This is a genomic window from Serratia sp. 22278, from assembly GCF_052045405.1.
Classification (GTDB): Bacteria; Pseudomonadota; Gammaproteobacteria; order Enterobacterales; family Enterobacteriaceae; genus Serratia; species Serratia marcescens.
Genome location: NZ_JBQEOW010000007.1, coordinates 55,489 through 254,197 on the forward strand (window position 1 = coordinate 55,489; position 198,709 = coordinate 254,197).

Here is a 198,709-nt window from a genome sequence, read left to right on the forward strand (position 1 = left end):
CGTCGGCGGCGAATACCTGTCGCAGTGGATGACGGTGTACGCCGGTTCCCGGCCGCGGACCATTACGCGTTGGTCCAATCATGCGCGGCCGAATATCTACAACGTCAACATCAGCTATCCGCAGATTGCGCAGCACGGCGTCGCCCTGTTCGGGCGGTTGGGTGAAGACTGCGCGCACAGCGACTTTGGCGGTGAGTTGGCCCACTGGCCGAAGATGCGCCTCGATTGGCAGCAGACGCTGACCTTCCGCGCCGATCCGCAGAGCGACGAGCAGATGCTGTGCGTCGGCTTCGTTCGTCCGCAGTAACGGCGGCGCGCTGCGCCGCCGCGATTCAGGCTCAGTAAGCGATGACCAGCTTGCCTTGCATATGGCCGCCGAGCAGCTGTTGATGCGCGGTGGTCAGCGTGTCTACCGACAGCCCGTGCAGGGTTTCGCTCAGCGTGGTGCTCAGCTTGCCCTCGTCCAGCAGCTGCGCCACCTGCTGCAGGATCTTGCCCTGCTGCGCGATATCCGGGGTGGTGAACATGCTGCGGGTGAACATGAACTCCCAGTGCAGCGCGGCGCTTTTCAGCTTCAGCGCGTTTTGATCCAACGGCTGCGCGTTCTCAACGATGGTGCAGATATGGCCGAGCGGCGCGATCAGTTCGGCCATCGCCGGCCAGTGGCCGTCGGTATCGTTCAGACACAGGATGTAATCCACCTGCTCGATGCCGTGCTGCGCCAGGTTGCCCTTCAGATCGCGGTAGTCCACCACCAGATCGGCGCCGCGCTCACGGCACCAGGCGGCGGATTCAGGTCTTGATGCGGTGGCGATCACTTTCACCTTGCTGCGCAATGCGGCCAGCGGAATGGCCAGCGAGCCGACCCCGCCGGCGCCGCCGATGATCAGCAGCGTCTTGTGCTCCGGCGCGTCCTGAATGTTCAGGTGTTCGAACAGCGCCTCCCAGGCGGTGAGGGCGGTGAGCGGCATGGCGGCGGACTCGGCCCAGTTCAGGCTGCGCGGTTTGTGCGCGGCGATGCGTGAGTCGATCAGTTGGTGACTGCTGTTGCTGCCGGGGCGGGTGATGTCGCCGGCGTACCACACTTCATCGCCGGGCTTGAAGCCGCTGACGCTGCTGCCCACGCCCACCACGATGCCGCTGGCGTCCCAGCCGAGGACGCGCGGCTGCTGCAGGCCGCTTTTCTGCAGGCCGGCGTGCACTTTGGTGTCCACCGGGTTGACCGACGCCGCTTTCACTTCCACCAGCAGATCGTACTGGCCGGGAACCGGCATCTCCGGTGAGATTTCGATGAAACTGGCGGGGTTCTGCGGGTCTACGGCAATGGCTTTTATCGACATGATTGTACTCCTTTCAAATGATGCCCCCAGTGTAGACCCGCGGCAGTGGGGTGATAAGATGGACAATATCTAACGGAGTGTTCGTTTAAGGTGAACAATGGAATTCAAACAGCTGCAGGATATGGCGCTGTTCGCGCTGGTGGCGGAGTGCGGCAGCTTTACCGCCGCCGCGCAGCGCGTGGGGTTGCCGAAATCCAGCGTCAGCCAGCGCATCAGCCAGCTTGAGCAGACGCTGGGGCTGCGCTTGCTCAATCGCACCACGCGCCAGCTGAACCTGACCTTCGCCGGCGAGCGTTATCTGGAGCATTGTCAGGCGATGATGTCCGCTGCCGAACGCGCCGATCTGGCGTTGCAGCGGCTGCGCGATAACCCGAGCGGGCGCCTGCGCATCTCGACGCCGGCCGGGCTGGGGGCGACCCTGGTGGCGCGGCTGGCGGCGGATTTTCAGCGCCAGTATCCGGACGTTTCGCTGGAGGTGTCGGTGTCCGACGCCATGGTGGATCTGGTGCAGGAAGGTTACGACGCCGCGCTGCGCACCGGCAAGCCGCAGGATTCTTCGCTGATCGGCCGACGCCTCGGGTACGCGCCGCGCTATCTGCTGGCGGCGCCGTCCTACCTGGCGCAGCACCCGCCGATCGAACATCCGCAGCAACTGCAGCAGCATCGTTGCATCGCCCACCGCGCCTGGACGGCCTGGAACCTGCGCTGCGGCGATGACTACTATCGTTGGCAGCTGCCGCTGGCGCACACCACCGACAACCTGCTGTATGCGCGCGAATGCGCCATTGCCGGTGCCGGCATCACGTTGCTGCCGGCGTTTCTCAGCCGCGAGGTGGTGGCGCAGAAGCTGTTGGTGGAGGTATTGCCGGCGTGGCGTGCGGAAGGGAACGAGCTGTATCTGGTCTACCCGAGCCGCAAGCTGAACTCCCCGGCGCTGGCTTGTTTCATCGATGTGGTGCTGCAGCACCCGGCGTTCGACGATTACGCGCGCGAGTTGGCGCGGGGGTAAAAAAAGGCGCCGCATGCGGCGCCTTGGGCATTACTTGGCGATCTTTTTGTACTTGATGCGGTGCGGCTCGAGCGCATCGGCGCCCAGCGTGCGCTTCTTGTACTCTTCGTACTCGGTGAAGTTGCCTTCGAAGAATTCCACCTTGCCCTCGTCCTGGTAGTCCAGGATGTGGGTGGCGATACGGTCGAGGAACCAACGGTCGTGCGAGATCACCATGGCGCAGCCAGGGAATTCCAGCAGGGCGTTTTCCAGCGCGCGCAGGGTTTCGATATCCAGGTCGTTGGTCGGTTCATCGAGCAGCAGCACGTTGCCGCCAACCTGCAGCAGCTTGGCCAGGTGCAGACGGCCACGCTCACCGCCGGACAGCTCGCCCACGCGTTTGCCCTGATCGACGCCCTTGAAGTTGAAGCGCCCGACATAGGCGCGGCTCGGCATCTCGGTGTTGCCGATGCGCATGATGTCCTGCCCGCCGGAGACTTCTTCCCAGACGGTTTTCGAACCGTCCATGCTGTCGCGGAACTGATCGACGGAAGCGAGTTTGACGGTGTCGCCCAGCACGATGCTGCCGGAATCAGGCTGCTCCTGACCGGACATCATGCGGAACAGCGTGGATTTACCCGCGCCGTTCGGGCCGATGATGCCGACAATCGCGCCTTTCGGCACCGAGAACGACAGGTCGTCGATCAGCAGGCGGTCGCCATAAGACTTGCGCAGGTTGCTGACTTCGACCACTTTATCGCCCAGGCGCGCGCCAGGTGGAATGAACAGTTCGTTGGTTTCGTTACGTTTCTGGTATTCGGTGTTGTTCAGCTCTTCAAAGCGGGCCAGGCGGGCCTTGCCTTTGGACTGACGGCCTTTGGCGCCCTGACGCACCCACTCCAGCTCTTTCTCGATCGACTTGCGGCGAGCGGCTTCGGCGGACGCTTCCTGCGCCAGACGCGCGTCTTTCTGCTCCAGCCAGGACGAGTAGTTGCCTTCCCACGGAATGCCTTCGCCGCGGTCGAGTTCGAGGATCCAGCCGGCCACGTTATCCAGGAAGTAACGGTCGTGGGTGATCGCCACCACGGTGCCTTCAAAGTCGTGCAGGAAGCGTTCCAGCCAGGCCACGGACTCGGCGTCCAGGTGGTTGGTCGGTTCGTCCAGCAGCAGCATGTCCGGCTTTTCCAGCAGCAGGCGGCACAGCGCGACGCGGCGGCGTTCACCCCCGGACAGGTGGGCGATTTTGGCGTCCCAGTCCGGCAGGCGCAGCGCATCGGCGGCGCGTTCCAGCTGGGCGTTGAGGTTGTGACCGTCGTGCGCCTGAATGATCTCTTCCAGGCGGCCCTGTTCGGCGGCCAGCTTGTCGAAGTCTGCGCCTTCTTCCGCGTACAGCGCGTACACTTCGTCCAGGCGCTTCAGCGCGCCGACCACTTCCGCCAGCGCTTCTTCCACCGATTCACGCACGGTGTGTTCGAGGTTAAGCTGCGGCTCCTGCGGCAGGTAACCGATCTTGATGCCCGGCTGCGGGCGCGCTTCCCCTTCGATATCGGTATCGATGCCGGCCATGATGCGCAGCAGGGTGGACTTACCGGCGCCGTTCAGGCCCAGCACGCCGATTTTTGCCCCAGGGAAGAAGCTCAGGGAGATGTTTTTCAAAATATGACGCTTCGGCGGTACCACCTTGCCGACGCGGTGCATGGTATAGACGTATTGAGCCACGTTGCTCTAAGCCTCTCTATATCAGTATTTATAGGATGTCTGGCGGCATGAGTGTAGCCCGTTTCGATCTCGGATCCCAGACATCGCTCAGCGATCGCCAAGTATAACCGTTTATGCGCCGATAAAGGCGCATATTGGTGGCTTATGGCGTGACGACGATCGCGACGCGGCGGTTTTCCGCGCGGCCGCTGGAGGTGCGGTTATCGGCAACGGGATCGCGCTTGCCCATGCCGCGGGTTTCGATATTGGCGCGCGGAATGCCGACGCTGGCCAGCAGATCGGCCACCGCATCGGCGCGGCGCAGGGAAAGCTGATCGTTATAGCTGTCTTCACCGTAGTTGTCGGTATGGCCGTCCAGGCGGAACTTGGTGATGCCGACGCTCAGCAGCGCACGGCCCATCTTCTGCACCGTCTCGGTGCTTTCCGGGTTCAGCTTGCCGATGTTGTTGCCGAACAGCACCTTATCCGACAGGCCGAACTCCCAGCCGTTATCGGTCAGTTTGAAGCCCTGCGATTGCAGCAGCGCAACCTGCTCGGGCGTCAGGCCCTGCGGTTTGCTCTGGCAGCCGGCGAGCGCCAGCAGGGCGACGAACGCCATCGCCAGCAGTGAAAAACGACCTTTAAACAGTTGCTGTATCATAGTCAAAATCCCTAGTTCAAGTGTTATAGCCGGGGCTCTTATTTATGTATAGCCAGCCGCCAGCCTCCGTTATAACGATGCTTTGCCTGATACATCGCATCGTCAGCTTCGTGCAAAAGACCCTGAGGCGTCGACGCGTGATCAGGGTACAGCGCAATACCGATACTCAGAGAGGTGATGACCGCCTCGTCGTTCGGCAAAATGACCGGTTGCGTCATGCAGTCGATGATGTTGTCAGCGATCTGCAAGACATCTTCCGTGCCGTGTACCGGCGCCAACAGCACGGCGAATTCATCCCCTCCCAGGCGGGCGACCAGATCGGTCTCGCGCAACTGCGCGCGAATGCGCCCGGCAATGGTGGTCAGCACCGCATCGCCTGCGGCGTGGCCGTAACTGTCGTTCACCTCCTTGAAGCGATCGCCGTCGATAAACAGCACCGCCAATTTCGCCGGCGGTTCGATATCGCCCAGCGCCCGGCTCAGCCGCCCTTCGAAGAAGGCGCGGTTCGGCAAGCCGGTCAGGCTGTCGTGCGTCGCCCGGTGAGCCAGCGAGTCGTTTTCCTGTTTCAGATGGGCCTGCCAGGCCTCCAGCTCGTCGAGCAAGCCGTTGAAATCGTTGCTGAGCTCATGCAGCTCGGCGATAGGCGCCGACGGCACCCGCAGGCCGAAAGTGCGATCGCGGCGCACTGCATGCGCCACGTTGGCGATGTCGTCCAGCGAACTGACGATGCCGACCAGCATGCGGCGCGACAACACCAGGGCGCACAGGGTGCTGAGCACCAGGCAGGCGATCATGCCGACCATGCCGCGCAACAGGAAACGCAGCAGGCTGCCGCCGTTGCCGCTCAGCCAGACCTGGCCGACCTGTTTGCCCTCGTGGGTGATAGGCAGAATGACCGGTTCGGGCAGCGCCCAGTGCGCGACGATCTGCTCCAGGCCGTGCAGCGGCCCATCGGTAGGATGGCGCCAGTTGGCCAGCATCTTGCCGTTGTTGTCGAGGATCCGCGCGTCCGACACCTCTTCATTGGAGGATATCAGCATCAGCGCTTCGCGCGCGGCGGTGCGGTCTTCAAACACCACGGCGGCCTCGACGGTATAGCTGATGGAGCGCGCGATCAGGTGCAGGTTGTGATTGGCATAGGCGCGCAGCGCAAACAGCGCCACCAGCGTCAAAAAGATGCCGGCGGTGCCGACGGCGATCAGCGCCAGCCCAAGATGCACACGCTGCAGCACTCGGCCCAGCGTCGGGCGCGCATTGCCGGAGCGGTTTCTACGCAACAGCCTCATAGCGGCGGCGCCTGTTTGCGTGCCAGCTGCAGCACGTTGGGGTGAACGCGCACGCCGCTGCGCGCCAGAGCATCCAGGTTGACCTTGAAGCTGGCCTGGTCCCCATCAATCTGCAGGCAAAATGCGCTGCCGGCGGAGCATTCGCTATCGTTCTCGCTGATGCTGAGAATGGAGTTGCCGGAAATGCGCTGCATGAAATTTTGTCTCTGCGCGGCGGTGATGTTCCCTAAGTAGATGACATCACAGCCGGTACTCAGCGTTGGGCTGTCGAACGGCACGCGCTCGGCTTTAATCGGACGCGGCGCGCTCAGCAGGATCGGATCGAACAGCCCTTCGGCATACTGGGTGGGTGCGGTCACGCACAAGCGGATCGGATTGGGTTCACGCGACCAGCGTGCGTAGCTGATGATGCCTACCACCACGGTCGTCACGGCGTGCGTGCGCTTTTGATAGGGATCAGCGGCGGCGTGCGCAGGCTCGGACAACGTCAGCAGCACCAACAAAACGATCAGCAGCAGGCGGCCGATATTCAGGCGTGCGTCAAGGAAGCCCGGTTCGGGGCTTTTTGCGCAACGCATCGCTATCGCGGTCTTATTCACCATCTTCACCCGCCATTCCGGCCTGATCCACCGCCCGCAGGCCGTGGCCTGACAAGGAAAAATCCGGCCCGCTTGAAGGGACAATCGTTTTGCTGAAAGCTGTCAGTCGCACTGCCTAATGAACACTATCTAACCCATAATTGGCGCGGATTGTATTATAAGATGTCTTCGTTGGGCGCTTTATGTGCTGTTTTCTCGGAATTATCTTACTTATTTTTGATAGTATAAAAATGCCCACCCGGGTTTGCCACCGCTTTTCTGCAAAGTTGGCGCGTTTAGCCTGCTGTCAGGCGATTTGCGCAACGGCGGCGTCATGTCGAAAATGCAATAATGTGATGGCTAATAATTAAAAAGTATTTTACTTCTCCAATAAGTGCCGGGGCAGCTAATAAAAATCCGGTGGCTGGAAATATCCCGCCGGCCTGATTTGTCAGCCAAAGTAAACGTTTTTTACCTGGCCCCCGTCATGGCGATACACTTCTTCTTCTACAGTATTGAATGGATAAGCGATTGCGCTGTCTATGGTAGATATCCGCGTCCGGGCCGTGCGCCCGGCTTTATTTTGTCCCGCGGCGCCGTGGTGCGGCGGTCACCGGGGAGCTGGGCGGCTCCTGCGGTACAACCAGTGAGGAAAGAGCGAGGATGGTCAAGGTGGACAAGCGACGGCTGTTGGCAATGGGCCTGTGTCTGACGGCGTTTTCAGGCGCGGCGCTGGCGGATTCTCTGGATGCGCAACGTCAGCGTTACCAGCAGATCAAACAGGCGTGGGACGGCAATCAAATGGACGTGGTGGCGCAGCTGATGCCGACGCTGCGCGATTACCCGCTTTATCCTTACCTGGAATACCGCGAGCTGACACAGGATCTGAGCCAGGCGGGGTTCTCCGAGGTGAACGACTTTATCAAACGCCACCCGACGCTGCCGCCGGCGAAATCACTGGTGCCGCGCTTCGTCAATGAACTGGCGCGGCGCGAAGACTGGCGCACCCTGTTGGCCTTCAGCGCGCAGCCGCCCAAACCGGTGGCTGCGCGCTGCAACTATTACTACGCCAAATGGGCTACCGGTGACCAGCAGGCGGCCTGGAGCGGCGCCGATGAACTGTGGCTGAACGGCAAAACGTTGCCGAGCGCCTGCGATCGTCTGTTCAGCGTCTGGCGCGGCGCAGGCAAGCAAACGCCGCTGGATATTCTGGCGCGCATGAAGCTGGCGTTGAAAGAGGGTAACAGTTCGCTGGTCAGCAACCTTTACGGCCAGTTGCCGGCCGACTATCAAACCATGGGCAACGCCCTGGTGCGCTTGCAAAACGATCCGACCACCGTGGAAGCCTTCGCCCGCAGCGTGGGGCCGACTGACTTTACCCGTGCCGCCACCGGCATCGCCTTTGAACGCCTGGCGCGGCAGGATGTGGAAAACGCGCGGGCGATGATCCCGACGCTCGCGCGGTTGCAGAAAATGAGCGACGACGAACGGCTGGGGTTGGAAGAGGCGGTGGCCTGGCGCCTGATGGGCAGCGACGCTACCTACGAGCAGGCGCAGTGGCGCGATCAGGTGATTCTGCGCAGCCGTTCGCCTTCGCTGTTGGAGCGCCGAGTACGCATGGCGTTGGGCAACGGCGATCGGCAGGGCGTCGCGACCTGGCTGGCCCGCCTGCCGGAAGAGTCGCGCAACAAGGATGAGTGGCGCTACTGGCGCGCCAGTCAACTGATGGACGAAGGCAAACGCGCCGAAGGCGAGGAGATGTTGCGTAACCTGATGACCGAACGCGGCTTCTATCCGATGGTCGCGGCGCAGAAGCTGAACGCCACTTATCCGGTGATGGTGGCGGTGGCGGCCAAGCCGCGCACGTCGCTGGTCGACGGGCCGGAGGTCGCCCGGGTGCGTGAGCTGATGTACTGGAATATGGACAACCTGGCCCGCAGCGAGTGGGGCTCGTATGTCGCCAGCCGCAGCCGGCCGGAACAAGAAGCGCTGGCGCGCTACGCCTTTGAGCAAAAATGGGCCGATCTGAGCGTGCAGGCGACCATCGTCGGCAAGCTGTGGGATCATCTGGAGGAGCGTTTCCCGGTCGCCTGGCCGCAGGAGTTCCGCCGCGCGACCGATGACAAGGGGATCACCACCAGCTACGCGATGGCGATCGCGCGTCAGGAGAGCGCCTGGAATCCGAAAGCGCAGTCGCCGGTTGGCGCTACCGGCCTGATGCAGGTGATGCCGCGCACCGCGCAGCATACGGTGCAGATGTACAATATTCCCGGCTATGTCGGCCCGAGCCAACTGTTCGATCCGCAGACCAATATTACCATCGGCACCAGCTATCTGGAGTCGGTCTATCAGCAGTTTGGCCGCAACCGCATTCTGTCGAGCGCCGCCTATAATGCCGGCCCGTCGCGGGTGAATACCTGGCTGGGCAACAGCGCGGGGCGGATCGATCCGGTGGCATTTATCGAAAGCATTCCGTTCTCTGAAACCCGCGGCTACGTCAAGAACGTGCTGGCTTATGATGCGTTTTACCGTTATCTGACGCACCGGCCGGCCAAGGTGCTGACCGACGCCGAGTGGCAGAGACGTTATTGATTTTGACGGCCCTATGGTATGCTGCTGTACTAGTTAAATAGTATGGTGGCTGCCATGACGCAATTATCGTTAAACGACCCCGCTCTTTCAGAACAAGGCAATGAGGATTGGCTGCGCTTCGTCGCGCTGCTGCAGAATTCCTTTGCGCAAGAACTGCATCAACCGCTGCTGCAGCTGATGTTGACGCCGGACGAGCGCACCGCGCTGGGCACCCGGGTGCGGATCATTCAGGAACTGATGCGCGGCGAGATGAGCCAGCGCGAGTTAAAAAATGAACTGGGCGCGGGGATCGCCACCATCACCCGCGGATCGAACAGCCTGAAAGCGGCTTCACCCGCGCTGAAACAGTGGCTTGAGCAGCAGCTGTTGCACGACGCGCCCTAGCAGACTCAGCGTTATTGCTGATAGATGGCGTTGTGGAACGGCACCAGCGCCAGCAGCAGCGCCTGGTGGTAAACGCTGGTGCGGCTCAGCCGGCCGTCGGTGAAGACGCCGATGGCGCCGCCCTGACGTTTCACCTCGGCGTTGCCGGTGATCGCCGCCATTTCGCTGCCCAATTCGCGACCGGCGCGAATACCTTGTAAGATGACCTCCGGCAGCATCAGGCTCGCCGAGCGGGATTCGCCACGGATGTGCGGGTTCTCGATGGTCATCCAGGCGAAGGTCATATTCTCTTCAATCCCGGCTTCCACGCCGACCCAAAAATCGGCCTCGGGCCTGACCTGGCGCGCTTCCATGACGCGTTGACGCGAACCGGTGCGGGTTTCGTGGTTGCCTATCGGCTGCAGCGAGACGCCGCTGGCGACGTCAACGGATTCAATGCGGTATTGGCCCGCGCCAAAGACGTCATCGAAGGCGAGTTGAATAGCCTTGATCTTTGCCGGGTTGGTAGTTGCAGCGACAACATGGTACATAACGGGTTTGATATCCTTCTGGCCGATACGCCGGGCAGCGGCAAAAGCGCCACCGGGCCGGGGATAAATGCAAATTTCACGCAGTATAACGGAAAACAAAAATGTTACAGGTATACCTCGTTCGCCATGGCGAAACGGAATGGAACGCGGCTCGCCGTATCCAGGGTCAGTCCGACAGCCCGTTAACCGCCATGGGGGAACACCAGGCCCGTCTGGTCGCCAGGCGCGTCAGCAAAGAAGGCATTACGCACATCATTACCAGCGATCTGGGGCGCACGCGGCGCACCGCGCAGATCATCGCCGACGCCTGTGGCTGCGAAGTGATTAGCGATCCGCGTTTGCGTGAGCTGCACATGGGGGTTCTGGAAGAACGCCTGATCGACAGTTTGACGCCGCAGGAAGAGCAGTGGCGCAAACAGATGGTCGATGGTACTCCTGACGGCCGTATCCCTCAAGGCGAATCCATGGAGGAGCTGGGCGAGCGCATGCGCGCCGCGCTGGAGAGTTGCCTGATGCTGCCTGAAGGCAGCAAGCCGCTGCTCGTCAGTCATGGCATCGCGTTGGGGTGTTTGATCAGTACGGTGCTGGGGCTGCCGGCCTATGCGGAACGCCGTCTGCGCTTGCGCAACTGCTCACTGTCGCGCGTCGATCACCAGCAGAGCCCTTGGCTGGCTTCCGGCTGGATCGTGGAAACGGCGGGCGATGTCACGCATTTGGACATGCCCGCGTTGGACGAACTGCAGCGTTAACGCCGAATCGGGATCAGGTAATCGCACTTGATCTCGATAGGCGCCTGATGCGGACGGCGCTCGCCTTTCGGATAGAAGCGTTCGATGTCGTGCCCTTTGCGGCGCGTCAGCTGGAGCGCCGGCAGGCAGGTGCCGTAGACCGTCAGAATAAAGTCTTGCAGTCCCTCGGTGGGCCCTTCGTAGCTGAACATCGCAAACTCACCGCCCGGCAACACCAGCGGCTGGCCTTCCTGTACCTTGTCAGGCACCTGATCCGGCTCCAGCGCCGTGGTGTACAGCACTTCCTGTTCGTCGTCCTTCTCTTGGCTCGGTCGCGAGTGGTGCAGCCCGTACAGCACCGGCGGCAGGGTTTCGACGTCACCGAGGAACTGACGCCAGAACTGTGAGCGCAGTTCGGTGCGCACGGTGGTGATCTGTTCCAGCGTACAGGAGTAGCTCTGGGTCAGGCCGACCAGGCGCTTGTCCGGCAGCGAGACGAATTCCGGCTGCGGCAGGGTGAAGGCTCCCAGACGGATCGGCGGACAGATGCCGAATGCGTTCCAGTCTTCGGCGCGGCGGTACAGCGCCGGCGTCTGCGCAAACTGTTTTTTGAAGGCGCGGGTGAAGGTCTGCTGCGAGTCGAAGCGATATTGCAGGGCGATATCCAAAATCGGCCGGCTGGTCAAACGCAGCGCGACGGCGGCTTTGGACAGCCTCCTTGCCCGGATGTAAGCACCGATGGCGTTACCGGTAATATCTTTGAACATCCGTTGCAGATGCCATTTGGAGTAGCCTGCCTTGGCCGCCACGTTATCCAGCGACAAGGGTTGGTCCAAATGGCTTTCCAGCCAGCTAAGCAGATCACGAATGATACCGGCTTGATCCATAGATCTTCCTCGTAAAGCTTGGGGGTAGGAACCCGAACTGTTGATTCGTCACGCTGGTGCTGCGCTATCAGACCGATCCATGAGCCATTATGCGTTGCACTCTTTGCCTCTGCTGCGCATGCCGCGCCAGAGTTGGATTGGGGTACACCGTAGTGGGCGCAAAGAAATAACGACGCCGCATCATAGCAATTTTTTTACTCCGCGACTCTCAAAGATTTTTGTCACGCTCTGTGCTAAAACGGACGGTGCGGACCCGTAAAAAACCGATTCCGTGAGCTTAGACATAAATAATGGCGACCGCCGAACCTATTTTTGCAGCAAGGTTATACCGGAGTTAAGTAAATGAAAAAAAGCTGGATATTTTTATTCGGTTTGGTTTGCGCAACCGTTGGCAGCGCGCAGGCGGAGCAGGTGGGCTCCGTTGATACGGTGTTTAAATTGTTGGGGCCGGACCACAAAATCGTGGTGGAAGCGTTCGACGATCCGGACGTTAAAAATGTAACTTGTTATATCAGCCGCGCCAAAACCGGCGGCATTAAAGGCGGCCTGGGGCTGGCGGAGGACACTGCCGACGCGGCCATTTCCTGCCAACAGGTGGGGCCTATCGAGCTGAGCGACAAGATCAAAAACGGCAAGGCGGAAGGCGATGTGGTGTTCCAGAAACGCACCTCGCTGGTGTTCAAGAAGTTGCAGGTGGTGCGCTTCTATGACACCAAGCGCAATTCGTTGATTTACCTGAGCTACTCCGACAAGGTGATCGACGGTTCGCCGAAGAACGCGATGAGCGCGGTGCCGATCATGCCGTGGGCTGAGACGAAATAAAAAAACGGGGTTCAGCATGCTGAACCCCGTTTTCATGACGGCAGGCCGGAATTACTCTTCCAGATCGCCGCAGAAGCGGTAGCCTTCGCCGTGAATGGTGGCGATGATTTCCGGCGTGTCCGGCGTCGATTCGAAGTGTTTGCGAATGCGACGGATGGTGACGTCCACGGTGCGGTCATGCGGCTTCAGCTCGCGGCCGGTCATTTTCTTCAGCAGTTCGCCGCGCGACTGGATCTTGCCCGGGTTTTCGCAGAAGTGCAGCATGGCGCGGAATTCGCTGCGCGGCAGCTTGTATTGTTCGCCGGCCGGGCTGATCAAAGAACGGCTGTTGATGTCCAGCTCCCACCCATTGAACTTGTAGCTCTCGACCAGGCGGCGCTCTTCGCCCAGGCTGCCCAGGTTCATGGTGCGCGACAGCAGGTTGCGCGCGCGGATGGTCAGCTCTCGCGGGTTGAACGGCTTGGTGATGTAATCGTCGGCGCCGATTTCCAGGCCGAGGATTTTGTCCACTTCGTTATCGCGACCGGTCAGGAACATCAAGGCGACGCTGGCCTGTTCACGCAGTTCGCGCGCCAACAGCAGGCCGTTTTTGCCTGGCAGGTTGATGTCCATGATGACCAGATTGATATCATTTTCAGACAGGATATTGTGCATCTCTGCACCATCATTGGCTTCATGAACAATGTAGCCTTCCGCCTCGAAAATGCTCTTCAGGGTGTTACGAGTGACTAACTCGTCTTCGACAATCAGAATGTGCGGGGTCTGCATATTTGCTACCTAAAATTGCCAACAAAATAGAAAATCGGAAGTACAGAAGTCTTTGTTTTCTTAGAGGAGGGCAGAGATAGCGCCACGTTCCCTCTCAGCAAATGACTAAAGTACGTAAACTCGTTCTTGATGCACTTTCCATCTCATGTCAACAAGATCGCTAGCCTGGTGGGGATGCTGTTCCCTACAACCCCTGGGATGCCGAAACGGCGCATATCCTAACCCCATTAACAGCAATATAACAGCGCGTGCCGAATTCATCACCCAACAAAACTACGCTTTGTTGACATATATCAAATTCAATTGTAGCACGTTAACAGATTTGTGAAAAACACTTACAGAAATGCCAGTTTAAGTCACAGAACCTCAAATTCTGTGAACGATTCAGCATTATCCGGCCCGATAGGATACAATTATTCGCTTATTGATCATCGCGTTGTTTTAACTTATTGATAAATAAACGCAGTAAAACATAAGCGCGAATAATGACTATTACGATGGGTTTATTAGCGCAACGAGCCGTTTAATCTTGTTTGTTGCTATTAACGCGTTTATTGTTACTTAATTGTAAATATAAGCGGGCGCTGCGCCATCGTCAAAAACGCAGGCCCGCCTTCGGTGGAAGAGTGATGCAGCTTCATATTGTTTTAGTGGCTCCGGCGCGGCCGGAAAATGTTGGCGCGGCGGCGCGCGCGATGAAAACCATGGGCTTCACGTCGTTGCGCATCGTTGACAGCGAGGCGCACCTGCAGCCGGCGGCGCGCTGGGTGGCGCACGGTGCCGGCGAGATCCTCGACGGCGTGCAAACGTTCGCCACGCTAGAGCAGGCGCTGGCGGGCGTGGATTTTACCGTCGCCACTACCGCCCGCAGCCGCGCGCGCTTTCACTACTACTGTACGCCGCCCGAACTGCTGGAACAGCTGAGCGAGCGTAAGCAGTGGGTCGGCCAGGCCGCGCTGGTGTTCGGCCGCGAAGATTCCGGCTTGACCAACGAAGAGCTGGCGTTGGCGGACTTGCTGACCGGCGTGCCGATGCAGGCGGACTATCCGTCGCTTAACCTGGGCCAGGCGGTGATGGTGTACTGCTACCAGCTGGCTAGCCTGATGGGTGTCAATACGCCACAGGAAACGGCGGCGTCGGAAGGGCAGCTTAAGGCGCTGCGCCGCCGCGCCGATGCCTTGTTGAGCGCATTGGATGTCGGCGATGACCAAAAATTGCGCGACTGGCTGCACCAGCGCCTCGGCGCGCTGCAACAGCGAGATACGGCGATGCTGCATACGCTGCTGCACGACATCGAAAAAAAACTCGCCAAGTGATAGCGGCTCCATCAGACGGTTACCCAGCGTGATCCACTAGTAAATAGGCTTTAAGTTGTTTTTTTGTTCTGTCATTTTGCTTTTCACCTGTTGCATCGCGCATTACCGCCGCTGAACGGAAAATAAGCAAAAAAAAGAAATAGTTTGACTTGGGATAGCGATTGCTTTAACCAATAGAGGGGACAGAGTATTTCATGAGACAGACAGACAACATGCGCAACATCAGCCTGAAAACCACAATTATTACCACCACCGATACCACAGGTAACGGGGCGGGCTGACGCGCACAGGAAACACAGAAAAAAGCCCGCACCTAATCAGTGCGGGCTTTTTTTTCGGCTTAAATTCGGAGAGATCACACATGCGAGTGCTGAAATTTGGCGGAACCTCGGTGGCGAATGCAGAACGTTTTCTGCGCGTCGCCGACATCATGGAGAGTAATGCGCGTCAAGGGCAGGTAGCCACGGTCTTGTCCGCCCCCGCAAAGATCACCAACCATCTGGTGGCGATGATCGACAAAACGGTGGCGGGCCAGGACATTCTGCCGAATATCAGCGACGCCGAGCGGATCTTTGCCGACCTGCTGAGCGGGCTGGCGCAGGCGCTGCCGGGCTTTGAATACGATCGCCTGAAAGGCGTGGTCGATCAGGAATTCGCGCAGCTCAAACAGGTGCTGCACGGCGTCTCGCTGCTGGGGCAGTGCCCGGACAGCGTGAACGCGGCGATCATCTGCCGCGGCGAAAAACTCTCCATCGCCATCATGGAAGGGGTGTTCCGCGCCAAGGGCTACCCGGTCACGGTGATCAACCCGGTGGAGAAACTGCTGGCGCAGGGCCACTACCTGGAGTCTACCGTGGATATCGCCGAGTCCACGCTGCGCATCGCCGCAGCGGCGATCCCGGCCGACCACATCGTGCTGATGGCCGGTTTCACCGCCGGTAACGATAAGGGTGAGCTGGTGGTGCTGGGCCGCAACGGCTCCGACTATTCCGCCGCGGTGCTGGCCGCCTGCCTGCGCGCCGACTGTTGCGAAATCTGGACCGACGTCGACGGCGTATATACCTGCGATCCGCGCACCGTGCCGGACGCCAGGCTGCTGAAATCGATGTCGTACCAGGAGGCGATGGAGCTTTCCTATTTCGGCGCCAAAGTGCTGCACCCTCGCACCATCACGCCGATTGCCCAGTTCCAAATCCCTTGCCTGATTAAAAACACCTCTAACCCGCAAGCCCCCGGCACGCTGATCGGCAAAGACAGCACCGATGACGCAATGCCGGTGAAAGGCATCACCAACCTGAACAATATGGCGATGATCAACGTCTCCGGCCCGGGCATGAAAGGCATGGTCGGCATGGCCGCGCGGGTGTTCGCCGTGATGTCGCGCGCCGGCATTTCGGTGGTGCTGATCACCCAATCCTCTTCCGAATACAGCATCAGCTTCTGCGTGCCGCAGGGCGAACTGCAGCGCGCCCGCCGCGCGCTGGAGGAGGAGTTCTATCTGGAATTGAAAGACGGCGTTCTGGATCCGCTGGACGTCATGGAGCGCCTGGCGATCATCTCGGTGGTCGGCGACGGCATGCGCACCCTGCGTGGCATTTCCGCGCGCTTCTTCTCCGCGCTGGCGCGCGCCAACATCAATATCGTCGCCATCGCCCAGGGCTCTTCCGAACGTTCAATCTCGGTGGTGGTCAGCAATGACTCCGCTACCACCGGCGTGCGCGTCAGCCACCAGATGTTGTTCAACACCGATCAGGTGATCGAAGTGTTCGTCATCGGCGTCGGCGGCGTCGGCGGGGCGCTGATCGAGCAGATCTACCGCCAGCAGCCGTGGCTGAAACAAAAACATATCGATCTGCGGGTGTGCGGCATCGCCAACTCGCGCGTGATGCTGACCAACGTGCATGGCATCGCGTTGGACAGCTGGCGCGACGAGCTGGCCGGCGCGCAGGAGCCGTTCAATCTCGGCCGCCTGATCCGGCTGGTGAAGGAGTATCACCTGCTGAACCCGGTGATCGTCGACTGTACCTCCAGCCAGGCGGTGGCCGATCAATATGTGGACTTCCTGGCGGACGGCTTCCATGTGGTAACGCCGAACAAAAAGGCCAACACCTCGTCGATGAACTATTATCAGCAACTGCGCGCGGCCGCGGCCGGTTCGCACCGCAAGTTCCTGTACGACACCAACGTCGGCGCCGGTTTGCCGGTGATTGAGAACCTGCAAAACCTGCTGAACGCCGGCGATGAGCTGGTGCGCTTCTCCGGCATCCTGTCCGGCTCGCTGTCCTTTATCTTCGGCAAGCTGGACGAAGGGCTGTCGCTGTCGGCGGCGACCCTGCAGGCCAGAGCCAATGGCTACACCGAGCCGGATCCGCGCGACGATCTGTCCGGTATGGACGTGGCGCGCAAGCTGCTGATCCTGGCGCGCGAGGCCGGTTACAAGCTGGAGCTGAGCGATATCGAGGTCGAGCCGGTGCTGCCGCCGTCCTTCGACGCGTCGGGCGACGTGGACCATTTCCTGGCGCGTCTGCCGGAACTGGATAAAGAGTTCGCGCGCAACGTGGCCAATGCCGCCGAGCAAGGCAAGGTGCTGCGCTATGTCGGTCTGATCGACGAAGGGCGCTGTAAGGTGCGCATCGAGGCGGTGGACGGCAACGATCCGTTGTATAAAGTGAAGAACGGCGAGAACGCGCTGGCCTTCTACAGCCGTTATTATCAGCCGCTGCCGCTGGTGCTGCGCGGCTACGGCGCCGGTAACGATGTGACCGCAGCGGGCGTGTTCGCCGATCTGCTGCGCACACTGTCATGGAAGTTGGGAGTTTAATATGGTTAAGGTGTATGCACCGGCCTCGATCGGTAACGTTAGCGTCGGTTTCGATGTGCTGGGCGCGGCGGTTTCGCCGATCGACGGCACGCTGCTGGGCGACTGCGTCAGCGTGGAAGCCGCCGAGACGTTCAGTTTGCAGAATGCCGGGCGCTTCGTCAGCAAGCTGCCGGCCGAGCCGAAAGAGAACATCGTTTATCAATGCTGGGAGCGTTTCTGCCAGGAGATCGGCCGCGAAGTGCCGGTAGCGATGCGGCTGGAAAAGAACATGCCGATCGGCTCGGGGCTGGGCTCCAGCGCTTGTTCGGTGGTGGCCGGGCTGATGGCGATGAACGAATTTTGCGATCGCCCGCTGGATAAGACGACGCTGCTCGGCCTGATGGGCGAGCTGGAAGGCCGCATTTCCGGCAGCGTGCATTACGACAACGTGGCGCCCTGCTATCTGGGCGGCCTGCAGCTGATGCTGGAAGAGGAAGGCATTATCAGCCAGGAGGTGCCGTGCTTCGACGATTGGCTGTGGGTCATGGCCTATCCGGGCATCAAGGTCTCCACCGCCGAAGCGCGCGCCATTTTACCCGCGCAATACCGTCGTCAGGATTGCATCAGCCACGGCCGCTATCTGGCCGGCTTTATTCATGCCTGCCATACCCGGCAGCCGCAGTTGGCCGCCAAATTGATGCAGGACGTGATCGCCGAACCGTACCGCACTCGTCTGCTGCCGGGCTTCGCCGAAGCGCGCAAGGCGGCGCAGGACATCGGCGCGTTGGCCTGCGGGATCTCCGGCTCCGGCCCGACGCTGTTCGCCGTCTGCAATGACGGCGCCACCGCGCAGCGCATGGCCGCCTGGCTGCAACAACACTATCTGCAAAACGACGAAGGTTTTGTTCATATTTGCCGTCTGGATACCGCAGGCGCTCGACTACTGGGATAACGCATGAAACTGTACAACCTTAAGGATCACAACGAGCAGGTCAGCTTCGCGCAGGCGATCAAACAAGGCCTGGGCAAGCAGCAGGGGCTGTTCTTCCCGCTGGAGCTGCCGGCGTTCGAACTGACCGAGATCGACCACCTGCTGGAGCAGGACTTTGTCACCCGCAGCAGCCGTATTCTGTCGGCCTTTATCGGCGAAGAGGTGCCGGAGGCGGCGCTGAAGAAACGCGTGCAGGCCGCCTTTGAGTTCCCGGCGCCGGTGGCGAAAGTGACGGAAGACGTCTCCTGCCTGGAGCTGTTCCACGGCCCGACGCTGGCGTTCAAAGACTTTGGCGGCCGCTTTATGGCGCAGATGCTGGCGGAAGTGGCCGGCGATCAGCCGGTGACCATTCTGACCGCCACCTCCGGCGACACCGGCGCCGCCGTGGCGCACGCCTTCTACGGCCTGAAAAACGTCCGGGTGGTGATCCTCTACCCGCAGGGCAAAATCAGCCCGTTGCAGGAGAAACTGTTCTGCACCCTGGGCGGCAACATTCACACCGTGGCGATCGACGGCGACTTCGACGCCTGTCAGGCGCTGGTGAAGCAGGCGTTTGACGATCAGGAATTGAAAGATGCGCTGCACCTGAACTCGGCCAACTCGATCAACATCAGCCGTTTGCTGGCGCAGATCTGTTACTACTTCGAAGCGGTGGCGCAGCTGCCGCAGGAAGCGCGCAATCAGCTGGTGATTTCGGTGCCGAGCGGCAACTTCGGCGATCTGACCGCCGGGCTGCTGGCCAAGTCGCTGGGTCTGCCGGTGAAGCGCTTCATCGCCGCCACCAACGCCAACGATACCGTGCCGCGCTTCCTGACCAGCGGCCAGTGGCAGCCGCACGCCACGGTCGCGACGCTGTCCAACGCCATGGACGTCAGCCAGCCAAACAACTGGCCGCGTGTGGAAGAGCTGTTCCGTCGTAAGGTCTGGCAGCTGAAAGAGCTGGGCCACGCGGCGGTCAGCGATGAGACCACCAGGGAAACGATGCGTGAGCTGGCCGAACTGGGCTATGTCTCCGAACCGCACGCGGCCATCGCCTACCGCGCGCTGCGCGATCAGCTGCAGGAAGGGGAGTTTGGTCTGTTCCTTGGCACCGCGCATCCGGCCAAGTTTAAAGAGAGCGTGGAAGCGATCCTCGGCCAGGAACTGCCGTTGCCGAAAGCGCTGGCGTTGCGGGCCGATCTGCCGCTGTTGTCGCACACGCTGCCGGCCAGTTTCGGCGAGCTGCGCACGTTCCTGATGGCACTTCCGGCCTGAAATTCGGCAGGTTAGAATGCGAAAAGCCGTCTTGCGACGGCTTTTTTTATGCCTGCTCCGGGCGCTTGAACACCAGTTCATTGCCCTGCGAGGCGGCTTCGTCGAAGGCGTAGCCTTCCAGGTTGAAGTCCACCAACTGCTCGCTGCGCGTCAGGCGGTTCTTGATGATAAAGCGGCTCATCAACCCGCGCGCTTTCTTGGCGTAGAAGCTGATGACCTTGAACTTGCCGTTCTTCTCGTCGAGGAACACCGGTTTGATCAGCGAGCCGTGCAGCTTGGCCGGCTTCACCGCTTTGAAATACTCGTCGGACGCCAGGTTGACCACCACGTCGTCGCCCTGTTGCTCCAGCGCTTCGTTGAGCTTTTTGGTGATCTGATCGCCCCAGAAGCTGTACAGATCTTTGCCCTTCGGGTTTTCCAGCTTGATGCCCATCTCCAGCCGATACGGCATCATCAGATCGAGCGGGCGCAGCACCCCATACAGGCCGGACAGCATGCGCAGATGCTGTTGGGCGAAGTCGAAATCGGCTTCGCTGAAATCCTGCGCCTGCAGGCCGGTGTAAACGTCGCCCTTGAACGCCAGCAACGCCTGACGGGCGTTGTCCGGGGTAAATGCCGGCTGCCACTCGCTAAAGCGCGCGGCGTTCAGGCCGGCCAGCTTGTCGCTGATGCTCATCAGGCTGGCGATTTGCGCCGGCGTCAGCTTGCGGCAAATGTTGATAAGCCGCTGAGACTTGTCCAGCAGTTCGGGTTGCGTGAAGCGTTTTGTCGCCAGCGGGCTGTCGTAATCGAGCGTTTTTGCAGGGGAAATAATAACGAGCATGGCCAGATCCTGTTTATCCAAGTGCGGGTACTGTAGCAAAAAGCGCAGGAAAAAGCGGCAATCGGTCCAATAGGCGGGGCGCGCATCGCACGCGCCCCGGAAAACTCAGCGCGGCGGCTTTTGATCGTCCCACACGCCCGGCTCCAGCTGCGATTTCAGCTCCGGGAATCGGGTGGCGTCGAAGGTTGGTAGCTTGCCCAAGCGGCGCTGGCGATGGTAGTCGTCGGCCAGTTTCAGCGCCACCCGCGACAGCAGCAGGATCGCCGTCAGGTTGGTGATCGCCATTAGCGCCATGGAGGTATCCGCCATTTTCCACACCAGCGGCAGCTCCGCCAGCGCCCCGAACATCACCATGCCCAGCGCCACACAGCGGAAAATCAGCAGGCCGCCCGGATGATTGTGTTCGAGGAACACCAGGTTGCTTTCGGCATAGGCGTAGTTGGCGATGATCGAGGTAAAGGCGAAGAAGAAGATGGCGATGGCGACGAACGGCGTTCCCCAACTGCCGACGGCGGTCGACAGCGCGCGCTGGGTCAGATCGATGCCGCTGATGCTGTCGGTCGGCTGATCGAGAATGCCGGAGGAGAGGATGATCGCCGCGGTGGCGCTGCAGATGACGATGGTGTCGATAAATACCCCGAGCATTTGCACGTAGCCCTGCGAAGCGGGATGCGGCGGATAAGGCGAGGCGGACGCCGCCGCGTTGGGCGCCGATCCCATGCCGGCTTCGTTGGAGAACAGGCCGCGCTGCACGCCCTGGGTCATCGCCTGGGAGATGCCGTAACCGACGGCGCCGGCCGCGGCTTCCTGCAGGCCGAAGGCGCTTTTGAAGATCAGCGCCAGGATCGCCGGCATGTGTTCGATGTTATGGCCAATCACCCAGAGGGCCAGCAACAGGTAGGCGCCGGCCATCAGCGGCACCACCAGCTCGGCCACTTTGGCGATGGAACGGATGCCGCCGAAGATCACCACGCCGCTCAGCAGCACCAGACCGATGCCGACGTGCAGCGGTTGCAAATGGAAGGCGACGGCGGAGGCTTGCGCGATGGAGTTGGCCTGCACGGCGTTGAATACCAGACCGAACGCGATGATCAGGAAGATCGAGAACAGCACGCCCATCCAGCGCATGCCGAGGCCTTTTTCCATGTAATAGGCCGGGCCACCGCGGTAGTTGCCGTTGTCGTCTTTGGTTTTATAGAGCTGAGCCAGCGAGCTTTCCACAAATGAGGTGGCCATGCCGATAAACGCCACCACCCACATCCAGAAGATGGCACCGGGGCCGCCGGCGGTCAGGGCGATGGCGACGCCGGTCAGGTTGCCGGTGCCGACGCGCGCCGCCAGCGTGGTGCACAGCGCCTGGAAAGAGGAGATGCCGGCGCTGTCGCTTTTATTGCTGTTTTTCAACACCGAGAACATGTGGCTGAAGTGGCGAAGCTGGATAAAGCGGGTACGCAACGTGAAGTAGATGCCGGTGCCGAGCAGCAGATAAATCAGCACTGACCCCCACAAAATGTTGTTTATAAAATTCATCAGGTCCGTCAAGGGATCCCTCCTCTTATCGAAATGTCATGCGCACCTTGCAGCATCCACCGCAGGTGAAAAACATTGGCCTATTTTTTACAAGAGCTTAGCTGGAATCTGTCCGGCGTCAGTCGATTAAGATTTTTCGCAGATTAGCGGACGAATTGCATCAATTTTTTCGAATTTAACATAATTTATTCGGGCGATAGCACGTTATTGCCTTTCCATCCGCTCGGTAATGGCGAAAGATATCGGCGTAAACGGTTGCTCGCCCAAGGATAAAACAGATGCTTGCGCGCCGCGGTTTTCCAGCCTTGCGCCGGGCTTGGCGCATGTTATTATCAGGGCAGGGCATGGTTGAACAATGCCAAAAGTTCATGCACAAACGATGAGATAATGCCAACATGACCGACAAATTAACTTCCCTGCGCCAGCTGACTACAGTGGTTGCAGATACGGGTGATATCGCGGCAATGAAGCTGTATCAACCGCAGGACGCCACAACCAACCCTTCGCTGATCCTCAATGCAGCCCAAATTCCTGAATACCGCAAACTGATTGACGAAGCCATTGCCTGGGCGCGCGGCCAGAGCAACGATCGCGAGCAGCAGATCGCCGACGCCGCCGACAAGCTGGCAGTCAACATCGGTCTGGAGATCCTCAAACTGGTTCCGGGCCGCATCTCCACCGAGGTTGACGCGCGTCTGTCTTACGACACCGTTGCCAGCGTGGCCAAGGCCAAGCGCCTGATCAAGCTGTACAACGAAGCCGGCATCAGCAACGATCGCATTCTGATTAAACTGGCCTCGACCTGGCAGGGCATCCGCGCGGCGGAGCAGCTGGAGAAAGAAGGCATCAACTGTAACCTGACGCTGCTGTTCTCCTTCGCTCAGGCTCGCGCCTGTGCCGAAGCCGGCGTTTACCTGATCTCGCCGTTCGTCGGCCGTATCCTCGACTGGTACAAAGCTAACGGCGACAAGAAAGAGTTCGCTCCGCACGAAGATCCGGGCGTGATCTCCGTGACCGAAATTTACCAGTATTACAAACAGCACGGCTACAACACCGTGGTGATGGGCGCCAGCTTCCGCAACGTCGGCGAAATCATCGAACTGGCCGGCTGCGACCGCCTGACCATCGCGCCTGCGCTGCTGAAAGAGCTGGCGGAGAGCGAAGGCGCGCTGGAGCGCAAACTGTCTTATACCGGTGAAGTGAAGGCGCGTCCTGCCGCACTGACCGAACCTGAGTTCTACTGGCAGCACAACCAGGATCCGATGGCGGTTGAGAAACTGACCGACGGCATCCGCAAATTCGCCGTAGACCAGGGTAAACTGGAAAAAATGATCGCCGACCTGCTGTAATTCCGGCAGATCGCGCAGTAAAAAGGTGGCTCAGGCCACCTTTTTTTTATGCCCGACGCTCCCGCCGGCGGGGGAAGCCCTTATACTCTCGGCAATGACAACAGAACGGGAGACGAACCCGTTCAGACCCCATCAGGTTGTAGAGGTTACGCATGGATATTTTACGTATTGGTTTGGTTTCCGTTTCCGACCGCGCGTCCGGCGGCGTTTACCAGGATAAAGGCATTCCGGCGCTGGAGGAGTGGCTGGCCGGCGCGCTGGCGACGCCGTTCAAGCTGGAAACCCGGCTGATCCCCGATGAGCAGACGCAAATTGAACAGACGCTGTGCGAGCTGGTGGACGAAATGGGCTGCCATCTGGTGCTGACCACCGGCGGCACCGGGCCGGCGCGTCGCGACGTCACCCCCGACGCCACGCTGGCGATCGCCGATCGCGTGATGCCCGGCTTCGGCGAGCAAATGCGTCAGATCAGCCTACACTATGTGCCAACGGCAATTCTTTCTCGCCAGGTGGGGGCGATCCGCAAACAGGCGCTGATCATCAACTTGCCCGGCCAACCGAAGTCGATCAAGGAAACGCTGGAAGGGGTAAAGGATGAGCAGGGCAATGCGGTGGTGCATGGCATCTTCGCCAGCGTGCCTTATTGCATTCAACTGCTCGACGGGCCTTACGTCGAAACGCACGCCGCGGTGGTAGCAGCATTTCGGCCAAAGAGCGCGCGTCGCGAGATAAACCTCTAAATTTCAGCGTTCTGCGAGATCGGCTTCAGCCCGTCTGGTGTGAAAATAATTTGCCGTTATAGTAAGGATTCTTTTACAGAAAGCCTGCGGCTTTTATTTTTACAGCCTTTACCGACGGTGCCCTATGCCTCACGACAATAATCGCCGGCTGAACCGGCAAGACTACAAAACGCTGACGTTGGCCGCGTTGGGCGGCGCGCTGGAGTTTTACGACTTCATCATCTTCGTGTTCTTCGCCGCCGTGGTCGGCGATCTGTTCTTCCCGGCGGACATGCCGGAGTGGCTGCGGCTGGTGCAAACCTTCGGCATCTTCGCCGCCGGCTATCTTGCCCGCCCGCTGGGCGGCATCGTGATGGCGCACTTCGGCGATCTGGTCGGCCGCAAAAAGATGTTTACCCTGAGTATTCTGCTGATGGCGTTGCCGACGCTGGCGATGGGTCTGCTGCCGACCTACGCCAGCATCGGCATCGCCGCGCCGCTGCTGCTGCTGCTGATGCGCGTGTTGCAGGGCGCGGCGATCGGCGGTGAGGTGCCGGGCGCCTGGGTCTTCGTCGCCGAACACGTGCCGCGCGGGCGCATCGGCTTCGCCTGCGGCACGCTGACCGCCGGGCTGACGGTGGGCATCTTGTTGGGCTCGGTGGTGGCGACGGTGATCAACACCACGCTCAGCCCGCAGAGCATCGCCGGCGGCGGCTGGCGCATTCCTTTCCTGTTGGGCGGCATGTTCGGCCTGGTGGCGATGTACTTGCGCCGTTGGCTGCAGGAGACGCCGATCTTTATCGAGATGCAGGCGCGTAAAGCGCTGGCCGAGGAGCTGCCGCTGAAATCGGTGGTGCTCAACCACAAACGGGAAGTGGCGGTGTCGATGCTGCTGACCTGGCTGCTCTCCGCCGGCATCGTGGTGGTGATCCTGATGACCCCGACCTATCTGCAAAAGCAGTTCGGCATCGCGCCGGCCTTGACGCTGCAGGCCAACAGCATCGCCACCATCATGTTGATCGCCGGCTGCATCGTTGCCGGTTTGTCGGCCGATCGCTTCGGCGCCAGCAAAACGCTGGTGGTCGGCAGTGTGCTGCTGGCCGGCTGCAGCTGGCTGTTCTATCAAACGGTGGGCGTGCGCCCGGAAATGTTGTTCGCCTGCTATGCGCTAGTGGGCTTCAGCGTAGGCGTGGTGGGGGCCGTGCCGTATGTGATTGTGCGGGCCTTCCCGGCGGAAGTGCGGTTTACCGGCATCTCGTTCTCATATAACGTCTCGTACGCTATTTTTGGCGGTTTAACCCCTATTTTTGTGACGCTGATCATGAAATTAACCCCGTTAGCGCCCGCTTACTATGTGTTGGCGCTGTCGCTCCTCGGGCTGCTGCTCGGCGTCTACCTGCATCGCGACCTGAACAGCGAAGCCGGCGAGCGGCGAGCCGACTCCTACAGCTAAAAAAAAGCCCTGCAGTGCAGGGCTTTTTCGTCAGGGGAGGGCGATTACGCCGCGACCGGTGAGGCCGCGACGCGGGCCGGGGCCGGTTCGCCAATCGGCAGCACGGTGCGGCCGTATTGCTCGTTGAGCACTTCGGCCATCGCCAGGTAGATGGCGCTGGCGCCGCAGATGATGCCCTCATAACCGGCAAAGGTCAGCAGCGCGTGGTTGCCGGTGATGTTGCCGACGGCCAGCAGGGCGAACAGCAGCGTCAGGCTGGCGAACACGAACTGCAGCACGCGGTTGGCGCCCAGGGTGCCGAAGAACATGAACAGGGTGAAGACGCCCCACAGCGCCAGGTAGATGCCCAGCACGTGCGCCTCGGTGGCTTCAGCCAGACCCAGACGTGGCAGCAGCAGCAGGCCGACCAGGCTCAGCCAGAAGCTGCCGTAGGCGGTGAAGGCGGTCATGCCGAAGGTGTTGCCCTTCTTGTACTCCAGCAGACCGGCCAGGATCTGGGCCAGGCCACCGAAGAAAATCCCCATGCTGATGATGGCGGAGTTCAGTGGGAAAAAGCCCGCGTTGTGCAGGTTCAGCAAGACGGTGGTCATCCCGAAGCCCATCAGGCCGAGAGGGCCGGGATTCGCCAACTTGTTGGTGTGCATAAGTCCTCTGCGATAACAGAAAATTAACGGAAACAGCGAAGTAAAATCATAAATGGTCTGAATGGCCAAAAAATCGAAGTTTTCCACCAGAGCGCGCGCATCATAATGATCCCCGCAGCCGGAAACAATGATCTGAATGACGATAAAAAAAGAAATTTTTTTCGCCTTGCCCCTTGATGCCGGACTGGATGGCCCCATCTTATTTGCAACCGCAGCTGCTAACCGCGGGTCGCACTGAGATATCGGGCAGTTGAAAAGCAAAAAATCGCCCGCATATAGGTTAGCAACCTGACTGATTATGAATTTTTTAGTGGAGACGTTTAGATGGGCAAAATTATTGGTATCGACCTGGGTACTACCAACTCTTGCGTAGCAATTATGGATGGTGCCAAGGCACGCGTGCTGGAAAACGCCGAGGGCGACCGCACCACTCCTTCTATTATCGCATATACCCAGGACGGTGAAACTCTGGTTGGCCAGCCGGCTAAGCGTCAGGCAGTGACCAACCCTGAAAACACCCTGTTCGCCATCAAGCGCCTGATCGGTCGCCGCTTCCAGGATGAAGAAGCGCAGCGCGACAAAGCGATCATGCCGTACAAAATCGTCGAAGCCGACAACGGCGACGCCTGGCTGGAAGTGAAAGGCCAGAAAATGGCTCCGCCGCAGATCTCTGCGGAAGTGCTGAAAAAAATGAAGAAAACGGCGGAAGATTACCTGGGCGAACCGGTAACTGAAGCGGTTATCACCGTACCGGCTTACTTCAACGACGCCCAGCGTCAGGCGACCAAAGACGCCGGCCGCATCGCGGGTCTGGAAGTCAAACGCATCATCAACGAACCGACTGCGGCGGCTCTGGCCTACGGCCTGGACAAAGAAGTCGGCAACCGCACCATCGCGGTTTATGACCTGGGCGGCGGTACTTTCGATATCTCCATCATCGAAATCGACGACGTTGACGGCGAAAAAACCTTTGAAGTGCTGGCGACCAACGGTGACACCCACCTGGGTGGCGAAGACTTCGACAGCCGTCTGATCAACTACCTGGTGGAAGAGTTCAAGAAAGATCAGGGTATCGATCTGCGCAACGATCCGCTGGCGATGCAGCGTCTGAAAGAAGCCGCTGAGAAAGCGAAGATTGAACTGTCTTCCGCTCAGCAGACCGACGTTAACCTGCCGTACATCACCGCAGACGCGACCGGTCCAAAACACATGAACATCAAAGTGACTCGTGCCAAACTCGAGTCGCTGGTTGAAGATCTGGTTGCGCGCTCTATCGAACCGCTGAAAGTGGCGCTGAAAGACGCAGGCCTGTCGGTTTCCGACATCCAGGACGTGATCCTGGTGGGCGGCCAGACCCGTATGCCAATGGTGCAGAAGAAAGTCGCAGACTTCTTCGGCAAAGAACCGCGTAAAGACGTGAACCCGGACGAAGCGGTTGCCGTGGGCGCTGCGGTACAGGGCGGCGTGTTGGCCGGTGATGTGAAGGACGTTCTGCTGCTGGACGTGACCCCGCTGTCGCTGGGTATCGAAACCATGGGCAGCGTGATGACGCCGCTGATCACCAAAAACACCACGATCCCGACCAAGCACAGCCAGGTGTTCTCTACCGCTGAAGACAACCAGTCTGCGGTAACCATCCACGTGCTGCAGGGTGAGCGTAAGCGCGCCAGCGATAACAAATCTCTGGGCCAGTTCAACCTGGACGGCATCCAGGCGGCGCCGCGCGGCATGGCGCAGATCGAAGTGACCTTCGATATCGATGCCGACGGCATCCTGCACGTGTCTGCCAAAGACAAGAACACCGGTCGTGAGCAGAAGATCACCATCAAGGCATCTTCTGGCCTGAACGAAGACGAAATCCAGAAAATGGTGCGCGACGCCGAGCTGAACGCTGAAGCTGACCGCAAGTTCGAAGAGCTGGTACAGACGCGTAACCAGGCGGATCACCTGATCCACGGCACTCGCAAGCAGCTGGAAGAAGCGGGCGACAAACTGCCGGCGGAAGACAAAACGGCGATCGAAGCGGCGCTGAAGGATCTGGAAGCGGCGGTGAAAGGCGAAGATAAAGCCGAGATCGAAGCGAAGACTCAGGCGCTGGTGCAGGTTTCCGGCAAACTGCTGGAAATGGCTCAGGCGCAGCAGGCTCAGCAGGGTGCTGACGCCGGCGCGGACAACGCGGCGCAGAAAGACGACGACGTGGTTGACGCCGAGTTCGAAGAAGTTAAAGACAAAAAATAATCGCCCTTAAGCGGGCACGGGGCGGCCGAGGTGTCGTTCCCGGAAACCAGCACGGGCGTCGAGGCAACTCTGCGCCCGTGCACGCATGTTAAGGGTAAGCGAAAGAATGGCGAAGAAAGACTATTACGAGATTCTCGGCGTCAGCAAGACGGCGGATGAACGTGAGATCAAAAAGGCGTATAAACGCCTGGCGATGAAATACCATCCTGACCGCAACCAGGAACAAGACGCCGAAACCAAGTTTAAAGAAGTTAAAGAAGCTTACGAAGTTCTGACCGACGACCAGAAACGCGCGGCCTACGACCAGTATGGGCACGCGGCCTTTGAACAGGGCGGCATGGGCGGCGGCGGCTTTGGCGGCGGCGCCGACTTCAGCGATATCTTTGGCGACGTGTTTGGCGACATCTTCGGCGGAGGCCGCCGTCAGCGCGCCAGCCGCGGTTCCGATCTGCGCTATAACATGGAGCTGACCCTCGAGGAAGCGGTACGTGGCGTCACCAAAGAGATCCGCATCCCGACGCTGGAAGAGTGCGACGTCTGCCACGGCAGCGGCGCCAAACCGGGCAGCTCGCCGGTGACCTGCCCAACCTGTCACGGTCAGGGCCAGGTGCAGATGCGTCAGGGCTTCTTCACCGTGCAACAGGCGTGTCCGCACTGCCATGGCCGCGGTCAGATTATCAAAGATCCGTGCAACAAGTGCCACGGCCACGGCCGGGTAGAAAAATCCAAGACGCTGTCGGTGAAAATTCCGGCCGGCGTCGATACCGGCGACCGCATCCGCCTGGCGGGTGAAGGTGAAGCCGGCGAACACGGCGCACCGGCGGGCGATCTGTACGTTCAGGTGCAGGTGAAGGCGCACCCGATCTTCGAGCGTGAAGGCAACAACCTGTACTGTGAAGTGCCGATCAACTTCGCCATGGCGGCGCTGGGCGGCGAGATTGAAGTGCCGACGCTGGACGGCCGGGTGAAACTGAAGGTGCCTTCGGAGACCCAAACCGGCAAGCTGTTCCGCATGCGCGGCAAGGGCGTGAAATCGGTGCGCGGCGGCAGCCAGGGCGACCTGCTGTGCCGCGTGGTGGTGGAAACCCCGGTCAATCTGAACGACAAGCAGAAGCAGCTGCTGCGTGAGCTGGAAGAGAGCCTGGGTGGCCCGTCCGGCGACAAGAACAGCCCGCGTTCGAAGAGCTTCTTCGACGGGGTGAAAAAGTTCTTTGACGATCTGACTCGCTAACCTACTGTTTCTTTTGGTTTATGTACGAACCCCGGGCTTCTGTTCCGGGGTTTTTATTTGCGCGCCAAACCGCAAATTCCATAATATAAGTGTGACTTATTCGTGCTTTTTATCGGTTTTTTCGAGCTATTTAGCATTTATAAACTTATTTTTTCGAACTAAAACGCCCTCTATACTCACTTCATGACTGTGGTTCGCAGGGCGCTACGTCCTGCACAGATTTGGAGAGACGTACTGTGACCAACATCATTCGTCAATTTTTACGTCAGGAAGCCGCGGGCGGTATCATTCTGATCGCGGCGGCGATCGTCGCCCTGATCATGGCCAACACCCCGGCGCAGGGGATCTATCAGGCATTCCTTAACCTGCCGGTGATGGTGAAGATTGCTTCGCTGGAGATCGCCAAGCCGCTGCTGCTGTGGATCAACGACGGCCTGATGGCCATCTTCTTCCTGGTGGTGGGGCTGGAGGTCAAGCGCGAGCTGATGCAAGGCTCGCTGTCCGGGCGCGACAAGGCGGTGTTTCCGGCGATCGCCGCGCTGGGCGGCATGCTGGCGCCGGCGCTGATTTACCTGCTGTTCAACGGCGCGGATGACGTCACCCGCCAGGGTTGGGCGATCCCGGCCGCGACCGATATCGCCTTCGCGCTTGGCGTAATGGCGCTGCTGGGCAACCGCGTGCCGACCAGCCTGAAAGTGTTCCTGCTGGCGTTGGCGATCATCGACGACCTGGGCGTGATTATCATCATCGCACTGTTCTACACCCACGAAGTGTCGATGGTGGCGCTGGGCGTGGCGGCGGCGGCGACGGCGCTGCTGGCGGTGATGAACTGGCGCGGCGTGGGCAAGACCTCGTTATACATGATGGTTGGCCTGGTGTTGTGGGTGGCGATCCTCAAGTCTGGGGTGCATGCGACGCTGGCCGGGGTGATCGTCGGCTTTATGATCCCGTTGAACGTCAAAAAGGGGCCATCGCCGTCGGAAACGCTGGAGCATGAGTTGCACCCTTGGGTCGCGTTTATGATCCTGCCGCTGTTCGCTTTCGCCAACGCCGGGGTCTCTTTGCAGGGCGTATCGCTGGAAGGGTTAACGTCGCTGCTGCCGGTCGGGATTGCGGCTGGGCTGTTTATCGGCAAGCCGCTGGGGATTTTCCTCTTCAGCCTGCTGGCGGTGAAAATGGGCATCGCCCGTTTGCCTGAAGGCATCGGCTTCAAACAGGTGTTTGCCGTTTCGGTGCTCTGCGGCATTGGTTTCACCATGTCGATTTTTATCGCCTCGCTGGCATTTGGCGATGCAGATGCGGCGCTCAGCACCTATTCCCGCCTGGGGATCCTGTTGGGCTCCACCACTGCGGCGGTGGTAGGGTATGGATTGCTGCGTCTGGCGTTGCCGCGCGTGCGTTAATCCTGAATGTGCCCGGTAAGGGCACATAATAAAATGGCTGGTCGGAGCTGTACGGTATAAAATATGTGCAGCTTCGGCCGTTCTTCGTTGGGACTAATGGGGTTATACGTTGTCTGAAGCAGGGAAAGGAAGTTTGTCGCTCGTCACGGCACACCGTTTGCCGCTGCGAAACGTTGTTAAGGAGAGCCGCTCGTGAGGATGTCGCATATCAACTTTAATCACCTTTACTATTTCTGGCAGGTCTGCAAGGCCGGTTCCGTGGTCGGTGCCGCCGAAGCGTTGTTTCTGACGCCGCAGACCATCACCGGCCAGATCAAAGCGCTGGAAGAGCGGTTGGACGGCAAGCTGTTCAAACGCCAGGGGCGCGGGTTGGTGCCTTCGGAGCTGGGGCAGTTGGTGTTCCGCTATGCCGACAAGATGTTTATGCTCAGCCAGGAAATGCTGGATATCGTCAACTACCGCAAAGAGTCCAACCTGCTGTTCGACGTCGGCGTAGCGGATGCGCTGTCGAAGCGGCTGGTCAGCCAGGTATTGGAAACGGCGGTGGTGGTGGACAACGAGCAGATCCACCTGCGTTGCTTTGAATCGACGCACGAGATGCTGCTGGAGCAGCTTAGCCAGCACAAGCTGGATATGATCCTCTCGGATTGCCCGGTGGACTCCAGCCAGCAGGAAGGGCTGTTCTCGCTGAAGCTGGGCGAGTGCGGCATCAGCTTTTTCTGTCGCCAACCGGCGCCGGACCTGCCGTTCCCGGCTTGTCTGGAGCAGCGCAAGCTGCTGATCCCCGGCCGCCGTTCGATGCTGGGGCGCAAGCTGCTCAACTGGTTCAATACGCAGGGCATTCAGGTGGAAATTCTGGGCGAGTTCGACGATGCGGCGCTGATGAAGGCCTTCGGCATGTACCACAATGCGATCTTCGTGGCGCCGACGCTGTATGCGCAGGATACCTACAACGATGACAACGTGGTGGAGATTGGGCGTATCGACAGCGTGCAGGAGGAGTATTACATCATCTTCGCCGAGCGCATGATCCAGCATCCGGCGGTGCAGCGCGTCTGCAACAAAGACTTCTCGGCGCTGTTTTCCTGCTAGCGGTTCACTGAACGCAGGACGTAAAAAAACCGGCCTGAGCCGGTTTTTTTATCAAGCAGATAACGAAATGCTTATTGCATTGCGTTGATGCGTGCAGTCAGGTTTGACTTATGACGCGCTGCTTTGTTTTTGTGGATCAGGCCTTTAGCTGCCTGACGGTCCACCAGTGGTTGCATTACCAGGAATGCATTTTGTGCTGCTTCTTTGTCGCCAGCTGCGATAGCTGCGTCTACCTTCTTGATGAAGGTACGCACCATTGAGCGACGGCTTGCGTTATGCTTGCGGCGTTTCTCAGACTGTACGGCGCGTTTCTTAGCTGATTTGATATTAGCCAAGGTCCAACTCCCAAATATATTCTATTGAGGACAATTCAAAGGCCGAGGAATATGCCCTTTTAGCCTTCGTTTGTCAATGGATTTGTGCAAATAAGCGCCGTTTGTACAGGCGGCACTCGCTACGTTGTGATGGCGCAGGATTTTACCAGCTTCGCTCTTGGGAATACAGTGTTTCGCGAGAAAATTCGCCAATGTTTTGCCGCGGCGGGCGCAAGCCGTTGGCCGCGGTCGAGAATCGCCCCGGCAGCGCCGGATAAACTGCGGCGAAGCCGTTTCACGCGCAGATTATCTCCGGTATGGTATGTCTATTACATAAAGGCACCAATCGCGGGTTAACCTTACCGGCTGTACAAGGTATAATCCGCCGATTTCCACTGTTTTGAGCCAGCTATGGAGCTAATTCGCGGCATTCACAATATCCGGGCGCGCCACCATGGTTGCGTGCTCACCATCGGCAACTTTGACGGCGTACACCGCGGTCATCAGGCGCTGCTGGAGCAGTTGAAGCAACAAGGGCAACGCCTCGGGCTGCCGGTGATGGTCATGATCTTTGAGCCGCAGCCGCTGGAGATGTTCGCCGCAGACAAGGCGCCGGCCCGCTTGACGCGCCTGCGCGACAAGGCCAACTATCTGGCGCAGGCGGGCGTCGATTACCTGCTGTGCGTCAAGTTCGATCCGCGTTTCGCCGCCAACACTGCGCAGGCGTTCGTCGCCGAGCTGCTGGTGGAAAAACTGGGCGTCAAATTCCTGATGGTGGGGGATGATTTTCGCTTTGGCGCCGGGCGTCAGGGCGATTTTCCGCTATTGCAGCAGGCCGGAAAAGAGTACGGCTTCGACGTGGTCAGCACCCCGACCTTCCGCGAAGGCGAGCGGCGCATCAGCAGCACCGCGATCCGCACCGCGCTGAGCGAGGACGATCTGCCGTTGGCGGAGACCCTGCTAGGCCACCCGTACAGCATTTCCGGGCGCGTGGTGCACGGCGACGAGCTGGGGCGCACCATCGGCTTCCCGACCGCCAATCTGCCGCTCAAGCGTCTGGTGGCGCCGGTGAAAGGAGTGTATGCGGTGGAAGTGTATGGCCTGGGGCCGAAGCCGCTGCCGGGCGTGGCCAATATCGGCACGCGCCCGACCGTCGCCGGCGTGCGCCAGCAGCTGGAAGTGCATCTGCTGGATGTCACAATGGATCTTTACGGGCGCCATATTGAGGTGGTGCTCCGCGCAAAATTGCGCAATGAACAGCGGTTTGCTTCGCTGGATGCCCTGAAGCAGCAAATCGCCAATGATGTGGTGACGGCCCGGAAGTTCTTCGGGTTAAAAACACTGGTTTAATCGTTTACCCTAAACAATTCGAGTTGCATCGCGGCGGCAACCGCGCGAACCCCGATGAGCTTGCACAGGCGAGTGATTCGGGTGAGAAAGGGCGGCCGACAAAGATGCAGCTTGAAGTGTGACGGGTAAATAGCCGAAAACGGAAACGAGAATCTCATGAGTGACTACAAGAATACCCTGAACTTGCCGGAAACAGGGTTCCCGATGCGCGGCGATCTCGCCAAGCGCGAACCTGGCATGCTGCAACGTTGGTATGAACAGGATCTGTACGGGATTATTCGTACTGCCAAAAAGGGCAAAAAAACCTTCATTTTGCATGACGGCCCTCCGTATGCGAACGGCAGCATTCACATTGGTCACTCGGTTAACAAGATTCTCAAAGACATTATCATCAAGTCGAAAGGGATGGCCGGCTTCGACTCGCCTTATGTGCCGGGTTGGGATTGCCACGGCCTGCCGATCGAACTGAAGGTTGAGCAACTGTACGGCAAGCCGGGCGAGAAGCTGACGGCGGCCGAGTTCCGCCAGAAGTGCCGCGAGTACGCGGCCGAGCAGGTTGAAGGCCAGAAGAAGGACTTCATCCGCCTGGGCGTGTTGGGCGACTGGGATCGTCCGTACCTGACGATGGACTTCAAAACCGAAGCCAACATCATCCGCGCGCTGGGCAAGATCATCAGCAACGGCCACCTGCTGAAAGGCGCCAAGCCGGTTCACTGGTGCACCGACTGCGGCTCGTCGCTGGCGGAAGCGGAAGTGGAGTACTACGACAAGACTTCGCCGTCGATCGACGTGAGCTTCCATGCGGCCGACGCGGCTGCCGTGGCGGCCAAGTTCGGCGTGAGCCACTTCAGCGGCGCCATCTCCCTGGTTATCTGGACCACCACCCCGTGGACCCTGCCGGCCAACCGCGCGATCTCGCTGCACCCGGACTTCACCTATCAGTTGGTGCAGGTTGACGGCCAGTGCCTGATCCTGGCGGCTGAACTGGTGGAAAGCGTGATGAAACGCGCCGGCATCACCGAGTGGACCGTGCTGGGCAGCTGCAAAGGCGCCGATCTGGAGCTGCTGCGCTTCAAACACCCGTTCATGGACTTCGACGTGCCGGCGATCCTCGGCGAGCACGTGACGCTGGACGCCGGTACCGGTGCGGTGCATACCGCGCCAGGCCACGGCCCGGACGACTTCGTGATCGGCCAGAAATACGGCCTGGAAGTGGCCAACCCGGTAGGGCCGAACGGCTGCTACCTGACCGGCACCTACCCGCTGCTGGACGGCAAGTTCGTCTTCAAGGCCAACGATCTGATCGTCGATCTGCTGCGTGACAAAGGCGCGCTGCTGCACGTCGAGAAGTTCCTGCACAGCTATCCGTGCTGCTGGCGCCACAAGACGCCGATCATCTTCCGCGCTACGCCGCAATGGTTCATCAGCATGGATCAGAAAGGCCTGCGTCAGCAGTCGCTGGAAGAGATCAAGGGCGTGCAGTGGATCCCGGATTGGGGTCAGGCGCGCATCGAAATGATGGTCGCCAACCGCCCGGACTGGTGCATCTCGCGTCAGCGCACCTGGGGCGTGCCGATGTCGCTGTTCGTGCATAAAGAGACCGAGCAGCTGCACCCGCGCAGCGTTGAGCTGATGGAAGAAGTGGCCAAACGCGTCGAGCAAGACGGCATTCAGGCCTGGTGGGATCTGGACGCGGCCGACATCCTCGGCGCGGAAGCCGCCGACTACGTGAAAGTGCCGGATACGCTGGACGTGTGGTTCGATTCCGGTTCCACCCACGCCTCGGTTGTCGACGTGCGTCCTGAATTCAACGGCCACGGCGCCGACATGTATCTGGAAGGCTCCGACCAACACCGCGGCTGGTTCATGTCATCGCTGATGATTTCCACCGCGATGAAGGGCAAGGCGCCGTACAAGGAAGTGCTGACCCACGGCTTCACCGTCGACGGTCAGGGCCGCAAGATGTCCAAATCGATCGGCAACACCGTCAGCCCGCAGGACGTGATGAACAAGCTGGGCGGCGACATTCTGCGTCTGTGGGTGGCGTCGACCGATTACACCGGCGAGATCGCGGTGTCCGATGAGATCCTCAAGCGCTCCGCCGACTCTTATCGCCGCATCCGCAACACCGCGCGCTTCCTGCTGGCCAACCTGAACGGGTTCGAGCCGAGCACCGATTGCGTGGCGCCGGAAGACATGGTGGTGCTGGATCGCTGGGCGGTCGGCCGCGCGCTGGCGGCGCAGCGGGATATCGAGCAGGCTTACGCCAACTACGATTTCCACGAAGTGGTGCAGCGCCTGATGCAGTTCTGTTCGGTCGAGATGGGCTCCTTCTACCTGGATATCATCAAGGATCGTCAGTACACCGCGAAGAGCGACAGCGTCGCCCGCCGCAGCTGCCAGACCGCGCTGTATCACATCGTGGAAGCGCTGGTGCGCTGGATGGCGCCGATCATGTCGTTCACCGCAGACGAGATCTGGGGCTTCATGCCGGGCAAACGCGCGCAGTACGTGTTCACTGAAGAGTGGTACGACGGCCTGTTCGGGCTGGCGGAAGGCGAGTCGATGAACGACGCTTTCTGGGCTGAGCTGCTGAAAGTGCGCGGCGAAGTGAACAAGGTGCTGGAGCAGGCGCGTGCCGACAAACGCCTCGGCGGTTCGCTGGAAGCGGCGGTGACGCTGTATGCCGACAGCGAGTTGGCGGCGCGTCTGAACAGCCTGCAGGATGAGCTGCGCTTTGTGCTGCTGACCTCTGCGGCAAGCGTTGCGCCTTTGGCGGATGCGCCGGCCGACGCGCAGGCTTCCGAGCTGCTGAAAGGGCTGAAGATCGCCTTCAGCACGGCGCCAGGTGAGAAGTGCCCGCGCTGCTGGCATTACACCACCGATATCGGTCTGGTGGCGGAGCATGCAGACATCTGCGGCCGCTGTGTGAGCAACGTCGCCGGTGACGGCGAGAAGCGTAACTTTGCCTGAGAACTCGCGCCTGATGAGTAAACCAATTTGTTCGACCGGCCTGCGTTGGCTGTGGGTTGTAGTGGCGGTGCTGGCGCTGGATTTCGGCAGCAAGCAGTGGATCCTCGCTAACTTTACGCTGGGCCAGTCCCAGCCGTTGATCCCGTCGTTCAACCTGTTTTACGCGCGCAACTACGGCGCCGCGTTCAGCTTCCTGGCCGATCACGGCGGTTGGCAGCGCTGGTTCTTCGCCGGCATCGCCATCGCCATCGTCGCGGTGCTGCTGGTGATGATGTACCGCAGCGCGGCACAGCAGAAGCTGAACAACATCGCCTACGCCTTTATTATCGGCGGGGCGCTGGGCAACCTGTTCGATCGCCTGTGGCACGGTTTTGTGGTCGATTTCATCGACTTCTACGTCGGTGATTGGCACTACCCGACCTTCAATCTGGCGGACAGCTTTATCTGCGTGGGCGCGGCGATGATCGTGCTGGAAGGTTTCTTGTCGCCGGCGAACAAAGACGCAAAGAGTAAAGGTGAGTAATATGACGGCTCAGGTTATCAGTGACAGCGCGGTGCTGGTTCACTTCACGCTGAAACTGGAAGACGGTTCGACCGCCGAATCCACCCGCAGCAGCGGCAAACCGGCGCTGTTCCGCCTGGGTGACGGCAGCCTGTCGGCGCCGCTGGAAGAGCAACTGCTCGGCCTGCGCGCGGGCGACAAGCGCGCCTTTACCCTGCAGCCGGAAGCGGCGTTCGGCGCGGAGAACCCGGATCTGGTCCAGTTCTTCTCGCGCCGCGACTTCGCGGAAACCGGCGTGCCGGACGTGGGCACCATCATGCTGTTTACCGCCATCGACGGCAGCGAAATGCCGGGCGTGGTGCGCGCGGTGGCGGAGGATTCAATCACCGTCGATTTCAACCATCCGCTGGCGGGCCATCCGGTGACCTTCGACATCGAAGTGCTGGAGATCGATCCGCAGCAGGAGGAGATGCATGCAAATATTGCTGGCTAACCCGCGCGGCTTCTGCGCCGGGGTTGATCGTGCGATCAGCATCGTGGAACGTGCGCTGGAGCTGTACGGTGCGCCGATCTACGTGCGACATGAAGTGGTGCACAACCGCTACGTGGTCGACAGCCTGCGTGAGCGCGGCGCGGTGTTTATCGAAGAGATCGCCGAAGTGCCGGACGGCTCTATCCTGATCTTCTCGGCGCACGGCGTTTCTCAGGCGGTGCGCGCCGAAGCCAAGGCGCGCGATCTGACCATGCTGTTCGACGCCACCTGTCCGCTGGTGACCAAGGTGCATATGGAAGTGGCGCGCGCCAGCCGCCGCGGCACCGAAGCGATCCTGATCGGCCATGCCGGGCATCCGGAGGTGGAAGGCACCATGGGCCAGTACAGCAACCCACAGGGCGGCATGTACCTGGTCGAGTCGCCGGAAGACGTGTGGAAGCTGCGGGTGAAAGACGAAGACAACCTGTGCTTCATGACGCAGACTACGCTGTCGGTGGATGATACCTCGGACGTGATCGACGCGTTGCGTCAGCGTTTCCCGAATATTATCGGGCCACGTAAGGATGATATCTGCTACGCCACCACCAACCGTCAGGAAGCGGTGCGCAATCTGGCCGGCGATGCGGACGTGGTGCTGGTGGTGGGGTCGAAGAACTCCTCCAATTCCAACCGTCTGGCGGAACTGGCGCAGCGCGTCGGCAAACCGGCTTATCTGATCGATTCGGCGGCGGATATTCAGGAAAGCTGGCTGAGCGAAGCGCGCAATATCGGCGTTACCGCCGGCGCCTCGGCACCGGACGTGCTGGTGCAGGAGGTGATCTCCCGCCTGAAAGCGCTGGGCGGCTTGGACGTGCATGAAATCAGCGGGCGCGAAGAGAACATCGTGTTCGAAGTGCCGAAAGAATTGCGCGTGGACGTCCGTCAGATTGACTGATGTGCGTGAGTGAATGACAACGGGGGGCTTAGGCTTCCCGTTTTTTTTTGGAAAGCGAGCCGCGTAAAAAATAACACTCCATGCATATTCAAATTTTCTGCTAACTAAAGTCAAATTTATTCTGAGTATTTGAAATAACGTCGGTGTGGTTAATTATATAGGCTGGCGAAAAGTCATTAATAAGAATATCATTAGGCTGCAATCTAAATAGGCCCGGTGTTGGTAAAGTGATTACAATAATGGATGTTGCAGATGTTTCTTATTTTATTCCTGCCGAATATGTTCTACGTCGGTTAATCCCTTCTCCTGCAAATAGAGTTTCATATGTTCCAGCAACCGTCTGACTTTTAATGGCTGGATCTCCCTACGTGGCATAATGGCGTAGCAATTAATTTCCGGTAAGCGCCAATCGGGCAATATTTCAATCAGCTCACCGCTGCGCAATTCACGTTCAACATTGGCGAAGAAATTGCGAATGATGCCCTTGCCGGTCAACGCCAACTCCTTCATCGCCATACCGCTGTTGGTGAACAAACGCCCGGTCATGCGCATGCGGTGTTCATCGCCGTTGCGATGGATAAGACGGACAAACTGTGGGTTGCCGAGCGGCGTAAAGGTGACCCAATGGTGATGGGTCAGCGCCTGCGGCGAATCCGGCACGCCGTGGTGTGCCAGGTAGGCCGGTGAGGCGCACAACACTTCGCGGCAGCGGGCCAACCGCGTGGAAACGTAGCTGGAATCGGCCAGCACGCCGCCGCGTATCGCCAGATCGATGCGTTGCGCGATCAGGTCTATCTTCTCATCGTGGATCTCCAGTCGCAGCGTGAGCCGAGGATGCTCGTCGAGAAAGCTTTGCAGCGCCGGCACCAGATAGTGAGTGGCGAATTCAGTGGAGGTGGCGACGCGCAGTTCGCCGACCAGCTCTCCGCGCAGCGCGGCGATCCGTTGTTGGCCACGTTCGGCAGCGTGGATCATCAGCAGGCAATCTTCATAAAAACACAATCCTGCTTCGGTCAGACTCAATGAACGCGTCGATCGCAACAGTAATTGAATGCCCAGATGCTCCTCCAGCTGGCGAATATGTTGGCTGACGGCGGAGGTCGTCATGCCCAATTCTTTTGCCGCCATGCTGAATGCGCCGCAATCGACCACTTTTGAGAAAATGGCCATGCGTTTTAAAATATTGCTCATAGTTTGTTAAGCACAACTTAACCAAGATTGTGAATTATACGGGCTAATAATATAGCATCATCTCTTCTATATTGCCTGAAGCATATAAACGACGGGCTGATTATTATTTTGCAGAGATTTTTTCTCTTTTTGATAAATCTTATTGCGCTTATCAATAATACTCCCGCACCACATCGTAACAGGAGCTCATTGTGGACAGCGCTCAGAAAGAAGAAATATCGTTAAAGATCCTACGTGAATTATTGCAATACCGCCGCCGTTTCCCCGGCGACGACACCTCGATCGCTGAAGAAGAACGGCGGGTCACTCAGGTGCAATTGCCGCGCATTCGGGCATTCATCGAAAACGAGCAACGTATCGAATTCGTGCTGCCGGCCTTCCCGACCAAGTCGCCCAACACCAACAAGGTGATCGGCGCGGTGCCGGACATGGCGGAGCGGCTGTCGCTGATCTTCCTCAACTCGCTATGCCAGCGCATTCAACTCTACTACCCGCCGGGTGCGCATATCGTTATCTGCTCCGATGGCCACGTGTTCGGCGATCTGATCCGCGTCAGTGACGAAGCGATCAACCACTATCAGCGCGAAATTGAAAACCTGCTGCATGAAGTGGGCGCGACGCATCTCAGCGTATTCAACCTCGGCGACGTCAAAGGCCTGGCCGAACATACCGATGATTACGATCTGCTGCGCCAACTGTTGGTGGAGGGCTATGCCGAATCGGAAGAGGCGATCAAACAGCAGTTGATGCAGGACGAACAGGGCCTCTTGCTGTACCGCGCCATCACGCGCTTCCTGTATGAAGACAGCCAACTGCCGGGCTACAGCGGTTCCAACGCCGCGCTGCAGAAAGACGCCAAACAGCGCGCCTGCGGAGTGATCCAGCGCAGCTGGGCCTGGGGCAATCTGCTGGCGCAGCATTTCCCGGCGGCGATCCGCCTGTCGATTCACCCGCAGCCGGTCGACAGCCTGAAAATGGGCATCCACATGATGCCGACCAAAGACGACTGGCTGACGCCGTGGCATGGCGTGGCAGCCAACGTGAACGGCCAGTTCGTGCTGATGAAGCGTAAAGATGCGCAGAGCCTGGACGGCGAATTGGTGGAGATCCGCGGCACGCCGAGCCATTACCTGATCGAACAACCGCAGATGGCCTGAGGCCGCTGCAGGCTTTTGCGCCCGAAATCCTGGCGGACGCGTTTTTGACGGCACGTTGCCGTGTGAGCAGCACATTCGATGCAAGGAGAATCACCGATGAATAACCAACCGCTTAATTGCCATATTCAACCGAATACCCCGTTTGGCGCGATCCTGACGCCGCAGCATCCGGGGCAAAAGATCGGCGAACTGCCGGTGGCAGCGCTGCGGGCGCTGGCGCAGGAGCATCACTTGCTGGTGCTGCGCGGATTCGACTCCGGTTTCAGCGAGCCGGAAGTCCTGACTCGCTACGCCGAGCAGTGGGGCGAGATCATGATGTGGCCGTTTGGCGCGGTGCTGGACGTGAAGGAACATCCGGACGCCAAGGATCATATTTTCGACAGCAGCTACGTCCCGCTGCATTGGGATGGCATGTATAAGCCGACTATTCCCGAGTTCCAGCTGTTCCACTGCGTGGCGGCGCCGTCGCCGGACGAAGGCGGGTGCACGACCTTCGTCGACACCACGCGCTTGCTGGCCAATGCGGACGAAGCGTTGCTGGATCAGTGGCTGTCGGTCTCGATCACCTACCGCATCAAGCAGGTGGTGCACTACGGCGGTGAAGTCTGTTCGCCGCTGGTGGTGCAGCACCCGAACGGCAGGGGCTTGATCATGCGCTACAATGAACCGCCGACGGAGGGGAAAAAATTCCTCAATCAACATGCGCTGGAATATCACGGCGTGCCGGAACAACAGCAGGAACAGTTCCACCACACTCTGCAGCAGCATCTGTACGATCCGCGTCACTATTATGCCCACCAATGGCAACAGGGCGACGTGGTGGTGGCGGACAACTTCTCGCTGCTGCATGGGCGTGAGGGCTTCACCGCCCGTTCCGCGCGTCATTTGCAGCGCGTGCATATTCAGAGCAACCCGGTGTGCGCCAATCTGGCGCTGAAGCCGGCTAACGCAGAAGCGTAAAGGAGCATTATGGCAAGGATATTGATGGCGGCAGTCGCCACTCCGGGGCACGTTTACCCGATGTTGGCCATCGCTCGCCACCTGATTGCCCAAGGGCATCAGGTGCGGGTGATGACCGGCGCGCTGTTCCGCGAACGCGCCGAGGCGGTGGGCGCGAGCTTCGTGCCGTTCGACGCGCAGGTGGATTTCGACTATCGCCACCTGGAGGAGCATTTCCCCGAGCGCGCCGCGCTGCCGCCGGGCAACGCGCAGATGGCGCTGGCGCTGAAAGATTTCTTCGCCGCGCCGATCCCACTGTTGGATCGTCAGCTGCGTGCGGCCATCGCCGCCGAAAAGACCGATCTGCTGATGGTGGAGAACTGCTTCTACGGCGTGCTGCCGCTGTTGCAGTCCGCCGAACGGCCGCCGGTCTTCGGGATCGGCGTCACGCCGCTGTCGTATTCTTCGCGCGACGCCATTTTCTATGGCCCGCGCATCCCGCCGGCGCTGCTGCCGCGGGCGCTGACCCGTGAGCAGTTGGTGGATGAAGAAACGCGGGTGTTGCTTGATGAGGTGCAGCAAAGCTTTGATGCCGCGCTGGTGCAGGCCGGCGGGCGGCCGCTGAATCGCCCGTTCACCGACGCGCTGATCGGCGGCTGCGAGCGTTTCCTGCAGTTGGCCACCACGGCGCTGGAATATGAGCGTGACGATCTGCCGAGCGGCGTGCGCTTCGTCGGCCCGCTGCGCAGCGGCGGCCAGCCGGCGGCGGAAGAAACGCTGTGGGAGGCAGACGATGATCGGCCGCTGGTGATCGTGTCTCAGGGCACGCTGGCCAATGTCGATCTGCATCAGCTGATCGTGCCGACGCTGCAAGCGCTGGCGCATCTGCCGGTGCGGGTGTTGGCCACCACCGGCGGGCGGGCGACGGAAGGCCTGATGGACGCGCTGCCGGGCAATGCCAGAGTGCGCGAGTTCATCTCCTTCGAACGCTGGCTGCCGGAGACGGCGCTGCTGATCACCAATGGCGGTTACGGTTCGATCAACTATGCGCTGAACAGCGGCGTGCCGCTGATCGTCGCTGGCACGGGCGAAGACAAGCTGGAGGCGGCCGCGCGCGTGGTCGCCGCCGGCTGCGGCATCAGCCTGCACACCAGCACGCCGAGCCCTGAACAGATCCTGGCGGCGGCGACGCGCATTCTGCAGCAGCCGATCTATCGACAACGCGCAGCGCTGGTGCGTGAGGACTATGCCCGCCACGATGCGCTGACGGCGATCGCCAACGAAGTGGCCGCCATTACCGCCTGACCACGCTGTGATCCTTTCCCCAGGCGCCGTTTTCGGCGCCTTTTTTCTGCATTTTTTTGCCATGGAAACTGCATGATTATGTACAATCGTCGCAGGCCGCCAAATCGGTTGAATGTTAATCTCACGACAGCGCCGCTGATGAAAGCGGGGGAATATCATAATTTTCTAATTATGAAATGAATCCTCTGGCGGCGCTGCAGCGGGGCAGTTACCCTGAATCGATAGCCTAATGGGATAGGCGTCAAATCAAGAAGAGAGCAAGCATGAGTGATTCACAAATCCGCATTGCGATTGCGGGCGCCGGCGGCCGGATGGGCCGTCAGTTGATCCAGGCGGTGCAGCAGGCGGAAGGCGTGGTGTTGGGCGCGGCGCTGTCGCGCCCGGGTTCAAGCCTGATCGGCGTCGACGCCGGCGAGTTGGCGGGCATTGGCGCGCTGGGCGTCAAGGTAAGCGACAGCCTGGAGAAAGTGGCGAGCGAGTTCGACATTTTGATCGACTTCACCCGCCCGGAAAGCACGCGGAACTACCTGGATTTTTGCGTGGCGCACCACAAGGCGATGGTGATTGGCACCACCGGCTTCGATGACGCCGGCAAGCAGGCGATCCGCGCTGCGGCGCAGCATATCGGCATCGTGTTCGCCGCCAACTTCAGCGTCGGCGTCAACCTGGTGCTGAAACTGCTGGAGAAGGCCGCGCAGGTGATGGGCGACTATACCGATATAGAAATCGTCGAGGCGCATCACCGCCACAAAGTGGATGCGCCGTCGGGCACGGCGTTGGCGATGGGCGAAGCGATCGCCGGCGCGCTGGGGCGCGATCTGAAAAGCTGTGCGGTCTATGCGCGCGAAGGCCATACTGGCGAACGCGATCCCCAAAGCATCGGCTTTGCCACCATTCGCGCCGGCGACATCGTCGGCGAGCACACCGCAATGTTCGCCGACATCGGTGAACGGGTGGAAATTACCCATAAGGCTTCCAGCCGCATGACTTTTGCCAGCGGCGCGGTACGCGCGGCGACCTGGCTGCATAACCGGGATAAAGGTTTGTTTGATATGCGAGATGTATTGAATTTGGACCAGTTATAATTGATTTGCATACCATCGTGATGTGGTTGTATTGATCATAATGCTATGATAATCGGGCAATAATTTTATTGTCCTTTTTTTTAACATGATAAATATCATGTTGGATTTGTTTTATTGTCAAAGATGTTATTTATCTATATTTACTTTGCTAATCATCTCCTTTTTTTCCACTCTCGGCTTTTTTAGCGTCTTTTTTGTTCCATTCCGGCGCCGTTTTCCGTCATTCTTCCCCGCAACCGTTTTCCAGCCCCGGTTTTCTGTGTTTTTATCGGCGCTCAAGCCGCATGCGCGCCGAGAACTGCAAAAATAAAACAAAAAACGGCAGTTTGGGTAGACAAGCCAGGCACTCATCATTAAAATGCGCCCAATTTGCCAAAAATTGGCCTCGCGGACGGTTTTTGCATTGATTTAGATCGCGATATCTGAATTAATATGCAAATATTGTGATTGATTATTCCTTGGAGGGTGTTTTGATAAAGTCAGCGCTATTGGTTCTGGAAGACGGAACCCAATTCCACGGTCGGGCCATCGGGGCAGAGGGAACGGCAGTGGGGGAAGTGGTCTTCAATACGTCGATGACCGGTTATCAAGAAATCCTCACTGATCCTTCCTATTCCCGCCAGATCGTTACTCTTACTTATCCTCATATCGGCAATGTCGGCACCAATGCTTCCGACGAAGAATCCTCCGCAGTACACGCCCAAGGCCTCGTCATTCGCGACCTCCCGCTGATCGCCAGCAACTACCGCAACGAAGAAAGCCTGTCCGACTACCTCAAGCGTCACAACATCGTGGCGATCGCCGATATCGATACCCGCAAATTGACCCGCCTGCTGCGCGAGAAGGGCGCCCAGAACGGCTGCATCATCGCCGCCGATTCGCCGGACGCCGCGCTGGCCCTGGCCAAGGCGCAAGGTTTCCCGGGGTTGAAGGGCATGGATCTGGCGAAAGAGGTCACCACCCAAGAGGCCTACAGCTGGCAGCAAGGCAGCTGGACGCTTGAAGGCGACCTGCCCGAAGCCAAAACCGCCGCGGAACTGCCGTTCCACGTGGTGGCTTACGACTACGGCGCCAAGCGCAACATCCTGCGCATGCTGGTGGATCGCGGCTGCCGCCTGACCGTGGTGCCGGCGCAGACCCCGGCCGACGAGGTGCTGAAAATGAATCCGGACGGCATCTTCCTGTCCAACGGCCCGGGCGATCCGGAGCCGTGCGACTACGCCATCACCGCCATCAAACAGTTCCTGGAAACCGACATTCCGGTGTTCGGCATCTGCCTGGGCCACCAGCTGCTGGCGCTGGCCAGCGGGGCGAAAACCATGAAGATGAAGCTCGGCCACCACGGCGGCAACCACCCGGTGAAGGATCTGGACAACAACACCGTGATGATCACCGCGCAGAACCACGGCTTTGCGGTAGATGAGAACAATCTGCCGGCGAACCTGCGCGTGACGCACAAATCGCTGTTCGACCATACGGTGCAGGGCATTCACCGCACCGACAAGGCGGCGTTCAGCTTCCAGGGCCACCCGGAAGCCAGCCCAGGCCCGCACGACGCTGCGCCGCTGTTCGATCACTTTATCGAACTGATTGAGACTTACCGTTCTAACGCCAAATAATCAGGAGCAGTAAAAAATGCCAAAACGTACAGACATAAAAAGCATCCTGATCCTCGGCGCGGGTCCGATCGTTATCGGCCAGGCGTGTGAGTTCGACTACTCGGGCGCCCAGGCGTGTAAAGCGCTGCGCGAAGAGGGTTACCGCGTCATTCTGGTCAACTCCAACCCGGCGACCATCATGACCGACCCGGAGATGGCCGACGCGACCTACATTGAGCCGATCCACTGGGAAGTGGTGCGTAAGATCATCGAAAAAGAGCGCCCGGATGCGGTGCTGCCGACCATGGGCGGCCAGACGGCGCTGAACTGCGCGCTGGAGCTGGAGCGCCAGGGCGTGCTGGCCGAGTTCGGCGTTACCATGATCGGCGCCACCGCCGATGCGATTGACAAGGCCGAAGACCGTCGCCGTTTCGATGTGGCGATGAAGAAAATCGGTCTGGATACCGCGCGTTCCGGCATCGCGCACACCATGGAAGAAGCGCTGGCGGTAGCCGCTGACGTCGGCTTCCCGTGCATCATCCGCCCTTCCTTTACCATGGGCGGCACCGGCGGCGGCATCGCCTACAACCGCGAAGAGTTCGAAGAGATCTGCGAACGCGGCCTGGACCTGTCGCCGACCAACGAGCTGCTGATCGATGAATCGCTGATCGGTTGGAAAGAATACGAGATGGAAGTGGTGCGTGATAAGAACGACAACTGCATCATCGTCTGCTCCATCGAAAACTTCGACGCCATGGGCATCCACACCGGCGACTCGATCACCGTCGCGCCGGCCCAGACCCTGACCGACAAGGAATACCAAATCATGCGCAACGCCTCGATGGCGGTGCTGCGTGAGATCGGCGTCGAAACCGGCGGCTCCAACGTGCAGTTCTCGGTCAACCCGAAAACCGGCCGCCTGATCGTTATCGAAATGAACCCGCGCGTGTCGCGCTCTTCGGCGCTGGCGTCGAAAGCCACCGGCTTCCCAATTGCCAAGATCGCCGCCAAGCTGGCGGTGGGCTATACCCTCGATGAGTTGATGAACGACATCACCGGCGGCCGCACCCCGGCGTCGTTCGAACCGTCCATCGACTATGTCGTAACCAAGATCCCGCGCTTCAACTTCGAGAAGTTCTCCGGCGCCAACGATCGCCTGACCACCCAGATGAAGTCGGTCGGCGAAGTGATGGCCATCGGCCGCACCCAGCAGGAATCGTTGCAAAAAGCGCTGCGCGGGCTGGAAGTGGGCGCGACCGGCTTCGATCCGAAAGTGAGCCTGGACGATCCGGAAGCGCTGACCAAAATCCGCCGCGAGCTGAAAGACGCCGGTTCCGACCGCATTTGGTACATCGCCGACGCCTTCCGCGCCGGTTTGTCGGTTGACGGCGTTTTCAACCTGACCAACGTCGACCGTTGGTTCCTGGTGCAGATTGAAGAGCTGGTGCGCCTGGAAGAGCAGGTGGCCGAGGCGGGCATCAACGGCCTGAACAAAGACTTCCTGCGTACTCTGAAGCGCAAAGGCTTCGCCGATGCGCGTCTGGCCAAGCTGGCCGGCGTCGCCGAGAGCGAAATTCGCAAGCTGCGCCACAGCTACGGTTTGCACCCGGTGTACAAGCGCGTGGATACCTGCGCGGCGGAATTCGCCACCGACACCGCCTATATGTACTCCACCTATGAAGAAGAGTGCGAGTCCAACCCGACCAACGACCGGCCGAAAGTGATGGTGCTGGGCGGCGGGCCGAACCGTATCGGCCAGGGCATCGAGTTTGACTACTGCTGCGTGCACGCTTCGCTGGCGCTGCGTGAAGACGGCTACGAGACCATCATGGTCAACTGTAACCCGGAAACCGTCTCCACCGACTACGACACCTCAGACCGCCTGTACTTTGAGCCGGTAACGCTGGAAGACGTGCTGGAAATCGTGCGCATCGAGAAGCCGAAAGGCGTGATCGTGCAGTATGGTGGCCAGACTCCGCTGAAGCTGGCGCGCGAGCTGGAAGCCGCAGGCGTGCCGGTTATCGGCACCAGTCCGGACGCCATCGACCGCGCCGAAGACCGCGAGCGCTTCCAGCAGGCGGTCAACCGTCTGGGCCTGAAGCAACCGGCCAACGCCACCGTGACCGCCATCGAACAGGCGGTGGAGAAGGCGGCGGCCATCGGCTATCCGCTGGTGGTGCGTCCTTCCTACGTGCTGGGCGGCCGGGCGATGGAAATCGTTTACGACGAAACCGACCTGCGCCGCTACTTCCAGACTGCGGTCAGCGTATCCAACGATGCGCCGGTGCTGCTGGATCGCTTCCTGGACGACGCAGTGGAAGTGGACGTCGATGCCATTTGCGACGGCGAACGCGTGCTGATTGGCGGCATCATGGAGCACATCGAGCAGGCGGGCGTGCACTCCGGCGACTCCGCGTGTTCGCTGCCGGCGTACACCCTGAGCCAGGAAATTCAGGACGTGATGCGTCGTCAGGTGGAAAAACTGGCGTTCGAGCTGCAGGTGCGCGGCCTGATGAACGTGCAGTTCGCGGTGAAGGACAACGAAGTCTACCTGATTGAAGTCAACCCGCGCGCCGCGCGCACCGTGCCGTTCGTCTCCAAAGCGACCGGCGTGCCGCTGGCCAAAGTGGCCGCGCGCGTGATGGCCGGCAAAACGCTGGTTGAACAGGGCGTGACCGAAGAGATCATCCCGCCGTACTACTCGGTGAAAGAAGTGGTGCTGCCGTTCAACAAATTCCCGGGCGTCGACCCGATTTTGGGGCCGGAAATGCGCTCTACCGGGGAAGTGATGGGCGTGGGCCGCACCTTCGCGGAAGCCTTCTCCAAAGCGATGTTGGGCAGTAACTCGGGCATGAAGAAACAGGGCCGCGCGCTGCTGTCGGTGCGCGAAGGCGACAAGGCTCGCGTGGTCGATTTGGCCGCCAGCCTGCTGAAGCAGGGCTTCGAGCTGGACGCTACCCACGGCACCGCGGTGGTGCTGGGTGAAGCGGGCATCAACCCGCGCCTGGTCAACAAGGTGCACGAAGGGCGTCCGCACATTCAGGACCGTATCAAGAACGGCGAGTACACTTACATCGTCAACACCACGGCAGGCCGTCAGGCGATTGAGGACTCCAAGCTGATTCGCCGCAGCGCCCTGCAGTACAAGGTGCACTACGACACCACGCTGAACGGCGGCTTCGCCACCGCGATGGCGCTGAAAGCGGATCCGACCGAACAGGTGACGTCGGTGCAGGAAATGCACGCGCGCATCGGCAAGTAACCGCGCGATAACGCAACGTAAGGGGCGCTGCAGATGCAGCGCCCTTTTTTATTCAGCGAATTTGTCGGCTGGCGTTAAAAATTTCCGCTATCAATCAGTGGGCAAACTGTCACTCTGTGTGATTGGTATATGCTTGGTGTATTGGCAAGGAACGAAGGAACGACGATAACAATGATTCTGATAATTTATGCTCACCCGTATCCCCGGCATTCGCATGCCAATCACCGCCTGCTGCAGGCGGTGAGGGATCTCCCCGAGGTGGAGGTGCGCTCGCTGTATGAGCTGTACCCCGATTTCAATATCGACATCAACGCCGAGCAGCGGGCGGTGGAACGCGCCGACCTGGTGGTGCTGCAACATCCGATGCAGTGGTACAGCTTCCCGCCGTTGTTGAAACTGTGGATCGACAAAGTGCTGGAGCACGGCTGGGCCTACGGCCACGACGGCAATGCGCTGGTGGGTAAAGACTGCCTGTGGGCGGTGACCAGCGGCGGCGACGAGCACCACTTCGAGCTGGGCGATTTCCCCAACTTCGCCGCGCTGGCGCAGCCGCTGCAGGCCACGGCGATCTATTGCGGCATGACCTGGCTGCCTTATTTCGCCGTGCACAATACCTTTACCTGCAACGAGCCGGCGCTGCTCGCCGCCGGCGAAGCCTACCGCCAGCGGCTGGTCGACTATCTGATGGAACATGCCGAAGCGGAAACCCGGGAGGCCAGCCATGGATAATCACCACATGATGATCGAGGGGCTGATCTATCTCGGCTCCGCGGCGCTGTTTGTGCCGATCGCGGTGCGCCTGGGACTGGGCTCGGTGCTCGGTTACCTGATCGCCGGCTGTATCATTGGCCCCTGGGGGCTGAAGCTGGTGTCCGACGCCGAGTCGATCCTGACCTTCGCCGAGATCGGCGTGGTGCTGATGTTGTTTATCATCGGCCTGGAGCTGGATCCCAAACGGCTGTGGACGCTGCGCGCCTCGGTGTTCGGCGGCGGCAGCATTCAGATGGTGGGCTGCGGCCTGGCGCTGAGCGCCTTCTGTTACTTCCTCGGCCTTAACTGGAAGGTGGCGTTGCTGATTGGCCTGACGCTGGCGCTCTCATCCACCGCCATCGCCATGCAGGCGATGAGCGAACGCAATCTGACGCCGTCGCCGATCGGCCGCAGCGCGTTTGCGGTGCTGCTGTTCCAGGATATCGCGGCGATCCCGCTGGTGGCGATGATCCCGCTGTTGGCCAGCAGTGGCGCCACCACCACGCTGGGCGCTTTCATGCTGTCGGCGGCCAAGGTGGTGGGCGCGTTGACGATGGTGGTGTTGCTCGGCCGCTACGTCACCCGTCCGCTGCTGCACTTCGTCGCCCGTTCGGGCATGCGCGAAGTGTTCAGCGCCGTGGCGTTGTTCCTGGTGTTCGGCTTCGGCATCCTGCTGGAGATGGCCGGGCTGTCGATGGCGATGGGGGCGTTCCTCGCCGGGGTGCTGTTGGCGAGCTCTGAATACCGCCACGCGCTGGAGAGCGATATTCAGCCGTTCAAGGGACTGCTGCTGGGGCTGTTCTTCATCGGCGTCGGCATGTCGATCGACTTCGGCACGCTGTTCCATCATCCGTTGCTGATCGCCTCGCTGCTGCTGGGCTTTATGCTGATCAAGGCGGCGTTGCTGTGGCTGATTGGGCCGCTGCTCGGCGTGCCGAAGCGCCAGCGCGGCCTGTTCGCCATTCTGCTGGGGCAGGGCAGTGAGTTCGCCTTCGTGATCTTCAGCGCCGCGCAGCTGGCCGGCGTCTTGCCGGTTGAATGGGCCAAGTCGCTGACGCTGGCGGTGGCGCTGTCGATGGCGGCCACCCCGCTGCTGTTGGTGATCGCCGCGCAGCTGGAGAAAAATGCGCCGAAAGAGGATCGCCCGGCTGACGTCATTGATGACGAGAACGCCAGCGTGATCATCGCCGGCTTCGGCCGTTTCGGCCAGATCGCCGGTCGTTTACTGTTGGCCAACGGCGTGCACACCGTGGTACTGGATCACGATCCGGACCATATCGAAACGCTGCGCAAATTCGATACCAAGGTGTTCTATGGCGACGCCACGCGCGCCGATCTGCTGGAGGCCGCCGGCGCCGCTCACGCCAAGGTGCTGATCAACGCCATCGACGACGTGGAGGACAGCCTGGCGTTAACCGAGCTGGCCAGGCAGCACTTCCCGCATCTTAAGGTGGTGGCGCGGGCGCGCGACGTCGATCACTGGTATCAGTTGCGGCAGCTGGGGGTGGAAAAACCGGAGCGCGAAACCTTCGAAAGCTCGCTGCGCGTTGGCCGTGAAACGCTGGAGTTGCTGGGGCTGGACGCCTATGAGGCGCGCGAGAAAGCGGACACGTTCCGTCGCTATAACCTGAAGATGCTGGAAGATACGCTGGATAATTACCAGGATACTGAATTCCGTATCGCCAGCCTGCAGCGGGCCAAGGAGATGCTCAGCGCGGCCATCGAGCAGGATCAGAATCGGCTGGCGCGGGTGCAGCAGACCGGTTGGCGCGGCAGTATCGACGGCAAGGCGCCGGAGGAGGAAGTGGTGGAAGCCAAAGGATAAGGGGAGGGGCGCCGTGATGGCGCCCCTTTTTTTGCTTAGCTCAGCGCGACCTTGATGCCTAAGGCGATCAACATGCCGCCCAGCAATTTGTCGACGATCTTCTGCGTCTTTTCCAGCCCGCGGCGCACCGGCCCGCTCTGGATCAAAAATACCAGCAGCGGCCACCAGATGACCGACAGGCCGAGAATAATCCCCGCGTACCACAGCTTGTCACCCAGACCGGAATCGATCTGCAGCACCTGGGTGAAGACCGCCAGGAAGAACAGGGTGGCTTTCGGATTCAGCAGGTTGCACAGGTAGCCTTGCGCAAAGGCGCTCTTCAGGCTGACCTGCTGCTGCGGCAGATTGCTGACGTTCATTTTGCCGCCGCCGCGCGACAGCAGCGCCTGGATGCCGATCCACACCAGATAGACTGCCCCGGCGTATTTCAGCAGGTTGAACAGCCACGGCGTGGTGGTGATCACCACCGCCAGCCCGGCGACGCAATAGGACATGTGGGTGGCGACGCCGCAGATCACGCCGAAGGCGGTCATCATGGCGGCCAGCCGCGGGTAGCGGGCGGCGTTTTTGATCACCAGGAAAAAATCCGGGCCGGGGGAGAGCATGCCGAGGGCGGCAATGCCGGCGACGAACAACGAAGTTTCAAGCATGGGAGACGTCTCGCGCAAAAGGCAGCAATCTGGCGATAATAACGCCGCTTCTTCTGATGCGCATCAACCCAATGAGGTATTGTTAGGCTCTATGATAATAATTCATCTCCCGCCAGCGACGGAGCACCATGCAGCAGACGACCACTACCGCCACAGACAGGCCGGAACCGCACCGGCAACAACGCGAAATCACTCGACTGTGCATTCAATGCGCGCTGCTGCTGTTGCAGCACGGCGCCGAGAGCACGGTGGTGGAACAGCTGTCGACCCGCCTGGGGCTGGCGCTGGGGATGGACAGCGTGGAAAGCTCGATCTCCGCCAATGCGGTGGTGTTGACCACTCTTAGCCATGGCGCCTGCCTGACCACCACCCGCAAGAACGTCGATCGCGGCATCAATATGCAGGTGGTGACCGAAGTGCAGCATATCGTGATCCTCGCCGAGCATCGCCTCGCGGATGCGCACGACGTGGCGCGCCGCTTTGAAAGGATTCGGCCGCTGCGCTACCCGCGCTGGCTGGTGGTATTGATGGTAGGGCTGTCCTGCGGGTGCTTCAGCATGCTCAACGGCGGCGGCGGCGACGCCTTCCTGGTGACCTTTATCGCCAGCGGCGCGGCGATGCTGGTGCGCCAGATCCTCACCGCCCGCCAGATGAATCCGCTGATCAATTTTTGCCTGACGGCATTTGTCGCGACGTCGATCTCCGGGCTGCTGCTGCGCCTGCCGGCGTTTAAAGACACCTCGAGCGTGGCGATGGCCGCCAGCGTGTTGCTGCTGGTGCCGGGCTTCCCGCTGATCAACGCGGTGGCCGACATGTTCAAGGGGCACGTCAATACCGGACTGGCGCGCTGGGCGATGGCCAGCCTGCTGACGCTGGCGACCTGTATCGGCGTGGTGATGGCGATGTCGCTGTGGGATCTGCGGGGGTGGTCATGAATCTGCTGTGGGCATTGTTGCAGGAGATGCTGTTGGCGGCGGTGCCGGCGCTGGGCTTCGCCATGGTGTTTAACGTGCCGTTGCGCGCGCTGCGCTATTGCGCATTGCTCGGGGCTATCGGGCGCGGTTCGCGCATGCTGATGATGCATGCCGGCATGAACATTGAGTGGGCCTCGCTGTTGGCGGCGATCCTGATTGGCATCATCGGCATCTACTGGTCGCGCTGGCTGTTGGCGCATCCGAAGGTGTTCACCGTGGCGGCGGTGATCCCGATGTTCCCCGGCATTTCCGCCTATACCGCGATGATCACGGTGGTGGAGATCTCGCATCTGGGCTATAGCGAAGCCCTGATGGAGACCATGATCACCAACTTCCTCAAGGCCAGTTTCATCGTCGGCGCGTTGTCGATCGGCCTGTCGTTACCGGGCCTGTGGCTGTACCGCAAACGCCCCGGCGTGTGAAATCGCCCGGCGGGCGATCGTTGGTTATTAGATATACTGATAAGAGCTATCTTATATATTCATCTTGCTTGATTAGCCTATCGACGGCACTCAGGCCTTTACGTATAGTGTCACCAATTTTGCTGCCTACACAGGGTTAAACAATGATTATCAGCCTGATCGCTGCCTTGGCGGCGGATCGCGTTATTGGCATGGAAAACGCCATGCCGTGGCACCTGCCGGCGGACCTTGCGTGGTTTAAACGCAATACGTTGAATAAGCCGGTTATTATGGGCCGCAAGACCTTCGAGTCCATCGGCCGCCCGCTGCCGGGCCGCCACAATATCGTTTTGAGCAGCCGCCCGGGCAGCGAAGCCGGGGTGACCTGGGTAACCTCGCTGGATGAGGCGCTGGCCGCCGCGGGCGACGTGGAGGAAGTGATGGTGATCGGCGGTGGGCGCATCTATACCCAGCTGCTGCCGCGCGCCGACCGTCTGTACCTGACGCACATCGACGCCGAAGTCGGCGGCGATACCCACTTCCCGGATTACGAGCCGGACGAGTGGGAAACCACGTTCAGCGAATTCCACGACGCCGACAATCTGAACTCGCACAGCTACTGCTTCGAAATCCTGCAGCGCCGCTGATTTCAGCCCGTTAGCCAACTCTCCCGGGGGCGCAAGCAATTGCGCCCCCGGCCTTTTTGCGCCGGTCATTTGTAACCTTTCCGTCACATTACCTGATTAGTATGAAGCCCAACTCCGAGCGCCACGGCAACTCTGGTGAATCTTGACCGCGGCGCCATAACTAAAAAGGTAACCACGTTATGACCAAGCAAATTGAGCAATTAGACGCCGACCGCCTGATCGATCCCACTCGCCGCAAGCTGCTGCTTGGCAGCGCCGGCGCCGTCGGCCTGGCCGGCTTTCTCGGCGGCGGCATCTGGTCGGTTTCCGCCGAGGCGTTGGCCGAGGATCTGCCGCCGAACACGCTGCTGGGCTTTCAGGGCATCGCCGCATCTACCGCCGACGAGGTGACCATCGCGCCGGGCTACCGCGCGGAGGTGCTGATCTCCTGGGGTGAGCCGCTGGTGGACGGCGCGCCGGCCTTCGATACGCAGGGCAACAACAGCGCCGCCGATCAGGAAAAACAGTTTGGCGATAACAATGACGGTATGAGCTTCTTCCCTATCGATGACAATCACGGCGTGATGGCCATCAATAACGAATACGTCAACGAACAGTATCTGTTCGCCCACGGCGGCGCCAAAGCCACCAGCCTGGAAGAGGTGCGCAAGTCGCAGGCGGCGCACGGCGTCTCCATTGTCGCGGTCAAGCGGGTCGGCGACGGCCAGCGCTGGGAGGTGGAACGTCCATCGCGCTATAACCGCCGCATCACCGCCAACAGCGAAATGCAGTTCAGCGGCCCGGCCGCCGGGCACCCGCTGCTGCAGACCGCCGCCGATCCGAGCGGCCGCAAGGTGCTGGGCACCTTCGGCAACTGCGCCAACGGCAAGACGCCGTGGGGGACCTATCTGACCTGCGAGGAAAACTTCGACACCTATTTCGGCACCCGTCAGGCCGATTATCGAACCACGCCGGAACAAAAGCGCTACACGCTGAAGGTCAGTGAACCGGAGCGCAACTGGCCGGACTATGACGAGCGCTTCGATGTGGCGAAGAATCCCAACGAATTCAACCGTCACGGCTGGATCGTCGAGATCGATCCGCTGAATCCGAGCTCGACGCCCATCAAGCACACCGCGCTCGGCCGCTTCAAGCATGAAAACGCGGCGGTGACCGTGGCCAAAGACGGCCGTCTGGTGGTGTACATGGGCGACGACGAGCGCGGCGAACATATCTATAAGTACGTTTCCAAAGGCGTGGTCGACGCCGCCAATCCGGCCAACAATCGCACGCTGCTGGACGAGGGAACGCTGTACGTGGCGCAGTTCGACGGCGATGAGGCCGGCACGCCGCTGAAGGGCAAAGGACGCTGGATTGCGCTTGAGTTTGGCAAGAATGGCCTGACGCCGGAGAACGGTTTCCGCGACGAGGCCGAAGTGCTGATCTTCGCCCGCAAGGCGGCGCAGCAGGTCGGTGCCACCAAAATGGATCGCCCGGAGTGGATCGCGGTGAACCCGCATGACGGTCGCGCATACTGTACGCTGACCAACAACAGCAAGCGCGGTGAGGAAGGGATGCCGCTGAACGCCGCCAACCCGCGACCAAACAATATCTATGGCCAGATCATTCGCTGGGACGAAGGCGGCGACGCCACCGCCGACGTCTTCGCCTGGGATATCTATGCGCTGTGCGGCAACCCGATCGCCCACCCCGAGGGCGTCAACCGCGGCACGCCGAATATCACGGCGGAAAATACCTTCAACAGCCCGGACGGGCTGGGCTTTGATCGCGCCGGCCGCCTGTGGATCCTCACCGACGGCAAGTACAGCAACAAGGGCGATTATGTCGGGCAGGGCAACAACCAGATGTTGGTGGGCGATCCGATCAGCGGCGAGATCCGCCGTTTCATGGTGGGACCGAAGTCCTGCGAATTGACCGGCATCACTTTCACTCCGGACTACAAGACGATGTTCGTCAACGTACAACATCCGGGAGAAGAGGGCGATTCGCACTTCCCGAACAACAGCCCGCGCCCGCGTTCATCGGTATTGATGATCACGCGTGAAGATGGCGGGGTGATTGGGGCGTAAGGCGACTATATAGAAAACAAAGGCGGCCACCGGGCCGCCTTTGTATTTTCAGGATGCGGCTAATCTGCCGGCGTGGTCAGACGCCTCGCCCCGATTGGCGGGCTGCGTGAAGTAACGGCGGTCTTCCCAGCGCAGCATCGTCAAGTCACCGCCCCAGCAACAGCCGGTATCCAGCCCGATCACGCCTTCCGGCGTGCCCTTGCCTTCGAGCGAGGCCCAGTGGCCGAAGATGATGGTGTATTCGGGGTCGACCAGGCGCGGCAGTTCGAACCACGGCTTCAGCGGCGCCGGCGCGCTGCCCGGCGCATCTTTGCAGATCATGTCGAGTTGGCCGTTGGGGAAGCAGTAGCGCATGCGCGTCAGCGCATTGGTGCTGAAACGCAGGCGCGCCAGGCCGCTCAGCTCCGGCGCCCAGTTGTTCGGCATGTCGCCGTACATGGCGTCGAGGAACAGCGGGTAGCTGTCGCTGCTCAATACCGCTTCCACTTCGCGCGCGCACATTTTCGCGGTGTCGATATCCCACTGCGGAGTGATGCCGGCGTGCGCCATCACCAGCTTTTGCTCATCGTCCACCTGCAGCACCGGTTGGCGGCGCAGCCAGTTGATCAGCTCGTCGGCGTCAGGCGCCTCCAGCAGCGGGGTGATGCGATCTTTGGGTTTGTTGCGGCTGATGCCGGCGTAAACCGCCAGCAGGTGCAGATCGTGGTTGCCTAGCACCATGCGCACTGCCGGGCCGAGCGAGCGCACGTAGCGCAGCACGTCCAGCGAGGCGGGGCCGCGCGCCACCAGATCGCCGGTCAGCCACAGTTGATCGCGCTCGGGATCGAACGCAGCCTGAGCCAGCAGCGACTTCAGTTCATCGAAACAGCCGTGAACGTCGCCGATAAGGTATGTCGACATAATTAATGGATCAGCGTTGGAATGGCTAAGCGAAACACGGGAATAGCGGTGCGGAACGGCTGACCCTGATGGTCAACCATTTCGTAATGGCCTTCCATGGTGCCCAGCGGCGTTTCCAGAATGGCGCCGCTGGTGTACTGAAACTCTCCGCCGGGCGGAATGACGGGCTGTTCGCCGATCACGCCTTCGCCCTGGACTTCGGTTTGGCGGCCGTTGCTGTTGGTGATCAGCCAGTAACGGCCCAGCAGTTGCACGTCGGTCCGCCCCAGATTACGGATGGTGATGGTATAGGCGAAGACGTAACGCTCTTCTTCAGGGATCGACTGTGATTCCACATAGATGCTCTGAACCTGAATACACACGCGGGGCGAATCAATCATGACAACAACTCCTTATTGCTGCGGCGCCGGATTGGCTGACAGCCAGTTGGCCAGCTTGCAGTACTGCGCCACAGAAATATTCTCTGCTCTGAGCGAAGGATCGACGCCCAGTTCCATCAGCTGTTCCGGCGTGAACAGGTCGCCCAGGCTGTTGCGGATGGTTTTCCGCCGTTGGTTGAACGCCTGCGTGGTGATACGGCTCAGCATGCGCACGTCGCCCACCGGGTTCGGCAGCACGCTGTGCGGCACCAGACGCACCACGGCGGAATCGACCTTCGGCGGCGGCGCGAACGCGGTCGGCGGCACTTCCAGCACCGGAATGACGTTGCAGTAGTACTGCGCCATCACGGTCAAACGCCCGTAGGCCTTGCTGTTTGGGCCGGCCACCAGACGGTTGACCACCTCTTTTTGCAACATAAAGTGCATGTCGCGGATTGCCTGAGTATAGCTGAAAAGGTGGAACATCAGCGGCGTCGAAATATTGTACGGCAGGTTACCAAATACGCGCAGCGGTTGGCCAGCTTCCTCGGCCAGTTCGGCGAAATTCACCGTCATGGCGTCCTGCTGGTGGATGGTCAGCTTGTCTTTCAACCGCGGGTGGTTCTCCAACCGGGTGGCCAGATCGCGGTCCAGTTCGATCACCGTCATGCGGTCCATGCGTGCGCCGACCGGCTCGGTCAAGGCGCCGAGGCCGGGGCCGATCTCGACCACCGCTTCGCCCGGTTGCGGGTGAATGGCGGAGACAATGCTATCGATGACAAACTGATCGGTTAAAAAGTTTTGTCCAAAGCGTTTGCGGGCAAAGTGCCCTTGGTGGACTCTGTTATTCATTACAATTAATTATCATTTTAATGGCGAGATTCAGGGCCGTTTGGAAACTGCCGACATCGGCGGTGCCGGTGCCGGCCAGTTCCAGAGCGGTACCGTGGTCGACCGAGGTGCGTATGAAAGGCAAACCGAGGGTGATATTCACCGCGCGGCCGAACCCTTGGTATTTTAGCACCGGCAGCCCCTGATCGTGATACATCGCCAGCACCGCATCGGCATCTTGCAGATATTTGGGCTGGAACAGGGTGTCCGCCGGCAGCGGGCCGATCAGATGGATACCGTCAGCGCGCAGCGCGTCGAGCGCCGGGATGATGGTGTCTATCTCTTCGCGCCCCATATGGCCGCCTTCCCCGGCGTGGGGATTCAGACCGCAGACGTAAATGTGCGGCTGGGCGATGCCAAATTTGTTTTTCAGATCGTGGTCGAGAATGCGAATGACTTCGAACAGGCTCTGCTGCGTGATGGCGCCCGGCACCGCCAGTAGCGGCAGGTGGGTGGTCGCCAGCGCCACGCGCAGCTCTTCGGTCGCGAGCATCATCACCACGCGATCGCAGCGGCTGCGATCGGCAAAGAATTCGGTATGGCCGATAAACGGCACGCCGGCGTCGTTGATCACGCCTTTGTTCACCGGGCCGGTGATCAGGGCGGAAAACTCGCCGTTCAGGCAACCGTCGCAGGCGCGCGCCAGGGTTTCCACCACGTAGGCGCTGTTGCCTACGTTCAGTTCACCGGCGGTGACCGGCTGAGCGAGCGACACCGGCAGCACGGTCAGCGTGCCGGCGCGTTGCGCCTCGGCCGGTTGCTGCGGTTGGTAGTCGCGCAGCGTCAGCGGCAGGCCCAAACGCTTCGCGCGTTCAAGCAGCAGGGCCGGATCGGCGCACACCACCAGCTCAACAGGCCAATCCTGTTGCGCCAGGGCGGCTACCAAATCCGGCCCCACCCCGGCGGGTTCGCCGGGGGTAATGACAACGCGTTTATTGCTGTGCATCGCTGCCATCGAGGATCTTCACGTAAGCCTGGGCGCGCTGTTCCTGCATCCAGGTCTGCGCCTCTTCGGCGAACTTACGGTTGAACAGCATGCGGTAAGCGCGATCTTTCTGCGCGGCGTCGGTTTTATCCACCTGACGGGTATCCAGCAGCTGAATCAGGTGCCAACCGAAGGAAGAGTGCACCGGCGCGCTGATTTCACCTTTGCTCAGCTTCAGCAACGCATCGCGGAAGGCCGGATCGTAGATGTCCGGGGAGGCCCAGCCCAGATCGCCGCCCTGCATGGCGGAACCCGGATCCTGCGACAGCTGTTTGGCTTCGTCGGCGAATTTGGCGCGGCCGCTCTTGATCGCTTCCGCAACGGATTGCAGCTTGGCGCGCGCCTGATCGTCAGTCAGCACCACCGAAGGCTTCAGCAGGATGTGACGGGCGTGCACTTCGGTGACCGACACCGACTGGCTCGCGCCGCGGATGTCGTTCACTTTCAGGATGTGGAAGCCGACGCCGGAACGGATTGGGCCGACGACGTCGCCTTTCTTGGCGCTCACCAGACGTTCAGCGAACAGGGTCGGGATCTCTTGCAGCTTGCCCCAGCCCATGTTGCCGCCTTTCAGCGCCTGAGAATCGGCGGAGTAGGTGATCGCCAGCTTGCCGAAGTCGGCGCCGCTGTTGATCTCACCCACCAGGCGTTTGGCCAGCTCTTCGGCTTTATCGACCTGCTGCTGCGACGGGTTTTCCGGCAGCGGGATCAGGATGTGGCTGATGTTCATTTCGGTGTCGCTGCCGTTCTGCGCGCCCACCTGTTTGGCCAGCGCGTCCACTTCCTGCGGCAGGATGGTGACGCGGCGGCGCACTTCGTTGTTACGCACTTCGGAAATCAGCATCTCTTTGCGGATCTGCGAACGGTAGGTGTTGTAGTTCAACCCTTCGTACGACAGGCGGCTGCGCAGCTGATCGACGTTCATGCGGTTCTGCGCGGCGATGTTGGCGATCGCTTTGTCCAGCTCGGCGTCGGACACGGTGATGCCCATTTTCTTGGCCATCTGCAGCTGGATGTTATCCATGATCAGCCGTTCGATGATCTGATGGCGCAGCGTCTTGTCGTCCGGCAACTGTTGGCCGGCCTGCTGGGCGTTGAGCTTGACTGACTGCAACAGACCGTTGACGTCGCTTTCGAGTACCACGCCGTTATCCACGACGGCGGCGACTTTATCCACTTCTTGGGGTGCTGCGAACGCGGCATTGGCGCAAACCACCAATCCGAGAATAAGCGTTCTCCAGTTCTTCATACATTTCCCATTATGTAATCCGCAAATGCGGGTGAAAGTTCTCGTTTTCAAAGTGTTGCAAAGCGTCAGAATGCGCGCTGATACGGCAGAATGCCGGAGCGCATCATTTCCGCGGAGCCGAGACTATGATCGCTGCTCAGGCCGCGCAGTTCGACGTTGAACGAAACTCTGTTGTCGTAAACGCTGGTATTGTTGCTGTTGTTCCAGTCGGTGATCTTGCGCTCATAGCCCAGGGTCACCGCCCAGCAGCAGGTGTTATACTTCAGCCCCACCAGCTGATCGGCGGATTGTTTGGCGCGGGTGTCGTAGTAGTACGCCCCGACGACCGCCCAACGATCGGCGATCGGCCAGCTGCCGGTGATGCCCACCTGCGAGATGCCGTCCTGGAAGGCCGGAATCGTTTTGGTGTTCAACGCTGTCTGGATGTATTCCGGCGTGGCGTAACGGTAGTTCAGCTGCACCACGCGCTCGGCGTCCTGGCGGTATTCCACCACGCCGTTGCCCAGCGAGACGCTGTTCAGGCGGGTGTCGTACTGCAGGCCGCCGCGCAGGCCCCAACGATCGTCGATTTTCCAATAGGTATCGCCGGCCCAGGCCACGCTGCCGGTATCGTCGTTGTTGTCGTATCCCGTCACCTGATCGCCGGTGCGCGAACGGCTGAAGTAGTAGATTTGACCCACGGAAGCGTTAAAACGTTCCACCAGCGCGTCATCATAAATGCGCGTGGTCAAACCGGTGGATACGCGGTTCTGCGAAGCGATGCGATCCAGGCCGCTGTAGGTGCGGTCGCGGAACAGGCCGGAGTAGTCGGTCTGCAGCAGCGTGGTGTCGTAGGTGTAGATGTTGCTCTGGTCGCGGTACGGCACGTACAGGTACTGCACGCGCGGCTCCAGCGTCTGGGTGGCGCCTTCGGCCCAGATCATCGGCCGCTCGAACACCAGCTTGCCGTCGACCTTGAATTGAGGCAGTACGCGGTTGACCGAGTCATCAAGATCCGGCGCAGCGACGCCTTTGCGGCTCTGGTAGTTGGCGGCGAAACCGTCAGGAATATCCTGCTGGTAGTGGGTCGCCATCACTTTGGCTTCGGTGTTCAGGCTGGCCCAGCCGTTGGTGAGCGGCAGACTCAGCGTCGGCTCCATATGCAGACGGGTGGCGTCCGGGCTGTACGGGTTGACGCTGGTGAACTTGGCCGCCTGGCCGTAAATATGGAAGTCGAACGGACCGAGGTCGTTCTTGTAATAGTTCAGATCCAGCTGCGGCTGGACTTTATACGACTCCGACTGTGAACGATCGGTATCGTCGTAAATCTGGAACTGCTTGGAGCTCAGCGTGGCGTTCCAGTTTTCGTTGGCGTAGCCGAGGCTGAATTTCTGCGTAGCGTAGCCGTCGGTAGTGGAACCGTACTTGGAGTCCAGATCGGTGAAGTATTTGGAATCGCTGACCTTGGTGTAGTCGACGTTGAAGCGCCACACCTGATCCATGACGCCGTTGTGGTTCCAGTAGAACAGCCAGCGTTTGCTGTCCTCATGATCTTTGCCGTATTCCTTGTCGTCCGGCAGCCAGTCGAACTCCATCAGGCCGAGGCCCGGCTGCACCAGATAGCGGAACTCGGTCTGCCACTGCAGGCCGCGCTTGGACATATAGTGTGGCGTGATGGTGGCATCGTAGTTCGGTGCGATGTTCCAGTAGTACGGCAACATGAACTCGAAGCCGTTGTTGCTGCCGTACTTGGCGTTGGGGATCAGGAAACCGGAACGGCGCTTGTCGCCGACCGGCAGCTGCAGGTACGGGCTGTAGAACACCGGCACGCCGCCGATGCGGAAGCGGGCGTTCCATATTTCCGCCACCTGCTCTTCGCGATCGTGGATCACTTCGGAACCGACCACGCTCCAGCTGTCGTCGCCCGGCAGACAGGAGGTAAAGGTGCCGTTTTCCAGGATGGTGTAACGGTTGGCGCCGCGCATTTTCATCTTGTCGGCGTCGCCGCGCCCCTGACGGCCGACCATCTGGTAGTCGCCTTCATAGACGTCGGTATCTTTGGTATTCAGGTTCGACCAGGCCTTCGGGCCTTTCAGTTTGATCTGATTGTCGCTGTAGTGCACGTCGCCGGTGGCGGTGACGGTGCGCACCGGTTCCGTCTGGCCAGGGTTTTCCGTCTGGTTCAGCTCGACTTCTTTGGCGGTCAGGGTGCTGTTGCCCTGCTCGATATGCACGTTGCCGCTGAACAGGGCGCTTTTCGGGTAGTCGGCGCGCGAGTCATCGGCATTGATGGTCACCGGCTGGCTGTTCGGATCGCCGCTGACCAAAGGCTTGTCGTAAACGGGAACGCCAAGCATGCATTGCTCGGCCAGATCAGCCAGCGCATGCTGACTGTAGAGTGCCGTCCAAATCATCGTGGCCAGCAGTGTTGGGAAACTTTTTTTCATACGCGGTTTTGGTGTTCCGTCATCAGAGGCGTCGTGTCCGGCAAACGGTCAGAGACTATATTACTCATCTGCGTTGCGCTAGTGCTAAATCCAGCCGTTTACTTGCGTCGTCGTTAGGCGCAAAGATAAATGACAGGTATGATAATCCAAATTCTAGGAAAAATCGCCTGCGCCCTTTCCTGAAGCGAAGGAGAGCGGGCGGCTTTCGGCATGATAATTGAGGAGTATATGCAGTATTGGGGAAAACTGCTCGGCGTCATCGTCGCCATCTGGTCTGGCGCGGGATTCTGGGGTGTAGTTCTGGGGCTGATTATCGGTCATATGATCGATACGGCGCGCAGCAACAAGCGCAGCCGGGGGTTTTTCACCGACCAGCAAACGCGGCAAACGCTGTTTTTCCGCACCACTTTTCAGGTGATGGGCCACCTGACCAAATCCAAGGGACGCGTTACCGAGGCGGATATCCAGATCGCCAGCCTGTTCATGGATCGCCTGCAGCTGCACGGCGAAGCGCGCACCGCGGCGCAGCAGGCGTTCCGCGAGGGCAAACAGAGCCAGTTCCCGCTGCGTGAGACGCTGCAGCAGTTCCGCAGCATCTGTTTCGGCCGCTTCGATCTGATTCGGATGTTTCTGGAAATTCAGATCCAGGCGGCGTTTGCCGACGGCTCGCTGCACCCGAACGAACGTCAGGTGCTGTACGTCATCGCCGAAGAACTCGGCATTTCGCGCGCGCAGTTCGATCAGTTCCTCAGCATGATGGAGGGCGGGCGTCAGTTCGGCGGCGATCAGCAGGGCGGGTATTCGCAGGGCGGCTATCAGCAGGCTCAGCGCGGCCCGACGCTCGACGATGCCTGCAAGGTGCTCGGCGTGCGCAGCAGCGACGATGCCGCCACCATCAAACGCGCCTACCGCAAGCTGATGAGCGAACACCATCCGGATAAGCTGGTGGCGAAGGGCTTGCCGCCGCAGATGATGGAAATGGCCAAGCAGAAAGCGCAGGAGATCCAGGCGGCGTACGACCTGATCAAACGCGAGAAAGGTTTCAAATAACGATACCCGTCATACTTCGAGCCGCAGGTGTATTGGCTGCCCGCGCTTACCCCGGTCACGTACTTTTTGTACGCTCCCGGGGCTGCGCTTGGTTGCCGCCTTCCTGCAACTCGAATTATTTAGGGTATCCCTGAGCGGTGGGCTCAGAAATCCGGCTCGGCGCGAAAGTGCATCGGCGTCTGGAAGGCGGGGTGGGTGATGCGCAGCTCTTGCGCATGCAGCTGTAGCCGTGGCGCCATCGCCTTAGCCTCCGGCGGGGCGTAGAAACCGTCGCCGAGGATCGGATGCCCCAGCGCCAGCATGTGCACCCGCAGCTGATGCGAGCGGCCGGTGATCGGCGTCAGCTTCACGCGCGTGCTGCCGTCGGCGTCGCGCGACAGCACCTGATATTCCGTTTGCGCCGCTTTGCCGGTGTCAAAACACACCTTTTGCAGCGGCCGGTTCGGCCAATCGCAGATCAGCGGCAAATCCACCAGTCCTTCGTCATGTTCCATATGCCCCCAAACGCGGGCGATATAGGATTTCTTCGGCTCGCGTTCGCGGAATTGACGCTTCAGCTCACGTTCGGCGGCCTTGTTGAGCGCCACCACGATCACCCCGCTGGTGGCCATGTCCAGCCGGTGCACCGATTCGGCGGCCGGATGATCGGCCTGAATGCGGGTCATCAGGCTGTCTTTGTTCTCCGGCGCGCGGCCGGGCACCGACAGCAAGCCGCTGGGCTTGTTGACCACCATGATGTGTTCATCCTGATACAGGATGTGCAGCGGGTCCTGCGGGGGATTGTAGGGTTCCATCTTGGCTCCGCGAAAAGGGCCGAACGGGGAGACGGTTGCCTCCCCATGTCGCGCCGGTTACTGGTGGGTGACCACCACCAGACGAATGGCGTCCAGGCGCCAGCCGGCTTCATTGAGGTTGGCCAGCACCTGACGGCGGTTGAACTCCAGCGCTTCGACTTCGTCGTCGCGGATGTTCGGGTTGACCGCCTTCAGCGCTTCCAGACGCGCCAGCTCGGCGCTCAGCTTGTCGTCCGCTTCTTGCTTCGCCTGTTCGATCAGCGTGCGCGCCTGCGCTTCCACCAGGCTTTCCGCCTGCTGCAGCATGGCGTGCACGTCTTGCTGCACGGCGTTGACCAGCTTGCTGGAGGTGTGACGGTTGACCGCGTTCAACTGGCGGTTGAAGCTTTCGAACTCGACCTGCGCCGCCAGGTTGGTGCCCTTGCGATCCATCAGCATGCGGATCGGCGTCGGCGGCAGGAAGCGGGTCAACTGCAGGTGTTTCGGCGCCTGGGCTTCCACCACGTACACCAGCTCAACCAGCAGAGTGCCGACCGGCAACGCTTTGTTTTTCAACAGGGACACCGCGCAGCTGCCGGTATCGCCGGACAGGATCAGATCCAGGCCGTTGCGGATGATCGGGTGTTCCCAGCTGACGAACTGCGCGTCTTCACGTGACAGCGCCCGATCGCGATCGAAGGTGACGGTGCAGCCGTCCTGCGGCAGGCCCGGAAAGTCCGGCACCAGCATATGGTCGGACGGCGTCAGCACGATCAGATTGTCGCTGCGATCTTCCTGATTGATGCCGACGATGTCGAACAGGTTGAGCGCGAAGCCCACCAGGTTGACGTCGTTATCTTGCTCGGCGATGGCGGCGGCCAGCGCCTGGGCCTTGTCGCCGCCGTTGGAGTGCATCTCCAGCAGACGGTCGCGGCCTTGTTCCAGCTGCGCTTTCAACTGGTCATGCTGCTGGCGGCAGGCGTGGATGAATTCGTCCAGGCCTTCCTGCTCGGTCGGCGCGGCCAGATAGCCGATCAACTGCTCGTAGCAGCTGTCGTAGATGGTGCGGCCGGTCGGGCAGGTGTGTTCGAAGGCGTCGAGCCCTTCGTGGAACCAGCGGCCCAGCACCGCCTGTGCGGTGTGCTCCAGGTAAGGCACCATGATTTGGATATCGTGCATCTGGCCGATACGGTCCAGACGGCCGATGCGCTGTTCCAGCAGATCCGGGTTGAACGGCAAATCGAACATCACCAGCTGGCTGGCGAACTGGAAGTTGCGGCCTTCGGAACCGATCTCGGAACACAGCAGCACCTGCGCGCCTTCTTCTTCGGAGGCGAAGTAGGCGGCGGCGCGGTCGCGCTCGATGATCGACAGCCCTTCGTGGAACACCGCGGCGCGGATCGCTTCACGCTCGCGCAGCACCTGCTCCAACTGCAGCGCGGTATCGGCTTTGGCGCAGATCACCAGCACCTTTTCGTTGCGGTTGGCCAGCAGGTAATCCAGCAACCATTCGACGCGCGGGTCGAAGTTCCACCAGGTGGCGTTTTCGCCTTCGAATTCCTGGTAGATCTGCTCCGGATACAGCATGTCGCGCGCGCGCGCTTCGACGGATTTCTTGGCGCCCATGATGCCGGACACTTTGATCGCGGTCTGATATTGGGTTGGCAACGGCAGCTTGATCTGGTGCAGGTTGCGGTGCGGGAAGCCCTTCACGCCGTTACGGGTGTTGCGGAACAGCACGCGGCTGGTGCCGTGGCGATCCATCAGCATGGCCACCAGCTCCTGGCGCGCCTGCTCGGCGTTGTCGCCTTCGCTGTTGGCCGCTTTGAGCAGCGGTTCGATGTCCTGCTCGTCGATCAGCTCGCCCAGCAGGTTCAGCTTGTCGTCGGCCAGGCGTTCACCGCTCAGCAGCAGGGTGACGGCGTCGGCCACCGGACGGTATTTCTGCTGTTCGGCGACGAACTCGCCGTAGTCGTGGAAACGGTTCGGATCGAGCAGGCGCAGGCGCGCAAAGTGGCTCTGTTGACCCAGCTGTTCCGGGGTGGCGGTCAGCAGCAGCACGCCGGGGATATGCTCGGCCAGCTGTTCGATCACCTGATATTCGCGGCTCGGCGCTTCTTCGCTCCAGGCCAGGTGGTGCGCTTCATCGACCACCAGCAGATCCCACTGGGCGTCCGCCAGCTCTTCCAGGCGCTGCTTGTTGCGGCGCACGAAGTCCAGCGAGCAGATCACCAGCTGTTCGGTCTCGAACGGGTTGCTGCTGTCGAGCTTGGCTTCGGCGTAGCGGCTGTCGTCGAACAGCGAGAAGTAGAGGTTGAAGCGGCGCATCATCTCCACCAGCCACTGGTGCTGCAGCGTTTCCGGCACCACGATCAGCACGCGCTCGGCGCGGCCCGCCAGCAGTTGCTGGTGGATGATCATGCCGGCTTCGATGGTTTTGCCGAGGCCGACTTCGTCCGCCAGCAGAACGCGCGGCGCATGGCGCTGGCCGACTTCATGAGCGATGTGCAGCTGGTGCGGGATCAGGCTGGCGCGCATGCCGCGCAGGCCGGCGAACGGCAGGCGATACTGCTCGCTCTGGTATTTGCGGGCGCGAAAACGCAGCGCGAAACGATCCATGCGGTCGATTTGGCCGGCGAACAGGCGATCCTGCGGCTTGCTGAAGGTCAGTTTGCTGTCCAGCAGCACTTCGCGCATCGCCATGCCGCTTTCCTGGGTGTCCAGGCGGGTGCCGATATAGGTCAACAGACCGTTTTCCTCTTTCACCTCTTCCACCTGCAGCTGCCATCCCTCATGGCTGCTGACGGTATCGCCCGGGTTGAACATCACGCGGGTGATCGGCGAATCGTTTCTGGCATAGAGGCGGTTTTCACCGGTGGCGGGGAAAAGCAGGGTAATCATGCGCGCGTCCAGCGCCACGACGGTGCCCAGTCCTAATTCGCTTTCCGTGTCGCTGATCCAGCGTTGACCAAGAGTAAAAGGCATATATTGTCGGCTCGATTCTTTGTAAGTAAGTCTTGTTACCGGGCGGGAAGGGCCGCGGCACCTGTACTGAACGTCTGCTAATCCCGGTTTGTTTTAAATTTGGCGGGCAATAGCCGTTCACGCCATGCAGACGTCGCGAGACGGCAGGGCTAAGCGTGGTTCAGTTTTGGGAAGGGCGCTATGGTAATGGAAGGCGGCGCGTTCGTCACCTGCAAAACCGGATGATTTTTCTTAACCTGGCGCAATCTCAAAACAGCCCCATCTGCCCGGTGACCAGCGTGGTGAAGTCGTCGTGCAAGAAAGGGAGTATAGCGTCTGCCACCGGTTGCAGCTGACGTTCGAGGTAGTGCTGATAATCGATGGGCGAATGGCGGGTTTCCAGCGGTTCCGGCCCGGCGACGGTCATCACGTAGCTGATCCAGCCGCCGTTCTGATACTGCAGCGGCCGCCCCTGACTGCGGTTGTAGTCGTCGGCGATGCGCGCGGCGCGGGCGTGCGGCGGCACGTTGCGCTGATAGTCGTCGAGCTTTCTGCGCAGCCGTTTGCGGTATACCAATTGATCGTCGAAGTCGCCGTTCAGGGTTTTGCCGACGTAGTCGCGCACATAGTCCTGGTAGGGCTGTTGTTTGAAGATGCGCTGATAGAGCTGCTGCTGGAACTGCTGCGCCAGCGGCGTCCAGTCGGTGCGCACCGTTTCCAGGCCTTTGTACACCATCTCTTCCTGGCCGTCGGCGCGCGCGACCAGGCCGGCGTAGCGTTTTTTGCTGCCCTGTTCGGCGCCGCGAATGGTCGGCATCAGGAAGCGGGAATAGTGGGTTTCGAACTCCAGTTCCAGCGCGTTCTCCAGCCCGAACTGCTGCTGCAGATGCTGTTGCCACCAGGCGTTGACCCGCTGCACCAGCGCCCGGCCGATCTGCGCCGCCTGCTGCTCGTCATGCGGCTGTTTCAACCAAACGAAGGTGGAGTCAGTGTCGCCGTAAATCACCTGATACCCTTCGGCTTCGATCAGCTCGCGGGTTTGGCGCATGATCTCGTGGCCGCGCAGGGTGATCGACGACGCCAGACGCGGATCGAAGAAGCGGCAGCCGCTCGATCCCAGCACGCCGTACAGCGCGTTCATGATGATCTTCAGCGCCTGCGACAGCGGCTTGTTGTGCTGGCGTTTGGCGGCCTCGCGCCCCTGCCAGATCTGTTCGACGATCGCCGGCAGGCAGTGTTTGCTGCGCGAGAAGCGGGCGTTGCGAAAGCCGGGCACCGAGTTGGCGTCGCTTGGGTGGCGCATGCCCTCCACCAGCCCGACCGGATCGATCAGGAAGGTGCGGATGATCGACGGGTACAGGCTTTTATAGTCCAGCACCAGCACCGAGTCGTACAGGCCGGGCCGGGAATCCATCACAAAGCCGCCGGGGCTGTGTTCCTCCGGCTGTTCGCCGAGGTTGGGGGCGACAAAGCCCAGGCGATGCATGCGCGGCATATAGAGGTGGCTGAAGGCCGCCACCGATCCGCCGCTGCGATCGGCCGCCAGCCCGGTGACGGTGGCGCGCTCCAGCAGGAAGTTGAGCAGATCGGCCTTGGCGAAGATGCGCGTCACCAGTTCACAGTCCTTCAGGTTGTAGCGTGCCAGCGCCGGCTTGTCTTCGGCGAAGCGCCGGTCGATCTCCGCCATGCGTTGATAAGGATTGTCGATCGCCTTGCCTTCGCCCAGCAGTTCCTGCGAAACGTACTCCAGGCTGAAGGAGGGAAAATTCCAGGTGGCGGATTTCAGCGCCTCGATGCCGTCGATGATCAGGCGGCCGGCGGCGGCGGCGAAAAAGTGATTCTGCTTGAAGCCATGCTCGCGCCACTCCAGCAGGTTGCCGCCACGTCCCAGCCGCAGCGGGATTTGGTAGCGCTCGGCGTGCTTCTGCAGCACTCGCAGATCGAACTGCACCAGGTTCCAGCCGATGATGGCGTCGGGATCGTGCCGCTCCAGCCAGGCGTTCAACCGCTCCAGCAGCTGAGGGCGGCTGGCGCAGTACTCCAGATCGAAATCCAGCGGCGCATCGCCGCCGTTGGCCGGCCCCAGCATATAGACCTGACGCTGGCCGCAGCCCTCCAGCGCGATAGAGTAAAGTTCGCCGTGGGCGGTGGTTTCGATATCCAGCGACACCAGTTTTAGCGTTGGACGGTACTCCGGCGCCGGCTTCATCTGGCCGTTGAGCAACGGGCCGCCGCCGTCGGGGCTGCCGTTGAACCATACCGGCGCGGTGATGAAGCGTTCCATCAGGTAGCGCTCCGGCGGGCGAATGTCGGCCTCGTAGACCGCAACGCCGCCTTCCCGCAGCAGTTTTTCCAGCTTGATGAGCTGACGGTGCTGGCGGCAGTACAGCCCCAGCATCGGGCGGTGATGAAAATCCGTCAGCGCCAGCGGTTTTAGTTCGACTTGCCGCTCTTCCCGCAGCAGCAGTTCCGCGCGCTGCCTTTGTTCGGCGGGGATAAACGCCACCGAGGTCTGCGGCGGCAGACGCAGCTGACGCGGGCCTGCGTCGGTCGCCAGCCAAAATTCGACCTCGGTGCCGGCAGGCGTGTCGCGCCAGTGGCGAGTGAGCAGGAAACCCTGTTGCAGTGCAGTCATAACCCCTTCGTTTTCCACCGGGCGGCGTGCGCGACGTTCAGCGTGATGTCGGTTTTGGCGCTAATATAGATAAATTATAGTATGGGTTTTTATACAGTAATTGTCCATCGCCGCGCGGCGTTGCCAAATACGCATACAATTCATCGATTGACTCGTCAGCGGCGGCGCTGGAAAATCCTCCGCCCCGTTTGGCCCGAATAATCCGCAGAGGTGTAATGGAAGCCTATTTACAAGATTTGATCACCCAGTCACTGGCTTTCACCCTGATGGTCGTCCTGCTGGTCGCTTTTCTGGAGTCGCTGGCGCTGGTGGGGCTGTTGCTGCCCGGCACGGTGATGATGGCCAGCATCGGCGCGCTGATCGGCAGCGGCAAGGTGGACTTTTACTACGCCTGGGCGGCGGGCATCGTCGGCTGTCTGCTCGGCGACTGGATCTCTTATTTCGTCGGCCGCGCGTTCAAGGGGCCTTTACACCGTTGGTCATTCCTGAAGAAGAACAAGGCGCTGCTCGACAAAACCGAGCATGCCTTGCACCAGCACAGCATGGCGACCATTCTGATCGGCCGCTTCGTCGGCCCGACGCGCCCGCTGGTGCCAATGGTGGCCGGCATGCTCGATTTACCGCCGTACAAGTTCGCGCTGCCGAACATCATCGGTTGCCTGACCTGGCCGCCGGTTTATTTCTTCCCCGGCATTCTGGCGGGCGTGGCGATCGATATTCCCGCCGGCGCCGACAGCGCGATGTTCAAGTGGCTGCTGCTCGCGGCGGCGCTGCTGGTCTGGCTGGCGGTATGGTTGAGCTGGCGTTGGTGGCGTGAGGGTAAGCGCAACGCCGATCGACTGAGCCGTTGGCTGACGCCGCTGCGGCTGCGCGTGGTTTGCGGATTGAGTTGGCTGGCGGCGCTGGCGGTCGGTTATGCGCTGAGTCAGCAGCCGCTGATGCCGGTGTATCGCCACCTGCTGTGGCAGGTGTTGTCGGGTCAATGACCAAAGGGGGCGAAAGCCCCCGTTCGCCTTATTGGAAGAACGCTTCCAACTGTTCAAATACCCGCACGTCTTCGCTGTGGCGCTTCACCTGCAGCACGTCTTCCAGCTTTTCCACCTGGCTGATCATTTGCTCCAGCCGCTGATCGTCGGCGACCAATAGCCAAATGCGGCTCTGCTGGCCGTCCTTTAGCGGCAGACACAGAATGCCTTCGACGTTGAACGCGCGGCGGGCGAACAGCCCGCAAACGTGCGACATCACGCCGGGATGGTTACGCACTGCCAGCTCCAGGATCACTTGGGGTTTATCTTGTGGTTGCAGCATGGCTTATTCTCCAATCATGTCGATGTTGGCGGCGCCCGGCGGCACCATCGGGAATACTTTTTCGTTGATATCGATCAGCGCGTGGATCAGGCAGGGGCCCGGGCGTTGGATCGCCTCGGCCAGCGCCGCCTGCGGATCTTCCGCGGCGTTCAGATCGCAGGTATCCAGCCCGAATCCGGCGGCGATCTTCAGGAAGTCGGTGCGCTTCGGGTAGGCGGCGGCGAAGATGCGCTGCTGGTAGAACAGGGTTTGCTGCTGGTGCACCAGCCCCAGCGCCTGGTTGTTCATCAAAATGATTTTCACGTCCAGATTGTGCTCGACCGCGGTGGCCATTTCCTGAATGTTCATCATCAGGCTGCCGTCGCCGGAGAAGCACAGCACTTTGCGCTCGGGCTCCGCCAGCGCTGCGCCGATAGCCGCCGGCAGACCGAAGCCCATGGTGCCCAGACCGCCCGACGTCAGCCACTGGCGCGGCCGGCTCAGCGGATAGGCTTGCGCCACCCACATCTGATGCTGGCCTACGTCGGTGGTGATGATGGCGCTGTCGTCCACACAGCGCGCGGCGGCCAGCACCAGGCCGTAATGGCTCAGCGGATCGTCGGCGTTCGGCATGTTGAACGGGAATTCGCGTTTCAGGTCATTGACGGTGTTCAGCCATGCGCTGCGCGGCTGCGTGTCGATCTGCGGCAGCAGCTGGCGCAGCACCTGGCCGACGTCGGCATGGATCGCCACGTTGGCCTGTTTGACCTTGCCCAGCTCGGCGCGGTCGATATCCACATGAATGATGGCGGCGTTAGGGCAGAACTGCTCGGTTTTGCCGATCGCCCGATCGTCGAAGCGCGCGCCCAGCACGATCAGCAGATCGGCTTCCTGCAGAATGAAGTTGGTGCTGCGTGCCGCGTGCATGCCCAGCATGCCCAGCGACAGCGGGTGTTCCACCGGCATCGCGCCCAGCGCCATCAGCGTCATGGTGGTGGGCAGACCGGCGCGTTCGGCCAGTTCCACCGCTTGCCGGTGGGCGTCGGCGCAGATGATGCCGCCGCCCAGGTAGAGGATCGGGCGTTTCGCCTGATTGATCATCGCGGCCGCTTGCGAAACCAGCGCCGGATCGAAGCTTGGAGCGGCGTCCGGCACGGCGATCGGCGGCAGCTCTTCCAGCGTGATGGTGGCGGTTTGCACGTCTTTCGGCACATCGATCCAGACCGGTCCGGGGCGGCCGGACTCGGCGATACGGAAGGCGTCGCCAATCACCTGCGGCAGTTCACGGATATCGCGCACCAGATGGTTGTGCTTGGTGATCGGGATGGAAATGCCGTAGGTATCCACTTCCTGGAAGGCGTCGGTGCCGATCATCGAGGAGGGCACCTGACCGGTGATGCACACCAGCGGAATGGAGTCGAGCTTGGCGTCGGCGATGGCGGTGACCAGGTTGGTGGCGCCCGGCCCGCTGGAGGCGATGCACACCGCCGCCTTGCCGTTGGCGCGCGCCATGCCTTGCGCCATAAAGCCCGCGCCCTGTTCGTGGCGCGCCAGCACGTGGTGAATGCGGGTGCTTTGGCTCAGCGCGTCATACAGCGGCAGCGCGGCGCCGCCGGGAATGCCGGCGACGGTGGTAATGCCCTGACGCTCCAGCAGATGAACGATCAATTGTGCGCCGGTGAAGCGGGTACTCGGTTGAGGCGTGCCCGAAGTTGCCATGTTCCTGTCCTTTCTCAAGGCCGGTGAGCTTTGCTGGGCAGGGTGCTAAAACAAGAAACCCCGCCCGGTTTGCGCCGGCGGGGTTTGGGAATCGATGCGTTGATTCGGACCCTACGGCGCATTGCCGACGACCACCACCACACGCACGACGACCACCGCGGCTGGTAGCGCGGTAACTAGTAGGGTCGAAGTCAGCGAGGATGCGATCACAGGGAACCTTATCATCAGTAAAAAAAGTCAGGTTTTTATAAAAACACAGGCGCAAAATTCGCACAACAGGTTTATTGGCGCAGCATAAAAAACGCGCGTCAGATCACGCTTTGCCCGAAATGCCCAGCACGCGCGCTTCGGGCGCGCTGCCGTCCATCAGGGCCTGCGTCGTGCCGTCGTAATAGATGCGGCCGTCGACCACCAGCAGCGTGCGCGGCGCGATGCGTGCGGCGTCGTCGAGGTTGTGCGACACCATCAGCAGCGTCAGGTTGCGCTGTTCGCATACCGTTTGCAGCAGCTGCAGCATCTCGTTGCGCAGCGCCGGATCGAGCGCCGAGAAGGGTTCGTCGAGCAACAGGATCGGCCGTTGGCGAATCAAACAGCGCGCCAGCGCGGCGCGCTGACGCTGGCCGCCGGAAAGTTGCGACGGCAGGCGCTCCAGGTGCTCTTCCAGGCCGACCTGACGGGCGATGTGCTCCCGCTGTTGGCGCTGTTGTTCAGTCAAGCGCAGACCGGGATCCAACCCCAGCCCGATGTTCTGCGCCACCGTCAGGTGCGCGAACAGGTTGTTCTCCTGAAACAGCATCGACACCGGCCGCTTGGCCGGCGGGGTGGCGGTGTGGTCTTCGCCGTTCAGCAGCAGCCGGCCGCTGGCCGCCGGCAGAAAACCGGCGATCAGGCTCAGCAAGGTGCTTTTACCGGCGCCGCTGGGGCCGAGCACCGCGACGCGCTCGCCCGGCTGGATGCGCAGATCAAAGCGCATCGGCAGGTGTTCATACAGGTAGGTCAGTTTTTCAAGCGTCAGCATGGCGGCCCGGTAAGCGTTCAATCAGGGTAAACAACAGGAAGCACAGCAGCAGCAACAGCAGCGCGGTCACCGCCCCGTCGTTGCTGCGGTAGGCGCCAATCTGCTGATACAGGTAAAAAGGCAGGGTACGGAAATGCTCGTTGCCAAACAAGGCGACCACGCCGAAGTCGCCGATCGACAGCACGCAGGCGAAGGCCAGCGCCTGCGCCAGCGGGCGGCGCAGGGCGCGCAGCTCAATCAGCCGCAGCCGTTGCCAGCCGCGGATATCCAGCGACAGGCACAGCGGATTGTAACGTTCGGCGAGGTCGCGCATCGGGTTCTCCAACACCTTTAGCGCGTAGGGCACCGCCATCAGCGCATTGGTGAGGATCACCAGCGCATAGGGCGACTGCGGCAACCCAATTGTATCGCTCAGCAGCAGGAAGAAGCCGGTGGCCAGCACGATGCCCGGCATCGCCAGGATCACCATGCCGCTCAGCTCCAGCGCCTGGCCGCCGTGCAGCTGCTGCCGCAGTTTCAGCTCGCGGCTGCTCCACAGCAGCATCATCGTGAGCGCCACGCACAGCAGCCCGGCGCCGAGGGCGATGCGCAGCGACGTGAACAGCGCCTGCCACAGCACCGGCTGGCGCAGCACGCTGACAATGGCCTGATTGGCGCCGTCGGCGATCACCGCCAGCAGAGGCGGCAGCAGCAGCAGCAGGGCGGCGGCGATCAGCAGAAAATCGCTGATGCGCCGCCACAGGCTGTCTTCCGGATTGCGCCAGCGCTGGGCGTGGGTATGCCCCACCGGCAATGCCTGGCTCAGGCGCTGACTGATCAACACCAGCCCGAGACAACAGCCCAGCTGGATCAGCGCCAGCATGGCGGCACGCCCCAGATCGTAGTCGTAACTCAGCGCCTGGTAGATCGCCAGTTCGATGGTGGTGGCCTGCGGCCCGCCGCCCAGCGACAGCACGGTGGCGAAGCTGGCAAAGCACAGCATGAAGATCAGCGCGCCGCTCGGCAGGATCTGGCGACGCAGCGCCGGCCATTCGACGAAACGGAACTGCTGCCAGCCGTTCATCCCCAGTTGGGCGGCCAGCTGGCGCTGCTCCACCGGAATGTTCTCCAGCGCCTGCAGCAACAGGCGGGTGGCCAGCGGCAGGTTAAAGAACAGGTGCGCCAGTAGAATGCCCTGCAGCCCGTAGGGCGAGAAGCCATACTCGACGCCCAGCCAGCCGCACAGCGTCGCCAGCCAGCCCTGGCGCCCATAGACGCTGAGCAGGCCGAACACCGCCACCAGCACCGGCAGCACCAGCGTCATGGCGCACAGCCGCAGCAGCAGCTGCCGGCCGGGGAAACGGCGGCGATAGAGCGCACGCGCCAGCAGAACGGCGGGCAGCACCGAAATCAGCGCCGACAACAGCGCCTGCCAGAAGGTGAAGCGCACCACGTGCCACAGGTAACTGTCCTGCCACAGGCCGCGCCAGTCGCTGTCCGGCGCGTGACGCCACAGTGAGCCCATCGCCAGTGCGGCGACCAGCAGGATCACGCCGGCGGCCAGCAGCCCCGGCCAGAGCCAGCGGGGGATCAGCGGCTGACGGCGGTTTGCCATGCCCGGATCCAACCGCCGCGTTGTTTGGCCACCTCTTCGGCGCTGTATTGCAGCGCGGTCTGCGGCACGTTCATCTGCTCAAAACCGACGGGCAGCGGGGTGTTGATCACCGGGTACATCCAGTTGCCGGTCGGGATGGTGTTCTGGAATGCCGGCGTCACCATGAACTGCATGAAGCGCTCGGCCAGCTCAGGCTGTTTGGCGGCTTTCAGCTTGCCCGCCACTTCCACCTGCAGGTAGTGGCCTTCGCTGAACGTGGCGGCGGCGTAAAGGTCTTTTTTCTCTTCGATCAGGTGATAGGCCGGAGACGTGGTGTAGCTGAGCACCAGGTCGCCTTCGCCTTTCAGGAACAGGCCGTAGGCCTCGCTCCAGCCTTTGGTGACGGTGACGGTCTTCTTCGCCAGCTGCTGCCAGGCGGCCGGCGCCTTGTCGCCATACACTTTTTGCATCCACAGCAGCAGGCCGAGCCCCGGCGTGCTGGTGCGCGGATCTTCGTAGATCACTTTCCAGTTGCGGTCGCCGCTGACCAGCTCCTGCAGGCTTTTCGGCGGGTTCTTCAGTTTTTCTTTGTTGTAGACGAAGGCGAAGTACCCGTAGTCGTAAGGCACGAAGGTCGCGTCCTGCCAGCCGCCCGGCACCGTCAGCTTGGCGGTGTCGACGCCGCTCGGCGCGAACAGGCCGGTTTGCTGCGCCGCCTGCAGCAGGTTGTTGTCCAGCCCCAGCACCACGTCGGCGGCGCTGTTTTTGCCTTCCATGCGCAGGCGGTTCAGCAGCGAGACGCCGTCTTCCAGCGCGACGAACTTCAGTTCACAGCCGCATTCGGCTTCGAAGGCTTTTTTCACCGCCGGACCAGGGCCCCAGTCGGCGGCGAAGGAATCGTAGGTGTAAACCGTCAGCGTCGGCTTGGCGAACGCCGGCGCGGCGCACAGCAGCAAGAAGCAGGGCAGATATTTTTTGACCACGTTGCACTCCTGAAAAATAAGGGGGCAAGGGCATCTGAGGGGGCGAGGCGGCGTCGCCGGTTCGCTGGGCTCAAATCCCTCCGCCGGTATTGACCGGATCAGGTTCGACGGGTGTGCTCTCAGCGGAAAATCGGGCTTATTAGGCGGCCCGGCTCTCCGCACCCCGTTGAGACGGCGCTATTGTAAAGATTAACCGACTTGGGCGAAAGGCGCTTATGTCTCCGGCGGGGCAAACCAGGCGGACTTGAAGTCGAACCAGCCGAGGGTGTTCATCCGCACGCCGCGCATGCTGCGCTGGCCGTGCAGCTGCAGCCAGTGGTGGAACAGCGGATGCAGCTGGTGGTTGCTGACCAGACGCTGGCAGAACTCCGCCAGCGGCAAGCGGTTGGCGCGCCACAGCGCCGCGTCCTGCGCCAGATCTTCGTTCATGCAGTGCTGCATCAGCGGCAGTTCGTACAGCGTGGCGAACAGCGAAAACTCCAGCGGCAGATAGAAGTTGGCGCTGCCGAGCCACAGATCGCTGCGCGCGTCGCCCTGGTGCCAGGTGGCGTAATCCACGCTTTGCACGATCAGGCGGATGCCGTGCTGCGCCAGCAGCGGTTCAATCGCCTGGCGAATGGCGTGAAACTCCGAATGCTCATTGAAGTGGGTCATCGTCAGTTCGGTCAACCCCGCCGGTTTGGGCTGCTGCGCCAGAGCGCGGTTGTGGTGCCAGCGGGGCAGCAGGCCGTACGCCGGCGACCAGTAGCGCTGGTAGAGCGGCCCGGCGCGGCTCAGCAGCGAAATGGGGTTGATCAATTCGCACAGCCAGCTGCGAATGGCGGGGTCGGCGGCCAGCGGGGAGCGCTGATCGAACAGCAAGAAATAACAGCCCTCTTCCAGTCGGCTTTCCAGTTCGTTTTTGCCGGTTTCATCGCCCTGCAGCTGCACGCCGGAGTGCACCAGCTCTTCGGAGAACTCCGGCAGCACCCAGATGTTCACCTCGTCGATCAGCGCCCGGTAGCCGAAATAGTCGTCGAAGGCGTGGATCTTCATCTGGCTGGGAAGATTGCGCACCACGCGGTAGGGGCCGGTGCCGACCGGATGGCGGGCGAAATCCGGCAGTTCGCGCCATTCACGCGGCAGGATCATGGCCTGCACGCTGCCCAACAGCCAGGGCAGCCAGTGGTCGGGGCTGTGCAGATGCACGTCGATAATGAACGGCGTCGGCGAGGTGACGCTTTCGATATGCGAGAACAGCGGTTGCGAGGTCAGACGCGAAAGCGAGCTGATGACGTCCGCCATCTCCAGCTCGCGGCCGTGATGAAAATGGATCGCCGGGCGCAGGTAAAACCGCCAGTGCAAGGGCGTCAGCGCCTGCCAATGGTGGGACAGATCGGACTCCAGTTCCCCGTTTTCCTCATTTATGCGCGTCAGGCCGTTGAAGATCTGACGCGCCAAATGGGTCTCGGAACGCCGCAGCGCCGAGCCGGGCAGCAGGTTGTACAACTGCCGGTAGTAGAGCACCCGCAGGATGTGCTTCCCCTGGCGGAAGCTGCGCCCCAGCTGCGACAGCAGCATCTGGCGCACCACGTTTTTGTCGCCCACCAGTTGCACCAGCTGATCGATGCGATCCTGTTCCAGCAACTCCTCGGCCCGCTGTTGCTGCAGCGCCAGGCCGGTGTAGTGGAAGGTTAGCCGCGAACGCTTGCCGCGCCCCGACTCCGCCTGCCAGGTGAGCCAGCCTTCCCGCTGCATGGCGCTCAGCAGGGAACGCACGTGGCGCCGCGAGCAGCTGAGCACCTCCGCCAGATCCTGCAGCGTGGTGTCGGTGGTTTCACCGTGGCAGCGCTGCCACAGGCGGATGAACTGCTGCTGCAATCTGGACGTCGACATAAAAGAGGAACACTCCCGCTTCAACTCGTCAATTTTTCTTTCCCTATATTACGCCGATAATTTTCATCAATGAAAGGGGAGGACGTAATCATGAAAGCTTTCTTATCCAAACCGTTCTATCAGCGCTATTTCCGCGCGGTGCGCCGCCAGCGCGCCGACTGGCTGAGCGTGGTGCCCGAACAGGCACGGCTGGCGATGCTGGCGCACCTGACGCAATGGGACATTAAAGAGATGACCGATAAGCAGTATCGCGAGCACCTGTAGGGGCTGCGGCAACAAGTTTCTGAGTAATGGTGCTGTTTCACCAGCCAGTGGGGCGACCCACTGGTTTTTTTATGCGCGGTCATGGCGATGCGCTTGCTTTTTCCTCGCCGTGGCCTAAGGTTCTTTCTTCTGCTTTGAGGTCAGGGAAGACAATATGCAACGCCTGAGCCGGTTGTCACTGCGCATTAACCCCATCTTCGCCGCCTTCCTGCTGATCGCTTTTCTCTCCGGCATCGCCGGCGCGTTGCTGACGCCGACGCTCAGTCTGTTTCTGACCACCGAAGTCAAAGTGCGGCCGCTGTGGGTCGGGCTGTTTTACACCGCCAACGCGTTGGCCGGCATCGTGGTCAGCTTCCTGCTGGCCAAACGTTCCGATACCCGCGGCGATCGGCGCAGGTTGATCCTGCTGTGTTGCCTGATGGCGGTCGGCAACTGCCTGCTGTTCGCCTTTAACCGCGACTACCTGACGCTGATCACCGCCGGGGTGCTGATGTCCGCCGTTGCCAACACCGCCATGCCGCAGATTTTCGCGTTGGCGCGGGAATACGCCGACAGCGAGGCGCGTGAAGTGGTGATGTTCAGCTCGGTGATGCGCGCCCAGCTTTCGCTGGCGTGGGTGATCGGCCCGCCGCTGTCGTTTGCGCTGGCGCTGAACTACGGGTTCACCGTGATGTTCCTGATCGCCGCCGCCACCTTCGCGGTTTGCGTGCTGCTGGTGGGATTTATGCTGCCTTCGGTGCCGCGTGCGGCGGAGAATGGGGGGCTGCAGGGCGGGATGTCTGCGCCGATCGCGCCCGCCAGCGCCTGGCGCAATCGCGATGTGCGGCTGCTGTTCATCGCTTCGATGCTGATGTGGACCTGCAATACCTTGTATATCATCGATATGCCGCTGTATATCACCGCCGATCTCGGGTTGCCGGAAGGGCTGGCCGGGGTGCTGATGGGCACTGCCGCCGGGTTGGAAATCCCGGCAATGCTGCTGGCCGGTTATTACGTCAAACGCTTCGGCAAGCGCAACATGATGCTGCTGGCGGTGGCGGCGGGCGTGCTGTTTTATCTCGGGCTGACGGTGTTGGCGACCAAGCCGGCCCTGATCGCGCTGCAACTGCTTAACGCGGTGTTTATCGGCATCGTCGCCGGTATCGGCATGCTCTATTTTCAGGATTTGATGCCGGGCCGGCCGGGCGCCGCCACCACGCTGTTCACCAACAGCATCTCTACCGGGGTGATCCTGGCCGGGGTGCTGCAGGGCGCGCTGGTGGAGAATTTCGGTCATGGTTCGGTGTATTGGATGGCGGCGCTGCTGGCGCTGGCGGCGCTCGGGATGAGCGCCAAAGTGCGTGAAGTGTGAGGTTAAACGACGGCATTCTTGATGCAAGTCATTGAGAAGGCTAAGCCGGACGCTCAAGCTGAAGGCATATGGCGCGCGATCGCTGCGCCCACGCCCATCTCGCTATTGAGATGCCGCCCTGTCGTTTAGAACAGTGGGAACGTTATGGATAAACTCACACCGCTCAAACCGCTTCCTTCCCTGTGCGCCCTTGGCGCCACGCTGATTATCTGGTTCCTCATTCCCGTGCCGGAGGGCGTTGCGCCCAACGCCTGGCAACTGCTGGCGCTGTTTATCGGCACCATCATCGCCATCATCGGCAAGGCGATGCCGATCGGCGCGGTTTCGGTGATCGCCATCGCTCTGGTGGCGGTGACCGGCGTCACCAATCCGGGCAAGCCGGGCGCCGCGCTGGACGATGCGCTCAGCGGCTTCTCCAACCAGCTGATCTGGCTGATCGGCTTTTCGATCATGATTTCCCTCAGCCTGAACAAAACCGGGCTGGGCGCGCGCATCGGCTATTACTTTATTTCGCTGTTCGGCAAGAAGACGCTGGGCATCGCTTACGCGCTGACGCTGGCGGAAACCACGCTGGCGCCGGTGACGCCGAGCAACACCGCGCGCGGCGGCGGCATCATTCACCCGATCATGAAGTCGATCGCCGACAGCTTCGGCTCCAAACCCGAGCTCAATACCTCCGGCAAAATCGGCCGCTACCTGTCGTTGGTAAACTACAACATCAACCCGATCACCTCGGCGATGTTTATCACCGCCACCGCGCCTAACCCGTTGATCGTCAGCCTGATCGCCAAAGGCACCCATGGCAGCTTCGAGCTGTCCTGGTCGATGTGGGCGATTGCCGCCCTGGTACCTGGGCTGTGTTCGCTGCTCGTGATGCCGCTGGTCATCTACCTGCTGTATCCGCCGGAGGTGAAAAGCACCCCGGACGCGCCGCGCTTCGCGCGCGAAAAACTGCAGGCGTTGGGGCCGGTGACGCTGCCGGAAAAAATTACCCTCGGGGTGTTCGCGCTGTTGCTGATACTGTGGGCCGGCATTCCGGCGATGATCTTCGGCCCGGCGCTGGCGGTCAATCCCACCACCGCGGCGCTGATCGGCCTGGCGGTGTTGCTGGCCACTGGCGTGCTGAGCTGGGAGGATGTGCTGAAGCATAAAGGGGCCTGGGACACCGTGGTGTGGTTCTCGGCGCTGGTGATGATGGCCAGTTTCCTCGGCAAGCTGGGGCTGATCGGCTGGCTGTCGCAGACCGTGGGCAACGGCATTGACCATATGGGTATGAGCTGGGTGGGCGGTACGATCTTGCTGACTCTCATCTACTTGTATTCGCACTATTTCTTCGCCAGCACCACCGCGCACGTGACGGCGATGTTCGCCGCCTTCTTCGCCGCCGGCATCGCGCTTGGCGCGCCACCGGCGCTGCTGGGCCTGATCCTGGCGTTCTCTTCTTCGCTGATGATGTCGCTGACCCATTACGGCACCGGCACCGCGCCGATCGTCTTTGGCTCCGGCTATGTGACGCTGGGGGAGTGGTGGAAAGCGGGATGGGTGATGAGCGTGGTTAACCTACTGATCTGGATGCTGATCGGCGGGGCATGGTGGAAGCTGCTGGGCTACTGGTGAGGAAAAAATTCACCCGCCGGGCGGCGGGTGAAGGGGATTAATTCAGAAATGCCGGCTGCTGCGCTTCGTAGCGGGAGATGTCCGCTTCGTGCTGCAGCGTCAGGCCGATGCTGTCCAGCCCGTTGATCATGCAGTGGCGGCGGAAGCTGTCGATTTCGAACGGATAGCTTTTGCCGCCGGCGTTGACCGTCTGGTTCTCCAGATCCACCACGAACTCCGTCCCTTCGTTGGCGTCTACCAGTTTGAACAGCTCATCCACCTGCTGCTCGCTCAGCGTTACCGGCAACAGCTGGTTGTTAAATGAGTTGCCGTAGAAGATATCGGCGAAGCTCGGCGCGATCACCACTTTGAACCCGTAGTCGGTCAGCGCCCAAGGGGCGTGTTCGCGCGAGGAGCCGCAGCCGAAGTTCTCCCGCGCCAACAGGATGCTGGCGCCTTTATAGCGCGGTTTGTTCAGCACGAACGCCGGGTTCGGTTGCTGGCCGGCATCGTCGAGGAAGCGCCAGTCGTTGAACAGGTGCTGGCCGAAACCGGTGCGGGTGACCTTCTGTAAAAACTGTTTGGGAATAATGGCGTCGGTGTCGACGTTGGCCGCATCCAAAGGCACCACTAAGCCGGTATGTTGAGTAAATTTAGCCACGTTAGCCCCTTAGTGAATATCACGGATGTCGGCGAAGTGACCGGCGACGGCGGCCGCGGCGGCCATCGCCGGGCTGACCAGGTGGGTGCGCCCGCCGCGGCCCTGACGCCCTTCGAAGTTACGGTTGCTGGTGGACGCGCAGCGCTCGCCTGGATTCAGACGGTCGTTGTTCATCGCCAGACACATTGAGCAACCCGGCAAACGCCATTCGAAACCGGCTTCGATAAAGATTTTGTCCAACCCTTCGGCTTCCGCCTGGGCCTTCACCGGGCCGGAGCCCGGCACCACGATGGCCTGCACGCCGCTGGCGACCTTGCGCCCTTTGGCGATAGCTGCCGCCGCGCGCAGATCTTCGATGCGTGAGTTGGTGCAGGAGCCGATGAACACTTTGTCGATCGGCACGTCGGTCAATTTGATGCCCGGCTTCAAATCCATGTAGGCCAGCGCTTTCTCGGCGGAGGCGCGCTCGACCGGATCGCTGAACGATTCCGGCGCCGGGATCGCCTGATTGACGGCGATCACTTGGCCGGGATTGGTGCCCCAGGTGACCTGTGGCGCGATCTCTTCGGCGCGCAGCGTCACCACGGTATCGAACTGGGCGTCGGCGTCGGACTTCAGCGTGCGCCAATAGGCGACCGCCTGCTCCCAGTTTTCGCCGGTTGGCGCAAACTGACGCCCCTTCAGGTAGGCGAAGGTGGTGTCATCCGGTGCGACCAGCCCGGCCTTGGCGCCCATTTCGATCGCCATGTTGCACAGGGTCATGCGGCCTTCCATGCTCAATGCCTCGATCGCCTTGCCGCAGAACTCAACCACGTGGCCGGTGCCGCCGGCGCTGCCGGTTTTGCCGATCACCGCCAGCACGATGTCTTTGGCGGTGATGCCCTCGGCGGCGTCGCCGGTGACTTCAATCTTCATGGTTTTGGCGCGGCCCTGTTTCAGGGTCTGGGTCGCCAGCACGTGTTCCACTTCGGAAGTGCCGATGCCGAACGCCAGCGAGCCGAAAGCGCCGTGGGTGGCGGTGTGCGAGTCGCCGCAGACGATGGTCATGCCCGGCAGCGTCATGCCTTGCTCAGGCCCGATCACGTGCACGATGCCCTGGAACGGGTGATTCAGGTCATACAGCGAAACGCCGAATTCCGCGCAGTTCTTGATCAACTCCTGCATCTGGATGCGCGCCATTTCGCCGCTGGCGTTGATGTCTTTGGTTTGGGTCGACACGTTGTGATCCATGGTGGCGAAGGTTTTGCCGGGCTGGCGCACCTTGCGGCCCATGGCGCGCAGGCCGTCGAATGCCTGCGGCGAGGTGACTTCGTGCACCAGGTGACGGTCGATATACAGCAACGGCGTTTCGTTCGGCGCTTCGTGCACCACGTGGGCGTCGTACAGCTTCTGGTATAAGGTCTTGGCCATGTTATGCCCCCTGAGCTACAAAGCGGGCGATGATGTCGCCCATTTCATCGGTGCTGACGGCTTTGCCGTCACCGGCCAGATCGGCGGTGCGGTAGCCCTGTTCCAGCGCCTGGTTGATGGCGCGCTCCACGGCGTCGGCCGCTTCATCGGCGCCCAGGCTGTAACGCAGCAGCAGGGTGGCGGACAGGATCTGCGCAATCGGGTTGGCGATGCCTTTGCCTGCAATATCCGGCGCGGAACCGCCCGCCGGTTCGTACAGGCCGAAGCCTTGCTCATTCAGGCTGGCGGACGGCAGCATGCCCATCGAGCCGGTGATCATCGCGCACTCGTCGGACAGAATGTCGCCGAACAGATTGGAGCACAGCAGCACGTCGAACTGGGACGGATCCTTGATCAACTGCATGGTGGCGTTGTCGATATACATGTGCGACAGCGATACGTCCGGGTAATCCTTGGCGACCTGATTGACCACTTCACGCCACAGAATGGAGCTTTGCAGCACGTTGGCCTTGTCGATCGACGTCACTTTGTGGCGGCGCTTGCGGGCGGATTCGAAGGCGATGCGCGCGATGCGTTCAATCTCGAAACGGTGATACACCTCGGTATCGAAGGCGCGTTCCTGCATGCCCTGGCCTTCGCGGCCCTTCGGCTGGCCGAAATAGATGCCGCCGGTCAATTCGCGCACGCACAGAATGTCGAAGCCGCGGGCGGCGATGTCGGCGCGCAGCGGGCAGAATGCCTCCAACCCTTGATACAGGCGCGCCGGGCGCAGGTTGCTGAACAGTTTGAAGTGCTTGCGCAGCGGCAACAGCGCGCCGCGTTCCGGCTGCTCGGCCGGCGGCAGGTGTTCCCATTTCGGGCCGCCCACCGAGCCGAACAAGATGGCGTCGGCCTGCTCGCAGCCGGCGACGGTCGCCGTCGGCAACGGACTGCCGTGGCGATCGATGGCGATGCCGCCGACGTCGTACTCGGCGGTGGTGATGCGAATGTCAAAGCGTTGACGCACCGCGTCCAACACTTTGCGCGCCTGAGCCATTACTTCCGGGCCGATGCCGTCTCCGGGCAAGACGGCAATGTGATAAGTCTTCGTCATGTTCACACCGTTTCCTGATTATTTTGATGTTTGTTTTGCTGCAGGCGCTGCTTTTCTTTTTCTACCTGCTGTGAGCGCCAAATATTGTTCAACACGTGCACCATCGCCTTGGCGGAGGATTCGACGATGTCGGTCGCCAGACCCACGCCGTGGAAGCGGCGGCCGTTGTAAGAGACCACGATATCCACCTGGCCCAGCGCGTCGCGGCCATGGCCCTTGGCGGTCAACTGGTACTTCACCAGCTCGATCGGGTAGTCGGTGATGCGATTTATCGCCTGATAGACCGCATCGACCGGGCCGTTGCCGGTGGCGGCTTCGGCTTTCTCTTCGCCGCCGCAGATCAGTTTCACCGAGGCGGTGGCCATGATGCTGCTGCCGGACTGCACGCTGAAGTAACCCAGGCTGAAGTGCTCCGGCTCTTCCTGCTGTTTGTTGATGAAGGCCAGCGCCTCCAGATCGTAGTCGAATACCTGGCCCTTTTTGTCGGCCAGCTTCAGGAAGGCGGCGTACAGGCTATCCAGGTTGTAATCCTGTTCCTGGTAGCCCATCTCTTCCATGCGGTGTTTCACCGCCGCGCGGCCGGAGCGGGAGGTCAGGTTCAACTGCACGTCTTTCAGGCCGATCGACTGCGGGGTCATGATTTCGTAGTTTTCGCGGTTCTTCAGCACGCCGTCCTGGTGAATGCCGGAGGAGTGGGCGAAGGCATTGGAGCCGACGATCGCCTTGTTGGCCGGGATCGGCATGTTGCACAGCTGGCTGACGATCTGGCTGGTGCGGAAGATTTCCTGGTGATTGATGTTGGTGTGCACGTTCATGATGTCCTGGCGCACTTTAATCGCCATGATTACTTCTTCCAGCGAACAGTTGCCGGCGCGTTCACCAATGCCGTTCAGGGTGCCTTCCACCTGGCGGGCGCCGGCCTGCACCGCGGCGATGGAGTTGCCGACCGCCATGCCCAAATCGTCGTGGCAGTGCACGGAGATGATGGCTTTGTCGATGTTCGGCACGCGGTCATACAGGGTAGTGATGATGCCGCCGAACTGGTTTGGCGTGGTGTAGCCGACGGTGTCCGGGATATTGATGGTGGTGGCGCCGGCGTTGATGGCGGCTTCAACCACGCGACACAGATTGTCGATCGGCGTGCGGCCGGCGTCTTCACAGGAGAACTCCACGTCGTCGGTGTAGTTGCGGGCGCGTTTTACCGAGCGCACCGCCATCTCCAGCACTTCGTCGAACGAGCGCTTCAGCTTCGATTCGATGTGCAGGGTCGAGGTGGCCAGGAATACGTGGATGCGGAACGCTTCGGCGACGCGCAGCGCTTCGGCGGCCACGTCAATGTCTTTGTCCACGCAGCGGGCCAGGCCGCAGACGCGGCTGTTCTTGATCTGGCGCGCGATGGTTTGCACCGACTCGAAGTCGCCCGGCGAAGAGACCGGGAAGCCGACTTCCATCACGTCAACGCCCATTCTTTCCAGCGCCAGCGCAATCTGAATCTTCTCTTTTACGCTCAGGCTGGCCTGCAGCGCCTGCTCGCCATCACGCAGCGTGGTATCGAAAATAATGACTTGTTGGCTCATCGGTGCATTCCTTATCGTGTTGATTTCACGCTAAGCGGGCAAAAAAAAACCCGCGCAGTAGCGCGGGTTTCTTATGGGTGATCGGCTGAGTCAGCTCCGAACTTCGTCCATAGGCATACCGCGCAAACAAGATGCGTTAAGTAGTAGGCCTAGTAGACGGTGAGTACGGATCATAAGGGTTCAGCTTCTCTTAAATTGGGTGTCTGCCTAATTTGATACGTGATTGGCCTGGCGATGTCAACACCTGATTGAATGCGGGGACAATGCATCAGCCCATTAGCTAAACAGAGGATCATTCGGCAAAAAAACGACGCCTTAGAGAAAAAAATGGGACCAGTTTGCGTGCTGCTTAGCATAAACGAATCGAATATATACTGCGCTAATTGCTTCTGGATTTCGTTGCGTTAAGATTTGTGATGAAAAAAACAAGAGGGATTAATCACGGGGAGCAATGAAATAACATTTTCAATACAAATGGTTTAAATTGAACTCATATGAATAATTGATTGTTTTAGTCATAATATAACAAAATAATGCGTTTTTACACAAAGTGAGCGGTGTTTTTAGATGGTTTGATTGCTTATGATGTGTTTTTATAGTTTGTCTCATACAGTGCGGCGACGTTGTTCAATTGTATTAATCATTGTTGATACCTAATTATTAGTACTACCCAGGTGGCATTCTTCTCGCTGACGGGGGATGCTGCTGACATGTATTCCATATACGACTTATATCGTGTCGATAACACGAGGTTTTTTATCGGTTGATGACAGTAATGGCAGAATTTGTCGTGCAAAGATAAGACAATGCGGAGTTTCATTGTTTGTCGAGCATAAGGATTAGATTATCTACACAGGATTTAGTGGAGTGAAATATGGCTGAATATGATTCAGAAATCGCCATGGTCAAAGAGCCGGCGGACATTCATTTGCGCAGCGTCGATCTTAATTTACTGACGGTGTTTGACGCCGTGATGCAAATGCAAAATATTACGCGAGCCGCTAATTCGTTAGGGATGTCGCAGCCGGCGGTGAGCAATGCGGTAGCGCGCCTGAAGGTGATGTTCAACGACGAACTGTTCGTGCGCTGCGGGCGCGGGATCCAGCCCACCATGCGGGCCAGGCAGCTGTTCGGGCCGGTGCGGCAAGCGCTGCAGCTGGTGCAGAATGAGTTGCCGGGATCTGAGTTTGAGCCGCTGACCAGCACGCGAGCGTTCTCCCTGTCGCTGTGCAGCCCGCTCGATTTGCGTCTGGGCGCCGGGATAATTAATCACGTCAAACAGATAGCGCCGCAGCTTAACCTGCAAATAAAGTCATACATTAACAATAATATTGAACATCAATTGCGTTATCAGGACGTCGAGTTTGTCATCGGCTACAGCCGTTTCGAGTCGGCGGAGTTTCGCAGCCTGGCGATGTTCGACGACGAATTAGTGCTGGCGGTTGCGCAGGCGCACCCGAGAATAGGCGAGGAGGTGACGCCGGAGCACATGCTGGCCGAGCAGCATGCTGCGGTTTCCCTGGAAAGTTTTGGATCGTTCAGTAAACCTTTTTATTCAGACGAGCCGATGCTGCGTGCCGTGACGCAGCAGTGCACGGATCTTTACAGCGTGTTGAATATGGTGTCGCAAACGGAAATGGTGGCGATTGCGCCCGCCTGGTTGGTGCGACAGCTGACGGAGGCGTTGAAAATAAAGGCGGTTCCTTTATGTGGCAACGATAATAAAGCCACCTGCTACCTATCCTGGCATGAATCTTCAGAGCGGGATAAAGGCCACCAGTGGATGAAATCTGTCCTGATTGAGGCGGGTAACCCAAAGTAAAGCGATAAAGATGGGAGCCATATAAAGATAATATTCAACTGAGCGTTTTTTTCTCATGATAAAAACTAAGAACTATCTGTGTTTTTATTAAGATATTTCTTGGTTTTGCGGCGATAGAATAACTTATATTAGGGTAAATTTGTTCATTTAGCGAAAACAATTAATATAAATTAATATTCTGATTTTTACTTTCCAGTTGGGATTTTAAACTAACTCGATGTGGCGGCCCGAACGGGCCGCGTTTTATGGCCGCCATCAAACCTTTTCCTTCCCATTCTGTCCAACCCATGAAAGCGCGAAAGCCGGCTTGAGTTTTGGCTCACACTTCTACGCTGAAATCGCTTTTCCCCCTGCCTGAGAGTAGGTAGACTGCGCGGAAAAAAGTAAACACGTGTAAGCTGAGATGAGGGCCGCAAGGCGTCGTTCAGGCTTAACGGTATGATTCATTTCAGGCTTAGAGCACTATGATCACTAATCTGCTGCAATACCATTTGATCCATCGTATACAGCATCAAATCACCCACCGAGCCGATCGCACAGCATTTCGCCAATGGTCGCCCAACGGCGAGTTTCAACTGACCTGGGGAGCGGCGGCTGCCCGCATTGATCGCATTGCCGCCGGGCTGCTGGCGCTGGGCGCCGAAGTGCAAGAACGTATCGGTATCTTCGCCAATAACACGATGGCCTGGTCGTTGACCGATCTCGCGATCCTGCACCTGCGTGGCGTCAGCGTACCGCTCTATTCCACCAATACGCCGGCGCAGGCGGCCTTCGTCATCAATGACGCTGACATTCGCATCCTGTTCGTCGGCGAACAGGCGCAGTTGGACGCCGCCATCGCGCTGCGCGGCGTCTGTCCGCAACTGCGTCATATTATCGTGTTCGACGAGGATGCCGATCTGCGCGATTGCGAGATAGCCCAACACCTGAGCGCCTTCGAGCATGCCGTCGATCCGGCGGCTTTTATCGCTCAACGTCGGCAGCGCATTGAAGAGTGCGACCTGCAGGATCTCTTCACCCTGATCTATACCTCGGGCACCACCGGCGAGCCGAAAGGGGTGATGCTGGATTATCGCAACCTGGCGGCACAGCTCTACCTGCATGATGAGAGACTGACGGTCGGCGAAGAGGATGTGTCGCTCAGTTTCCTGCCGCTGTCGCACGTGTTCGAGCGTGCCTGGAGCTTCTTTGTCATGCATTCCGGCGCGCAGAACGTTTTCCTGCCGAACACCGACTGGGTTCGGGAAGCGATGGGGCAGGTGCGGCCGACGTTAATGTGCGCGGTGCCGCGTTTCTACGAGAAGATTTTCAGCGCGGTGCATGAAAAAGTGGCGCGTGCCCCTTGGCTGCGCCGCGCGCTGTTCCACTGGGCGATCGTCTGCGGGGAGCGCAAGTTCCTGCAAGAGCGGGCCGGCAAACCGTTGGGCAAACTGTTCGAATTCTCTCACCGCTGGGCCGACAAGCTGGTATTGAGCAAGCTGCGCGGTATCCTCGGCGGCCGGGTGCGCTTCCTGCCGGCGGCGGGCGCCAAGCTGGATGACAATGTGATCCTGTTTTTCCAGTCGATGGGCGTCAACATCAAGTACGGCTATGGCATGACCGAAACCTGTGCGACCGTGTCCTGCTGGGAAGAAGGGCATTTCCGCTTCGGCTCTATCGGCAAACCGCTGCCGGAGGTCGAGGTGCGCATCGGTGAAGAAAATGAAATCCAGGTGCGCGGGCCGATCGTGATGCGCGGCTATTTCAACAAACCGTTGGAAACCGCCGCGACCTTTACCGCAGACGGCTGGCTGAAAACCGGCGACGCCGGGGCGATCGATGAAGAGGGCAATCTGTTCATCACCGAGCGCCTTAAGGATTTGATGAAAACCTCTGGCGGCAAATACATCGCGCCGCAGATGCTGGAAGGCACGTTGGCGCAGGACCGCTTTATCGAGCAGGTGGCGATCATCGCCGATGCGCGCAAGTTCGTTTCCGCGCTGATCGTGCCGTGCTTTGAGTCGTTGGAAGAGTACGCGAAGTCAGTCAACCTGAAGTATCAGGATCGCCTGGAGCTGCTGCGCAACGGCGAGATCCTCGCGATGTTCGAAAAGCGCCTGCGCGAGATGCAAAAGGAGCTGGCGCGCTTCGAACAGGTGAAGAAGTTCACTCTGCTGCCGGCGGCTTTTTCCATGGAGTTGGGGGAGCTGACGCCAACCCTGAAGCTGCGCCGCAAAGTGATCCTGCAGCGCTATCAGCGCGAAATCGACTCGATGTACCGGGAACAGGCCTGACGCCGCCGCCGGGCCACGTGCCCGGCGAAAAAAGCGGCATATCCTTCACCTGATTTAGTTCTGTAATTTTCCTCCTGTTCGAAACAATGCCTAGCCCAACAACCCTGAGGCTAGCGCATTGTTTTTATAAAGCTGCGATCTCCAGCCGCTTGGCAATAACCCCGCCGCCGTTAAGCCATTTTGCCGTTTGCCTGCCCCATATTCTGACGTTATGTTAATTCGATAGCGACAACCCATAAAAATTTAGGGGCATTGCCCCGCAGCAGGCGCTACGTTCCGGCGCCAGAGAAGAATAAGCAAGCCTGGAGGCAAACCCATGGAGATGTTGTCAGGAGCCGAGATGGTCGTCCGATCGTTGATCGATCAGGGCGTTAAACATGTATTCGGCTACCCCGGCGGGGCGGTGCTCGATATCTACGACGCCCTGCATACGGTCGGAGGGATCGATCATATTCTGGTGCGCCACGAGCAAGGGGCTGTGCACATGGCCGACGGTTACGCGCGCGCCACCGGCGAAGTGGGCGTGGTGCTGGTGACCTCCGGCCCCGGCGCCACCAACGCCATTACCGGCATCGCCACCGCCTATATGGACTCGATACCGATGGTGGTGCTGTCGGGGCAGGTGCCCAGCTCGCTGATCGGCTACGACGCCTTCCAGGAGTGCGATATGGTGGGGATTTCTCGGCCGGTGGTGAAGCACAGCTTCCTGGTGAAACGTACCGAAGACATCCCGGCGGTGTTGAAGAAGGCCTTTTACCTGGCTTCCAGCGGCCGCCCCGGCCCGGTGGTGATCGATCTGCCGAAAGACATCGTCGGCCCGGCGGTGCGGATGCCTTATTCCTACCCGCAGGACGTGAGCATGCGTTCTTATAACCCGACGGTGCAGGGCCATCGTGGGCAAATCAAACGCGCGTTGCAAACCATCCTGGCGGCCAAGAAGCCGGTGATGTATGTCGGCGGCGGCGCGATCAACGCCGGTTGCGAAGCCGAACTGCTGGCGTTGGCGGAGCAGCTGAACCTGCCGGTGACCAGCAGCCTGATGGGACTGGGCGCTTTCCCCGGCACCCATCGCCAGAGTGTCGGCATGCTCGGCATGCACGGCACTTATGAAGCCAACAAAACCATGCACCATGCCGACGTGATCTTCGCCGTCGGCGTACGTTTCGACGATCGCACGACCAACAATCTGGCCAAATACTGCCCGGATGCCACCGTGCTGCATATCGATATCGATCCGACCTCGATCTCCAAAACGGTGGATGCCGATATTCCGATCGTCGGCGATGCCAAACAGGTGTTGGTGCAGATGCTGGAGCTGTTGGCGCAGGATGACAAGGCGCAGGATCACGATGCGTTGCGCGATTGGTGGCAGTCTATTGAACAGTGGCGCGCCCGCGACTGTTTGGGGTACGACAAAAACAGCGGCACCATCAAGCCGCAGGCGGTGATCGAAACCCTGCATCGCCTGACCAAAGGCGACGCCTATGTGACCTCCGACGTGGGGCAGCACCAGATGTTCGCCGCGCTCTATTACCCGTTCGACAAACCGCGCCGTTGGATCAACTCCGGCGGCCTCGGCACCATGGGCTTTGGCCTGCCGGCGGCATTGGGCGTCAAGCTGGCGCTGCCGGAGGAAACCGTGGTGTGCGTCACCGGCGACGGCAGCATCCAGATGAACATTCAGGAGCTGTCCACCGCGCTGCAATATAACCTGCCGGTGGTGGTGGTGAACCTCAACAACCGTTATCTGGGCATGGTCAAGCAGTGGCAGGACATGATTTATTCCGGCCGCCACTCGCAGTCTTACATGGATTCGCTGCCGGACTTTGTCAAGCTGGCCGAGGCTTACGGCCATGTCGGCATCGCCATCCGCACGCCGGATGAGCTGGAAAGCAAGCTGGCGCAGGCGCTGGCGGAAAAAGAGCGGCTGGTGTTCGTCGACGTGACCGTCGATGAAACCGAACATGTTTACCCGATGCAGATCCGCGGCGGAAGCATGGACGAAATGTGGCTTAGCAAAACGGAGAGGACCTGATCATGCGCCGTATTTTATCTGTCTTGCTGGAAAACGAATCCGGCGCCCTCTCGCGCGTGGTGGGGTTGTTCTCCCAGCGCGGTTACAACATCGAGAGCCTGACGGTGGCGCCGACCGACGATCCGACGCTGTCGCGCATGACTATCCAGACCGTCGGCGACGAGAAAGTGCTGGAGCAGATTGAGAAGCAGTTGCACAAGCTGGTGGACGTGCTGCGCGTTAGCGAGCTGGTGCAGGGCGCCCACGTCGAGCGCGAGATCATGCTGGTGAAGCTGCAGGCCAGCGGCTACGGCCGTGAAGAAGTGAAGCGCTGCGCCGACATTTTCCGCGGCCAGATCGTTGATGTGACGGCGACGCTGTATACGGTGCAGCTGGCCGGCACCAGCGATAAACTGGACGCCTTCCTGAGCGCGGTGCGTGAAGTGGCGGAGATCGTGGAAGTGGCGCGTTCCGGCGTGGTCGGCGTGTCGCGCGGCGACAAAATTATGCGCTGAGCGTGGTCTGGCGGCGAATAATTCGGGGCGCGGCGTGGCTGCGCCCTTTGTTTTTCGGTATTTTTTGCCCGATTGCTGGCACCTTTCGGCAAAAGCGGTTGCTAGGTAGTGTTTTCTGCTGTTAGATCGCAGAGGCTGGATTGAATAACCGTACGGGATGCCATGGTTAATCCGAGCACAGCCTTCACTTCTATTTTCAGCGTCATTAAGGGGTTAATGTGAAACTGGATGAAATCGCGCGTCTCGCGGGCGTTTCGCGCACGACGGCCAGTTATGTCATCAACGGCAAGGCGAAGCAGTATCGTGTCAGCGATAAAACCGTCGAGAAAGTGATGGCCGTGGTTAGGGAGCACAACTATCACCCGAATGCCGTCGCGGCAGGGCTGCGTGCCGGGCGCACCCGTTCTATCGGTCTGGTGATCCCGGATCTGGAAAATACCAGCTATACCCGTATCGCCAACTACCTGGAGCGTCAGGCGCGCCAGCGTGGTTATCAATTGCTGATCGCCTGTTCCGAAGATCAGCCGGACAACGAGATGCGCTGTATCGAGCATTTGCTGCAGCGTCAGGTGGACGCCATCATCGTTTCCACCGCCTTGCCGCCGGAGCACCCCTTCTATCAACGCTGGGCCAACGATCCGCTGCCGATCATCGCGCTGGACCGCGCGTTGGATCGCGAACATTTCATCAGCGTCGTCGGGGCCGACGAGGAAGATGCCTTTGCGCTGGCGCAGGAGCTGCGCACCTTCCCGGCTGAATCGGTGCTGTATCTGGGCGCCTTGCCGGAGCTTTCGGTCAGCTTCCTGCGTGAGCAGGGCTTCCGCCGGGCCTGGCAAGAGGATCCCCGCCACGTCGATTACCTGTATGCCAACAGCTATGAGCGTGAAGCCGCCGGCGCGCTGTTTGCCGAATGGCTGAAGACGCACCCGATGCCGCAGGCGCTGTTCACCACCTCGTTCTCGCTGTTGCAGGGAGTGATGGACGTGACGCTGAAGCAACGCGGCCGTTTGCCGACCGATCTGGCGATTGCCACCTTCGGCGACCATGAACTGTTGGATTTCCTGGAGTGCCCGGTGCTCGCGGTGGCGCAGCGCCATCGTGACGTGGCCGAACGCGTGCTGGAGTTGGTGTTGGCCAGTCTGGACGAACCGCGTAAACCCAAGCCTGGATTGACGCGTATTCGCCGCAATCTGTTCCGCCGCGGCAGCCTGAGCCGCAAGTAGTTTGCCTGGCAGGAGCCCCCGCGTTGGCGGGCTCCTGGTTTAGACGTAGTCCGCCACCCGGAACAGCCGCCGGCAGTATTCCAGGAAATAGCCATACACCACGCCCATCGCCATGGAGACCAGCGCATTGCTGGTTACCGCCGCCAGCATTTGTTGGCCGTCGGCGCCTACGCTCCATAGAATGGCGGCATAAACCGGCGACTGGAAGCTGACGTAGGCCAGCAGATCGGCGAGGTTGCGCAGCAGGAACTGGCCGCGCGGGCAGCGGCGCGCCGTGCGGATAAACAGATCGCGATAGCGGCCGTAAGGCCAGGCGATCAGGATGTTGACCGGGATCGACAGCAGGCGCGAAGAGAGGGATTGCTGGAAGCTCATGCCTGAGATCAACACTTCTATCGCCATGCCGGCGATAAAGCAGTACACCACCAGTGCGAACGTATCGGCAGCGGCGCTACGCCAGTGAGTCGCGGGCGAAAGCATGCGTCATCCTCTTTGGTTAAAATTCTGTTAAGTTATTAATTATTGGATGTTAAGGCTGGTTTTTTGCCTTTTTTATAGTGTACTAATCTGAATTGTCTTTTTTAACTAGGTTTATATTTTTATTTTTAACATTTGTTCGCTTTTTGTCCCGCAGAGCTGGGGCATAGGATGGGGTGGAGAGATTAAAATCGGCGTTTTTAAATAAATCGATTAAAAACATAAGGTTGCAATTTTTCGTTTTTGAAGGGGATTTTTCCGGCAAAAATTGTGGAAATAAAGGTGTAAGAAAATGAAACCATAATTGTAAACAGGTATTTTGGGAATAATCTTACCAAATTGATTTGAATCGAAATTACTTCTGCTCGTAATATCCGAGCCATTTATTTTTATCGCGCCCTCATCACGGCGGTGCAAATTGAAGTAAAATAGCGCCCGGCTTTACGGTGAATAACGATTGAGCGTTATTAACTCAAGGGGTTATGGCCTTATTCCGCGATCGGTTCGCCTGGCGCCGAGCCTTGGCGGGCGCGGCTCGCCAGCGGTTACAGCCCTGAGATTGCCGAGCTGAAAAATGAGACATGGCTTGCAGAAGGAAGTAATGAGTTAATTAATCGCCAGTTCGTCAGGTTTTTAATCAGATTCTTTCCGCTTAGAAAATTCTCTCCGTTTATCATGGTGTTAATTTTTAATCGTCGAATAATCAGAGTTTCTTTCGCGAGTCAGCTCCCAAAATGACCAGAGAAATATTGCCAAAGCGCTGGCGCTCTGGCTTGACAAGGTTTTCATACCCTCCGTAAACTCCATTGTGTGGGAATTTGTGGGGTAAAGTGGTGAAAACGGTCACTAAGGGGTAGCTCAGGAATGTTCCGTGGAGCGACGATGGTCAACCTCGACAGCAAAGGGCGGCTCGCCGTACCTACCCGATATCGGGAATTGCTCAACGAGGAATCGCAAGGCCAAATGGTCTGTACCATTGACCTCCATCAGCCCTGCCTGCTGCTTTATCCTTTGCCCGAATGGGAAATTATTGAACAAAAATTATCACGTCTGTCGAGCATGAATCCCGCCGAGCGCCGCGTTCAGCGCCTGCTGCTGGGGCATGCCAGTGAGTGTCAGATGGATAGTGCCGGTCGTTTGCTGTTAGCCAGTACGCTGCGGCAACACGCCGGGCTCACGAAAGAAGTGATGCTGGTCGGTCAGTTCAACAAGTTTGAACTGTGGGATGAACAGACCTGGTATCAACAAGTCAAGGATGATATTGACGCTGAACAGTCGACTCAGGAACCGTTGTCTGAGCGGCTACAGGACTTGTCGCTATAAGCATGTTGGAAAACTATAAACACACCACCGTCCTGCTGGACGAAGCCGTCAACGGCCTCAACATCCGCAGCAACGGCATATATATCGACGGTACTTTTGGTCGCGGTGGCCATTCTCGTCTGATTCTGTCCCAGCTGGGGCCGGAAGGGCGCTTGCTGGCGATTGACCGTGACCCTCAGGCGATTGCAGCCGCCAAATCTATTGAAGATCCTCGTTTTACCATCGTACACGGCCCATTTTCCGAGTTGTCGCACTATGTGCGGGAGCGCGACCTGGTGGGCAAGATCGACGGCGTTCTGCTCGATCTGGGCGTTTCCTCGCCGCAGCTTGACGACGCGGAGCGCGGATTCTCCTTTATGCGTGACGGTCCGCTGGACATGCGCATGGATCCGTCCACCGGCCTGTCCGCCGCCGAATGGCTGATGAAGGCCGAAGCGGACGATATCGCCTGGGTGCTGAAAACCTTTGGCGAAGAGCGTTTCGCCAAGCGCATCGCGCGCGCCATCGTGGAAAGAAACCGCGTGGAGCCGATGACGCGCACCAAAGAGCTGGCGGATCTGATCGCCGATGCCAGCCCGTTCCGTGAAAAGCACAAGCATCCGGCGACGCGCAGCTTCCAGGCGATCCGCATCTATATCAACAGCGAGCTGGAAGAGATCGAGCGTGCGCTCGACGGCGCGCTGGAAGTGCTGGCCCCGCAGGGCCGTTTGTCGATCATCAGCTTCCACTCGCTGGAAGACCGCATCGTCAAACGCTTTATGCGTCACCACAGTCGCGGCGCTCAGGTGCCGGCGGGCATTCCGTTGACCGAAGAGCAGCTGCGCGGCATGGGCGGCCGGACGCTGAAAGCGCTGGGCAAAATGATGCCGTCGGAAGCGGAAGTGGCGGACAACCCGCGTGCGCGCAGCTCGGTGCTGCGTATTGCTGAGAGGATGCCCGCGTGATCGGCAACGAACGTCACGGTTTGGTCGGGGTGATTGGCGGCGATCTGCTGCGCAATGCCAAGATCCCCCTGATTTTACTGATTGCGTCACTGGTTTCCGCGATTTTCGTGGTGACTACCGCGCACCGCACCCGCCTGCTGACCGCTGAGCGCGAACAGCTGGTTCTGGAGCGCGATGCGCTGGATATCGAGTGGCGCAACCTGATTTTAGAAGAGAACGCCCTCGGCGATCACAGCCGGGTTGAACGTATCGCGACAGAAAAACTGCAGATGCAACACGTTGATCCATCGCAGGAAAATATCATCGTTAAACAATGAATGGTTTAACCGGAATAATGACACGGAGTAGAAAGGAAACGCATGAAAGCAGCGCGCCCCGGTAAGTTGAGACGCCAGGAAGATCAGGCCAGCTTTGTCAGCTGGCGTTTTGCGTTGCTGTGCGGCTGCATTTTGCTGGCGATGGTTGGCCTGATGTTGCGCGTCGCGTACCTGCAGGTCATCAACCCCGATCGTCTGGTGAAAGAAGGCGACATGCGTTCGCTGCGCGTGCAGGAAGTGCCGACCGCGCGCGGCATGATCAGCGATCGCGCCGGCCGTCCATTGGCGGTCAGTGTGCCGGTGAATGCGGTGTGGGCCGATCCGAAAGAGCTGAACGAGCGCGGCGGCATCACGCTGGACAGCCGCTGGAAAGCGCTTTCCGATGCGCTGAACATCCCGCTGGACCAGCTTTCCAACCGCATCAACGCCAACCCGAAAGGGCGTTTCGTTTATCTGGCGCGCCAGGTTAACCCGGCGATCGGCGATTACATTCACAAACTCAAGCTGCCGGGGATCTACCTGCGGCAGGAGTCGCGCCGTTACTACCCGGCGGGGCAGGTGACGTCGCACATCATCGGCGTGACCAACATCGACGGGCAAGGTATCGAAGGCGTCGAGAAGAGCTTCGACCGCTGGCTGACCGGGCAACCGGGCGAGAGAACGGTGCGTAAGGACCGCTTCGGCCGGGTGATCGAAGATATCTCCTCCGTCGACAGTCAGGCGGCGCACAACCTGGTACTGAGCGTCGATGAGCGCCTGCAGGCGCTGGTGTATCGCGAGCTGAACAACGCGGTGGCGTTCAACAAGGCCGAATCGGGCACTGCGGTGCTGATCGACGTGAACACCGGCGAAGTGCTGGCGATGGCCAACAGCCCGTCTTACAACCCGAACAACATGGCCGGTACGCCGAAAGAAACCATGCGTAACCGCGCCATCACCGATATTTTTGAACCCGGTTCAACCGTGAAGCCGATGGTGGTGATGACCGCGCTGCAAAACGGCGTGGTGAGAGAAAACAGCGTGCTGAACACCATCCCGTACCGCATTCAGGGCCACGAGATCAAAGACGTGGCGCGGTACTCGGAGCTGTCATTGACCGGGATCTTGCAGAAGTCGAGTAACGTCGGTGTTTCAAAGCTGGCGTTAGCGATGCCGTCCTCAGCGTTAGTAGATACTTACTCTCGTTTTGGGCTGGGAAAAGCGACCAATTTGGGGCTGGTCGGAGAAAGCAGTGGCATATACCCAAAAAAACAACGGTGGTCTGACATAGAGAGGGCCACCTTCTCTTTCGGCTACGGGCTGATGGTAACTCCGTTACAGTTGGCGCGAGTCTATGCAACGATCGGCAGCCTGGGCGTGTATCGCCCATTGTCGATCACCAAGGTTGACCCTCCGGTCGCCGGCGAACGCGTTTTCCCTGAACCTCTGGTGCGCACCGTGGTGCACATGATGGAAAGCGTGGCCTTGCCGGGCGGTGGCGGCGTGAAAGCCGCCATCAAGGGATACCGTATCGCCATCAAAACCGGTACCGCGAAAAAAGTGGGCCCGGACGGCAAATACGTCAACCGATACATCGCTTATACCGCCGGCGTCGCGCCGGCAAGTAACCCCCGTTTTGCCCTGGTGGTCGTCATCAACGACCCGCAGGGTGGGAAATACTATGGTGGCGCAATCTCCGCGCCGGTGTTCGGCGCCATCATGGGCGGCGTATTGCGCACCATGAACGTCGAGCCTGACGCGTTGCCCACCGGTGACAAAAGCGAATTAGTGATTAACAAGAAAGAGGGTTCAGGTGGCAGATCGTAATTTGCGCGACTTACTCGCCCCGTGGGTGCCGACGGCACCCGGGCGCGCGCTGCGGGAAATGACATTAGACAGCCGCGTGGCGGCTGCCGGGGATCTGTTTGTCGCCGTGGTCGGCCATCAAACGGATGGACGCCGCTATATTCCGCAGGCCATCGCGCAGGGCGTCGCCGCTGTGATCGCCGAGGCTGACGGTCAGGCCGAAGACGGCGCCATCGTTGAGATGCACGGCGTGCCGGTGATCTACCTGAGCCAACTGAACCAGCGCCTTTCCGCGCTGGCCGGGCGTTTTTACCATCAGCCGGGCGAGCGTCTGCGCCTGGTCGGGGTGACCGGCACCAACGGCAAAACCACCACCACGCAACTGCTGGCGCAGTGGAGCCAACTGCTGGGCGAAACCAGCGCGGTAATGGGCACCGTCGGCAACGGCCTGCTGGGCCAGGTGTGTCCGACGGAGAATACCACCGGTTCTGCGGTGGATGTTCAACACGTATTAAACGAGTTGGCGGAACAGGGCGCGACCTTCGCCGCGATGGAAGTCTCATCCCACGGTCTGGTGCAACACCGGGTGGCGGCGCTGCCGTTCGCTGCGGCGGTTTTCACCAACCTGAGCCGCGATCACCTGGATTATCACGGTGACATGGCCAATTACGAAGCGGCCAAATGGTCGCTGTTCGCCGCCCACAACGTGGGGCAGGCGATCATCAATGCCGACGATGAAGTCGGCCAGCGCTGGCTGAGCAAGCTGCCGGATGCGGTAGCGGTGACGATGCAGGACAACCTGCAGCCTGGCTGCCACGGCCGCTGGCTGAAAACCACGGCGGTCGACTATCACGACAACGGCGCCACGGTTCGTTTCAGTTCCAGCTGGGGCGACGGCGAGATCGAAAGCCGCCTGATGGGCGCTTTCAACGTCAGCAACCTGCTGTTGGCCTTGGCAACGCTGCTGTCGTTGGGCTACCCGCTGGAGGCGCTGGTGGAAACCGGCAGCCGTCTGCAGCCGGTCTGCGGCCGCATGGAAGTGTTTAACGCGCCGGGCAAACCGACGGTGGTGGTGGATTACGCCCACACGCCGGATGCGCTGGAGAAAGCGCTGGAAGCTGCGCGCCTGCACTGCCAGGGGCAGCTGTGGTGCGTGTTCGGCTGCGGCGGCGATCGCGACAAGGGCAAACGTCCGCTGATGGGCGGCATCGCCGAGCAGTTCGCCGATCGCGTGGTGATCACCGATGACAACCCGCGGACCGAAGAGCCGCGCGCGATTATCAACGACATCCTGACCGGATTGCTGGACGCCGGGCAGGCGCTGGTGATCCACGGCCGCGCCGAAGCGGTGACCAGCGCCATCATGCAGGCGCAGGAGCAGGATGTGGTGTTGGTGGCGGGCAAAGGCCACGAAGATTATCAGCTGGTGGGCAACCGCCGTCTGGATTATTCCGACCGCACGACGGTCGCACGGCTGCTGGGGGTGCTGGCATGATCCCTGTCTCTCTTCAGACACTGGCTGAGGTATTGAGCGCTGAACTGATCGGCGCCGATTGCCAAATTGTCGAGGTGACGACAGACACCCGCAAGGTGACCGCCGGTTGCCTGTTTGTAGCGCTGAAAGGCGAGCGTTTCGACGCTCACGACTTCGCGGCGGATGCCGTAGCCGCAGGCGCCGGGGCGTTGCTGGTCAGTAAGCGCTTATTGGTGGACGCGCCGCAGCTGGTGGTGAAAGACACCCGTCTGGCGCTGGGGCAGCTTGGCGCCTGGGTGCGTCAACAGGTGCCTGCGCGCGTGGTGGCGCTGACCGGCTCCTCGGGCAAGACATCGGTGAAAGAAATGACCGCTGCCATTCTGCGTGAATGCGGCGAAGTGCTGTATACCGCCGGCAACTTCAATAACGACATCGGCGTGCCGCTGACGCTGTTGCGTCTGGAGCCGCAGCATGACTTTGCCGTGATAGAGCTGGGCGCTAATCACATTGGCGAAATTGCTTACACCACCGCATTGACGCGTCCGCAGACCGCTTTGGTGAACAACCTGGCGGCAGCGCACCTGGAAGGCTTCGGCTCGCTGGCCGGCGTCGCCCAGGCGAAAGGTGAAATCTTTACCGGCCTGCCGGCCGACGGCGTGGCGATCATCAACGCCGATAACAACGACTGGCCGCACTGGCAGAGCATGCTGGGCGGCAAAACCGTCTGGCGCTTCTCGCCGCAGGCCGCCGAAGGCGTGGACTTCTTCGCGGACGACGTGCGGGTGAACGGCGCAGGCACGCAGTTTACGTTACACAGCCCGTTCGGCACCGCCGAGATCGCGCTGCCGCTGCCGGGGCGCCACAACGTGGCCAACGCGCTGGCGGCCACGGCGCTGGCGATGTCGGTGGGCGCCACCCTTGAAGCGGTGCGTCAGGGGTTGAAGCAATTGCAGGCGGTGCCGGGGCGTTTGTTCCCGGTGGCGCTGGCCGAAGACAAGCTGCTGCTGGATGACAGCTATAACGCCAACGTCGGGTCGATGACCGCGGCGGCGCAGGTGCTGGCGGAAATGCCGGGCTATCGCGTGATGGTGGTCGGCGATATGGCCGAGCTGGGCGCAGAAGCGGAAGAGTGCCACCGTCAGGTGGGTGAAGCCGCCCGTCTGGCCGGGGTCGACAAAGTGATCAGCGTCGGCGGGTTGAGCCGCGTGCTGAGCGAAGCCTCCGGCAATGGCGAACATTATCAGGACAAGACAGCAGTGATCGCGCGCGTGGCGGAATTACTGTCGGAACATGCGGTCATCACCGTGTTAATCAAAGGTTCACGTAGTGCCGCAATGGAGCAGGTAGTACGCGCGTTACAGGAGAAAGCACCATGTTAGTTTGGCTGGCCGAGCATTTGGTCAAGTATTACTCAGGCTTCAACGTCTTTTCTTATCTGACGTTCCGAGCCATTGTCAGCCTGCTGACCGCGCTGTTCCTGTCGCTGTGGATGGGCCCGCGGGTGATCAAGCGTCTGCAAGAAATGTCCTTCGGGCAGGTGGTGCGCAACGACGGCCCCGAGTCGCACTTCAGCAAGCGCGGCACGCCGACCATGGGCGGTATCATGATCCTGACCTCCATCACCATTTCGGTGCTGATGTGGGCCTACCCGTCCAACCCGTATGTCTGGTGCGTGCTGTTTGTGCTGGTGGGTTACGGCATCGTCGGTTTCGTCGACGACTACCGCAAGGTGGTGCGTAAGGACACCAAAGGGCTGATCGCCCGCTGGAAGTATTTCTGGCAGTCGGTGATTGCGCTGATTGTCGCATTCGCCATGTACGCCGTAGGAAAAGACACGCCAGCCACCGAGCTGGTTGTGCCGTTCTTTAAGGACGTGATGCCGCAGCTGGGCTTGCTGTACATCCTGCTGGCCTATTTCGTCATCGTCGGCACCAGCAACGCGGTCAACCTGACCGATGGCCTGGACGGCCTGGCGATTATGCCGACGGTATTCGTGGCGGCCGGTTTCGCGCTGGTGGCCTGGGCGACCGGTAACATGAACTTCGCCAACTACCTGCATATTCCGTATCTGCGTCATGCCGGTGAGTTGGTGATCGTCTGCACCGCCATCGTCGGCGCCGGCCTCGGGTTCCTGTGGTTCAACACCTACCCGGCGCAGGTATTTATGGGCGACGTCGGTTCGCTGGCGCTGGGCGGCGCGCTGGGCACCATCGCGGTGCTGCTGCGTCAGGAGTTCTTGTTGGTGATCATGGGCGGCGTATTCGTGGTAGAGACGCTGTCGGTGATCCTGCAGGTGGGGTCGTTCAAGCTGCGCGGACAACGCATTTTCCGCATGGCGCCGATTCACCACCACTATGAATTGAAAGGCTGGCCGGAACCGCGCGTGATCGTGCGCTTCTGGATCATTTCGCTGATGCTGGTGCTGATTGGCCTGGCAACGCTGAAGGTGCGTTAATCATGGCAGACTATCAGGGTAGAAAAGTCGTCATCATCGGGTTGGGCCTCACCGGCCTGTCCTGTGTCGATTTCTTCATGGCGCGCGGCGTTACGCCGCGCGTGATGGATACCCGTATCGCGCCGCCAGGGTTGGACAAACTGCCTGAAAGCGTGGAGCGCCATCTGGGTGATTTGAATCAGGACTGGCTGCTGGCGGCGGATCTGATCGTCGCCAGCCCGGGCGTCGCGCTGGCGACCCCGGCATTGAGCGCCGCGGCTGACGCCGGCGTGGAAATCGTCGGCGATGTCGAGCTGTTCTGCCGCGAGGCGCAGGCGCCGATCGTGGCGATCACCGGCTCCAACGGCAAAAGCACCGTCACCACCCTGGTGGGCGAGATGGCGAAAGCCGCCGGTTGGGCGGTGGGCGTGGGCGGCAATATCGGCCTGCCGGCGCTGAGCCTGCTGCGCCAGGAATGCCGGCTGTACGTGCTGGAGCTGTCCAGCTTCCAGCTGGAAACGACGCATAGCCTGCGGGCGGCGGCGGCGACCATCCTGAACGTGACCGAAGACCATATGGATCGCTATCCGTTCGGCCTGCAGCAGTATCGCGGCGCCAAGCTGCGCGTGTATGAAAACGCCGCCGTGTGCGTGGTGAACGCGGACGATGCGCTGACCATGCCGGTGCGCGGCGCCGACGAGCGCTGCGTCAGCTTCGGTGCGGACGTGGGCGACTATCACCTGAACCGTCAGCAGGGGGAAACCTGGCTGCGGGTGCGCGGTGACAAGGTGCTGAATACGCGCGAGATGAAACTGACCGGCCGCCACAACTACACCAACGCCCTGGCGGCGCTGGCGTTGGCGGATGCGGTCAATATCCCGCGCGCGTCCAGCCTGAAGGCGCTGACCACCTTCACCGGCCTGGCGCACCGCTTCCAGCTGGCCTGGGAGAACAACGGCGTGCGTTGGATCAACGATTCCAAAGCCACCAACGTCGGCAGCACCGAAGCGGCGCTGAACGGCCTGCAGGTGGACGGCACGCTGCATCTGCTGCTGGGCGGCGACGGCAAGTCCGCCGATTTCTCGCCGCTGGCGCGCTATCTGCAGGGCGACAACGTGCGTCTGTATTGCTTTGGCCGCGACGGCGCCCAGCTGGCGCAGCTGCGGCCGGAAGTGGCGACGCTGACCGAGACCATGGAGCAGGCGATGCGCACCATCGCCGGCCGCGTACAGCCCGGCGATATGGTGTTGTTGTCGCCGGCCTGCGCCAGTCTCGATCAGTTCCGTAATTTTGAAGTGCGCGGCGATGAGTTCGCCCGCCTGGCGCAGGAGCTTGGCGGATGAAACTACGCTTGCCGAACTTCGGGCTGACAGAACGGCTGAAAGACTGGGTGACCGGCGCGCGCGACAACGACGCGGTCAACATGGTGCTGTACGATCGCACCCTGCTGTGGCTGACCTTCGGGTTGGCGATCATCGGCTTCGTGATGGTGACTTCGGCGTCGATGCCGATCGGCCAACGCCTGGCGGACGATCCGTTCCTGTTCGCCAAACGTGATGCGTTGTACCTCGGCCTGGCGTTCGGTCTGTCGCTGGTGACGCTGCGCATCCCAATGGAAGTTTGGCAGCGCTACAGCAACGTAATGCTGCTGATGTCGATCGTGATGCTGCTGATCGTCCTGGTGGTGGGGAGCTCGGTAAACGGGGCCTCGCGTTGGATCGCGCTCGGCCCGCTGCGTATTCAGCCCGCAGAGCTGTCCAAGCTGTCGCTGTTCTGCTACCTGGCGAGCTATCTGGTGCGCAAGGTGGAAGAGGTGCGCAGCAACTTCTGGGGCTTCTGTAAGCCGATGGGCGTGATGGTGGTGCTGGCGGTGCTGCTGCTGGCGCAGCCGGACCTCGGTACCGTGGTGGTGCTGTTCATCACCACGCTGGCGATGCTGTTCCTGGCCGGCGCGAAAATGTGGCAGTTCCTGGCGATCATCGGCTCCGGCGTGTTCGCCGTGGTGCTGCTGATTATCGCGGAACCGTACCGTATGCGCCGCGTGACCTCGTTCTGGAACCCGTGGGCCGACCCGTTCGGCAGCGGCTACCAATTGACCCAGTCGCTGATGGCATTCGGCCGCGGTGAGTTCTGGGGGCAGGGGCTCGGCAACTCGGTGCAGAAACTGGAGTATTTGCCGGAAGCGCATACCGACTTCATCTTCTCCATTTTGGGTGAAGAACTGGGCTATATCGGTGTGGTTTTAGCCCTGTTAATGGTATTCTTCGTCGCTTTTCGCGCGATGTCCATCGGGCGCCGCGCGCTGGAGATCGACCAACGCTTCTCCGGCTTCCTGGCCTGCGCGATCGGCGTGTGGTTCAGCTTCCAGGCGCTGGTTAACGTCGGCGCCGCCGCGGGCATGCTGCCGACCAAAGGTCTGACGCTGCCGCTGATCAGTTACGGCGGCTCGAGCTTGCTGATTATGTCGACGGCGATCGTGCTGTTGCTGCGAATTGATTATGAAACGCGCCTGACCAAGGCTCAGGCGTTTGTGAAGAGGTAAGGGATGAGCGGGAAACCTAAGCGTTTAATGGTGATGGCAGGCGGTACCGGCGGGCACGTGTTCCCGGGGCTGGCGGTCGCGCATCATCTGATGGCGCAGGGCTGGCAGGTGCGCTGGCTCGGAACCGCAGACCGAATGGAAGCCGATTTGGTGCCGAAGCACGGGATCGAGATTGATTTTATCCGCATCTCCGGCCTGCGCGGCAAGGGCCTGAAGGCCCAGTTGACGGCGCCGCTGCGGATCTGGCAGGCGGTGCGGCAGGCGAAAGCCATTATGCGCAGCTATCAGCCGGATGTGGTGCTGGGGATGGGCGGTTACGTTTCCGGCCCCGGCGGCCTGGCGGCCTGGCAGTGCGGCATCCCGGTGGTGCTGCACGAGCAGAATGGCATCGCCGGTTTGACCAACCGCTGGCTGGCGCGCATCGCCGCCAAAGTGATGCAGGCCTTCCCCGGCGCGTTCCCGAACGCCGAGGTGGTGGGCAACCCGGTGCGTACCGACGTGTTGGCGCTGCCACTGCCGGCGGAGCGGTTGCAAGGGCGCGAAGGCCCGATCCGTGTGTTGGTGATTGGCGGAAGTCAGGGCGCGCGCGTGCTGAATCAGACAGTTCCTGAAGTCGCGGCGCGTTTGGGCGATAGAATGACGCTCTGGCATCAGGTTGGCAAGGGCGCGCTGGAAACGGTGCTGCGCGACTACGAGAGGGTAGGGCAGACGCAGTACAAGGTGACCGAGTTCATCGACGACATGGCAGCCGCCTATGCCTGGGCCGACGTGGTGGTCTGCCGCTCCGGCGCGTTGACCGTCAGCGAAATCGCGGCGGCGGGGCTGCCGGCGATCTTCGTGCCGTTCATGCACAAGGATCGTCAACAGTACTGGAACGCACGTCCGCTGGAAGAAGCCGGCGCGGCGAAGATTATCGAACAGCCGCAGTTCAACGCCGATGTGGTGGCCGAGCTGCTGGCGAGCTGGGATCGCAAGACGCTGCTGGCCATGGCCGAGAAAGCGCGCGCGGTCGCCATTCCGGACGCCACCGAGCGCGTGGCGGCGGAGCTGGTGCGGCTCGCCAGGTAACGAGTGCAGGGGTTCGGCGCGCCGAACCTGAATAAAAGCAATGTGATGTAGGGCCGGGGTACCGGATCCGGATTAGAGAGAGTGATGAATACACAACAACTGGCGAAACTACGTACTATCGTGCCCGAGATGCGTCGCGTCCGGCACATTCACTTTGTCGGCATCGGTGGTGCCGGCATGGGTGGTATCGCCGAAGTGTTGGCAAACGAAGGATATCAGATCAGCGGCTCCGACCTGGCGCCGAATCCGGTGACCCAACAGTTGAGCGCGCTCGGGGCGACGATTTACTTCAATCACCGTCCGGAAAACGTGCTGGATGCGAGCGTGGTGGTGGTGTCTACCGCCATCTCCGCCGACAACCCGGAGATCGTCGCCGCTCGTGAAGCGCGCATCCCGGTGATCCGCCGCGCTGAAATGCTGGCGGAGCTGATGCGTTTTCGCCACGGCATTGCTATCGCCGGCACGCACGGCAAAACCACCACCACGGCGATGGTCTCGAGCATTTATGCCGAAGCCCGCCTGGACCCGACCTTCGTCAATGGCGGGCTGGTGAAGGCGGCAGGCACCCACGCGCGACTGGGGTCCAGCCGTTATCTGATCGCGGAAGCGGATGAGAGCGATGCGTCGTTCCTGCACCTGCAGCCGATGGTGGCCGTGGTCACCAACATCGAAGCCGACCATATGGACACTTACCAGGGCGACTTCGAGAACCTGAAGCAGACGTTTATCAATTTCTTGCACAACCTGCCGTTCTACGGCCGTGCGGTGATGTGCATCGACGATCCGGTAGTGCGCGAGCTGTTGCCGCGCGTGGGTCGCCATATCACCACTTATGGCTTCAGTGAAGATGCTGATGTGCGCATCGAAGACTACCGGCAGATTGGGCCGCAGGGGCACTTTACCCTGAGCCGTCAGGACAAGCCGTTGCTGACGGTGACGCTGAACGCACCGGGCCGCCACAATGCGTTGAACGCGGCGGCGGCGGTAGCGGTAGCGACCGAAGAAGGCATCGACGACGAAGATATCCTGCGCGCGCTGGCGGGTTTCCAGGGGACCGGGCGTCGCTTCGATTTCCTCGGCGAGTTCCCGCTGGAGCCGGTCAACGGCAAAGCGGGCAGCGCGATGCTGGTGGACGACTACGGCCACCATCCGACCGAAGTGGACGCCACGCTGAAGGCGGCGCGCGCCGGTTGGCCGGACAAGCGTCTGGTGATGATCTTCCAGCCGCACCGCTACACGCGTACTCGCGATCTGTACGACGATTTCGCCAACGTGCTGTCGCAGGTGGATGTGCTGCTGATGCTCGACGTGTACGCCGCCGGCGAAGCGCCGATCCCGGGCGCGGACAGCCGCTCGCTGTGCCGCACCATCCGTAGCCGCGGCAAGCTGGATCCGATCCTGGTTTCCGATGCCGATAGCGTGCCGGAAACGCTGGCGCAGCTGCTGCAGGATGAAGACCTGGTGCTGGTGCAGGGCGCTGGTAACGTGGGCAAAATCGCCCGTAAACTGGCCGAGCTGAAGCTGCAGCCGCCGAAGAAAGAGGAGGAGCACCATGGCTGATAAAGTTGCAGTTCTGCTGGGCGGCACCTCCGCTGAACGTGACGTTTCTCTGCAATCCGGCGCCGCGGTACTGGCCGGGTTGCGCGAAGCCGGTATCGATGCGCACGGCGTCGATACCCGCGATTTCCCGGTGACCCAGCTGAAAGAGCAGGGGTTCACCAAAGTGTTTATCGCGCTGCACGGCCGCGGCGGCGAGGATGGCACCCTGCAGGGGCTCCTGGAGTTCCTCGAGCTGCCTTATACCGGCAGCGGCGTGATGGCCTCGGCGCTGACCATGGACAAATGGCGCACCAAGATGGTGTGGCAGTCGATGGGCTTGCCGGTGGCGCCTTACGTGGCGTTGAATCGCCAACTGTACTTCGGCACCGAAAAAGCGGCGCTGCTGGCGCGCGTGGCGGATCTCGGTCTGCCGCTGATCGTCAAGCCAAGCCGTGAAGGCTCCAGCGTCGGCATGAGCAAGGTCACCGAGAGCGCTGCGTTGGAAGCGGCGTTGGAAGAAGCCTTCCGCCATGACGACGATGTGCTGGTGGAGAAGTGGTTGAGCGGGCCGGAATACACCGTGGCAATGCTGGGCGACCAGGTGCTGCCGTCGATCCGCATCCAGCCAGCCGGTGTGTTTTACGACTACCAGGCCAAGTACATTTCGGACGATACGCAGTACTTCTGCCCGAGCGGTTTGAGCGCCGAGCAGGAAGCCGAGATGGCGGCATTGGCGCTGCGCGCCTACCGCGGTCTGGACTGCAGCGGCTGGGGCCGCGTCGACGTAATGCAAGACAGCGATGGCAGCTTCTATCTGCTTGAGGTGAACACCTCTCCGGGCATGACCAGTCATAGCCTGGTGCCGATGGCAGCGCGCCAGTTTGGATTAAGCTTCTCGCAGCTAGTGGCGAGAATTTTGGAGTTGGCCGACTGATATGTCGCAAGCTGCCCTGAATGCGCGCGATCGCGAGGTGGATAACGGCCCGCGCCGCAGCAATGGAACCCAGTTGGCGGGAATGATTTTCCTGCTGATGGTGTTGGGAACGGTCGTGTGGAGCGGTTGGGCGGTGCTTGGCTGGATGAAAGACGCCAGTCGCCTGCCGCTCTCAAGGCTGGTGGTGACCGGCGAACGCCACTACACCACTAACGATGATATTCGTCAGGCGATCCTGGCGCTGGGCGCACCCGGCACCTTTATGACGCAGGATGTGGACGTCATCCAGCAGCAGATCGAACGTCTGCCGTGGATCAAGCAGGCCAGCGTGCGCAAACAATGGCCGGATGAGCTGAAGATCCATCTGGTGGAGTACGTCCCGGTGGCGCGCTGGAACGATTTGCACATGGTGGACGCCGAGGGCAAAGCGTTCAGCGTGCCGGCGGAGCGGGCGGGCAAGCAGAAGTTGCCGCTGCTCTACGGGCCGGAAGGGAGCGAGCAGGATGTGCTGGAGGGCTATCGGGCGATGAGCGCCACGTTGGCGGCCAGCAAATATACGCTGAAAATGGCGGCGATGACCGCGCGCCATTCCTGGCAGCTGGCGCTGGACAACGATGTTCGGCTTGAGCTGGGGCGCGATGACCGCAACGGGCGTTTGCAGCGGTTTATCGAGCTTTACCCGGTATTGCAACAGCAGGGCCAGGCGGAGAGCAAGCGTGTCAGCTATGTCGATCTGCGCTACGAGTCCGGCGCTTCGGTAGGGTGGGCTCCGGTGTTGGTCGATCCGCAGGCGCTTGGCGGTCAGCAAAACAGTAATCAGCAACAGAATCAGGCACAGGCAAAACAACAATGATCAAGTCGACGGACAGAAAACTGGTAGTTGGACTGGAGATCGGTACTGCAAAAGTCTCCGCGTTGGTAGGGGAAGTTCTGCCCGATGGCATGGTCAACATTATCGGGGTGGGCAGCTGCCCGTCTCGCGGCATGGATAAGGGCGGCGTAAACGACCTGGAGTCGGTGGTGAAGTGCGTACAGCGCGCCATCGATCAGGCCGAGCTGATGGCGGACTGCCAGATCTCGTCAGTGTATCTGGCGCTGTCGGGCAAGCACATCAGCTGCCAGAACGAAATCGGTATGGTGCCGATCTCGGAAGAGGAAGTGACGCAGGACGACGTGGAGAACGTGGTGCACACCGCCAAATCGGTGCGCGTGCGCGACGAACACCGCATCCTGCATGTGATTCCTCAGGAATACGCCATCGATTATCAGGAAGGCATCAAAAACCCGGTTGGGCTGTCCGGCGTGCGCATGCAGGCCAAGGTGCATCTGATTACCTGCCATAACGATATGGCGAAGAACATCGTCAAGGCCGTGGAACGTTGCGGCCTGAAAGTTGACCAACTTATTTTCGCCGGTCTGGCCGCGAGCTACGCGGTGCTGACCGAAGATGAACGCGAACTCGGCGTTTGCGTGGTGGATATCGGTGGCGGCACCATGGATATGGCGGTGTACACCGGCGGCGCGCTGCGCCACACCAAAGTGATCCCTTACGCCGGGAACGTGGTCACCAGCGACATCGCTTACGCCTTTGGCACGCCGCCGACCGACGCGGAAGCGATTAAAGTTCGACACGGTTGTGCGCTTGGGTCGATTGTTAGCAAGGATGAGAATGTAGAGGTGCCTAGCGTTGGGGGACGTCCCCCACGCAGTCTGCAAAGACAGACGCTGGCTGAAGTCATTGAGCCACGCTACACCGAACTGTTGAATCTGGTTAACGATGAAATTTTGCAATTGCAGGAGCAACTGCGTCAGCAAGGGGTGAAGCATCATCTGGCGGCAGGTATCGTGCTGACCGGTGGCGCCGCCCAGATTGATGGCCTGGCAGCCTGTGCGCAACGGGTGTTCCACACCCAGGTACGCATCGGCCAACCCTTGAACATCACGGGTCTGACGGATTATGCGCAGGAGCCTTACTACTCGACGGCGGTAGGTCTGCTGCACTATGGAAAAGAGTCTCACCTGAACGGTGAGACGGAAGTAGAAAAACGCGCCTCGGTGGGCAATTGGTTTAAACGCATCAATAGCTGGCTGAGAAAAGAGTTTTAATGTTTCAACAAAGAGATCATGCTGAGTAATCTTTTTATGATCTCGCAGCGACAGGCACAAAACGGAGAGAAACTATGTTTGAACCAATGGAACTAACCAATGACGCGGTGATTAAAGTCATCGGCGTCGGCGGCGGCGGTGGCAACGCCGTTGAACACATGGTGCGCGAGCGCATCGAAGGTGTTGAATTCTTCGCTGTGAACACGGACGCCCAGGCGCTCCGCAAAACGGCGGTTGGCCAAACCATCCAGATTGGTAGCGGTATTACCAAAGGTCTGGGTGCGGGCGCGAACCCTGAGGTGGGTCGCAATTCAGCGGAAGAAGACCGCGAAGCCCTGCGCGCAGCGCTGGACGGCGCAGACATGGTCTTCATCGCAGCCGGCATGGGCGGCGGTACCGGTACCGGTGCGGCGCCAGTGGTGGCTGAAGTGGCTAAAGATTTGGGTATTCTGACCGTGGCCGTGGTGACCAAGCCTTTCAACTTCGAAGGCAAGAAGCGCATGGCATTCGCGGAGCAGGGTATCGCTGAGCTGTCCAAACACGTGGACTCGCTGATCACCATCCCGAACGACAAGCTGTTGAAAGTGCTGGGGCGCGGGATCTCTCTGCTGGACGCGTTCGGTGCGGCCAACGACGTGTTGAAAGGCGCGGTGCAGGGTATCGCCGAGCTGATCACCCGTCCGGGCCTGATGAACGTCGACTTCGCCGACGTGCGCACCGTGATGTCCGAAATGGGCTACGCGATGATGGGTTCCGGCGTGGCTTGCGGTGAAGACCGTGCCGAAGAAGCGGCCGAAATGGCGATCTCCAGCCCGCTGCTGGAAGACATCGACCTGTCCGGCGCGCGCGGCGTGCTGGTCAACATTACCGCTGGCTTCGATCTGCGTCTGGATGAGTTCGAAACCGTGGGTAACACCATCCGTGCGTTCGCTTCCGACAACGCTACCGTGGTTATCGGTACCTCGCTGGATCCGGAAATGAACGACGAACTGCGCGTAACCGTGGTTGCAACCGGTATCGGTATGGACAAGCGTCCAGAAATCACTCTGGTGACCAATAAGCAGGCCAGCCAGCCAGTGATGGATCACCGTTATCAGCAGCACGGCATGTCGCCTCTGCCGCAGGAAGTGAAACCTGCCGCCAAGGTGGTCAACGACCAAGCTGCGCAGCCGAATAAAGAGCCCGACTATCTTGATATTCCAGCCTTCCTGCGTAAACAGGCAGACTAAGAATATCCTGAGAATTTGGAATCTCCGCTCTTTGTGCTAAACTGTCCCGCCGGCCATGCTGTATGCTTGGCTGGTAGGATGGATAACATTGCGAGATAAAACGATGATCAAACAAAGGACATTAAAACGTATTGTTCAGGCGACTGGCGTCGGTTTGCATACCGGCAAGAAAGTCACGCTGACAATGCGCCCAGCGCCGGCTAATACCGGGGTCATCTATCGTCGCACTGACTTGAATCCACCGGTTGATTTTCCGGCTGATGCAAAATCCGTGCGTGATACCATGCTCTGTACTTGCCTGGTGAATGAGCATGACGTGCGTATTTCGACCGTTGAGCACCTCAACGCCGCGCTGGCTGGGCTGGGCATCGACAACATCGTCATTGAAGTCGACGCCGCTGAAATCCCAATCATGGACGGCAGCGCCAGTCCGTTCGTGTTCTTGCTGCTGGATGCCGGCATCGAAGAGCTGAACTCGGCGAAGAAATTCCTGCGTCTGAAAGAGACCGTACGCGTTGAAGACGGCGACAAATGGGCCGAGCTGTCCCCGCACAACGGGTTCCGCCTGGACTTCACCATCGACTTCAACCACCCGGCTATCGACGCCAGCTCTCAGCGCTACCGTCTTGATTTCTCGGCTGAGTCGTTCGTGCGTCAAATCAGCCGTGCGCGCACCTTCGGGTTCATGCGCGACATTGAATACCTGCAGTCCCGCGGCCTGGCCCTGGGCGGCAGCTTCGATTGCGCCATCGTGGTAGATGACTATCGCGTGCTGAACGAAGACGGTCTGCGTTTCGAAGACGAATTCGTACGTCACAAAATGCTGGACGCCATCGGCGACCTGTTCATGTGCGGCCACAACATCATTGGCGCATTCACCGCGTTCAAGTCTGGCCACGCGCTGAACAACAAACTGCTGCAGGCCGTACTGGCCAAGCAGGAAGCGTGGGAATACGTGACCTTCCAGGACGAAGCCGAAATGCCGTTGGCATTCAAGGCGCCGTCTACCGTATTGGCGTAAGGTCCGAATTCCTCGCCTGCGAATAACGGCAGGCGCATCCCCTGAGAGCCTGATCATTCAGGCTCATGATGCCGGCTGTTTTGCAGTTTGTGTCGCTGATTACTTATCACGACTGGTTGTGTTGGTACCCTCTCCGGCCAATGCAGCCAGCCGTTCCAATATCTTGCGCAGTTTCTCCGGGCTACGGCTCGCCAACCCTCTCAGCTCTTCCGCACTTTCCAGACTCAAATGCCGCATCGGCACGGGTTTTTCCGGCGCTTTCTCTGCGTTTTGCACCTGGTTGCTGCCTTTCGCCATCAAGGCCGGATTAATCCTGATGTCGATCGACGACAATGATGGTAGAATTTGCGCTCGTAGTGCAGACAGCAAAGCGGGTTGTTCGTAGCGCAAGCGCATCATCCAACTGGCATTTGCCGTTTCGAGCACTAAAATACCCTGTCGGAAATTCGCGACGCGGCACCAGGGATGCAGGGGAGCGGGCAACAGGCCCTTCACTGCACGGTTAAGCTTGAGCAGCGCCACCGCGCGTTGCTGGACGTTATGCAGCGGCCCTTTGCTGCCGGCAGACGCGTCGTCGAACAGGACATCTAATAATTGTGGACGGCTATCGCGCATAATGGGCTCCGGCGGATTATAAACTCGTGATCGGTATTCTAAATCGTTGGCGACAATTTGGCAGACGTTATTTCTGGCCCCATCTCCTGTTAGGGATGGTTGCGGCCACGCTTGGCGCGTCTTCCAATTTGTCCGGCGCCCCCGATCAGGCCGCACTGCCGAATACGTCGTCCAGCCTTAACCGGCAAAATTCGGCCAATGGCACGTTCAACAGCCTGGCCCTGCTGCAGGACGCGCATCGCCGTCCTACCTTCAGCGTAGATTATTGGCAGCAACATGCGCTGCGCACCGTCATTCGTCACCTCTCTTTCGCGCTGGCGCCGCAGGCGGTTTATGCGCGGGTGCAGGAGAGCGAAGCCGAAGCGGAACCCCCTTTGCAGGTAGCGCAACTGGCGCTGCTGTCTACCCTCAACGCGCTGCTGACGCACGAGCCGAAACCGCCGACCATCATTCGCCACACTCACCTTGAGGTGCTGCCCACGCTGGCGCGCCACCAGACCGGCCTGTGGGTGGCGCAGGTGCAGGGCATTCGCGCCGGGCCCGCCGCCCTCGTCTGATCTCGCCCTTCGGGCACAAAAACCATAAATAATAGCAAGTTGACTGCCGTGTTCGGCGGTCATGACAGAGATATCAAACATCATGTTAGTGAAATTATTAACCAAAGTTTTTGGCAGCCGTAACGATCGTACCCTGCGCCGCATGCGCAAAGTGGTTGAGCAGATCAACCGCATGGAACCGGACATGGAAAAACTGTCCGATGACGAGCTGAAAGCGAAAACCAACGAGTTCCGCGCACGCCTGGAGAAAGGCGAGTCGCTGGACAGCCTGATCCCTGAAGCCTTCGCCGTGGTGCGCGAGGCGAGCAAGCGCGTGTTCGGCATGCGTCACTTCGACGTGCAGCTGCTGGGCGGCATGGTGCTGAACGACCGCTGCATCGCCGAGATGCGCACCGGTGAAGGTAAAACCCTGACCGCGACGCTGCCGGCCTACCTGAACGCCCTGAGCGGCCGCGGCGTGCACGTCGTGACCGTCAACGACTATCTGGCGCAGCGTGATGCCGAAAACAACCGTCCGCTGTTCGAGTTCCTCGGCCTGAGCATCGGCATCAACCTGCCGGGCATGCCGGCGCCGGCCAAGCGCGAAGCTTACGCCGCCGACATCACCTACGGCACCAACAACGAATACGGCTTCGACTACCTGCGCGACAACATGGCGTTCAGCCCGGAAGAGCGCGTGCAGCGCAAACTGCACTATGCGCTGGTGGATGAGGTGGACTCCATCCTGATCGATGAAGCGCGTACGCCGCTGATCATCTCCGGCCCGGCCGAAGACAGCTCTGAGATGTACATCAAGGTCAACAAGCTGATCCCTAAACTGATCCGCCAGGAAAAAGAAGACTCCGACACCTTCAAGGGTGAAGGGCACTTCTCGGTGGACGAGAAGGCGCGTCAGGTCCACCTGACCGAACGCGGTCTGATCCTGATCGAAGAGATGCTGGTGGACGCCGGCATCATGGATGAAGGCGAATCGCTGTACTCGCCGACCAACATCATGCTGATGCACCACGTTACCGCCGCGCTGCGCGCCCACGTGCTGTTCACCCGCGACGTGGACTACATCGTGAAAGATGGTGAAGTGATCATCGTCGATGAACACACCGGCCGTACCATGCAGGGCCGCCGTTGGTCCGACGGTCTGCACCAGGCGGTGGAAGCCAAAGAAGGCGTGGAGATCCAGAACGAGAACCAGACGCTGGCTTCGATCACCTTCCAGAATTACTTCCGTCTGTACGAGAAGCTGGCCGGGATGACCGGTACCGCCGATACCGAAGCCTTCGAATTCAGCTCGATCTACAAGCTGGACACGATCGTGGTGCCAACCAACCGTCCGATGATCCGTAAGGATATGCCGGATCTGGTGTACATGACCGAGAAAGAGAAGATCGGCGCCATCATTGAAGATATCCGCGAGCGTACCGCCAAAGGCCAACCGGTGCTGGTGGGTACCATCTCAATCGAGAAATCCGAAGTGGTGTCCCGTGAGCTGACCAAAGCGGGCATCGACCACAAGGTGCTGAACGCCAAATTCCACGCCATGGAAGCGGACATCGTCGCCCAGGCCGGCCAAAGCGGTGCGGTGACCATCGCTACCAACATGGCGGGCCGTGGTACCGACATCGTGCTGGGCGGCAGCTGGCAGGCCGAAGTGGCGCTGCTGGAAGAACCGACCGAAGAGCAGATCGAAGCTATCAAAGCCGCCTGGAAAGAGCGCCACGACGCGGTGCTGGCGGCGGGCGGCCTGCATATTATCGGCACCGAGCGCCATGAATCGCGCCGTATCGATAACCAGCTGCGCGGCCGTTCCGGTCGTCAGGGCGACGCCGGTTCATCCCGCTTCTACCTGTCGATGGAAGATGCCCTGATGCGTATCTTCGCCTCGGATCGCGTGTCCGGCATGATGCGTAAACTGGGTATGAAAGAAGGCGAAGCGATTGAGCACCCGTGGGTGACCAAGGCGATCGCCAATGCTCAGCGCAAGGTAGAGAGCCGCAACTTCGACATCCGTAAGCAGCTGCTGGAATACGACGACGTCGCCAACGATCAGCGCCGCGCCATCTACAGCCAACGCAACGAATTGCTGGACGTGTCCGACGTGAGCGAAACCATCGCCAGCATCCGCGAGGACGTGTTCAAGAGCACCATCGACAACTACATCACGCCGCAGTCGCTGGAAGAAGAGTGGGACATTCAGGGGCTGGAAGAGCGCCTGAAGAACGACTTCGATCTGGAGATGCCGATCGCCCAGTGGCTGGACAAAGAGCCGGAGCTGCACGAAGAGACGCTGCGCGAACGCATTCTGGAGAACGCCAAAGAGCAGTATCAGCGTAAGGAAGAAGTGGTCGGCAGCGAGATGATGCGCAACTTCGAGAAGGGCGTGATGCTGCAGACGCTGGATTCTCTGTGGAAAGAGCATCTGGCGGCGATGGACTACCTGCGCCAGGGTATCCACCTGCGCGGTTACGCGCAGAAGGATCCGAAGCAGGAGTACAAGCGTGAATCCTTCAACATGTTCGCCACCATGCTGGAATCGCTGAAATATGAAGTGATCAGCGTGCTGAGCAAGGTACAGGTGCGGATGCCGGAAGAGGTGGAAGCGCTGGAACAGCAGCGCCGTGAAGAGGCCGAGCGTCTGGCGCAGCAGCAACAGCTGAGCCACCACGACGAGAACGCGCTGGCGACTGAAGATCCGAATGCGCCGGCGACCGCCGAGCGTAAAGTGGGCCGCAACGATCCTTGCCCATGCGGTTCCGGCAAGAAATACAAGCAGTGCCACGGTCGCCTGCAGTAATGCCGGCCGCGGTTGACCGATAACACCCAGGGGTTCAGCTTGCTGAGCCCCTGTTTTTTTGACACCCATCAGGAGGGTGAGATGAAACATCTGAATATCGCCGTGGGCATCATCCGTAATGCTCAGCGGGAAATTTTTATTACCCGCCGCGCCGCTGACGCGCACATGGCCGGATTCTGGGAGTTTCCCGGCGGCAAGATCGAACAGGGTGAAACGCCGGAACAGGCGTTGAGCCGCGAGCTGCGGGAAGAGACCGGTATCGAAGCCGAACGCGCCGAACTGCTGGAGGTGGTGGAGCACCGCTTCAGCGATCGTATCGTGACGCTGAATTTTTATCTGGTAGAAGCCTGGGCGGGTGAGCCGTTCGGCCGTGAGGGGCAACCGATGCGCTGGGTAAAACAGGCGGATCTGCGTGAAGACGAGTTCCCGGAAGCCAATGTCGGCATTATTCAATTGCTGGTGGCGCAGGCGAACGCCGCGCAATAACCAGTTTGGCCTGGCGTCCGCCAGGCCAATAGCGGGCGATCAGCGATCGTCCATTTCACTCCAGTCTTCGCTTTCCGACAGATCGCTGTTGCTCGGAATGCGCTTCTCTTCATCGGCCCACTCGCCGAGATCGATCAGCTGGCAGCGTTTGCTGCAAAACGGCCGGAATGGGCTGACTTCACCCCAAACCACGCCGGTGCCACAGGTTGGGCATTTTACTACGGTCGTCATAACGGTTCCTTACGCCTTCTGTCAGTGCTGAGAAGGCTTTCTTTCACAAGTTCAACAACAGGCCAGTTCGAACGTCAGGCGTTCAGGCACCGCGCCATTTTCGCTATCCAGCGGCAGGAAACGAATGGCATAGCGCGTCTTATGGCCGGAAATCTGCGGATAAAGCTGCGGTGCCAGATGGAGGCGCAAGCGCAGCAGATCCGCCCCTTCGGCGTTGTCCTGGAAAAAACCGTTCAGACTGATTTGATTGCGGAACGGCCCGGATTGGCGGATCAGATCCAACACCATGATCAGCGCCTGGTTCAGCGGATCCAGCGACTGCAGCCAGGCGGCGACGTCGGCATCGCGATCCTGCTGCGGCGCGTGCATCCACATGTGCAGGGTCGGCAGATCAAAGCTGCAGCAGCCGCCGGGAATATTCAGACGCTGGCGCACCAGGCCGATCAGCCGGTCTTCGCGCAGCGCCTGGCCGAGGCGCGGCGCCGCCATCAGCGCCGATGAGCGCGACTTCAGCTGGCCACGCAGCTGGTCGATCAGCGCCATATCCACGCCCGGCACATCGGCCCAGGCCAACAGTTTCTGCTGCTGGCGTTCCAACTCTTTGAGCAGTTCGGTGCGTACTTCGCCGCGCTCCAGCACGTCCAGCAAATCGGAGACGGTGCGAAAGAAGGTGAGGGCGATGGCGGTCTCGCTCAGGGCGCGTTGGCCGTGCAGCTGTTGCAGCAGGAATTCGATGCGCAGCCAGGTGCGCATTTTTTCGTTCAGCGGGTGTTCAAAGAGAACGGTTGGGGAAACATCACTCATGCAGTTTAATCCTGTTGGGGCGCTGTTGCCGCCAGTTCAAGGTAGCGACGATGCAGTGCGGCGACCTGTGGCTCTATCCCCTGAGCGGCGCCGCTGTTGTCAATAATGTCATCCGCCACGGCGAGGCGCTGCTGGCGCGTGGCCTGGGCGGCGAGAATGCTCTGCGCTTGCTCACGGCTGACGCCGTCGCGCGCGATGGTGCGAGCCAGCTGGGTTTCGGCGTCGACGTCGATCACCAGCACCCGATCGGCGCGATCCTGCAGACCGTTTTCCACCAGCAGCGGCACCACCCACAGCGCGTACGGGCTGGTGGCCTGCGCCAGTTGGCGCTGGGTTTCACGGTGTATCAGCGGGTGCAGCAGCTGGTTCAGCCAGGTTTTGTCATCGGGATGGCTGAAGATGCGCTGACGCAGCGCAGCGCGGTTCAACGCGCCGTCCGGCAGCAACATTTCATTACCAAATCTTTCGGCGATCGCGGCCAAGGCAGGGGTGCCCGGCTCGACGACCTGACGGGCGATCACGTCGGCGTCGACAAGGGTTGCGCCGTGGCGCGCAAAGGCGTTCGCGACGGTCGTCTTGCCGCTGCCTATGCCCCCGGTCAACGCAACAATGTAGGCCATGGTGTTAGGTGCATCCGATGTTCATAAAAAAATAATAGTCGAATCATAAAGCGATCGCGCAGAAGTGCAAGTCGGCAGGCGGCGCTTGCGCATCGGCACCGATCGGGTGGCAAGAAAAAACGCAGCGGCACGGCAAAAATGAGCGGGCAATCACACTGCGATTATGCAGGTAAATTTGTCAGATTGTAGCGTAAATAAAGGCGAATTCGCAGTCTTGTTCGGCGATTATTAGCGCGTATTATAACGTCACTGGAACTGGCATTAATCTCGCCGCCGTCTTTTTGCGCCACTGGAAAGCCGCCGGGCAGAGGTTCGAATATCCTCCTTGCGATCCGTCGCCATTAACCAGGAAATCATAAGTCATGCGTATTGAAGAAGATTTGAAGTTGGGCTTTAAAGACGTGTTGATCCGCCCTAAGCGCTCCACGCTGAAAAGCCGCTCCGAGGTTGAACTGGAACGTCAGTTTGCCTTCAAGCATTCAGGTTGCAGCTGGTCCGGCGTGCCGATTATCGCGGCCAACATGGACACGGTGGGCACCTTCCGCATGGCCGAGGCCCTGGCTTCTTTCGACGTTCTCACCGCCGTACACAAACATTACAGCGTCGAGCAATGGGCTGACTTCGTGCAGCGCATGCCGGAATCGGTGCTGCGCCACGTGATGGTTTCCACCGGCACCTCCGAAGCCGACTTCGCCAAAATGCAGCAGATCCTGGCCCTGTCTCCGGCGCTGAAATTCATCTGTATCGACGTGGCCAACGGCTACTCTGAACACTTTGTCGCCTTCCTGCAGAAAGCGCGCGAAGCCTGCCCGGATCACGTCATCTGCGCAGGTAACGTGGTCACCGGCGAGATGGTGGAAGAGTTGATCCTCTCCGGCGCCGACATCGTTAAAGTTGGCATCGGCCCGGGGTCGGTATGCACCACCCGCGTGAAGACCGGCGTGGGCTACCCGCAGCTGTCGGCGGTGATCGAATGCGCCGACGCGGCCCATGGGTTGGGCGGCCAAATCGTCAGCGACGGCGGCTGCTCGGTGCCGGGCGATGTCGCCAAAGCCTTCGGCGGCGGCGCGGACTTCGTGATGCTGGGCGGCATGCTGGCCGGCCACGACGAGTGCGAAGGCACCGTGGTGGAAGAGAACGGCGAGAAGTTCATGCTGTTCTACGGCATGAGCTCCGAGTCGGCGATGAAGCGCCACGTCGGTGGCGTAGCGGAGTATCGCGCGGCCGAAGGGAAAACCGTCAAGCTGCCGCTGCGGGGCGAGGTGGAGTTTACCGTGCGCGATATCCTCGGCGGCCTGCGTTCCGCCTGCACCTACGTCGGCGCCGAGCGTCTGAAAGAGCTGACCAAGCGCACCACCTTTATCCGCGTGGCGGAGCAGGAAAACCGCGTCTTCGGCAGCAAATAAGCCGCAGCTTGCATTCGGGCGCCGCGCACCGCGTCGCCCGCTATCCTCTTCTTTATCCCAGCACGCTGCCCAGTTGAAAGATAGGCAGATACATGGCGATCACCAAAGCGCCGACAATCCCGCCCACCACCAGCATCAGCAGCGGCTCCAGCGTTTGCGCCAGCGTATCGGCCAGCTCGTGCGTCTGCCGTTCATACCACTGCGCCAACTTATCCAGCAAGGCGTCCAGCGAACCGGACTCCTCGCCCACCCGCACCAGCTGCCGGCACAGTGGCGGAAACAGCGGTTGCAGACTCAGGGCCTGATGAAACGCTTCGCCTTCGGCGATCTGCCGTTGCACCTGCTCCAGCGCCTGCCGGTACAGCAGATGATCCGCCGCCAGCGCCGCCGCGTTCAAGCCTTCCACCAGCGTCAGCCCCGCGCGTTGGGTCATGGTCAGGATACGAAACGTTTGGCTCAGCGCGCCGCCGTTCACCAGCCGGGCAATCAGCGGCAGGCGCAGCAAGGCGGCCTGTTCGCGTTGGCGCCACGGAGGGCGCGGATGCAACCAGCGGAAGTAGCCGAACAGCGACGCGCCGAGCAGCAGCGCCAAATAGGGGCCAACGGCGATCAGCAGCGCGGACAGCCCCAATAACCCTTGGGTAAACCAAGGCAGCGGCGCATCGAACGACTGATAAACCTTGGCAAATTCCGGCAGCACCATCACCAGCATCAGCACGCTGACCAGCAGCGCCACCGCACAGATGAAAAGGGGATACCGCAGCGCTTTGGTCACTTTGCGGCGCAGCAGGTGCTGAGCCTCCTGCTGTTGCGCCAACTGCAGGCAGCAGCGATCGAGGTTGCCGGTCAGTTCGCCGATGGCGATCAGTTGGCGATAGATCGGTGGAAAAACGCCTGGTTGCGCGGCAAGGCTTTCGGAGAGCGGCTGCCCTTCGCGCACCTGTTCTGCCAACAGGCGCAACAGGCAACGCCAGGCTGCCGAAGGGTGCTCTGCCGCCAGAAGCTGCAGCGTATTGACCAGCGGCAGCCCGGCCTGCAACAAGGTAGCGAGCTGGCGGGTGAAGTGGATTAAGGGTTCTCCGCGCCATTGGCCGGGCGTGACGCGTTTGCCGTGCCCGATCCGCCAAGGTTGCAGGCCTTGTTCGATCAGCAACCTGCTCACCTGCCGCTTTTCATCGCTCATCAGTTCGCCGCTGCGTAAGGCGCCCTGAGCGTCGAAGGCCTGCCACAGAAACAACCGGCGCGCTTTCATGGCGTGGTTACGCCGAGCCGGACGACGTCGATGACGCGGTACAGTTCTTCCAGCGAGGTCGTGCCTTCGGCGGCCAGCGCCAGACCCGCCTGCAGCAGCGAAAGCTGCCCCTGTTCGCGGGCGATATCCGCCAGCAGACTGGGAGCGGCGTTCGCCAGCAATGCTGCCTGAATTTCCGGCGTAATGGCCAACAGTTCATACACGCCGATGCGCCCATAGTAGCCGCCGAAGCAGTGCTCGCAGCCGTCGGCACGCCAGGCGGTCAGCGGTTCCGGCCAGATCGCGGTGGGAAAATGCGTCGGCTGGCTGTGCGGGTAGCGGCAGTGGCGACACAGCCTGCGCACCAGCCGCTGGGCGACGACCAGCTTCAGGCAGCCGGCGAGCAGGTAGCCGGGGATACCCATGTGCATCAGCCGCGTCAGGGTCTCGCCGGTGGAGTTGGTATGCAGCGTCGACAGCACCAGGTGGCCGGTTTGCGCGGCCTTGACCGCGATCTCGGCGGTTTCCGCATCGCGGATCTCGCCGATCATGATGACGTCCGGATCCTGGCGCAGCAGGGCGCGCAGCACTCGGGCGAAGCTCAGCTCGGTTTTGGCGTTGATCTGGGTCTGATTAACGCCGAACAGCGGGATCTCGACCGGATCCTCGACGCTGCACAGGTTGCTCTGCGCATCGTTCAACTGGCGCAGACCGCTGTACAGCGTCACCGTCTTGCCGCTGCCGGTCGGGCCGGTCACCAGGATCAAACCTTGCGGGCAGGTTAACGCCGCCGCGTAGCGCGCCAGATCCGCCCGGCTCATGCCCAGTTGGTCCAGCGGCAGCTCTTGCTGCTCGCCCTGCTGAACGCGCAGCACCACTTTTTCGCCGTGTAGCGTCGGCAGAGTGGCGATACGCATGGCATAGCGCGCGCTGTCCAGCGTCAGGCTGAGCTGCCCGTCCTGAGGCTGACGGCGCTCGGCGATATCCAGCTGCCCGAGGATCTTCAGCCGGGCGATGAGGCGCGCGGCCAGCTGCGGCGGCGGTGAGGCGAGGGTTTGCAGCACGCCGTCGATGCGCAGACGAATGCGAAAATGCTGCCGAAAGGGCTCGAAGTGGATGTCCGAGGCGCGGCGCTGAATAGCCAGGCGCAGCGTCTGGTTGATGAACTGTACCACCGGCGCATCGCCGTCGTCGGGGTAGGCGATGTCGGTCGTGTCCTCTTCGGCCGTCAATGGCGCCGGGAGCGGCTCGTGGTGCTGGTTCAGCGCCATCTCCAGCCTGGCCGCCGGCCATTGTTCCAAATGGATGCGCTTGCCGGTGGCGAAACGCAGCGCCGCCAGCAGCCCCTGCGGCGCTTCTTCGCTGAGCGCGACCGTCAGGGTGGTCGGGTCTTCGCTCAGCGCCAGCGCCTGATAGCGCCGGCACAGGGCGTGAACCTCTTCGCTGATTTGCGCATTCATCGCCGTTACTCCGCCGCGTTGTCGAAGCGGAAGACTTCCTGGCACACCTCAACCAGCGTCGCGTTTTCGCTGCTGCACAGCCGGGTCCAGCGGGTCAGTCCATCGGCGTTCGACTTGGGGGTTAATGCCACCGCCAGGCCCTGCAGCGTTTGGCTGCCGGTCAGCGTGATCACGCCTTTGACGACTTTCACCCCGCTGACATAGCGCGACGTGCCGCCGGTGGGAATGCCTTTGCTGCCGGCCTCGCAGCCGGCGGGCGTGCCTTCGTCCAGCACGCACAGCTCGACCGCCATTTTATACGGCGCCATGGTTTGCAGCATGTCGGTCATCGCCGCTTTCTGGATGTAGCGCTGGTAGGCGGGAATGCCGATGGCGCTGAGGATGGCGATGATGGCGATCACCACCATCAGTTCTATCAGGGTAAAGCCGCGTTGCGTTTCCATGCGTTGTTTCCTCCATTGGGGTGTGGAAGACAACGGTAGCGGCTTGCTCGGGGGCACGGCGAGGGGCTTTTACGCGTTTCTCGGCGCGCCTCCATCAGTAATGATGTGGTTTGCAGCGGTGAAAAAAACGGTGAGAGGGGGTTCGCAATTTTACGGTGACGCCCCCGGCGGCGGCCGGGGGCGAGGGGATCATTTGAAGCGCATCGACAGATCGAGTGCAGTGATGTGCTTGGTCAGCGCGCCGACCGAAATGTAATCCACGCCGGTGTTGGCGAAGGTGCGCAGCGTCTCACTGGTGACGTTGCCGGACACTTCCAGCTGGGCGCGGCCCTGGGTTTGGGCGACCGCCTGACGCATCATCTCGACGCTGAAGTTGTCCAGCATGATGATGTCGGCGCCGGCATCCAGCGCCTGCTGCAGTTCATCGAGCGATTCGACTTCCACTTCCACCGGCACGTCGGCGTGCAGCCAGAAGGCTTTTTCCACTGCGTTTTTGATCGAGCCGGAGGCGATGATGTGGTTTTCCTTGATCAGGAAGGCATCGGACAGCCCCAGCCGGTGGTTGCTCCCGCCCCCGCACAGCACGGCGTATTTCAGCGCGGTGCGCAGGCCGGGCAAGGTTTTGCGGGTATCGAGCAGGCGAGTCCGGGTCCCTTCCAGCAGGGCCACGTAGCGGCTGACCTCGGTCGCCACGCCGGAGAGCGTCTGCACGAAGTTCAGCGCGGTGCGCTCGCCGGTCAGCATCACCCGCGCCGGGCCGCGCAGCCGGCAGAGCGGTTGGTTCGGCGTCAGACGGTCGCCGTCCGCCACCAGCCACTCCACCTGCACCTGATTGCCCAACTGAATAAAGACTTCGTTCAGCCAGCGGCGGCCACAGAACACGCCGGCTTCGCGGGTGATGACGGTGGCTTCGGCCTGTTTGTCTGCCGGTAACAATTGCGCGGTAATATCGCGCCCGGCGTCGACTTCCCCCCCCAGGTCTTCGCGCAGCGCCTGGGCGACGGCATAGGGAATATCACTTTCAATTCGTTCAAGAAGCTCGGTGCGGCGACTGTCGGCACTGTAGCGGCGTGTCGGCATGGAAAACTCCGAAATGGACGGTTAGATCGTAGGGGAACATGCTACTCTGTTGCAGGAATAAGTACCACCGCAGAGAGGTGTCTGATGCAGTTGGAAAATGGCTGGATTGTCGGGGTGACGCGAGTGCTCTCGCCGCACTGCGATCGGCGCCCGGATGACGAGCCGCCCTCGCTGTTGGTCATCCACAACATCAGCTTGCCGCCCGGCGAATTCGGTGGCCCCTATATCGACCAGCTGTTCACCGGCACGCTCGACCCTGCGCAGCACCCTTATTTCGCCGATATCCATCAGCTGCGGGTGTCGGCGCATTGCCTGATTCGCCGCGGCGGAGAGATCGTGCAGTATGTGCCCTTCGACCAACGCGCCTGGCACGCGGGCGTTTCCCTGTATCAGGGGCGCGATCGGTGCAATGATTTCTCCATCGGCATCGAGCTGGAAGGGACTGACCAGTTGCCCTACACCGAGGCGCAATATCGCACGCTGCAGGCGGTCACCGTGCTGCTGGCCGAACATTACCCACCGCTGGCGGCCAATATCGCCGGGCATTGCGATATCGCCCCCGGCCGCAAGACCGATCCCGGGCCGGCGTTCGATTGGGATCGCTATCTGGCATCTCTGGAACAACGCGGCGCGCCCGCCGACGCTATGCTTGAGACAAGAAAAAGGGAGAGGAATCGCTAATGACGCTGTTTACGCTGTTGCTGGTTTTGGCCTGGGAACGCCTGTTCAAGCTGGGAGAGCACTGGCAGCTGGATCATCGCCTCGAAGTGGTATTTCAGCGGCTGCATCGGGTTTCGCTGGCGCAGACACTGGCGATGACCGCCGCCTGGATGGTGATCGTCTGGGGCGTTCTGTGGCTGTCGCACGGGCTGTTCTTCGGCGTGGTGACGCTGCTGCTGTGGATCGTCATCGATCTGCTGTGTGTCGGCGCCGGCATCAAGCGCAAACACTACCGCGCCTACCTGAAAGCGGCGCGGCAGGGGGATATCCACGCCAGCGATCAGATGGCGGAAGAGCTGGCGTTGATCCACGGCTTGCCGGTGGACTGCAGCGAAGAGCTGCGCCTGCGCGAGCTGCAAAACGCGCTGCTATGGATTAACTTCCGTTATTACCTGGCGCCGCTGTTCTGGTTCGTGGTCTTTGGGCCGTACGGGCCGATCGCGCTGGCGGGGTATGCCTTCCTGCGCGCCTATCAAACCTGGCTGGCGCGCCACAATACGCCGCTGGAGCGTTCGCAATCGGGCATCGATCACCTGTTGAACTGGCTGGACTGGATCCCGGTGCGTTTGGCCGGGGTGGCCTATGCGCTGTTCGGCCACGGCGAACGCGCGTTGCCGGCCTGGTTCGCCTCGCTGGGGGATCGGCATTCGTCGTCGTATCAGGTGCTGACGCGGCTGGCCCAGTTCTCGCTGGCGCGCGATCCGCATATGGATCCGGTGCAAACGCCGCGGGCGGCGGTGACGCTGGCGCGCAAGGTGACGATGATCATCGTGGTGGTGGTGGCGCTGTTGACCATTTACGGCACGCTGCTTTAAGCCGCTGAGAAAAACAAAACGGGCGCCGAGGCGCCCGTTTTGTTTGGCCATTCGGCCGGGATTACAGCTTGGCGAAGCAGCGACGTGCGGCGTCGATGGTGCGCTGGATGTCTTCCTTGCTGTGCGCCACGGACATGAAGCCCGCTTCGAAGGCGGACGGCGCCAGATACACCCCTTCTTCCAGCATCAGGTGGAAGAAACGCTTGAAGCGTTCCACGTCGCACTGCATCACGTCCTGGTAGCAGGTGACCGCCGGCGCGTCGGTGAAGAACAGGCCGAACATGCCGCCAACGTTGTTGACCACCAGCGGAATATTCTCCTCCTGCGCCGCGTGCAGCAGGCCAGCGGCCAGCATCTCGGTCAGTTCGGTCAGCGTCTGGTGCACGCCGACCTGTGAGACTTCGGTCAAACAAGCGTAGCCCGCCGCCATGGCGATCGGGTTGCCGGACAGGGTGCCGGCCTGGTAGACCGGGCCGGTGGGCGCCAGCGCGTCCATCACCTCGCGACGGCCGCCGAAGGCGCCCACCGGCATGCCGCCGCCGATGATTTTGCCGAGGCAGGTCAGATCCGGTTCGACGCCGTAATAGGATTGCGCGCCGGCCAGCGCGACGCGGAAGCCGGTCATCACTTCGTCGATGATCAAGAGCGCGCCGTACTTGTCGCACAGGGCGCGCAGGCCCGGCAGGAATTCTGGCAGCGGCGGCACGCAGTTCATGTTGCCGGCGACCGGCTCGACGATAATACAGGCGATCTCGGACGGGTACTGTTCGAAGGCGGCGCGCACCGAATCCAGATCGTTATAGGTGCAGGTCAGAGTGTGCTTGGCGAAGTCGGCCGGCACGCCCGGTGAGTTCGGCTGGCCGAGGGTCAGCGCGCCGGAGCCGGCTTTCACCAGCAGGCAGTCGGCGTGGCCGTGATAGCAGCCTTCGAACTTGATGATTTTATCGCGGTTGGTGTAGCCGCGCGCCAGGCGGATGGCGCTCATGGTGGCTTCGGTGCCCGAGTTCACCATGCGCACCATATCCATCGTCGGCACCAGCTCGGTGACCAGCTGCGCCATTTTGACTTCCATCTCGGTCGGCGCGCCGAAGCTCAGGCCGCGCTGCGCCGCTTCGATCACCGCGTCGCGGATCGCCGGGTGGTTATGCCCCAGCACCATCGGCCCCCAGGAACCGACATAGTCGATATAGGCCTTGCCGTCGGCATCGAACAGGTAAGCCCCGTCTGCCCGCTCGATAAACAGCGGCACACCGCCCACGCCGGTGAATGCACGCACCGGAGAGTTTACCCCGCCGGGGATCAACTGTTGCGCCTGGGCGTACAGACTTTCGGACTTGCTGTGTAGGCTCATAAATCGGCTCCTGGATTCTCTTTTGAATGATTTGACCGCGCTATTCTAGAGGAGAGCGCCGCGTTATGAAACGATCACAGTCAGATACCATTAACGGCAGCGTCCGCCGCCAGGTTGGGGTAGAATTATCGCCCTGCCTATTTGTATTACAAATTACCTGACGAATCACTCGCGATGACAGAATCACAATCACAGCCAGTCGGGACGTTGAGCCCGCGTCTGCGCCGCAGCGATGCGGTGCGTCAGTTTATTCGCCGCGATAAAACCCCGGTGGCGATCCTGGTGATGGCCGCGCTGGTGGGGGCGCTGGCCGGTTTGCTCGGCGTGGCCTTCGATAAAGCGGTGGAGTGGGTGCAGCAGCAGCGGTTGGCTTCGCTGGCGCAGGTCGCCGACTCCTGGCTTCTGGTGTGGCCCCTGGCGTTTATCCTGTCCGCCGCGCTGGCGGCGCTGGGCTATTACCTGGTGCGGCGCTTTGCGCCTGAGGCGGGCGGCTCGGGCATTCCGGAAATCGAAGGCGCGCTGGAAGAGCTGCGGCCGGTACGCTGGTGGCGCGTGATCCCGGTAAAATTCATCGGCGGTATGGGCACCCTGGGGGCGGGCATGGTGCTGGGGCGCGAAGGGCCCACGGTGCAAATGGGCGGCAACGTCGGGCGCATGGTATTGGACGTGCTGCGCATTCGCGGCGCCGAGGCGCGTCATACGTTGCTGGCGACCGGGGCCGCCGCCGGGTTGTCCGCCGCGTTCAACGCGCCGCTGGCCGGCATCTTGTTCATCATCGAAGAGATGCGGCCGCAGTTCCGCTACAACCTGATCTCGATTAAAGCGGTGTTTATCGGCGTTATCATGTCGAGCGTGGTGTTCCAGCTGTTTAACGGCCAGGGGGCGGTGATCGCGGTCGACAAACTTTCTTCGGCGCCCATCAATACCCTGTGGCTCTATCTGGTGTTGGGGGCAATCTTCGGCGCGGTGGGCGTGGGGTTCAACGCGCTGATCTTCCGCACCCAAGACATGTTCGCGCGCCTGCACGGCGGCAGAATGCGCAATGTCTTGCTGATGGGCGGGCTGCTCGGCGGCGTGTGCGGCATTCTGGGGCTGATCCAGCCGGAGGCGGCGGGCGGCGGCTTTGGGCTGATCCCGATCGCCGCGGCGGGCAACTACAGCGTCGGCATGTTGATGTTTATCTTTATCACCCGCATCTTCACCACGCTGCTGTGCTTCGGTTCCGGCGCGCCGGGCGGCATCTTCGCGCCGATGCTGGCGTTGGGCACGCTGTTCGGCACCGCCTTCGGGCTGGCGGGGGCACATCTGTTCCCGCAGTACGGCATCGAGGCGGGCACCTTCGCCATCGCCGGCATGGGGGCGCTGTTCGCCGCCACGGTGCGCGCCCCGCTGACCAGCATCGTGCTGGTGCTGGAAATGACCGACAACTACCAGCTTATTTTACCGATGATCATTACCTGCCTCGGCGCCACGGTGGTGGCGCAGCTGCTCGGCGGCAAGCCGCTGTATTCGTCGATCCTGGCCCGCACGCTGCAAAAGCAGGAGGCGCAGCTGGCGCGGGAGGCGGCGCAGAAAACAAGTAAGGAAAATACAACAAATGCGGTGAATACTTGAACGCAACACTCAGGTATCGGATAATCGTTAATATTAATCAGGCAGCCATAGTCGCGATCTGATGCTGAACAATGTTGGGAGTAAAGAGTATGAGTGATCAAACGGCACTGCCCCTGCAATTTACCGAGGCAGCAGCAAACAAGGTTAAGTTCCTGATTGCTGACGAAGAAAACCCGAACCTGAAGTTGCGGGTTTACATTACCGGCGGCGGCTGCAGCGGATTCCAGTACGGCTTCACTTTTGACGACAAGGTCAACGATGGCGACATGACCATCGAGAAGCAGGGCGTGGCGCTGGTGGTCGATCCGATGAGCCTGCAGTATCTGGTCGGCGGTTCGGTGGACTACACCGAAGGGCTGGAAGGATCGCGCTTTGTGGTGACCAACCCGAATGCCAAAACCACCTGCGGTTGCGGTTCGTCGTTCAGCATCTGAGTTTGCCTGTCAGAACATCAACCCGCTCGCCTTACGGCCGGCGGGTTTTTTTATGCCTACCCTTCCACGAGAATCACTTCCGTGCCGTTCTCCTGCGCCGGACGGCCGCGAGTGATGCGCGGCTGCTCAGCGTTCGAGAATAAAGGCGGGCAGCTTGAGATGCCAGCGAATGGCCGCCAGCCGAATGGCCAGGGTGATGAGCATGCCCAGCATCATGGCCTGTTGCAGCGGCATGTTGAAGGTGTAGAACGCCGTGGCGTGCACGATGCCGCCGATGATGCAGGCGGTGGCGTAAATTTCGGTGCGCAGGATCATCGGGATCTCGCGCGCCAGCACGTCGCGGATAATGCCGCCGCCGACGCCGGTGATCACCCCCATGCAGATCGCCACCAGCGGGCCGGTGCCGGCCGCGAAGGCCTTGTTGACGCCGATGCCGACGAACACCGCCAGCCCGACGGCGTCCAGCACCGGCAGCACCCACTTCGGCAGGCGGCGCGGCTGGCGCACCAGCAGCAGCGTCAAGACGCAGGTGATCATCGCCACAACCAGATCGGTGGGATCCTTGACCCAAAATACCGGGCCGTTGGCCAGCGCCATGTCGCGGATGGTGCCGCCGCCGACCGCGGTGACCACGCCCAATACCAGAACGCCGAACGGATCCATGCGCAGCTTGCCGGCCAATAGCACGCCGGAGACGGCGAACACCGCCGTGCCGAGAATATCCAACCAGAACACCAGCATCAGCGGATCTCCGCCAGCTGGCGGCACAGCTGCTGCGCCGCCAACAGGATGCGCGGCCCGCCGCGATTGAACCAGTCTTCGTTCAGCGCGATCACCGGCACCTGCAGCTGCGGTGCCCAGAAGGCTTTCACATTGGCGGCCTCTTTCTCGCCGCCGGTGATGACGATGGCCTGCGGCTGACGTGCCAGCACCTGCTCGCGGCTGATCTGCGGCCAAGGGGTGCGGCTGTCGGCGAAGACGTTCTGCCCGCCGCACAGCGCCAGCACCTGGCTTTGCAATGTGGCGCCGGAGCTGGTGAACAGCGGCTGGGTGCCGAACTGCAGCAGCACGCGCCGTGGCGAGTTAGCGGCGTACTGTTGCTTGAGAGCGGCGAACTGGTGGCGAAGGCCGTCCGCCGCCTGATGCGCCTGCTCCGGGTGCGGGCTGTAGCGCGCCAGCTTATCCAGCAAGCCGGCGATCCCTTCGAGATTGTCGGCGTCCGCATAGAAGATCGGGATGCCGAACGCGGCGAGCTGATCCAACGCGCGTTGTGGATTACCGCCGCGCCAGGCGAGGATCAGATCCGGCTTGAGCGCCAGCACCCGCTCCAGATTGATGCCCTGCCAGGAGGCTACCTGCTCCAGCCTGGCGGCCTGCGGCGGGTAATCGGAATAGGCGCTCGCCGCCACCAGCACATCGCCCATGCCGGCGGCATAGGCGAGTTCGGTGGCGTTGGGCGCCAGGCTGATCACCCGCTGGGCGGCGCCGACCGGCAGGGCCAGCCAGAGCGCCAACAGACAGAGCATCGAGGTGAAGCGCTGCCTCACATCAACCGCGCTTGGCCAGGGTTTGCAGCATGGCGTTGACCATCAGCGTGGACTGCTTGGCCGCTACCACCAGGAACTCGTCAAAGCTCATGTGCGATTCGCTGTCGGCGACGTCGGAAATGGCGCGCACCACCACGAACGGCGTGCCGAACAGATGGCAGACGTGGGCGATCGCCGCGGCTTCCATTTCCACGGCGGCGACGCGCGGGAAGGTGGCGCGGATGCGCGCCAGCGGCTCGGCGCCGTTGATGAAGGCGTCACCGCTGCAGATCAGGCCGCGCACCGCGTGCAGATCCAGCTGTTTGATGCAGCTTTCCGCCAGCGCGATCAGCGCATCATCGGCGACGAACGCCGCCGGGCAGCCGGCCATCTGGCCCGGCTCGTAGCCGAAGGCGGTGACGTCGGCGTCGTGGTAGCGCACTTCTTCCGACACCACGATGTCGCCCACGCGCAGCGTGCTGGCCAGGCCGCCGGCGGAGCCGGTATTGATCACCACGTCGGGGCTGCAGTGCTCCAGCAACAGGGTGGTGCCCATGGCCGCAGAGACTTTGCCGATGCCGGATTTCAGCAGGGCCACGTCAACGCCGCCGATCTGGCCGGTGTAGATTTCGCAGCCCGCGCGCTGGATGGTTTGACGGTTTTCGATTTGATCGCGCAGCAGGGTGACTTCCTGCTCCATTGCGCCGATGATGCCTACTTTCATAAATAACACTCGCTGATTGGCCGTGAGAATTGCGGCATAGTCTATCATGGCTGTGTATCAGAGATAATGCGTTGCATCCGCTGCCGGGAATTGTTATCACGGGGGCAGGGCGCAACGGCGGAGAAACAGATGTCCGGGATCGACTTCAAGCAAAAAATCAGCTTCCAACGGCCTTTCAGCAAACCGATCGAGGCCGAGGAAGAGTACGACATCGTGCGGCAGTTCGAGAGCGATCGCGGGCGCATCGTCAACTCGGCCGCCATTCGCCGTCTGCAGCAAAAAACCCAGGTGTTTCCGCTGGAGCGCAACGCGGCGGTGCGCAGCCGCCTGACGCACTCGATGGAGGTGCAGCAGGTCGGGCGCCATATCGCCAAAGAGATCCTCAACCGCTTCAAACAGGCGGGGAAGATCGACGAACTCGGCCTGACCCGGCTGCTCGATCCGTTTGAAAGCATCGTGGAAATGGCCTGCCTGATGCACGACATCGGCAATCCGCCGTTCGGTCATTTCGGCGAATCGGCGATCAATGACTGGTTCGCCCAGCGGCTCGATCCCGCCAGCTGCGGCAGTGAGCCGGGCAGCCACGATCGCTGCCAGGTGGCGACGCTGCGCCTGCATGAAGGGGAGAGCGATCTGAACCGGCTGCGCAGCCGGATCCGTCAGGATCTCAGCCACTTCGAGGGCAACGCCCAGGCGATCCGCATGGTGTACAGCCTGCTCAAGCTCAACCTGACCTACGCGCAGGTCGGCTGCATTTTGAAATACACCCGCCCGGCCTACTGGGCGAGCGACATCCCCGCCAGCCACAGTTACCTGATGAAAAAGCCCGGCTACTATCTGGCGGAAGAAGCCTTCGTCGATCGGCTGCGGCGTGAGCTGCATATGGGCGAGTTCGATCGTTTCCCGCTGACCTACATTATGGAGGCCGCCGACGATATCTCGTACTGCGTGGCCGATCTGGAAGACGCGGTGGAGAAGAGCATTTTCACCGTCGAGCAGCTGTATCAGCACCTGATTCAGGAATGGGGCGAGGTGGCGCCGGGCGATCTGTTCGACAAGACCGTCGCCAGCGCGTTTCGCAAGATCGATCGCGGCGGCGCGCGGCGCAGCGCGGAAGATCAGTTCTTCATGTATCTGCGGGTGTTTACCGTGGCGCGGCTGGTGCCGCACGCGGCGCAGCGCTTTATCGACAATCTGGACGCGGTATATCAGGGCAGCTTCAATCAGGCGCTGCTGGAGGATTCCAGCCCGGCCTACCGGCTGTTGAAAATATTTAAAAATGTGGCGTTCAAGCATGTGTTCAACCACCCGGAGGTCGAGCAGCTCGAGCTGCAAGGCTATCGGGTGATCAGCGGCCTGCTGGACATTTACAGTCCGCTGTTGGCGATGTCGCTGGCGGACTTCACCCTGCTGGTGCGTGAAGACAGCCACCGCGCGTACCCGATCGAAACGCGTCTGTTCCACAAGCTGTCCACCAAGCATCGGCTGGCGTATGCGGAGGCGGTAGAAGGGCTGCAGCATTTATCGCCGGAGCAGCAAGCCATTCGGGAATATTATTTCCGCGCGCGTTTATTGCAGGACTATATCAGCGGAATGACCGACCTTTATGCCTATGATGAATATCGTCGATTAATGGCGGCGGAATAATTAAGCTGAGGAATAATTATCAGCAATTCCAACCGGTTGGCTGTCTTGATTTTTGTAAAGACGGACAATATTTGTTTACTATTGCCAATCATCTGTGCCGGAACTTCAGGCTATTAATTAACTCTGAATAAGCACGCAAGACGGCCATTCTTTTTTGAACGACTTTATAAGAGACACACAGATGAAAAAAACCGCATTAGTTCTGAGCGCATTGGCATTCAGCATCGGCATGGCGATGGGCCCGGTGACGGCCAGCGCCGCTGAAACCGCCTCTTCCTCCACCCAACAGCTGCCGAGCCTGGCGCCGATGCTGGAAAAGGTGATGCCTTCCGTGGTGAGCATTAACGTTGAGGGCAGCACCACGGTCAACACGCCGCGCATGCCGCAGCAGTTCCAACAGTTCTTCGGTGAAGATTCGCCGTTCTGCCAGGACGGTTCGCCGTTCCAGGGCTCGCCGATGTGTCAGGGCGGTGAACAGCCTGGGCCGGATGGCCAGCCGCAGGGCACGCAGCAGAAATTCCAGGCGCTAGGCGCCGGGGTGGTCATCGATGCCGCCAAGGGCTATGTGGTGACCAATAACCACGTGGTGGATAACGCCAACAAGATCCAGGTGCAGCTGAGTGACGGCCGCCGCTTCGACGCCAAGGTGATCGGCAAGGATCCGCGCTCGGACATCGCCCTGATCCAGCTGAAAGACTTCAAGAATCTGACGGCGATCAAGATGGCGGATTCCGATCAGCTGCGCGTCGGCGATTACACCGTGGCGATCGGCAACCCGTACGGGCTGGGCGAAACCGCCACTTCGGGCATCGTTTCCGCCCTGGGGCGCAGCGGCCTGAACATCGAAAACTACGAAAACTTTATCCAGACCGATGCGGCGATCAACCGCGGCAACTCCGGCGGCGCGCTGGTTAACCTGAACGGCGAGCTGATCGGCATCAACACCGCGATCCTGGCGCCGGACGGCGGCAACATCGGTATCGGCTTCGCCATTCCGAGCAACATGGTGAAAAACCTGACGGCGCAAATGGTCGAGTATGGTCAGGTGAAACGCGGCGAGCTCGGCATCATGGGCACCGAGCTGAACTCTGAGCTGGCCAAGGCGATGAAGGTTGATGCGCAGCGCGGGGCCTTTGTCAGCCAGGTGATGCCGAAGTCTTCCGCCGCGAAGGCGGGCATTAAAGCCGGTGACGTGATCGTCACCATGAACGGCAAGGCCATCTCCAGCTTCGCCTCATTCCGGGCGGAGATCGGCACGCTGCCGGTCGGCAGCAAAATGTCGCTGGGCATTATCCGCGACGGCAAACCGGTGACCATTGATGTCACGCTGGAGCAAAGCGCGCAGACCCAGGTGGCCTCGGGCAATATTTACACCGGCATCGAGGGCGCCGAGCTGAGCAACACCCAGGTCGGCAACCAGAAAGGCGTCAAGGTCGACAGCGTGAAAGCCGGCAGCGCCGCGGCGCGCATCGGCTTGAAAAAAGGCGATGTGATCCTGGGCGTGAACCAACAGCCGATACAGAACCTGGGCGAGCTGCGTAAGATTCTCGACAGCAAGCCGTCGGTGCTGGCGTTGAATATTCAGCGCGGCGAGAGCCAATTGTACCTGCTGGCGCAGTGATAAACGTCAGGCGCTAAAAGAAAAAGGCACGCTGCGGCGTGCCTTTTTGCGTAACGGCCTGCGAATTCAGGCAGGCTGCGTCAGATGCGCGTGCGCCGCGTGGATCACCAGTTCAATCTCATCCAGCAGCTCTAGCCATTCCGGCTCCAGTTCGTCGTTGGTGACGCCCTGGCGCAGTTGCCGCTCGAGGTAGAAACACAGCTGCTTGAGGCGTGGCACGCCGCTGTAGCTGCAGCTGCCGTGCAGCTTATGGACCAGATCGAGGATTTCGTCGTCATGCTGGCCGTCGAGCAGCGCCTGCACCCGTTCGCGCACCTGCGGCAAGAAATCGAGCAGCATTTGCAGCAGATCGCGCGCCAGATCCGGTTTATTGGCCGCCTGACGCAACGCCAGCGGCCAGTCGAGCGACAGCGGCGCGTCGTCGGCGACGGCGTTTTCCATTTCGCCACTGTGATAGCGCGACAGCACGCGGGTCAGCATTTTCTCGTCGATCGGCTTGGCCAGGTAGTCGTCCATCCCGGCCTGCAACAGGTGCTCGCGCTCGCCGCTGGCTGCATGGGCGGTGACGGCGACGATCGGCGTGGAGTTGTGATGCGGCAGTTGGCGGATCAGCTCGCTGGCGTGAATGCCGTCCATCTTCGGCATTTGAATGTCCATCAGGATCAGATCCAGCACGTTGTCGCGCGCCAGCGCCAGCGCTTCCTCGCCGCTCTCGCACAACAGGGTTTTTTCTACCTGTTCCCCCAACAACGTGCCGATCAGCTTCAGGTTAGCCGGGTTGTCGTCAACCGCCATCACCGTCAGCGGCAGGCGTTTACGCTCAGGCTGCGCGGTGAGGCGTGCCGGCGCCTCCATCCGGAGCATCGGGAACAGTCGGGTGCTGGTGATCGGCTTGATCAGGCAGCCGAGCGCGCCTTGTTGTTTAAGCAGCTCGGCATCGATTTGCGCCTGGCACGGCAGCGCCAGAATGACCCGATCGGCCAGCTTCAGCGAGGCCAGCAATTTGTCCTCGTGCTGCGCCATGTTGTCGCGGAACGGGATGGGCACGCCGGCCAGCAGGAAATCATAGTGGCTTGGCGGCAACTGGCCCAGCGTCGGCGAGTGGGTGATCACCAGTTGCGTGACGCTGAGCATGTTGAGCGTCGCCTGCGCCGCCGTCGGGTTGGACTCGATATAGGCCAGCGTTTTGCCGTTCAGATCCGGCAGGCTCGGCGCCAGCGACAGCATGCCCTCGTTCAGATCCAGCGTGATGTGGAACCAGAAGGTCGAGCCGCGGTTCAACTGGCTGTGGAAGCAGATATCGCCCCCCATCTCTTTCACCAGCTTTTGCGTGATCACCAGCCCCAGCCCGGTGCCGCCGTGGCGGCGGGAGATGCTGGCGTCCGCCTGGCGGAATGCCTGGAACAGCTGCGACTGCTGGCGTTCGGAGATGCCGATGCCGGTATCGTGGATCTGCACTTCCACTTCCACCCGGCGATCCAGCTGTTTGCGCAGCTCGACGCGAATGTCGATATTGCCGGTTTCGGTGAACTTGATGGCGTTGCCCAGCAGGTTGGTGATGATTTGCTGCAGGCGCAGCGAGTCGCCGATCACCTGCTCCGGCACGTCGTTGTGCACATCCAGCGTCAGCTCCAACCCTTTGTCATGTGCGCTGGGCGCCAGCAGCACCACCACTTCGTCCAGCGTTTCGCGCAGGGCGAACGGAATATGCTCCAGCACCAGCTTGCCGGCCTCCAGCTTGGAGAAGTCCAGCACGTCGTTGATGATGGTCAGCAGGTTGTTGGCCGAGCGCTCGATGGTCTGTAAATAGTCGGTCTGGGTTGCGCTCAGATCGGTTTTCAGCATCTGGCGGGTGAAGCCGATCACGCCGTTGAGCGGAGTACGCAGCTCATGCGACATGTTGGCCAGGAATTCGGACTTGATGCGCGCCGCCTCCTGCGCGCGTTTTTTCGCCAGATCCAGTTCGACGTTCTGGATCTCCATCTGCTCCAGCGTTTCGCGCAGGTCTGACGTGGCCTGATCGATGTTCTGCTGCATCTCTTCGTGATAGGCGGTAAGCGACATCGCCATCGAGTTGATGCCGTTTTTCAGCATGTGCAGCTCGCCGAGCATGTAGCCTTCCACGCGGCTGTCGAGCTGGCCGCGGCGGATGCGGTCGACGGTGTTCACCATATTGCGGATCGGGCCGGTCACGTCGCGCATCAGCCGGTAAGCGAACAGGATGGCGATACACATGCACAGCAGCAACAGCAGGGTAGAGACAAAGACCTCTTTATATTGCTGCAGCCGCACCGACTGCAGATCCAGCTCGATCGCCACATAGCCCAGGTTGTTGTCGGGGTGGCTGCCGCCGTCGGCGGTTTCATCCGGATACTGGCTTTCCGACAGGATCGGCGTGCGCAGGATCAGCGAATCGCCGCGTCGGGTGAGCATCAGATCGGTGGGCAACGGCACGCCTTTCGGCAGCTGCAGCTGAGCGAAGTTGTGATGATAATTGGAGGTGACGAACAAATTGTTCTGCGCATCAAACACGGTGATCGAACGTACGATGTCCGAATGGCGGCGGTGCAAAAGGCTGACCAACTGCCTGACCGATTCGCGGCTGCGGAACGTCATGCCGTACTCGCTGGCCACCGCCAGCGGCTCGATGATGCTGGCGCCGGCGTCGACCAGTTGCTCCTGCAGCTCGTTATAGCGGTGCACCACGAAGAAGGTGCTGAGCAGCAAACCAATCAGCAAGGTCGGGGCCAGAATCAGGATCATCATGCGCGCACGCAGGCTGTATTTGGTCATGGGATTCCAATGTGGGAGAATTGACAGCTGACACTAGCTTAATGAACCAGCACACAATCGACAAATATGGCGCAATTCTACTCTCCCAAACGCCGCGTGACGACCCGGCAGAGCTCACAAATCTTCACCGTGACGGTGAGCGATCTCGATCCTTTTGGCCAGGGCGTGGCGCGCCACGACGGCAAAGCGGTGTTCGTGCCGGGCGTATTGCCGGGCGAGCAGGCGGAAATCCAGTTGACCGAAGACAAGCGCCAGTTCGCCAAAGGCAAGCTCAAACGCCTGCTGAGCCGCAGCCCGCAGCGGGTAGAACCGCGCTGCCCGCATTTTGGCGTGTGCGGCGGCTGCCAGCAGCAACATGCTGATGAGGCGCTGCAACAGCAGAGCAAGGCGGCGGCGCTGGTGCGCATGATCGCCCGCGAAACCGGCGTAACCCCGCAACAGGAACCGGTGATCGCCGGCCCGGAATACGGCTATCGCCGCCGCGCCCGCCTGAGCCTGGCATGGCAGCCGAAGCTGCAGCGCCTGATGATGGGCTTTCGCCAGGCGGCCTCCAGCGAGCTGGTGGCGGTGGAGCACTGCCCGGTGCTGCGGCCGGAGCTGGAACAGCTGCTGTCGCCGGTGCGCGCCTGCCTGAGCGGGCTGCAGGCGGTGCGGCGGCTGGGGCATGTGGAGCTGGTGCTGGCGGATAACGGCCCGCTGCTGGTGCTGCGTCATCTCGACGCGCTGAAAGAGGCGGATCGGCAGGCGCTGTTGGCGTTTGGCGAGCGGGAAAAGGTCGCCGTTTATCTGGCGCCGGACAGCGAACGGGTGGAAAAACTGTGCGGTGAAACGCCGTATTATCAGGTTGACGGGCTACGCTTAGACTTCAGTCCGCGCGACTTTATTCAGGTCAATGACGTCGTAAACCAACAAATGGTGGCGCAGGCCCTTGAATGGCTCGACATTCAACCCAATGATCGGGTGCTGGACCTGTTCTGCGGCATGGGTAATTTCACCCTGCCGCTGGCGCGCCGCGCCGCCGCGGTGGTGGGCATCGAAGGTGTTGCCACGCTGGTAGCGAATGGGCAATATAATGCACATAAGAATAAGCTGAATAATGCGTCGTTCTTCCATGAGAATCTGGAGGACAACGTTGCGCGGCAACCTTGGGCAGCACAAGGGTTTGATAAGGTGATGCTGGATCCCGCCCGCGCCGGTGCGGCCGGGGTGATGTCACACATTGTAAAACTGGCGCCGGCGCGGGTGGTGTATGTTTCCTGTAACCCCACCACGCTGGCTCGCGACAGCAACGTGCTGTTGAATGCCGGTTATCGTCTTGCGCGCGTGCGGATGTTGGATATGTTTCCGCACACGGGGCATCTTGAATCAATGGCGCTGTTTATCAACGAGCGTGCGCCAGAGGTCGCTGCAAAGTAGGGAGAAGTTATGGTTGCGGTAAGAAGTGCACATCTGAATACGGCGGGTGAGTTCGCTCTCGATGAGTGGATCGCCGGCTTGGGGCTACCTAACCCGCAGTCATGTGAGCGATTGGCCGCAACCTGGCGTTATTGTGAGCAGCAGACCCAAAACCATCCTGACGCCTCGTTGCTGCTGTGGCGCGGCTTGGAGATGGTGGAAATTCTCTCGACGCTGAGCATGGACAATGACAGCATGCGCGCCGCGCTGCTGTTCCCGCTGGTGGACGCCGGCATCGTGCAGGAAGAGACCCTGACCGAAGCGTTCGGCAAGGGGATCGTCGCGCTGGTGCACGGCGTGCGCGATATGGACGCCATTCGCCAACTGAAAGCCACCCAAAACGACTCGATGGCCTCCGAACAGGTCGACAACGTGCGCCGCATGCTGTTGGCGATGGTGGAGGATTTCCGCTGCGTGGTCATCAAGCTGGCGGAGCGCATCGCCCACCTGCGCGAGGTGAAAGACGCGCCGGAAGACGAACGCGTGCTGGCGGCGAAAGAGTGTTCCAACATCTACGCCCCGCTGGCCAACCGGCTCGGCATCGGCCAGTTGAAGTGGGAGCTGGAGGATTTCTGCTTCCGCTACCTGCATCCGGAAGAATACAAGCGCATCGCCAAGCTGTTGCATGAGCGCCGCATCGATCGCGAACAGTTCATTGACGATTTCGTCGCCGGGCTGCGCGCAGAAATGGCCAACGAAGGCATTCGGGTGGAGATTTACGGCCGGCCGAAACACATCTACAGCATCTGGCGCAAGATGCAGAAAAAACACCTGGCGTTCGACGAACTGTTCGACGTGCGTGCGGTGCGCATTGTGGCGGAGCGCCTGCAGGATTGCTACGCGGCGTTGGGCATCGTGCATACCCACTTCCGCCATTTGCCGGATGAGTTCGACGACTACGTCGCTAACCCGAAACCGAACGGCTACCAGTCGATCCACACCGTGGTGCTGGGGCCGCGCGGCAAGACCGTCGAGATTCAGATCCGCACCCGGCAAATGCACGAAGACGCCGAACTGGGCGTGGCCGCGCACTGGAAGTACAAAGAGGGCGCGGGCGTGACCGTGCGCTCCGGCTACGAAGAACGCATTGCCTGGCTGCGCAAGCTGATCGCCTGGCAGGAAGAAATGGCGGACTCCGGCGAGATGCTCGACGAAGTGCGCAGCCAGGTGTTCGACGATCGGGTCTATGTATTTACCCCGAAAGGCGACGTGGTGGATCTGCCGGCCGGCTCTACGCCGCTCGATTTCGCCTACCACATTCACAGCGACGTCGGTCACCGCTGTATCGGCGCCAAGATCGGCGGCCGCATCGTGCCGTTTACCTATCAGCTGAAGATGGGCGATCAGATTGAGATCATCACCCAGAAACAGCCGAACCCGAGCCGCGACTGGCTGAACCCGAACCTGGGGTATGTCACCACCAGCCGCGGGCGCTCGAAGATCCACAACTGGTTCCGCAAGCAGGATCGCGACAAGAACATTCTCGCCGGCCGCCAGATGCTGGACAACGAACTGGAACATCTCGGCATCAGTCTGAAAGAGGCCGAAAAGCTGCTGATCCCGCGCTACAACATGAACTCGCTGGACGAGGTGTTGGCGGCGATCGGCGGCGGGGACATTCGCCTGAACCAGATGGTGAATTACCTGCAGGGCAAGTTCAACAAACCGAGCGCCGAAGAGCAGGATCGCGAGGCATTGCGCCAGCTGGTGCAGCAGAAAGCGCCGCCGCCGGCCCGCAACAAGGATAACGGCCGCGTGGTGGTGGAGGGCGTGGGCAACCTGATGCACCACATCGCCCGCTGCTGCCAGCCGATCCCGGGCGACGACATCGTCGGCTTTATCACCCAGGGGCGCGGTATTTCGATCCACCGTGCGGACTGCGATCAGCTGGTCGATTTGCAATCGCACGCGCCGGAGCGCATCGTCGATGCGGTATGGGGCGAAAGCTACTCCAGCGGTTATTCGCTGGTGGTGCGCGTGATGGCCAACGATCGCAGCGGGCTGCTGCGCGACATTACCACCATTTTGGCCAACGAAAAGGTCAACGTGCTGGGCGTCGCCAGCCGCAGCGACACCAAGAAACAGTTGGCCACTATCGACATGGATATCGAAATCTACAACCAGCAGGTGCTGAGCCGGGTGCTGGCGAAGCTGAACCAGCTGCCGGACGTGATAGACGCCAAGCGTCTGCACGGCAACTAAGCCCACATCGCCTTTCGGGCCGTATGCGCCATCGATACGGCCCGAGATCCATGAATTCGGTGGGCGCCCCCATGCGCCCTCATTCTTTCTCAGAGATTTTTTATGACCCAATCCACTCCGCTGCAGCGCCTGCTGAACATCATGAAAACGCTGCGCGATCCGCAGGTCGGTTGCTCATGGGACCGCAAGCAAACTTTCGCCACCATCGCGCCCTACACGCTGGAAGAGACTTACGAAGTGCTGGATGCCATCGAGCGGCAGGACTACGCCGATCTGCGCGACGAACTGGGTGATTTGCTGTTCCAGGTGGTGTTCTATGCCCAGATGGGGCAGGAGCAGGGGCTGTTCGATTTCGATGAGGTGTGCACCGCCATCAGCGACAAGCTGGAGCGCCGTCACCCGCATATCTTCGGCGACGCTGAGGCGGGAGACAGCGAAGCCGTGGCGGCGCGCTGGGAGCAGCTGAAGGCCGGCGAGCGCGCCGAAAAAGCGCTGCACTCGGTGCTGGACGACATTCCGCAGGCGCTGCCGGCGTTGATGAAGGCGCACAAGATCCAAAAACGCTGCGCCTCGGTCGGCTTCGACTGGAATACCCTGGGGCCGGTGCTGGACAAAGTGTATGAAGAGATCGACGAAGTGATGCACGAAGCCCGCCAGGCGGTGGTCGATGAGAGCAAGCTGGAAGAGGAGATCGGCGATCTGCTGTTCGCCACGGTGAACCTGTCGCGCCATCTGGGGCACAAGGCGGAGAATGCGCTGCAGGCGGCGAACCGCAAGTTCGAACGTCGCTTCCGCCAGGTGGAAGCGATCGTCCAGCAACGCGGGCTGCGGCTTGAAGACGCCACGCTGGAGCAGATGGAAGACGCCTGGCAGCAGGTGAAGAAATCTGAAATCTGATGCGCTTCCGGCGTTCATGGCGCCGGGGTGAACATGAAGGACGTTCCACGCAGACAAGGGAAGGTGGCGTCATGATCAAGAGGCTAATGCTTTTAGCCTGTTTTTTCCCCGGTTTCAGCACGGCGTCTCCTCCTGCTGATGTTGGGCGGCTGCGGTATGATGAGCGCAGGCTGCCATTAGTCGATGTGCAGATCGATAACCGGTTACACACGCTCATGCTGGATACCGGCAGCGCAGAAGGGATACACCTTTATCAACACGATCTGGAGCGTCTGGTCGCGCAACCGAGTCTGAAGGCGGTGCAGCTGGCGCCTCGGCGGCTGAGAGATCTCTCTGGCGGTGAAAATCAGGTGTCTGCCTGGCGGATTAGTCGGCTGTTTATTGGCAATATCCCGTTTAACGACGTCGAAGCGGTGAGTTTTAAGCCCTGGGGACTCAGCCTGGGAAACGAGGTGCCGGTAAGTGAAGTGATGGGGCTTGGGTTGTTCCGCGATCGAAAGGTGCTGATGGACTTCGAAAACGACCGCTTGCAAATGTTGACTCATCTGCCTTCAGACATTGCAATATGGGCTTCATATCCATTCGAACAGACCGATGAGGGGCTGAGCGTGACGGCCTTCGTTGGCAATAAACCGTTGCGCCTGATTGTTGATACCGGCGCCAGCCATTCTCTTTTGTTTGCCGCAGGCTTGCCGGCTGGCCTCTTGTTTTCCGGCTGTCGCTCCATTGAGCCTGAGGCTGAGAACCTGGATTGCCGAGTGACCAGATTCACCTTGACCGATCGCCGGGGCCGGCATCACAACGATTTGGCCATCGTTACCGAAGGCCCAACGTCTGAGGCGCTGGGTTTTGATGGTCTGCTGGGGATGGGCTTTATGCGGGGGCATCGTGTGATTGTTGATATGCCTGAACGCATGCTCTACATCAGTCGTTAATCCGATGCTCCTCGATCCCAGGCTAATCGGGTTTAGGGAAGCTGAACCGCCGCTACAATGTTGATCGACGACAAGGTTCACGAAAGCTGAAACGGTTAAGCTTGCGGTCAGGTCACAGGCGCATGGCTGCCGTCGGCAGCAAAAGGCCAACAAACTGAAATCTAAGGCGTTTTATCGCTCGAGAGGGGCGGTAAAAAGAAACTTTCTCCGCTAACTCTTTGTATTTCCTGGAGGGTTTATGCGGCGCCGGCGGAGTAAACCCTGATGAACACGGGAGGGCGGCCGAGATGATGGACAGCAAAACGATCGTTTGTAGGTCAGGAGAGGTTCGGGTATACTACTTTCCCGTCCTGGTTCTTCCATCGTCTTTAAACCTAAACTCTCAGGTTCAGCATGACAACTAATTATATTTTTGTGACCGGCGGGGTCGTATCCTCTCTGGGTAAAGGCATTGCCGCAGCCTCTCTGGCGGCTATTCTTGAAGCCCGTGGCCTCAACGTTACCATCATGAAACTGGACCCGTACATCAACGTGGATCCGGGCACCATGAGCCCGATTCAGCATGGGGAAGTTTTCGTCACCGAAGACGGCGCAGAAACCGATCTGGATTTGGGTCACTACGAGCGCTTCATCCGCACCAAAATGTCGCGTCGCAACAACTTCACCACCGGCCGCATCTACTCCGACGTGCTGCGTAAAGAACGCCGCGGCGACTATCTGGGCGCGACCGTGCAGGTCATTCCGCACATCACCAACGCGATCAAAGAGCGCATCATCGAAGGCGGCGAAGGCCACGATGTGGTGCTGGTGGAAATCGGCGGCACCGTCGGCGATATCGAATCGCTGCCGTTCCTCGAAGCCATCCGTCAGATGGCGGTGGAAGTGGGCCGCGAGCACACGCTGTACATGCACCTGACGCTGGTGCCGTACATGGCGGCGGCGGGCGAAGTGAAAACCAAGCCGACCCAGCATTCCGTAAAAGAGCTGCTTTCCATCGGTATTCAGCCTGATGTGCTGATTTGCCGTTCCGATCGCGCGGTTCCTGCTAACGAACGCGCTAAAATCGCGCTTTTCTGCAACGTGCCGGAAAAAGCGGTTATCTCTCTGAAAGACGTTGATTCTATTTATAAAATCCCAGGCCTATTGAAATCTCAGGGGCTGGACGATTATATTTGTAAACGATTCAGCCTGAACGCGCCGGAAGCCAACCTGGCCGAATGGGAACAGGTGATCTACGAAGAAGCCAATCCGGGCGGCGAAGTGACCATCGGTATGGTCGGCAAATACGTTGAGCTGCCGGACGCCTACAAGTCGGTAATCGAAGCGCTGAAGCACGGCGGGCTGAAAAACCGTTTGACCGTGAACATCAAGCTGATCGACTCGCAGGACGTGGAAACGCGCGGCGTGGAAGTGCTGAAAGGGCTGGATGCGATCCTGATCCCGGGCGGCTTCGGCTACCGCGGCGTGGAAGGCAAAGTGATGACCGCGCGCTATGCGCGCGAGAACAACATTCCTTACTTGGGCATTTGCCTGGGCATGCAGGTGGCGTTGATGGAGTTCGCTCGCAACGTGGCGGGGATGGAAAACGCCAACTCCACCGAGTTTATGCCAGACTGTAAGTACCCGGTGGTGGCGTTGATCACCGAATGGCGCGACGAAGACGGCAACGTCGAAGTGCGCAGCGAAGAAAGCGATTTGGGCGGCACGATGCGCGTAGGTGGCCAACAGTGCAACCTGAGCGACAACAGCCTGGTGCGTCAGTTGTACGGCGAACCGACCATTGTCGAGCGTCACCGTCACCGTTACGAAGTTAACAACATGCTGTTGAAGCAGATCGAAGCCGCAGGGCTGCGTGTCGCCGGTCGTTCCGCCGACAACAAGCTGGTTGAGATCATTGAACTGCCGAATCACCCGTGGTTTGTAGCCTGTCAGTTCCACCCGGAATTTACGTCTACGCCGCGTGATGGGCATCCGCTGTTCGCCGGCTTCGTGAAAGCCGCAGGCGAGCATCAGAAGCGCCAGGTGAAATAACATATTTGGTAGGCGGCGCGCGGTGAGAACCGCGCGCTGTTTGTCTGGAGTTTTAGTTTAACTTGTACTGAGGAAAACCTAATGTCCAAAATCGTTAAAGTCATCGGTCGTGAAATCATCGACTCCCGCGGTAACCCGACTGTTGAAGCCGAAGTTCATCTGGAAGGCGGTTTCGTCGGCCTGGCTGCTGCGCCGTCAGGTGCTTCTACCGGTTCCCGCGAAGCGCTGGAACTGCGTGACGGTGACAAGTCTCGTTTCCTGGGTAAAGGCGTACTGAAAGCCGTTGCTGCAGTAAACGGTCCGATTGCTCAGGCAGTACTGGGTAAAGATGCCAAAGACCAGGCGAACATCGACAAGATCATGATCGAGCTGGACGGCACCGAAAACAAATCCAACTTCGGCGCCAACGCCATTCTGGCGGTTTCCCTGGCAGCAGCGAAAGCGGCCGCAGCCTCTAAAGGCATGCCGCTGTACGAGCACATCGCTGAACTGAACGGCACCCCAGGCAAATTCTCCATGCCACTGCCGATGATGAACATCATCAACGGCGGCGAGCACGCTGACAACAACGTCGACATTCAGGAATTCATGATTCAGCCGGTTGGCGCGAAGACCCTGAAAGAAGCGGTGCGCATCGGTTCTGAAGTGTTCCACCACCTGGCGAAAGTTCTGAAAGCCAAAGGCATGAACACCGCCGTGGGCGACGAAGGCGGCTATGCGCCAAACCTGGGTTCCAACGCCGAAGCGCTGGCGGTTATCGCTGAAGCGGTAAAAGCGGCGGGCTACGAGCTGGGCAAAGACGTCACTCTGGCGATGGACTGCGCGGCTTCCGAATTCTACAAAGACGGTAAATACGTGCTGGCCGGCGAAGGTAACAAAGCCTTCACTTCCGAAGAGTTCACTCACTTCCTGGAAGAGCTGACCAAACAGTACCCAATCGTGTCTATCGAAGACGGCCTGGATGAATCCGACTGGGCGGGCTTCGCTTACCAGACCAAAGTACTGGGCGACAAAATCCAGCTGGTTGGCGACGATCTGTTCGTGACCAACACCAAGATCCTGAAAGAAGGCATCGAGAAAGGCATCGCTAACTCCATCCTGATCAAGTTCAACCAGATCGGTTCTCTGACCGAAACCCTGGCAGCTATCAAGATGGCGAAAGACGCCGGTTACACTGCGGTGATCTCTCACCGTTCCGGTGAAACCGAAGACGCGACCATCGCCGACCTGGCGGTAGGGACTGCGGCTGGCCAGATCAAAACCGGTTCCATGAGCCGTTCTGACCGCGTTGCCAAGTACAACCAACTGATCCGTATCGAAGAAGCGCTGGGTGACCGTGCGCCGTTCAACGGCCTGAAAGAAGTTAAAGGCCAATAAGTTCGACCGATTCGGTTGCTAAATAAAAACCCGCTGCGGCGGGTTTTTTTATGTTTTAAATTCGTGATGATTGTCAGTTTAATAATAAGTTTTTCATTGAAAGCGTGGTTTTGTTTAACCCGATAATTTCATTAAAGATAGTGAATGCGTTTATTTTATATTCCCATTTTATTTGCTTTATAACTATTCGTTACTAGACTGCCAATAAGGCAGTTTATTTTTCGCCGTTCTGCCGTAGACCTTCATCATCACCATACCTTAATACTGCCGGCTTGCTGGCCGGTTGAGCGAGGGCTTGATGCGACAGCGAATCATCATTGTCGGCGGCGGAACCGGCGGCACCATCCTGGCCAATTTATTGGCCGCAAAATTGCACCGGGAAATTATTAATAATAAAGTCGAGTTATTAATGATATCGGATTCACCGCTGCATTATTACAAGCCGGCGTTTATGTATGTGGCGTTCAATACTTTTTTCAAGCAAGAGCTCACGCGCTCACAGCGGAGTTTATTGCGGCCCGAAATACAGTTTATTATTGATAAGGCGGAATCTTTCGATTTAAAACAGCGAAGCATAGCTACGCAAAGCGGTAAATTTTATTCCTATGATTTTCTGGTTTTCGCCACCGGCTGCGTACCTTGGCCAGAGCGCATCGAAGGATTGGCGCAGGCGGGCGATCATTTTTACCAGTATCAGGCCGCCAGGCGGTTAGCGCATAAATTGGCGACGATCGAGAAAGGCCGCATTTTCATTACCGTGTCCTTCCCTGAAACGCCCAACGTGCCCCATCAGTGCGGCATCGCACCGATCGAAACCACCCTGATGCTGGATGACTACCTGCGGCGGCGCGGCGTGCGCAAGGCGGTGGAGATTGTGTACACCTATCCGACCATTTCTCAACTCTTGCGTAACTGCCTGTTTTTACAGCGCCCGACCGGTGAAGCGCTGCCCGCCATTTTTGCCGCGCGCGACATTCGCCACCAGCGAGGGTTTACCCTCAGCCGGGTAGACGCCCAGCGTAACGTCGCCTATTCCGCTGAGGGGGAAGAGCAGCCGTTCGACATTCTGATGGCGACGCCGCCGATTCGCGCAGTCGAGGCGGTGCGCAATACCGGGTTGAGCGAGAGTCAAAACGGTGAAGGCTGGCTGCCGACCGATCATCAAACGCTGCAGGTCTACGGCCAGCAGGGCGTGTATGTCATAGGCGATACCGTGGATTTGCCGGTCAGCAAGGCCGGCGGCTCTTGCCATAATCAGGCGCCGGTCATTGCCGACAACATCGTGGCGGAAATGCGGCTGGGCCAAACCGTGAGCCATTATGACGGCAAGGTGCAGGCGGTTGCGCAAATGGGGCTGAATGCCGGCATGCCGCTGGTGTACGACTACCGTCACGACGTGCTGCCGACGCCCGCCACCAAGGTGGGCGGCATGCTGCGCAATGGGTTTAACCGCGGCCTTTACTGGGCCACGGTAAGGGGGCTGATATGACGGAAAGCACGGTGCATGCGGCGGACCTGCAATCATTGGCGGCGTTGCTCGAGAAACTGCAGCCGCTGCTGGCGGGCGGCCGGTTGGATAACGTGGTCGATCTGTTGTCGCTGTTGTCGGACGTGGTGGATATTGCCGACAACGCGCTGGTGGAGAAACTGGCCGGCGTCTTTGAAGGTTTGGTGACCCTCGGCTGGGAAGGCGGAACGGCGCTGCAGATGGCGCACAGCGAGCTGCAGTTGAATCCTCCGCCGGCCAGTTTTCGCGCGCTGTACGCCTTGCTGAAGCAGCCGGATACCCTGCTGGGGTTAACGTTGCTGCTGCGTACTTTACAAATCATCGGCCAGCGCACGCGAGACAGCGCGTTGCCGTCAGCCCTGTCAGATGAATCGTCGAATTAAGCTTCACCCACTCAGGTAAGGAGTTGTGTTATGTCCGCTACAGCAGTTGGCCACGACTTTGCCACCCGGGCTATTCATTACGGCTACGATCCTCAACGGTATCAGGGGGCACTGTCTCCGCCGGTGTTTATGAGCTCTACGTTTGCTTTTCCCACGGCGGAATACGGCGGCGCCTGCTTTGCCGGCACCGAGCCGGGGTACTTTTATTCGCGCATCGCCAACCCGACGTTAAACCTGCTCGAGCAACGCATCGCCAACCTGGAGGAGGGGGAGGCGGCGGTGGCGTTCGCTTCCGGTATGGGGGCGATCACCGCGTGTTGTTGGACGCTGCTCAGACCGGGTGATGAGCTGATTGTCGATGAAACCGTCTATGGTTGCACCTTCAGCTACTTTCATCATGGTCTGGCGCGCTTTGGCGTCAAGATAACCCACGTTGACCTGACCCGGCCGGAGCGGCTGGCGTCGGCCATGGGGCCGCATACCCGGCTGGTGTATTGCGAAACGCCGGCCAATCCCAACATGCGCTTGATCGATATCGCCGCCGTGGCGGAGATCGCCCATCGGCATCAAGCGTTGCTGCTGGTGGACAACACCTACTGTACGCCCTATCTGCAGCGGCCTCTGGCGTTAGGCGCCGATATCGTGGTGCACTCGGCGACCAAGTACCTCGGCGGGCACGGCGATCTCCTGGCCGGGATAGCGGTGACGCGTCAGGCGTTGGCCGAGGCGATCCGTCTGGAGGGGCTAAAGGACATGAACGGGGCGGTACTGTCGGCGCAGGATGCCACGCTGGTGCTGCGCGGGATGAAAACCTTGCCGCTGCGCATGGATCGTCATTGCGATAACGCGCAGCGCCTGGCGGAGATGCTGACGGAGCATCCGGCGATCGAGCGGGTGTATTACCCCGGCCTGGCGAACTTCCCGCAGCATGCGTTGGCACGGCGGCAAATGGCGCGCCCCGGCGGCATGCTGGCGTTTGAACTGCGGGGCGGAATGCGTGCGGGCATTCGCTTCCTCAATGCGCTGCAGCTCATCTTGCGCGCGGTCAGCCTGGGCGATTGCGAAAGCCTGGCGCAACACCCGGCCAGCATGACGCACTCGGCCTACACGCCGGAAGAGCGGAAACGGCACCACATCAGCGAGGGGCTGGTGCGGCTGTCCGCCGGGCTGGAGGCGTTTGACGATCTGCAGGCGGATATCCTGCAGGCGCTGGCGCAGGCGCAATAAAAAAACCCGCCGCAGCGGGTTTTGGCCGAAGCGAGCGTTACATCTGTTGCGTCGCGGTGGTCACCGGCGAACCGCCGCCTTTTTTGCGCACCCACAGCCAGTAAGCCGCGGTGAGGAACGCGATCCACACCAGCCCGACGTACAGCGCGATGCGGCTCTCTTCGAAGTAGCCGAGCAGGCCGATGACGAACGCCATAAAGGCGGTCGCCAATGCCGGCGCCACCGGCCACCACGGCACCGGGAAGCTCAACTGACGCGTTTCTTCCGGCGACAGCGTGCGGCGCATGACGATCTGCGACAGCAGGATCATCAGCCACACCCAGACGGTGGCGAAGGTGGCGATCGAGGCGATGATCATGAAGACCTTCTCTGGGATCAGGTAGTTGAGCACCACCGCCAGCAGCAGGGCGATTGACATGACCAGCACCGTCATCCACGGCACGCCGCTGGCGGTCAGCTTGGTGAAGCTGCGCGGCGCCTGGCCGTCCTGCGCCATGCCGTACATCATGCGGCCGGCGCCGAAGATGTCGCTGTTGATGGCCGAAATGGCCGCGGTGATCACCACCACGTTCAGCACGTTGGCGGCGGAGCTGATGCCGAGGTTGCTGAAGATCTCAACGAACGGGCTGCCGTTCTGGCCGATGCTGTTCCACGGATAGATCGCCATCAGCACCGTCAGCGTCAGCACGTAAAACAGCAGGATGCGCACCGGCACGGCGTTGATCGCCTTCGGCAGCACGTTGGCGGGGTCTTTCGCCTCGCTGGCGGTGATGCCGATGATCTCGATGCCGCCGAAGGCGAACATCACTACCGCTAATGACGCGACCACGCCGCCAATGCCGTTAGGCATAAAGCCGCCGTGCTGCCACAGGTTGCTGATGCCGGTGGCGTGCTGGGCTTGCCCGAAACCGAACAGCATCACCGCCGCACCGCCGACGATCATCGCCACGATGGCGGCGACCTTGACCAGCGACAGCCAGAACTCCAGCTCGCCGAAAACCTTGACGCTGCACAGGTTGAGCGCGCCGATAAACAGGATGATGCTGAGCACCCAGACCCACTGGGCGACGTCCGGGAACCACAGCCCCATATAGATGCCGAAGGCAGTGACGTCCGCCAGGGCGACGATCACCATTTCAAAGGTGTAGGTCCAGCCGGTGAGGAACCCGGCCAGCGGGCCGAGATAGTGGCTGGCGTAGTGGCCGAACGAGCCGGAAACCGGCTGATGCACCGCCATTTCACCCAGCGCGCGCATCACCATGAATACCGCCGCGCCGCCCACCAGGTAGGCCAGCAGCACCGCCGGGCCGGCCAGCTGGATGGCGCCGGCGGAGCCGTAGAACAGGCCGGTGCCGATCGCCGAGCCGAGAGCCATGAAACGGATATGCCGCGCGTTTAGTCCGCGTCTGAGTTGTGTCGTTTCGTTACGCATGTTGCTTCCCGTTAAGTGTTTGCCGAACAGGCACGCGCTGCCCGCGCCGGGTGGAACGCACCCGGCGGGGCAGAACAAACTGCGTGATTCAGTGTGTGATGATTATGCCTGGCTAGGCAGCAGCGCCGCAGGCAGCAGCGATGTCAGGTGACCGGCCGCCAATAGCTGGCTGGCGGCTTCAATGTCGGGGGCGAAGAAACGATCCTTGTCGTAGAAACTGACATGCTCGCGCAGCAGACGGCGCGCCTGCTCCAGACCTTCCGAGGTCTTCAGGCCGTTGCGGAAATCCAGGCCCTGGCAGGCGGCCAGCCACTCGACCGCCAGAATGCCGCGCACGTTGTCCGCCATGCTCCACAGACGGCGGCCGGCGGCCGGCGCCATGGAAACGTGGTCCTCCTGGTTGGCGGAGGTCGGAATGCTGTCGACGCTCGATGGATGCGCCAGCGCTTTGTTTTCGCTGGCCAGCGCCGCGGCGGTGACCTGAGCGATCATGAAGCCGGAGTTCACGCCGCCGTTCTCCACCAGGAACGGTGGCAGCTGCGACATGTGTTTGTCCATCATCAGCGAGATGCGGCGCTCGGACAGCGAACCGATTTCGGCGAATGCCAGCGCCAGGTTATCGGCGGCCATCGCCACCGGTTCGGCGTGGAAGTTGCCACCTGACAGCACGTCACCCTGCTCGGCGAACACCAGCGGGTTATCGGAGACGGCGTTGGCTTCGATCTCCAGCACCTCGGCGGCCTGACGGATCTGCGTCAGGCAGGCGCCCATTACCTGCGGCTGGCAGCGCAGGGAGTAAGGATCCTGCACTTTTTCACAGTTGCGGTGCGAGTCGGAGACTTCGCTGCGCGCGCCGAGCAGGTGGCGGTAGGCGAGGGCGGCGTCGATCTGGCCGCGCTGGCCACGCACCTCGTGGATGCGCGCATCGAACGGGCTGCGGGAGCCCAGCGCCGCTTCCACCGTCAGGCTGCCCGCCACGGTCGCGGCGGCGAACAGGTCTTCCGCGTCGAACAGGCCGCGCAGCGCGAAGGCGGCGGAGACTTGGGTGCCGTTCAGCAATGCCAGGCCCTCTTTCGCCGCCAGCGTCAGCGGTTTCAGGCCGGCTTTGGCCAGCGCTTCGGTTGCCGGCAGCCATTGGCCCTGATGGCGCGCTTGGCCTTCGCCCAGCAGCACCAGGCTCATGTGCGCCAGCGGCGCCAGATCGCCGGAGGCGCCGACTGAGCCTTTCAGCGGGATATGCGGATAGACTTCGGCGTTGACCAGCGCGATCAGCGCCTGGATAACTTCCAGGCGAATGCCGGAGAAGCCGCGCGACAGGCTGTTGATCTTCAGCACCATGATCAGGCGCACCAGATTGTCGTCGGTCGGCTCGCCCACGCCGGCGGCGTGTGACAGCACGATCGAGCGCTGCAGATTTTCCAGATCGTCGCGGGCGATGCGCGTCGAAGCCAGCAGGCCAAACCCGGTGTTGATGCCGTATGTGGTGCGGTTTTCTTCAACGATGCGTTCCACGCAGGCCACGCTTCGCTGGATTGGGGCATAGGCGTTGTCGTCCAGCGTCAGCGTCACCGGGTGTTGATACACGTCGCGTAGCTGGGCCAGCGTCAGTTTGCCCGGGCGAATAGTCAGCGCTTTCATGCTTTTTCTCCTTGGGTCGCGGCAACCATCGGCAGGTTCAGGCCTTGCTCGCGGGCGCAGTCGATAGCGATATCGTAACCGGCGTCGGCGTGACGCATGACCCCGGTAGCCGGGTCATTGTGCAGCACGCGGGCGATGCGCTCGGCGGCTTCGTCGGTGCCGTCGCAGACGATCACCATGCCGGAGTGTTGGGAGAAGCCCATGCCGACGCCGCCGCCGTGGTGCAGGGAAACCCAGGTGGCGCCGCTGGCGGTGTTCAGCAGGGCGTTCAGCAGCGGCCAGTCGGAAACCGCATCGGAACCGTCTTTCATCGCTTCGGTTTCACGGTTCGGGCTGGAAACGGAGCCGGAATCCAGGTGGTCGCGGCCGATGACGATCGGGGCGGACAGTTCGCCGCGGCGAACCATCTCGTTGAACGCCAGACCCAGCTTGGCGCGCTGGCCGAGGCCAACCCAGCAGATGCGCGCCGGCAGGCCCTGGAAGCTGATGCGCTCGCGCGCCATGTCCAGCCAGCGGTGCAGGTGTTCGTCATCCGGGATCAGCTCTTTCACCATGGCGTCGGTTTTGTAGATGTCCTGCGGATCGCCGGACAGCGCCGCCCAGCGGAACGGCCCGATGCCGCGGCAGAACAGCGGACGGATGTAGGCCGGCACGAAGCCCGGGAAGTCGAAGGCATTGTCGACGCCGGTTTCTTTCGCCATCTGGCGAATGTTGTTGCCGTAGTCGAAGGTCGGCACGCCCATCTGCTGGAACGCCAGCATGGCTTTGACGTGATCGGCCATCGACTGCTTGGCGGCGGCGACCACCTTGGCCGGCTCGGTCTGGGCGCGCTGGCGATACTCTTCCCAGCTCCAGCCTTTCGGCAGATAGCCGTTCAGCGGATCGTGGGCGCTGGTCTGATCGGTGACCATGTCCGGGCGCACGCCGCGGCGCACCAGCTCAGGCAGGATTTCCGCCGCGTTGCCGCACAGGGCGATGGAGATGGCTTTGCCTTCTGAGGTGTATTTTTTGATGCGGGCCAGCGCGTCGTCCAGATCTTTGGCCTGCTCATCGACGTAGCGGGTTTTCAGACGGAAATCGATGCGGCTCTGCTGACATTCGATGTTCAGCGAGCAGGCGCCCGCCAGCGTGGCGGCCAGCGGCTGCGCGCCGCCCATGCCGCCCAGACCGGCGGTCAGCACCCAGCGCCCCTGCAGGCTGCCGTCGTAATGCTGGCGGCCCGCTTCGACGAAGGTCTCATAGGTGCCCTGAACGATGCCCTGGCTGCCGATGTAGATCCAGCTACCGGCGGTCATCTGGCCGTACATGGCCAGGCCTTTGGCGTCCAGTTCGTTGAAGTGTTCCCAGGTCGCCCAGTGCGGCACCAGGTTGGAGTTGGCGATCAGCACGCGCGGCGCGTTGCTGTGGGTTTTGAATACGCCGACCGGCTTGCCGGACTGCACCAGCAGGGTTTCGTCCTCTTCCAGCGTTTTCAGGGTTTCGACGATCTTGTCGTAGCAATCCCAGTCGCGCGCGGCGCGGCCGATGCCGCCGTACACCACCAGCTCATGTGGGTTCTCCGCAACTTCAGGATCGAGGTTGTTCATCAGCATGCGTAACGGCGCTTCGGTCAGCCAGCTTTTTGCGTTTAATTGTGTGCCGCGTGGCGCGCGTACATCGACATTGCGAACTTTGTTATTTGTAGTCACAGCATTTTCCTCAAACAGTATCGGTGCAGATTCCATGCCGCGGTGGGGATGAGTACCACGGCATAACAATGCGTAGGGCTTATTAACATATACTTGTATGTACAAGCATATGCAACACTGACCAGTTGCCGCTGAAAAGTGGCATAAGAAAAAGTTATTTTCTTTTTATATCAGGTTGATATGCGATTTTTTATCACCGGCTTCATGTGCGAAAAGCCGGAGAAAAGTGAGCTGTTCGGCAAAAATGAATTAAAATTGACTCATTTTTGGGCGGCTAGTCACAATATTTTTACAGACTGATTACAGTTGGCGGCGGAGGATAAACAAGCCCTATCACCGCGGGAAGAAAGCCCGCCGTGGGCGGGCTTGCCAGGCTCAGGCGGCCGGTTGCAGCATCGGCTTGCGGCTCATCTTGCACACCGTGGCGATGGCAGCGATCAGCGCCGGTACGCACAGGAACATCAGGATGCTCTGCACTTCCCACTGCATCGCCAGCAGTTGGGCGCCCATCATGGTGCCGGCGACGCCGCCGAAGCGGCCGATGCCCTGCATCCAGGCGATGCCGGTGGCGCGGCTGTGGGTCGGGTAGAAGGTGGCCGCTAGCGTTTGCAGCCCGGACTGCGCGCCGTTCATGGTGACGCCCATCAGGAAGATGAAGGCGCCCAGCAGCACGATCTGCTTGTCTTCGGTGGCCATCGCCACGATCAGCAGGGCGGTGACGACAAAGCCACTCGAGACCACTTTGTGCGCATTCCAGCGGTCCATCAGCCAGCCGGCCACCAGGATGCCCAGCGTGCCGCCGAAGGTGAACAGCGAGGTGAGCATCGCCGACTGTTCCAGCTGATAGCCCAGCCCCTGCATCAGGATTGGCATCCAGCTCAGCAGCACGTAATAGATCACCAGCCCCATGAAGTAGGTCACCCACAGCATCAGCGTGCCGAGCAGGTAAGGGCGGCTGAACAGCAGGCCGACGCTGGTCTTGGCCTGCGTCAGCTTCTCTTCGTACAGGTAAAAACGCGTCACGCCGTCGAGGCTCTGGCTGACGAAGCGTTGCGCGATGCGTTTGATCTTCGCCGCATCCTGCCCGCGGTTGACCATATATTTGACCGATTCCGGCAGCAGCAGGATCAGCAAAACCGTCAACGCCAGCGGCGCAATGGCGCCGAGCAATAGCACGCTGTGCCAGCCGTAGCTCGGGATCAGCCACGATGAAATGGCGCCGCCGCCGGCCGCGCCCAGCGGAAAGCCGCAATACATGGTATTGATCGCCAGCGAACGGCAGCGCTGCGGCGCGTATTCGGAGATCAGCGTGATAGCGTTGGGCATCGCCGCTCCCAGCCCGAGGCCGGTGAGGAAACGCCACAGCGTCAGGCTATTGAGCGAGCCGGCGTAGGCGGTGGCCAGGCTCGACAGGCCGAAGAACAGGCAGGAAAACACCAGCACGCGCTTGCGGCCGATGCGGTCGGAGATTGGCCCGGCTATCAGCGCGCCGAGCGACAGCCCCAGCAGCGCGGCGCTCAGCACCGGCCCCAGATCCTGCTTCACGATGCCCCAGTCTTTGGCGACCGAGGGGGCGATATAGCCCATGGCGGCGGTATCGAAACCGTCGATGGCGAGGATCAGGAATCCGAGAACGATCAGTGTCCAGTGAAACAGCGAAAACTTGCTGTCGTCGATGGCCTGTTGAATGTTTAACTCGCTGGTGGAATGAGTCATGGCACCCTCTAAACGCAGATGTAGTCGTGATGAATAGTATGTGGCCGAAACTGATGCTCGGCTTGTGTTTGCTTGTATATACATCTGCGCGTCGGCGCTTTATGTCAAATATAATTATCTTATTTGTTAACTGCGTGTTGTTTTCTGTGGAGCAGGTTGCACCGCGGATGAAAGGCCTAATACCGGTTAACAAATTAAATGAACGCCATTGGCGGTGAGATATGCTGGCGGCGGCGCGGAGGAAAAAATTTAATACAATTTTGGCCGTTTGGTCGCCGAGCCGGAATCTGCGATAATCGTTTTTTACTTTTCCAGATTGAGAAACCGATGCAGTACCCGATCAACGAGATGTTCCAAACCTTGCAGGGCGAAGGCTTTTTCACCGGCGTGCCGGCCATTTTCATCCGCCTGCAGGGCTGCCCGGTAGGGTGCAGTTGGTGCGACACCAAACATACCTGGGAAAAGGAAGCCCATCGGGAAGTAGACCTGCAACGGATCCTGGTCAAAACAGAAGAGAGCGACGCCTGGGGCAATGCCAGCGCCGAGCAGCTGTTGGCGGTGATGCGCCAACAAGGCTACACCGCGCGCCATGTGGTGATCACCGGCGGCGAACCCTGCATTTACGATCTGGCGCCGCTGACCGAGCTGTTCGAACAGCACGGCTACCGTTGCCAGATTGAAACCAGCGGCACCCACGAAATTCGCTGTTCCGCCAACACCTGGGTGACGGTTTCGCCCAAGGTGAATATGCGCGGCGGCATGAAGGTGTTGGATCAGGCGCTGCGGCGCGCCGACGAGGTGAAGCATCCGGTGGCGCGCGAGCGCGACATCGAGGCGCTGGATGCGCTGCTGGCGACGTTGCAGGATGACAAGGCGCGCATTATCGCGCTGCAGCCGATCAGCCAGAAAGAAGAGGCGACCCGTCTGTGTATTGAAACCTGTATCGCGCGCAATTGGCGGCTGTCGATGCAGACCCACAAGTATCTGAACATCGCCTAAAATCAGGGCGCCATTGCGGCGCCCTTTCTTTTAACCTTTATATACGCATCCCGCCGTACAGGTCTCTTTCACCATCACCGCAGTCAGTTCCGGTAACTGGGGCTTGAGCTGCTGCCAAATCCAGGCGGCGAGCACTTCGCTGGTGGGATTTTCCAATCCTGGAATATCGTTCAGATAATGGTGATCCAGCCGTTCCCAGATCGGGGAAAACACAGCCTTGAGCTCGGCGAAATCCATCACCCAACCGGTGTGGGGATCCACTTCACCGGTCACTTCCAGACGCACCATAAACGAATGCCCATGCAGACGGCCGCATTTATGGCCCTCCGGCACGTGCGGCAAGCGGTGTGCGGCTTCAAACTGAAAATCTTTAAACAGCGTGGTTGCCATTATTACGGCCTCATTGACTCAAAAACCGCCGCATAGTACCGGAAAGCGCGTCTGCTTGCCATTTATACCGTTATGGTCTACCGCCACGGCCAACGCGCCCGTTTAACACTTTTTTTGTTTGGTGTTTGCGGCACCTATCGGCTGGGGTTATGAGCCGAAATGTTGAACGGTGAAAAAACGATGAAAAAAAGCGCTTTAATTTCATCTGGATAAAAAACTTTGTTTAACGGTTTAAGCGTTATGCCTTACCAGAAAAACAGCTTAGTCATTTTGGTTATGATTTATTGCTATCCCTTATTTAATCGTTGCTATTCTGCTCGGTAACCTTACAAACTCTCCTGATCTTTTCCGCATACCCGACGCAGCGAAGAGACAGCGACTGGCACTGGCGCGCGCCTGGCAGGAAAGGCGCTAAGTATAGGAAATAAGTACAGCAATGACGACTCAGGCTCCTCCAACATCTTTGCTCCCGCTGACGCCCGAACAGCTGGCACGCCTGCAGGCGACGATCGGCGACTATTCGCCGACGCAGCTGGCGTGGCTGTCCGGTTATTTTTGGGGCATGGTCAATCAACAGCCCGGAGCCGTGGCCATGGCGCCTGTCGCCCCTGCGGCTGCCGCCGGCATCACCATCATTTCCGCTTCGCAGACCGGCAATGCGCGCCGCCTGGCGGAGCAGCTGCGCGACGATCTGCTGGCCGCCAATCTGAGCGCCACGCTGATCAACGCCGGCGACTACAAGTTCAAGCAGATAGCTCAAGAGCGCCTGCTGGTGATCGTCGCCTCCACGCAAGGGGAAGGCGAGCCGGCGGAAGAAGCGGTGGCGCTGCATAAATTCCTGTTTTCGAAGAAGGCGCCGAAGCTCAATGACACCGCGTTTGCGGTGTTCGGGCTGGGCGACACCTCTTATGAGAATTTCTGCCAGTCAGGTAAAGATTTCGACGGCAAGCTGGCCGAGCTGGGTGCCGAGCGCCTGGTGGAGCGCGTGGATGCCGACGTGGAGTACCAGGAGCTGGCCGCCGCCTGGCGCAAACAGGTGGTGTCGGTGCTGAAGGCGCGCGCGCCGGCGGAAAGCACCGCGCCGGGCGTGTTGGCCAGCGGCGCGGTTGACCTGATCGACAGCAGTCCGTACAGCAAGGAACAACCGCTCACCGCCCAACTGGCGGTCAAGCAGAAAATTACCGGCCGCGCGTCGGATAAAGACGTGCGCCATATCGAGATCGATCTGGGCGACTCCGGCCTGCGCTATCAGCCGGGCGATGCGCTCGGCGTATGGTTCGACAACGATCCGGCGCTGGTGGACGAACTGGTGCAGCTGTTGTGGCTGAAAGGCGACGAGCCGGTCGAGGTGGAAGGGCAGACCCTGCCGCTGGCGCAGGCGCTGCGCAGCCATTTCGAGCTGACGCAGAACACCACGCCGATCGTCGATAAATACGCCGCGCTGTCGCGCGACGAAACGCTGATCGGCCTGCTGGCGGATAAAGCCGCGCTGCAGCATTACGCGCATAACACGCCGATCGTCGACATGGTGCGCCAGGCGCCGGCGGATCTGAGCGCCGAACAGCTGATCGGTCTGCTGCGTCCGCTGACGCCGCGCCTGTACTCCATCGCCTCTTCGCAGGCGGAGAACGAAAGCGAAGTGCACATCACCGTGGGCGTGGTGCGTTACGACATCGACGGGCGCGCCCGCAGCGGCGGCGCCTCCGGCTTCCTGGCGGATCGCCTGGAGGAGGACGGCGACGTGCGGGTGTTTATCGAGCACAACGACAACTTCCGTCTGCCGGCCAACCCGGAAACGCCGGTGATCATGATCGGCCCGGGCACCGGCATCGCGCCGTTCCGCGCCTTTATGCAGCAGCGCGACGCCGACGGCGCCGGCGGCAAAAACTGGCTGTTTTTCGGCAACCCGCACTTTACCGAAGATTTCCTGTACCAGGTTGAATGGCAGCGCTACGTGAAAGACGGCCTGCTGACCCGCATCGATCTGGCCTGGTCCCGCGACCAGCAACATAAAATATACGTACAAGACAAACTGCGCGAACAGGGCGCGGAAGTGTGGCGCTGGATTCAGGAAGGCGCGCACATTTACGTCTGCGGCGATGCCAATCGCATGGCGAAAGACGTGGAAAACACATTACTGGAACTGGTGGCCGAGCACGGTGGCATGGATACCGAGCAGGCGGATGAATTTTTAAGTGAGCTGCGCCTTGAGCGCCGTTATCAGCGAGATGTTTACTGATGAGTGATAAACACCCCGGGCCTTTGGTAGTCGAAGGCAAACTGGCCGATGCGGAGCGCATGAAGAAGGAAAGCAACTTCCTGCGCGGCACTATCGCCGAAGATTTGAACGACGGCCTGACCGGCGGCTTCAACGGCGACAACTTCCTGCTGATCCGTTTTCACGGCATGTACCAGCAAGATGACCGCGACATTCGCGCCGAACGCGCCGAGCAGAAGCTGGAGCCGCGCCACGCCATGATGCTGCGCTGTCGCCTGCCGGGCGGCATCATCAGCCCGCAGCAGTGGCTGGGCATCGACAAGTTCGCGCAGGAGAGCACGCTGTACGGCAGCATTCGCATCACCAACCGCCAAACGTTCCAGTTTCACGGCATTCTGAAAGGCAACGTCAAACCGGTGCACCAGCTGCTGAACCGCTTGGGGCTGGACGCGCTGGCGACCGCCAACGACGTGAACCGCAATGTGCTGTGCACCTCCAACCCGGTGGAGTCCGAGCTGCATCAGGAAGCCTACGAGTGGGCGAAGAAGATCTCCGAACACCTGCTGCCGCGCACCCGCGCCTACGCAGAGGTGTGGCTGGATCAGGAGAAGGTGGCCACTACCGACGAAGAGCCGATTCTGGGGCCGACCTACCTGCCGCGCAAATTCAAAACCACGGTGGTGATCCCGCCGCAGAACGACGTCGATCTGCACGCCAACGACATGAACTTCGTGGCGATCGCCGAAAACGGCAAGCTGGTGGGCTTCAACCTGCTGGTGGGCGGCGGGCTGTCCATTGAGCACGGCAACAAGAAAACCTACGCGCGTCAGGCCAGCGAGTTCGGCTACATTCCGCTCGAGCATACGCTGGCGGTGGCTGAAGCGGTGGTGACCACACAGCGCGACTGGGGCAACCGCACCGATCGCAAGAACGCCAAAACCAAATACACGCTGGAGCGCGTCGGGGTGGACGTTTTCCGCGCCGAAGTGGAAAAGCGCGCCGGCATCACCTTCGCGCCGATTCGGCCGTATGAATTCACCGGCCGCGGCGATCGCATCGGTTGGGTGAAGGGCATCGACGATCAGTGGCACCTGACGCTGTTTATCGAGAACGGCCGCCTGCTGGACTATCCGGGGCGACCGCTGAAGACCGGCATGGCGGAGATCGCCAAGATCCATAAAGGCGACTTCCGCCTGACGGCGAACCAAAACGTGATCATCGCCGGCGTGCCGGAAAGCGAAAAGGCGAAGATCGAAGCCTTGGCGCGCGATCATGGCCTGATCGACGACGAGATCAGCGAGCAACGCAAAAACTCGATGGCCTGCGTGTCGTTCCCGACCTGCCCGCTGGCGATGGCGGAGGCCGAGCGTTTCCTGCCGCAGTTTGTCACCAAGGTGGAAGGGATCATGCATCGGCACGGGGTGGGTGACGAGCATATCGTGCTGCGCATCACCGGCTGCCCGAACGGCTGTGGCCGCGCGCTACTGGCGGAGCTGGGGCTGGTGGGCAAGGCGGTCGGCCGCTATAACCTGCATTTGGGCGGCAACCGCGAAGGCACGCGCATTCCGCGCATGTACCGCGAGAACATCAACGAAGATGAGATCCTGAGCGAGATCGATCTGCTGGTGGGGCGCTGGGCGAAGGAGCGCAACGCCGGCGAAGGTTTCGGCGACTTCACCGTTCGCGCGGGCATCGTCAAACCGGTGCTGGATCCGGCGCGAGATTTTTGGGAGTGAGGCCGGCGGCCCCTGGGCAGAGGGGCCGCACAGGTCATTTCAAGTATCAGGAGAGACAACATGGCTGAATTCGATCTGGCGGCGCTGAACGCGTTGCCCAAATCCGGGCAGGCGCTGGCATTAGCGGTGGTCAATGGCCAACTGGAGACCCTCAGCGCCGAACAGCGCGTTGCATGGGCGCTGGAGCATCTGCCCGGCGAATTCGTACTCTCGTCCAGTTTCGGCATTCAGGCGGCGGTATGCCTGCACCTGGTGACGCGTATCCGGCCGGATATCCCGGTGATCCTGACCGACACCGGTTATCTGTTCCCGGAAACCTATCGCTTTATCGATCAACTGACCGACCAACTGAAGCTGAATCTGCAGGTGTTCCGCGCGGAGCAGTCTCCCGCCTGGCAAGAGGCGCGCTATGGCAAGCTGTGGGAGCAGGGCGTGGAAGGGATTGAAAAATACAACCAGATCAATAAGGTCGAGCCGATGAACCGCGCGCTGGAGACGCTGGGCGCGCAGAGCTGGTTCGCCGGCCTGCGGCGCGAGCAGTCCGGCAGCCGCGCCAATCTGCCGGTACTGGCGGTGCAGCGTGGGGTGTTCAAGATCCTGCCGATCATCGACTGGGACAACCGCAAGATTTACCAGTATCTGACCGAACACGGGCTGAGTTATCACCCGCTGTGGGAGCAGGGTTACCTGTCGGTCGGCGATACCCACACCACCCAGAAGTGGGAGCCGGGCATGAGCGAGGAAGAGACACGTTTCTTCGGCCTGAAGCGCGAGTGCGGCCTGCACGAAGGCTAAACGGCGCGATCAACATGACAGGGCTCAGCAATGCTGGGCCCTGTTTTTTTGCGGGCTACTTTTTCTTCTGCGCTTTCGGCGGGTGCGCCTGCGCCAGCTCTTTGATCAGCGGCAGCAGGATCTGCACGCTGTCGCGGCTGCGTTTGTCGATCCGCCCCGGCAGGTAGCGATCCAGATACTGCAAATTGTCATACTGCGGACGGTGCCAGGTGATGCCCTGCGGGAAGTGCGGGCTGACGGCGCGCTGTTGGTAGCCATCTTTGTCGCCCAGCGACCAGTTGGTGGCCTCCACCGACAGCACCGGGATGCCCGCGGCGTCGAACACCTCTTGATCAGAGCAGCAGCCGGTGCCTTTCGGATGCTGTGCGCTGCCCGGATTGGTGGCGGCGGCGATGCCGTAGCGGTGGGCGATATCCAGCGCGCGATCGCGGGAACGCTTCGCCATATGCGGCGGCGTGTTGCGCCCGGCGTTGAAATACAGACGATCGCCGGTGATCAGGCTGTCGAGGTTGATCACCAGCACGGTGTTGCTTTTCTCTTCCGCGCTCATGCGTTGCAAGTAGTTCTGCGCCCCCAGTGAACCGATCTCTTCGGCGCTGGTGGCGACGAAGCGCAGGCCGTAGGCGGTGGGAATGTTCTTCAGGCGTTCCGCCAGTTCCAGCATCACGCCGATGCCGGAGGCGTTGTCGTCGACGCCCTGCAGCGTCAAGCCGCCGAGGTTGTTATCCAGATCCTCATCGCTCTGCGGCGTATAGGTGTCGAAGTGGGCGACGACCACGATCTGTTTTGGGCTGTCGCCGTTGCGGGCGGCGATCACCGAGCTGGCGGTGACGTTGTTCCAGTTCTTCTTGCCGTCTTTGCTGGTGTAGAGATAGCGCGTATTGACGCTGCGAATGTCGCTTTGGTAACCCATCTTGCTGAATTGCTGCTTCAGATAGTCGGCGGTGAGCAATTCTGCCGGGCTGCCCGCCATGCGGCCGGGGAAGTAAGTGGCGATGTGGCGGGTCTGTTCGGCGGCGAAACGGCCCATTGGCGCGTCTTTTACGGGCTGTGCGGCACAAACGCTGAAGACGCCGCCGAGTGCGAGGGCCAGCAGGCTGGTCTTCAGGTAAAAACGGGAAAACATACCGAAAAATCCTTCTTTGCTATCGGCGCTGCCGATCATTTTTCTTCGGCACCCAGTATGAGACGCCGGGCGGCATTACACAATTTCCCTGTCTCTTAATTTCGCACGAACGCGCAAACCGCCGCCGTGAGTATTACCGTTTGCTTCCTGCGTTGCGGCCTATATTCCATAAAGGAACTAATCATTCCTTTTCGTCATTTCAGAGGCTAAATCTCAGCCCGTATAGTCACACTATCTTTCTGTTATATGAAAAGGCTGTTGTGGACTATCTACCAATATTCGCCGACCTGAAACAACGCCCGGTGCTGGTCGTTGGCGGTGGTGACGTGGCTGCGCGCAAAGTCGATCTGCTTCAGCGCGCCGGGGCTGAAATACGGATAGTTGCGCAGTCGCTCTCACCGGAACTGGAACAACAACGTCAGCAAGGGCAGGTGCTCTGGCTGGGGAAAAGCTTTGATCCGCAGCAGTTGGACGACGTGTTTCTGGCGATCGCCGCCACGGACGACAACGCGCTGAACGCCGCGGTGTTCGCCGAGGCGGATAAACGCCGGGTGTTGGCCAACGTGGTGGACGATCAGCCGCGCTGCTCATTCATTTTCCCGTCGATCATCGATCGCTCGCCGCTGGTGGTGGCGGTGTCGTCCAGCGGCCAGGCGCCGGTGCTGGCGCGACTGCTGCGCGAAAAGCTGGAGGCGTTGCTGCCCGCCAGTTTGGGGCAGATGGCGCAGGTGGCGGGCCGTTGGCGCGGCCAGGTCAAACGGCGGTTGGCTTCGATCGGCGAACGTCGCCGTTTCTGGGAGAAAACCTTCGGCGGCCGTTTCGCCACGCTGGTGGCCAACGGCCAGACGGCGCAGGCGGAACGGCAGCTGGAGCAGGATTTACACCGCTTCGCCGCAGGCGATGAAGGCGCACAGGGCGAGATCGCCCTGGTGGGCGCCGGGCCGGGCGACGTGGGGCTGTTGACCCTGCGCGGGCTGCAGGTGATGCAGCAGGCGGACGTGGTGCTGTATGACCATCTGGTCAGCGGCGAGATCCTCGATCTGGTGCGCCGCGACGCCGAGCGCATCTGCGTGGGCAAGCGCGCCGGCGCGCACTCGGTGATCCAGGAAGAGACCAACCGGCTGCTGGTGGAGCTGGCGCAGCAGGGCAAACGCGTGGTGCGCCTCAAGGGCGGCGATCCGTTCATCTTTGGCCGCGGCGGCGAAGAGCTGCAGGTGGCCGCCGCCGCCGGCATTCCGTTCCAGGTGGTGCCGGGCGTCACGGCCGCCGCGGGGGCGACCGCCTACGCCGGCATTCCGCTGACGCATCGCGATCACGCGCAGAGCGTGACCTTTATCACCGGCCACTGCCGCCCGGACGGCGATGGTCTGGACTGGGCCGATCTGGCCCGGGCGCGGCAGACGCTGGCTATCTACATGGGCACTATGAAGGCGGCGGACATCAGCCAACGTCTGATCGCCCACGGTCGCGACGCCGCGACGCCGGTAGCGGTGATCAGCCGCGGCACGCGCGCCGATCAGCAGGTGCAGATCGGCACGCTGGAACACCTGGAACACCTGGCCCAACGGGCGCCGCTGCCGGCGCTGCTGGTGATTGGCGAAGTGGTGGAACTGCACCATCAAATCGCCTGGTTCGGGCATCAATCGCAGACGGAAGGGGCCGCGCGCCCGGCCGTCGTGAATTTGGCATAGGCAAGGCTTTTAAGGATCTGTTATGGACGAAAAACGACTCACTCATTTGCGGCAATTGGAGGCGGAGAGTATCCATATCATCCGTGAAGTCGCCGCTGAATTCGCCAACCCGGTGATGCTGTATTCCATCGGCAAAGACTCTTCCGTGATGCTGCATTTGGCGCGCAAGGCGTTCTTCCCCGGCACGCTGCCGTTCCCGCTGCTGCATGTCGATACCGGCTGGAAGTTCCGCGAAATGTACGAATTCCGCGATCGCACCGCTAAGGAGTACGGCTTCGAGCTGCTGGTGCATAAAAACCCGGAAGGGGTGGCGATGGGCATCAACCCGTTCGTGCACGGCAGCGCCAAGCATACCGATATCATGAAAACCGAGGGCCTGAAGCAGGCGTTGAACAAGTACGGTTTCGACGCTGCCTTCGGCGGTGCGCGGCGCGACGAGGAGAAATCGCGCGCCAAAGAGCGCATCTATTCGTTCCGCGATCGCTTCCACCGCTGGGATCCGAAAAACCAGCGGCCGGAGCTGTGGCACAACTACAACGGCCAGATCAACAAAGGGGAGAGCATCCGCGTGTTCCCGCTGTCGAACTGGACCGAGCTGGATATCTGGCAGTACATCTTCCTGGAAAAGATCGACATCGTGCCGCTGTACCTGGCGAAACCTCGCCCGGTGGTGGAGCGCGACGGCATGCTGATGATGGTGGACGACGATCGCATCGATCTGCAGCCGGGTGAAGTGATCAGCCAGCGCATGGTGCGTTTCCGCACCCTGGGGTGCTGGCCGCTGACCGGCGCGGTGGATTCGCAGGCGCAAACCCTGCCGGAGATCATCGAAGAGATGCTGGTCTCCACCACCAGCGAACGCCAGGGGCGGATGATCGATCGCGATCAGTCCGGCTCGATGGAGCTGAAAAAGCGTCAAGGGTATTTCTAAGGAGCCGCCGGATGAACAACGCAATTGCACAACAAATCGCTGACCAGGGCGGCGTCGAGTCCTACCTGCACGCGCAGCAGCACAAGAGCCTGCTGCGCTTTCTGACCTGCGGCAGCGTCGATGACGGCAAAAGCACCCTGATTGGCCGCCTGCTGCACGATACCCGCCAGATCTACGAGGATCAGCTGTCGACGCTGCACAGCGACAGCAAACGCATCGGTACTCAGGGCGAAAAGCTCGACCTGGCGCTGCTGGTGGACGGCCTGCAGGCCGAGCGCGAGCAGGGCATCACCATCGACGTGGCCTATCGCTATTTCTCGACCGAAAAACGTAAATTTATCATTGCCGATACCCCGGGGCATGAGCAGTACACCCGCAACATGGCCACCGGCGCCTCGACCTGCGATCTGGCGATCCTGTTGATCGACGCGCGTAAAGGGGTGCTGGATCAGACTCGCCGCCACAGCTTTATCGCGACCCTGCTGGGCATTCGCCATCTGGTGGTCGCGGTAAACAAAATGGATCTGGTGGACTATCAGGAAGCGGTGTTCGAGCAGTTCAAACAGGATTACCTGACCTTCGCCCAGCAGTTGCCTGGCGATCTGGACATCAAGTTCGTGCCGTTGTCGGCGCTGGACGGCGACAACGTGGCGAGCGAAAGCGCCCATATGCCGTGGTACAGCGGCCCGACGCTGCTGGAAGTGCTGGAGAGCGTTGATGTGATCAGCGAGCGAGAAAACCAGCCGCTGCGTTTCCCGGTACAGTACGTCAACCGCCCGAACCTCGATTTTCGCGGTTATGCCGGCACGCTGTCCGCCGGCGTGGTGCGGGTGGGGCAACGCATCAAAGTGCTGCCTTCCGGCGTGGAGTCCAGCGTGGCGCGCATCGTGACTTTTGACGGCGATCTGCAAGAAGCGGTGCCGGGCGAGGCGATTACGCTGGTGCTGAAAGATGAAGTGGACATCAGCCGCGGCGATTTGCTGGTCGACGCCGGCGAAAACCTGCAGGCGGCGCAGAGCGCGCGGGTGGACGTGGTATGGATGGCCGAGCAGCCGCTGGTGCCGGGCCAGAGCTACGACATCAAGATCGCCGGCAAAAAGACCCGCGCCCGCGTGGAGAGCATCCGCCATCAGGTGGAGATCAACACGCTGGCGCAGCATCCGGCTGACACATTGCCGCTCAACGGCATCGGGTTGGTGGAGCTGACCTTCGACGAACCGCTGGTGCTGGACAGCTACCAGAGCAACCACGACACCGGCGGGCTGATCTTCATCGATCGCATGAGCAACGTGACGGTTGGCGCCGGTCTGGTGCGTGAAACGCTGCAGGCCGCATCGGCGGCGCGCGGAGAATTCAGCGCCTTCGAGCTGGAGCTGAATGCGCTGGTGCGCAAGCACTTCCCGCACTGGGGCGCCCGCGATCTGCTCGGTGGCCGATAAGGTGGCCGCTGAACTGAGGGCGACCGGGCCGGACGATGAGAACGTGGTTTGGCATCCGCACGCGGTCACGCGCGCGGATCGCGAAGCGCGCAACGGCCACCGCGGCGCGGTGCTGTGGTTTACCGGGCTGTCCGGCTCGGGCAAATCCACCGTCGCCGGCGCGCTGGAGCAAGCGCTGCATGGGCTTGGCGTCAGCACCTATCTGCTGGACGGCGATAACGTGCGCCACGGTTTGTGCCGGGATCTCGGTTTTTCCGACGAGGATCGGCGCGAGAACATCCGCCGGGTGGGCGAAGTGGCCAAACTGATGGTGGATGCCGGGCTGGTGGTGCTGACCGCGTTCATTTCGCCGCACCGCGCCGAGCGGCAACTGGTGCGCGAGATGCTCGGCGACGATCGCTTTATCGAGGTGTTCGTCGACACGCCGTTGGCGATCTGTGAGGCGCGCGATCCGAAGGGATTATATAAGAAAGCGCGCGCCGGCGAGCTGCGCAATTTCACCGGTATCGACGCGGTTTATGAGGCGCCGCAGCAGCCGGAAATCCACCTCGACGGCCAACAATTGGTAACAAATTTGATTGCGCAATTGTTAGACGTGTTGCGTGGTCAGGCTATTATCAAACCCTGAATTCAAAAAAAGCGTGTGGCGTTTTTCGCCATGCGCTTTTTACTCTAAGCCGCCGCAGAGCGAGCCGAATAACCAGGGATCACTATGCAAAATGTCACGCCTATCTTGATCGACTCCAAGCAGTCAAAACAGGAGAGAGAGGAGCCTTCTTATTCTTTCCTGGGCGGCGTCAGCGGCTTTGTTTTCTACTGGCTGGCGTTCGCGTTGCCGTTTCTGGTTTACGGTTCCAACACGCTGTTTTTCCTGCTCTATACCTGGCCGTTTTTCCTGGCGCTGATGCCGCTGTCGGTGCTGATCGGCATCACTCTCAGCATGCTGCTGCGCGGCCGTCTGATCTTGACGCTGCTGCTGACCGGCGCCGTTGTGCTGTGCCTGTTCTGGCTGGTGTTCAGCTTCCTGACCGGGTGGTGAGAGAGTGGGCGCCGATGCCGGCGCCCGCAGGATTGCAAAGCCGTGCCGAAGGTTACAAAACTTTGCTCAAAAATGCCTGAGTGCGCGGATTGGACGGGTGACTGAAGATCTGCTGCGGCTGCCCCTCTTCCTGAATGATCCCCTGATCGATAAACAGTACCCGGTCGGCCACCTCGCGGGCAAAGCCCATCTCATGCGTCACCACCACCATGGTCATGCCCTCGAGGGCCAGTGATTTCATCACCGCCAACACTTCGCCCACCAGCTCAGGATCGAGCGCGGAGGTCGGTTCGTCGAACAACATGATCTTCGGCTCCATCGCCAGCGCGCGGGCGATGGCCACCCGCTGCTGCTGGCCGCCGGACAGACTGTTGGGATAGGCGTCGATCTTGTCGAGCAGGCCAACCTTGAGCAGCAGCTGCTCGGCTTGTGCGATGGCTTCAGCGCGCGGCTGTTTCTTCACGCTCACCGGCGCCATGATGATATTTTCCAACACCGTCATGTGTGGGAACAGGTTGAAGCGCTGGAACACCATGCCCACGCTTTCACGCATTTTGTTCAGGTCGGTTTTCTGATCGTGGACGGCGAAGCCGTTCACCTCGATCTCGCCGCCGGAGAGCGTTTCCAGCGCATTGATGCAGCGCAGGAAGGTGCTTTTTCCCGAGCCGGAAGGGCCGATGACGCACACCACTTCGTTGGCGGCGATCTGGCAAGAAATGCCGCGCAGCACATGGCTTTCGCCGAACTGTTTTTGCAGGTTATGTACGCGAATCACTTTTACCGAACCTCTTTTCCATGTGCTGCACCAGCAGCGAGAGCAGGAAGGTGATGACCCAATAGACCAGCGAAATGGTCAGATAGGGCTCCCAGTAGGTGGCGTAGGCGCCGGAGACGGTACGGGCGGCATAGGCCAGATCCGCCAGGCCGATGGCGGAGGCCAGCGACGAATCCTTGACGATGGCGATGGCGTTGTTGCCCAGCGGCGGCAGCATGCGGCGGAAAGCCTGCGGCAGGATCACCTGACGCATGGTCTTGCCATAGCTCATGCCCAGCGAGCGCGATGCCTCCATCTGGCCGCGATCGATCGACTGGATCCCGGCGCGGAAGATTTCCGACACATAGGCGCCGGCGTTGAGCGTGATCGCCACCACGCAGGAGAGAAAGGCGCCGTAGTCGGCGCGCAGCGCGCGAGCGAAATCGACGCTCATCAGGCCGCTGGTGACCAGCAGACCGTCACGCGGGTTGATGAACAGCGGCACCAGCGCGAAGTGCACCACCATGATCTGCACGAACAGCGGCGTGCCGCGAAAGGCGCTGATGTAGATGCGCACCGGCCACTGAACGCCGTAATGCAGGATGGGTTTCCAGATGCCGTGCGGCGCCTGCGCCAAACGGCCCAGCCCGAGGATCAAGCCCCAGGTGGTGCCCAGCAGCACGCAGATAATGGTGCATTTGATGGTCATCCAGGCGCCTTCCATAAACAGCGGCGCGTATTCCTGGATGATCTCCCAGCGGAAGTTCAAGGGGTATTCCTTCTTGGTAGGCTGAAACGGTGGCGCGCCGACGCTCTTGCGGGCGCCGGCGACTGGGGATTATTCCGCCGGCAGCGTCGGTACGTTGCTGTCGAACCAGGTTTGGTAGATCTTGGCGTAGGTGCCGTCGGCGACGATTTTCTTCAGGCCGGCGTTGATCTTGTTGCGCAGTTCATCGTTGCCTTTGGCGACGGCGATGCCGAAATACTGGCGCTCGAACTTGGCGTCGGGCACCAGCTTGAAGGCTTTCTCAGGGTGGGTTTTGATATAGAACTTGGCCACGCCGACGTCGCCGACCGCCGCGCCGATGCCGTCTTCATACAGCTCCTGCAGCATCAGCGGGGTGTTGTCAAAGCGCTTGATGGCGGTGCTGTTTTTACCCAGCACGTCGGACACCACGATGTCGCCGGTGCTGGAGTTTACCACGCCGACCTTCAGCGCTTTCAGCGCGGCGATGGAGTCCACCGTCGAGTCTTGCGGCACCACGATAGCCTGCTCAGCCGGGAAGTAAGGCGCTGAGAAATCAACCATTTGCTTGCGCTTGTCGGTGATGGTGATGCCGGAAATGATGATGTCGCGATCGCCGGAGTTCAGCGTGGCGAAGATCCCTTCCCACGGCGTATTGATCAGTTTGATTTGGAAGCCTTCAGCCTTGGCCACCGCCTTGATGATGTCGATGTCGAAACCTTCCAGCTGCTTTTGGCTGTTTTCAAATTCGAACGGCCGATAGGTGCCGCCGGAGCCGACGACGTAGGTTGGTTCAGCCGCCAACGCGGCGGTGGAGAAGGTGGCGGCCAGGCAGGCGCCGATCAGAACTAAACGTTTTAACATCGCGATCCCCGATAATGAATGGTTATATATTGGAATTATTTATGCACTATGAGTGCATAAAAATAAGCTTCAATGAATGAAAGTGCAACCGCTGCATGAGGATTATTCTCTCTATGGTGTTAAATATTCACTTTTTGCTTTGCTGTGGCGTAAGCGATGGGTCAGGAAGCGGTGATGCAGTGATTCTTGCTGCATAATGGAGGTGGGGCAGCGTGTGTCTCATTGGAAAACGCGGCGCGCGCGCCGAGCCAAAGGGGCGTTTTTTGCCGCTTTCACAGCGGAATTAGGCGATAAACACGGGAACCCTTCATCCGTATTCTGAATTTGGCGCTGAAATGCCGCTCTCAGTGTGGAGTCCAACGAGAAGTTGTGGGATGATTGGTCGGTTTTTCAGGGGGCGGAGATGGGAAAACTTACGCTGCTATTGCTGGCATTGCTCGGTTGGTTACAGTATTCACTGTGGCTGGGCAAAAATGGTATTCACGATTACGTGCGGGTCAATGAAGACGTTGCGGTCCAGCAGGGCAACAACGCCAAGTTGAAAGCGCGTAACGATCAGCTGTTTGCCGAAATCGATGATTTGAACGGCGGACAGGAAGCGATCGAAGAGCGTGCGCGTAATGAGCTGGGCATGATCAAGCCCGGTGAGACTTTCTATCGTCTGGTTCCTGACCAATCCAGACGCAACGCGGCGTCTTCTTCGCAAAACAACGCACAAAAATAACGCATGAATCACTCCGCAGGTACCTTTCCCTCGGTGATTGCCGTCCTGCCCGCTGCCGGTATCGGCAGCCGCATGCAGGCGGAATGCCCGAAGCAATATTTAACCATCGGCCGGCACAGCATCGTCGAACACGCTATCCATGCCCTGTTGCGTCACCCGCGCATTGAACGGGTGATCGTGGCGATCGGCCCGGAAGATCGTCAGTTCGAACGGCTGCCCATCGCTCAGGATCCGCGGGTGATCGTCACCGAAGGCGGCAAGCAGCGCGCCGATTCGGTGATGGCCGGGCTGAAACTGGCGGGTGATGCGGACTGGGTGCTGGTGCATGACGCCGCGCGCCCCTGCCTGCACGCCGACGATCTCGAGCGTCTGCTGGCGATCACTGCACATAGCAAGGTCGGCGGCATTCTCGCCGCGCCGGTGCGCGACACCATGAAACGCGCCGAACCCGGCCGCGAAACCATCGCCCACACCGTCGAACGGCAGGATCTGTGGCATGCGCTGACGCCGCAGCTGTTTCCGCTGCCGCTGCTCAAGCTGTGCCTGCAGCGCGCGCTGGATGAAGGCGCGAACGTCACCGACGAAGCCTCGGCGCTGGAACATTGCGGCTATCATCCGCTGCTGATCGCCGGCCGGGCGGACAACATTAAAGTAACGCGGCCGGAGGATTTGGCGCTGGCGGCGTTCTATTTGACCCAGTTAGACAATTAAGGAGCGCATCATGCGTATCGGTCACGGTTTTGATGTACATAAATTCGGCGGCGAAGGCCCGTTGGTGATCGGTGGTGTTCGCATCCCTTACGACAAAGGCTTGCTGGCCCACTCCGATGGTGACGTCGCGCTGCATGCCGCCACCGACGCCCTGTTGGGGGCGGCGGCGCTGGGCGATATCGGCAAGCTGTTCCCCGATACCGATCCGGCTTTCAAGGGCGCGGACAGCCGCGAGCTGCTGCGCGAAGCCTGGAAACGCATCCGCGCCAAAGGGTACCGCCTCGGCAATCTCGACATCACGATTATTGCCCAGGCGCCGAAAATGGCGCCGCACATCCCGCAGATGCGCGTCTTCCTGGCGGAAGATTTGCAGTGCCATATGGATGACGTCAACGTGAAGGCCACGACCACCGAGCAGCTCGGTTTCACCGGGCGCGGCGAGGGCATCGCGTGCGAAGCGGTCGCCTTGCTGATCAAGGAATAACCGCATGGATATGGCGAATCTGACCTGGCTGCATGGCCGGCCGCAGAGCACCGGGGTGTTGAAAGCCAATCCGGAAGACTTCGTGGTGGTGGAAGACCTGGGCTTTGCGCCGGACGGCGAAGGCGAGCACGTGCTGGTGAATATCCGTAAAAACGGCTGCAATACCCAGTTCGTGGCCGATTACCTGGCGCGCTTCGCCGGCATTCACGCCCGTTCTGTCAGCTATGCCGGTTTGAAGGATCGCCACGCGGTGACCGAGCAGTGGTTCTGCCTGCATATGCCGGGTAAGGACACGCCGGATTTCTCCCGGTTTACGCTGGAAGGCTGCGAGGTGCTCTCGTCTGCCCGCCACCTGCGTAAAATGCGCATCGGCAACCTGAAGGGCAACCACTTTACGTTGGTGCTGCGCCAGATTTCCGATCGGCAGGACGTGGAACGTCGCCTGCAGGCCATCGCTGCGCAGGGCGTGCCGAACTACTTCGGCAGCCAGCGTTTCGGCCGCGGCGGCAACAATCTGGCGATGGCGCGCCGCTGGGCGAATGATGAAATTCGTGTCAAAGAGCGCAGCAAGCGCAGTTTCTATCTGTCCGCCAGCCGCAGCGCGCTGTTCAATCTGATCGCGAGCCAACGCCTGGCCGACGGCCTGCAGCGCACCGCGCTGGAGGGGGACGCCCTGCAGCTGAGCGGCCGCGGTAGCTGGTTCGTCGCCAAAGCCGATGAGCTGGAGGCATTGCAGCAGCGGCTGGATGCCGGTGAGCTGGCGGTTACGGCTCCCTTACCGGGCGACGGTGAGCCAGGCACCGCCGGCAAAGCCTTGGCTTTTGAACAACAATGCTTGGCGGAACAGCCGGAATTGCTTACGCTTTTAAAGCGCGAGCGTGTCGACCCCGCTCGCCGGGCCCTGCTGTTGCAGCCGCAAAATTTGCAGTGGAACTGGTGGGATGACGTTACCGTAGAATTGCGCTTCTGGCTGCCGGCAGGCAGCTTCGCGACCAGCGTGGTGCGTGAAATTATGCAGCAGGATGACAGTGATGCGGATATTGCTGAGTAACGATGACGGTGTCAGCGCCCCGGGCATTCAGGTGCTGGCGGCGGCGCTGCGGGAATTCGCCGAAGTGCAGGTCGTGGCGCCGGATCGTAACCGCAGCGGCTCTTCCAACGCCTTAACGCTGGAGTCGCCGTTGCGCACGCAGACGCTGGCCAACGGGGATATTGCGGTGTTGCAAGGGACGCCGACCGACTGCGTTTACCTTGGCGTCAACGCATTGATGCGCCCGGCGCCCGATATCGTGGTCTCCGGCATTAACGCCGGGCCGAATTTGGGTGACGACGTTATCTATTCCGGCACCGTCGCGGCGGCGATGGAGGGCCGGCACCTGGGGCTGCCCGCGCTGGCGGTGTCTCTGAACGGTCACCAACACTACGCGACCGCAGCGGCCATTACCTGCCGCATCCTGCGCGCGTTGCAGCGTGAACCGTTACGTACCGGAAAAATCCTGAATATTAACGTACCGGATCTGCCGCTGGCTGAGATCAAAGGCCTGCGCGTTACCCGCTGCGGCAGCCGCCATCCTGCCGACAAGGTCTTCTGCCAGCAGGATCCGCGCGGACAAAATATCTACTGGATCGGGCCGCCTGGTGATAAATTTGATGCCGGGCCGGATACCGACTTTGCGGCGGTGGAACAAGGCTATGTGGCGATAACGCCGCTACAGGTGGATTTAACCGCCTACGCGGCGCAAGAAGTCGTGAAAACATGGTTAACCAAGGCAGAGGTTAGCGGGGAATGGTGAATAAGCGCATGCAAACATTGCTGACGCAGCTGCGGCAGCAGGGGATCCGGGACGAAAAGCTGCTGCGGGCGATCGAAGCGGTGCCGCGCGAGCGTTTTGTCGATGAAGCGCTGGATCATAAGGCCTACGAAAACACCGCATTGCCGATCGGTTCCGGTCAGACCATTTCCCAGCCTTATATGGTGGCGCGGATGACCGAGCTGCTGAATCTGAAACCTACCTCAAGGGTGCTGGAGATCGGTACCGGTTCCGGTTATCAAACCGCTATCCTGGCGCATCTGGTGCAACACGTTTGTTCCGTCGAACGTATCAAGGGGCTGCAGTGGCAGGCCAAGCGCCGCCTGAAACAGCTCGATCTTCACAATGTTTCCACTCGCCACGGCGACGGCTGGCAGGGCTGGGCGTCGCGCGGCCCGTTCGATGCGATCATCGTCACTGCCGCGCCGCCGGAGATCCCGCAGGCGCTGGTGGAGCAGCTGGACGATGGCGGCATTTTGGTGTTGCCGGTGGGCGAGCAGGCTCAAACCCTCAAACGCATTCAGCGTCATGGCAACGATTTCGTTATCGATGCGGTAGAGGCAGTGCGCTTTGTGCCGTTGGTGAAAGGCGAATTGGCCTAGCGATTGTCTGAATTTTCGACCGTCTGCAAAATCTGTTGCACTTTCATCATGGCCGGATAAGGTTTTCTCGTTCCAATCAGGCTAATTTTCACTAGAATTGGCCTTTCTACGTAGTTGTCTTATGGTGCGGCAACGCCAATGTGGTTAGCATTGGCGCGCGTTTTGATGCTCCGGCGCGAGATGACCTGGCGTTCAGGGATCGGCCGGCGGCGCCTTTACATCGCAGAAACTGGGAAGTGGCAAAAGCTCGGCTACGATGTAAAGGGTATTTTGGATATATCACTGATATTGCTGTCATGGGGGAAGCATGAGCACGGGAAGCCCAATGATTACGTTACGCCGGGTAGCGGTGTGTACGATGGTAAGTTTGTGGTTGGCGGGTTGTACGAATACGGCCTCGACGTCGGCTCCTATCAGCAGCGTGGGGGGCGGCGGTGCCGCTCCATCCGGCAATAATAATGGCGGAGTGCAGCAGGCCAGCCCAGAGGGCCGCATAGTCTATAACCGCAGTTATAACGCCATCCCTAAAGGGAGCTACAGCGGCGGCGAAACTTATACGGTCAAGCGCGGTGACACGCTGTTTTATATTGCCTGGATCACCGGCAATGATTTCCGCGACCTGGCGCAGCGCAACAATATTCCCGAGCCATACAGCCTGAATGTTGGCCAAACCATTCAGCTTGGTAATGGTTCTGCCAACGGCGGCGGCGGCATGTTGGCGACGACAGACGCGACCAAAGGCGGTGTTCCGAAGCCACCTTCCAGCTCCCAGATCCAGACGGCAACGGTTGATTCTCAATCAACTAACGCGTATTCTGAAAACTCGGGTAAACAGAATGTAGGTAAGATGTTACCTGCAGCAGGTGCCGCAGCGGTTGGGACCGCGACTGCGCCTGTTACCGCGCCGGAAGCCGCTCCACCTGTGAGCAGCACCGTCAGCAACAGCGCTCCGGTCAGTACCTGGAGATGGCCGACTGACGGTAAGGTTATTGATAACTTTTCCTCATCAGAAGGTGGGAATAAGGGTGTCGATATCGCCGGTTCCCGTGGGCAGCCTATCTTCGCTACCGCCGATGGCCGCGTAGTGTATGCAGGCAACGCTTTACGGGGTTACGGTAATCTAATCATCATCAAACATAATGATGATTACCTGAGCGCCTACGCTCATAACGACACAATGCTGGTCCGGGAACAACAAGAAGTGAAGGCGGGTCAAAAAATAGCCACCATGGGTAGCACCGGTACCAGTTCAGTACGTTTGCATTTTGAAATTCGTTACAAGGGGAAATCCGTAAACCCGCTGCGTTATCTTCCGCAGCGATAGATTGGGCAGAATACGCTGAGATTCTGCTCGCGGTATCACGGGTAGGAGCAGCATATGAGCCAAAATACGCTGAAAGTTAACGAGTTACATGATGATGCGGATTTCGACGAGAATGGAGCTGAGGCCGAGTCGTTTGATGAAAAAGCGCTGGTAGAAGAAGAGACCAGCGAGAACGATTTAGCGGAAGAAGAGCTGTTGTCTCAAGGCGTTACGCAACGCGTATTGGATGCGACGCAGCTCTATCTGGGTGAGATCGGTTATTCACCTCTGCTGACCGCAGAGGAAGAAGTCTATTTTGCGCGGCGTGCTCTGCGCGGTGACGTGCCGTCCCGCCGCCGCATGATTGAAAGCAACCTGCGGCTGGTGGTGAAAATCGCCCGCCGCTACAGCAACCGCGGTCTGGCGCTGCTGGATCTGATCGAAGAGGGTAACCTCGGTCTGATTCGCGCAGTGGAAAAATTCGACCCGGAACGCGGCTTCCGCTTCTCCACTTATGCAACCTGGTGGATCCGTCAGACGATTGAACGGGCGATCATGAACCAAACCCGTACCATTCGTTTGCCTATCCATATCGTCAAAGAACTGAATGTCTATCTGCGCACCGCGCGCGAGCTTTCCCACAAGCTGGATCATGAACCGAGCGCTGAAGAAATTGCCGAGCAACTCGACAAGCCGGTGGATGACGTCAGCCGCATGCTGCGCCTGAATGAGCGCATCACCTCGGTGGATACGCCGCTGGGCGGGGATTCGGAGAAAGCGCTGCTGGACATTCTGGCCGACGAGAAGGACAACGGGCCTGAAGACACCACGCAAGATGACGATATGAAGCAAAGCATCGTCAAATGGTTGTTCGAACTGAACGCCAAACAGCGTGAAGTGTTGGCGCGTCGTTTCGGCCTGTTGGGCTATGAAGCGGCGACGCTGGAAGACGTAGGCCGGGAGATTGGCCTGACGCGCGAGCGCGTCCGTCAGATTCAGGTAGAAGGTCTGCGCCGTCTGCGTGAGATTTTGCAGATGCAGGGCCTGAGCATTGAGGCGCTGTTCCGCGAATAACGTCGGTTGTTGAACCGCATCAAATAAAAACGGTGAGCATGATGCTCACCGTTTTTTTATGCCCGCGTTTGGCGCCAGACTACACCATATTTTTCAGCCGGTAGATCCATTCCAGCGCCTGTCGCGGCGACAGGGAATCCGGATCCAGCGCCTCCAGGGCTTCTACCGCCGGCGAGGTCTCTTCCTGCAGCAGCGTCATCTGGGTGGCGTCGACGCTGCCCGATGCGGTGTGGCTGGAAATAGACTCCAGCTCGCGCAGTTTCTGACGGGCGCGTTTGATGACGTCGCGCGGCACGCCGGCCAGCGCGGCGACCGCCAGGCCATAGCTTTTGCTGGCGGCACCGTCTTGCACGCTGTGCATGAAGGCGATGGTGTCGCCGTGTTCAAGCGCATCCAGATGCACGTTGACCACGCCTTCCATTTTCTCCGGCAGGGTCGTCAGCTCGAAGTAGTGGGTGGCGAACAGCGTCATCGCCTTGATGCGGTTGGCCAGGTTCTCGGCGCAGGCCCAGGCCAGCGACAGGCCGTCGTAGGTGGAGGTGCCGCGGCCGATTTCATCCATCAACACCAGGCTGTGCTCGGTGGCGTTGTGCAGAATGTTGGCGGTTTCGGTCATCTCCACCATGAAGGTGGAGCGGCCGGAAGCCAGATCGTCCGCCGCGCCGACGCGGGTGAAGATGCGATCCACCGGGCCGATGGTGGCCTTGGTGGCCGGCACGTAGCTGCCGATGTGCGCCATCAGCACGATCAGCGCCGTTTGCCGCATATAGGTGCTTTTACCGCCCATATTCGGACCGGTTATGATCAGCATGCGGCGCTGCGGCGACAGGGTGAGCGGGTTGGAGATAAACGGCTCGCTCAGCACCTGCTCCACCACCGGATGGCGGCCTTCGGTAATGCGGATCCCCGGCTGCTCGCTCATGGTCGGGCAAGCGTAGTTCAGGGTATCGGCGCGCTCGGCCAGGTTGGCCAGCACGTCCAGCTCGGCCAGCGCGGCGGCGCTTTGTTGCAGTTCCGCCAGGTGCGGCAGCAGCAGATCGAATAGCTCGTCGTACAGGCTTTTCTCGATCGCCAGCGCCTTACCCTTGGAGGTGAGCACTTTGTCTTCGTACTCTTTCAGTTCCGGGATGATGTAGCGCTCGGCGTTTTTCAGCGTCTGACGGCGTACATAGTGGATCGGCACCAGGTGGCTCTGACCGCGGCTGACCTGAATATAATAGCCGTGTACGCCGTTGAAGCCGACCTTGAGCGTATCCAGCCCCAACTTTTCACGCTCGCGGATCTCCAGCCGATCGAGATAGTCGCTGGCGCCGTCGGCCAGTGCCCGCCACTCGTCCAGTTCGCTGTTGTAACCGGGGGCGATCACGCCGCCATCGCGCACCAGCACCGGCGGTGATTCAATGACCGCGCGTTCCAGCAGCTCGCGCAGTTCGTCGAACTGGCCTACCTGCGACAGCAACTGCTGCACGTGCGGCGTTTTCACATCCTGCAGCAGCGCGCGGATGTCCGGCAGTTGCTGGAAAGCATGGCGCATGCGCGCCAGATCTCGCGGCCGGGCGGTGCGCAGCGCCAGACGCGCCAAAATACGTTCCTGATCGCCTACCTGACGCAGCGAAGGCTGCAGATCCGCGAACAGCTCCTGCAATGCGCCGATCGCCTGCTGGCGGGCAGTCAGGACCTTGATGTCGCGGGTTGGCATGTGCAGCCAGCGTTTCAGCATGCGGCTGCCCATCGGCGTGACTGTACGATCGAGGATCGCCGCCAGCGTGTTGTCGCTGCCGCCGGACAGGCTCTGCGTCAGCTCCAGGTTGCGGCGGGTGGCGGCATCCATGATGATGCCGTCCTGCTGGCGTTCCATGGTGATGCCGCGAATGTGCGGCAGCGAAGTGCGTTGGGTATCTTTGACGTACTGCAGCAGGCAGCCGGCGGCGCGCAGCGCCTGGTGCGCCTGTTCGACGCCGAAGCCGGTCAAGTCGCGGGTGCCGAACTGCAGGTTGAGCTGCTGACGCGCTGTCTCCAGCTCGAATTCCCACAGCGGGCGGCGGCGCAGGCCGTGGCGCTGTTCGATCAGCGCCATGTGTTCAAAGGTTTCCGGATAGAGCAGCTCGGCCGGATTGGTGCGCTGCAGCTCGGCGGCCATGGTTTCCAGATCCTGCGGCTCGGCGACGCGGAAGCGGCCGGAGCTGACGTCCAGCGTGGCGTAGCCGAAGCCGCGCGCGTCCTGCCAGATCGCCGCCAGCAGGTTATCCTGGCGCTCTTGCAGCAGCGCTTCGTCGGTGATGGTGCCGGGGGTGACGATGCGCACCACTTTGCGTTCGACCGGCCCTTTACTGGTGGCCGGATCGCCGATCTGCTCGCAGATGGCGACGGATTCGCCGAGCTGCACCAGCTTGGCCAGGTAGTTCTCCACCGCGTGGTGCGGCACGCCGGCCATCGGGATCGGCTCGCCCGCCGAGGCGCCGCGTTTGGTCAGCGAGATATCCAGCAGTTGAGAAGCGCGCTTGGCGTCGTCGTAAAATAGCTCGTAGAAGTCGCCCATGCGGTAGAACAGCAGGATTTCAGGATGCTGGGCCTTGAGGCGCAGGTACTGCTGCATCATCGGCGTGTGCGAATCGAGTTTATCGGTGCTATTCATGCGATTATTTTTCCAATCCATTGAATGTAAAGGGAACTGTGATTTTCATTGTCGTCATTCGCTATCACATTGTTTCAGCAGACGCCGCCCCTTTTAGCGCTTGCCGGGCGGCGCAAATCAAATCATCAAAACGCCAAACGGCGCGCTCAAACCCAAGGTTTGCACAGACGCTTATACTAGCCCAGCGGGCAATCGGCTGTCACAGGTAAAAATGGGAAGCGCTGCGCAAGGCCGGTTTGTAACGCAGCGAGATTGTTGTTCGCCTGCGGGCAACAACGCAAGTGTCGCCGCCCGCAGTGGTGCTGGAGAGGTTATTGCGCGGCGGTGAGAGGCAAGGGCAGTTGATAGAGGCGGAAGCTGTCGGGCACTTCGGTTTCATGGCCGGGCAGCAGACGGTGGCGGATGCGCGACTCGCTGACGAAGGCGCAGCCTTGTGGGGTGATAGTCAGGTTGACCGGCGACTCCATGCCTTCGCGCAAGACCTCAAGCTGGTGCATCCCTGCCGCCTTGGGTGACGGGATCCGCAGGATCCGCCCTTGGCCGCTCTGGATCCCGTTTTCCAGCAAGATCAGCGCGCCGTCTGGCGCCAATCCCATCCCGTCCGGGTTTTCGATGAGGCGCGGCAGCTGCATTTCCGTCAACTGCGGCTTTGGATCGTTATAGCTGAGGGTGTAGAGCTTACCGGTGCCGAAATTGGCGACTGCCATCAGCCGGTCGTCGAGCAGCACGATCCCGGCGGCCCCCAACCCGCTGGGAGCCGCCAATTGCGGATCCCGATACAGCGTACTGAATGCCGTTTCGCCCGGCCGCAGGCGCAGGATGCCGCCGCCGCGGGTTTCCGTTACGTACACCGTGCCGTCTGCGCCGAGCACGATATCGTTGCCCATTTCTCCCGCCGGCAGCGCCAGGCTGCGGTTGAGGGTGCCATCCGCGACGTTCAGCGCATAGATGCGGTTGGCGCGCGCTTTGCCGCCGGAGAGAAAGTCCGGCGAATTGCCCCACAGCAGCCCGCGCCGTTCGTCCAGTCGTAGCGCGTTTGAGGCGAACACCGTGTCGGCGCCGGGGAAAAAGGTTTCCCACGCTTGACCCGGCCGCTTGCGCAGCACGTTGCCGCTGGTGATCAGGCCGATATACAGCGTACCGTCCGTCGCGCGGGCGATGCCGTTGGGGTAAAGCGCGCCAGGCGGCAGCGTCATGCTGCTTTCTGTGCAGTCTGCGCTGGCGGCGGCCTGCGCCGGAACGCTAAGGGTGAATGCGGCAGCGAGGGCGAGCAACGCCGCTCGCGCGGTAACAGCGTATGACATGTTTATCTCCGGGAATGGGGGAAAGGGGGCTACCAGCGCTCAGGGCGGGCAGCGTGCGCCATTGGCGCCTCCAGCGCGGCCACGTCTTCCGGTGATAGCCTGAGCTCGAGCGCCGCCAGCGCATCCTGCAGATGGTGCGGCTTGGACATGCCCACCAGCGGCGACGCCACGCCGGGTTTGGCCAACAGCCAGGCCAGCGCGATTTGCGCCGGTGGAACGCCGCGCGCGGCCGCCACCTCTGCGACAGCCGTGACGGTGCGTTCTACCTCGTTTCTGCCGCCGTACCAACGGGGCGCCTGCTCGTCGGTGGCGGCGCGCAGCGTGCCGCCGCTGCCGGAGCCGGCCAGCACGCCGCGGGCCAGCGGCGACCAGGGCGTCAGACCAAGCCCCTCCTCCAGGCACAGCGGGATCAGCTCCTCTTCATCTTCACGCGTCACCAGGTTGTATTGGCTTTGCAGCGAAATAAACGGCGCCAGGCGGTGCTGACGTTGAAAGGCCAGCATTTTCATCAGGCGCCAGGCGTGCAGCGAGGAGGCGCCGAGATAGCGGATCTTGCCCGCCCGCACCAGGCCGTCGAGGGTGTCGGCGGTTTCTTCGAGCGGCGTTTCGGTGTCGAAGCGGTGCAGCACGAACAGATCGAGGTAATCCGTTCCCAGCCGCTGCAAGGAGGCGTCGACGCTGTGCAGCAGGTGCTTGCGCGAGAGCCCCCGGCTGTTCGGCTGCGCGTCGATTGGAAAATAGGCCTTGGTGGCGATCACCACGTCTTCACGGCGGGCAAACGCCTTCAGCGCGCGGCCGAGAATGCGCTCGCTTTCTCCGCCGGAGTAAATGTTGGCGGTATCGAAAAAATTGATGCCCGCTTCCAGCGCCTCGCGGATAAAGGGGCGCGCTTCGTCTTCCTTCAGCACCCAGGGCCGCCAGGCCGGATCGCCGTAGGTCATGCAACCCAGGCAGAGGCGAGACACTTTCAGGCCACTGTCGCCAAGCCGAACGTAGTTCATGGCCTCGTCTCCTCAACGCATGCCGGCGATGGTGTAACCGCCGTCCACCAGCAGGCTTTGGCCGGTGATGAAGCGGGCTTCGTCCGTCGCCAGCCACAGCGCCACATCGCCGATGTCTTCCGATTCGCCCAGGCGGCCGGCGGGCGTGTGGGCGATAAAGGGCGCGAAGGCCGCGCTGTCAGCCACGCTGCCGCGCGCCATCGGCGTGTCGATGATGCCGGGGTTGATGTTGTTGACGCGGATGCCCTGGCCGCTGTATTCGAGCGCCACTGCGCGGATCATCGCATCGAGCGCACCCTTGCTGGCGGAGTAGCTGGATGAGCCGGCCAGCGCGCCGTGGGTCAGCCAGGAGGAGGTGTTGATGATCACGCCGCCCGAGCGCTGAGCCAGAAAGGTTTCAATCTCGTATTTCATCGCCAGCCAGACGCCTCTGAGGTTAATGGCGATTACCCGGTCAAAATCCTCGCTGCTCTGTTCGGTGATGGGGGCGAAGTTGCCGATGATGCCGGCGTTGTTGAAGGCGACGTCGAGCCGGCCATAATGGGCGGTCACCGTGGCGATCAGTTGGCGGATATCGTCTTCCTGGGAGACGTCGGCCACGATGGGCAGGGCGTCGCCGCCGGCCAGCGCGATGTCGCGCGCCGTGGCTTCGATTTCCGCCGCGCGTCGGCCGGCCAGCGCGACTTTGGCGCCTTCGCGGGCATAGGCCAGCGCGGCGGCGCGGCCGATGCCGGTGCCGCCGCCGCTCACCAGTACGACTTTGCCCGCCAGACGGCGCGGCGTTTCATGAGTTGGAGCTGTAGCATTAATCATCGTATCGATACCTGGTAATGGGGTCGATCGCAATGCTATGTTGTTAGATGACGGATAACTATCCGCTAAAAATTCATCTCACTATTAGATAATTTATATCAATAGCATGAAAAAACCTGAACTGTCCGGCCTGGCGGCCTTTGTGGCTATCGCCAGTGAACGCAGCTTCCGCCGCGCCGCCGCCCGATTGGGCGTGACGCCGCCGACGCTCACCCACACCCTGCGCGAATTGGAAGCGCAGGTGGGCATTCGCCTGCTGAATCGCACCACCCGCAACGTCTCGCCGACGGAGGCCGGAGAGCACCTGCTGGCGCAGTTGGTGCCGGCTTTTACCGACATCGACGCCGCGCTGGAGAGCCTGAATGCGTTTCGTGCAGGGCCGCGAGGCCTGGTGCGCATCAACGCGCCGCGTTCGGCCATCGAGCTCGCCATCGTGCCGCATCTGGGGCGGTTGGCCTGCGAGTACCCCGGCATTACGCTGGAAGTGGTGGCGGACGAGGGGTTCGCCAACATTGTCGAGCAGGGCTTTGACGCCGGCATTAGGCTCGGCGAGGATCTGCACAACGATATGCGCGCGGTGCGTCTGACGCCGGATCTGCGTTTCGCCATCGTCGCCACGCCGGATTATTTTCAACGGCACGGCGAACCGACGCATCCGCAGGATTTGCTGCAGCACCGCTGCATCGGTTGGCGTAAGGCCTCATCGGGCGAGCGCTACAAATGGGCATTTCAGCAGGGCGAGCAGCGGTTTTCCGTGGCGGTTAACAGCCCGTTGATACTCGATGACGGCAGGATGATGGTGCAGGCGGCGCTGGCGCACGTCGGCATCGCTTTCGCCATCGAACAAGAAGTAGAAGAACACCTGGCGAGCGGGCGGCTGCGGCGGGTGTTGACCGACTGGTGCGTGCCGTTTACCGGTTTTTACCTCTATTATCCCAACCGCAGGAATCATTCCGTGGCGCTGAGCACGGTGATCGAGTTGCTGCGTCTGCCCACCTAATCCTCTTCACCGGTTATCGCGTTCGGATGGCCGTAGGTGAATCAAGCTTGAACTATTTTTATTCCCTTTTCGTTTGTTCAGGCGCAAATAACCCCTTAAATTCTCGGTGAGTTTGTAACTTGCTGTTTATAATTGTTATTTGAATATTTATTGCGAATATTCCGAGTTTTTATCGGTTATTTGAGAGCCCGGTCACACTATTTTTTTGTGCGAAATGTGAAGGGGGTCAATCCGTCAGGTCAATGAGAGACGGTTATGTCTTCTCCTGGCTTACCGATCCGTTTTTCATGCTCCGTATACTGTCCGTAACCAGGGCAACGTGACGGAAATTTTCATAAGGAATGTGCGTGAAGCAATCGTGATTGCATCTGGCATACAAATAACACGGGGTTTTTTTGATTATCTGAGGTGCTTGGTATGGAAAAGAAAAAAATCTATCTGTTTTGTTCTGCCGGTATGTCCACTTCCCTGTTGGTATCAAAAATGAAGGCGCAGGCCGAGAAATATGAAGTGCCGGTGATCATCGCCGCCTACCCGGAAGCGCTGGCTGCGGAGAAAGGCGTTGAGGCGGATCTGATCCTGCTGGGGCCGCAGATCGCCTACACCTTGCCGGAAGTGCAAAAACAGCTGCCCAATAAACCCGTTGAGGTCATCGATCCGCTGCTGTACGGCAAGGTCGATGGGCTGGGCGTGCTGAAGGCCGCGGTGGCCGCCATCAAGAAAGCCAATCAATAACAGGAGGCCGCCGTGAATACCCTCATTGCCTCGCTCGAGAAGGTTATCCTGCCTTTCGCCGTAAAAATCGGTAAGCAGCCCCACGTCAACGCCATCAAGAATGGCTTTATCCGCCTGATGCCGCTGACCTTGACCGGGGCGATGTTCGTGTTGATCAACAATGTGTTTCTGAGCTTCGGCGAAGGATCGTTCTTCTATTCTCTGGGCGTAAGGTTAGATGCCTCTACCATAGAGACGCTGAATAGTCTGAAGAGCATCGGCGGCAGCGTTTACAACGGCACGCTGGGGATCATGTCACTGATGACGCCGTTCTTTATCAGCATGGCGTTGGCGGAAGAGCGCAAGGTCGATCCGCTCGCTTCGGCGCTGCTGGCGGTGGCGGCCTTTATGACCGTCACACCGTTCAATGTCGGCGAGGCCTATGCGGTGGGAGCCAACTGGTTGGGCGGCGCCAACATCATTTCCGGTATGGTGATTGGGCTGGCGGTGGCCGAGATGTTTGCCTTCATCGTGCGGCGCAACTGGGTGATTAGCCTGCCGGACAGCGTGCCGGCTTCGGTGTCGCGTTCCTTCTCGGCGCTGATCCCCGGTTTCATCATCCTCTCCATCATGGGGCTGGTGGCGTTCGCGCTGGCGCACTGGGGCACCAACTTTCACCAGATCATCATGGACGGCATTTCGGCGCCGCTGGCCAAGATGGGCAGCGTGGTGGGCTGGGTGTACGTGCTGTTCTCCTCGCTGCTGTGGTTCTTTGGGGTGCACGGCTCCATGGCGCTGGCGGCGCTGGACAGCGGCATCATGACGCCGTTCGCGCTGGAAAACGTGGAGCTGTACAACAAATACGGTTCGGTCGAAGCGGCGGTGGCCGCCGGAAAAGAGTTCCACATGTGGGCGAAACCGTTCGTCGATTCCTACATCTACCTCGGCGGCACCGGCTCGACGCTGGGCTTGATCATCGCCATCTTCATCGCCTCGCGCCGCGAAGATTACCGCCAGGTCGCCAAACTGGCGACGCCATCCGGCATCTTCCAGATTAACGAACCGATACTGTTCGGTCTGCCGGTGATCATGAACCCGGTGATGTTCATTCCGTTCATCCTGGTGCAGCCGGTGCTGACCATTATCACCTCCCTGGCCTACTACTCCGGGCTGATCCCGCCGATCACCAACATCGCACCCTGGACCATGCCGGTCGGCCTGGGGGCGTTCTTCAACACCAACGGCAGCATCATGGCCATGTTGCTGAGCCTGTTCAACCTGGCGGTCGCCACCGTGATCTATCTGCCGTTCGTGGCGATCTCCAACAAGGCGCAGAGCCAGATCGACGCGGCGACGGAAAGCGAAGAAGACATCGCCAAGGCGCTGAAATTCTAACTGTGGAACGGGGCGGCGCGGCCGCCCCGCGAGGGACGCGAGTATGGAATATCAATTTGCCGACGGGTTCTGGTGGGGCAGCGCCACCTCCGCGCCGCAGTCTGAAGGGGCGGCCGCGCGGGACGGCAAGAGTCGCAACATCTTCGACTATTGGTACGAGATCGCGCCCGAGCGCTTTCACGGACGGGTGGGGCCGACCGAGGCCTCGACCTTTTATGACCATTTCCGCACCGATATCGGGCTGCTCAAAACGCTGGGCCATAATACTTTCAGAACCTCGATCTCGTGGTCGCGGTTGATCCCGGACGGCGACGGTGAGGTGAACCCGCAGGCGGTGGCGTTCTATAACGCGATGATCGACGAGCTGCTGGCGCAGGGCATCACCCCGTTTATCAATCTCTATCACTTCGATATGCCGCTGTGCATGCAACAGCGCGGCGGTTGGGAAAGCCGGGCGGTGGTCGAAGCCTATGCGCGTTACGCCGATACCTGTTTCGGCCTGTTTGGCGATCGGGTCACCCACTGGTTTACCTTCAACGAGCCGATCGTGCCGGTGGAAGCCGGTTACCTGAATGACCTGCACTACCCTTGCGTGGTGGACTTCAAACGGGCGGTCACCGTGGCGTATCACAGCGTGCTGGCGCACGCCATGGCGGTGCAGCGTTTCAGAGCGCGGAGGCTGCCGGGGAGCATCGGCATCATTCTGAATCTGAGCCCAACCTATCCGCGCTCCGACGCGCCGGAGGATCGGCAGGCCGCACACGACGCCGATCTGCTGCTCAACCGCAGTTTCCTCGATCCGGTCGCCAAAGGGCGTTATCCGGCGGCGTTGCTGCATCTGTTGGCGCAGCATGGGCTGATGCCTTACTGCGAACCGCAGGATGCGCAGCTGATCGAAGGCGGCGTGGTGGATATCCTTGGCGTCAACTATTACCAGCCGCGCAGGGTGCAGGCGAAAGAGGGACGGCGCGCCGAGGGGCCGATCGCATCGCCGGAGGATTTGTTCAGTTACTATGCAATGCCGGGCCGCAAAATCAATCCGCACCGCGGCTGGGAGATCTACGAGAAGGGGCTGTACGACATCCTGATGGATCTGAAAGAGAACTACGGCAATCTGCCCTGTTATATTTCGGAAAACGGCATGGGCGTCGAGGGCGAAGAAGCGTTTATCGGCGCCGATGGGCGGGTGGAGGACGATTACCGCATCGACTTTATTCGCGAACACCTGAAGTGGCTGCACCGCGCGCTGGCGGAAGGCTCGCAGTGCAAGGGCTATCATCTGTGGACCTTTATCGACTGCTGGTCCTGGCTGAATGCCTACAAGAATCGTTATGGGCTGGTGCGGCTGGATCGGGCGGATCAGCGGCGCACCATCAAAAAAAGCGGTTACTGGTTTGCCGAGGCGGCCAGACGCAACGGATTTGACTAACGGGAGGCCGGCGCCGTGTCCGATAACCGAATTTCGCTGAGTGCCAACGACGTGAAGCTGATTCGCGAGCAGGATTTCTTTAACTGCAAAGACTTTCACCTGTTCATCTATAACAAGGTGGAAAGCGCCACCGGGCTGCATCAGCACGACTATTACGAGTTCACCATCGTGCTGAGCGGCAAATGCTATCAGGAGATCAACGGCAAGCGGGTGCTGCTGGAACGCGGGGATTTCGTCTTTATCCCTATCGGTTCCTACCACCAGAGCTTTTACGAGTTCGGTGCGACGAAAATCTTCAACGTGGCGGTCAGCAAAGCGTTCTTTGAAGAACATTACTTGCAACAGCTGCCGCGTTGCTTTGTCGCCTCGCAGGCCTACAGCCTGAGAAGCGAGTTTTTGGCTTATATCGAATCGGTGGTGAGTTCGCCGCAGTTTCGCGAGGATGACTTCGCCGAATTTCTCGAAACATTGACCTTCTACGTGATCAGCCGCATCCGTCACTATAAAGAAGACACCGACGGCGGTGATGATATCCCGCAGTGGCTGAAGAACACCCTGGCCGGCATGCATGACAAGGCGATGTTCGGTGAACGGGCGTTGGCGAACATGGTGGCGCTGTCGGGGAAAACCCAGGAGTACCTGACCCGGGCGATGCGGCGTTACTACCATAAAACGCCGATGCAGGTGATCAATGAGATCCGCATCAACTTCGCCAAGACGCAGCTGGAGGTCACCAACTATTCGGTTTCCGATATCGCCTTCGATTCCGGCTATGGCGACGTCAGCCTGTTCATTAAAAACTTCAAGCGGCTCACCGACGTGACCCCGGGCAATTACCGAAAAAAGTGTTACGGCCCTCTTTAGGGCCGCTCCCGATCAGTATCAACGCCGATATGCCGATGAGCTTCAGGGCGCCGGTCGGTTAATCATTTGATTTTTACCTTAACGAGGGGGAATGCCGCGCCGAGCGGTCGGCCTTCCCTTGCCAAAAATCTATCCCGCGGGAGCCTCTATGGAAAAACTACTGATCGTAAATGCCGACGATTTCGGCCTGAGCAAAGGGCAGAACTATGGCGTCATCGAGGCGTATCAGCATGGCGTCGTTTCCTCCACCACGGCGATGGTGAACGGCGGCGGCGCGCAGCACGCGGCGGCGCTCAGCCGGCAATATCCGGGGTTGCCGATCGGGCTGCATTTCGTTTTGACCCATGGCAAGCCGCTGGGCGCCATGCCTTCGTTGGTCAACGAACATGGCGAACTGGGCAAATGGCTGTGGCGCCGCGCCGAGGCCGGCGAGCTGTCGCTGGACGAAATTCGCGAGGAGCTGCAGCGCCAGTTCGCGCGGTTTGTGACGCTGTTTGGCCGCCCGCCGACGCATATCGACAGCCATCACCATGTGCATATGCAGCCGCAAATTTATCCGCTGGTGGAGGCGTTCGCGCAAGCGCAGGGGCTGCCGCTGCGTCTCGATCGCGAAGAGGCGAAACGGCGTGGCATCACGCTGCATGCCCCCTATAGCACTGACGCTTTCGACGCGGGATTCTACGGTGAGACGATTTCCGAAACGTTGTTCCTGCAAAGGTTGGCGCGCGCCGACGAGCAGGGCGCAGAATCATTGGAAATGATGTGCCACCCGGCGTTCCTCGACGCGACGATCCTGCAGAGCCAATACTGCCATCCGCGCCTCGCCGAGCTGGATGTGTTGACCGCGCCGACGCTGAAAGCGGCGATCGCCGAACGCGGTTTTCTGTTGGGCTCCTTCCAGGATCTGTAACGCCGCCGTTTACAGCATGGCGTGCGCCTTTTTCAGGCCGGTGTCTTCTTCAGGATCGGCGCCTTGAGGCAAGGGCTCCGCCTCTTGTGCTTCAGGCTGTGGCTCGTCGACCTCGGGCGCCGCTTCCGGCGGCGGCATGGTGTCGTGAATGATCTGCTCATCGAAGGTCGGATTGAGCGCCGGCGACAGCGGCGAGCTGGCGAGGCTGTCTGGCAGCGGGATGTGGGGCACCGGCGCGTCCTGCGCCAGCTGCGGTTCTTCCGCTTTCGCCGTGCGGCTGAGGGCCGCCAGCAGCACGCCGCACAGGGCGAAAAAGGCGTACAGGATATTGCCGCCCAGCGGTTCGATCAGCGCGCCGACCGCCAATGGCCCGATGCTGGCGCCGACGCCGAACGCCATCAGCAGACAGGCGGCCAGCGAGACGCGGCGTTCCGGCTCGATCAGATCGTTGGCCAGCGCCACCGCCAGCGGGTAGAGCGTAAATTGCAACATGCTGACGACGAACCCGACCGCCAGCAGCAGCGGGAAATCGATGTGCGGCAGCAGCGCCAGCGGCAGCGCCGCCACGATCAGCAAAATGGCGTTGAGGCGCATCAGCAACGGGCGATTATAGCGATCCGACAGCCAACTGAGCGGGAACTGCGCGATCAGCCCGGCGAAGATGGCCAGCGCCATGAACAGGCCGGTTTGCTGAGTGGTTAAGGATTGCAGGCTGGCGTAGACCGGCGCCAGGCCGTAAAACGAGCCCACCACCATGCCGATCACCAGCGTGGTGGCCAGCACCTTGGGAATGGCGCCGACAAAGTAACGCAGCTCCATCGGGGCCGGCGACATGTGGCGCGCATTGGTGCGGGTGGTAAGCGCGATCGGCACCAGACAAAGCGCGAAGCACAGCGCGATCACCAGCAGCGTGGTGATGCCCAGGTTGCTCTGCAGCATCAGCACGATCTGGCCCAGCGACATGCCGAGATAGGTCGCCGCCATATAGAAGCCGAACACCATGCCGCGCTGGTTGGATTCCGCCTGGTCGTTCAGCCAGCTTTCCAGCACCATATACTGGCACATCATGCACAACCCGATCACCAGACGCAGCGCGACCCAGGCGGGAATGAACGCCGTCAGGCCGTGGCCCAGCACCGCGGCGGTGATGATGCCGGCGCAGGCCACGTAGGCGCGGATATGCCCGACGCGGGCGATGAGAAAGTGGCCGACCTTGCCGCCGATCACCAGCCCGATGTAGTTGGCGGCGATGATGGCGCCGATCAGCGCGCTGCTGACGTGAATGGAGGTCAGCCGCAGCGAGACGTAGGTAGTGAGCAGGCCTGAGCCCAACAGCAGCAGCAGGGTGGTGGTGTACAACGGCAAAAATACGCCCAACGTTTTTTTCACGCTATCATCCTAATCTCTTCTGGTGCGCCCTGAGGCCGCCGCAGCGTGCCGCCTCCGTGATGTTCCTTGTGCTGGTGCGCCGCCGCTCGATGGGGCGCTTCTTTTGATACTAGCAGCTTGGCCGGGCGCTTAAAACCGCACCTCCTGCGAGGCGCTGCGCATTTCTGCGCGCCAGCCGCCGCGCCGCCTTGATAAATGTTACTATCGGGCGCATATACCTGAATTCGCGAGGGAGGGGTTATGAGTCAAAACCAATTGCGCCGGCTCAGCGTGCTGGCAGGGGAAAAACTGAAGGCGCAGGGCCGCTGGATCACCTGCGCGGAATCCTGCACCGGCGGCGGCATCGCCAAGGCCATTACCGATGTCGCGGGCAGCTCCGCCTATTTCGATCGCGGATTCGTGACCTACAGCAATGCGGCGAAGCATGATCTGCTGGGGGTGAGCGAAGCGACGTTGGCGGCGCATGGCGCGGTCAGCGAAGAGGTGGTGCGCGAGATGGCCATAGGGGCGCTGCGGGCGGCGCAGGCCGATCTGGCGCTGTCGGTGAGCGGCATCGCCGGCCCGGACGGCGGCAGCGCGGAAAAGCCGGTCGGCACCGTGTGGTTCGGCTTCGCCGGCAGCGATGGCCGGGGGCTGTCGCGCAAGATGCAATTCGAGGGCGACCGCGACGCGGTGCGGCTGCAGGCGACGATTTTCGCGCTGCAAACCGCCATCGACGAATTTTTGTAAATTAGGCTTGATACTGTATGACCATACAGTATAATTAGTGACATTTCCTGCACAACATACATTCAGTGGCAGTGTGGGGTAACACCGGCATTGCGAAACGAAGGAGCAAAAATGGCTATTGATGAGAACAAGCAAAAGGCGTTAGCTGCGGCACTGGGCCAGATTGAGAAACAGTTCGGCAAAGGCTCCATCATGCGCCTGGGTGAAGACCGCTCCATGGACGTGGAAACGATCTCCACCGGCTCACTGTCACTCGATATCGCTCTGGGCGCCGGCGGCCTGCCAATGGGCCGCATCGTCGAAATTTACGGCCCGGAATCCTCCGGTAAAACCACTCTGACGCTGCAGGTGATCGCCGCCGCGCAGCGCGAAGGCAAAACCTGTGCGTTCATCGATGCCGAGCACGCGCTGGATCCTATCTATGCGAAAAAGCTGGGCGTCGATATCGACAACCTGCTGTGCTCCCAGCCGGACACCGGCGAGCAGGCGCTGGAAATCTGTGATGCGCTGACCCGCTCCGGCGCGGTTGACGTCATCATCGTCGACTCCGTGGCGGCGCTGACGCCGAAGGCGGAAATCGAAGGTGAAATCGGCGATTCGCACATGGGGTTGGCGGCGCGCATGATGAGCCAGGCCATGCGTAAGCTGGCCGGCAACCTGAAAAACGCCAATACCCTGCTGATCTTCATCAACCAGATCCGTATGAAAATTGGTGTGATGTTCGGCAACCCGGAAACCACGACCGGCGGTAACGCCCTGAAGTTCTACGCTTCGGTGCGTCTGGATATCCGTCGTATCGGCGCCATCAAAGAAGGCGACGAAGTGGTGGGCAGCGAAACCCGCGTGAAAGTGGTGAAGAACAAAATCGCTGCGCCGTTCAAACAGGCTGAGTTCCAAATCATGTACGGCGAAGGCATCAACAGCCGTGGCGAACTGGTCGATCTGGGCGTGAAGCACAAGATGATCGAAAAAGCCGGCGCCTGGTACAGCTATAACGGCGAGAAGATCGGTCAGGGCAAGGCGAATGCCTGTAACTTCCTGAAAGAAAACCCGGCTATCGCCGCCGAGCTGGATAAGAAGCTGCGCGACCTGCTGCTGCACAGCGGCGGTGAGCTGGTGGCTGCCTCCGGTGACGACTTCGAAGATGACGAAGCGGAAACCAGCGAGCAGTTCTAATCGCTGAAGATGTGCGCCGCCGTTTATGTGGCGCATATCCTCTGAATTCAGGCTTGAATGATGAATGACTTGCTAAGCCGCGCCATGCGCCTGCTGTCGCAACGCGATCATAGTGAAGCTGAACTGCGCCGCAAACTTGCGGCGCAGCCGTTTGTGGCGAAAGCCCGGTTTGGCGGCAAGGGGCCGCATGCGCCGACATCGCCGACGGTGGCCGAAGAGCCGGTGGATCCTGCGCTGATCGATCAGGTTATCGTCTACTGTTACCAGCACAACTGGCTGGACGATAAGCGTTTCGCCCACAGCTACATCGGCAGCCGCAGCCGCAAAGGTTATGGCGCGCAGCGCATCCGCAGCGAACTGATGCAAAAGGGCGTGGATAAAGCGCTGGTGCAGGACGCGCTGGCGGAATGCGATATCGACTGGTGCGAACAGGCGAAACAGGTGGCGCAGCGAAAATTTGGCGATGCGTTGCCAACCGACTGGAAAGAGAAAGCCAAAGTGCAGCGTTATCTGCTCTATCGCGGCTTCTTCCAGGAAGAAATTCAGTCAATTTACCGTGATTTTGCGCAATGAACGCACACGGGGTTTTACTTCCCTCTGAAGAAAATTTATCTTATCCCCACTTTTTGTTCGTGAGCTGGTTGTCATCGTCGGGATGACGCGCCACCGGCTCACGTGTCGTTATTCTAGCCTTTCCAGGAAAATTATGAGCAAGAGCACCGCTGAGATCCGTCAAGCGTTTCTCGATTTCTTTCATAGTAAGGGTCATCAGGTTGTAGCAAGTAGCTCCCTGGTGCCTAACAATGATCCGACATTGCTGTTTACCAATGCCGGCATGAACCAATTTAAGGATGTTTTCCTGGGGCTCGACAAACGCGCCTATTCCCGCGCCACCACCTCGCAGCGCTGCGTGCGCGCAGGCGGCAAGCATAACGACCTGGAAAACGTCGGTTATACCGCTCGTCACCACACCTTCTTTGAAATGCTGGGCAACTTCAGCTTCGGCGATTACTTCAAGCACGATGCTATCAGCTACGCGTGGGAACTGCTGACCGGTGAAAACTGGTTCAACCTGCCGAAAGAGAGACTGTGGGTCACCGTGTATGAAACCGATGACGAAGCATTCGACATCTGGCAGAAGCAAATCGGCGTACCGGCCGAGCGCATTATCCGCATCGGCGACAACAAGGGCGCGCCTTTCGCTTCCGATAACTTCTGGCAGATGGGCGACACCGGTCCATGCGGCCCGTGCACCGAGATTTTCTACGATCACGGCGATCACATCTGGGGCGGCCCTCCAGGCAGCCCGGAAGAAGACGGCGACCGTTACATCGAGATCTGGAACATCGTTTTCATGCAGTTCAACCGTCAGTCCGACGGCACCATGCTGCCGCTGCCGAAACCTTCGGTGGATACCGGCATGGGTCTGGAACGCATCGCGGCGGTGTTGCAGCATGTGAACTCCAACTATGAGATCGACCTGTTCCGCACCCTGATCGCCGCCGTGGCGAAAGTGACCGGCGCGAACGATCTGGACAACAAATCTCTGCGCGTTATTGCCGACCACATCCGTTCCTGCGCTTTCCTGGTGTCTGACGGCGTGATCCCCTCTAACGAAAACCGCGGCTACGTGCTGCGTCGCATCATTCGTCGCGCGATCCGCCATGGCAACATGCTGGGCGCGAAAGATACCTTCTTCTACAAGCTGGTAGCGCCGCTGATCGAAGTGATGGGCCCGGCGGCCGACGAGCTGAAACGCCAGCAATCGCTGGTGGAACAGGTGCTGAAAACCGAAGAGGAGCAGTTTGCCCGCACGCTGGAGCGTGGTCTGGCGCTGCTGGACGAAGAGCTGGCCAAGTTGCAGGGCGATACTCTGGACGGCGAAACCGCTTTCCGTCTGTACGATACCTACGGTTTCCCGGTCGATCTGACCGCTGACGTCTGCCGCGAACGCGGTCTGAAAGTCGACGAAGCGGGCTTTGAAGTAGCGATGGAAGCACAGCGTCGCCGCGCGCGCGAATCCAGCGGCTTCGGCGCCGACTACAACAGCCTGATCCGCGTGGACGGCAGCAGCCAGTTCAGCGGCTACGATCATGACGAGCAGCAGGCGACGATCATCGCACTGTTCCGCGACGGCCAGCCTGTCGATCAGATCAACGCCGGCGAAGAGGCGGTGGTGGTGCTGGACGAGACGCCGTTCTACGGTGAATCCGGCGGCCAGGTCGGCGATAAAGGCGTGCTGAAAGCCGCCGGCGCCGAGTTTGTGGTCAACGACACCCAGAAATACGGTCAGGCTATCGGCCATCAAGGCAAGCTGGCGCAAGGTTCGCTGAAGCTGAACGATCGCGTGGACGCGCAGATCGACACTGAGCGCCGCAACAGCATCCGTCTGAACCACTCCGCGACCCACCTGCTGCACGCCGCGCTGCGCCAAACGTTGGGCGAGCACGTTGCGCAGAAAGGCTCTCTGGTTAACGACAAATACCTGCGCTTCGACTTCTCGCATTTTGAAGCGATGAAGCCGGAACAAATTCGCGCGGTGGAAGATCTGGTTAACCAGCAGGTGCGTCGTAACCTGCCGGTGCAGACCGAGCTGATGGCGTTGGAAGATGCCAAAGAGAAGGGGGCGATGGCGCTGTTCGGCGAGAAGTACGACGACAACGTGCGCGTGCTGACCATGGGCGACTTCTCCACCGAGCTGTGCGGCGGCACCCACGCCAGCCGCACCGGTGATATCGGCCTGTTCCGCATTCTGAGCGAATCGGGCACCGCGGCGGGCATCCGCCGTATTGAAGCGGTGACCGGCGCTGGCGCTATCGCTACGCTGCATCAGCAAAGCGATTTGTTGCAAGACGTTGCTCAGTTGGTGAAGGGCGACAGCAACAACCTGACCGATAAAGTGCGCTCGGTGCTCGATCGCACGCGCGCGCTGGAAAAAGAACTGCAGCAGCTGAAAGATCAGCAGGCGGCGCAGGAAAGCGCGTCGCTGTCCAGCCAGGCGAAAGTGGTTAACGGCGTGAAGCTGTTGGTCAGCCAGTTGGACAATGTCGAAGCCAAAATGCTGCGCACCATGGTGGATGACCTGAAAAATCAATTGGGTTCGGCCATTATCGTGTTGGCGACGACGGCTGATGACAAAGTCAGCCTGGTCGCGGGCGTGACCAAGGATCTGACTGACCGCGTGAAAGCTGGCGAGTTGATCGGCAACGTGGCGCAGCAGGTCGGCGGCAAGGGCGGTGGTCGCCCTGATATGGCGATGGCGGGGGGGACGGATATCAACGCCCTGCCAGCGGCGTTAAACAGCGTAGAAGCCTGGGTGGCCTCAAAGCTGTGAACATAAATAAATAGCACGGACAAACGCCATAATACTTTGTTGATTATGGCGTTTTTATACTGTGCTAACACAATTTAGTTACAATTGCGGGAACAAAGTTTTTCTGGTCGGCTAAACTTACCATTATCTGAGGTGGGACCAAGTCTGCTTACACTTATTGTGGATTGCGCGGCTTACGTTTTCACCACATATGATGGATAATGACGGGGAAACTGAGAGACCCGACTCTTTTAATCTTTCAAGGAGCAAAGAATGTTAATTCTGACTCGTCGAGTTGGTGAAACCCTCATGATTGGCGATGAGGTTACGGTCACTGTGCTAGGGGTAAAAGGCAACCAGGTGCGTATTGGTGTGAACGCCCCCAAAGAGGTTTCAGTTCACCGTGAAGAAATCTATCAGCGCATTCAGGCAGAGAAGTCTCAGCAGACGACTTACTGATTCCGAAGCAGCGTCTCGTTGCCAGACGAGACGCTACTGCATCGTTTTACCCACTTCTTTCGTTCTCCCTCTTCTTTTTCGTGATTATTTTCCCGGTGAGTTTCCTGCTTTATTGCTGCAGACGTTGCGGTTGCCTGTTGATAAAACGCCCTTTTTGCCGTGAAATCGCCCATGTTGGGTGCGAATTGTGCAAACGCGCATGAGTTGGGAAAAATTGTTTGACTTAAAAGTCGGAGAAAGTAATATGTGCGCCACGCAGTGCCGATGAGCTTCTCCAAAGCAAGTCAGGCACAATTCGAAAGAAGCGTATGGTGAGGTGGCCGAGAGGCTGAAGGCGCTCCCCTGCTAAGGGAGTATGCGGTCAAAAGCTGCATCCGGGGTTCGAATCCCCGCCTCACCGCCATTTGCATCCGTAGCTCAGCTGGATAGAGTACTCGGCTACGAACCGAGCGGTCGGAGGTTCGAATCCTCCCGGATGCACC

Annotated in this window: 171 protein-coding genes, 2 tRNA genes, 1 riboswitch and 1 other annotated feature (1 of these 175 cut by a window edge); of the genes, 110 read left to right on the top strand and 63 right to left on the bottom strand. The window is 60.4% G+C overall.

The window, feature by feature from the left end:
* On the top strand, nucleotides 1-307 hold the 3' portion of the coding sequence (locus ACTJJ6_RS14500; RefSeq protein ID WP_049300119.1) for a glycosyltransferase family 39 protein. It extends 1,127 nt beyond the left edge of the window; 307 of the gene's 1,434 nt are visible here — the last part of the coding sequence; its start codon lies beyond the left edge, outside the window; it ends in the stop codon at nucleotides 305-307.
* Between the two features lie 31 nt (nucleotides 308-338).
* On the opposite strand, the gene ACTJJ6_RS14505 is transcribed toward ACTJJ6_RS14500, so the two are convergent.
* Nucleotides 339-1,340, bottom strand: a complete 1,002-nt coding sequence (locus ACTJJ6_RS14505; protein ID WP_151254332.1) for a zinc-binding alcohol dehydrogenase family protein — start codon at nucleotides 1,338-1,340, stop codon at nucleotides 339-341.
* A 97-nt stretch (nucleotides 1,341-1,437) separates the two neighbouring features.
* Between ACTJJ6_RS14505 and ACTJJ6_RS14510 the strand changes: the two genes are divergently transcribed.
* Entirely contained in the window at nucleotides 1,438-2,349 is a 912-nt protein-coding gene (locus tag ACTJJ6_RS14510; RefSeq protein WP_016929157.1) for a LysR family transcriptional regulator, read from the top strand.
* Nucleotides 2,350-2,379: 30 nt separating this feature from the next.
* On the opposite strand, the gene ettA is transcribed toward ACTJJ6_RS14510, so the two are convergent.
* From ettA to ACTJJ6_RS14530, 4 genes are all read right to left on the bottom strand, one after another.
* Nucleotides 2,380-4,047, bottom strand: a complete 1,668-nt coding sequence (ettA, locus tag ACTJJ6_RS14515; RefSeq protein ID WP_025159620.1) for an energy-dependent translational throttle protein EttA — start codon at nucleotides 4,045-4,047, stop codon at nucleotides 2,380-2,382.
* A 142-nt stretch (nucleotides 4,048-4,189) separates the two neighbouring features.
* Nucleotides 4,190-4,687: an OmpA family protein gene (locus ACTJJ6_RS14520; RefSeq protein ID WP_016929155.1), complete on the bottom strand. Its 498-nt coding sequence runs from the start codon at nucleotides 4,685-4,687 to the stop codon at nucleotides 4,190-4,192.
* Nucleotides 4,688-4,725: 38 nt separating this feature from the next.
* Entirely contained in the window at nucleotides 4,726-5,973 is a 1,248-nt protein-coding gene (locus ACTJJ6_RS14525) for a diguanylate cyclase domain-containing protein (RefSeq protein ID WP_016929154.1), read from the bottom strand.
* A complete protein-coding gene (locus tag ACTJJ6_RS14530; RefSeq protein ID WP_015376603.1) occupies nucleotides 5,970-6,575 on the bottom strand; it encodes a YfiR family protein in 606 nt (201 codons plus the stop codon). The genes ACTJJ6_RS14525 and ACTJJ6_RS14530 overlap by 4 nt, the downstream gene beginning before the upstream one ends.
* Nucleotides 6,576-7,214: 639 nt before the next feature.
* Between ACTJJ6_RS14530 and sltY the strand changes: the two genes are divergently transcribed.
* Together sltY and trpR are read left to right on the top strand one after the other, a co-directional pair.
* Nucleotides 7,215-9,143: a murein transglycosylase gene (sltY, locus tag ACTJJ6_RS14535; RefSeq protein ID WP_016929153.1), complete on the top strand. Its 1,929-nt coding sequence runs from the start codon at nucleotides 7,215-7,217 to the stop codon at nucleotides 9,141-9,143.
* A 54-nt stretch (nucleotides 9,144-9,197) separates the two neighbouring features.
* Entirely contained in the window at nucleotides 9,198-9,527 is a 330-nt protein-coding gene (gene trpR, locus ACTJJ6_RS14540) for a trp operon repressor (protein ID WP_016929152.1), read from the top strand.
* An 11-nt stretch (nucleotides 9,528-9,538) separates the two neighbouring features.
* Here the strand turns inward: trpR and yjjX are convergent, their stop codons facing one another.
* Nucleotides 9,539-10,057: an inosine/xanthosine triphosphatase gene (gene yjjX, locus ACTJJ6_RS14545; protein ID WP_004933015.1), complete on the bottom strand. Its 519-nt coding sequence runs from the start codon at nucleotides 10,055-10,057 to the stop codon at nucleotides 9,539-9,541.
* 101 nt (nucleotides 10,058-10,158) lie between these two features.
* On the opposite strand from yjjX, the gene gpmB reads away from it, so the two are divergent.
* Nucleotides 10,159-10,806: a 2,3-diphosphoglycerate-dependent phosphoglycerate mutase GpmB gene (gene gpmB, locus ACTJJ6_RS14550; RefSeq protein WP_004933012.1), complete on the top strand. Its 648-nt coding sequence runs from the start codon at nucleotides 10,159-10,161 to the stop codon at nucleotides 10,804-10,806.
* On the opposite strand, the gene robA is transcribed toward gpmB, so the two are convergent.
* Nucleotides 10,803-11,672 (bottom strand): MDR efflux pump AcrAB transcriptional activator RobA, encoded by an 870-nt coding sequence (gene robA, locus ACTJJ6_RS14555; protein WP_016929151.1) that lies wholly within the window; start codon nucleotides 11,670-11,672, stop codon nucleotides 10,803-10,805. The genes gpmB and robA overlap by 4 nt on opposite strands.
* Nucleotides 11,673-12,014: 342 nt before the next feature.
* Between robA and creA the strand changes: the two genes are divergently transcribed.
* On the top strand, nucleotides 12,015-12,494 hold the full coding sequence (gene creA, locus ACTJJ6_RS14560) for a protein CreA (RefSeq protein ID WP_440802743.1): 480 nt from the start codon (nucleotides 12,015-12,017) through the stop codon (nucleotides 12,492-12,494).
* A gap of 51 nt (nucleotides 12,495-12,545) precedes the next feature.
* On the opposite strand, the gene arcA is transcribed toward creA, so the two are convergent.
* Nucleotides 12,546-13,262, bottom strand: a complete 717-nt coding sequence (gene arcA, locus ACTJJ6_RS14565; protein ID WP_004933003.1) for a two-component system response regulator ArcA — start codon at nucleotides 13,260-13,262, stop codon at nucleotides 12,546-12,548.
* A gap of 629 nt (nucleotides 13,263-13,891) precedes the next feature.
* On the opposite strand from arcA, the gene ACTJJ6_RS14570 reads away from it, so the two are divergent.
* From ACTJJ6_RS14570 to thrC, 5 genes are all read left to right on the top strand, one after another.
* Nucleotides 13,892-14,578, top strand: coding sequence for a tRNA/rRNA methyltransferase (locus ACTJJ6_RS14570; protein ID WP_016929150.1), 687 nt, complete (start codon nucleotides 13,892-13,894; stop codon nucleotides 14,576-14,578).
* Nucleotides 14,579-14,790: 212 nt separating this feature from the next.
* Nucleotides 14,791-14,859: a thr operon leader peptide gene (gene thrL, locus ACTJJ6_RS14575; RefSeq protein WP_086581142.1), complete on the top strand. Its 69-nt coding sequence runs from the start codon at nucleotides 14,791-14,793 to the stop codon at nucleotides 14,857-14,859.
* Nucleotides 14,798-14,915 (top strand) — a sequence feature (Thr leader region). It overlaps the preceding gene by 62 nt.
* A 24-nt stretch (nucleotides 14,916-14,939) precedes the next feature.
* Nucleotides 14,940-17,399, top strand: a complete 2,460-nt coding sequence (thrA, locus tag ACTJJ6_RS14580) for a bifunctional aspartate kinase/homoserine dehydrogenase I (RefSeq protein WP_016929149.1) — start codon at nucleotides 14,940-14,942, stop codon at nucleotides 17,397-17,399.
* 1 nt (nucleotide 17,400) lies between these two features.
* Nucleotides 17,401-18,330 (top strand): homoserine kinase, encoded by a 930-nt coding sequence (gene thrB, locus ACTJJ6_RS14585; protein WP_016929148.1) that lies wholly within the window; start codon nucleotides 17,401-17,403, stop codon nucleotides 18,328-18,330.
* Nucleotides 18,331-18,333: 3 nt separating this feature from the next.
* The gene (thrC, locus tag ACTJJ6_RS14590) at nucleotides 18,334-19,623 is read left to right on the top strand and encodes a threonine synthase (RefSeq protein WP_016929147.1); all 1,290 of its coding nucleotides are present in this window, start codon (nucleotides 18,334-18,336) and stop codon (nucleotides 19,621-19,623) included.
* A 46-nt stretch (nucleotides 19,624-19,669) separates the two neighbouring features.
* Here thrC and yaaA read toward each other — a convergent pair whose 3' ends face one another.
* A complete protein-coding gene (gene yaaA, locus ACTJJ6_RS14595; protein ID WP_049300199.1) occupies nucleotides 19,670-20,446 on the bottom strand; it encodes a peroxide stress protein YaaA in 777 nt (258 codons plus the stop codon).
* Between the two features lie 105 nt (nucleotides 20,447-20,551).
* Nucleotides 20,552-21,988 carry an alanine/glycine:cation symporter family protein gene (locus tag ACTJJ6_RS14600; RefSeq protein WP_016929145.1) on the bottom strand — a complete coding sequence of 479 codons (1,437 nt, stop codon included), beginning with the start codon at nucleotides 21,986-21,988 and terminating at the stop codon, nucleotides 20,552-20,554.
* A gap of 383 nt (nucleotides 21,989-22,371) precedes the next feature.
* Between ACTJJ6_RS14600 and tal the strand changes: the two genes are divergently transcribed.
* The 3 genes from tal to ACTJJ6_RS14615 all read left to right on the top strand — a co-directional run bounded on the left by tal (nucleotide 22,372) and on the right by ACTJJ6_RS14615 (nucleotide 25,497).
* On the top strand, nucleotides 22,372-23,325 hold the full coding sequence (gene tal / locus ACTJJ6_RS14605) for a transaldolase (protein ID WP_049300127.1): 954 nt from the start codon (nucleotides 22,372-22,374) through the stop codon (nucleotides 23,323-23,325).
* A gap of 152 nt (nucleotides 23,326-23,477) precedes the next feature.
* Nucleotides 23,478-24,065 (top strand): molybdopterin adenylyltransferase, encoded by a 588-nt coding sequence (gene mog, locus ACTJJ6_RS14610; protein ID WP_015376607.1) that lies wholly within the window; start codon nucleotides 23,478-23,480, stop codon nucleotides 24,063-24,065.
* Between the two features lie 124 nt (nucleotides 24,066-24,189).
* Nucleotides 24,190-25,497 (top strand): MFS transporter, encoded by a 1,308-nt coding sequence (locus ACTJJ6_RS14615; RefSeq protein ID WP_440802736.1) that lies wholly within the window; start codon nucleotides 24,190-24,192, stop codon nucleotides 25,495-25,497.
* Nucleotides 25,498-25,541: 44 nt separating this feature from the next.
* Here the strand turns inward: ACTJJ6_RS14615 and satP are convergent, their stop codons facing one another.
* Nucleotides 25,542-26,141 (bottom strand): acetate uptake transporter, encoded by a 600-nt coding sequence (satP, locus tag ACTJJ6_RS14620; RefSeq protein WP_048796026.1) that lies wholly within the window; start codon nucleotides 26,139-26,141, stop codon nucleotides 25,542-25,544.
* A gap of 324 nt (nucleotides 26,142-26,465) precedes the next feature.
* On the opposite strand from satP, the gene dnaK reads away from it, so the two are divergent.
* From dnaK to nhaR, 4 genes are all read left to right on the top strand, one after another.
* A complete protein-coding gene (gene dnaK / locus ACTJJ6_RS14625) occupies nucleotides 26,466-28,379 on the top strand; it encodes a molecular chaperone DnaK (RefSeq protein ID WP_004932972.1) in 1,914 nt (637 codons plus the stop codon).
* Nucleotides 28,380-28,485: 106 nt separating this feature from the next.
* The gene (gene dnaJ / locus ACTJJ6_RS14630; RefSeq protein WP_004932969.1) at nucleotides 28,486-29,610 is read left to right on the top strand and encodes a molecular chaperone DnaJ; all 1,125 of its coding nucleotides are present in this window, start codon (nucleotides 28,486-28,488) and stop codon (nucleotides 29,608-29,610) included.
* Between the two features lie 236 nt (nucleotides 29,611-29,846).
* Nucleotides 29,847-31,013, top strand: a complete 1,167-nt coding sequence (gene nhaA, locus ACTJJ6_RS14635) for a Na+/H+ antiporter NhaA (RefSeq protein ID WP_033641227.1) — start codon at nucleotides 29,847-29,849, stop codon at nucleotides 31,011-31,013.
* Between the two features lie 192 nt (nucleotides 31,014-31,205).
* Nucleotides 31,206-32,105 (top strand): transcriptional activator NhaR, encoded by a 900-nt coding sequence (gene nhaR / locus ACTJJ6_RS14640; protein WP_028127865.1) that lies wholly within the window; start codon nucleotides 31,206-31,208, stop codon nucleotides 32,103-32,105.
* Between the two features lie 71 nt (nucleotides 32,106-32,176).
* Here the strand turns inward: nhaR and rpsT are convergent, their stop codons facing one another.
* Nucleotides 32,177-32,440 (bottom strand): 30S ribosomal protein S20, encoded by a 264-nt coding sequence (rpsT, locus tag ACTJJ6_RS14645; protein ID WP_004932960.1) that lies wholly within the window; start codon nucleotides 32,438-32,440, stop codon nucleotides 32,177-32,179.
* Nucleotides 32,441-32,830: 390 nt separating this feature from the next.
* Between rpsT and ribF the strand changes: the two genes are divergently transcribed.
* The 5 genes from ribF to ispH all read left to right on the top strand — a co-directional run bounded on the left by ribF (nucleotide 32,831) and on the right by ispH (nucleotide 38,671).
* Complete coding sequence (ribF, locus tag ACTJJ6_RS14650) at nucleotides 32,831-33,769, top strand: bifunctional riboflavin kinase/FAD synthetase (RefSeq protein WP_016929138.1); 939 nt, start codon at nucleotides 32,831-32,833, stop codon at nucleotides 33,767-33,769.
* Nucleotides 33,770-33,925: 156 nt separating this feature from the next.
* On the top strand, nucleotides 33,926-36,742 hold the full coding sequence (ileS, locus tag ACTJJ6_RS14655; RefSeq protein WP_016929137.1) for an isoleucine--tRNA ligase: 2,817 nt from the start codon (nucleotides 33,926-33,928) through the stop codon (nucleotides 36,740-36,742).
* 13 nt (nucleotides 36,743-36,755) lie between these two features.
* Nucleotides 36,756-37,265, top strand: coding sequence for a signal peptidase II (gene lspA, locus ACTJJ6_RS14660; protein WP_016929136.1), 510 nt, complete (start codon nucleotides 36,756-36,758; stop codon nucleotides 37,263-37,265).
* Between the two features lies 1 nt (nucleotide 37,266).
* A complete protein-coding gene (fkpB, locus tag ACTJJ6_RS14665) occupies nucleotides 37,267-37,737 on the top strand; it encodes an FKBP-type peptidyl-prolyl cis-trans isomerase (protein WP_440802729.1) in 471 nt (156 codons plus the stop codon).
* Nucleotides 37,718-38,671 (top strand): 4-hydroxy-3-methylbut-2-enyl diphosphate reductase, encoded by a 954-nt coding sequence (gene ispH / locus ACTJJ6_RS14670; protein WP_049300133.1) that lies wholly within the window; start codon nucleotides 37,718-37,720, stop codon nucleotides 38,669-38,671. Before fkpB ends, ispH begins: the two co-directional genes overlap by 20 nt.
* A 264-nt stretch (nucleotides 38,672-38,935) precedes the next feature.
* Here the strand turns inward: ispH and ACTJJ6_RS14675 are convergent, their stop codons facing one another.
* Complete coding sequence (locus tag ACTJJ6_RS14675) at nucleotides 38,936-39,862, bottom strand: LysR family transcriptional regulator (RefSeq protein ID WP_049300134.1); 927 nt, start codon at nucleotides 39,860-39,862, stop codon at nucleotides 38,936-38,938.
* A 191-nt stretch (nucleotides 39,863-40,053) separates the two neighbouring features.
* Here ACTJJ6_RS14675 and pvcA point away from each other — a divergent pair, with 191 nt between their 5' ends.
* The 8 genes from pvcA to kefC all read left to right on the top strand — a co-directional run bounded on the left by pvcA (nucleotide 40,054) and on the right by kefC (nucleotide 51,783).
* Entirely contained in the window at nucleotides 40,054-41,019 is a 966-nt protein-coding gene (gene pvcA, locus ACTJJ6_RS14680; RefSeq protein WP_049300135.1) for an L-tyrosine isonitrile synthase, read from the top strand.
* A 96-nt stretch (nucleotides 41,020-41,115) separates the two neighbouring features.
* On the top strand, nucleotides 41,116-41,979 hold the full coding sequence (locus ACTJJ6_RS14685; protein ID WP_049300137.1) for a TauD/TfdA dioxygenase family protein: 864 nt from the start codon (nucleotides 41,116-41,118) through the stop codon (nucleotides 41,977-41,979).
* 24 nt (nucleotides 41,980-42,003) lie between these two features.
* Nucleotides 42,004-43,263, top strand: a complete 1,260-nt coding sequence (locus ACTJJ6_RS14690) for a glycosyltransferase (RefSeq protein WP_143779174.1) — start codon at nucleotides 42,004-42,006, stop codon at nucleotides 43,261-43,263.
* 263 nt (nucleotides 43,264-43,526) lie between these two features.
* Complete coding sequence (gene dapB, locus ACTJJ6_RS14695; RefSeq protein ID WP_121976304.1) at nucleotides 43,527-44,348, top strand: 4-hydroxy-tetrahydrodipicolinate reductase; 822 nt, start codon at nucleotides 43,527-43,529, stop codon at nucleotides 44,346-44,348.
* Nucleotides 44,349-44,818: 470 nt separating this feature from the next.
* Nucleotides 44,819-45,967, top strand: a complete 1,149-nt coding sequence (gene carA, locus ACTJJ6_RS14700) for a glutamine-hydrolyzing carbamoyl-phosphate synthase small subunit (protein ID WP_004932920.1) — start codon at nucleotides 44,819-44,821, stop codon at nucleotides 45,965-45,967.
* Nucleotides 45,968-45,983: 16 nt separating this feature from the next.
* Nucleotides 45,984-49,208, top strand: coding sequence for a carbamoyl-phosphate synthase large subunit (carB, locus tag ACTJJ6_RS14705; RefSeq protein ID WP_033641234.1), 3,225 nt, complete (start codon nucleotides 45,984-45,986; stop codon nucleotides 49,206-49,208).
* Nucleotides 49,209-49,379: 171 nt separating this feature from the next.
* The gene (gene kefF / locus ACTJJ6_RS14710; RefSeq protein WP_016929126.1) at nucleotides 49,380-49,937 is read left to right on the top strand and encodes a glutathione-regulated potassium-efflux system oxidoreductase KefF; all 558 of its coding nucleotides are present in this window, start codon (nucleotides 49,380-49,382) and stop codon (nucleotides 49,935-49,937) included.
* The gene (gene kefC / locus ACTJJ6_RS14715; protein WP_440802723.1) at nucleotides 49,930-51,783 is read left to right on the top strand and encodes a glutathione-regulated potassium-efflux system protein KefC; all 1,854 of its coding nucleotides are present in this window, start codon (nucleotides 49,930-49,932) and stop codon (nucleotides 51,781-51,783) included. Before kefF ends, kefC begins: the two co-directional genes overlap by 8 nt.
* A gap of 35 nt (nucleotides 51,784-51,818) precedes the next feature.
* On the opposite strand, the gene ACTJJ6_RS14720 is transcribed toward kefC, so the two are convergent.
* Nucleotides 51,819-52,433 (bottom strand): LysE family translocator, encoded by a 615-nt coding sequence (locus tag ACTJJ6_RS14720; protein WP_015376619.1) that lies wholly within the window; start codon nucleotides 52,431-52,433, stop codon nucleotides 51,819-51,821.
* Nucleotides 52,434-52,561: 128 nt separating this feature from the next.
* On the opposite strand from ACTJJ6_RS14720, the gene ACTJJ6_RS14725 reads away from it, so the two are divergent.
* The 4 genes from ACTJJ6_RS14725 to ACTJJ6_RS14740 all read left to right on the top strand — a co-directional run bounded on the left by ACTJJ6_RS14725 (nucleotide 52,562) and on the right by ACTJJ6_RS14740 (nucleotide 56,524).
* The gene (locus ACTJJ6_RS14725) at nucleotides 52,562-53,368 is read left to right on the top strand and encodes a threonine/serine ThrE exporter family protein (RefSeq protein WP_016929123.1); all 807 of its coding nucleotides are present in this window, start codon (nucleotides 52,562-52,564) and stop codon (nucleotides 53,366-53,368) included.
* Nucleotides 53,365-53,829, top strand: coding sequence for a threonine/serine exporter (locus ACTJJ6_RS14730; RefSeq protein WP_015376621.1), 465 nt, complete (start codon nucleotides 53,365-53,367; stop codon nucleotides 53,827-53,829). Before ACTJJ6_RS14725 ends, ACTJJ6_RS14730 begins: the two co-directional genes overlap by 4 nt.
* A gap of 143 nt (nucleotides 53,830-53,972) precedes the next feature.
* Complete coding sequence (folA, locus tag ACTJJ6_RS14735; RefSeq protein WP_016929122.1) at nucleotides 53,973-54,455, top strand: type 3 dihydrofolate reductase; 483 nt, start codon at nucleotides 53,973-53,975, stop codon at nucleotides 54,453-54,455.
* Nucleotides 54,456-54,634: 179 nt separating this feature from the next.
* On the top strand, nucleotides 54,635-56,524 hold the full coding sequence (locus ACTJJ6_RS14740; RefSeq protein ID WP_440802720.1) for a PhoX family protein: 1,890 nt from the start codon (nucleotides 54,635-54,637) through the stop codon (nucleotides 56,522-56,524).
* Between the two features lie 48 nt (nucleotides 56,525-56,572).
* On the opposite strand, the gene apaH is transcribed toward ACTJJ6_RS14740, so the two are convergent.
* The 6 genes from apaH to lptD all read right to left on the bottom strand — a co-directional run bounded on the left by apaH (nucleotide 56,573) and on the right by lptD (nucleotide 63,334).
* Complete coding sequence (apaH, locus tag ACTJJ6_RS14745; RefSeq protein ID WP_016929120.1) at nucleotides 56,573-57,424, bottom strand: bis(5'-nucleosyl)-tetraphosphatase (symmetrical) ApaH; 852 nt, start codon at nucleotides 57,422-57,424, stop codon at nucleotides 56,573-56,575.
* Nucleotides 57,425-57,426: 2 nt separating this feature from the next.
* Entirely contained in the window at nucleotides 57,427-57,804 is a 378-nt protein-coding gene (gene apaG / locus ACTJJ6_RS14750; RefSeq protein WP_016929119.1) for a Co2+/Mg2+ efflux protein ApaG, read from the bottom strand.
* Between the two features lie 12 nt (nucleotides 57,805-57,816).
* On the bottom strand, nucleotides 57,817-58,635 hold the full coding sequence (gene rsmA, locus ACTJJ6_RS14755; RefSeq protein ID WP_016929118.1) for a 16S rRNA (adenine(1518)-N(6)/adenine(1519)-N(6))-dimethyltransferase RsmA: 819 nt from the start codon (nucleotides 58,633-58,635) through the stop codon (nucleotides 57,817-57,819).
* Nucleotides 58,628-59,629: a 4-hydroxythreonine-4-phosphate dehydrogenase PdxA gene (gene pdxA / locus ACTJJ6_RS14760; protein WP_371811599.1), complete on the bottom strand. Its 1,002-nt coding sequence runs from the start codon at nucleotides 59,627-59,629 to the stop codon at nucleotides 58,628-58,630. The genes rsmA and pdxA overlap by 8 nt, the downstream gene beginning before the upstream one ends.
* Nucleotides 59,607-60,908 (bottom strand): peptidylprolyl isomerase SurA, encoded by a 1,302-nt coding sequence (surA, locus tag ACTJJ6_RS14765; RefSeq protein ID WP_004932876.1) that lies wholly within the window; start codon nucleotides 60,906-60,908, stop codon nucleotides 59,607-59,609. The genes pdxA and surA overlap by 23 nt, the downstream gene beginning before the upstream one ends.
* Before the next feature lie 65 nt (nucleotides 60,909-60,973).
* A complete protein-coding gene (gene lptD, locus ACTJJ6_RS14770; protein ID WP_016929115.1) occupies nucleotides 60,974-63,334 on the bottom strand; it encodes an LPS assembly protein LptD in 2,361 nt (786 codons plus the stop codon).
* Nucleotides 63,335-63,562: 228 nt separating this feature from the next.
* Here lptD and djlA point away from each other — a divergent pair, with 228 nt between their 5' ends.
* The gene (djlA, locus tag ACTJJ6_RS14775) at nucleotides 63,563-64,384 is read left to right on the top strand and encodes a co-chaperone DjlA (RefSeq protein WP_440802715.1); all 822 of its coding nucleotides are present in this window, start codon (nucleotides 63,563-63,565) and stop codon (nucleotides 64,382-64,384) included.
* A gap of 143 nt (nucleotides 64,385-64,527) precedes the next feature.
* Here djlA and rluA read toward each other — a convergent pair whose 3' ends face one another.
* The 3 genes from rluA to ACTJJ6_RS14790 all read right to left on the bottom strand — a co-directional run bounded on the left by rluA (nucleotide 64,528) and on the right by ACTJJ6_RS14790 (nucleotide 70,756).
* A complete protein-coding gene (gene rluA, locus ACTJJ6_RS14780) occupies nucleotides 64,528-65,178 on the bottom strand; it encodes a bifunctional tRNA pseudouridine(32) synthase/23S rRNA pseudouridine(746) synthase RluA (protein WP_016929114.1) in 651 nt (216 codons plus the stop codon).
* A gap of 57 nt (nucleotides 65,179-65,235) precedes the next feature.
* On the bottom strand, nucleotides 65,236-68,142 hold the full coding sequence (gene rapA, locus ACTJJ6_RS14785; RefSeq protein ID WP_440802712.1) for an RNA polymerase-associated protein RapA: 2,907 nt from the start codon (nucleotides 68,140-68,142) through the stop codon (nucleotides 65,236-65,238).
* A gap of 247 nt (nucleotides 68,143-68,389) precedes the next feature.
* A complete protein-coding gene (locus ACTJJ6_RS14790) occupies nucleotides 68,390-70,756 on the bottom strand; it encodes a DNA polymerase II (RefSeq protein WP_193843266.1) in 2,367 nt (788 codons plus the stop codon).
* A gap of 215 nt (nucleotides 70,757-70,971) precedes the next feature.
* Here ACTJJ6_RS14790 and ACTJJ6_RS14795 point away from each other — a divergent pair, with 215 nt between their 5' ends.
* Entirely contained in the window at nucleotides 70,972-71,742 is a 771-nt protein-coding gene (locus ACTJJ6_RS14795; RefSeq protein ID WP_016929111.1) for a DedA family protein, read from the top strand.
* Between the two features lie 28 nt (nucleotides 71,743-71,770).
* Here ACTJJ6_RS14795 and ilvN (ACTJJ6_RS14800) read toward each other — a convergent pair whose 3' ends face one another.
* The 7 genes from ilvN (ACTJJ6_RS14800) to sgrR form a co-directional block, all read right to left on the bottom strand.
* Nucleotides 71,771-72,064, bottom strand: a complete 294-nt coding sequence (gene ilvN, locus ACTJJ6_RS14800) for an acetolactate synthase small subunit (RefSeq protein ID WP_016929110.1) — start codon at nucleotides 72,062-72,064, stop codon at nucleotides 71,771-71,773.
* Between the two features lie 3 nt (nucleotides 72,065-72,067).
* Complete coding sequence (gene ilvB / locus ACTJJ6_RS14805; protein WP_028127860.1) at nucleotides 72,068-73,762, bottom strand: acetolactate synthase large subunit; 1,695 nt, start codon at nucleotides 73,760-73,762, stop codon at nucleotides 72,068-72,070.
* A gap of 111 nt (nucleotides 73,763-73,873) precedes the next feature.
* Nucleotides 73,874-73,987: an ilvB operon leader peptide IvbL gene (gene ivbL / locus ACTJJ6_RS14810; RefSeq protein ID WP_154747116.1), complete on the bottom strand. Its 114-nt coding sequence runs from the start codon at nucleotides 73,985-73,987 to the stop codon at nucleotides 73,874-73,876.
* An 88-nt stretch (nucleotides 73,988-74,075) separates the two neighbouring features.
* Nucleotides 74,076-74,780, bottom strand: coding sequence for a thiamine ABC transporter ATP-binding protein ThiQ (thiQ, locus tag ACTJJ6_RS14815; RefSeq protein ID WP_079450076.1), 705 nt, complete (start codon nucleotides 74,778-74,780; stop codon nucleotides 74,076-74,078).
* Complete coding sequence (gene thiP / locus ACTJJ6_RS14820; RefSeq protein ID WP_033641246.1) at nucleotides 74,767-76,374, bottom strand: thiamine/thiamine pyrophosphate ABC transporter permease ThiP; 1,608 nt, start codon at nucleotides 76,372-76,374, stop codon at nucleotides 74,767-74,769. Before thiP ends, thiQ begins: the two co-directional genes overlap by 14 nt.
* The gene (gene thiB / locus ACTJJ6_RS14825; RefSeq protein WP_440802705.1) at nucleotides 76,350-77,336 is read right to left on the bottom strand and encodes a thiamine ABC transporter substrate binding subunit; all 987 of its coding nucleotides are present in this window, start codon (nucleotides 77,334-77,336) and stop codon (nucleotides 76,350-76,352) included. The genes thiP and thiB overlap by 25 nt, the downstream gene beginning before the upstream one ends.
* Before the next feature lie 57 nt (nucleotides 77,337-77,393).
* A riboswitch (TPP riboswitch) is annotated at nucleotides 77,394-77,512 on the bottom strand.
* Nucleotides 77,513-77,549: 37 nt separating this feature from the next.
* Nucleotides 77,550-79,211, bottom strand: coding sequence for an HTH-type transcriptional regulator SgrR (sgrR, locus tag ACTJJ6_RS14830; protein ID WP_143779163.1), 1,662 nt, complete (start codon nucleotides 79,209-79,211; stop codon nucleotides 77,550-77,552).
* Between the two features lie 90 nt (nucleotides 79,212-79,301).
* Here sgrR and sgrT point away from each other — a divergent pair, with 90 nt between their 5' ends.
* The 3 genes from sgrT (at nucleotide 79,302) to ACTJJ6_RS14845 (ending at nucleotide 82,443) form a co-directional block, all read left to right on the top strand.
* Nucleotides 79,302-79,475 (top strand): glucose uptake inhibitor SgrT, encoded by a 174-nt coding sequence (gene sgrT / locus ACTJJ6_RS14835; protein ID WP_075205914.1) that lies wholly within the window; start codon nucleotides 79,302-79,304, stop codon nucleotides 79,473-79,475.
* A gap of 154 nt (nucleotides 79,476-79,629) precedes the next feature.
* Nucleotides 79,630-80,826: an MFS transporter gene (locus ACTJJ6_RS14840; protein WP_151254338.1), complete on the top strand. Its 1,197-nt coding sequence runs from the start codon at nucleotides 79,630-79,632 to the stop codon at nucleotides 80,824-80,826.
* A 144-nt stretch (nucleotides 80,827-80,970) separates the two neighbouring features.
* A complete protein-coding gene (locus ACTJJ6_RS14845; RefSeq protein ID WP_164053329.1) occupies nucleotides 80,971-82,443 on the top strand; it encodes a DASS family sodium-coupled anion symporter in 1,473 nt (490 codons plus the stop codon).
* Between the two features lie 37 nt (nucleotides 82,444-82,480).
* Here the strand turns inward: ACTJJ6_RS14845 and leuD are convergent, their stop codons facing one another.
* Genes leuD through leuA form a run of 4 tightly spaced genes read right to left on the bottom strand, consistent with a single transcriptional unit; the run spans nucleotide 82,481 to nucleotide 87,163 of the window.
* Entirely contained in the window at nucleotides 82,481-83,083 is a 603-nt protein-coding gene (gene leuD / locus ACTJJ6_RS14850) for a 3-isopropylmalate dehydratase small subunit (RefSeq protein WP_004932829.1), read from the bottom strand.
* 9 nt (nucleotides 83,084-83,092) lie between these two features.
* Nucleotides 83,093-84,493 (bottom strand): 3-isopropylmalate dehydratase large subunit, encoded by a 1,401-nt coding sequence (gene leuC / locus ACTJJ6_RS14855; RefSeq protein WP_033637093.1) that lies wholly within the window; start codon nucleotides 84,491-84,493, stop codon nucleotides 83,093-83,095.
* A gap of 1 nt (nucleotide 84,494) precedes the next feature.
* A complete protein-coding gene (gene leuB / locus ACTJJ6_RS14860; protein WP_239044241.1) occupies nucleotides 84,495-85,586 on the bottom strand; it encodes a 3-isopropylmalate dehydrogenase in 1,092 nt (363 codons plus the stop codon).
* A gap of 2 nt (nucleotides 85,587-85,588) precedes the next feature.
* Entirely contained in the window at nucleotides 85,589-87,163 is a 1,575-nt protein-coding gene (gene leuA, locus ACTJJ6_RS14865; protein ID WP_016929098.1) for a 2-isopropylmalate synthase, read from the bottom strand.
* 874 nt (nucleotides 87,164-88,037) lie between these two features.
* Here leuA and leuO point away from each other — a divergent pair.
* From leuO to cra, 5 genes are all read left to right on the top strand, one after another.
* Complete coding sequence (gene leuO, locus ACTJJ6_RS14870) at nucleotides 88,038-88,985, top strand: transcriptional regulator LeuO (RefSeq protein WP_016929097.1); 948 nt, start codon at nucleotides 88,038-88,040, stop codon at nucleotides 88,983-88,985.
* A 464-nt stretch (nucleotides 88,986-89,449) separates the two neighbouring features.
* Nucleotides 89,450-91,258, top strand: a complete 1,809-nt coding sequence (locus tag ACTJJ6_RS14875; RefSeq protein WP_440802697.1) for an AMP-dependent synthetase/ligase — start codon at nucleotides 89,450-89,452, stop codon at nucleotides 91,256-91,258.
* A gap of 316 nt (nucleotides 91,259-91,574) precedes the next feature.
* On the top strand, nucleotides 91,575-93,293 hold the full coding sequence (gene ilvI, locus ACTJJ6_RS14880) for an acetolactate synthase 3 large subunit (protein WP_049300159.1): 1,719 nt from the start codon (nucleotides 91,575-91,577) through the stop codon (nucleotides 93,291-93,293).
* Between the two features lie 2 nt (nucleotides 93,294-93,295).
* Nucleotides 93,296-93,787: an acetolactate synthase small subunit gene (gene ilvN / locus ACTJJ6_RS14885; RefSeq protein ID WP_004932806.1), complete on the top strand. Its 492-nt coding sequence runs from the start codon at nucleotides 93,296-93,298 to the stop codon at nucleotides 93,785-93,787.
* Nucleotides 93,788-94,005: 218 nt separating this feature from the next.
* Complete coding sequence (gene cra, locus ACTJJ6_RS14890) at nucleotides 94,006-95,010, top strand: catabolite repressor/activator (protein ID WP_016929094.1); 1,005 nt, start codon at nucleotides 94,006-94,008, stop codon at nucleotides 95,008-95,010.
* A 39-nt stretch (nucleotides 95,011-95,049) separates the two neighbouring features.
* Here the strand turns inward: cra and ACTJJ6_RS14895 are convergent, their stop codons facing one another.
* Nucleotides 95,050-95,490 (bottom strand): L-alanine exporter AlaE, encoded by a 441-nt coding sequence (locus ACTJJ6_RS14895; protein ID WP_004932798.1) that lies wholly within the window; start codon nucleotides 95,488-95,490, stop codon nucleotides 95,050-95,052.
* 861 nt (nucleotides 95,491-96,351) lie between these two features.
* On the opposite strand from ACTJJ6_RS14895, the gene mraZ reads away from it, so the two are divergent.
* The 16 genes from mraZ to lpxC all read left to right on the top strand — a co-directional run bounded on the left by mraZ (nucleotide 96,352) and on the right by lpxC (nucleotide 114,203).
* Nucleotides 96,352-96,810, top strand: a complete 459-nt coding sequence (gene mraZ, locus ACTJJ6_RS14900) for a division/cell wall cluster transcriptional repressor MraZ (RefSeq protein WP_004932796.1) — start codon at nucleotides 96,352-96,354, stop codon at nucleotides 96,808-96,810.
* Nucleotides 96,811-96,812: 2 nt separating this feature from the next.
* The gene (gene rsmH, locus ACTJJ6_RS14905; RefSeq protein WP_016929092.1) at nucleotides 96,813-97,754 is read left to right on the top strand and encodes a 16S rRNA (cytosine(1402)-N(4))-methyltransferase RsmH; all 942 of its coding nucleotides are present in this window, start codon (nucleotides 96,813-96,815) and stop codon (nucleotides 97,752-97,754) included.
* The gene (gene ftsL / locus ACTJJ6_RS14910) at nucleotides 97,751-98,071 is read left to right on the top strand and encodes a cell division protein FtsL (protein WP_015376645.1); all 321 of its coding nucleotides are present in this window, start codon (nucleotides 97,751-97,753) and stop codon (nucleotides 98,069-98,071) included. The genes rsmH and ftsL overlap by 4 nt, the downstream gene beginning before the upstream one ends.
* A gap of 42 nt (nucleotides 98,072-98,113) precedes the next feature.
* Nucleotides 98,114-99,877 carry a peptidoglycan glycosyltransferase FtsI gene (locus ACTJJ6_RS14915; protein ID WP_004932790.1) on the top strand — a complete coding sequence of 588 codons (1,764 nt, stop codon included), beginning with the start codon at nucleotides 98,114-98,116 and terminating at the stop codon, nucleotides 99,875-99,877.
* Nucleotides 99,864-101,351 (top strand): UDP-N-acetylmuramoyl-L-alanyl-D-glutamate--2,6-diaminopimelate ligase, encoded by a 1,488-nt coding sequence (murE, locus tag ACTJJ6_RS14920; protein ID WP_060444862.1) that lies wholly within the window; start codon nucleotides 99,864-99,866, stop codon nucleotides 101,349-101,351. Before ACTJJ6_RS14915 ends, murE begins: the two co-directional genes overlap by 14 nt.
* Nucleotides 101,348-102,709, top strand: coding sequence for a UDP-N-acetylmuramoyl-tripeptide--D-alanyl-D-alanine ligase (gene murF / locus ACTJJ6_RS14925; RefSeq protein WP_028127855.1), 1,362 nt, complete (start codon nucleotides 101,348-101,350; stop codon nucleotides 102,707-102,709). Before murE ends, murF begins: the two co-directional genes overlap by 4 nt.
* Nucleotides 102,703-103,785, top strand: coding sequence for a phospho-N-acetylmuramoyl-pentapeptide-transferase (gene mraY / locus ACTJJ6_RS14930; protein WP_004932782.1), 1,083 nt, complete (start codon nucleotides 102,703-102,705; stop codon nucleotides 103,783-103,785). Before murF ends, mraY begins: the two co-directional genes overlap by 7 nt.
* Nucleotides 103,786-103,787: 2 nt before the next feature.
* A complete protein-coding gene (murD, locus tag ACTJJ6_RS14935; protein ID WP_049300163.1) occupies nucleotides 103,788-105,107 on the top strand; it encodes a UDP-N-acetylmuramoyl-L-alanine--D-glutamate ligase in 1,320 nt (439 codons plus the stop codon).
* Nucleotides 105,104-106,306 (top strand): cell division protein FtsW, encoded by a 1,203-nt coding sequence (ftsW, locus tag ACTJJ6_RS14940; RefSeq protein ID WP_015376649.1) that lies wholly within the window; start codon nucleotides 105,104-105,106, stop codon nucleotides 106,304-106,306. The genes murD and ftsW overlap by 4 nt, the downstream gene beginning before the upstream one ends.
* A 3-nt stretch (nucleotides 106,307-106,309) precedes the next feature.
* Nucleotides 106,310-107,374 (top strand): undecaprenyldiphospho-muramoylpentapeptide beta-N-acetylglucosaminyltransferase, encoded by a 1,065-nt coding sequence (gene murG / locus ACTJJ6_RS14945; RefSeq protein WP_440802690.1) that lies wholly within the window; start codon nucleotides 106,310-106,312, stop codon nucleotides 107,372-107,374.
* A gap of 84 nt (nucleotides 107,375-107,458) precedes the next feature.
* Nucleotides 107,459-108,934 (top strand): UDP-N-acetylmuramate--L-alanine ligase, encoded by a 1,476-nt coding sequence (murC, locus tag ACTJJ6_RS14950; RefSeq protein ID WP_028127852.1) that lies wholly within the window; start codon nucleotides 107,459-107,461, stop codon nucleotides 108,932-108,934.
* Entirely contained in the window at nucleotides 108,927-109,847 is a 921-nt protein-coding gene (locus ACTJJ6_RS14955; RefSeq protein WP_049300164.1) for a D-alanine--D-alanine ligase, read from the top strand. Before murC ends, ACTJJ6_RS14955 begins: the two co-directional genes overlap by 8 nt.
* Nucleotide 109,848: 1 nt before the next feature.
* A complete protein-coding gene (gene ftsQ / locus ACTJJ6_RS14960; RefSeq protein ID WP_004932761.1) occupies nucleotides 109,849-110,700 on the top strand; it encodes a cell division protein FtsQ in 852 nt (283 codons plus the stop codon).
* Nucleotides 110,697-111,953, top strand: a complete 1,257-nt coding sequence (gene ftsA / locus ACTJJ6_RS14965) for a cell division protein FtsA (protein WP_197817664.1) — start codon at nucleotides 110,697-110,699, stop codon at nucleotides 111,951-111,953. Before ftsQ ends, ftsA begins: the two co-directional genes overlap by 4 nt.
* A 74-nt stretch (nucleotides 111,954-112,027) precedes the next feature.
* Nucleotides 112,028-113,182: a cell division protein FtsZ gene (ftsZ, locus tag ACTJJ6_RS14970; protein WP_004932757.1), complete on the top strand. Its 1,155-nt coding sequence runs from the start codon at nucleotides 112,028-112,030 to the stop codon at nucleotides 113,180-113,182.
* A gap of 103 nt (nucleotides 113,183-113,285) precedes the next feature.
* A complete protein-coding gene (gene lpxC / locus ACTJJ6_RS14975; RefSeq protein WP_004932754.1) occupies nucleotides 113,286-114,203 on the top strand; it encodes a UDP-3-O-acyl-N-acetylglucosamine deacetylase in 918 nt (305 codons plus the stop codon).
* Between the two features lie 99 nt (nucleotides 114,204-114,302).
* Here lpxC and ACTJJ6_RS14980 read toward each other — a convergent pair whose 3' ends face one another.
* Nucleotides 114,303-114,818: a DUF721 domain-containing protein gene (locus ACTJJ6_RS14980; RefSeq protein WP_004932751.1), complete on the bottom strand. Its 516-nt coding sequence runs from the start codon at nucleotides 114,816-114,818 to the stop codon at nucleotides 114,303-114,305.
* A 26-nt stretch (nucleotides 114,819-114,844) separates the two neighbouring features.
* Here ACTJJ6_RS14980 and secM point away from each other — a divergent pair, with 26 nt between their 5' ends.
* The 3 genes from secM to mutT all read left to right on the top strand — a co-directional run bounded on the left by secM (nucleotide 114,845) and on the right by mutT (nucleotide 118,652).
* Nucleotides 114,845-115,375 (top strand): secA translation cis-regulator SecM, encoded by a 531-nt coding sequence (secM, locus tag ACTJJ6_RS14985; RefSeq protein WP_033641259.1) that lies wholly within the window; start codon nucleotides 114,845-114,847, stop codon nucleotides 115,373-115,375.
* Nucleotides 115,376-115,457: 82 nt separating this feature from the next.
* Entirely contained in the window at nucleotides 115,458-118,166 is a 2,709-nt protein-coding gene (secA, locus tag ACTJJ6_RS14990; protein ID WP_033641260.1) for a preprotein translocase subunit SecA, read from the top strand.
* Between the two features lie 81 nt (nucleotides 118,167-118,247).
* Nucleotides 118,248-118,652 (top strand): 8-oxo-dGTP diphosphatase MutT, encoded by a 405-nt coding sequence (gene mutT / locus ACTJJ6_RS14995; protein ID WP_028127851.1) that lies wholly within the window; start codon nucleotides 118,248-118,250, stop codon nucleotides 118,650-118,652.
* A gap of 39 nt (nucleotides 118,653-118,691) precedes the next feature.
* Here the strand turns inward: mutT and yacG are convergent, their stop codons facing one another.
* From yacG to coaE, 3 genes are read right to left on the bottom strand one after another with little or no spacing between them, the layout of a single operon-like run.
* A complete protein-coding gene (gene yacG, locus ACTJJ6_RS15000; protein WP_004932737.1) occupies nucleotides 118,692-118,883 on the bottom strand; it encodes a DNA gyrase inhibitor YacG in 192 nt (63 codons plus the stop codon).
* Nucleotides 118,884-118,934: 51 nt separating this feature from the next.
* Nucleotides 118,935-119,687: a cell division protein ZapD gene (gene zapD / locus ACTJJ6_RS15005; RefSeq protein WP_016929080.1), complete on the bottom strand. Its 753-nt coding sequence runs from the start codon at nucleotides 119,685-119,687 to the stop codon at nucleotides 118,935-118,937.
* 5 nt (nucleotides 119,688-119,692) lie between these two features.
* Nucleotides 119,693-120,307: a dephospho-CoA kinase gene (gene coaE, locus ACTJJ6_RS15010; protein WP_079451066.1), complete on the bottom strand. Its 615-nt coding sequence runs from the start codon at nucleotides 120,305-120,307 to the stop codon at nucleotides 119,693-119,695.
* 362 nt (nucleotides 120,308-120,669) lie between these two features.
* On the opposite strand from coaE, the gene ACTJJ6_RS15015 reads away from it, so the two are divergent.
* A complete protein-coding gene (locus ACTJJ6_RS15015; RefSeq protein WP_033641262.1) occupies nucleotides 120,670-121,713 on the top strand; it encodes a GMP reductase in 1,044 nt (347 codons plus the stop codon).
* A 52-nt stretch (nucleotides 121,714-121,765) separates the two neighbouring features.
* Here ACTJJ6_RS15015 and hofC read toward each other — a convergent pair whose 3' ends face one another.
* The 4 genes from hofC to nadC form a co-directional block, all read right to left on the bottom strand.
* Nucleotides 121,766-122,965: a protein transport protein HofC gene (gene hofC, locus ACTJJ6_RS15020; RefSeq protein WP_239044244.1), complete on the bottom strand. Its 1,200-nt coding sequence runs from the start codon at nucleotides 122,963-122,965 to the stop codon at nucleotides 121,766-121,768.
* Nucleotides 122,962-124,404: a type II secretion system protein GspE gene (gspE, locus tag ACTJJ6_RS15025; RefSeq protein ID WP_049300174.1), complete on the bottom strand. Its 1,443-nt coding sequence runs from the start codon at nucleotides 124,402-124,404 to the stop codon at nucleotides 122,962-122,964. The genes hofC and gspE overlap by 4 nt, the downstream gene beginning before the upstream one ends.
* 5 nt (nucleotides 124,405-124,409) lie before the next feature.
* Nucleotides 124,410-124,847 (bottom strand): prepilin peptidase-dependent pilin, encoded by a 438-nt coding sequence (gene ppdD / locus ACTJJ6_RS15030; protein WP_016929075.1) that lies wholly within the window; start codon nucleotides 124,845-124,847, stop codon nucleotides 124,410-124,412.
* Between the two features lie 189 nt (nucleotides 124,848-125,036).
* Complete coding sequence (gene nadC / locus ACTJJ6_RS15035) at nucleotides 125,037-125,927, bottom strand: carboxylating nicotinate-nucleotide diphosphorylase (RefSeq protein ID WP_049300176.1); 891 nt, start codon at nucleotides 125,925-125,927, stop codon at nucleotides 125,037-125,039.
* Between the two features lie 84 nt (nucleotides 125,928-126,011).
* Between nadC and ampD the strand changes: the two genes are divergently transcribed.
* Both ampD and ampE read left to right on the top strand, forming a co-directional pair.
* A complete protein-coding gene (gene ampD / locus ACTJJ6_RS15040) occupies nucleotides 126,012-126,608 on the top strand; it encodes a 1,6-anhydro-N-acetylmuramyl-L-alanine amidase AmpD (RefSeq protein WP_049300177.1) in 597 nt (198 codons plus the stop codon).
* Complete coding sequence (gene ampE, locus ACTJJ6_RS15045) at nucleotides 126,608-127,462, top strand: beta-lactamase regulator AmpE (RefSeq protein WP_004932714.1); 855 nt, start codon at nucleotides 126,608-126,610, stop codon at nucleotides 127,460-127,462. Before ampD ends, ampE begins: the two co-directional genes overlap by 1 nt.
* A gap of 61 nt (nucleotides 127,463-127,523) precedes the next feature.
* Here ampE and hemL read toward each other — a convergent pair whose 3' ends face one another.
* Nucleotides 127,524-128,813, bottom strand: coding sequence for a glutamate-1-semialdehyde 2,1-aminomutase (hemL, locus tag ACTJJ6_RS15050; protein ID WP_015376661.1), 1,290 nt, complete (start codon nucleotides 128,811-128,813; stop codon nucleotides 127,524-127,526).
* 174 nt (nucleotides 128,814-128,987) lie between these two features.
* Between hemL and clcA the strand changes: the two genes are divergently transcribed.
* Both clcA and erpA read left to right on the top strand, forming a co-directional pair.
* On the top strand, nucleotides 128,988-130,427 hold the full coding sequence (gene clcA, locus ACTJJ6_RS15055; RefSeq protein ID WP_440802678.1) for a H(+)/Cl(-) exchange transporter ClcA: 1,440 nt from the start codon (nucleotides 128,988-128,990) through the stop codon (nucleotides 130,425-130,427).
* Nucleotides 130,428-130,516: 89 nt separating this feature from the next.
* Entirely contained in the window at nucleotides 130,517-130,861 is a 345-nt protein-coding gene (gene erpA / locus ACTJJ6_RS15060) for an iron-sulfur cluster insertion protein ErpA (protein WP_004932708.1), read from the top strand.
* A gap of 126 nt (nucleotides 130,862-130,987) precedes the next feature.
* On the opposite strand, the gene ACTJJ6_RS15065 is transcribed toward erpA, so the two are convergent.
* Genes ACTJJ6_RS15065 through mtnN form a run of 3 tightly spaced genes read right to left on the bottom strand, consistent with a single transcriptional unit; the run spans nucleotide 130,988 to nucleotide 133,111 of the window.
* Nucleotides 130,988-131,602: a TRIC cation channel family protein gene (locus ACTJJ6_RS15065; RefSeq protein ID WP_015376663.1), complete on the bottom strand. Its 615-nt coding sequence runs from the start codon at nucleotides 131,600-131,602 to the stop codon at nucleotides 130,988-130,990.
* Nucleotides 131,602-132,387, bottom strand: a complete 786-nt coding sequence (btuF, locus tag ACTJJ6_RS15070; protein ID WP_164053276.1) for a vitamin B12 ABC transporter substrate-binding protein BtuF — start codon at nucleotides 132,385-132,387, stop codon at nucleotides 131,602-131,604. The genes ACTJJ6_RS15065 and btuF overlap by 1 nt, the downstream gene beginning before the upstream one ends.
* A 22-nt stretch (nucleotides 132,388-132,409) precedes the next feature.
* Complete coding sequence (gene mtnN / locus ACTJJ6_RS15075) at nucleotides 132,410-133,111, bottom strand: 5'-methylthioadenosine/S-adenosylhomocysteine nucleosidase (RefSeq protein WP_004932702.1); 702 nt, start codon at nucleotides 133,109-133,111, stop codon at nucleotides 132,410-132,412.
* Between the two features lie 129 nt (nucleotides 133,112-133,240).
* Here mtnN and dgt point away from each other — a divergent pair, with 129 nt between their 5' ends.
* Nucleotides 133,241-134,758, top strand: a complete 1,518-nt coding sequence (dgt, locus tag ACTJJ6_RS15080; protein WP_016929068.1) for a dGTPase — start codon at nucleotides 133,241-133,243, stop codon at nucleotides 134,756-134,758.
* Nucleotides 134,759-134,939: 181 nt separating this feature from the next.
* Nucleotides 134,940-136,379, top strand: coding sequence for a serine endoprotease DegP (degP, locus tag ACTJJ6_RS15085; protein ID WP_033641270.1), 1,440 nt, complete (start codon nucleotides 134,940-134,942; stop codon nucleotides 136,377-136,379).
* A 66-nt stretch (nucleotides 136,380-136,445) separates the two neighbouring features.
* Here degP and barA read toward each other — a convergent pair whose 3' ends face one another.
* Nucleotides 136,446-139,172 (bottom strand): two-component sensor histidine kinase BarA, encoded by a 2,727-nt coding sequence (gene barA / locus ACTJJ6_RS15090; RefSeq protein WP_049300180.1) that lies wholly within the window; start codon nucleotides 139,170-139,172, stop codon nucleotides 136,446-136,448.
* A 66-nt stretch (nucleotides 139,173-139,238) separates the two neighbouring features.
* Between barA and rlmD the strand changes: the two genes are divergently transcribed.
* From rlmD to ACTJJ6_RS15135, 9 genes are all read left to right on the top strand, one after another.
* Nucleotides 139,239-140,588 (top strand): 23S rRNA (uracil(1939)-C(5))-methyltransferase RlmD, encoded by a 1,350-nt coding sequence (rlmD, locus tag ACTJJ6_RS15095; protein ID WP_049300182.1) that lies wholly within the window; start codon nucleotides 139,239-139,241, stop codon nucleotides 140,586-140,588.
* 9 nt (nucleotides 140,589-140,597) lie between these two features.
* Nucleotides 140,598-142,829 (top strand): GTP diphosphokinase, encoded by a 2,232-nt coding sequence (relA, locus tag ACTJJ6_RS15100; protein ID WP_004932686.1) that lies wholly within the window; start codon nucleotides 140,598-140,600, stop codon nucleotides 142,827-142,829.
* 102 nt (nucleotides 142,830-142,931) lie between these two features.
* Nucleotides 142,932-143,726, top strand: coding sequence for a nucleoside triphosphate pyrophosphohydrolase (gene mazG, locus ACTJJ6_RS15105; protein WP_049300183.1), 795 nt, complete (start codon nucleotides 142,932-142,934; stop codon nucleotides 143,724-143,726).
* A gap of 71 nt (nucleotides 143,727-143,797) precedes the next feature.
* On the top strand, nucleotides 143,798-144,661 hold the full coding sequence (locus ACTJJ6_RS15110; protein ID WP_176063667.1) for a hypothetical protein: 864 nt from the start codon (nucleotides 143,798-143,800) through the stop codon (nucleotides 144,659-144,661).
* A gap of 393 nt (nucleotides 144,662-145,054) precedes the next feature.
* Nucleotides 145,055-146,692: a glutamine hydrolyzing CTP synthase gene (pyrG, locus tag ACTJJ6_RS15115; protein ID WP_004932674.1), complete on the top strand. Its 1,638-nt coding sequence runs from the start codon at nucleotides 145,055-145,057 to the stop codon at nucleotides 146,690-146,692.
* 81 nt (nucleotides 146,693-146,773) lie between these two features.
* Nucleotides 146,774-148,069, top strand: coding sequence for a phosphopyruvate hydratase (eno, locus tag ACTJJ6_RS15120; protein WP_004932670.1), 1,296 nt, complete (start codon nucleotides 146,774-146,776; stop codon nucleotides 148,067-148,069).
* 298 nt (nucleotides 148,070-148,367) lie between these two features.
* Nucleotides 148,368-149,558 (top strand): NAD(P)/FAD-dependent oxidoreductase, encoded by a 1,191-nt coding sequence (locus ACTJJ6_RS15125; RefSeq protein ID WP_440802668.1) that lies wholly within the window; start codon nucleotides 148,368-148,370, stop codon nucleotides 149,556-149,558.
* On the top strand, nucleotides 149,555-149,959 hold the full coding sequence (locus ACTJJ6_RS15130; RefSeq protein ID WP_164095550.1) for a hypothetical protein: 405 nt from the start codon (nucleotides 149,555-149,557) through the stop codon (nucleotides 149,957-149,959). The genes ACTJJ6_RS15125 and ACTJJ6_RS15130 overlap by 4 nt, the downstream gene beginning before the upstream one ends.
* A 30-nt stretch (nucleotides 149,960-149,989) precedes the next feature.
* Nucleotides 149,990-151,186, top strand: a complete 1,197-nt coding sequence (locus tag ACTJJ6_RS15135; RefSeq protein WP_440802664.1) for a methionine gamma-lyase — start codon at nucleotides 149,990-149,992, stop codon at nucleotides 151,184-151,186.
* A 37-nt stretch (nucleotides 151,187-151,223) separates the two neighbouring features.
* Here the strand turns inward: ACTJJ6_RS15135 and ACTJJ6_RS15140 are convergent, their stop codons facing one another.
* From ACTJJ6_RS15140 to ACTJJ6_RS15155, 4 genes are all read right to left on the bottom strand, one after another.
* Nucleotides 151,224-152,618 carry an amino acid permease gene (locus ACTJJ6_RS15140; protein ID WP_440802661.1) on the bottom strand — a complete coding sequence of 465 codons (1,395 nt, stop codon included), beginning with the start codon at nucleotides 152,616-152,618 and terminating at the stop codon, nucleotides 151,224-151,226.
* 102 nt (nucleotides 152,619-152,720) lie between these two features.
* The gene (gene hutH / locus ACTJJ6_RS15145; protein ID WP_016929057.1) at nucleotides 152,721-154,256 is read right to left on the bottom strand and encodes a histidine ammonia-lyase; all 1,536 of its coding nucleotides are present in this window, start codon (nucleotides 154,254-154,256) and stop codon (nucleotides 152,721-152,723) included.
* A complete protein-coding gene (hutU, locus tag ACTJJ6_RS15150) occupies nucleotides 154,253-155,944 on the bottom strand; it encodes a urocanate hydratase (RefSeq protein WP_025159649.1) in 1,692 nt (563 codons plus the stop codon). The genes hutH and hutU overlap by 4 nt, the downstream gene beginning before the upstream one ends.
* Nucleotides 155,945-156,319: 375 nt before the next feature.
* A complete protein-coding gene (locus ACTJJ6_RS15155) occupies nucleotides 156,320-157,660 on the bottom strand; it encodes an MFS transporter (protein WP_016929055.1) in 1,341 nt (446 codons plus the stop codon).
* Nucleotides 157,661-157,987: 327 nt separating this feature from the next.
* On the opposite strand from ACTJJ6_RS15155, the gene queE reads away from it, so the two are divergent.
* Nucleotides 157,988-158,659 (top strand): 7-carboxy-7-deazaguanine synthase QueE, encoded by a 672-nt coding sequence (gene queE / locus ACTJJ6_RS15160; RefSeq protein WP_004932641.1) that lies wholly within the window; start codon nucleotides 157,988-157,990, stop codon nucleotides 158,657-158,659.
* 30 nt (nucleotides 158,660-158,689) lie between these two features.
* Here queE and queD read toward each other — a convergent pair whose 3' ends face one another.
* Nucleotides 158,690-159,049 (bottom strand): 6-carboxytetrahydropterin synthase QueD, encoded by a 360-nt coding sequence (queD, locus tag ACTJJ6_RS15165; RefSeq protein ID WP_004932638.1) that lies wholly within the window; start codon nucleotides 159,047-159,049, stop codon nucleotides 158,690-158,692.
* A 436-nt stretch (nucleotides 159,050-159,485) separates the two neighbouring features.
* Between queD and cysJ the strand changes: the two genes are divergently transcribed.
* Genes cysJ through ACTJJ6_RS15180 form a run of 3 tightly spaced genes read left to right on the top strand, consistent with a single transcriptional unit; the run spans nucleotide 159,486 to nucleotide 163,798 of the window.
* Nucleotides 159,486-161,288: an NADPH-dependent assimilatory sulfite reductase flavoprotein subunit gene (gene cysJ / locus ACTJJ6_RS15170; protein ID WP_028127846.1), complete on the top strand. Its 1,803-nt coding sequence runs from the start codon at nucleotides 159,486-159,488 to the stop codon at nucleotides 161,286-161,288.
* Nucleotides 161,288-163,003: an assimilatory sulfite reductase (NADPH) hemoprotein subunit gene (cysI, locus tag ACTJJ6_RS15175; RefSeq protein WP_016929053.1), complete on the top strand. Its 1,716-nt coding sequence runs from the start codon at nucleotides 161,288-161,290 to the stop codon at nucleotides 163,001-163,003. The genes cysJ and cysI overlap by 1 nt, the downstream gene beginning before the upstream one ends.
* Before the next feature lie 60 nt (nucleotides 163,004-163,063).
* The gene (locus tag ACTJJ6_RS15180) at nucleotides 163,064-163,798 is read left to right on the top strand and encodes a phosphoadenylyl-sulfate reductase (RefSeq protein WP_016929052.1); all 735 of its coding nucleotides are present in this window, start codon (nucleotides 163,064-163,066) and stop codon (nucleotides 163,796-163,798) included.
* A gap of 55 nt (nucleotides 163,799-163,853) precedes the next feature.
* Here the strand turns inward: ACTJJ6_RS15180 and ACTJJ6_RS15185 are convergent, their stop codons facing one another.
* Entirely contained in the window at nucleotides 163,854-164,924 is a 1,071-nt protein-coding gene (locus ACTJJ6_RS15185) for an aminopeptidase (RefSeq protein ID WP_151254343.1), read from the bottom strand.
* A 260-nt stretch (nucleotides 164,925-165,184) separates the two neighbouring features.
* Between ACTJJ6_RS15185 and cysG the strand changes: the two genes are divergently transcribed.
* The 5 genes from cysG (at nucleotide 165,185) to ACTJJ6_RS15210 (ending at nucleotide 170,024) form a co-directional block, all read left to right on the top strand.
* Complete coding sequence (cysG, locus tag ACTJJ6_RS15190) at nucleotides 165,185-166,615, top strand: siroheme synthase CysG (RefSeq protein WP_016929050.1); 1,431 nt, start codon at nucleotides 165,185-165,187, stop codon at nucleotides 166,613-166,615.
* Nucleotides 166,616-166,637: 22 nt separating this feature from the next.
* A complete protein-coding gene (gene cysD, locus ACTJJ6_RS15195) occupies nucleotides 166,638-167,546 on the top strand; it encodes a sulfate adenylyltransferase subunit CysD (protein WP_004932620.1) in 909 nt (302 codons plus the stop codon).
* A gap of 11 nt (nucleotides 167,547-167,557) precedes the next feature.
* Entirely contained in the window at nucleotides 167,558-168,985 is a 1,428-nt protein-coding gene (gene cysN, locus ACTJJ6_RS15200) for a sulfate adenylyltransferase subunit CysN (protein WP_016929049.1), read from the top strand.
* Nucleotides 168,924-169,613 carry an adenylyl-sulfate kinase gene (gene cysC, locus ACTJJ6_RS15205; RefSeq protein WP_079450100.1) on the top strand — a complete coding sequence of 230 codons (690 nt, stop codon included), beginning with the start codon at nucleotides 168,924-168,926 and terminating at the stop codon, nucleotides 169,611-169,613. Before cysN ends, cysC begins: the two co-directional genes overlap by 62 nt.
* Before the next feature lie 84 nt (nucleotides 169,614-169,697).
* On the top strand, nucleotides 169,698-170,024 hold the full coding sequence (locus ACTJJ6_RS15210; RefSeq protein ID WP_016929047.1) for a DUF3561 family protein: 327 nt from the start codon (nucleotides 169,698-169,700) through the stop codon (nucleotides 170,022-170,024).
* A gap of 52 nt (nucleotides 170,025-170,076) precedes the next feature.
* Here ACTJJ6_RS15210 and ACTJJ6_RS15215 read toward each other — a convergent pair whose 3' ends face one another.
* The 3 genes from ACTJJ6_RS15215 to ACTJJ6_RS15225 form a co-directional block, all read right to left on the bottom strand.
* Nucleotides 170,077-170,799 carry an amino acid ABC transporter ATP-binding protein gene (locus ACTJJ6_RS15215; protein WP_016929046.1) on the bottom strand — a complete coding sequence of 241 codons (723 nt, stop codon included), beginning with the start codon at nucleotides 170,797-170,799 and terminating at the stop codon, nucleotides 170,077-170,079.
* The gene (locus ACTJJ6_RS15220; protein WP_042706788.1) at nucleotides 170,783-171,502 is read right to left on the bottom strand and encodes an amino acid ABC transporter permease; all 720 of its coding nucleotides are present in this window, start codon (nucleotides 171,500-171,502) and stop codon (nucleotides 170,783-170,785) included. Before ACTJJ6_RS15220 ends, ACTJJ6_RS15215 begins: the two co-directional genes overlap by 17 nt.
* Before the next feature lie 114 nt (nucleotides 171,503-171,616).
* The gene (locus tag ACTJJ6_RS15225; protein ID WP_039568898.1) at nucleotides 171,617-172,387 is read right to left on the bottom strand and encodes a basic amino acid ABC transporter substrate-binding protein; all 771 of its coding nucleotides are present in this window, start codon (nucleotides 172,385-172,387) and stop codon (nucleotides 171,617-171,619) included.
* A 403-nt stretch (nucleotides 172,388-172,790) separates the two neighbouring features.
* Between ACTJJ6_RS15225 and ftsB the strand changes: the two genes are divergently transcribed.
* The 8 genes from ftsB (at nucleotide 172,791) to rpoS (ending at nucleotide 179,096) form a co-directional block, all read left to right on the top strand.
* The gene (ftsB, locus tag ACTJJ6_RS15230) at nucleotides 172,791-173,111 is read left to right on the top strand and encodes a cell division protein FtsB (protein WP_016929043.1); all 321 of its coding nucleotides are present in this window, start codon (nucleotides 172,791-172,793) and stop codon (nucleotides 173,109-173,111) included.
* A 3-nt stretch (nucleotides 173,112-173,114) separates the two neighbouring features.
* Entirely contained in the window at nucleotides 173,115-173,822 is a 708-nt protein-coding gene (gene ispD, locus ACTJJ6_RS15235) for a 2-C-methyl-D-erythritol 4-phosphate cytidylyltransferase (RefSeq protein WP_049300191.1), read from the top strand.
* 10 nt (nucleotides 173,823-173,832) lie between these two features.
* The gene (ispF, locus tag ACTJJ6_RS15240; protein ID WP_004932594.1) at nucleotides 173,833-174,306 is read left to right on the top strand and encodes a 2-C-methyl-D-erythritol 2,4-cyclodiphosphate synthase; all 474 of its coding nucleotides are present in this window, start codon (nucleotides 173,833-173,835) and stop codon (nucleotides 174,304-174,306) included.
* Nucleotides 174,307-174,310: 4 nt separating this feature from the next.
* Complete coding sequence (gene truD / locus ACTJJ6_RS15245) at nucleotides 174,311-175,357, top strand: tRNA pseudouridine(13) synthase TruD (protein WP_049300192.1); 1,047 nt, start codon at nucleotides 174,311-174,313, stop codon at nucleotides 175,355-175,357.
* Nucleotides 175,338-176,099, top strand: coding sequence for a 5'/3'-nucleotidase SurE (gene surE / locus ACTJJ6_RS15250; RefSeq protein WP_015376691.1), 762 nt, complete (start codon nucleotides 175,338-175,340; stop codon nucleotides 176,097-176,099). The genes truD and surE overlap by 20 nt, the downstream gene beginning before the upstream one ends.
* Nucleotides 176,093-176,719, top strand: coding sequence for a protein-L-isoaspartate(D-aspartate) O-methyltransferase (locus ACTJJ6_RS15255; protein ID WP_033641281.1), 627 nt, complete (start codon nucleotides 176,093-176,095; stop codon nucleotides 176,717-176,719). The genes surE and ACTJJ6_RS15255 overlap by 7 nt, the downstream gene beginning before the upstream one ends.
* 325 nt (nucleotides 176,720-177,044) lie before the next feature.
* Nucleotides 177,045-178,043 carry a murein hydrolase activator NlpD gene (nlpD, locus tag ACTJJ6_RS15260; protein WP_015376692.1) on the top strand — a complete coding sequence of 333 codons (999 nt, stop codon included), beginning with the start codon at nucleotides 177,045-177,047 and terminating at the stop codon, nucleotides 178,041-178,043.
* Between the two features lie 54 nt (nucleotides 178,044-178,097).
* The gene (gene rpoS / locus ACTJJ6_RS15265; RefSeq protein ID WP_004932578.1) at nucleotides 178,098-179,096 is read left to right on the top strand and encodes an RNA polymerase sigma factor RpoS; all 999 of its coding nucleotides are present in this window, start codon (nucleotides 178,098-178,100) and stop codon (nucleotides 179,094-179,096) included.
* 79 nt (nucleotides 179,097-179,175) lie between these two features.
* On the opposite strand, the gene mutS is transcribed toward rpoS, so the two are convergent.
* From mutS to ACTJJ6_RS15285, 4 genes are all read right to left on the bottom strand, one after another.
* Nucleotides 179,176-181,731, bottom strand: coding sequence for a DNA mismatch repair protein MutS (gene mutS / locus ACTJJ6_RS15270; protein WP_004932577.1), 2,556 nt, complete (start codon nucleotides 181,729-181,731; stop codon nucleotides 179,176-179,178).
* A 311-nt stretch (nucleotides 181,732-182,042) separates the two neighbouring features.
* Complete coding sequence (locus tag ACTJJ6_RS15275) at nucleotides 182,043-183,035, bottom strand: hypothetical protein (protein ID WP_440802647.1); 993 nt, start codon at nucleotides 183,033-183,035, stop codon at nucleotides 182,043-182,045.
* A gap of 29 nt (nucleotides 183,036-183,064) precedes the next feature.
* Nucleotides 183,065-184,036 (bottom strand): aldo/keto reductase, encoded by a 972-nt coding sequence (locus ACTJJ6_RS15280; protein ID WP_176063661.1) that lies wholly within the window; start codon nucleotides 184,034-184,036, stop codon nucleotides 183,065-183,067.
* A gap of 12 nt (nucleotides 184,037-184,048) precedes the next feature.
* Complete coding sequence (locus ACTJJ6_RS15285; RefSeq protein ID WP_049300195.1) at nucleotides 184,049-184,849, bottom strand: SDR family NAD(P)-dependent oxidoreductase; 801 nt, start codon at nucleotides 184,847-184,849, stop codon at nucleotides 184,049-184,051.
* Between the two features lie 106 nt (nucleotides 184,850-184,955).
* Here ACTJJ6_RS15285 and ACTJJ6_RS15290 point away from each other — a divergent pair, with 106 nt between their 5' ends.
* The 6 genes from ACTJJ6_RS15290 to chbG all read left to right on the top strand — a co-directional run bounded on the left by ACTJJ6_RS15290 (nucleotide 184,956) and on the right by chbG (nucleotide 191,161).
* Nucleotides 184,956-185,849 (top strand): LysR family transcriptional regulator, encoded by an 894-nt coding sequence (locus ACTJJ6_RS15290; RefSeq protein ID WP_016929035.1) that lies wholly within the window; start codon nucleotides 184,956-184,958, stop codon nucleotides 185,847-185,849.
* 417 nt (nucleotides 185,850-186,266) lie between these two features.
* Nucleotides 186,267-186,584, top strand: a complete 318-nt coding sequence (locus ACTJJ6_RS15295; protein ID WP_004932561.1) for a PTS sugar transporter subunit IIB — start codon at nucleotides 186,267-186,269, stop codon at nucleotides 186,582-186,584.
* A 12-nt stretch (nucleotides 186,585-186,596) separates the two neighbouring features.
* A complete protein-coding gene (gene chbC, locus ACTJJ6_RS15300; RefSeq protein WP_016929034.1) occupies nucleotides 186,597-187,958 on the top strand; it encodes a PTS N,N'-diacetylchitobiose transporter subunit IIC in 1,362 nt (453 codons plus the stop codon).
* A 43-nt stretch (nucleotides 187,959-188,001) separates the two neighbouring features.
* Nucleotides 188,002-189,387, top strand: coding sequence for a glycoside hydrolase family 1 protein (locus ACTJJ6_RS15305; RefSeq protein ID WP_193843276.1), 1,386 nt, complete (start codon nucleotides 188,002-188,004; stop codon nucleotides 189,385-189,387).
* A gap of 15 nt (nucleotides 189,388-189,402) precedes the next feature.
* Complete coding sequence (chbR, locus tag ACTJJ6_RS15310; protein WP_193843277.1) at nucleotides 189,403-190,251, top strand: transcriptional regulator ChbR; 849 nt, start codon at nucleotides 189,403-189,405, stop codon at nucleotides 190,249-190,251.
* Between the two features lie 148 nt (nucleotides 190,252-190,399).
* The gene (gene chbG, locus ACTJJ6_RS15315) at nucleotides 190,400-191,161 is read left to right on the top strand and encodes a chitin disaccharide deacetylase (protein WP_193843278.1); all 762 of its coding nucleotides are present in this window, start codon (nucleotides 190,400-190,402) and stop codon (nucleotides 191,159-191,161) included.
* 9 nt (nucleotides 191,162-191,170) lie between these two features.
* On the opposite strand, the gene ACTJJ6_RS15320 is transcribed toward chbG, so the two are convergent.
* Entirely contained in the window at nucleotides 191,171-192,550 is a 1,380-nt protein-coding gene (locus ACTJJ6_RS15320) for an MFS transporter (protein WP_033641286.1), read from the bottom strand.
* A 240-nt stretch (nucleotides 192,551-192,790) separates the two neighbouring features.
* Between ACTJJ6_RS15320 and pncC the strand changes: the two genes are divergently transcribed.
* The 3 genes from pncC (at nucleotide 192,791) to recX (ending at nucleotide 195,028) form a co-directional block, all read left to right on the top strand.
* A complete protein-coding gene (gene pncC / locus ACTJJ6_RS15325; protein ID WP_042783712.1) occupies nucleotides 192,791-193,279 on the top strand; it encodes a nicotinamide-nucleotide amidase in 489 nt (162 codons plus the stop codon).
* A 111-nt stretch (nucleotides 193,280-193,390) separates the two neighbouring features.
* Nucleotides 193,391-194,455 (top strand): recombinase RecA, encoded by a 1,065-nt coding sequence (gene recA, locus ACTJJ6_RS15330; protein ID WP_004932541.1) that lies wholly within the window; start codon nucleotides 193,391-193,393, stop codon nucleotides 194,453-194,455.
* A gap of 60 nt (nucleotides 194,456-194,515) precedes the next feature.
* Entirely contained in the window at nucleotides 194,516-195,028 is a 513-nt protein-coding gene (gene recX / locus ACTJJ6_RS15335) for a recombination regulator RecX (RefSeq protein WP_028127836.1), read from the top strand.
* Nucleotides 195,029-195,068: 40 nt separating this feature from the next.
* On the opposite strand, the gene ACTJJ6_RS15340 is transcribed toward recX, so the two are convergent.
* Complete coding sequence (locus tag ACTJJ6_RS15340) at nucleotides 195,069-195,212, bottom strand: hypothetical protein (RefSeq protein WP_162180460.1); 144 nt, start codon at nucleotides 195,210-195,212, stop codon at nucleotides 195,069-195,071.
* Here ACTJJ6_RS15340 and alaS point away from each other — a divergent pair.
* The 4 genes from alaS (at nucleotide 195,162) to ACTJJ6_RS15360 (ending at nucleotide 198,707) form a co-directional block, all read left to right on the top strand.
* Nucleotides 195,162-197,789, top strand: coding sequence for an alanine--tRNA ligase (alaS, locus tag ACTJJ6_RS15345; RefSeq protein WP_197758510.1), 2,628 nt, complete (start codon nucleotides 195,162-195,164; stop codon nucleotides 197,787-197,789). The two genes, ACTJJ6_RS15340 and alaS, sit on opposite strands and share 51 nt — an antisense overlap.
* 252 nt (nucleotides 197,790-198,041) lie before the next feature.
* Nucleotides 198,042-198,227, top strand: a complete 186-nt coding sequence (gene csrA / locus ACTJJ6_RS15350) for a carbon storage regulator CsrA (RefSeq protein WP_004091602.1) — start codon at nucleotides 198,042-198,044, stop codon at nucleotides 198,225-198,227.
* Nucleotides 198,228-198,537: 310 nt separating this feature from the next.
* Nucleotides 198,538-198,630 (top strand) — tRNA-Ser (locus tag ACTJJ6_RS15355).
* Between the two features lie 3 nt (nucleotides 198,631-198,633).
* Nucleotides 198,634-198,707: transfer RNA gene (locus ACTJJ6_RS15360), tRNA-Arg, on the top strand.
* The last annotated feature ends 2 nt before the right edge of the window (nucleotides 198,708-198,709 follow it).

Coding starts and splice junctions, on each gene's coding strand:
- surA (WP_004932876.1), bottom strand. CDS start 60,908: ATGAAGAACTGGAGAACGCTTATTCTCGGATTGGTGGTTTGCGCCAAT.
- yaaA (WP_049300199.1), bottom strand. CDS start 20,446: ATGCTCGTTATTATTTCCCCTGCAAAAACGCTCGATTACGACAGCCCG.
- murD (WP_049300163.1), top strand. CDS start 103,788: ATGGCAGACTATCAGGGTAGAAAAGTCGTCATCATCGGGTTGGGCCTC.
- rluA (WP_016929114.1), bottom strand. CDS start 65,178: ATGGAACCCTACAATCCCCCGCAGGACCCGCTGCACATCCTGTATCAG.
- mog (WP_015376607.1), top strand. CDS start 23,478: ATGGATATTTTACGTATTGGTTTGGTTTCCGTTTCCGACCGCGCGTCC.
- surE (WP_015376691.1), top strand. CDS start 175,338: ATGCGGATATTGCTGAGTAACGATGACGGTGTCAGCGCCCCGGGCATT.
- btuF (WP_164053276.1), bottom strand. CDS start 132,387: ATGCTCTGTCTGTTGGCGCTCTGGCTGGCCCTGCCGGTCGGCGCCGCC.
- ACTJJ6_RS14685 (WP_049300137.1), top strand. CDS start 41,116: ATGAATAACCAACCGCTTAATTGCCATATTCAACCGAATACCCCGTTT.
- lspA (WP_016929136.1), top strand. CDS start 36,756: ATGAGTAAACCAATTTGTTCGACCGGCCTGCGTTGGCTGTGGGTTGTA.
- sltY (WP_016929153.1), top strand. CDS start 7,215: ATGGTCAAGGTGGACAAGCGACGGCTGTTGGCAATGGGCCTGTGTCTG.
- ilvN (WP_004932806.1), top strand. CDS start 93,296: ATGCGCCGTATTTTATCTGTCTTGCTGGAAAACGAATCCGGCGCCCTC.
- lptD (WP_016929115.1), bottom strand. CDS start 63,334: ATGAAAAAAAGTTTCCCAACACTGCTGGCCACGATGATTTGGACGGCA.
- sgrR (WP_143779163.1), bottom strand. CDS start 79,211: ATGTCGACGTCCAGATTGCAGCAGCAGTTCATCCGCCTGTGGCAGCGC.
- cysI (WP_016929053.1), top strand. CDS start 161,288: ATGAGTGATAAACACCCCGGGCCTTTGGTAGTCGAAGGCAAACTGGCC.
- ACTJJ6_RS15155 (WP_016929055.1), bottom strand. CDS start 157,660: ATGACTCATTCCACCAGCGAGTTAAACATTCAACAGGCCATCGACGAC.
- barA (WP_049300180.1), bottom strand. CDS start 139,172: ATGACCAAATACAGCCTGCGTGCGCGCATGATGATCCTGATTCTGGCC.
- murC (WP_028127852.1), top strand. CDS start 107,459: ATGAATACACAACAACTGGCGAAACTACGTACTATCGTGCCCGAGATG.
- hemL (WP_015376661.1), bottom strand. CDS start 128,813: ATGAGCCTACACAGCAAGTCCGAAAGTCTGTACGCCCAGGCGCAACAG.
- trpR (WP_016929152.1), top strand. CDS start 9,198: ATGACGCAATTATCGTTAAACGACCCCGCTCTTTCAGAACAAGGCAAT.
- ACTJJ6_RS14915 (WP_004932790.1), top strand. CDS start 98,114: ATGAAAGCAGCGCGCCCCGGTAAGTTGAGACGCCAGGAAGATCAGGCC.
- ispD (WP_049300191.1), top strand. CDS start 173,115: ATGAATCACTCCGCAGGTACCTTTCCCTCGGTGATTGCCGTCCTGCCC.
- recX (WP_028127836.1), top strand. CDS start 194,516: ATGAATGACTTGCTAAGCCGCGCCATGCGCCTGCTGTCGCAACGCGAT.
- ftsQ (WP_004932761.1), top strand. CDS start 109,849: ATGTCGCAAGCTGCCCTGAATGCGCGCGATCGCGAGGTGGATAACGGC.
- ACTJJ6_RS15185 (WP_151254343.1), bottom strand. CDS start 164,924: ATGTTTTCCCGTTTTTACCTGAAGACCAGCCTGCTGGCCCTCGCACTC.
- ampD (WP_049300177.1), top strand. CDS start 126,012: ATGCAGTTGGAAAATGGCTGGATTGTCGGGGTGACGCGAGTGCTCTCG.
- mutT (WP_028127851.1), top strand. CDS start 118,248: ATGAAACATCTGAATATCGCCGTGGGCATCATCCGTAATGCTCAGCGG.
- hofC (WP_239044244.1), bottom strand. CDS start 122,965: ATGAAAGCGCGCCGGTTGTTTCTGTGGCAGGCCTTCGACGCTCAGGGC.
- coaE (WP_079451066.1), bottom strand. CDS start 120,307: ATGGCCTACATTGTTGCGTTGACCGGGGGCATAGGCAGCGGCAAGACG.
- ACTJJ6_RS15135 (WP_440802664.1), top strand. CDS start 149,990: ATGTCCGCTACAGCAGTTGGCCACGACTTTGCCACCCGGGCTATTCAT.
- thrA (WP_016929149.1), top strand. CDS start 14,940: ATGCGAGTGCTGAAATTTGGCGGAACCTCGGTGGCGAATGCAGAACGT.
- rlmD (WP_049300182.1), top strand. CDS start 139,239: ATGGCGCAATTCTACTCTCCCAAACGCCGCGTGACGACCCGGCAGAGC.
- ACTJJ6_RS15180 (WP_016929052.1), top strand. CDS start 163,064: ATGGCTGAATTCGATCTGGCGGCGCTGAACGCGTTGCCCAAATCCGGG.
- ftsB (WP_016929043.1), top strand. CDS start 172,791: ATGGGAAAACTTACGCTGCTATTGCTGGCATTGCTCGGTTGGTTACAG.
- arcA (WP_004933003.1), bottom strand. CDS start 13,262: ATGCAGACCCCGCACATTCTGATTGTCGAAGACGAGTTAGTCACTCGT.
- murF (WP_028127855.1), top strand. CDS start 101,348: ATGATCCCTGTCTCTCTTCAGACACTGGCTGAGGTATTGAGCGCTGAA.
- rsmA (WP_016929118.1), bottom strand. CDS start 58,635: ATGAATAACAGAGTCCACCAAGGGCACTTTGCCCGCAAACGCTTTGGA.
- ACTJJ6_RS14505 (WP_151254332.1), bottom strand. CDS start 1,340: ATGTCGATAAAAGCCATTGCCGTAGACCCGCAGAACCCCGCCAGTTTC.
- leuA (WP_016929098.1), bottom strand. CDS start 87,163: ATGAGCCAACAAGTCATTATTTTCGATACCACGCTGCGTGATGGCGAG.
- queE (WP_004932641.1), top strand. CDS start 157,988: ATGCAGTACCCGATCAACGAGATGTTCCAAACCTTGCAGGGCGAAGGC.
- pncC (WP_042783712.1), top strand. CDS start 192,791: ATGAGTCAAAACCAATTGCGCCGGCTCAGCGTGCTGGCAGGGGAAAAA.
- cysJ (WP_028127846.1), top strand. CDS start 159,486: ATGACGACTCAGGCTCCTCCAACATCTTTGCTCCCGCTGACGCCCGAA.
- ACTJJ6_RS15140 (WP_440802661.1), bottom strand. CDS start 152,618: ATGCGTAACGAAACGACACAACTCAGACGCGGACTAAACGCGCGGCAT.
- chbG (WP_193843278.1), top strand. CDS start 190,400: ATGGAAAAACTACTGATCGTAAATGCCGACGATTTCGGCCTGAGCAAA.
- ACTJJ6_RS15015 (WP_033641262.1), top strand. CDS start 120,670: ATGCGTATTGAAGAAGATTTGAAGTTGGGCTTTAAAGACGTGTTGATC.
- yacG (WP_004932737.1), bottom strand. CDS start 118,883: ATGACGACCGTAGTAAAATGCCCAACCTGTGGCACCGGCGTGGTTTGG.
- eno (WP_004932670.1), top strand. CDS start 146,774: ATGTCCAAAATCGTTAAAGTCATCGGTCGTGAAATCATCGACTCCCGC.
- hutH (WP_016929057.1), bottom strand. CDS start 154,256: ATGAAAGCGCTGACTATTCGCCCGGGCAAACTGACGCTGGCCCAGCTA.
- leuB (WP_239044241.1), bottom strand. CDS start 85,586: ATGACGAAGACTTATCACATTGCCGTCTTGCCCGGAGACGGCATCGGC.
- thiP (WP_033641246.1), bottom strand. CDS start 76,374: ATGGCAAACCGCCGTCAGCCGCTGATCCCCCGCTGGCTCTGGCCGGGG.
- dgt (WP_016929068.1), top strand. CDS start 133,241: ATGTCCGGGATCGACTTCAAGCAAAAAATCAGCTTCCAACGGCCTTTC.
- murG (WP_440802690.1), top strand. CDS start 106,310: ATGAGCGGGAAACCTAAGCGTTTAATGGTGATGGCAGGCGGTACCGGC.
- ACTJJ6_RS15290 (WP_016929035.1), top strand. CDS start 184,956: ATGAAAAAACCTGAACTGTCCGGCCTGGCGGCCTTTGTGGCTATCGCC.
- ACTJJ6_RS15280 (WP_176063661.1), bottom strand. CDS start 184,036: ATGAACTACGTTCGGCTTGGCGACAGTGGCCTGAAAGTGTCTCGCCTC.
- rapA (WP_440802712.1), bottom strand. CDS start 68,142: ATGCCTTTTACTCTTGGTCAACGCTGGATCAGCGACACGGAAAGCGAA.
- cysD (WP_004932620.1), top strand. CDS start 166,638: ATGGACGAAAAACGACTCACTCATTTGCGGCAATTGGAGGCGGAGAGT.
- truD (WP_049300192.1), top strand. CDS start 174,311: ATGGATATGGCGAATCTGACCTGGCTGCATGGCCGGCCGCAGAGCACC.
- ACTJJ6_RS15340 (WP_162180460.1), bottom strand. CDS start 195,212: ATGAAAGAAATCGAGAAACGCTTGACGGATCTCAGCGGTGCTCTTGCT.
- folA (WP_016929122.1), top strand. CDS start 53,973: ATGATTATCAGCCTGATCGCTGCCTTGGCGGCGGATCGCGTTATTGGC.
- ispH (WP_049300133.1), top strand. CDS start 37,718: ATGCAAATATTGCTGGCTAACCCGCGCGGCTTCTGCGCCGGGGTTGAT.
- ACTJJ6_RS15225 (WP_039568898.1), bottom strand. CDS start 172,387: ATGTTAAAACGTTTAGTTCTGATCGGCGCCTGCCTGGCCGCCACCTTC.
- ACTJJ6_RS14875 (WP_440802697.1), top strand. CDS start 89,450: ATGATCACTAATCTGCTGCAATACCATTTGATCCATCGTATACAGCAT.
- nadC (WP_049300176.1), bottom strand. CDS start 125,927: ATGCCGACACGCCGCTACAGTGCCGACAGTCGCCGCACCGAGCTTCTT.
- csrA (WP_004091602.1), top strand. CDS start 198,042: ATGTTAATTCTGACTCGTCGAGTTGGTGAAACCCTCATGATTGGCGAT.
- kefC (WP_440802723.1), top strand. CDS start 49,930: ATGGATAATCACCACATGATGATCGAGGGGCTGATCTATCTCGGCTCC.
- ileS (WP_016929137.1), top strand. CDS start 33,926: ATGAGTGACTACAAGAATACCCTGAACTTGCCGGAAACAGGGTTCCCG.
- ACTJJ6_RS15125 (WP_440802668.1), top strand. CDS start 148,368: ATGCGACAGCGAATCATCATTGTCGGCGGCGGAACCGGCGGCACCATC.
- carB (WP_033641234.1), top strand. CDS start 45,984: ATGCCAAAACGTACAGACATAAAAAGCATCCTGATCCTCGGCGCGGGT.
- ACTJJ6_RS15305 (WP_193843276.1), top strand. CDS start 188,002: ATGGAATATCAATTTGCCGACGGGTTCTGGTGGGGCAGCGCCACCTCC.
- clcA (WP_440802678.1), top strand. CDS start 128,988: ATGACAGAATCACAATCACAGCCAGTCGGGACGTTGAGCCCGCGTCTG.
- mraZ (WP_004932796.1), top strand. CDS start 96,352: ATGTTCCGTGGAGCGACGATGGTCAACCTCGACAGCAAAGGGCGGCTC.
- apaG (WP_016929119.1), bottom strand. CDS start 57,804: ATGATTGATTCGCCCCGCGTGTGTATTCAGGTTCAGAGCATCTATGTG.
- ACTJJ6_RS14690 (WP_143779174.1), top strand. CDS start 42,004: ATGGCGGCAGTCGCCACTCCGGGGCACGTTTACCCGATGTTGGCCATC.
- ACTJJ6_RS14790 (WP_193843266.1), bottom strand. CDS start 70,756: ATGACTGCACTGCAACAGGGTTTCCTGCTCACTCGCCACTGGCGCGAC.
- secA (WP_033641260.1), top strand. CDS start 115,458: ATGTTAGTGAAATTATTAACCAAAGTTTTTGGCAGCCGTAACGATCGT.
- pyrG (WP_004932674.1), top strand. CDS start 145,055: ATGACAACTAATTATATTTTTGTGACCGGCGGGGTCGTATCCTCTCTG.
- ampE (WP_004932714.1), top strand. CDS start 126,608: ATGACGCTGTTTACGCTGTTGCTGGTTTTGGCCTGGGAACGCCTGTTC.
- ACTJJ6_RS14720 (WP_015376619.1), bottom strand. CDS start 52,433: ATGCTTGAAACTTCGTTGTTCGTCGCCGGCATTGCCGCCCTCGGCATG.
- ftsW (WP_015376649.1), top strand. CDS start 105,104: ATGAAACTACGCTTGCCGAACTTCGGGCTGACAGAACGGCTGAAAGAC.
- ACTJJ6_RS14795 (WP_016929111.1), top strand. CDS start 70,972: ATGGAAGCCTATTTACAAGATTTGATCACCCAGTCACTGGCTTTCACC.
- ftsZ (WP_004932757.1), top strand. CDS start 112,028: ATGTTTGAACCAATGGAACTAACCAATGACGCGGTGATTAAAGTCATC.
- gpmB (WP_004933012.1), top strand. CDS start 10,159: ATGTTACAGGTATACCTCGTTCGCCATGGCGAAACGGAATGGAACGCG.
- relA (WP_004932686.1), top strand. CDS start 140,598: ATGGTTGCGGTAAGAAGTGCACATCTGAATACGGCGGGTGAGTTCGCT.
- mazG (WP_049300183.1), top strand. CDS start 142,932: ATGACCCAATCCACTCCGCTGCAGCGCCTGCTGAACATCATGAAAACG.
- leuC (WP_033637093.1), bottom strand. CDS start 84,493: ATGGCCAAGACCTTATACCAGAAGCTGTACGACGCCCACGTGGTGCAC.
- rpoS (WP_004932578.1), top strand. CDS start 178,098: ATGAGCCAAAATACGCTGAAAGTTAACGAGTTACATGATGATGCGGAT.
- rsmH (WP_016929092.1), top strand. CDS start 96,813: ATGTTGGAAAACTATAAACACACCACCGTCCTGCTGGACGAAGCCGTC.
- ACTJJ6_RS14980 (WP_004932751.1), bottom strand. CDS start 114,818: ATGCGCGATAGCCGTCCACAATTATTAGATGTCCTGTTCGACGACGCG.
- ftsA (WP_197817664.1), top strand. CDS start 110,697: ATGATCAAGTCGACGGACAGAAAACTGGTAGTTGGACTGGAGATCGGT.
- fkpB (WP_440802729.1), top strand. CDS start 37,267: ATGACGGCTCAGGTTATCAGTGACAGCGCGGTGCTGGTTCACTTCACG.
- ACTJJ6_RS14895 (WP_004932798.1), bottom strand. CDS start 95,490: ATGCTTTCGCCCGCGACTCACTGGCGTAGCGCCGCTGCCGATACGTTC.
- thiQ (WP_079450076.1), bottom strand. CDS start 74,780: ATGCTGACGCTTGAAAAACTGACCTACCTGTATGAACACCTGCCGATG.
- ACTJJ6_RS14740 (WP_440802720.1), top strand. CDS start 54,635: ATGACCAAGCAAATTGAGCAATTAGACGCCGACCGCCTGATCGATCCC.
- ACTJJ6_RS14530 (WP_015376603.1), bottom strand. CDS start 6,575: ATGGTGAATAAGACCGCGATAGCGATGCGTTGCGCAAAAAGCCCCGAA.
- robA (WP_016929151.1), bottom strand. CDS start 11,672: ATGGATCAAGCCGGTATCATTCGTGATCTGCTTAGCTGGCTGGAAAGC.
- mraY (WP_004932782.1), top strand. CDS start 102,703: ATGTTAGTTTGGCTGGCCGAGCATTTGGTCAAGTATTACTCAGGCTTC.
- apaH (WP_016929120.1), bottom strand. CDS start 57,424: ATGTCGACATACCTTATCGGCGACGTTCACGGCTGTTTCGATGAACTG.
- ilvN (WP_016929110.1), bottom strand. CDS start 72,064: ATGCTGCAACCACAAGATAAACCCCAAGTGATCCTGGAGCTGGCAGTG.
- ACTJJ6_RS15065 (WP_015376663.1), bottom strand. CDS start 131,602: ATGCTGGTGTTCTGGTTGGATATTCTCGGCACGGCGGTGTTCGCCGTC.
- ACTJJ6_RS15220 (WP_042706788.1), bottom strand. CDS start 171,502: ATGGAAGGCGCCTGGATGACCATCAAATGCACCATTATCTGCGTGCTG.
- leuO (WP_016929097.1), top strand. CDS start 88,038: ATGGCTGAATATGATTCAGAAATCGCCATGGTCAAAGAGCCGGCGGAC.
- yjjX (WP_004933015.1), bottom strand. CDS start 10,057: ATGTACCATGTTGTCGCTGCAACTACCAACCCGGCAAAGATCAAGGCT.
- ACTJJ6_RS14730 (WP_015376621.1), top strand. CDS start 53,365: ATGAATCTGCTGTGGGCATTGTTGCAGGAGATGCTGTTGGCGGCGGTG.
- thrB (WP_016929148.1), top strand. CDS start 17,401: ATGGTTAAGGTGTATGCACCGGCCTCGATCGGTAACGTTAGCGTCGGT.
- alaS (WP_197758510.1), top strand. CDS start 195,162: ATGAGCAAGAGCACCGCTGAGATCCGTCAAGCGTTTCTCGATTTCTTT.
- ppdD (WP_016929075.1), bottom strand. CDS start 124,847: ATGGAAACGCAACGCGGCTTTACCCTGATAGAACTGATGGTGGTGATC.
- ACTJJ6_RS14840 (WP_151254338.1), top strand. CDS start 79,630: ATGCAACGCCTGAGCCGGTTGTCACTGCGCATTAACCCCATCTTCGCC.
- creA (WP_440802743.1), top strand. CDS start 12,015: ATGAAAAAAAGCTGGATATTTTTATTCGGTTTGGTTTGCGCAACCGTT.
- ACTJJ6_RS14615 (WP_440802736.1), top strand. CDS start 24,190: ATGCCTCACGACAATAATCGCCGGCTGAACCGGCAAGACTACAAAACG.
- ribF (WP_016929138.1), top strand. CDS start 32,831: ATGGAGCTAATTCGCGGCATTCACAATATCCGGGCGCGCCACCATGGT.
- ACTJJ6_RS14845 (WP_164053329.1), top strand. CDS start 80,971: ATGGATAAACTCACACCGCTCAAACCGCTTCCTTCCCTGTGCGCCCTT.
- kefF (WP_016929126.1), top strand. CDS start 49,380: ATGATTCTGATAATTTATGCTCACCCGTATCCCCGGCATTCGCATGCC.
- gspE (WP_049300174.1), bottom strand. CDS start 124,404: ATGAATGCGCAAATCAGCGAAGAGGTTCACGCCCTGTGCCGGCGCTAT.
- ACTJJ6_RS15295 (WP_004932561.1), top strand. CDS start 186,267: ATGGAAAAGAAAAAAATCTATCTGTTTTGTTCTGCCGGTATGTCCACT.
- ACTJJ6_RS15130 (WP_164095550.1), top strand. CDS start 149,555: ATGACGGAAAGCACGGTGCATGCGGCGGACCTGCAATCATTGGCGGCG.
- ACTJJ6_RS15255 (WP_033641281.1), top strand. CDS start 176,093: ATGGTGAATAAGCGCATGCAAACATTGCTGACGCAGCTGCGGCAGCAG.
- djlA (WP_440802715.1), top strand. CDS start 63,563: ATGCAGTATTGGGGAAAACTGCTCGGCGTCATCGTCGCCATCTGGTCT.
- cysC (WP_079450100.1), top strand. CDS start 168,924: ATGCGCTGGTGCGCAAGCACTTCCCGCACTGGGGCGCCCGCGATCTGC.
- mtnN (WP_004932702.1), bottom strand. CDS start 133,111: ATGAAAGTAGGCATCATCGGCGCAATGGAGCAGGAAGTCACCCTGCTG.
- ACTJJ6_RS15110 (WP_176063667.1), top strand. CDS start 143,798: ATGATCAAGAGGCTAATGCTTTTAGCCTGTTTTTTCCCCGGTTTCAGC.
- ivbL (WP_154747116.1), bottom strand. CDS start 73,987: ATGATAAGGTTCCCTGTGATCGCATCCTCGCTGACTTCGACCCTACTA.
- ACTJJ6_RS14510 (WP_016929157.1), top strand. CDS start 1,438: ATGGAATTCAAACAGCTGCAGGATATGGCGCTGTTCGCGCTGGTGGCG.
- degP (WP_033641270.1), top strand. CDS start 134,940: ATGAAAAAAACCGCATTAGTTCTGAGCGCATTGGCATTCAGCATCGGC.
- erpA (WP_004932708.1), top strand. CDS start 130,517: ATGAGTGATCAAACGGCACTGCCCCTGCAATTTACCGAGGCAGCAGCA.
- cysN (WP_016929049.1), top strand. CDS start 167,558: ATGAACAACGCAATTGCACAACAAATCGCTGACCAGGGCGGCGTCGAG.
- ACTJJ6_RS14675 (WP_049300134.1), bottom strand. CDS start 39,862: ATGAGCAATATTTTAAAACGCATGGCCATTTTCTCAAAAGTGGTCGAT.
- mutS (WP_004932577.1), bottom strand. CDS start 181,731: ATGAATAGCACCGATAAACTCGATTCGCACACGCCGATGATGCAGCAG.
- tal (WP_049300127.1), top strand. CDS start 22,372: ATGACCGACAAATTAACTTCCCTGCGCCAGCTGACTACAGTGGTTGCA.
- ACTJJ6_RS14955 (WP_049300164.1), top strand. CDS start 108,927: ATGGCTGATAAAGTTGCAGTTCTGCTGGGCGGCACCTCCGCTGAACGT.
- recA (WP_004932541.1), top strand. CDS start 193,391: ATGGCTATTGATGAGAACAAGCAAAAGGCGTTAGCTGCGGCACTGGGC.
- ACTJJ6_RS14525 (WP_016929154.1), bottom strand. CDS start 5,973: ATGAGGCTGTTGCGTAGAAACCGCTCCGGCAATGCGCGCCCGACGCTG.
- dnaK (WP_004932972.1), top strand. CDS start 26,466: ATGGGCAAAATTATTGGTATCGACCTGGGTACTACCAACTCTTGCGTA.
- pdxA (WP_371811599.1), bottom strand. CDS start 59,629: ATGGCAGCGATGCACAGCAATAAACGCGTTGTCATTACCCCCGGCGAA.
- lpxC (WP_004932754.1), top strand. CDS start 113,286: ATGATCAAACAAAGGACATTAAAACGTATTGTTCAGGCGACTGGCGTC.
- dnaJ (WP_004932969.1), top strand. CDS start 28,486: ATGGCGAAGAAAGACTATTACGAGATTCTCGGCGTCAGCAAGACGGCG.
- satP (WP_048796026.1), bottom strand. CDS start 26,141: ATGCACACCAACAAGTTGGCGAATCCCGGCCCTCTCGGCCTGATGGGC.
- ACTJJ6_RS14570 (WP_016929150.1), top strand. CDS start 13,892: ATGCAGCTTCATATTGTTTTAGTGGCTCCGGCGCGGCCGGAAAATGTT.
- ilvI (WP_049300159.1), top strand. CDS start 91,575: ATGGAGATGTTGTCAGGAGCCGAGATGGTCGTCCGATCGTTGATCGAT.
- zapD (WP_016929080.1), bottom strand. CDS start 119,687: ATGAGTGATGTTTCCCCAACCGTTCTCTTTGAACACCCGCTGAACGAA.
- ispF (WP_004932594.1), top strand. CDS start 173,833: ATGCGTATCGGTCACGGTTTTGATGTACATAAATTCGGCGGCGAAGGC.
- ACTJJ6_RS15275 (WP_440802647.1), bottom strand. CDS start 183,035: ATGTCATACGCTGTTACCGCGCGAGCGGCGTTGCTCGCCCTCGCTGCC.
- nlpD (WP_015376692.1), top strand. CDS start 177,045: ATGATTACGTTACGCCGGGTAGCGGTGTGTACGATGGTAAGTTTGTGG.
- dapB (WP_121976304.1), top strand. CDS start 43,527: ATGAGTGATTCACAAATCCGCATTGCGATTGCGGGCGCCGGCGGCCGG.
- ACTJJ6_RS14725 (WP_016929123.1), top strand. CDS start 52,562: ATGCAGCAGACGACCACTACCGCCACAGACAGGCCGGAACCGCACCGG.
- thrC (WP_016929147.1), top strand. CDS start 18,334: ATGAAACTGTACAACCTTAAGGATCACAACGAGCAGGTCAGCTTCGCG.
- ACTJJ6_RS15285 (WP_049300195.1), bottom strand. CDS start 184,849: ATGATTAATGCTACAGCTCCAACTCATGAAACGCCGCGCCGTCTGGCG.
- ilvB (WP_028127860.1), bottom strand. CDS start 73,762: ATGGCAACTTCGGGCACGCCTCAACCGAGTACCCGCTTCACCGGCGCA.
- sgrT (WP_075205914.1), top strand. CDS start 79,302: ATGAAAGCTTTCTTATCCAAACCGTTCTATCAGCGCTATTTCCGCGCG.
- ACTJJ6_RS15210 (WP_016929047.1), top strand. CDS start 169,698: ATGCAAAATGTCACGCCTATCTTGATCGACTCCAAGCAGTCAAAACAG.
- queD (WP_004932638.1), bottom strand. CDS start 159,049: ATGGCAACCACGCTGTTTAAAGATTTTCAGTTTGAAGCCGCACACCGC.
- ACTJJ6_RS14520 (WP_016929155.1), bottom strand. CDS start 4,687: ATGATACAGCAACTGTTTAAAGGTCGTTTTTCACTGCTGGCGATGGCG.